Annotated in this window: 212 protein-coding genes, 6 tRNA genes and 1 pseudogene (2 of these 219 running past the window's edge); 80 read left to right on the top strand and 139 right to left on the bottom strand. The window is 68.6% G+C overall.

Annotated elements, in window-relative coordinates; translation table 11 throughout:
• Positions 1-1093: the 5' portion of an aldo/keto reductase gene (locus F573_RS0105830; protein WP_019021806.1), read on the bottom strand. The gene continues 77 nt to the left of window position 1, outside the view; 1093 of the gene's 1170 nt are visible here — the first part of the coding sequence; it begins with the start codon at positions 1091-1093; the stop codon falls past the left edge of the window.
• A gap of 219 nt (positions 1094-1312) precedes the next feature.
• On the opposite strand from F573_RS0105830, the gene F573_RS0105825 reads away from it, so the two are divergent.
• A complete protein-coding gene (locus F573_RS0105825) occupies positions 1313-2404 on the top strand; it encodes an SEL1-like repeat protein (protein ID WP_019021805.1) in 1092 nt (363 codons plus the stop codon).
• A gap of 156 nt (positions 2405-2560) precedes the next feature.
• Positions 2561-4906, top strand: coding sequence for a helicase-related protein (locus F573_RS0105820; RefSeq protein ID WP_019021804.1), 2346 nt, complete (start codon positions 2561-2563; stop codon positions 4904-4906).
• Here the strand turns inward: F573_RS0105820 and F573_RS0105815 are convergent.
• From F573_RS0105815 to F573_RS0105805, 3 genes are read right to left on the bottom strand one after another with little or no spacing between them, the layout of a single operon-like run.
• Positions 4903-6129 (bottom strand): acetoin utilization protein AcuC, encoded by a 1227-nt coding sequence (locus tag F573_RS0105815; protein WP_019021803.1) that lies wholly within the window; start codon positions 6127-6129, stop codon positions 4903-4905. The genes F573_RS0105820 and F573_RS0105815 overlap by 4 nt on opposite strands.
• Positions 6126-8690, bottom strand: coding sequence for a VWA domain-containing protein (locus F573_RS0105810; RefSeq protein WP_019021802.1), 2565 nt, complete (start codon positions 8688-8690; stop codon positions 6126-6128). The genes F573_RS0105815 and F573_RS0105810 overlap by 4 nt, the downstream gene beginning before the upstream one ends.
• Positions 8687-9556: a CbbQ/NirQ/NorQ/GpvN family protein gene (locus F573_RS0105805; protein ID WP_018870305.1), complete on the bottom strand. Its 870-nt coding sequence runs from the start codon at positions 9554-9556 to the stop codon at positions 8687-8689. Before F573_RS0105805 ends, F573_RS0105810 begins: the two co-directional genes overlap by 4 nt.
• Before the next feature lie 168 nt (positions 9557-9724).
• Here F573_RS0105805 and F573_RS0105800 point away from each other — a divergent pair, with 168 nt between their 5' ends.
• Entirely contained in the window at positions 9725-10042 is a 318-nt protein-coding gene (locus tag F573_RS0105800; protein WP_018870306.1) for a hypothetical protein, read from the top strand.
• A 110-nt stretch (positions 10043-10152) separates the two neighbouring features.
• Here F573_RS0105800 and F573_RS0105795 read toward each other — a convergent pair whose 3' ends face one another.
• From F573_RS0105795 to F573_RS0105700, 20 genes are all read right to left on the bottom strand, one after another.
• The gene (locus F573_RS0105795) at positions 10153-10539 is read right to left on the bottom strand and encodes a hypothetical protein (protein WP_019021801.1); all 387 of its coding nucleotides are present in this window, start codon (positions 10537-10539) and stop codon (positions 10153-10155) included.
• A 20-nt stretch (positions 10540-10559) separates the two neighbouring features.
• Positions 10560-11594 (bottom strand): lipoate--protein ligase family protein, encoded by a 1035-nt coding sequence (locus tag F573_RS0105790; RefSeq protein WP_019021800.1) that lies wholly within the window; start codon positions 11592-11594, stop codon positions 10560-10562.
• A gap of 6 nt (positions 11595-11600) precedes the next feature.
• Positions 11601-12038, bottom strand: coding sequence for a hypothetical protein (locus F573_RS0105785; protein WP_026279531.1), 438 nt, complete (start codon positions 12036-12038; stop codon positions 11601-11603).
• A 117-nt stretch (positions 12039-12155) separates the two neighbouring features.
• Complete coding sequence (locus F573_RS0105780) at positions 12156-13133, bottom strand: hypothetical protein (protein WP_019021799.1); 978 nt, start codon at positions 13131-13133, stop codon at positions 12156-12158.
• A gap of 93 nt (positions 13134-13226) precedes the next feature.
• A complete protein-coding gene (locus F573_RS0105775) occupies positions 13227-14555 on the bottom strand; it encodes an OmpP1/FadL family transporter (RefSeq protein ID WP_019021798.1) in 1329 nt (442 codons plus the stop codon).
• A gap of 240 nt (positions 14556-14795) precedes the next feature.
• The gene (locus F573_RS0105770; protein WP_026300820.1) at positions 14796-15974 is read right to left on the bottom strand and encodes a radical SAM protein; all 1179 of its coding nucleotides are present in this window, start codon (positions 15972-15974) and stop codon (positions 14796-14798) included.
• Positions 15975-16028: 54 nt separating this feature from the next.
• The gene (locus F573_RS0105765; protein ID WP_026300819.1) at positions 16029-17111 is read right to left on the bottom strand and encodes an NAD(P)/FAD-dependent oxidoreductase; all 1083 of its coding nucleotides are present in this window, start codon (positions 17109-17111) and stop codon (positions 16029-16031) included.
• 34 nt (positions 17112-17145) lie between these two features.
• A complete protein-coding gene (locus tag F573_RS0105760) occupies positions 17146-18237 on the bottom strand; it encodes a biotin/lipoate A/B protein ligase family protein (protein ID WP_019021795.1) in 1092 nt (363 codons plus the stop codon).
• Positions 18230-19414: a radical SAM protein gene (locus F573_RS0105755; protein ID WP_018870315.1), complete on the bottom strand. Its 1185-nt coding sequence runs from the start codon at positions 19412-19414 to the stop codon at positions 18230-18232. The genes F573_RS0105760 and F573_RS0105755 overlap by 8 nt, the downstream gene beginning before the upstream one ends.
• A 107-nt stretch (positions 19415-19521) precedes the next feature.
• Positions 19522-19959 (bottom strand): glycine cleavage system protein H, encoded by a 438-nt coding sequence (locus F573_RS0105750; protein WP_077244523.1) that lies wholly within the window; start codon positions 19957-19959, stop codon positions 19522-19524.
• A gap of 32 nt (positions 19960-19991) precedes the next feature.
• Entirely contained in the window at positions 19992-20399 is a 408-nt protein-coding gene (locus F573_RS0105745) for a DsrE family protein (RefSeq protein ID WP_018870317.1), read from the bottom strand.
• Positions 20400-20408: 9 nt separating this feature from the next.
• A complete protein-coding gene (locus tag F573_RS0105740) occupies positions 20409-20855 on the bottom strand; it encodes a glycine cleavage system protein H (protein ID WP_018935767.1) in 447 nt (148 codons plus the stop codon).
• A gap of 102 nt (positions 20856-20957) precedes the next feature.
• Positions 20958-21869 carry a CoB--CoM heterodisulfide reductase iron-sulfur subunit B family protein gene (locus F573_RS0105735; protein ID WP_019021794.1) on the bottom strand — a complete coding sequence of 304 codons (912 nt, stop codon included), beginning with the start codon at positions 21867-21869 and terminating at the stop codon, positions 20958-20960.
• Positions 21862-22578, bottom strand: coding sequence for a 4Fe-4S dicluster domain-containing protein (locus tag F573_RS0105730; RefSeq protein WP_018870320.1), 717 nt, complete (start codon positions 22576-22578; stop codon positions 21862-21864). Before F573_RS0105730 ends, F573_RS0105735 begins: the two co-directional genes overlap by 8 nt.
• A 53-nt stretch (positions 22579-22631) precedes the next feature.
• Positions 22632-23504, bottom strand: a complete 873-nt coding sequence (locus F573_RS0105725; protein ID WP_019021793.1) for a hypothetical protein — start codon at positions 23502-23504, stop codon at positions 22632-22634.
• Positions 23443-24492 carry a CoB--CoM heterodisulfide reductase iron-sulfur subunit A family protein gene (locus F573_RS0105720; RefSeq protein ID WP_018870322.1) on the bottom strand — a complete coding sequence of 350 codons (1050 nt, stop codon included), beginning with the start codon at positions 24490-24492 and terminating at the stop codon, positions 23443-23445. Before F573_RS0105720 ends, F573_RS0105725 begins: the two co-directional genes overlap by 62 nt.
• Positions 24492-25898, bottom strand: a complete 1407-nt coding sequence (locus F573_RS0105715; RefSeq protein WP_019021792.1) for a heterodisulfide reductase-related iron-sulfur binding cluster — start codon at positions 25896-25898, stop codon at positions 24492-24494. The genes F573_RS0105720 and F573_RS0105715 overlap by 1 nt, the downstream gene beginning before the upstream one ends.
• Before the next feature lie 42 nt (positions 25899-25940).
• Positions 25941-26615 carry a 4Fe-4S dicluster domain-containing protein gene (locus F573_RS0105710; RefSeq protein ID WP_018870324.1) on the bottom strand — a complete coding sequence of 225 codons (675 nt, stop codon included), beginning with the start codon at positions 26613-26615 and terminating at the stop codon, positions 25941-25943.
• 182 nt (positions 26616-26797) lie between these two features.
• The gene (locus F573_RS0105705; RefSeq protein ID WP_019021791.1) at positions 26798-27028 is read right to left on the bottom strand and encodes a sulfurtransferase TusA family protein; all 231 of its coding nucleotides are present in this window, start codon (positions 27026-27028) and stop codon (positions 26798-26800) included.
• 104 nt (positions 27029-27132) lie between these two features.
• Positions 27133-27462, bottom strand: a complete 330-nt coding sequence (locus tag F573_RS0105700) for a rhodanese-like domain-containing protein (protein ID WP_019021790.1) — start codon at positions 27460-27462, stop codon at positions 27133-27135.
• Positions 27463-27707: 245 nt separating this feature from the next.
• Between F573_RS0105700 and F573_RS0105695 the strand changes: the two genes are divergently transcribed.
• The gene (locus tag F573_RS0105695; protein WP_018870327.1) at positions 27708-28019 is read left to right on the top strand and encodes a hypothetical protein; all 312 of its coding nucleotides are present in this window, start codon (positions 27708-27710) and stop codon (positions 28017-28019) included.
• Positions 28020-28074: 55 nt separating this feature from the next.
• A complete protein-coding gene (locus F573_RS0105690; protein ID WP_019021789.1) occupies positions 28075-29502 on the top strand; it encodes a M48 family metalloprotease in 1428 nt (475 codons plus the stop codon).
• Positions 29503-29635: 133 nt separating this feature from the next.
• Here F573_RS0105690 and F573_RS0105680 read toward each other — a convergent pair whose 3' ends face one another.
• From F573_RS0105680 to F573_RS0105660, 5 genes are all read right to left on the bottom strand, one after another.
• On the bottom strand, positions 29636-30055 hold the full coding sequence (locus F573_RS0105680; RefSeq protein ID WP_019021787.1) for a nucleotidyltransferase domain-containing protein: 420 nt from the start codon (positions 30053-30055) through the stop codon (positions 29636-29638).
• A gap of 203 nt (positions 30056-30258) precedes the next feature.
• Positions 30259-30334, bottom strand: a tRNA-Lys gene (locus F573_RS0105675).
• Between the two features lie 27 nt (positions 30335-30361).
• A tRNA-His gene (locus F573_RS0105670) sits at positions 30362-30437 on the bottom strand.
• 43 nt (positions 30438-30480) lie between these two features.
• Positions 30481-30557 (bottom strand) — tRNA-Arg (locus F573_RS0105665).
• A gap of 46 nt (positions 30558-30603) precedes the next feature.
• Positions 30604-30680 (bottom strand) — tRNA-Pro (locus F573_RS0105660).
• Between the two features lie 175 nt (positions 30681-30855).
• Here F573_RS0105660 and folD point away from each other — a divergent pair.
• Positions 30856-31719, top strand: coding sequence for a bifunctional methylenetetrahydrofolate dehydrogenase/methenyltetrahydrofolate cyclohydrolase FolD (folD, locus tag F573_RS0105655; protein ID WP_019021786.1), 864 nt, complete (start codon positions 30856-30858; stop codon positions 31717-31719).
• Positions 31720-31744: 25 nt separating this feature from the next.
• Here folD and gltX read toward each other — a convergent pair whose 3' ends face one another.
• Positions 31745-33187, bottom strand: coding sequence for a glutamate--tRNA ligase (gene gltX, locus F573_RS0105650; RefSeq protein ID WP_019021785.1), 1443 nt, complete (start codon positions 33185-33187; stop codon positions 31745-31747).
• A 487-nt stretch (positions 33188-33674) separates the two neighbouring features.
• Between gltX and F573_RS0105645 the strand changes: the two genes are divergently transcribed.
• Positions 33675-34187, top strand: coding sequence for a peptidylprolyl isomerase (locus F573_RS0105645; RefSeq protein ID WP_026300818.1), 513 nt, complete (start codon positions 33675-33677; stop codon positions 34185-34187).
• A gap of 4 nt (positions 34188-34191) precedes the next feature.
• A complete protein-coding gene (locus F573_RS0105640; RefSeq protein WP_019021783.1) occupies positions 34192-34947 on the top strand; it encodes a UDP-2,3-diacylglucosamine diphosphatase in 756 nt (251 codons plus the stop codon).
• Between the two features lie 29 nt (positions 34948-34976).
• On the opposite strand, the gene F573_RS0105635 is transcribed toward F573_RS0105640, so the two are convergent.
• The 11 genes from F573_RS0105635 to rnr all read right to left on the bottom strand — a co-directional run bounded on the left by F573_RS0105635 (position 34977) and on the right by rnr (position 49492).
• The gene (locus F573_RS0105635; RefSeq protein ID WP_026300817.1) at positions 34977-35819 is read right to left on the bottom strand and encodes a ferritin-like domain-containing protein; all 843 of its coding nucleotides are present in this window, start codon (positions 35817-35819) and stop codon (positions 34977-34979) included.
• A gap of 18 nt (positions 35820-35837) precedes the next feature.
• On the bottom strand, positions 35838-38336 hold the full coding sequence (locus tag F573_RS0105630) for a heavy metal translocating P-type ATPase (RefSeq protein ID WP_019021781.1): 2499 nt from the start codon (positions 38334-38336) through the stop codon (positions 35838-35840).
• 198 nt (positions 38337-38534) lie between these two features.
• Complete coding sequence (locus F573_RS0105625) at positions 38535-39728, bottom strand: O-succinylhomoserine sulfhydrylase (protein ID WP_019021780.1); 1194 nt, start codon at positions 39726-39728, stop codon at positions 38535-38537.
• A 55-nt stretch (positions 39729-39783) separates the two neighbouring features.
• On the bottom strand, positions 39784-40890 hold the full coding sequence (gene alr, locus F573_RS0105620; protein ID WP_019021779.1) for an alanine racemase: 1107 nt from the start codon (positions 40888-40890) through the stop codon (positions 39784-39786).
• Between the two features lie 7 nt (positions 40891-40897).
• Positions 40898-43507: a replicative DNA helicase gene (locus F573_RS0105615; protein WP_231384395.1), complete on the bottom strand. Its 2610-nt coding sequence runs from the start codon at positions 43505-43507 to the stop codon at positions 40898-40900.
• A gap of 94 nt (positions 43508-43601) precedes the next feature.
• Positions 43602-44051, bottom strand: coding sequence for a 50S ribosomal protein L9 (gene rplI, locus F573_RS0105610; protein ID WP_018870340.1), 450 nt, complete (start codon positions 44049-44051; stop codon positions 43602-43604).
• 94 nt (positions 44052-44145) lie between these two features.
• Positions 44146-45084, bottom strand: coding sequence for a hypothetical protein (locus tag F573_RS0105605; protein WP_018870341.1), 939 nt, complete (start codon positions 45082-45084; stop codon positions 44146-44148).
• A 52-nt stretch (positions 45085-45136) separates the two neighbouring features.
• Positions 45137-45361, bottom strand: coding sequence for a 30S ribosomal protein S18 (gene rpsR / locus F573_RS0105600; protein ID WP_018870342.1), 225 nt, complete (start codon positions 45359-45361; stop codon positions 45137-45139).
• A gap of 38 nt (positions 45362-45399) precedes the next feature.
• Positions 45400-45798 (bottom strand): 30S ribosomal protein S6, encoded by a 399-nt coding sequence (gene rpsF / locus F573_RS0105595; RefSeq protein ID WP_018870343.1) that lies wholly within the window; start codon positions 45796-45798, stop codon positions 45400-45402.
• A gap of 84 nt (positions 45799-45882) precedes the next feature.
• Positions 45883-46665 carry a 23S rRNA (guanosine(2251)-2'-O)-methyltransferase RlmB gene (gene rlmB / locus F573_RS0105590; RefSeq protein ID WP_019021777.1) on the bottom strand — a complete coding sequence of 261 codons (783 nt, stop codon included), beginning with the start codon at positions 46663-46665 and terminating at the stop codon, positions 45883-45885.
• Between the two features lie 82 nt (positions 46666-46747).
• Positions 46748-49492 (bottom strand): ribonuclease R, encoded by a 2745-nt coding sequence (rnr, locus tag F573_RS0105585; protein WP_019021776.1) that lies wholly within the window; start codon positions 49490-49492, stop codon positions 46748-46750.
• Positions 49493-49703: 211 nt separating this feature from the next.
• Here rnr and F573_RS0105580 point away from each other — a divergent pair.
• Positions 49704-49790: transfer RNA gene (locus F573_RS0105580), tRNA-Leu, on the top strand.
• A gap of 140 nt (positions 49791-49930) precedes the next feature.
• Here F573_RS0105580 and F573_RS0105575 read toward each other — a convergent pair.
• The 12 genes from F573_RS0105575 to F573_RS0105520 all read right to left on the bottom strand — a co-directional run bounded on the left by F573_RS0105575 (position 49931) and on the right by F573_RS0105520 (position 64712).
• Positions 49931-51226, bottom strand: a complete 1296-nt coding sequence (locus F573_RS0105575) for an adenylosuccinate synthase (protein ID WP_019021775.1) — start codon at positions 51224-51226, stop codon at positions 49931-49933.
• A complete protein-coding gene (locus F573_RS0105570; RefSeq protein WP_019021774.1) occupies positions 51226-52416 on the bottom strand; it encodes an ATP phosphoribosyltransferase regulatory subunit in 1191 nt (396 codons plus the stop codon). Before F573_RS0105570 ends, F573_RS0105575 begins: the two co-directional genes overlap by 1 nt.
• Positions 52417-52545: 129 nt before the next feature.
• Positions 52546-53445 (bottom strand): protease modulator HflC, encoded by a 900-nt coding sequence (hflC, locus tag F573_RS0105565; protein WP_019021773.1) that lies wholly within the window; start codon positions 53443-53445, stop codon positions 52546-52548.
• On the bottom strand, positions 53445-54659 hold the full coding sequence (hflK, locus tag F573_RS0105560; protein WP_019021772.1) for an FtsH protease activity modulator HflK: 1215 nt from the start codon (positions 54657-54659) through the stop codon (positions 53445-53447). The genes hflC and hflK overlap by 1 nt, the downstream gene beginning before the upstream one ends.
• A gap of 174 nt (positions 54660-54833) precedes the next feature.
• Entirely contained in the window at positions 54834-56267 is a 1434-nt protein-coding gene (locus tag F573_RS0105555) for an MBL fold metallo-hydrolase (RefSeq protein ID WP_019021771.1), read from the bottom strand.
• A gap of 161 nt (positions 56268-56428) precedes the next feature.
• Positions 56429-57802 carry a ribosome rescue GTPase HflX gene (gene hflX, locus F573_RS0105550; RefSeq protein ID WP_019021770.1) on the bottom strand — a complete coding sequence of 458 codons (1374 nt, stop codon included), beginning with the start codon at positions 57800-57802 and terminating at the stop codon, positions 56429-56431.
• Between the two features lie 53 nt (positions 57803-57855).
• Positions 57856-58119 carry an RNA chaperone Hfq gene (hfq, locus tag F573_RS0105545; RefSeq protein ID WP_018870352.1) on the bottom strand — a complete coding sequence of 88 codons (264 nt, stop codon included), beginning with the start codon at positions 58117-58119 and terminating at the stop codon, positions 57856-57858.
• 72 nt (positions 58120-58191) lie between these two features.
• Complete coding sequence (gene miaA / locus F573_RS0105540; RefSeq protein WP_019021769.1) at positions 58192-59127, bottom strand: tRNA (adenosine(37)-N6)-dimethylallyltransferase MiaA; 936 nt, start codon at positions 59125-59127, stop codon at positions 58192-58194.
• Entirely contained in the window at positions 59127-61025 is a 1899-nt protein-coding gene (mutL, locus tag F573_RS0105535; RefSeq protein WP_019021768.1) for a DNA mismatch repair endonuclease MutL, read from the bottom strand. Before mutL ends, miaA begins: the two co-directional genes overlap by 1 nt.
• A 93-nt stretch (positions 61026-61118) precedes the next feature.
• Positions 61119-62525: an N-acetylmuramoyl-L-alanine amidase gene (locus F573_RS0105530; protein WP_369773213.1), complete on the bottom strand. Its 1407-nt coding sequence runs from the start codon at positions 62523-62525 to the stop codon at positions 61119-61121.
• Positions 62526-62689: 164 nt separating this feature from the next.
• Complete coding sequence (tsaE, locus tag F573_RS0105525; protein ID WP_051075366.1) at positions 62690-63190, bottom strand: tRNA (adenosine(37)-N6)-threonylcarbamoyltransferase complex ATPase subunit type 1 TsaE; 501 nt, start codon at positions 63188-63190, stop codon at positions 62690-62692.
• The gene (locus F573_RS0105520) at positions 63180-64712 is read right to left on the bottom strand and encodes an NAD(P)H-hydrate dehydratase (protein WP_026300815.1); all 1533 of its coding nucleotides are present in this window, start codon (positions 64710-64712) and stop codon (positions 63180-63182) included. The genes tsaE and F573_RS0105520 overlap by 11 nt, the downstream gene beginning before the upstream one ends.
• On the opposite strand from F573_RS0105520, the gene queG reads away from it, so the two are divergent.
• Positions 64711-65961, top strand: a complete 1251-nt coding sequence (gene queG, locus F573_RS0105515) for a tRNA epoxyqueuosine(34) reductase QueG (RefSeq protein ID WP_019021765.1) — start codon at positions 64711-64713, stop codon at positions 65959-65961. The two genes, F573_RS0105520 and queG, sit on opposite strands and share 2 nt — an antisense overlap.
• On the opposite strand, the gene pgeF is transcribed toward queG, so the two are convergent.
• On the bottom strand, positions 65958-66755 hold the full coding sequence (gene pgeF / locus F573_RS0105510; RefSeq protein WP_019021764.1) for a peptidoglycan editing factor PgeF: 798 nt from the start codon (positions 66753-66755) through the stop codon (positions 65958-65960). The genes queG and pgeF overlap by 4 nt on opposite strands.
• A complete protein-coding gene (gene rluD / locus F573_RS0105505) occupies positions 66752-67714 on the bottom strand; it encodes a 23S rRNA pseudouridine(1911/1915/1917) synthase RluD (RefSeq protein WP_019021763.1) in 963 nt (320 codons plus the stop codon). The genes pgeF and rluD overlap by 4 nt, the downstream gene beginning before the upstream one ends.
• Positions 67715-67744: 30 nt before the next feature.
• Here rluD and F573_RS0105500 point away from each other — a divergent pair, with 30 nt between their 5' ends.
• Positions 67745-68647 (top strand): outer membrane protein assembly factor BamD, encoded by a 903-nt coding sequence (locus F573_RS0105500; protein ID WP_019021762.1) that lies wholly within the window; start codon positions 67745-67747, stop codon positions 68645-68647.
• Positions 68648-68675: 28 nt separating this feature from the next.
• Here F573_RS0105500 and F573_RS0105495 read toward each other — a convergent pair whose 3' ends face one another.
• The 4 genes from F573_RS0105495 to sucC form a co-directional block, all read right to left on the bottom strand.
• The gene (locus F573_RS0105495; protein WP_018870362.1) at positions 68676-69014 is read right to left on the bottom strand and encodes a P-II family nitrogen regulator; all 339 of its coding nucleotides are present in this window, start codon (positions 69012-69014) and stop codon (positions 68676-68678) included.
• 70 nt (positions 69015-69084) lie between these two features.
• On the bottom strand, positions 69085-70788 hold the full coding sequence (locus F573_RS0105490) for an NAD+ synthase (RefSeq protein ID WP_026300813.1): 1704 nt from the start codon (positions 70786-70788) through the stop codon (positions 69085-69087).
• Positions 70789-70804: 16 nt separating this feature from the next.
• Positions 70805-71686 carry a succinate--CoA ligase subunit alpha gene (gene sucD / locus F573_RS0105485; RefSeq protein ID WP_019021760.1) on the bottom strand — a complete coding sequence of 294 codons (882 nt, stop codon included), beginning with the start codon at positions 71684-71686 and terminating at the stop codon, positions 70805-70807.
• Positions 71683-72843, bottom strand: a complete 1161-nt coding sequence (gene sucC / locus F573_RS0105480; protein ID WP_019021759.1) for an ADP-forming succinate--CoA ligase subunit beta — start codon at positions 72841-72843, stop codon at positions 71683-71685. Before sucC ends, sucD begins: the two co-directional genes overlap by 4 nt.
• A 112-nt stretch (positions 72844-72955) precedes the next feature.
• Here sucC and F573_RS0105475 point away from each other — a divergent pair, with 112 nt between their 5' ends.
• Positions 72956-73648: an HAD family phosphatase gene (locus F573_RS0105475; protein WP_019021758.1), complete on the top strand. Its 693-nt coding sequence runs from the start codon at positions 72956-72958 to the stop codon at positions 73646-73648.
• A 25-nt stretch (positions 73649-73673) separates the two neighbouring features.
• Here the strand turns inward: F573_RS0105475 and F573_RS0105470 are convergent, their stop codons facing one another.
• A complete protein-coding gene (locus F573_RS0105470; RefSeq protein ID WP_018870367.1) occupies positions 73674-74126 on the bottom strand; it encodes a hypothetical protein in 453 nt (150 codons plus the stop codon).
• 76 nt (positions 74127-74202) lie between these two features.
• Here F573_RS0105470 and thiD point away from each other — a divergent pair, with 76 nt between their 5' ends.
• The 5 genes from thiD (at position 74203) to F573_RS0105445 (ending at position 78470) form a co-directional block, all read left to right on the top strand.
• On the top strand, positions 74203-74994 hold the full coding sequence (gene thiD / locus F573_RS0105465; RefSeq protein WP_018870368.1) for a bifunctional hydroxymethylpyrimidine kinase/phosphomethylpyrimidine kinase: 792 nt from the start codon (positions 74203-74205) through the stop codon (positions 74992-74994).
• On the top strand, positions 74987-75655 hold the full coding sequence (thiE, locus tag F573_RS0105460) for a thiamine phosphate synthase (RefSeq protein ID WP_019021757.1): 669 nt from the start codon (positions 74987-74989) through the stop codon (positions 75653-75655). The genes thiD and thiE overlap by 8 nt, the downstream gene beginning before the upstream one ends.
• A gap of 117 nt (positions 75656-75772) precedes the next feature.
• The gene (gene hemL, locus F573_RS0105455) at positions 75773-77056 is read left to right on the top strand and encodes a glutamate-1-semialdehyde 2,1-aminomutase (RefSeq protein WP_019021756.1); all 1284 of its coding nucleotides are present in this window, start codon (positions 75773-75775) and stop codon (positions 77054-77056) included.
• A gap of 27 nt (positions 77057-77083) precedes the next feature.
• Complete coding sequence (locus tag F573_RS0105450) at positions 77084-77623, top strand: hypothetical protein (RefSeq protein WP_019021755.1); 540 nt, start codon at positions 77084-77086, stop codon at positions 77621-77623.
• Between the two features lie 22 nt (positions 77624-77645).
• On the top strand, positions 77646-78470 hold the full coding sequence (locus tag F573_RS0105445; protein WP_019021754.1) for a sulfite exporter TauE/SafE family protein: 825 nt from the start codon (positions 77646-77648) through the stop codon (positions 78468-78470).
• Positions 78471-78598: 128 nt separating this feature from the next.
• Here F573_RS0105445 and pepN read toward each other — a convergent pair whose 3' ends face one another.
• Positions 78599-81238, bottom strand: a complete 2640-nt coding sequence (gene pepN, locus F573_RS0105440; protein WP_019021753.1) for an aminopeptidase N — start codon at positions 81236-81238, stop codon at positions 78599-78601.
• 741 nt (positions 81239-81979) lie between these two features.
• Here pepN and F573_RS0105430 point away from each other — a divergent pair.
• From F573_RS0105430 to F573_RS0105420, 3 genes are all read left to right on the top strand, one after another.
• Entirely contained in the window at positions 81980-82801 is an 822-nt protein-coding gene (locus F573_RS0105430; RefSeq protein ID WP_019021751.1) for a TatD family hydrolase, read from the top strand.
• A 93-nt stretch (positions 82802-82894) separates the two neighbouring features.
• Positions 82895-83908, top strand: coding sequence for a virulence protein RhuM/Fic/DOC family protein (gene rhuM, locus F573_RS0105425; protein WP_019021750.1), 1014 nt, complete (start codon positions 82895-82897; stop codon positions 83906-83908).
• A gap of 60 nt (positions 83909-83968) precedes the next feature.
• Positions 83969-84739: an SDR family oxidoreductase gene (locus F573_RS0105420; protein ID WP_019021749.1), complete on the top strand. Its 771-nt coding sequence runs from the start codon at positions 83969-83971 to the stop codon at positions 84737-84739.
• A 102-nt stretch (positions 84740-84841) separates the two neighbouring features.
• Here the strand turns inward: F573_RS0105420 and F573_RS0105415 are convergent, their stop codons facing one another.
• Both F573_RS0105415 and F573_RS0105410 read right to left on the bottom strand, forming a co-directional pair.
• A complete protein-coding gene (locus F573_RS0105415; protein ID WP_019021748.1) occupies positions 84842-85303 on the bottom strand; it encodes a UPF0158 family protein in 462 nt (153 codons plus the stop codon).
• A 58-nt stretch (positions 85304-85361) separates the two neighbouring features.
• A complete protein-coding gene (locus F573_RS0105410; protein WP_019021747.1) occupies positions 85362-87998 on the bottom strand; it encodes a PEP/pyruvate-binding domain-containing protein in 2637 nt (878 codons plus the stop codon).
• A gap of 134 nt (positions 87999-88132) precedes the next feature.
• On the opposite strand from F573_RS0105410, the gene F573_RS0105405 reads away from it, so the two are divergent.
• The gene (locus F573_RS0105405; protein WP_018870979.1) at positions 88133-88687 is read left to right on the top strand and encodes a glycine cleavage system protein R; all 555 of its coding nucleotides are present in this window, start codon (positions 88133-88135) and stop codon (positions 88685-88687) included.
• Between the two features lie 19 nt (positions 88688-88706).
• On the opposite strand, the gene F573_RS0105400 is transcribed toward F573_RS0105405, so the two are convergent.
• The gene (locus F573_RS0105400; protein ID WP_019021746.1) at positions 88707-89558 is read right to left on the bottom strand and encodes a type II secretion system F family protein; all 852 of its coding nucleotides are present in this window, start codon (positions 89556-89558) and stop codon (positions 88707-88709) included.
• Between the two features lie 209 nt (positions 89559-89767).
• On the opposite strand from F573_RS0105400, the gene F573_RS0105395 reads away from it, so the two are divergent.
• The 4 genes from F573_RS0105395 (at position 89768) to F573_RS0105380 (ending at position 96390) form a co-directional block, all read left to right on the top strand.
• Positions 89768-90091: a BolA family transcriptional regulator gene (locus F573_RS0105395; RefSeq protein WP_019021745.1), complete on the top strand. Its 324-nt coding sequence runs from the start codon at positions 89768-89770 to the stop codon at positions 90089-90091.
• Positions 90091-91278: an alkaline phosphatase family protein gene (locus tag F573_RS0105390; RefSeq protein WP_019021744.1), complete on the top strand. Its 1188-nt coding sequence runs from the start codon at positions 90091-90093 to the stop codon at positions 91276-91278. Before F573_RS0105395 ends, F573_RS0105390 begins: the two co-directional genes overlap by 1 nt.
• A 64-nt stretch (positions 91279-91342) precedes the next feature.
• A complete protein-coding gene (locus F573_RS0105385; RefSeq protein ID WP_018870983.1) occupies positions 91343-91651 on the top strand; it encodes a hypothetical protein in 309 nt (102 codons plus the stop codon).
• A 14-nt stretch (positions 91652-91665) separates the two neighbouring features.
• Positions 91666-96390: a DEAD/DEAH box helicase gene (locus tag F573_RS0105380; RefSeq protein ID WP_019021743.1), complete on the top strand. Its 4725-nt coding sequence runs from the start codon at positions 91666-91668 to the stop codon at positions 96388-96390.
• A 59-nt stretch (positions 96391-96449) separates the two neighbouring features.
• On the opposite strand, the gene F573_RS0105375 is transcribed toward F573_RS0105380, so the two are convergent.
• Complete coding sequence (locus tag F573_RS0105375; RefSeq protein WP_019021742.1) at positions 96450-97343, bottom strand: PfkB family carbohydrate kinase; 894 nt, start codon at positions 97341-97343, stop codon at positions 96450-96452.
• 227 nt (positions 97344-97570) lie between these two features.
• On the opposite strand from F573_RS0105375, the gene F573_RS0105370 reads away from it, so the two are divergent.
• Together F573_RS0105370 and F573_RS0105365 are read left to right on the top strand one after the other, a co-directional pair.
• Positions 97571-97981 (top strand): nuclear transport factor 2 family protein, encoded by a 411-nt coding sequence (locus tag F573_RS0105370; protein ID WP_019021741.1) that lies wholly within the window; start codon positions 97571-97573, stop codon positions 97979-97981.
• Positions 97981-98421, top strand: coding sequence for a nuclear transport factor 2 family protein (locus tag F573_RS0105365; protein WP_019021740.1), 441 nt, complete (start codon positions 97981-97983; stop codon positions 98419-98421). The genes F573_RS0105370 and F573_RS0105365 overlap by 1 nt, the downstream gene beginning before the upstream one ends.
• 12 nt (positions 98422-98433) lie before the next feature.
• On the opposite strand, the gene F573_RS0105360 is transcribed toward F573_RS0105365, so the two are convergent.
• The 6 genes from F573_RS0105360 to F573_RS0105335 all read right to left on the bottom strand — a co-directional run bounded on the left by F573_RS0105360 (position 98434) and on the right by F573_RS0105335 (position 103988).
• Positions 98434-98979 carry a shikimate kinase gene (locus F573_RS0105360; RefSeq protein WP_018870988.1) on the bottom strand — a complete coding sequence of 182 codons (546 nt, stop codon included), beginning with the start codon at positions 98977-98979 and terminating at the stop codon, positions 98434-98436.
• Positions 98980-99078: 99 nt separating this feature from the next.
• Entirely contained in the window at positions 99079-101199 is a 2121-nt protein-coding gene (gene pilQ / locus F573_RS0105355; RefSeq protein WP_019021739.1) for a type IV pilus secretin PilQ, read from the bottom strand.
• A 19-nt stretch (positions 101200-101218) separates the two neighbouring features.
• Positions 101219-101773 carry a pilus assembly protein PilP gene (locus F573_RS0105350; RefSeq protein WP_019021738.1) on the bottom strand — a complete coding sequence of 185 codons (555 nt, stop codon included), beginning with the start codon at positions 101771-101773 and terminating at the stop codon, positions 101219-101221.
• Complete coding sequence (locus F573_RS0105345; protein WP_018870991.1) at positions 101773-102357, bottom strand: type 4a pilus biogenesis protein PilO; 585 nt, start codon at positions 102355-102357, stop codon at positions 101773-101775. Before F573_RS0105345 ends, F573_RS0105350 begins: the two co-directional genes overlap by 1 nt.
• 12 nt (positions 102358-102369) lie before the next feature.
• Entirely contained in the window at positions 102370-102924 is a 555-nt protein-coding gene (locus tag F573_RS0105340; RefSeq protein WP_018870992.1) for a PilN domain-containing protein, read from the bottom strand.
• Complete coding sequence (locus tag F573_RS0105335) at positions 102921-103988, bottom strand: pilus assembly protein PilM (RefSeq protein WP_026300810.1); 1068 nt, start codon at positions 103986-103988, stop codon at positions 102921-102923. The genes F573_RS0105340 and F573_RS0105335 overlap by 4 nt, the downstream gene beginning before the upstream one ends.
• Positions 103989-104130: 142 nt before the next feature.
• Here F573_RS0105335 and F573_RS0105330 point away from each other — a divergent pair, with 142 nt between their 5' ends.
• Entirely contained in the window at positions 104131-106500 is a 2370-nt protein-coding gene (locus F573_RS0105330; protein WP_026300809.1) for a penicillin-binding protein 1A, read from the top strand.
• 2 nt (positions 106501-106502) lie between these two features.
• Positions 106503-107123 carry a hypothetical protein gene (locus F573_RS0105325; protein ID WP_019021735.1) on the top strand — a complete coding sequence of 207 codons (621 nt, stop codon included), beginning with the start codon at positions 106503-106505 and terminating at the stop codon, positions 107121-107123.
• Between the two features lie 51 nt (positions 107124-107174).
• Here F573_RS0105325 and hemE read toward each other — a convergent pair whose 3' ends face one another.
• The 4 genes from hemE to rpsU form a co-directional block, all read right to left on the bottom strand.
• Entirely contained in the window at positions 107175-108236 is a 1062-nt protein-coding gene (gene hemE / locus F573_RS0105320) for a uroporphyrinogen decarboxylase (protein WP_019021734.1), read from the bottom strand.
• A gap of 7 nt (positions 108237-108243) precedes the next feature.
• Positions 108244-109653, bottom strand: a complete 1410-nt coding sequence (locus tag F573_RS0105315; RefSeq protein WP_019021733.1) for an FAD-dependent oxidoreductase — start codon at positions 109651-109653, stop codon at positions 108244-108246.
• A gap of 109 nt (positions 109654-109762) precedes the next feature.
• Positions 109763-110212, bottom strand: coding sequence for a GatB/YqeY domain-containing protein (locus tag F573_RS0105310; protein ID WP_018870998.1), 450 nt, complete (start codon positions 110210-110212; stop codon positions 109763-109765).
• 68 nt (positions 110213-110280) lie between these two features.
• Entirely contained in the window at positions 110281-110496 is a 216-nt protein-coding gene (rpsU, locus tag F573_RS0105305; RefSeq protein WP_018870999.1) for a 30S ribosomal protein S21, read from the bottom strand.
• A gap of 444 nt (positions 110497-110940) precedes the next feature.
• On the opposite strand from rpsU, the gene aroB reads away from it, so the two are divergent.
• The 10 genes from aroB to F573_RS0105255 all read left to right on the top strand — a co-directional run bounded on the left by aroB (position 110941) and on the right by F573_RS0105255 (position 126181).
• Positions 110941-112050 (top strand): 3-dehydroquinate synthase, encoded by a 1110-nt coding sequence (aroB, locus tag F573_RS0105300; RefSeq protein WP_026300808.1) that lies wholly within the window; start codon positions 110941-110943, stop codon positions 112048-112050.
• On the top strand, positions 112040-113227 hold the full coding sequence (locus F573_RS0105295) for a deoxyguanosinetriphosphate triphosphohydrolase (RefSeq protein ID WP_019021731.1): 1188 nt from the start codon (positions 112040-112042) through the stop codon (positions 113225-113227). The genes aroB and F573_RS0105295 overlap by 11 nt, the downstream gene beginning before the upstream one ends.
• Before the next feature lie 5 nt (positions 113228-113232).
• The gene (locus F573_RS0105290; RefSeq protein WP_019021730.1) at positions 113233-114969 is read left to right on the top strand and encodes an SPOR domain-containing protein; all 1737 of its coding nucleotides are present in this window, start codon (positions 113233-113235) and stop codon (positions 114967-114969) included.
• A 142-nt stretch (positions 114970-115111) separates the two neighbouring features.
• Entirely contained in the window at positions 115112-119572 is a 4461-nt protein-coding gene (gene gltB / locus F573_RS0105285) for a glutamate synthase large subunit (protein ID WP_019021729.1), read from the top strand.
• Between the two features lie 149 nt (positions 119573-119721).
• Entirely contained in the window at positions 119722-120318 is a 597-nt protein-coding gene (locus F573_RS0105280) for a Uma2 family endonuclease (protein ID WP_019021728.1), read from the top strand.
• 203 nt (positions 120319-120521) lie between these two features.
• The gene (gene dnaG / locus F573_RS0105275; RefSeq protein WP_019021727.1) at positions 120522-122315 is read left to right on the top strand and encodes a DNA primase; all 1794 of its coding nucleotides are present in this window, start codon (positions 120522-120524) and stop codon (positions 122313-122315) included.
• 188 nt (positions 122316-122503) lie between these two features.
• Complete coding sequence (gene rpoD / locus F573_RS0105270; RefSeq protein WP_019021726.1) at positions 122504-124387, top strand: RNA polymerase sigma factor RpoD; 1884 nt, start codon at positions 122504-122506, stop codon at positions 124385-124387.
• A gap of 121 nt (positions 124388-124508) precedes the next feature.
• A tRNA-Ile gene (locus tag F573_RS0105265) sits at positions 124509-124585 on the top strand.
• A gap of 45 nt (positions 124586-124630) precedes the next feature.
• Entirely contained in the window at positions 124631-125971 is a 1341-nt protein-coding gene (locus tag F573_RS0105260; protein WP_019021725.1) for a nuclear transport factor 2 family protein, read from the top strand.
• A gap of 24 nt (positions 125972-125995) precedes the next feature.
• On the top strand, positions 125996-126181 hold the full coding sequence (locus tag F573_RS0105255; RefSeq protein ID WP_019021724.1) for a hypothetical protein: 186 nt from the start codon (positions 125996-125998) through the stop codon (positions 126179-126181).
• Between the two features lie 59 nt (positions 126182-126240).
• Here the strand turns inward: F573_RS0105255 and F573_RS0105250 are convergent, their stop codons facing one another.
• From F573_RS0105250 to F573_RS0105175, 16 genes are all read right to left on the bottom strand, one after another.
• Positions 126241-129477: a DEAD/DEAH box helicase gene (locus tag F573_RS0105250; RefSeq protein WP_231384390.1), complete on the bottom strand. Its 3237-nt coding sequence runs from the start codon at positions 129475-129477 to the stop codon at positions 126241-126243.
• 68 nt (positions 129478-129545) lie between these two features.
• Positions 129546-129812: a type II toxin-antitoxin system RelE/ParE family toxin gene (locus tag F573_RS0105245; RefSeq protein WP_019021722.1), complete on the bottom strand. Its 267-nt coding sequence runs from the start codon at positions 129810-129812 to the stop codon at positions 129546-129548.
• Positions 129796-130041 (bottom strand): DUF6290 family protein, encoded by a 246-nt coding sequence (locus F573_RS0105240; protein WP_026300806.1) that lies wholly within the window; start codon positions 130039-130041, stop codon positions 129796-129798. Before F573_RS0105240 ends, F573_RS0105245 begins: the two co-directional genes overlap by 17 nt.
• A 163-nt stretch (positions 130042-130204) precedes the next feature.
• Positions 130205-130906 carry a hypothetical protein gene (locus F573_RS0105235; RefSeq protein WP_019021720.1) on the bottom strand — a complete coding sequence of 234 codons (702 nt, stop codon included), beginning with the start codon at positions 130904-130906 and terminating at the stop codon, positions 130205-130207.
• A gap of 19 nt (positions 130907-130925) precedes the next feature.
• The gene (locus F573_RS0105230; RefSeq protein ID WP_051075369.1) at positions 130926-133061 is read right to left on the bottom strand and encodes an adenosylcobalamin-dependent ribonucleoside-diphosphate reductase; all 2136 of its coding nucleotides are present in this window, start codon (positions 133059-133061) and stop codon (positions 130926-130928) included.
• A 172-nt stretch (positions 133062-133233) separates the two neighbouring features.
• Positions 133234-133653, bottom strand: a complete 420-nt coding sequence (locus F573_RS0105225; RefSeq protein WP_019021718.1) for a hypothetical protein — start codon at positions 133651-133653, stop codon at positions 133234-133236.
• Between the two features lie 124 nt (positions 133654-133777).
• The gene (locus tag F573_RS0105220) at positions 133778-134116 is read right to left on the bottom strand and encodes a nucleotidyltransferase family protein (protein ID WP_019021717.1); all 339 of its coding nucleotides are present in this window, start codon (positions 134114-134116) and stop codon (positions 133778-133780) included.
• Positions 134113-134532 carry a nucleotidyltransferase substrate binding protein gene (locus F573_RS0105215; RefSeq protein ID WP_019021716.1) on the bottom strand — a complete coding sequence of 140 codons (420 nt, stop codon included), beginning with the start codon at positions 134530-134532 and terminating at the stop codon, positions 134113-134115. Before F573_RS0105215 ends, F573_RS0105220 begins: the two co-directional genes overlap by 4 nt.
• A gap of 61 nt (positions 134533-134593) precedes the next feature.
• The gene (gene recD / locus F573_RS0105210; RefSeq protein WP_019021715.1) at positions 134594-136657 is read right to left on the bottom strand and encodes an exodeoxyribonuclease V subunit alpha; all 2064 of its coding nucleotides are present in this window, start codon (positions 136655-136657) and stop codon (positions 134594-134596) included.
• Complete coding sequence (recB, locus tag F573_RS0105205; protein ID WP_019021714.1) at positions 136654-140442, bottom strand: exodeoxyribonuclease V subunit beta; 3789 nt, start codon at positions 140440-140442, stop codon at positions 136654-136656. The genes recD and recB overlap by 4 nt, the downstream gene beginning before the upstream one ends.
• Entirely contained in the window at positions 140439-143999 is a 3561-nt protein-coding gene (recC, locus tag F573_RS0105200; RefSeq protein ID WP_019021713.1) for an exodeoxyribonuclease V subunit gamma, read from the bottom strand. Before recC ends, recB begins: the two co-directional genes overlap by 4 nt.
• Before the next feature lie 74 nt (positions 144000-144073).
• Positions 144074-144763 (bottom strand): 2OG-Fe(II) oxygenase, encoded by a 690-nt coding sequence (locus F573_RS0105195; RefSeq protein WP_018869286.1) that lies wholly within the window; start codon positions 144761-144763, stop codon positions 144074-144076.
• Positions 144764-144990: 227 nt separating this feature from the next.
• A complete protein-coding gene (locus F573_RS0105190) occupies positions 144991-146892 on the bottom strand; it encodes a diguanylate cyclase (protein WP_019021712.1) in 1902 nt (633 codons plus the stop codon).
• 91 nt (positions 146893-146983) lie between these two features.
• Entirely contained in the window at positions 146984-147742 is a 759-nt protein-coding gene (locus tag F573_RS0105185) for a molybdopterin-binding protein (protein ID WP_019021711.1), read from the bottom strand.
• A gap of 48 nt (positions 147743-147790) precedes the next feature.
• Positions 147791-148885 (bottom strand): ferrochelatase, encoded by a 1095-nt coding sequence (gene hemH, locus F573_RS0105180; protein ID WP_019021710.1) that lies wholly within the window; start codon positions 148883-148885, stop codon positions 147791-147793.
• A gap of 72 nt (positions 148886-148957) precedes the next feature.
• Complete coding sequence (locus tag F573_RS0105175) at positions 148958-149554, bottom strand: HNH endonuclease (RefSeq protein ID WP_019021709.1); 597 nt, start codon at positions 149552-149554, stop codon at positions 148958-148960.
• A 349-nt stretch (positions 149555-149903) separates the two neighbouring features.
• Here F573_RS0105175 and F573_RS0105170 point away from each other — a divergent pair, with 349 nt between their 5' ends.
• The 8 genes from F573_RS0105170 to F573_RS0105135 all read left to right on the top strand — a co-directional run bounded on the left by F573_RS0105170 (position 149904) and on the right by F573_RS0105135 (position 163052).
• On the top strand, positions 149904-151034 hold the full coding sequence (locus tag F573_RS0105170; RefSeq protein WP_019021708.1) for an NAD(P) transhydrogenase subunit alpha: 1131 nt from the start codon (positions 149904-149906) through the stop codon (positions 151032-151034).
• Complete coding sequence (locus F573_RS0105165; RefSeq protein WP_018869261.1) at positions 151031-151339, top strand: NAD(P) transhydrogenase subunit alpha; 309 nt, start codon at positions 151031-151033, stop codon at positions 151337-151339. Before F573_RS0105170 ends, F573_RS0105165 begins: the two co-directional genes overlap by 4 nt.
• Positions 151336-152724, top strand: a complete 1389-nt coding sequence (locus F573_RS0105160) for an NAD(P)(+) transhydrogenase (Re/Si-specific) subunit beta (RefSeq protein ID WP_018869260.1) — start codon at positions 151336-151338, stop codon at positions 152722-152724. The genes F573_RS0105165 and F573_RS0105160 overlap by 4 nt, the downstream gene beginning before the upstream one ends.
• Positions 152725-153118: 394 nt before the next feature.
• Positions 153119-155353 (top strand): primosomal protein N', encoded by a 2235-nt coding sequence (locus tag F573_RS0105155; protein ID WP_019021707.1) that lies wholly within the window; start codon positions 153119-153121, stop codon positions 155351-155353.
• A 94-nt stretch (positions 155354-155447) separates the two neighbouring features.
• Positions 155448-157211 carry an arginine--tRNA ligase gene (argS, locus tag F573_RS0105150; protein ID WP_019021706.1) on the top strand — a complete coding sequence of 588 codons (1764 nt, stop codon included), beginning with the start codon at positions 155448-155450 and terminating at the stop codon, positions 157209-157211.
• A gap of 4 nt (positions 157212-157215) precedes the next feature.
• Positions 157216-157818 (top strand): SPOR domain-containing protein, encoded by a 603-nt coding sequence (locus F573_RS0105145; protein ID WP_019021705.1) that lies wholly within the window; start codon positions 157216-157218, stop codon positions 157816-157818.
• 2 nt (positions 157819-157820) lie between these two features.
• Positions 157821-161777 (top strand): ATP-dependent RNA helicase HrpA, encoded by a 3957-nt coding sequence (hrpA, locus tag F573_RS0105140; RefSeq protein WP_019021704.1) that lies wholly within the window; start codon positions 157821-157823, stop codon positions 161775-161777.
• Positions 161778-161795: 18 nt separating this feature from the next.
• The gene (locus F573_RS0105135) at positions 161796-163052 is read left to right on the top strand and encodes an FAD-dependent oxidoreductase (protein ID WP_019021703.1); all 1257 of its coding nucleotides are present in this window, start codon (positions 161796-161798) and stop codon (positions 163050-163052) included.
• An 18-nt stretch (positions 163053-163070) separates the two neighbouring features.
• Here the strand turns inward: F573_RS0105135 and F573_RS0105130 are convergent, their stop codons facing one another.
• From F573_RS0105130 to F573_RS0105120, 3 genes are read right to left on the bottom strand one after another with little or no spacing between them, the layout of a single operon-like run.
• Positions 163071-164423 (bottom strand): ATP-binding protein, encoded by a 1353-nt coding sequence (locus F573_RS0105130; protein WP_019021702.1) that lies wholly within the window; start codon positions 164421-164423, stop codon positions 163071-163073.
• A 21-nt stretch (positions 164424-164444) separates the two neighbouring features.
• On the bottom strand, positions 164445-165146 hold the full coding sequence (locus tag F573_RS0105125) for a response regulator transcription factor (protein ID WP_018869253.1): 702 nt from the start codon (positions 165144-165146) through the stop codon (positions 164445-164447).
• Entirely contained in the window at positions 165143-165409 is a 267-nt protein-coding gene (locus tag F573_RS0105120) for a hypothetical protein (RefSeq protein WP_018869252.1), read from the bottom strand. The genes F573_RS0105125 and F573_RS0105120 overlap by 4 nt, the downstream gene beginning before the upstream one ends.
• Positions 165410-165540: 131 nt before the next feature.
• Between F573_RS0105120 and F573_RS0105115 the strand changes: the two genes are divergently transcribed.
• A complete protein-coding gene (locus F573_RS0105115) occupies positions 165541-165876 on the top strand; it encodes a DUF2288 domain-containing protein (protein ID WP_018869251.1) in 336 nt (111 codons plus the stop codon).
• Positions 165877-166062: 186 nt separating this feature from the next.
• On the opposite strand, the gene F573_RS0105110 is transcribed toward F573_RS0105115, so the two are convergent.
• On the bottom strand, positions 166063-166374 hold the full coding sequence (locus tag F573_RS0105110) for a PilZ domain-containing protein (RefSeq protein ID WP_018869250.1): 312 nt from the start codon (positions 166372-166374) through the stop codon (positions 166063-166065).
• Between the two features lie 230 nt (positions 166375-166604).
• Here F573_RS0105110 and F573_RS0105105 point away from each other — a divergent pair, with 230 nt between their 5' ends.
• Together F573_RS0105105 and F573_RS0105100 are read left to right on the top strand one after the other, a co-directional pair.
• Positions 166605-166916, top strand: coding sequence for a c-type cytochrome (locus F573_RS0105105; protein ID WP_018869249.1), 312 nt, complete (start codon positions 166605-166607; stop codon positions 166914-166916).
• 32 nt (positions 166917-166948) lie between these two features.
• Positions 166949-168244, top strand: a complete 1296-nt coding sequence (locus tag F573_RS0105100; protein WP_018869248.1) for an NAD(P)/FAD-dependent oxidoreductase — start codon at positions 166949-166951, stop codon at positions 168242-168244.
• 99 nt (positions 168245-168343) lie between these two features.
• Here the strand turns inward: F573_RS0105100 and F573_RS0105095 are convergent, their stop codons facing one another.
• Entirely contained in the window at positions 168344-168544 is a 201-nt protein-coding gene (locus F573_RS0105095; RefSeq protein WP_018869247.1) for a YdcH family protein, read from the bottom strand.
• Positions 168545-168639: 95 nt separating this feature from the next.
• Between F573_RS0105095 and F573_RS0105090 the strand changes: the two genes are divergently transcribed.
• Positions 168640-169410 carry a S9 family peptidase gene (locus F573_RS0105090; protein WP_019021701.1) on the top strand — a complete coding sequence of 257 codons (771 nt, stop codon included), beginning with the start codon at positions 168640-168642 and terminating at the stop codon, positions 169408-169410.
• Between the two features lie 168 nt (positions 169411-169578).
• Here the strand turns inward: F573_RS0105090 and F573_RS0105085 are convergent, their stop codons facing one another.
• Complete coding sequence (locus F573_RS0105085) at positions 169579-170319, bottom strand: ferredoxin--NADP reductase (RefSeq protein WP_019021700.1); 741 nt, start codon at positions 170317-170319, stop codon at positions 169579-169581.
• 123 nt (positions 170320-170442) lie between these two features.
• Here F573_RS0105085 and F573_RS0105080 point away from each other — a divergent pair, with 123 nt between their 5' ends.
• The 3 genes from F573_RS0105080 to F573_RS0105070 all read left to right on the top strand — a co-directional run bounded on the left by F573_RS0105080 (position 170443) and on the right by F573_RS0105070 (position 171829).
• Positions 170443-171024, top strand: coding sequence for a thioredoxin family protein (locus F573_RS0105080; protein WP_019021699.1), 582 nt, complete (start codon positions 170443-170445; stop codon positions 171022-171024).
• A gap of 221 nt (positions 171025-171245) precedes the next feature.
• Positions 171246-171452, top strand: coding sequence for an AbrB/MazE/SpoVT family DNA-binding domain-containing protein (locus F573_RS0105075; protein ID WP_019021698.1), 207 nt, complete (start codon positions 171246-171248; stop codon positions 171450-171452).
• Positions 171449-171829: a type II toxin-antitoxin system VapC family toxin gene (locus F573_RS0105070; protein WP_019021697.1), complete on the top strand. Its 381-nt coding sequence runs from the start codon at positions 171449-171451 to the stop codon at positions 171827-171829. Before F573_RS0105075 ends, F573_RS0105070 begins: the two co-directional genes overlap by 4 nt.
• 75 nt (positions 171830-171904) lie before the next feature.
• On the opposite strand, the gene F573_RS15500 is transcribed toward F573_RS0105070, so the two are convergent.
• A complete protein-coding gene (locus F573_RS15500; RefSeq protein WP_255349432.1) occupies positions 171905-172186 on the bottom strand; it encodes a DUF3800 domain-containing protein in 282 nt (93 codons plus the stop codon).
• 19 nt (positions 172187-172205) lie between these two features.
• On the bottom strand, positions 172206-172634 hold the full coding sequence (locus F573_RS15495) for a DUF3800 domain-containing protein (protein ID WP_255349430.1): 429 nt from the start codon (positions 172632-172634) through the stop codon (positions 172206-172208).
• Between the two features lie 358 nt (positions 172635-172992).
• On the opposite strand from F573_RS15495, the gene F573_RS0105060 reads away from it, so the two are divergent.
• Entirely contained in the window at positions 172993-173514 is a 522-nt protein-coding gene (locus F573_RS0105060; RefSeq protein ID WP_026300804.1) for a hypothetical protein, read from the top strand.
• Positions 173515-173708: 194 nt separating this feature from the next.
• On the opposite strand, the gene F573_RS14795 is transcribed toward F573_RS0105060, so the two are convergent.
• The 7 genes from F573_RS14795 to F573_RS0105025 form a co-directional block, all read right to left on the bottom strand.
• Complete coding sequence (locus F573_RS14795; protein ID WP_081619207.1) at positions 173709-174911, bottom strand: PilX N-terminal domain-containing pilus assembly protein; 1203 nt, start codon at positions 174909-174911, stop codon at positions 173709-173711.
• 58 nt (positions 174912-174969) lie between these two features.
• Positions 174970-175152, bottom strand: coding sequence for a hypothetical protein (locus F573_RS15215; RefSeq protein WP_019021693.1), 183 nt, complete (start codon positions 175150-175152; stop codon positions 174970-174972).
• A gap of 44 nt (positions 175153-175196) precedes the next feature.
• The gene (locus F573_RS15210) at positions 175197-176099 is read right to left on the bottom strand and encodes a prepilin-type N-terminal cleavage/methylation domain-containing protein (RefSeq protein WP_019021692.1); all 903 of its coding nucleotides are present in this window, start codon (positions 176097-176099) and stop codon (positions 175197-175199) included.
• A gap of 19 nt (positions 176100-176118) precedes the next feature.
• Positions 176119-176589 (bottom strand): type IV pilus modification protein PilV, encoded by a 471-nt coding sequence (pilV, locus tag F573_RS14620; RefSeq protein WP_019021691.1) that lies wholly within the window; start codon positions 176587-176589, stop codon positions 176119-176121.
• Positions 176589-177173: a GspH/FimT family pseudopilin gene (locus F573_RS14615; RefSeq protein ID WP_019021690.1), complete on the bottom strand. Its 585-nt coding sequence runs from the start codon at positions 177171-177173 to the stop codon at positions 176589-176591. The genes pilV and F573_RS14615 overlap by 1 nt, the downstream gene beginning before the upstream one ends.
• Positions 177174-177178: 5 nt before the next feature.
• Positions 177179-177574: a type IV pilin protein gene (locus tag F573_RS0105030; RefSeq protein ID WP_019021689.1), complete on the bottom strand. Its 396-nt coding sequence runs from the start codon at positions 177572-177574 to the stop codon at positions 177179-177181.
• Positions 177575-177697: 123 nt separating this feature from the next.
• Positions 177698-178249 (bottom strand): GspH/FimT family pseudopilin, encoded by a 552-nt coding sequence (locus tag F573_RS0105025; RefSeq protein WP_019021688.1) that lies wholly within the window; start codon positions 178247-178249, stop codon positions 177698-177700.
• A gap of 184 nt (positions 178250-178433) precedes the next feature.
• Here F573_RS0105025 and F573_RS0105020 point away from each other — a divergent pair, with 184 nt between their 5' ends.
• From F573_RS0105020 to F573_RS0105015, 3 genes and pseudogenes are all read left to right on the top strand, one after another.
• Positions 178434-179300 (top strand): formylglycine-generating enzyme family protein, encoded by an 867-nt coding sequence (locus tag F573_RS0105020; protein ID WP_019021687.1) that lies wholly within the window; start codon positions 178434-178436, stop codon positions 179298-179300.
• A 7-nt stretch (positions 179301-179307) separates the two neighbouring features.
• Positions 179308-179436: pseudogene (locus tag F573_RS14790) on the top strand (type II toxin-antitoxin system RelE/ParE family toxin); the annotation flags it as partial.
• Positions 179437-179463: 27 nt separating this feature from the next.
• A complete protein-coding gene (locus F573_RS0105015) occupies positions 179464-179763 on the top strand; it encodes a HigA family addiction module antitoxin (protein ID WP_026300803.1) in 300 nt (99 codons plus the stop codon).
• A gap of 14 nt (positions 179764-179777) precedes the next feature.
• On the opposite strand, the gene F573_RS0105010 is transcribed toward F573_RS0105015, so the two are convergent.
• The 6 genes from F573_RS0105010 to F573_RS0104985 all read right to left on the bottom strand — a co-directional run bounded on the left by F573_RS0105010 (position 179778) and on the right by F573_RS0104985 (position 182248).
• Positions 179778-180032, bottom strand: coding sequence for a Txe/YoeB family addiction module toxin (locus tag F573_RS0105010; protein WP_019021685.1), 255 nt, complete (start codon positions 180030-180032; stop codon positions 179778-179780).
• On the bottom strand, positions 180029-180280 hold the full coding sequence (locus tag F573_RS0105005; RefSeq protein ID WP_026279434.1) for a type II toxin-antitoxin system Phd/YefM family antitoxin: 252 nt from the start codon (positions 180278-180280) through the stop codon (positions 180029-180031). The genes F573_RS0105010 and F573_RS0105005 overlap by 4 nt, the downstream gene beginning before the upstream one ends.
• 258 nt (positions 180281-180538) lie before the next feature.
• Entirely contained in the window at positions 180539-180919 is a 381-nt protein-coding gene (locus F573_RS0105000; RefSeq protein ID WP_019021684.1) for a type II toxin-antitoxin system VapC family toxin, read from the bottom strand.
• Positions 180919-181164, bottom strand: coding sequence for a type II toxin-antitoxin system Phd/YefM family antitoxin (locus F573_RS0104995; RefSeq protein ID WP_018869225.1), 246 nt, complete (start codon positions 181162-181164; stop codon positions 180919-180921). The genes F573_RS0105000 and F573_RS0104995 overlap by 1 nt, the downstream gene beginning before the upstream one ends.
• Before the next feature lie 113 nt (positions 181165-181277).
• A complete protein-coding gene (locus tag F573_RS0104990) occupies positions 181278-181820 on the bottom strand; it encodes a redoxin domain-containing protein (RefSeq protein WP_019021683.1) in 543 nt (180 codons plus the stop codon).
• On the bottom strand, positions 181817-182248 hold the full coding sequence (locus tag F573_RS0104985; RefSeq protein ID WP_019021682.1) for a hypothetical protein: 432 nt from the start codon (positions 182246-182248) through the stop codon (positions 181817-181819). The genes F573_RS0104990 and F573_RS0104985 overlap by 4 nt, the downstream gene beginning before the upstream one ends.
• Positions 182249-182320: 72 nt before the next feature.
• Here F573_RS0104985 and nadA point away from each other — a divergent pair, with 72 nt between their 5' ends.
• Positions 182321-183403 carry a quinolinate synthase NadA gene (nadA, locus tag F573_RS0104980; protein ID WP_019021681.1) on the top strand — a complete coding sequence of 361 codons (1083 nt, stop codon included), beginning with the start codon at positions 182321-182323 and terminating at the stop codon, positions 183401-183403.
• A 328-nt stretch (positions 183404-183731) separates the two neighbouring features.
• Here the strand turns inward: nadA and F573_RS0104975 are convergent, their stop codons facing one another.
• Positions 183732-183938, bottom strand: a complete 207-nt coding sequence (locus tag F573_RS0104975) for a hypothetical protein (RefSeq protein ID WP_018869220.1) — start codon at positions 183936-183938, stop codon at positions 183732-183734.
• Positions 183939-184023: 85 nt separating this feature from the next.
• On the opposite strand from F573_RS0104975, the gene F573_RS0104970 reads away from it, so the two are divergent.
• From F573_RS0104970 to F573_RS0104960, 3 genes are all read left to right on the top strand, one after another.
• Entirely contained in the window at positions 184024-184407 is a 384-nt protein-coding gene (locus F573_RS0104970; RefSeq protein ID WP_019021680.1) for a hypothetical protein, read from the top strand.
• A 142-nt stretch (positions 184408-184549) separates the two neighbouring features.
• Complete coding sequence (locus F573_RS0104965; protein WP_019021679.1) at positions 184550-184861, top strand: nucleotidyltransferase family protein; 312 nt, start codon at positions 184550-184552, stop codon at positions 184859-184861.
• A complete protein-coding gene (locus F573_RS0104960) occupies positions 184851-185198 on the top strand; it encodes a DUF86 domain-containing protein (RefSeq protein ID WP_019021678.1) in 348 nt (115 codons plus the stop codon). The genes F573_RS0104965 and F573_RS0104960 overlap by 11 nt, the downstream gene beginning before the upstream one ends.
• A 143-nt stretch (positions 185199-185341) precedes the next feature.
• Here the strand turns inward: F573_RS0104960 and typA are convergent, their stop codons facing one another.
• Complete coding sequence (gene typA, locus F573_RS0104955) at positions 185342-187168, bottom strand: translational GTPase TypA (protein ID WP_019021677.1); 1827 nt, start codon at positions 187166-187168, stop codon at positions 185342-185344.
• A 133-nt stretch (positions 187169-187301) separates the two neighbouring features.
• Between typA and F573_RS0104950 the strand changes: the two genes are divergently transcribed.
• Together F573_RS0104950 and F573_RS0104945 are read left to right on the top strand one after the other, a co-directional pair.
• Positions 187302-187532 (top strand): type II toxin-antitoxin system Phd/YefM family antitoxin, encoded by a 231-nt coding sequence (locus F573_RS0104950; protein ID WP_018869217.1) that lies wholly within the window; start codon positions 187302-187304, stop codon positions 187530-187532.
• Entirely contained in the window at positions 187532-187918 is a 387-nt protein-coding gene (locus F573_RS0104945) for a type II toxin-antitoxin system VapC family toxin (RefSeq protein WP_019570243.1), read from the top strand. Before F573_RS0104950 ends, F573_RS0104945 begins: the two co-directional genes overlap by 1 nt.
• 13 nt (positions 187919-187931) lie before the next feature.
• On the opposite strand, the gene F573_RS0104940 is transcribed toward F573_RS0104945, so the two are convergent.
• A complete protein-coding gene (locus F573_RS0104940; RefSeq protein ID WP_019021675.1) occupies positions 187932-188201 on the bottom strand; it encodes a YcgL domain-containing protein in 270 nt (89 codons plus the stop codon).
• A gap of 1 nt (position 188202) precedes the next feature.
• On the bottom strand, positions 188203-190107 hold the full coding sequence (gene speA, locus F573_RS0104935; protein WP_019021674.1) for a biosynthetic arginine decarboxylase: 1905 nt from the start codon (positions 190105-190107) through the stop codon (positions 188203-188205).
• Between the two features lie 103 nt (positions 190108-190210).
• On the opposite strand from speA, the gene speE reads away from it, so the two are divergent.
• Complete coding sequence (gene speE / locus F573_RS0104930) at positions 190211-191062, top strand: polyamine aminopropyltransferase (protein ID WP_019021673.1); 852 nt, start codon at positions 190211-190213, stop codon at positions 191060-191062.
• Positions 191063-191096: 34 nt separating this feature from the next.
• On the opposite strand, the gene fetB is transcribed toward speE, so the two are convergent.
• From fetB to folB, 6 genes are all read right to left on the bottom strand, one after another.
• The gene (fetB, locus tag F573_RS0104925; protein WP_019021672.1) at positions 191097-191903 is read right to left on the bottom strand and encodes an iron export ABC transporter permease subunit FetB; all 807 of its coding nucleotides are present in this window, start codon (positions 191901-191903) and stop codon (positions 191097-191099) included.
• Positions 191894-192514: an ATP-binding cassette domain-containing protein gene (locus tag F573_RS0104920; RefSeq protein WP_019021671.1), complete on the bottom strand. Its 621-nt coding sequence runs from the start codon at positions 192512-192514 to the stop codon at positions 191894-191896. Before F573_RS0104920 ends, fetB begins: the two co-directional genes overlap by 10 nt.
• Positions 192515-192715: 201 nt before the next feature.
• Complete coding sequence (locus F573_RS0104915) at positions 192716-193966, bottom strand: ammonium transporter (RefSeq protein ID WP_019021670.1); 1251 nt, start codon at positions 193964-193966, stop codon at positions 192716-192718.
• 39 nt (positions 193967-194005) lie between these two features.
• Positions 194006-194344, bottom strand: coding sequence for a P-II family nitrogen regulator (gene glnK / locus F573_RS0104910; RefSeq protein ID WP_018869196.1), 339 nt, complete (start codon positions 194342-194344; stop codon positions 194006-194008).
• Between the two features lie 64 nt (positions 194345-194408).
• Positions 194409-195125, bottom strand: a complete 717-nt coding sequence (locus tag F573_RS0104905; RefSeq protein WP_019021669.1) for a TorF family putative porin — start codon at positions 195123-195125, stop codon at positions 194409-194411.
• 308 nt (positions 195126-195433) lie between these two features.
• Positions 195434-195796, bottom strand: a complete 363-nt coding sequence (folB, locus tag F573_RS0104900; RefSeq protein ID WP_018869194.1) for a dihydroneopterin aldolase — start codon at positions 195794-195796, stop codon at positions 195434-195436.
• Between the two features lie 144 nt (positions 195797-195940).
• On the opposite strand from folB, the gene F573_RS0104895 reads away from it, so the two are divergent.
• Positions 195941-196936 (top strand): amidoligase family protein, encoded by a 996-nt coding sequence (locus F573_RS0104895; RefSeq protein ID WP_019021668.1) that lies wholly within the window; start codon positions 195941-195943, stop codon positions 196934-196936.
• A gap of 16 nt (positions 196937-196952) precedes the next feature.
• The gene (locus F573_RS0104890) at positions 196953-197741 is read left to right on the top strand and encodes a gamma-glutamyl-gamma-aminobutyrate hydrolase family protein (RefSeq protein WP_018869192.1); all 789 of its coding nucleotides are present in this window, start codon (positions 196953-196955) and stop codon (positions 197739-197741) included.
• On the opposite strand, the gene msrA is transcribed toward F573_RS0104890, so the two are convergent.
• From msrA to def, 13 genes are read right to left on the bottom strand one after another with little or no spacing between them, the layout of a single operon-like run.
• Complete coding sequence (gene msrA / locus F573_RS0104885) at positions 197723-198364, bottom strand: peptide-methionine (S)-S-oxide reductase MsrA (protein ID WP_019021667.1); 642 nt, start codon at positions 198362-198364, stop codon at positions 197723-197725. The two genes, F573_RS0104890 and msrA, sit on opposite strands and share 19 nt — an antisense overlap.
• The gene (locus F573_RS0104880) at positions 198364-199551 is read right to left on the bottom strand and encodes a PQQ-dependent sugar dehydrogenase (RefSeq protein ID WP_019021666.1); all 1188 of its coding nucleotides are present in this window, start codon (positions 199549-199551) and stop codon (positions 198364-198366) included. The genes msrA and F573_RS0104880 overlap by 1 nt, the downstream gene beginning before the upstream one ends.
• 27 nt (positions 199552-199578) lie before the next feature.
• Positions 199579-200451, bottom strand: coding sequence for a DNA-formamidopyrimidine glycosylase family protein (locus tag F573_RS0104875; protein ID WP_019021665.1), 873 nt, complete (start codon positions 200449-200451; stop codon positions 199579-199581).
• A gap of 3 nt (positions 200452-200454) precedes the next feature.
• Positions 200455-201414, bottom strand: coding sequence for a lysophospholipid acyltransferase family protein (locus F573_RS0104870; RefSeq protein ID WP_019021664.1), 960 nt, complete (start codon positions 201412-201414; stop codon positions 200455-200457).
• Positions 201411-201755, bottom strand: coding sequence for a tetratricopeptide repeat protein (locus tag F573_RS0104865; RefSeq protein ID WP_019021663.1), 345 nt, complete (start codon positions 201753-201755; stop codon positions 201411-201413). Before F573_RS0104865 ends, F573_RS0104870 begins: the two co-directional genes overlap by 4 nt.
• Before the next feature lie 33 nt (positions 201756-201788).
• Positions 201789-203243 carry a TrkH family potassium uptake protein gene (locus F573_RS0104860; RefSeq protein ID WP_019021662.1) on the bottom strand — a complete coding sequence of 485 codons (1455 nt, stop codon included), beginning with the start codon at positions 203241-203243 and terminating at the stop codon, positions 201789-201791.
• A gap of 10 nt (positions 203244-203253) precedes the next feature.
• Positions 203254-204633 (bottom strand): Trk system potassium transporter TrkA, encoded by a 1380-nt coding sequence (gene trkA, locus F573_RS0104855; RefSeq protein ID WP_019021661.1) that lies wholly within the window; start codon positions 204631-204633, stop codon positions 203254-203256.
• Positions 204634-204636: 3 nt separating this feature from the next.
• Complete coding sequence (locus F573_RS0104850) at positions 204637-206019, bottom strand: sigma-54 dependent transcriptional regulator (protein WP_019021660.1); 1383 nt, start codon at positions 206017-206019, stop codon at positions 204637-204639.
• Positions 206016-208244: an ATP-binding protein gene (locus F573_RS0104845; RefSeq protein ID WP_019021659.1), complete on the bottom strand. Its 2229-nt coding sequence runs from the start codon at positions 208242-208244 to the stop codon at positions 206016-206018. Before F573_RS0104845 ends, F573_RS0104850 begins: the two co-directional genes overlap by 4 nt.
• The gene (locus tag F573_RS0104840; RefSeq protein ID WP_019021658.1) at positions 208229-208774 is read right to left on the bottom strand and encodes a DUF4390 domain-containing protein; all 546 of its coding nucleotides are present in this window, start codon (positions 208772-208774) and stop codon (positions 208229-208231) included. Before F573_RS0104840 ends, F573_RS0104845 begins: the two co-directional genes overlap by 16 nt.
• Positions 208774-210099 carry a 16S rRNA (cytosine(967)-C(5))-methyltransferase RsmB gene (gene rsmB, locus F573_RS0104835; RefSeq protein ID WP_019021657.1) on the bottom strand — a complete coding sequence of 442 codons (1326 nt, stop codon included), beginning with the start codon at positions 210097-210099 and terminating at the stop codon, positions 208774-208776. The genes F573_RS0104840 and rsmB overlap by 1 nt, the downstream gene beginning before the upstream one ends.
• Complete coding sequence (gene fmt / locus F573_RS0104830) at positions 210099-211091, bottom strand: methionyl-tRNA formyltransferase (RefSeq protein ID WP_018869180.1); 993 nt, start codon at positions 211089-211091, stop codon at positions 210099-210101. The genes rsmB and fmt overlap by 1 nt, the downstream gene beginning before the upstream one ends.
• Positions 211091-211624, bottom strand: coding sequence for a peptide deformylase (gene def / locus F573_RS0104825; RefSeq protein WP_026279430.1), 534 nt, complete (start codon positions 211622-211624; stop codon positions 211091-211093). The genes fmt and def overlap by 1 nt, the downstream gene beginning before the upstream one ends.
• A 138-nt stretch (positions 211625-211762) precedes the next feature.
• On the opposite strand from def, the gene F573_RS0104820 reads away from it, so the two are divergent.
• From F573_RS0104820 to ubiA, 9 genes are read left to right on the top strand one after another with little or no spacing between them, the layout of a single operon-like run.
• Positions 211763-212929, top strand: coding sequence for a LysM peptidoglycan-binding domain-containing protein (locus F573_RS0104820; protein ID WP_026300802.1), 1167 nt, complete (start codon positions 211763-211765; stop codon positions 212927-212929).
• 27 nt (positions 212930-212956) lie between these two features.
• Positions 212957-214105: a DNA-processing protein DprA gene (gene dprA / locus F573_RS0104815; protein ID WP_019021655.1), complete on the top strand. Its 1149-nt coding sequence runs from the start codon at positions 212957-212959 to the stop codon at positions 214103-214105.
• Positions 214102-214587 carry a DUF494 family protein gene (locus tag F573_RS0104810; protein WP_018869176.1) on the top strand — a complete coding sequence of 162 codons (486 nt, stop codon included), beginning with the start codon at positions 214102-214104 and terminating at the stop codon, positions 214585-214587. Before dprA ends, F573_RS0104810 begins: the two co-directional genes overlap by 4 nt.
• A 57-nt stretch (positions 214588-214644) precedes the next feature.
• Complete coding sequence (locus F573_RS0104805) at positions 214645-217329, top strand: DNA topoisomerase I (protein ID WP_019021654.1); 2685 nt, start codon at positions 214645-214647, stop codon at positions 217327-217329.
• Between the two features lie 31 nt (positions 217330-217360).
• Entirely contained in the window at positions 217361-217927 is a 567-nt protein-coding gene (locus tag F573_RS0104800) for an L-threonylcarbamoyladenylate synthase (protein ID WP_018869174.1), read from the top strand.
• An 11-nt stretch (positions 217928-217938) separates the two neighbouring features.
• A complete protein-coding gene (gene hemF / locus F573_RS0104795; protein ID WP_019021653.1) occupies positions 217939-218868 on the top strand; it encodes an oxygen-dependent coproporphyrinogen oxidase in 930 nt (309 codons plus the stop codon).
• A 26-nt stretch (positions 218869-218894) separates the two neighbouring features.
• Complete coding sequence (gene hemB, locus F573_RS0104790; RefSeq protein WP_019021652.1) at positions 218895-219911, top strand: porphobilinogen synthase; 1017 nt, start codon at positions 218895-218897, stop codon at positions 219909-219911.
• On the top strand, positions 219908-220750 hold the full coding sequence (gene aroE / locus F573_RS0104785; RefSeq protein ID WP_019021651.1) for a shikimate dehydrogenase: 843 nt from the start codon (positions 219908-219910) through the stop codon (positions 220748-220750). The genes hemB and aroE overlap by 4 nt, the downstream gene beginning before the upstream one ends.
• Before the next feature lie 12 nt (positions 220751-220762).
• On the top strand, positions 220763-221638 hold the full coding sequence (gene ubiA, locus F573_RS0104780; protein WP_019021650.1) for a 4-hydroxybenzoate octaprenyltransferase: 876 nt from the start codon (positions 220763-220765) through the stop codon (positions 221636-221638).
• 31 nt (positions 221639-221669) lie between these two features.
• Here the strand turns inward: ubiA and F573_RS0104775 are convergent, their stop codons facing one another.
• Positions 221670-222380, bottom strand: coding sequence for a ComF family protein (locus F573_RS0104775; RefSeq protein WP_019021649.1), 711 nt, complete (start codon positions 222378-222380; stop codon positions 221670-221672).
• A 76-nt stretch (positions 222381-222456) separates the two neighbouring features.
• Between F573_RS0104775 and F573_RS0104770 the strand changes: the two genes are divergently transcribed.
• The 3 genes from F573_RS0104770 (at position 222457) to bioF (ending at position 225159) form a co-directional block, all read left to right on the top strand.
• A complete protein-coding gene (locus F573_RS0104770) occupies positions 222457-222915 on the top strand; it encodes a hypothetical protein (protein ID WP_018869168.1) in 459 nt (152 codons plus the stop codon).
• A complete protein-coding gene (bioB, locus tag F573_RS0104765) occupies positions 222912-223910 on the top strand; it encodes a biotin synthase BioB (protein ID WP_019021648.1) in 999 nt (332 codons plus the stop codon). Before F573_RS0104770 ends, bioB begins: the two co-directional genes overlap by 4 nt.
• Before the next feature lie 64 nt (positions 223911-223974).
• Positions 223975-225159, top strand: a complete 1185-nt coding sequence (gene bioF / locus F573_RS0104760) for an 8-amino-7-oxononanoate synthase (RefSeq protein ID WP_019021647.1) — start codon at positions 223975-223977, stop codon at positions 225157-225159.
• Between the two features lie 6 nt (positions 225160-225165).
• Here the strand turns inward: bioF and F573_RS0104755 are convergent, their stop codons facing one another.
• From F573_RS0104755 to radC, 3 genes are all read right to left on the bottom strand, one after another.
• The gene (locus F573_RS0104755) at positions 225166-225531 is read right to left on the bottom strand and encodes a type II toxin-antitoxin system VapC family toxin (RefSeq protein WP_019021646.1); all 366 of its coding nucleotides are present in this window, start codon (positions 225529-225531) and stop codon (positions 225166-225168) included.
• Positions 225528-225725 (bottom strand): type II toxin-antitoxin system VapB family antitoxin, encoded by a 198-nt coding sequence (locus F573_RS0104750; RefSeq protein WP_019021645.1) that lies wholly within the window; start codon positions 225723-225725, stop codon positions 225528-225530. Before F573_RS0104750 ends, F573_RS0104755 begins: the two co-directional genes overlap by 4 nt.
• A 102-nt stretch (positions 225726-225827) precedes the next feature.
• Complete coding sequence (radC, locus tag F573_RS0104745; RefSeq protein WP_019021644.1) at positions 225828-226499, bottom strand: DNA repair protein RadC; 672 nt, start codon at positions 226497-226499, stop codon at positions 225828-225830.
• 137 nt (positions 226500-226636) lie between these two features.
• On the opposite strand from radC, the gene coaBC reads away from it, so the two are divergent.
• Positions 226637-227269, top strand: the 5' portion of a protein-coding gene (coaBC, locus tag F573_RS0104740) for a bifunctional phosphopantothenoylcysteine decarboxylase/phosphopantothenate--cysteine ligase CoaBC (protein ID WP_019021643.1). The gene runs 645 nt beyond the window's last position; the window shows 633 of its 1278 coding nt (coding positions 1-633); the start codon lies at positions 226637-226639; the stop codon falls past the right edge of the window.

The following is a 227269-nucleotide window of genomic DNA, read 5'->3' as shown; positions in this document are numbered from 1 at the left end:
TGTCGTCCAGATGCTCCGGCGTGCTCATGCCCACCAGCGAGGTTCCCAGACCCGGCGTCGAGCGATTGAACTGCATCGCGCGCTGCGCCGGATTGGCCAGCCCCGCCAGCTCCTTCTCCACCACTTCCACCGACTGCTGCGCCAGGTGGCCCTTGAGCATGGTGTGCGAGGCCATCATGTAGATCTCCAGCTGATGCGCCGCCTGCAGCGGGCTGGCCACGTTGCCCTGCCCGGTGGCCGTATTGAAGCGCGTGAAGCCTTCCAGCATCACCTGATTGAACGGCAGCATCGCCAGCTTGAAATGATCGCGCGCGAAATCGTCGCCGGTCACGGTCTGCGCCGCTCGCTGAGCCAGCCCCTGGATCGAGGTCAGCGACTGGAACACCGCGGCGTCGGTCTCCTCGCGAAAGCCCTCGAAGGTCGAGATCCCGTAGGCGCGGATCTTCTTGTCGCGCACCGCACGCTCCAGCATCTCGAACACCGGCTCCAGCTTCCAGTTGGTGCGTTCCTTGCCGATCTCGTGGATGTGCACCTCCGGCTGGTCGATGATGAACGCATCCAGGGTCTCCACACCCATCAGCGAGCGCGACAGCTCCATCTGGTAGTGGATATATTCCGGCGTCAGCAGATGCGCGCCCTTGGCCAGGTCCTCCTTCGTGCCCATGCCCGGGGCCTCGATCTCGCGCTGGAACCAGGCGTCCATGTCGTCCGGCTGACCGCCGCGCAGGGTCAGGAAGCCCCCCTTGGAGATCAGGAACATCGCCTCGCGCGGGACCCCGGCCTCCAGCGCCGTGCGCACGCCCGCGCCCACGGCCGCCAGCGAGCGGCCATAGCGGTAATGCGCGGAGGTGTCCACCACGTTGATGCCCTCGGCCAGCCCGCGGGCCACGATCGCGGAGATGGCCGCGTCCACCTCGGCGGTGGCCGCCCCGCCAAAGGTGCCGATGCCCAGACTGGACAGGCGCATCCGCGCGCGCGAGAACTCGCTGTAATGGCCCTCGGCCGCACGCCCGTCGGCGAGGAACGACTCGGCGTACTTGCGCGTCGCCTTGGCGTTGGCGTAGCCGGGAATCAGTTTCTGCGAAGCTTCCATATTCCTCTCTCGAACCGCCGCAACTGGGGCAACCGCCGGATCCTGGTCCTCCGGCGCATCGCATCGGGAATGCGAATCCTAGGGAAACACCGCTCGATGTGCACGTTTCCCTCGACAGACGGAGGGTGCCCGACCTGCGTCCCCCCCGATCGTTTGCGGCCAGCCCCGGAATGCTGCGAAGCTGGCGGCCCCATCGTGCCGCCCGGAATACCGCCCGAGATGACCGCCCCCGAAGACCCCGAACACGCCCCGCAGACGGGCGTCGAACCGCAAGACGAAGCCGGCTTCGAGGCCCTGGAACGCGGCGACTTTGCCGAAGCTCACCGAATCTGGAGTGAACGCGCCGACGGACCGCATGCCGGCGCCCATCTTGGCCTGGGCGTGCTGTACGCCAGCGGCCTGGGCGTCGAATCGGACGTGCAGCGGGCCCGCGAGCACTGGAAACGCGCAGCCGAGCTGGGCCTGCCGGATGCCTGCTTCAACCTCGGCCTGCTGGCCGAACAGGGGGTCGCCGAGGGTGATCCCGCGGAGGAGGCCGAGACCTGGTATCGCCGCGCGGCGCAGGCCGGTCACGCGAACGCCCAGTACAACCTGGGCGTTCTGCGCTTCGCCAGCGAAGTCACCCCGGAAGCCGCCGCGGAGGCCGTCGCCTGGTGGGAGAAAGCCGCCGAACAGGGCGATCCCGATGCCCTGAACAGTCTGGGGGTGGCATACGAAACCGGCCGCGGCTTCGATGCCGACCCCGCCGAAGCCGGCCGGCTGTACGCACGGGCCGCCGGCGCCGGTCATGCCGGGGCGGCCTGCAACCTCGCCCGGCTGCTGGAACAGGGCCACGGCGTGATCGCCGATCTGGCCGAGGCCGTACGCTGGTACCGCCAGGCCGCGGAGGACGGCGACGGCGAGGCCGCCGCCCGCCTCGGCAACCTGTACCGCGACGGCAAGGGAGTGGAATGCGATCCGGCGCAGGCGGCGCACTGGTATCGCGTCGCCGCCGATGACGGCCATCCCGCGGCGCGTACCAACCTGGGCGTGCTGCTGGACCGCGGTCACGGGATCGCCCGGGACCAGCGCGAGGCCGCCCACTGGTACCGGCTGGCGGCCCGCCAGGGGCAGATGCAGGCGCAGTACAACCTGGGCATCTTCCTGGCCGAAGGCCATGGCGTGGAACAGGATCCGGTCGAGGCCTGGGTATGGTTCTCGCGCGCGGCCGACCAGGGACACCCCTCGGCCGCCGACGCCCGCGACTATGTCCACCAGCACCTGTCACTGGAGCAGCAGCAGGACGCCCTGGCCCGCAAGTCGCGTGAGTGACCGCCATCGGACGCCGGAGCGGCGTTTCCCCGGACCCGGCCTCAGCCGACCCAGGCCCCGCCCACCGTCAGACTGAGCGCCAGGCCCGCCACCGCACGCCTGGCGGGCTTGATCGGCCCGTCGCTGTGTGGACACTTCGCCCGCATGAGCGAAGAAATGCCCATCGACGCCCTGCACGGGGACTTTGCCGCGGCGCTGGCCGCCGGTCCGGTGGTGGTATCGGCGGCGACCGGTTCGGGCAAGTCGACGCGCCTGCCGGTGTGGGCGCGGGAACAGGGGCGCGTGCTGGTGGTGGAACCCCGCCGAGTGGCGGCCACCAGCCTGGGGCACTGGGTGGCCGGCCTGCTCGGCGGAAAGCCGGGGCGCGAGGCGGGCTTCGCCGTGCGCGGCGAGGTGCGCTGCGATCGCGACACGCAGATCGTATTCGCCACCCCCGGGATGGCCCTGCAATGGCTGGCGCACCACGGCCTCGCGGATTTCGCGGTGGTGGTCCTCGACGAGTTCCACGAACGCCGCTGGGACACCGACCTGCTCTACGCCCTGCTGACCGAGACCGGACGCCACCGCCTGGTGATCACCTCGGCCACCATCGACGGCGCGCGCCTCGCCCGCGATCTCGGCGGCACCTGTCTCGAGAGCCCCGGCCGTTCCTGGCCGGTCGCGCTGGAACACCTCGCCGCGGACCCGCAGGCGATGCCCCATGCGAAGGACCTGGCCACGCGCGTGGCCGAAGGCGTACGCACCGCACTCGCTCGCACCGACGGCGATGTCCTCGCCTTCCTGCCCGGGCGCGGCGAGATCGCCGCGGCGGCCCGGACCCTGAAGGACGAGCCGGTGGCCTGCATCGAGCTGCACGCCGGCGCCAGCGCCGAGGCGCAGCGCCATGCCCTGCAGCCGGGGCAGGAACGCCGGGTGATCCTCGCCACCAACGTCGCCGAGAGCTCGGTGACCGTGCCCGGGGTCACCGCCGTGGTCGACAGCGGTCTGGAGCGCCGTACCGGACGGCGCAACGGCCGCACCGTACTCGCGCTGCAGGCGATCGCCGCCGACAGCGCGGAGCAGCGCCGCGGGCGCGCGGGCCGCACCGCGCCGGGGCTGTGCCTGCGCCTGTGGGGGCGCAATGCCCCGCTGGCCGCGAACACCCCGCCGGAGCTGCAGCGCGAGGACCTCACCGAACCCGTGCTGGCAGCCGCCTGCTGCGACCGCCCGGCGGGCGAACTCGCATTCCCCGATCCCCCGCGCGAGGAGGCCCTGGAGCGCGCCGAAAACCGGTTGCGGGCGATGCACGCGATCGACGCGGATGGCCGCGCCACCGCGCACGGCCGACGCCTGTTCGCGCTGCCGGTGGACACCGCGCTGGCCCATCTGGTGCTGGCCATGCCGGATGCGGCCACGGCCGCGTTCATGGCCGATCTCGCCGGCGCCCTCGGCAGCCGCCGCGCGGTCGCGGTGCCGCCCGACGACGAACGCGAACGGCAGGAGGCTGTCGCCGCCCTCGGCCGGGCCTGTGATGCGACGCTGCGGGTCGCCGCGGTGCGCGGCCACGCACCCGACGGGGTTCGCATACGCCGGGAGGAACGCCGCGAGGCGCGCCATCTGGCCCGTCAGGTGCGCGAGCTGGCCGGCCTGCCCGCCCGGGAATCGCAGCAGGAGCCGGAGTCCGAATCTCTCGCGGCCACCGCGCCGCGGGCCCTGACCGCCGCGGTCGCCGCCGCCCCCGAGCTGGCCTTCGTCCGCCGCGAGCGCCGCCGCTTCGCGCTGGGCAACGGCGGCGAGGAGGCGGAAATCGGTCGCGATTCGCTGCTGGCCGAGGATGCCGAGGCGGCCGTGGTGTTCGACAGCCACAGCCTGCCCGGCAAGGGCACCCGCGACACCCGCACCATCGCCACGGTGCTCGCGCCGCTGGAGCCCGATGCCCTGATCGACGCGGGGGTGGCCACGCCGGCCATCGCCGATCCCGAATGGTCCGCCGACGGACTGGTGGTCCGCCGCGACTGGTGGCACGCCGGGCGCGTACTGCGCAGCGACCGCACCCGCCCCGCAGGCGCCGCGGCACGCGAGGCACTGGCCGCGCTGATCCTGGAGGACCAGCTGCTCGCCTCCGCCGGCTCGCGCCTGCGCGACGACCTGGACGCCTGGGCGCTGTATCTCGCACTGGGCTTCGAGCAGGGCGAGGTCCCGGACGCCCGTGACTGGCTGGCCCGTCGCCTGCAGACCCTGGGCGTGGAATCGGATGAGGACGTGGCCCTGCTGGAACCGGAGGATCTCGCGTTCGACGGCGTGCCCGAGTGGGAACGCGAACGCTTCGATCGCCGCTATCCGCGCGAGGTGCGGCTCTCGGGCCTGCACATGCGCATCCATTACGACGTCGCCCGCCGTACCGTCACCGCGGAGAAGATCGACGGCAACCGCCGCGACGACCCGAAGCGCTGGGAACTGCCCGCCTGGCAGGGCTGGCACGTTCGCTTCCAGCGCGCCAGCCGCGTGGTCGACGTGCGCTAGGAAAGCACCAGCAGGGGATGGGTCGCGAACAGCCGCTCCAGGCGCTGTTCCAGTTCGGCGCGCACCGGGCCGCTGCGGTCCGCGTCGAGGCGGGATACGAACAGGTTGTCGTACCACTCCTCTTCCTCGTCCATGTCCCAGTCGACCTCGCGCAGCAGGGCCTGGCCCGCCTCGGGTAGCCGGGCGGGCAGCTCGCGACCGCTTAGCTGCGCCCACACGCCGGTCCAGCAGCGGGCCAGGGCCAGCGGGTGGTAACCACCGCCCCCGAGCACCAGCAGCTTCGGCGTGCCGTCGCCGTGGCGGGGGCTGGTCTCGATCACGTCGTCGATGCAGGCGAGGAAGTACTGGGTGGAGATGCCGAACTTGCCCAGCGGGTCCGGCAGCAGCGCATCGGTGCCGGCCTGCACGACCACGTAATCCGGCTGCCACCGGGTACGCGCCGCCTCCCAGATGCGGCTGAAGGCGCTGTGGAATTCCGTGTCGTTGGTCTCTTTCGGCAGCGGCAGGTTGACCGCGTTGCCCAGCCGGCCGGTGTCCTCGATGCGCCCGCCCTGGAACGGATAGCCGTATTCGGTATCCATGTGCAGGGACACGGTAAGCACGTCCGGGTCGTCGGCGAATGCCGCCTCCACACCGTCGCCATGGTGGGCGTCGATATCCAGGTACAGCACCCGTTTTCCGGCCTGGCGCAGGCGCATGATGCCCAGGGCGCAGTCGTTGAAGTAGCAGAAGCCGCGCGCCTGGTCGGGGGCGGCGTGATGCATGCCCCCGGCCGGATTGAAGGCCATGCCGCCCTCCAGCACGACCTCGGCACCCTGGATGGAACCATAGGTGGCCGTGGCCGGGGTAGAGAAGAAGCCGGCGAAGAACGGGTTCTCGAAGTTGCCGATGTTGTGGCGATCGCGGTAACGCTGGAACACCTTGCCCAGCGCCTCGGCGCGCTGCATCGCGGCCACATACTCGCGGGTGTGCAGCCATTCCAGCTCGGCCGGCTGCGCGCGGCGGGTGACCGCCATCTCCGCCGGCGTGATCGCGTCATAGGCCTCGATCAGGTCGATGGTCAGCGACACCCGCGGGATGCCGAGCGGATGGTTGTCGCCGTAGCTGTGCCCGCGATAGCGCGGGGCGTGCAGCAGCGTCGCGTGGCGGCGCGCCGGACCGGATGCGGCGTCCGGGGCAGCGACGGGGGCGGCTTCGGGGGCGGCTTCGGGGGTGGCATTCACTGGTGGCGCAGCCTCAGGTAGATCTCGGGCAGACGGCGCGGCAGCTCGTCCACGTGGTCGATGATGGTGTAGTGGCCGGGGCCGAAGATCGCCGGCAGGTATTCCGAGCCGGATGGGTCCAGGGTGACGCAGAACGGGTGCACGCCGGCGTCCACCGCCTCTTTCATGGCCATGCGCGTGTCCTCGTGCAGGTAGCGCTGATCGCCGCCGTCGTCGTAGTCGGCCGGGCGGCCGTCGGACAGGATCAGCAGCAGGCGGCGCTGGGCCGAGCTGCGCCGGAAGGCCTCCAGCGAGTGGCGAATGCCCGCGCCCATGCGCGAGGCCAGGCGCCCGGAGACCCCGGCGATGCGGTTGCGCACGGTGGCGCTCAGGTCTTCGTTGAAGTCCTTCAGCCAGTAATAGTTGACCTGATCGCGCTGTTTGGAGGCGAACCCGGCGAGCGCACAGGGATCGCCGACCCGGTCGATGGCCTCGGCGAACAGCATCATGCCCTCGCGCACGCGGTCGACGATCTTGCCCTGCCCGCCCGGATGACGCGCCATGATGGAGGTCGACATGTCCGCCAGCATCAGCACCGAGGTGTCGCGGTGCTGCACCGCGCGACGGCGGTAGATGAAGGCCTTGGGCGACAGCCCCGCCTTCTTGTCGGCGACATAATCGATCACTGCCTCGGTATCCAGCTCGTCGCCGTCCATCTGTTTGCGCAGCGGCGCCGGGCGCATCGGGCGCTGCATCTCCAGACCCCGGGTCAGGCGCTTCAGGGTGTCGGCATGCCGGGTGAGGATCTCCGCCGCGCGGTCGGGCTCTTCGTCGTCCAGCACGCGCTCGTAGAGGTTGACCCAGTCGGAGATGTAGCGCTGCTCGCGGTAGTCCCACTCGGGGTACAGGATGCCGTCCTTCTTCGGCGTGTACGGCGCCGCGCGCTTGGCCACCTGGGCCGGCTGCGGGATCCCGGTGCCGATCCGCCCGCCGGTGCCGGAGGTCTCCTGCTGCGGGGTCTGGATGTCCGCGTCCGGGTCCTTCTGTGCGTCCTCCGGGGCCTGCTGCGGCTGCTCTTCCTGCTTCTCGTGCTCGAACTTGTGCTCGTCGTGCGCCTCGTGGTCGCGGAAGTCCGCCAGCTCGCCGTTACGCTCGCGCTGGGGATAGACCGGCAGCGCCGCGTTCAACGACAGCCCGGGCAGGTAGGCCTCGGCGCGTTCCTCGATGGTGATCTCGGGAAAGGCCCCGTCGGCAAACAGCTCCTCGGCCACCTCCCAGGCGGTCACCACGTCGGCATCGGGCGCCAGCATGCGCGCGAGCCGCGGATCCTCCGGCTCGCGCCCCTCCAGCAACGCCCGATGCGCCCGCAGGGCGAAATCGAAATACGTGCCGGCCGGTTCGGCCGGGCGTTCGTACGCCTCGGCCAGCCGCACCAGCCGTTCGAGAAAGCGCGGGATGCGCGGCGCGACCCGGGCGTTCACCCGCAGGTCCTCGGCCAGGTCGAACAGGATCTGGAAACGGAACATGCGCTCGCCGAAGGCGGCGAACAGCGGCCGCCAGGTGATGCGCGAGCGGTCGTCCAGCGGCGGGTGCTCGCTGCCCGCGCGCTCGAACAGGCGCTCCACGCGGGACAGGGCGTAGGTGTCGTAGGCCAGATGGGCGGCGGCGTGCTGGGTGGCCACCAGGGCCTCCTCGCGCGAGTCCATCACCGCCGGCATGAACAGCCGCCGGCCGTCGGTCTCCAGCATCGGCCGGCCCTCGCCGGGCTTCCAGCTGGAATCCGCCAGCGGGATGTCGGCGTCCAGCCAGGCCAGCATCACCAGCCGCAGGAAGCGTCCGTGCATGCGCGGACGGAACCCCGGCAGCGCGTCCAGCAGCAGCTTCAGGCTCTCGTCGCTCTCCAGGCGGAAATACGCCTCGCCGCGCGAGCGCCCGGCCTTCAGCAGGTCGGCCCCGCGCCGCGCCCAGGACAGCAGACCACCATCGCCGACCAGGTTGCGCGCGATCGGCGCCCCTTCGAGGTAGCAGTCCAGGGTCAGGCCGCGCTCGTCGAACAGGGTCTCGGCCGGGTCGATCAGGGCCCGCAGCCCCTCGATGCCGCGACCGGCCGCGAGCTTGTCGAAATCGGTCTCGAAATAGGCCCGCGCGTCCGGCAGGCTGCGCTCGCACCAGCGCAGACCGGTCGCGTACCACTCGCGCTCGCCGTCCTCGCCCCAGGCGGCGAACACCCGGTCGGCCTGGCTCATGAACCCCTCGAGCGCATCGGCCGAATTCACCCAGCGGGCGAATTCGGCGGCCTGTGCACGCCACGGCTCCACGCCGCCGACGTGTTCGGCCATCCGCGCGGAATGCCGCATGAAGCTCTTGCCGGCCTCGCGGTCATGGAAGAACAGGTCGCGCGCGGTCTCGATCCAGCGCCGGGCGGGACCGGCACCGAACTCGCGGATCGCCGGCAGGGCCTCCTTCGCGTCGCGGTGGGCGACGAAGCTCATGTCCTCGAGGTGCTGCAGGATCTCCTCGATCTCGACGAGATCCTCGGCCTCGGTGTTCGCGCCCCCGTCGTTGCGGGCCTGCTCGCTCACGCGGCTTCCGACTCGGGGAAGTGGGCGTCGAAGATCTCCTCCAGCGCCTGGATCAGCTCGGGGTCATCGGTGATCGGCGCGATCATCGCGGCGCGGCACGCCACCCGCGGGCTCAGGCCCGCCTGCATCAGCTCGCCGGCATAGGCCAGCGCACGGGTGGAGGTCGCCTCTTCCAGCCCGTGGTCCTTCAGCGCGCGCGCCTTGCGCCCGGCGGCCACCAGCTTCTCCACCCGGTCGGCGTCCAGGCCGCCGGATTCCTTGGCGACGATCTCGCGCTCGACCTCTTCCGAGGGGTAATCGAAGTGGATGCCGACGAAGCGCTGCTTGGTGGACGGCTTCAGGTCCTTCAGCACGGTCTGGTAGCCGGGGTTGTAGGAGATCACCAGCATGAAGTCCTCGTGCGCATCGATGATCTGCGACTTCTTGTCCAGCGGCAGCTGGCGGCGGTGGTCGGTCAGCGGGTGGATGACCACGGTGGTGTCGGTGCGCGCCTCGACGATCTCGTCGAGGTAGCAGATCGCCCCCTCCTTGACCGAGCGGGTCAGCGGCCCGTCCTGCCAGACGGTCTCCTCGCCCTCGAGCAGGAAACGCCCGACCAGATCCGAGCTGGTGAGGTCCTCGTGGCAGGACACCGTGACCAGCGGCTGGCCGATGGTATGCGCGACATGTTCCAGAAACCGGGTCTTGCCGCAGCCGGTCGGCCCCTTGAGCATCACCGGAAGGCGCTTGGCATAGGCCGCCCGGAAGATCTCGACCTCGTCGGCCTGGGGCTTGTAGAAGGGCGCGCCGCCCTGGCTGCCATCCTGGCCGGGCTTGTCGATGACGTCGCGTTCCACTCCGCGCATGCGGTTGATCAGGTTCTTCATGCTGGCTCCTGTAGGCCGCCTGGTATGTCGCGTCGCATGACGATTCCGGGCACATTCCCGGGGGGGCGCACCCCGGAATCGTCATCGCGCGGGGATTGTTGTATGATTTCGGGTTTGATTATACCCAACCAGTTCACTCGGATTCAGCGCGTAAATAGAGGACCCGCAATGAAACTTGTCAAACTCGTCAAGCTGAACAACCTGCAGTACAACCCGAATCGCGACCCGGAAGTGTACCGTCGCCCGGTGAACGAGGAATTCCGCCTGCAGGCCATGCTGAACGGCTCGGGCACCGCGCAGTGCCGCTTCACCGTGGAGGGCGAGACCCTCTGCGAAAGCAGCGTGTCCCTGCCCGGCAGCTTCGACTGCAAGTTCAGCTACGACACTGCGGGGACCCGCATGGGTGACCTGGAGATCGAGGGCAACGGCGAGACCTACCACCAGAAGATCCGGATCGACGTCCTCGAGCACGCCTGGATCGGCTGAAGGCCGCGCCATTCGCCGCTCCGCGGCACACGCGGACCGACGAAGCGAAAAGGCCCCGCGGCTTGAGCCCGGGGCCTTTTCTGTTGGGGCCTTTCTTTCTGACGGGGCACTCAGCCCCAGTCGTACATGCGGATGAACTCGGGGAGCTTTTCGACCATCTCGTCCCGGTCGAAGAAGCGATCCGCGCGCGCCAGGCGCATCTCGTCACGAATGTCCGCATCCCCGCCGAAACAGAACACCGGCAGGTTGATCTGGTATTCCATGCGCAGAGTGCGGATCACGTCCAGCGGATCGAAGGCCTCGATCTCGTCCAGATCCAGCAGCAGGAAGCGATACAGCAGGACCTCGTTCCAGTCTCCCAGACCCTCCAGATCGGTGGTCGCCTCCATGTGCCAGTCGTCGGGCAACGGCGCCCGCAGGCGCTCGGTCATCTCGCCGTCCCGGCTCATCAGGATCATGCGCTTTTCCAGACGGCGCTGGATCGTCGGTTCGGCCATCTCGGTGTCTCCTTCGAAATTCAGGCGATGCCGCGGTACAGCGCATCGATGCGGGCGCTGACCGCATCGGCCACCGCAGGGTCGAGGCAGCCGGCCAGGCGCGAGCGCAGATGCAGACGCTCCGGCAGCTCGCCCGCCACGCGCTCGCCGAGGACGCGGTCCACTGCGGGGTCCTCGCACCAGACGCGGGCGATGTGCTGTCCTTCCACGTGCAGGCGCAGGCGCCCGCAGGCCACCCGTGTCTCGAACACGTGATTGTCACGATTGACCCGGATCCCCTCCGGCACGGACGGGCGCGCATCCCCGTCCGCGAGATCGTCCAGTTCCTCGTAGCCGGCCGCCAGCCATGCTTCCAGGGTCGCCGCGTCCGGCGTCACCTCCACCGGCGGCGCCTCGAAGCGGCGTTCCGTGACCCGGCGCAGCGAGTCGCGCAGGGCCGCGGAATCCGGCGCCCGCCCCAGCTCCCCGGCGCAGTCGGTCATGCCGGCCTGCAGTACCGGGCGCAGCCATTCGCGATACCCCTCGCTCGGGGCCCGCACGCAGGCGAGGAAATCCTCCACCGGGAAACGTCCGAGAAAGCTCGCGCCGAATACCGAGCCCTCGTTCAGGGTGGCCGCACCGGTACCCATGATCTTGCGGCCCTGCACCCAGACATCCTGCCCGCGGGGTTCCACCCCCTGCAGGCCCAGCTCGCGCAACACGTCCACGGCCATGGCCAGGCCCTGCGCGAACAGATGCCGGGGGCCGCGCTTGAGGACACGGCTCGGCCGGATCACGAAGAAGCAGTCCTGGTCGGCATCCACCCATACCGAACCACCGCCCAGGGGGCGCCGCACCACCGGGATGCCACGCGCGGCACAGTGGTCCAGATCGAGGTCGGCTTCGGGGTCCTGACTGCCGCCCACCGAGACATGCGCCTCGCGCGAGCGCGCCCACAGTACCCGGGGCGGAGCGTCCGGCGGAGTGGACGCCGCCAGCCCGGTATACAGGGCATGCAGCTCCGTCGCCGACCGCTCCCCGGCATCGATCCATTCCGGAGCGGCCGGGGTCGTCATCGCGCCTTATTCCTCCGACGGCTGGCCGGCGGCCGCGTCGCCCTGCTGCTCCTGATCCTTGTCATCGTTCCCCGGCTTGTAGAAATAACGGAAATAGAAGTCGGAGCGCGACAGATCCTCGTACAGCTTGGCCCGTTCCTCGACCCCGGTGCGCATGATATCCACCAGCGCCTCGGCCTGCTGGCCGTCGATGATGTGCATGCCGCCCAGCAGCTCCTGGTCGGTGTCGAGGAAATGCTGCGCCAGCTCCTCGGGCTCCTGCACGAACACCAGGAACGCCTTGCATTCGGGATCTTCGAGGTCCAGCGGCTGCATCACCAGTTTGCCGAGCCACGCCTGACGCGCGACCTGGTTGAACTGATGGATGTCCAGCTTGCGACCCTTCTTGTACTTGTTGAGTTCGTTGCGGATCTCGCCCATGTTGGCGATTTTCATTGATTTCATGGCCTGCTTCCTGCCGCGAGTGAACGGGGAGGATAAACAACCCCGGCCCCCCTACGTAAGAAACCCCGGCGGACCGGGGTTCTTGAGTGCAACCAGGGGTTTTTCCCGGGCCGGGATTCAGTCATCCCACTGGAAGCCGGAGGACGCGAATCCGGCGGCCTCCTGCAGGGCCTCTTCCACGGCTCCCGGGGCACTGCGCAGCTGGATGAAACTGTTCGACCCCAGCATGCTCAGGTCGGGGAAATGCAGCGCCATGCGAAAGCGCATGTGGAGCGCCTCCACGTCGCCGCCATTGACCAGGACCTCGTAGGGCACGTAGGCGGTGTGGCGACGTGCATTGACGTCGACCGTCTCCAGGGCGTTGCGATCGGACGCATCCTCCTCGGCCCCGTCCGCGACGCGGATCGCCACGCCGACCAGGGTTGCGTCGCGCCCCGGGATATCCACGCGATAGACCTCGCTGACACCGCCGGCCCGTTCCTCCAGACCTGCGCTCAGCACCTCGAGGGCTTCCGCACGCGAACCCCGGCCGCCAAGCTCGTAGGGCGCGTCGAAACGTTCCATGCCGAACGCATAGCGATACCGGTTGAGGTCGCGCTGGCTCTTGCCGTCCTCGTGGCCGAAGGTCTCCTCGGCCCCGAGGGCCTCTTCCAGCGACGCCGCGACACCGTCCAGCGGCACCTCGACACGATAGGCGTGCTGGAAGTAAACCGGATGCGTGTAGCTGACCTGCACTTCGCCGTCGACCTCGGTGATGCCGACACGCATCGGCGCGATATAAGCCGCACGGTCATGCGAGGCGGCCGCCTCCAGCAGGTCGTCGCTGGTCGCCACCAGCACGCGGGCCGAGTCGGTGACATCGTACTCACCGAGGATCTCGAAATCCGCGCCCTCCAGACGCTCGCGCGCCTCGTCGGCCACCTCGGAGACGCCGGCCCCGCCGTCGGTCCAGGCCAGCACGAACGGGCGATACTCGTCCGCGGTGGCGGACGCCGCCGCGGCCATCAGGGTCACGGCCACCAGCCCGGCCGTCAGTGACCGGACGATCCCGGTCGAGCCACCAGCTTGCAGCGGCTTGCGATGAAACAATGACATGGGTACTGCTCCTTCGATCAATGGGAAGCGGGACATCGCCGTCGACCCCGGCCGGGGCCGCAACCCCGGGGCCGGTGGATCGACGGGCCGACCTCAGAAGCGGTAGCTGTAGCCCAGCTCCAGCTCGTACTGCTTCATCTCGATCTCGATGTCCTGGTCCGGATCAAACGCGTTCGATCCGGAGACCGAATTGCTGGGCGCGTACATCGCCGCGAAGCTCAGCTCGTGCTGGTCGCCGAACGACTTGGTGAAGCCCGCGGTGTAGTGATGCGTCATCACCCCCGGCGCGAGGATATTCATGGTCACCTGGTCCGAATCGATCGGATTGTCACCGCGGTTGTAACCCACGCGTACCTGCCAGTCGTTCGGCAGCTCGAACTGGGCACCGATCTTGTAGACGTTGATGTCATCCCATCCGAAACCGCGCCCGTCGGAGGTGCCGAAGACAGGTTGGCCGAAATCGTCGGCCGTCGGCCCGTCATTGGAAATCGCGTCCACGTCGGAGTAATTGATGCGCTGGTAGTCGGCCACCAGAGTCACCGTGGGGGTCACCTCCCAGGCCACGCCCATGCCCCAGGTCGACGGGATGTCGAACGACCCGCCCTCGGCGAACAGCCCGGCATAGTCGTCGAAATCGGAATTGCGGATCTTGGAGCGGTAATTGGCCCCCAGGCGCACGCCCTCCGCGACCTCGGCCTGGATGCCGATCTGCGCGCCGTAGCCCCAGGAGTCATCCGTGCCATTGCCGGAGAAGTTCTCCGGCTCCTCCGACATGTTGCCAACATTAGGATCTGCAAAAGTCTGGATCCCCTTCGCCTCGAACCGCTGATAGGAGATGATCGGGCTGAAGCCCACGCTCACTCGGCCGTCGGCAAACCGCTGCGCATAGGTCGGGATGATCGCCAGCTGCTCCAGGTCTACCCCGGCCGATCCGGCACAAAACGGCCCCGTATTGGTCGGAGTATTAGGATCTTTTTGACAAAATTCGTTGTCGAAAGCGGGATAATCGGTATTCATGCCCCCATTACCGAGGAAGGCGATGCCCCAGGAGCGGTCTTCATCGATCTGCTGGACGAAACCCAGCGACGGGATGAAGAAGTTCTTGCTGTCACTCTCGACCTCGCCCGGGGCCAGAGGGAAGGTCCCCGCTTGCCCGGGCTGGCCCGCCTCATACGAACGTTCGGGCCGAAAGTAAGTCAGGGCCCCGTCGAAGCGGGTTTCCATGCCGGCGATGCCGGCCGGGTTGATGCCCGGGGCGTAGGCGTCCTGCGAGATGGCCATGCCGACGCCGCCCATGCCCTTGGCCTTGATGCCGTAGCCATGGGCGAAGTAGCCGTTGGTGGCCTGTGCGGTACCGGCGGCCCCCAGGGCCAGGCCGACCGCCATCGTCATCGCGCTGCGGCGAATGAAGCGTGCTTCCATTGTTGTCTCCTTTGGTGGTCTTCTTGTTGTAGCCGGGGGCGGATTGGCTCCCCCATCGGCTCGGGATACCCGCACCGCTGACCATACGGACGGGCATCTTTTTCGGCGGCCCCCCTGCCGCTCGAAATTTCGGCGGCCCCCCTGCCGCTCGAAACCTGAATATTCAAAACCGCTTATCGGCGCCCTGACGTGCGAAAGCCCCGCAGGGCGGGGCTTTCGTCGGGGACTTGATTGTTATGCTTACCGGGCCGATGTTTCGTCCTCGGCCTCATCGTCGGCGTCGAAATCGAAGGTGCCGACGTCTTCGCCATCCATCTGCCGCTTCACGAATCCGACGTCACTGCTGTTCAGCGCGAACGGGAACGACAGGATGTCCGTCGGGCTGGAATCGCCATAGGGGCGATTGCAGGCCGAGACCTCCTCGTCCGACTTGCCGGGGCAGCCGGAGGTCTGGAACGGCTTGCCGGAGGCGATCAGTTCCTCGACCTCGGACTGCGGCAGACCGAAGTCCACCACCTGGCCGTCGTCGTTGAATTTCATGTCGTCGATGCGGCCACCGGCGTAATCGATGATGAAGCGGCCCAGCTGCACGCGGCGCCACTGATCGCGCGGAACCGGCTTCCAGTCTTCCATCAGCGAGCCTTCCTCGGGGAAGAAGGCGAACATGTGGTTGTGGCCACCCAGGTCACGGATGCGCTGGCAGACCTGCAGGATCTCTTCCTCGGTCTCGCCCATGCCGCAGATCAGATGCGCGCCGAACTTCTCCGGGCCGAAGATCTCGGCGGCCCACTCGATGGACTGCCAGTACTTGTCCCAGGTATGCGGGCTCTCGACCGACTTGCCGCGGGTGCGCTCGAAGATCTCCGGGGTCACCGCGTCCAGCGCGACGGTGAAGATGTCCGCGCCCTTGTCCCGCAGGAGCTGGAGGTCTTCATAGCTCATGGTGGTCGGGTTGGACAGGATCGACACCGGGATGTGATTGACCTCGGCGACCCACTTCTCCAGCAGCTCGACGGTGTCGGCATCGGAGTTGGGATGGGTGATCATGGAGATGCACATGCGCTCGAACTGGCCGGCGTCGGCGTTGTTCTTCACGCGTTCGATCACCTCGTCGTATTTGGCGGTGGGCCAGTCGACGCGGATGAAGTTGCGGTCGGCGTAGTCACGCGATTCCTCGCGGTGGCGCGCCAGCCCGCAGTAGGAACAGTTGGCGCGGCAGCCTTCCGGATAGGTGACCAGCAGGTTCAGGCAGTGGGTGCAGGACGTGCGATGCATGGTCCCCGGCACCAGGCCCAGCGTAATCGCGGCCGCCGTGGACATCTGCACGTATTCCGGCGAACGCATGTCCGGGGTCTTGATGTGATAGTCCGGCCGATAGAAGTTTACCGGCGCGACCATCTCCTCTGCACTTGCACTCATTGTTTTCCTCCAGCGTTGTCTCGGGGATGCGGGGCATCCATCGACCGGGCCCGATTACGCGGCCCGATCACCATCGTCGAAATACTCGGAAAATGCAATCCATCCACGGCGCTGCGTTGCGTCGTCGTTCGCCCGCGGCGTGCGCCAGTGCTGATTGAGAAACGCACGCCGGCGGCAGGCGCGCTCCAGCGCCGGGCCGTACTGGCTGCGCATCTCGTCGTCGTAGTCCTCCAGGGCCTCGTCATCGCCGCCCAGGTCATCCACGATCGCCTGCGCGGCGGCCTCGCCGGAGACCACCGCCGCGGCGATCCCCGCCCCGGTGATCGGATGGGTCAGCCCGGCGGCATCGCCCACGAACAGCACCGGCCCGTGGACCAGCTGCTCGCGCAGACCGCCCACCGGGATGGCACCGCCGGTGCGGTGCACGATCTCGGTGCCCAGCAGCCCCTGCTCCACCAGCTGCGCATGCAGCGTCTCCAGCGGGGTCTTCATGTCGCGCTCCAGGCGCTTGTCGGCGCCCAGCCCGAGGTTGGCCCATTCGCCCTTGGGGAACAGCCAGGCATACCCGCCGGGGAAATCGTCCGACAGCCAGACGTCGGTCGCGGTGTACGGTCGCAGCAGCGGCACGGTGTACTGGCGGGTCTGCACCACCGGCAGCGGATCCAGCCCCAGGGCCGCAGCCACGGGGGAATGCGGGCCGTCGCCGGCCATCAGGAAGCGAAAGCCGACCTCGACCGCCTCACCCGCGTGCTTCACCCGGGCCACGCGCCGGTCCACATCCACGTCGGTCAGCGGAGTGGACATCGCCACCTGCGCCCCGGCAGCCTCGGCGGCGCGGATGATCGCACGGTCGAACTCGCCACGATCGACCATCAGGCCGGGGAAGTCGGACTGCTCCACCGCGCCGGAGGGCAGGAAGCTCTGCATGGAATCGATGCGCTGATGCAGCACGCCGTCCGGCTTCGCATAGGCGCCCATGGGGTTGGGGATGAACTCGGCGCATTGCACCGGCTCGCCGCGGGCGCGGTTGCGTTCCACCGCCAGCACCGACAGCCCCGCTTCGGCCGCCACGCGGGCGGCGGAGGCCCCGCCGGGGCCCAGCCCGACCACCAGTACGTCGACCGAAGCGGGCAGCATCAGGCGCACCCCGCCGGGTTGGGGACACCGTTCATTATTCGGCGGCCTCGTCGGTTTCCGCCTGCGCCAGGGCCTCGCGCAGGGCGGCGATGAAGTCTTCCGGCGTCAACTGCAGCATCTCCACCTCGCGTTCGGCGAAGAAGGCGCGCACGCGGTCCTCCATCTCGGTGACGGGAGTATCCTTCAGGCTGGCCTCCAGATCCGCGATGGTGCGGGTCGGCTTGACGAAGACATCGCCGGTGATCCAGACCTGCTTGAGATGGCTGCGCTCGGGGTCCACCGCCGCACCCACGCGCATCAGGCCGCCGTCGCAGCGATACACCGCCTCGTGCAGCGGGGCATCGGTCGCGGGGCGGTTGCGCTGGTACACCCATTCGTCGCTGTCGATCTCGGCCAGCGCCTCGCGGAACGCGGCGTCTTCTTCTGCCAGCAGGTCGGCCGGAGCCGCCTCCACCGCGAACTCGCGCGCGATCGCCTCGGCGATGGTGCGTTTCACGTGGTCCAGATCCGGGGTCTCGCCCAACAGGGTGGCCATGTTGGCCACGCGGTCACGCGCCGACTCGATCGCCTTGTCGGAGAGCTTCTCCGCGGGGATGCGCAGGATGCGCAGCATGTCCTCAACGTCGAACTCGATCAGCAGCGTCCCCTGGTAGAGGATGGACTCGCCGTCGAAGGCGCCGCCGGTACCGGAGATCTTGCGGCCGTCCACCTCGATGTCGTTGCGTGGACGGAAGCGCGCATCAACGCCCAGCTTCTGCATGCCCTCGGCCGCTGCAGTGCAGATGCGTTCGGCGATCCGGCCCATGTCGGCAGTGCCGAGGAACTGCTTGTCGAGGTAAAGCTCCCAGCCCAGCTGGGTGCTGTCGAAGTAGATCGCGCCACCGCCGGTGATCCGGCGCTGGATCGCGATCCCCTGCTCGCGGCAGTAATCGGCGTGGATCTCCTGATCCACGTTCTGGTGGAAGCCCACCAGCGCGCAGGGCTCGAACTGGAGGAAACGCAGGGTATGCGGCGAATGGCCCTCCTGGTGGCACTCCAGCAGGGCGCGGTTGAACGCCATGTTCTCCGCGGCCGGGCGCAGGCCGGTATCCAGGATGCGCAGCGTCTTCTGATCACGTTCAGGCATGACAGCCACCCCCCGAGGCCACGGCCCCGCCTTCGGTCACGATGCGAATGCCACCCAGGCCCTCGCGCGCCTTGCGCTCCTGTTCGCGCCGGCGGGCCTCTTCGGCAACGATGGTGTCCAGATCCAGTTCAACCCCGCTGGCGTTGTCCGCGGCCTCGGCCATCACCTCGTCGCCCACCGCGATGGAACAGCAGGCGGGCGTGACGCGTACGTTCTTGCCCAGCCGCGCAGCCAGCTCGACCACGCCCTCGGCCGGATGCGCGATCCCCGACAGCCCGGCCATCACGGCATAGCTGTCGATCTGGCTCTTGGCCTCGCCCGGCGGCCGGGCGCACCCGAGCAGCAGCGGGGTGTCGCCCAGGCGTTCGCGGGCGTCATGGAAGAAACGGCCCACCGCGTGCACGTCCGGGGTTTCGAACGGCCGACTGGCCGGGGCATAGAACGGCATGACCACCACCAGGACCACCGCATCGGGCAGATGCCGGGCCAGCATCTCGAGCGCGTTCCACTCGCCGAGCAGCTTGCCGTAGTGGAGCCCGACCACGATGTGGGGCACAACCTTCATGTTGGTCTTGACCAGGCTCTCCAGGGTCCGCTCGAAGTCGTCGACGCTGCGGCGCAGGTGATAGACCTGCGTGATGGTGTCCTGCGCACCGATCACGTCCATCATCGCCGCGTCGATCCCGGCCTGCTCCATGGACAGCGCGATGTCGTCGTCCACCAGGGCGGTGTGCATCGCGATACGGAAATCCGGGAACTCGTCCTTGATCCGGCGGATGGTCGAGTAATAGGGCCCGTACTCCACCTCGTTGCGGTGGTTCGAGCCGCCAGTCAGCAGCATCCCCTGGGCGCCGGATTCGATCACCTGATTGACCTCCCGCCACAGGTCTTCGGGGCTGCGCACCGGGATCATCGGTTCCAGGATCTTGGCCTTGCAGTGGTCGCAGGCCAGCTTGCAGTCCCCGCCGGTGATCGACATCGCGGGCCAGGCGCTTTTCCCGCAGTCGGCCAGTTCGCTGGTCTGGTAGGACTTGAAGGTCGGGGTGTAAAAATGCACCGAGTCACTGCCCGCAATCGCGCCGCCTCCCCGGGCCTGAAGATCCTCCACCAGCAACGGATCCACGGGGACGTCTTCCAGGGGTTCAACCCGCCGGATCACATCGTTCCAGCTCGTCATCGGCTCTCTCCGGGTGCGCGCAATTTGTTGAACGTTTTACTGCGGTATTAGTGACAAAAAAGAGGCCGCCGATCCCTCGGGAACGACGGCCCCTTCGCGAAAGACCTTCAGCAGCCGCCGAAGCCGTCCGCTTCCATCTTGGCTTCGAATGCCGCCAGGGCATCGGAGCCGGTCTTCAGCTCGGCGCTTTCGCCGTCCCAGTCTTCCGGCTTCAGCTTGATCAGCCAGCCTTCACCGTAGGGATCTTCGTTGATCAGGCCCGGGTTCGCGGCGACCTTGTCGTTGGTTTCGGTGACTTCGCCGGTGACCGGGGTCTTGGCCGGGCCAACCCACTTGCCGGATTCAACCGTGGTGCAGGACTTGTCCTTCTTGACCGACTTTCCCACTTTCTTGGGGGTGTACGACACGATCGTGCCGGCCAGCGAGCAGGCATAGGAGGTCAGGCCGACGGTGGCGGTACCATCGCTCTCCTTGCGCACCCAGACGTTGTTTTCAACGTTGTACATCAGATCTTCCGGAATATCACAACCCCGAACAGCGCCCATAATTACCTCCTGGATGAGTAAAGCGGGAAAGACTAGAAAGTTATCGTTTTGTCACTACGCAGGATCAGGTCAGCGAGCTCGCTGGCCCGATTGACTTCATCGACCTCGTCCACGAGATCGGAAGACGCGTCGATTCTATACCCCGGCAAAGCGGGCTGGCAAACGTGCAGACGAACCCCGGCACGCTTTGCGTCCCGGATGAACTCGCTGATCGGCTTGCCCCCTTCCATGGCCCTCAGATTCTCCGCCACGCCCTGCTCCATCAGCTTCACCCCTTCCATGGTGAAAAAGATGTACACGTCCACGTCCATCGACGCCATCACCGCGCCCAGATAGAACGGCGTGGCGCAACGCGCGGGCGTCGACGGGCCCGAAGTCATCACGAACACGACGGTCTGTTCGTCGTTGTCGAGATAGTAGTCGTCGTCGAGATCGGCCATGGTCACCCCTCAGCGCAGCTTGCGCTGGCACTCGATATCGTCTTCACGCGCCCGCCGGCAATAGCCTTCGTGCGCCTTGTCCCCCGTGACGAACTCCGCCAGCGCCGCATCCGCCCCGTTGGTCGCCTCGACCCGCGCGATCCACGCATTGTAGGGATCCGAATTCAGCAGGACCGGGTTCTCCAGCACCTCCTCGTTCCCCTCGACGATCTTGCAGTCGATGAAATTCGGGATCGGGCCGGCCCACTTGCCGCTCTCGATCGTCGCCACCGGCTTGCCCGGCGGCCGCCGGGTCCCCGGCCGCCGCACGCGCACGTGGATGATCTTGCCCGCAATGGTCTGGGACAGATCGGTCATGCCGACGGTCAGCGTGTCGTCGTCCTCCCGCCGCAGCCAGATCTGGTATTCGTCGTCGTAGAACAGTTCAGGATGGAACTCGCAGCCGTTGCAATCCATGATTCGCCTCGTTCCCGGACGCCCACGCGCCCGTGCTCCACAAAAAAACGGGCGCAGCGCGCCCGTTTTGTCGTATCAAGCCTGGATGTCGAAAGAAGGGGATCAGAGGACCCCCTTCTCCTTCAGCAGGCCGATCGAGTCACTCACGTTCTCGTGAATGCCCAGCTTGCGCGGCGACAGGCCCATGGCCAGGCCCAGCAGCTGCGTGAAGTAAAGCACCTTCACGTCGGTCTTGATGCCGAACTCGGTTTCGGCACGGACCTGGTGCATCTCCAGACCGGAGTGGCAGGTCGGGCATTCGGTCGCGATCACCTCGGCGCCGGAATCCTCGGCCGACTGCAGCAGGTTCAGCACCAGCTGGGTCGAGGTATCCGAGTCGGACAGCGTATGGGCGCCGCCGCAGCAGGACGTCTTCAGCGGGAAGTCAACGTTGACGCCGCCGGCGGCCCCCAGCAGGTCATCCATGAAATGCGGCTGATAGCTGGAATCGGAGCCCGGGCCGTTGTCCTTCTCCGGGAAGATCTGCCGCGGCCGGGTGTACATGCAGCCATAGTAATTCGCGATCTTCAGGCCGTTCAGGCTCTTGGTCATCTTCTGCTTGATGCCCTCGGGACCCAGCTCCTCCATCAGCCATTCCAGCAGATGCAGGGTGCGCACGTCCCCGGAATACACCGGATCGTCCGACTGGCGGGCCAGGTCCTGAACCGTATTCATCGTCTCGTCGGACGTCGCGGTCTCGTACTCGGCCTTCTTCAGATTGTGATAGCAGCCATTGCACGGCGCCATCACCGTGTCCATGCCCATCTGCTCGGAGGCGATGGCCATGTTCCGGGCCGACAGATAGGTCTGCAGCATCGGATGGACGTTCTTCACCTCCATCGCCCCGCAGCAGTTCCAGTCGCGCAGGTTCTCCATCTCGAGGCCCAGCGCCTTGACCAGCACGCGGGTCGAACGGTCGTAGGGACCGCCGGAGCCCTCGAGGGCACACCCGGGATAGTAAGCAACCTTAGCCATGAGCGGCCTCCTTCTGTTCGCGCACGTAGTTCTTCAGCACGTCCCCGGTCTTGCCCCAGGACTTGGTGCGCGGCGTATGTACGGTATTGAAGCCCATCGCCATCAGGTGCTTCACCGGCAGGTGTTTCATCATGCGGAAGATGAACACCTTCAGCCATTCCTGGACGAGCGGCTGGCCGGACTTCTTGAAGAAGTTCTGCATGACCTTGCCGTCTTCAATCCGACCGGTCTTGTAGATCTGGTCGGCAAACTCTTCGTCGAACATCGTGGAGGGGGCCTTTTCGGTAATGCCCTCTTCCTCCATCCAGTGCGCCAGCGCCTTCATCACGCCCTCGGGCTTCACGTCCTTGGGGCAGATGTTGGTGCACTTGTTGCACGACACGCACTGCCAGATGATGTCCTTGTCCTTGACCAGCTCTTCCTTCATGCCCAGGCGGGTCAGGTAGATCCAGTAGCGCGGATTGAACTGCACGTTCTGCGCATACATGGTGCAGGAGTTGGTGCAGGACCCGCACTGCCAGCAGCGGTGCACGTACTCGCCGCCGGTGTAGCTCTGGATCTTCTTCTCGAAATCGTCGTCGTAGTCGCGGACCGTGCGCGGGGCAATCATGGTGTTCCAGTGCCCGGACACGTCCACGCCGTCGACCACCAGCTCGTCGTGCTGCTGGAGCCGCTCGTCCTCGATCAGTGCCTTCTCGTGTATTGCCATGACGTCTCTCCGAAAACCTGTCCAACCAGGCTCAAACTCGATTCAGTTATTATTCAGTGCAACGAAGCCTGCTCGCCCTTCAGGCGCCCCTCGGGAGAATCGATCCCGAGCAGTTTCACCACAAGCTCCAGCGGATCCTCGCGGGCCCCGAACTGGGCATCGATCAGCCCCAGGCTCATCGACAGCGACCTGGCGTAGTCGGAATACGCCTGCACCCAGAGCAGATCCGTGACGAAATGGAGATCCCGATAGAACCCCATGTCGTGCAGGGCCTCGTAGAACCATTGCCGCATGCCCAGCAGCGCTGCATAGCCGTCGTCGATCGGGATCTCCCGCAGGGTGTCGTTCCCGCGGATGAATTCCCGCATCGCGCCGGCCGTGGTACCGGAGTCCCACACCCAGCGATTGGCCAGCGGCAGCGCCTCCGGATCCGCGAAGTGCAGGATCTCCGAACCGAAGTCCCACAGTCCGCGCCGAAGCTTGCGATCGTCACCGGCGAGATCGGCGAAGGCCTGCACCCGTTCATCCGGATGAACATCCGGCCGTACCAGGCTTCGTACGCCTTCGACCACCGCGCCCTGACGCTCCGCCAGCAGCGGCCCCAGCTTGCGCCGCACCGAGAACACCAGGCCGCCCAGGGTCCGCACGTCGGCGTCGTCGATCTCGTCACCCTTCGCGACGACCTCGGCGAACACCTCGTGTTTGGACTGCAGCGCCTCAATGAAGGTCTGCAATCCCTGAACCCCGCCGGCGTCGGCGATGTTCTCCTGCAGCGTGTTCAGCTTCGTTGCAAGGATGTCCCTGTCAAAGGTGACACGAGGCGGTACCGGCGTCAGATCCGGCACCGCCTCGTCCTTGACCACCTCAGCCGGCTTTCTGAACCAGCGCATGCAGGTCCGCCACGGCCCGGCCACCCGCGGCCGCACCCTGGGCGATCGAGTCGTCGATCGTCTCGGGGCCGTACGCCGCGCCGCAGGCATAGATGCCCTTGCGCGTGGTACCGCAGGTGTTGGTGTACTGCTCGGCCTTCTCGAGGAAGCCGTGCTTCTCGAGACCAACGCCGAACACCTGGGAGATCTCCGGGTTGTCGGCGTTGGGGTCCATGCCGATCGCATGCACGACCATGTCGAACGGGATCACGATCGGGCGCTTGACCAGGGTGTCCTCGCCCTTGACCAGCAGGCGGCCGTCACCGGAGGACGTCACTTCGGCGATACGCGCCTTGACGAACTTGGTCTTGAACTCTTCCTGGGACTTCCAGTAGTACTTGTCCTCGTACAGACCGAAGGTACGGATGTCCATGTAGTAGATGAACACGTCGGTCTCGGGGGACAGTTCCTTGATCTCCATGGCCATGTTCGCGGACACGGTGCAGCAGATCTTGGAGCACCACTCGCGACCGATCTGGCGGTCACGCGAGCCCACGCACAGCAGGATGCAGACCCGCTCCGGCACACGGCCGTCGGAGGGGCAGGCGATGTTGCCCGAGGCGACCATCTGTTCCACCTGGGTGGTGGTCAGCACGTCCTCGTAGGTGCCGAAGCCCCACTCCGGCTTGTTGATGGAGTCGAAGTGGGTAAAGCCGGTGGCCAGCACGACCGAGCCGGCCTGCACGGTTTCGCCATTGGTCAGCGTGGCGGTGAAGTTGCCCGCCTCGCCGTCCAGCTTCTCGACCTTGGCACTCTTGTGCACGGCCACGCTGGAGTCGTCCTCGACGCGCTTGACCATGCGGCCAATCGCCTCGGAAGCCCACTCGCCGGAGGGGACCAGCTTGGCATAGCCCGACAGGATCGGGGCACCGCCCAGGACGTCTTCCTTTTCGACCATGACGGCCTTGTAGCCGGCCGAGGTCACGTTCGCGGCGGCGGACAGGCCCGCCGGACCTCCGCCAACAACCAGTACAGTATCTTGCATCACACCTTGCCCCCGTATGCGAGTTCAGGATTGTAGAGGTATTCGATGTTCCCGGCCTCGACCTCCTTGAGGTACTCCTGGAAGGTCTTCTTGGCTTCGGACCAGGACATGCCCATCTTCTCGACCAGATCTTCGCAGGGCGACGCGTGCCACTGCAGCTGGACGATCTTGAACGGATCCGCGCCGCAGGCCAGGGCCGCGAACTGGACTTCCGCCATGATCGGGATCTGGAAGTTCTGGTTATGCGCCTTGCCGATCCACTGGTTCTTGTCCATGGTCGTGACGCAGCCGGTGTCGTTGGCCAGCATCACGTCGGCATTGGCCTCTTCGCGTGCCACCCGGATCTTGCGGTCCATCGTGAACGAGCGGGTGAACTCACGCTCGGAGATGATGTGCCGGAAGCCGAAGCCGCAGCAGTCGTACCAGGTGGAGTAGTCGATCACCTGAGCACCCAGTGCCTGGGCGGTGGAGGTGATGATGGCGGTACGGTTGCCGCCCAGCACGGACTGATCGTAGACCGCGTCCTCGTGCACCATCTTGTAGTAATGGCAGGCCACGTGGGCGGTGGTGCGGATGTTGGACACGTCGATGGTCTGCAGCTCGGACGCGATGCGGTTGCGCATCACGTGGACCCACTCGGAGTAGTGGATGATCTCTTCAGGGATCACGAGCTTGCCGTCGACCAGACGGCCCAGCTTGCCGAGGATCTTGGTGACCTTCTCGCGCAGTTCCGCGGACTCCACCAGGAACTTGCGGATCTCCTTGTAGTTGCCGAAGGAGGTGCCGCAGTGGACCAGCGGATAGAAGTGGCCCAGGTCGTGGCCGTGCTGCTTGCCGGAGACGTAGGCCTGGTGGAAGTTACGCAGGAATACCGCGGCCAGCGACTCGACGTTGCCGATGCCGGAACCGTGGTAGTTCCACGCGGTGCAGGACGTCTGGTCGGTCTCGTCGAGGTAGTCCTTGCCGGGTTCGAAGCCGAACTGGTTCATGAACCACAGCAGCGATGTCGGATAGCCCGGGATGTTGCCGCACTGGCCACAGGACTTGTGGTGCCACAGCTGCTTGGTCGGGACCTGCTTGTCCCAGCCGAACAGCGTCTGCACGGTCGCCGGCTCGTGCTGATCCGTGATCCGGTGGATGATGATCTGACCGTCCTTCTCGAGCTCGTACATGTGCTCGCGGACGTCATCCATGCGGTCGCCGAGGTCGATGGTGCGGCGGTCGACGTGCTTGCGCACCCAGTCGGTGGCCTTTACGGCCTCTTCCTGCGACAGATCGGTCGCCTGGAAGAAGGAGCCGTGACCGGCAACGCCCTGGCCGTCGGTGTTGTGATAGCCGGGCTTCATGGCGCCGGCGCCGGCACCTTCACCGTTCTGGTTGTGATTGCCTGGAGTCTGTTCACTCATAACGCTTCTCCTGATGTCGCGGAACCGGAGGGACGTCGACGATCACTCGTCGTCTTCCTCTTCCTGCTCCTCGAGCCAGTCTTCGTAATCCTCGCGCTTCTCGTCGATGAAGTCCTCGATCACGTCGAAGAGGTTTTCATCCATCAGTTCGAGGGACTTCAGAACGCCGGTCATTTCCCAGATGGTGTACATCTCGACCGAGGTCTTGAGCGAGACCTCCCAGGCGGTTTCCACGGTCTGCAGGGTCTTCACCGGGATGGCCTTGCGCAGCACCTGGAGATCGCCTTCCACCTTCTGGATGTTGGGACCCCAGTCCGGGAAGTGATCGGGCTGGATCATGTCGGGCGAAAGCTGGTTGCCCGTCGTGATCAGCTTGAGCATCACGCGCCCGAACGGACGAAGCACGTCCTTGGCCGACTGCATCTCGTGCTTGATGGCCACCTCGCGCATGATCGCGACGAGACCGCCGGGGGAGTTCTTGAACGGGCAGCGGGCGGCGCAGGTCATGCACTGGGCGCAGGCCCAGATCTTTTCCTGCATCGCGTCGTAGATCTGCTCGACGTTCTCGGTCCAGAGCAGCTGGACGATCTCGCGCGGGGAATAGTCGTAGAACTGGGCGGAAGGGCACGTCGCCGTGCAGATCCCGCAGTTCAGGCAGCCGTTGAGATCATGGTCGTAGCGAAAATCTCCGCGGATGTCGTCGAAGATTTGCTGCATCTCAGCATATGTCGCCATATGTCACCTCTTCGCTGTGGGCGAGCAGGCCTCTTTTGTACGGACCTTGCAGCCAGCCTAGATCGGGTCCAGGCATCAATCCAGTTACCTCACGGTAACCGCGTCTACCGGCAGCCCGGGGCCGTTCGCGGGACCGGACCCGGGCTTCGATGCGTCAGGAGACCTCAGGCCTTCTTGACCAGGAAGTAGAACTTGCCGCCCTCTTCCTTGTGCTCCATCAGTTCGTTGCCGGTCTGCTTGGCGAACGCCTCGAAGTCCTTCACCGCGCCCGGATCGGTGGCGATGATGTGCAGCACCTGACCGGCGTCCATGGAGGCCAGCGCCTTCTTGGCACGCAGGATGGGCAGCGGGCAGTTCAGGCCGGAGGCGTCGAGCTCTTGATCGAAGTTGGCCATGGCTTTCTCTCCTTTGTGAGTCTTCGTAATGGTTGACCGTTACCGGTCGTGGATCCGCCGAACTCCCCCTTATAGGGGAAACGGAATCGGAATACAACCAGATGCTAATCGGGCGTGACAATCGAGCGGCCGGACTGCGCCCAGCCCATGATGCCGCCCCGCAGGTTGTAAACGCCCTCCACGCCCTGCTGGGACATGAAGGCGCAGGCCTGCGCCGAACGCGCCCCGCTCTGGCAGTAGAACACCACGGGGACTTCGTCCTCGGTGAACTCGTCCTTGCGCGGCGGCACCGCCGCCAGCGGCACGAGTTTGGCGCCGGGGATCACCCCGCGTCCGGTCTCGCCCGGCTGGCGCACGTCCACCAGACGGAAGGCTCGACCTTCCGCGCGCCACTGTTCCAGTTCATCCGGGGTGATTTCCGAGAATCCGTACACGGCCAGCTCCAGTTTCCGGTTAACGTCCGGGCGGTGTAGCAGGTGCGAGGCTTCCTTGCAGAATGGCCACGCACACGGTGGGCGCGGAGCATAGCGAAACGGGCGACAAATGCAAATGGCATGACGGCATCCGCGAGGCCCGGGGAGGAGGGTGCGGACCGCACTGCTCCGGAACCGCTATCGCCCCCCGCGGTCAGACATGATAAGGTCACGCCCGCCTAAACAGTCCTGCGGAGGATTTTCCGGTGGAAAAGAGTGATTTCCAGGTAGACGGCCACTACGCCGTGACGATGAAGGACGCCCAGGGCAAGCTGCGCCCGGCGAACATCTACGTCCATCGCATGGAGGACGATCACATGATCGTTCGTTACACCTCCGGCGGCGACGTGGGCCTGCTGTTCAAGCTCAAGTACGACGACGTGGTGAAGATTGCACGCACCCACAAGGTTCTGGACCGCAAGAAGTTCATGGTCCCCGATTCCGTGCTGGATCCGAAACTGTGGAAGGACCGCGACAGCATGCGGGCCTACTCCTCGGCCCCCGGCCTGGGCAAGTAACCCGCAAGCGGCAGCACCACGCTGCGGGGGCCGGCACACCGCCGGCCCCCGTATCATGAAAAAGACCCTCCTCACGTTCCTGATCCCGCTTCTTCTGGTGCTCTTTCTGGCACCGGCGAGCACCTCTGCGGATACCTCCCTCCCGCGCCTTGGCGAAGCCTCGGGCGGCGTGCTGACCCCCGCCGAAGAAAGCGAGCTCGGCCGCTCCCTGCTGCGCGAAGTACGACGCTCCCTGCCGGTCGTGGACGACGCGGAAATCCGCTTTTACGTAGAATCGCTGGGTCAGCAGCTCGCCAGCCACAGCGATGGCGAGGGCATCACCTTCCACTTCATCCCGATCGACAACGATCAGGTCAACGCCTTTGCGATGCCGGGCGGCATCATCGGTGTCCACACCGGGCTGATGCTGGAAACGTGGGACGAGGCGGAGCTCGCCGCGGTCATGGCGCACGAGATCGCCCACGTGACCCAGCGCCACCTCGCACGCATGTTCGCGCGCGGGCGCGAGGTCAATTTTCGCACCGGCCTGGCGATCCTCGCCGGGGTCCTGGCAGCGGGGATCGACCCGCAGCTCGGTCAGGCGGTGATCACCGGCGGCGTCGCCAGCGGCATGCAGTCCCAGATCAACTTCACGCGCGCCAACGAGGCGGAAGCCGACCGCGTCGGCATGCGCATCCTGGCCGCCAGCGATTTCGACGCTGATGCGATGGCCGATTTCTTCGAGCGCATGCAGGAGCTTTCCCGGGGGGCGGGCGACGCGGTACCCGAATATCTGCGCACCCACCCGGTCACGCTCGACCGCATCACCGATGCGCGCAACCGTGCGCGCGACAAGCCCGAAGGCGTGCGCAACCAGGGCCCGGAATTCGCCTGGATGCAGGCCCGCGCCCGGGCGCTGAGCGATCCGCGGCGCGCGCTGGACCGGATCGGCGAGGATGCCTCCGCCGCCGAGCTGTACGGGGGCGCCATCGCACAACTGGAACGCGGCAACCCGCGCGAGGCCCGCCAGCTGCTGGAACGGATCGACGCGCCCGACGCCCCCACACTCACCCTGGAACTGGCGCGGATCGCCGTGGAACGCGCAACGGGGGAACACGCCGCGGCCCTCACCAGTCTCGAGGACCTGGACGCCGTCTACCCCGGCCACCCGGTGGTGCGCGAGCGCATGGCCCGCGTCCAGCGCGACCTCGGAAACTACGACCGGGCCCTGCGGATCACCTCGCGCATGATCCGCGAAACCGAAGCACCGGAACCGGCCCTGCTGCGCCTGCAGGCGGACATCGCCAGCGAGGCCGGCCGCGAGGCCCTGCGCCACGAAACCATGGCCGAGTATTTCTTCCATCGGGGCCAGTACGAAGAAGCCGTACGGCAGTTCGAGGTGGCCCTGGAGGCCGGGGACGCCAGCGAGCGCGACCGCCAGCGCATCGAGGACAAGCGCGAGACGGCCAGCCGCACGGCACGAGAATTCCGCGAGGACCGGTAACAGCCCTGCGCGCACACGCGGACGACACCCGCGCGGTCAAATGTCAGCGAGGAACTCGTCCTCGTCGTACCGTGCAATCCGCTCCAGGACGGCGAGGTTTTCCGAGATGGCCTCGAGTCGCCTGCGAATGACTTCAGGCCTGACCATCGAGCAGCCTTTCCTTCAGGGCCTCGCGCTGGACACGGAGGTAGGGTTCGAAATCGAAGTATTCCCGCAGCGCAAGCGAGTAGTAACTGCCCCGATCGAAGTCGGGCCCGGCATGCAACAGGCAGTTCGGCCGTACGGCCTCGAAACGCAATGCCGGATCCGCGCCATCGAGCAGCACCAGATCCACCGCATCCAGCCCTTCCCGCGCCAGATCCGTCAGGATGTCCAGGCGGCGCGGCTCGATCGCCCCGGCGGGGCCGACCAGCGCAAGATCGATGTCACTGTCCTCCCGCGCCCGACCCTCCGCGCGAGAGCCGAACAGAAAGACCGCATCCACTTCACGGTAGCGCGCGAATACCCTTTTCACCCGCTCGGCGATCGTCTCGATTGTCAGGGCAGCCGTCATTGATCGTGTTCCACACCGGAGTATCCATCAATGTAGCACGGCGCGATCCGGCTCCGGGGCCATACCGCCGGTGGGGTACGCATGCGGGGGGGGGGGGCACTCATGGCGCGGCCTCGAGGCTAGTGGCCGCCGGGGCGTTCACGATCTCCCCGTCCGGGAGCTGCCAGACAGCTCGGGCCAGGATGCAGAAATAAAGACAAGGATGGTGGGCCGTGAAGGAATCGAACCTTCAACCAATGGATTAAGAGTCCACTGCTCTACCAATTGAGCTAACGGCCCCCGGTACGGACGAGTACAAACGAGGGATGGGGTGACCGATGGGACTCGAACCCACGACAACCGGAGTCACAATCCGGGACTCTACCAACTGAGCTACGGTCACCACCGTATTGTTTCACTGCTTCGGCCATTGCCGATCCGGGCTCTGGCGCGCCCGGCAGGACTCGAACCTGCAACCGCCGGCTTAGAAGGCCGGTGCTCTATCCGGTTGAGCTACGAGCGCGTTTGCCGCCGGGCATCCGGGTTGTTCCAGCCGGTTGCGTCCGCCATGGTCGGGGTAGAGGGATTTGAACCCCCGACATCCTGCTCCCAAAGCAGGCGCGCTACCAGACTGCGCTATACCCCGTCGAGCCGTTCCCGCAATGGGTCCTGCACAGCGAGTGCAAAATCGTAGCGCCGGGAGGCCCCCGGGTCAAGCCATGGCCCGCGTCGCAGCCCCCGGGGATCGTGTCCGACCTTCCTTGAGGACCCGGCTGTGCCATGGGATCATCGCGTTCAGCCCTCCTGCCGGACGAGACCGAATGACAGCCCAGACCATCGACGGACGCGCCATCGCGCAGACCCACCGCGCCCGCATCGCCACCGAGATCGAATCCATGACCTCGCGCGATCTGCGCCCGCCGGGTCTCGCTGTGGTCCTGGTGGGGGCCGATCCGGCTTCGCAGGTGTACGTGCGCAACAAGCGCAAGGCCTGTGAACAGGTCGGCGTGGTCTCGCACTCCTACGACCTGCCGTCGGGCACGCCGCAGACCGATCTGCTGGCGCTGATCGACCAGCTCAACGCCGACCGCACCATCGACGGGATCCTGGTCCAGCTGCCGCTGCCGGAACACATCGACCCGGAGACCATCATCGAGCGCATCTCCCCGGCCAAGGACGTAGACGGCTTCCACCCCTACAACGTCGGGCGGCTGGTGGCGCGCATCCCGCGCCTGCGTCCCTGCACGCCCTGGGGCGTCATCCAGCTGCTGCGGCATATCGAGGAGCCGTTCAAGGGGCGCACCGCCTGCATCATCGGCGCGTCCAACATCGTCGGCCGGCCGATGGCGCTGGAACTGCTGCTGGCCGGCGCCACGCCGACGATCTGCCACCGGTTCACCCCGGATACCGCGGCCATCGCCCGCCAGTCCGACATCCTGGTGGCTGCAGCGGGCAAGCCCGGGCTGGTCAGGCCCGACTGGATCAAGCCGGGCGCCACGGTCATCGACATCGGCATCAACCGGCGCGACGACGGCACCCTGTGCGGCGACGTGGAGTTCGACGGCGCGGCGGAAAAGGCGGACTGGATCACCCCGGTGCCCGGCGGCGTGGGCCCGATGACGGTCGCCATGCTGCTGGACAACACCCTGCGGGCGCGGGCGTTCGGCACCCACGAGGCGGCCTGAACGGCCACCCCGCCGACCCGGGGGTTCAGTCGGCGGCCGCAGCCGCCACGTCGCGCGCGGCCTGCAGCCGGACGCGGGTACGCTCCGGGCCCAGATATTCACGGATGCGCGGCAGCTCCGGGCCGAAGGTCTGGCCCGACAGCGCCGCGCGCAGCGGCATGAACAGGCCGCGCCCCTTGCGACCCGTCGCCGCTCCCGCGGCCTTTGCCATTTCGGAGAAATCCCTGCTGGTATCCAGCGCCTCCAGCGCGACCTCGAACAGCGCCGGCCCGGCGGCCTCGATCTCCCCGCGGGCCGCCTCGCTCAACGGCGGCGGATCCTCGGCGAAGGCGGCCACCCAGCACCGCGCGTCTTCGACCGATGCGATGTTGTCGCGCGCCAGCGCGAGCCACTCCGCGCGCCCGGCCTCCGGCAGCGGCTCCAGCACGCCCAGCCCCGCGAGATGCGCCTGCAGATCCGTGTCCGACAGCGCGCGCAGGGCCTCGGCCTGCCAGTGTTCCAGCTGGCGCGGGTCGTGGCGCGCGGCGGAATGGCCGATGCGCCCCGGGTCAAACCCCTGCGCCAGCCCCTCCAGCGACAGCAGGCCCTCCTCCTCGTAACGATGACCCAGCCGCGCGAGGTGGTTGAGGATCGCCAGCGGCAGCACCCCGGCCTCGCGCAGTTCGCGGATGCTGGCCGAACCGTTGCGCTTGGACAGCGGAGCCCCGTCGTCGCCGTTGACCAGCGGCAGGTGGTGATAGCCGGGCGCCGGCAGTTCCAGCGCCTCCAGCAACAGCAGCTGGCGCGGGGTGTTGGCGATGTGATCCTCGCCGCGCACCACGTCGGTGACCCCCATCAGGGCATCGTCCACCGCGTTGGAGAAGAAGAACGCCGGCGTACCGTCCGAGCGCCGGATCACGAAGTCGCCGATCTCGTCGGTGCGGAACTTCACCGCGCCGCGCACTCCGTCCTCGAAGCGCACCGTGCGCCCCAGCGGCACGCGGAAACGCAGGGTCGGGCGCTGCCCTTCGGCCTCGCGGCGGCGCGCCTCCTCCGGGTCCAGTCCGGCACAGGTGCCGGGGTAGCGCGGCGGCTTGCCCTGGGCACGCATGCGCTTGCGCCCGCGCTCGAGTTCTTCCGGCGTGCAGAAACAGGGATACGCCAGGCCGGCCTCGATCAGCCGGTCGTAGTAGGCCTGGTAGAGCCCCGTACGCTGTGACTGGGCATAGGGGCCGGCGTCGCCGGCGGCCGCGCCGTACCCCTCGTCCCAGTCCAGCCCCAGCCACTGCAGATCCTGCTGCAGCGCCTCGACGAACTCCGCACGCGAGCGTTCCGCATCGGTGTCCTCGATGCGCAGCAGGAAATGCCCGCCGCGCGCCCGCGCCAGCAGGGCGCTGAACAGCGCGGTACGCAGATTGCCAAGGTGCAGAAGCCCGGTGGGGCTGGGCGCGAAACGGGTGCGGGTCACGGTTGTCGTCATGGCGCGCATGGTAGCCGAGCCACCCCGGTGCGGCCAGCACCGCCCGTCTCGAGGGGCGCTCGCGCCAGGCCATTCGTGCCCCGGTCATCGCGAGTCGCTAACCCCTCGCCCTCGTCATCAGCGAGGAACCGCAGCTCTCCCCCCGTCATTGCGAGGAGCCGAAGGCGACGCGGCAATCGGCCGGGGCTGGCTTGCGCGCAGGATCAGGTGGCTGCGGATGGAGATCGCCACGTCGCTGCGCGACTCGCGATGACGAGGGCGAGGGCTTTGCGACTCGCGATGACGAGGGGGGAGAGCTTCGGGACTCGCGATGACGGGAGGCGGGCAGCGGGACGCGGGACGCGGGACGCGGGACGCGGGCCGACTGGAACCGGCGGGGGTCCCCGGTTACCATGCCGGCTCCTGATTCCGGAGTGTCGTCATGCCCCGTCCTGTTCCGCCGGCCGGCATCGCCGCGGCCCTCCTGATCCTCGTCCTCAGCTTTCCGGGAGCCCTCATGGCCGAATCCAGCCCCAAGGTCGCGCTTGAAACCACGCACGGCCGCATCGTCCTGCAACTCGACGCCGAAGCCGCGCCGGAGACCGTCGCCAACTTCCTGCAATACGTCGACGACGGCTTCTACGACGGCACGCTGTTCCATCGCGTGATCCCCGGCTTCATGGTCCAGGGCGGTGGCATGGACAAGGACATGCGCCAGAAGCCCACGCGCGACCCGATCCGCAACGAGGCGGACAACGGCCTGAAGAACAAGGTCGGCGCGGTCTCCATGGCTCGCACCCAGGACCCGCATTCGGCCACCGCGCAGTTCTTCATCAATGTCAACGACAACGACTTCCTCAACCACACCGCTCCCAACCCGCAGGGCTGGGGTTACACGGCGTTCGGGGAAGTGATCGAAGGCATGGACGTCGTGCGCACCATCGAGGGCGTGCCCACCGGCCGTTCCGGCATGCATCAGGACGTACCGCAGGAACCCGTGGTCCTGGAAAGCGCCCGCCGCGCCGACTGATCCCGTGAGCGAGACCGCGCCCGCCCTGGTCATCTCCGACCTGCACCTGGAGCGCGAACCCGGGCCGACGCTGAACGCCGCGCTGGCGTTCCTCGACGGCCCGGCGCGGGCCGCCTCGGCCCTGTACATCCTGGGCGACCTGTTCGAGTACTGGGTCGGCGACGACGCCTCGCATCCGGCGGCAGAGCAACTGGCGGCGGCGCTCTCCGCGCTGGAAGCGCCGGTCATGTTCATCCATGGCAACCGCGACTTCCTCGTGGGCCCGGACTACGCCGCCCGCGCCGGCATGACCCTCGCCCCCGAGCCGCTGCACGCCACGCTGCCCTGCGGCCCGGCCCTGCTGATGCACGGCGACTCCCTGTGCACCGACGACAGCGAACACATGGCCTTTCGCCAGATGGTGCGCAGCGAGGCCTGGCAACGGGATTTCCTCGCCCAGCCACTGGAACAGCGCATTGCACGCGCCGAGACCATGCGCGAGGCCAGCCGACACAACGGGCAGATGAAGGCCGCCGCAATCACCGACGTGAACGGCGAGGCCGTGGCCGCGACCTTTCGCGACGGCGACGTGCCGCTGCTGATCCACGGACACACCCACCGCCCCGCGATCCACGATCTGGAGGTCGCCGGCCAGCCGCGTCAGCGCTGCGTGCTGCCGGCCTGGGACGAGCACCCCGGCTTCCTGGAGCTCGGCCCGGAAGGCCCGGTCCTGCGCCAGCTGGACGAAACGCCCTACCCCGCACACCTGCTACACGCCTGAGACTGTCGCGGGGTTACCCCGGGGCTGCTTCAGCGCCGACCCTGCGCCTCCAGCGCGCCCATTTCCGACTCGGTGAACCCCGCCGCCAGACGGGCCTCGTGCGCGAACGGCGGGCGGACCCGCCCCGGCATATGTTCGGCCAGCAGCTCCAGGAACAGCGGCTCGGGATCGAGCCCGCGCGCATGCGCCAGCTCGCGGAACCAGCGCGTACCGATTGCCACGTGCGCGACCTCCTCGCGCTGGATGATCTCCAGCAGCGCCACGGTCGCGTGATCGCCCGCCGCCGTCAGGCGCTCGATCATGCCGGGCGTCACATCCAGCCCGCGCGCCTCCAGCACGCGCGGCACCAGCGCCATGCGCACCATCACGTCGTGATCGGTCGCCAGCGCCGCCTCCCACAGGCCGTTATGGGCCGGCAGGTCGCCGTAGTCCGCCCCCAGCTCGTGGAGCCGCTTCCGCAGCAACCGGAAATGGCGCACCTCCTCGGCCGCCACCTGCAGCCAGTCGCTGACGAAGGGTTCCGGCATGTCGCGAAAGCGATACACGGCGTCCAGCGCCAGGTTGATCGCGTTGAACTCGATATGCGCGACGGCGTGCACCAGCGCCACCCGCCCGGCCGTCGTGTGCAGCCCGCGCCGCGGAAGGTCCTTCGGGTGCACCAGCGCGGGCCGCTCCGGCCGCCCCGGCACCTCCATGCGCTCCGGCGCCAAAGCCTTCCCGGGCTCCAGCTCGTCCGCCCACCACGCGCGCATGAGTTCCAGCACCCGCTCGCACTTGGCCTCCGGGTCCCGCTCCCGCAATGCGGCCTCGGCTGCTCGATAAACGACCGAAGGTTCGGGCACGGGTTCAGGATTCGGGTTTGATGGGCGCATGCGACACAGGATACCCGCTCAACGCTCGTCGGTCGGCATGCTGCGGCGCAGCAGGATGGAGTTGCCGATCACCGAGAGCGAGCTGGCGGTCATGGCGATCACGCCGATCATCGGGTGCAGCAGGCCGGCCGCGGCGATCGGGATCGCGGCGGAGTTGTAGCCCCAGGCCCAGAACAGGTTCTGGACGATCTTGCGGAACGTCATGCGCGAGAGCTGCACGGTCTCGACCACCCTGGTCAGCTCGCCGCGCACCAGGGTGACGTCGGCGGCCTCGATGGCCACGTCCGCCCCGGCCCCGATCGCGATGCCGACATTGGCCTGCTGCAGGGCCGGGGCATCGTTGATGCCGTCGCCCACCATGGCCACGTGGTCGCCGTACTCCGCCTGCAGTTCGCGGATCGCCTCGACCTTGCCCTCCGGCAGAACGCCGGCGCGGACCTCGTCGATCCCCACCTGCGCGGCCACGGCCTTCGCGGTGCGCTCGTTGTCGCCGGTGACCATCACGCAGCGGATGCCGAGGGCATGCAGCTGTTCGATGGCGCTCTGCGACTCATCCTTGAGGGTGTCGGCGACCGCGACGATGCCGGCCGGTCGATCGCCGATGGCCACCAGCATCGCGGTCTTCCCGGCATCTTCGAACTGCCGCAGCGATTCCAGCAGGCCGGACGGATCCAGGCCCTGCTCCTCCAGCAGCCGCTGGCTGCCGACCAGGACGCGCTCCCCGTCGAGGCGGGCCTCCACCCCGCGCGCGGTGTGCGACTGAAACCGGTCGACCTCGGCGACCGTCAGCCCCCGGTCGCGCGCGCCCTGCACGATGGCCTCGGCCAGCGGGTGCGCGGAGCCGGCCTCCACGGCCGCGGCCGCTTGCAGCACACGAGCGTCATCGAAGCCCTCGGCGGCGACCACGTCGGTCAGTGCCGGCTGCCCGCGGGTGAGGGTCCCGGTCTTGTCGAGCACGATCACGCGGATGTCCTTCAGCGTCTGGATCGCGGAGCCCGAGCGGACCAGCACCCCGCGCTCGGCCCCCATGCCGGAACCGACCATCAGGGCGGTGGGTGTGGCCAGCCCCAGCGCGCAGGGGCAGGCGATGACCAGCACGGCGATGGCCGCGAGGATGGCCAGCACGATGGGCGGGCGCTCGGCGTCGACCCAGGGCAGGAAGCCCTCGCCCCAGATCAGGATCGGCTGCAGCGCCCCGGAGAACGCCAGCCAGGCCGCGAACGCCGCCAGCGCGATCACCAGCACCGCCGGCACGAAGCGCGCGGTGATGCGGTCCGCCAGCTCCTGCACCGGCACCCGCAAGCCCTGGGCCTCGTTCACCAGACGGATCACCTGCGACAGGAAGGTGTCGGCCCCCACACGGGTCGCGCGCACCTTCAGCCGCCCCTGCTGGTTCAGGGTCGCGCCGAGCACGCTATCGCCCTCGGCCTTGTCCACCGGCACCGACTCGCCGGTGGCGATGGATTCGTCCACCGTGCTCTCGCCGGCGACCACTTCGCCATCGGTGGGGATCTTCTCGCCCGGGCGCACGATCATCACCTCGCCCACCTGCAGCGATTTCACCGGCACCTCGACCTCCTCGCCGTCGCGTTCGACCCGGGCCGTCTTCGCGCCCAGATCCAGCAGCTTGCGGATCGCGGAGGAGGCCTCGCCGCGGGCGCGGTGCTCGAGGTAACGCCCAAGCATATGGAAGGACATGATGGTCGCCGCCATCTCGATGAACGAGGTCATCGGATAGACGAAGCCGATCAGTCCCAGCAGATAGGGCGGCAGCGAGCCCATGGAGATCAGCACGTCCATGTTCAGGCTCCCGCTTTTCAGCGCGCGCCAGGACGATCGGTGGGTGGCCGCACCCCCAGCCATGAACACCACCGGGAAGGCCAGCACGGCGACGATCAGCAGGTAGCCGGGGATCTCCTGCCAGAACATGTGCGGCATCATCAGCGCCATGATCGCGATGGTCGGGATCATGGCGATCCACAGCCGGCGCCAGGCCTGCTTCAGATAGGCCGCATCAATCTCGGCGTCGTCCGCCTCGCTGCCGGCTTCCTCGGTCTCCACCGCCGCCACGTCATAGCCGGCCCCCTCGACCGCGGCGCGCAGGGCCTCGGCGTCGGGGCCGCCGGGACCGGTTTCCACGGTCACACGGTGATCGCCGATGTTGGTGCGCACCGCCTGGATACCCTCCAGCTTCTCGATCGCACCGCGCACGATCCCCGCGCAGTGATCCGACCCCATGCCGGGTACCACAAGACGCACTGCACCGGCACCGCCCGCCGCGCCCTCGACCTGAGCAACATCGTAGCCAGCCCCCTCCACGGCGGCCCGCAGCCCCTGCGGGTCCACCGTCTCGGGGTCGTACCCCACCGTCACCCGGTGGCGGGCGATATTGGTCCCCACCGAGGCCACGCCCGGGGTCTTCTCCAGCGCCGTGCGCACAATCCCCGCGCAGTGGTCCGACCCCATACCGGGGACGATGACCACTGCCTCACGCCACTGCGGGGACTCCTGCACCATCGGGTCGCTCCTGAGCGGTCACTGCACCACGTTTATCGAACCGGATGCCCCGGCCGCGCTCCTCCCCGTGTTGTAGTCCCCCGGCGGGCGAGTTGCCAACCGGCTGACCACCCGCCATACCGGCTACCCCACGGCGACAACCAGCAGCCAGAGCCAGAATCGGGCTCGCCGCCATACCCCGGGGCGAGATGAATGGGGTCAGAGGGCGTCGAGCCCGCGGGCCAGGTCGCGCTGGATGTCGGCGACCGACTCCAGCCCCACCGCGACCCGCACCAGGGCCTCGGTGATGCCCTGGGCCTCGCGCTTGTCCGGGTCCACGCGACCGTGAGTAGTGGTGGCCGGATGGGTGATGGTGGTCTTGGCATCGCCCAGGTTCGCGGTGATCGACAGGAACCTCGTGGCGTCGATCACCGACCAGGCGGCCTCGCGCCCGCCGGCGACCTCGAAGCTCAGCACGCCGCCGAAGCCGCTTTGCTGGCGCTTCGCGATCGCATGCTGCGGGTGGGATTCGAGCCCCGGGTAATGCACCGCCGTGACCTTCGGGTGGGCCTGCAGCCACTGCGCCAGGGCCAGGGCATTGTCGCTGTGGGCACGCATGCGCAGGGCCAGGGTCTCCAGCCCCTTCAGGAACACCCAGGCGTTGAACGGCGACAGGGTCGGGCCGGCAGTGCGCAGGAAGCCGTAGACGTCCTTGCCGACGCGCTCGGCGTCGCCCACCACCGCGCCGCCCAGGCAGCGGCCCTGGCCGTCGAGGAACTTGGTCGCCGAGTGAATGATGAGGTCGGCCCCCAGATCCAGTGGACGCTGCAGGATCGGCGTACAGAAGCAGTTGTCCACCGCGAGAAGCGCGTCGTGCCGGTGCGCGATTTCCGCCAGCGCGGCAATGTCCACCACCTCGCCCAGCGGGTTGGAGGGCGTCTCGCAGAAATACAGCCGGGTATTCGGCTGGGTGGCGGCCTCCCAGGCCTCGAGGATCGACAGCTCGACGTAGGTCACCTCGACGCCGAAGCGGGCGAGGTAGTTGTTGAACAGCACCGTGGTGGTGCCGAACACCGAGCGCGAGCAGACCACGTGATCGCCGGCCTTCAGCAGCCCCATCATGGTCGCCAGGATCGCCGACATCCCGGAGGCGGTGGCCACACAGGCCTCTCCGCCTTCCAGCGCCGCGAGCCGCTCCTGGAAGGTCCTCACCGTGGGGTTGGTGAAACGCGAATAGATGTTGCCGGGGACCTCGCCCGAGAACCGGGCGGCGGCCTCCGCCGCGCTGTCGAATACAAAGCTGGAGGTCGGGAAGATCGCCTCGGAGTGTTCCTGCTCCGGGGTCCGACGGTAGCCATGGCGGATGGCGACGGTATCGGGGTCGTAGTCGGCGGGATCGAATTCTTCGTGCATCGGGGCTTCCTGGCTCGCGTGAACGAGCCAGTTTACGGATGCCCGCCGGCACTCGCTACGCCGGGCGCAGACGCCCGGCCACCCGCGTGAGCAGCTCGTAGCCAATGGTGCCGGCGGCACGCGCCACGCGCTCCACCGGCAGGCCCTCGCCCCACAGGGTGGCGAGATCCCCCACCGCGGCCTCGGGCACGTCGGACAGGTCGACCGCGAGCATATCCATCGAGACCCGCCCGACCAGCGGGCAGAGCTGACCGCGTACCCGCACCGGCGTGCCGGTGGGGGCGTGGCGCGGGTAACCGTCCGCATAGCCCATGGCCACGATGCCGATGCGCTCCCCGCCATGCGCGATCCAGGTGGCGCCGTAGCCCACCCCGTCACCGGGCGCCGGATGCTGGATCCCGATAATCGGGGCCTGCACGGTCATCACCGGGCGCAGGTCGGCATCCGGACCCTCAGGCGGCGCTTCCGTCGGAACCGAGGCCGGGTGACAGCCGTAGAGCATGATGCCCGGGCGGGCGCGGAAGACCTCGTCCGCCTCATGACCGGCCCCGCGCGCCCAGCCGGCGAACAGCGACGCCGAGTTGGCCACCGAACGCGCCCCGTCGCGCCCCGCCACGGCCGTGGCGAAGGCGGACAGTTGCGCGGCGTTGTGGTCATCCGCCGGGTCGTCGGCACAGGCCATGTGGGTCATCCAGTGCAGGCCGCACCCGCCGTGACCGGCCGCCCGCAGGGCACGTTCCACGGCATCGGCTTGGGCCGGGGCGAATCCCAGTCGATTCATCCCGGTGTTGAGCTTGATCCAGACCTCGGGCAGGACGACGCTGGCGGCGTCCAGCGCTTCCAGCTGCGCCGGCGCATGCACCGCCGGCTGCAGCGCGAGCTCCGCACAACGGCGAAACCCGGCGGAGTCCCGCCCGCCCTGCAGCACCAGCAGCGGGCCATCGAATCCGCTCCGCCGCAAGACCTCGGCCTCCTCCACCGCGGACACGGCCAGCCCGTCGGCCACTTCGCCCAGTGACTGCGCCGCCCAATCGAGACCATGGCCATAGCCCTCGGCCTTGATCACCGGCCACATCGCGACCCCCGGGGCGAGCCCGCGGGCCACCTCCAGGTTGTGGCGCAGGGCTCCGGAATCGAGCTGGATGCTGGCCGCCCGCTGCATGTCGTGGCTAGCCCTCCGGGCCCACCTCGCCGTACACGTCCGGGGCGTAGTTCTCGAAGCGGGTGAACTGGCCGCGGAAGGTCAGACGCACGGTCCCGATGGGTCCGTTACGCTGCTTGCCGATGATGATCTCGGCGGTGCCCTTGTCCGGCGATTCTTCGTTATAGACCTCGTCGCGATAAACGAACGCGATGATGTCTGCATCCTGTTCAATCGCTCCCGAGTTGTGGCTAACGATGCCGTCCGCCAGCCAGCAGGCATTTCCGGGGACGGTCAGGTCGAAGACCTCTTCCTCCCCCTCCTCCTCGACGGACACCACCCGGTCCCAGAACAGATCATCGGAGGCCAGTTCGACCAGCCAGGCATCGTCGAGGATCTCGGCATAGCTCGACAGGGTCTGGCGCGACGGAGCAAAGCCGAAATGGGCGTTGCCACCGTACGCAGTACCCCGGGACGCCGCCATGTGGCGATGGCTGACCCCCTGTTGCCGCATCCGGTCGCGAACATGGTCGAAGACTTCCTGCGGCAGCGTGTCCGTGTTGGTCCCGCCGCCGGAACGCTCCAGGGAGTTGAGCATCCGGCGGGCAATCCCTTCCTGCTCGCCCACGGCGCCGATCTCGCGCAGGAACGTCTGCTGTTGCTCGCCCCCCGAGATGTCTACCGTAAACCATCCCTCACTGTTCGCGGCCACCACATGGCGTATCCGGGCCACGATACCGAATCGCAGCAGCAGCGCCGCAACATCCTGTGCCAGACGTTCGCTGGCGGTGGAGAAATAGATGCGATGGCGTCCGCTGCTGGCGGTCGTGATGCTCCCGTCAGTCGCCCACAGATGGCGCAGGAACAGCGCCAGCGGTTCCCGGGGTTGCCGGTAGATCCCTTCGGGGATGTGTTTCTCGCGGGAACGCTGGCCGAAGACGCCGAGCCCCTTCAGCCATGCGCCCACCCCTGCCGGGTGCCAGCGATTGCCGTTGCCGCGAATCACCAGTTGGTGCCACTTTCCGCGACCCGGGTATCGCGTGACATCCGAGCCCATTGCGCGCGCCGCGGCAGCCACGGTTTCACTGTTGTATTCGCTCGCCGTGGTGTAACGCAGGGGCTGTCCCTTGACGTAACTTCCATCCCCCAGAAGATGGGCCAGTAGAATCAGCTCGTGTCCCTGCCAGGACCGGGCGTCCACCGGCTCGGGGATCCGCCGTGCCACCGCCAGACGGTCGCCCGGGGCAAGTTCCCGAACCTGCTTCCAGTCATACAGTGCCCGCAGACGATGGTCCGGGGTGCAGCGAATACTGCGACCACTGGCCAGACGCACCCGCACGACGGGTCGGGTCCCGACTGACCAGACCAGGTCGGTATCGGCCGGTTCCATCCGGCCGCCGGAACCCATCGACACCACGCCCGGCGTCGCACCCACCAGGTCCCGAACCGGAACATGGCGGCCATCCGCCAGTGCGACCCGGGTATCTCCGGTCACGCATTCACGCAAATCGGACATCACCGGGCGCTTGTTCGGGCGCTGTTCCAGCGAACGGTTGAGCTGTGACAGCGCGATCACCGGGACCTCCAGCTCCTTGGCCAGGGCCTTGAGCGAGCGCGAGATCTCGGAGATCTCGTGGGCGCGGTTATCCCCGGAGCCCGGGTACTGCATCAGCTGGAGGTAGTCGACCACGATGAGCTTGAGGCCCTTGTGCTCGCGCATCAGGCGCCGCGCACGGGCGCGCAGCTCGGTGGGCGTCAGCGCCGGGGTGTCGTCGACGAACAGCGGCGCCCCGGAGAGCATCTGCACCGCACTGGTGAGGCGCGGCCAGTCGCCGTCGTCCAGGCGCCCGGAACGCAGCTTCTGCTGGTTGATCCGGCCCATGGAGGACAGCAGGCGCATCGCGATCTGCTCGCCCGGCATCTCCATGGAGAAGATCGCCACCGGTTCCTGATTCTTCATCGCCACATATTCGGCGATGTTCATCGCGAAACTGGTCTTGCCCATCGACGGGCGTCCCGCAACGATCACCAGATCGGAAGGATTGAGCCCCGAGGTGAGCTCGTCCAGGTCCTGATAACCGGTCGCGATGCCGGTGATCGGGCTGGTGCTCTCGTAGAGGAACTCGATCTGCTCGACCGCGGACGCCAGCAGGGGCTTCATCCCGCGAAAGCCCTGGGCCCCGCGCGCGCCCAGCTCGGCAATGCGGAACACCTTCTGTTCCGCCTCGTCCAGCAGCTGCTTGGAATCGCGCCCCTCGGGCACGAATGCCGAATCGGCGATCTCGGTGCCGACCGTGATCAGCGAGCGCAGAATGGAGCGTTCGCGGACGATGTCCGCATAGGCCACGATGTTCGCGGCCGAAGGGGTGTCACTGGCGAGCTGGCCAAGATAGGCCATGCCGCCGGCGGCTTCCAGTTCGGCGGTGCGTTCCAGCTGTTCGGAAACCGTCACCACGTCGAACGGAGCATTGCGCTCCGCCATCTGCCCGATCGCCCGGTACAGCACGCGGTGGTCATGGCGATAAAAGTCGTCCGCGGTAATGCGGTCAGCGACCCGGTCCCAGGCCCCGTTGTCGAGCATCAGACCGCCGAGGACGGACTGTTCCGCCTCCTCGGAATGCGGCGGGACGCGCAGCATGTCGGTCATCGCCATGCCGTGCCCCCGCCGCCATCATGCGGGCCCGCGGCGGCAGCGGCCCGCCCGGCGGTCCGCCCGTCCGCCATCGGGAGCCTCACTCCTCGGGGGTGACGGTGACGCGGATCTCCGCGTCGACACCCGAGTACAGGTGAACGCCCACCTCGAACTCGCCGGTCGCCCGCAGCGGCCCCTCGGGCATGCGCACTTCCTTTTTCTCCACTTCCACACCCTTCGCGGTCAGCGCGTCGGCGATGTCGGCCGGGCTCACCGAACCGAACAGCTTGCCTTCGGCGCCGACCTTGGCCCGGATCTCCAGATCCATGCCGTCGAGCTTTTCGCGACGGGCTTCGGCGGCCGCCACGGCCTCGGCCGCGGCCTTTTCCAGCTCGGCACGGCGCGCCTCGAACTCGGCGATGTTCTCCGCGGTGGCGAAGGCCGCCTTGCCCTGCGGCAGGAGGTAGTTGCGCGCAAAACCGGGGCGCACGCGGACACGATCGCCCAGCCCGCCCAGGTTGTCGATCTTTTCCAGCAGAATGACTTCCATCTTGGTCTTCCCGTCAACGATTGAACCAGCGACCCGAGGTCGGGCCGTATTCTACACCGTGTGCCGCGCCGGCCGAACCGCGCGCGTCACACGCTCAGGATTCCGGGGGATCGTCGCCGGCATCGCGCTCGCGACCGATCCCCATGCGCCGGCGGATATCCGCCCACGCGTCGATGACCCCGATGGTGGCCAGCAGCAGGAACATCTGCGGCAACGCCAGGGCCATCAAAATGTACATGCCCACCAGCCAGAACACGCTCATGCCCTGGCCATGCGTCAGCGCATGCATCAGGGCGATCCCCTGGAGGAAGAACAGCACCCCCAGGATGAACGCCAGCTCCATCGCCAGCGGCGACGGCACCAGCTGCCCCACCGCGAGCAGGACAACCGCGGCGGCGCTGACGCCCGGCCCCAGCTGCAGGGCGCGGAATTCCGCGCCGAAGGCCCCGGGGTTGTACAGCGCCGCCTGCCAGTAGCGGGCGATCAGCATCGCCAGGGTCACGCTCAGCAGCACGATGCCGGCCAGCAGCCCGGCCAGGTAGGGCGCAAGGTCGGCCAGCACCGCCTCGAGCTCTTCGCGCGCGGCCGCCTCGCCGGTCTCCACCAGCGGCGCCAGCAACTCCATGCCGGCCCGCACCCAGAAGGCCTCGGCATCCGGCACCAGGGCGTGCATCAGCAACACCCCGGCACCGGCAACCAGCGCCCCGGCCTTGAGGGTGATGCGCCAGGACACCGTGCGCCGCAACAGCTCGGCCAGCAGGGCCACCGGCAGCCACTGGATGACACCGGCCAGCAGCACCGCCGGTCCCGGTGTTCCGGGGCTCAGACCCCACAGGGCCGCGCCCAGCAGGGCGGAGGCGATCGCGAGGACGACCAGGGCCTGAGTCAGCCCCAGGCGCAGCCCGACCAGGGCCACCAGGGCACTGCTGACGATGGATACCGGCGGCAGGAACAGCCCGGCAATACCAAAGCCGGCGACCGCACCCACGGCGCGACCCCGGCTCTTCATCGCGAATTCGGCGAGGATCTGCATGACCGTTGCGCTCCGCCCGGCGGGCGGCGATCAGGCAGCGTTCAGGCGCCGATCAATGCGTATCGCTGTACGGAAGCAGCGCGAGAAAACGCGCGCGCTTGACCGCCGTGGACAGCTGACGCTGGTACTTGGCGCTGGTGCCGGTGACGCGGCTGGGCACGATCTTGCCGGTCTCGGTGATGTAATTCTTCAGCAGGTTCAGGTCCTTGTAATCGATGTACTCGATACCTTCGGCGGTGAACCGGCAGAACTTGCGACGACGCGGGAAACGGGCCATGTCCGATCTCCTTCAGTAAACGGGGGTGGGGTTCGGGATCACTCGTCGGCGGGGGCTTCGGCCGACTCGTCCGCGGAGGCGTCCTCGCGGCGGCGGCTGCCCTTGCCTTCTTCTTCCTCGCGGCCCTTGGCCAGCGGGGACGCTTCGGTGATCGCACGATCCATGCGGATGGACAGGTGACGCAGCACCGCATCGTTGAAGCGGAAGGCGCTGTCGAGCTCTTCCATCGCGGCCTCGTCGGCCTCGATGTTCATCAGCACGTAGTGGGCCTTGACCAGCTTCTGGATGGGGTAGGCGAGCTGCCGGCGGCCCCAGTCCTCGAGACGGTGGACCGTGCCGCTGTGGCCTTCCACCAGACCCTTGTAGCGCTCGATCATCGCCGGGACCTGCTCGCTCTGGTCGGGATGGACCAGAAACACGACTTCATAGTGACGCATATCCAACTCCTTGCGGGTAACAGCCTCCCGGTACGCCGGTGAGGCAAGGAACCGCCCGAACCACGGGCGGAAAGGCGCAATACGTTAACCGATGTTGCCCGCGGTCACAACACGGCGCTGACGCCGGACCTCGAACAGCGACACGCCGGTGGCAACCGACACGTTCAGGCTCTCCACGGTGCCGACCATGGGAACGTGCGCCAGATGATCGCAGGCCTCGCGGGTCAGGCGTCGCAGGCCCTCGCCCTCGGCGCCCATGACGATCGCGGTGGGCGGGCGCAGATCGACGTCATGCAGGACCTCCTGCGCCTCGCCGTCCAGCCCCGTGGCCCACATGCCGGCCTCCTTCAGCGCGGCGAGGGTGCGGGCGAGATTGCCCACGCTCACCACCGGCACGGTCTCCGCCGCGCCGGAAGCCACCTTGATCGCCGCCGGGGTCAATGGAGCACTGTGGTGGCGCGGGACGACCAGGGCCCCGGCGCCTGCGGCATCCGCCGTGCGCAGGCAGGCACCGAGGTTGTGCGGATCGGTGACGCCATCCAGCACCAGCACCAGGTCCAGGCCCGCCTCCACGCGTTCGCGCAGCGCGCGCTCGTCCACCACCGGGCGGGGCGCACAGTGCACGATCACGCCCTGGTGCTGAAATCCGGGGTGCTGCTGGTCCAGGCGCTCGCGGGCCACGCGCTCCACCGCCACTCCCAGCGCACCGGCGCGCTCCAGGATGCGCTGCAGGGACGCATCCACCTCGCCGCGCGCGAGCTGCAGGCTCTTGATCCGCTCCGGAGCACGCTCGAGCAGCGACGCCACCGCATGGATCCCGCCGAAGGCCTCGCCCCGGGAGCGCCCCTTTCCGCCGCTACGGCTCATCCCGCACGTCCCCGCACTTTCGGTCGCGGTACGGACATGGCGCCCGCAACGGCGCCGGTAACGCCAGGCATCCGTGCATCACTCAGGAGGAGGAGGCCGGGCGACGGCGACGGCTCCGGCGCCGCCCCGGCTTGCCCCCGGTTTCGCCGTCTCCGGAGCCGCCCTGGCCGGTGGCATCCGCGTCAGGGATGGTGTTGCCATCCTTGTCCGGAACGGCCTCGGCCTCCGGAAGCCGCTCGTTGCCCGGCTCCGGGGCATCTGCGGAGTCCTCGTCGGAGGCACCCCCGCCGGCACCCTGCGCGGCGGCGTCACCCTCCTCCGCGGAAGGCTTGCTGCGCCGACGGCCGCGCCGCCGGCCCTTCTTCTTCGGTGCGTCGTCACCGGCGGGCTCCGGCGCCAATTCAGGGGCCGATTCCGCGGCTGCGTGTTCGCCTTCGCTGTCGGCGGGTGCCGAATCGTCGGACGCCGGGCCCGCATCCGGGCCAGCAGCCGGCCCCCCGCCCGCCTCCGCATCGCCTCCTCTGGCGCGACGCTTGCGACGGGCGTTGTCGCGGGCGCTGCCACGCTTCTTCCCGCCGGCACCGGGACCACCGCCCGGGCCCTTGCGACCGGCGGGGCGACCGGCCGGTGCAGCCTTCTCCGCGGGCTTCGACTCACCGGCCAGGGCCAGATCGATCTTGCGGTCATCCAGACTCACCCGCACCAGCTGGACCTGGAGCTCGTCACCGATGCGGAACACGCGGCCGGCGCGCTCGCCCGTGAGGGTGTGGCGCTTGGGATCGAAGTGGTAGAAGTCGTTGTCGAGGCTGGAGACATGCACCAGGCCCTCGATGTACACCCCCTGGATTTCCACGAACAGGCCGAACCCGGTCACGCCCGAGACGATGCCGGTAAACACATCCCCGACCTTGTCCTGCATGTACTCGGCCTTCAGCCAGGCCTCGACGTCGCGGGTGGCGTCCTCGGCGCGGCGTTCGGCCATCGAGCAGTGCTCGCCGAGGCCCTCCATGCGCTGATGGGTATAGGGGAAACCCTTGTTGCTGCCATGGCGCAGCACGTGGCGAATGCCCCGATGGACCAGCAGGTCCGGATAACGCCGGATCGGCGAGGTGAAATGCGCGTAGTCATCCAGCGCAAGGCCGAAGTGACCGCCGAGATCGGGCGAATACACCGCCTGCGACAGGGAACGCAGCAGGACCGTCTGGATCAGTTTCTGGTCCGTACGCTGCTTCGCCGCCTTGAGGACCTCGGTGTAATCCCGCGGCGTCGGCTCGTCGCCTCCGCCCAGGGACAGCCCCGCGCCATTGAGGAATTCACGCAGCTCTTCGACCTTCTCCGCAGGCGGCTGATCGTGGTTGCGGTAAAGCGTCGGAACCTTGTGCTTCTTGAGGAAGCGCGCCGCGGCCACGTTGGCCATGATCATGCATTCCTCGACCAGGCGGTGGGCATCGGTACGCTCCACCGGCACGATGCGCTCGATCTTGCGGTCCTCGCCGAACACGATCTGTGTCTCGGTGGAATCGAAGTCGATCGCACCGCGGCGGTTGCGCGCCGCGTGCAGCGCCCTGAACACCCGGTGCAGCTCTTCCACGTGCGGCAGCACCTGCGCGTTCTGCTCGCGCAGGCCCTCATCGCCCGCGAGCATTGCGGCCACATCGTCGTAGATCAGGCGGGCGTGCGAGCGGATCACGCCCTCGTGGAAGCGGTAGTTCTTCAGAGCGCCGCGCGCACCGATCTCCATCTCGCAGATCATGCTCAGGCGGTCGACGTCCGGATTCAGCGAGCACAGCCCGTTGGACAGGGCCTCGGGCAGCATCGGGATCACCTGCTCGGGGAAATACGCCGAGGTCGCGCGATTGACCGCCTCGCGGTCCAGCGCGGAATCCGGCTCGACGTAGTGCGACACGTCGGCGATCGCGACCCACAGCCGCCAGCCCTTGCCCTCCGGTTCGCAGTACAGGGCGTCGTCGAAATCGCGGGCATCGCTGCCGTCGATGGTGACGAACGGCTTGTCGCGCAGATCCAGCCGACTCTTCTTCGCCTTCTCCGGCACCGAATCGCCCAGTTTGTCGGCCGCTTCGGTGACCTCGTCCGGCCATTCGAACGGCAGCCCCTGGGCACGGATCGCGATGTCGATCTCCATCCCCGGTGCCATGTGCTCGCCCAGGACCTCCACCACATCACCGCGCAGACGCGACTTGCGCGAGGCCATCTCGCGGATGTGCACGACCACGATCTGGTCGTCCTGAGCCTCGCCCAGACCGTCCGGCGGCACCAGGATCTCGTGGGTGATGCGCTTGTTGTCCGGGGTCAGCAGGCCCACGCCGTCCTCGATGCGCAGACGCCCGACCACCTGGGTGGTGTTGCGCTCCAGCACCTCGACGATGCCGCCCTCGCGGCGCCCGCGCCGGTCCACGCCCATCACGCGCGCCACCGCGCGGTCCCCGTGGAATACCCCGCGCATCTGCTTCGGCGACAGGAACAGGTCGTCGTCCTGCTCGTCCGGCACCAGGAAACCAAAGCCGTCGGGATGGCCGATCACGCGCCCGCGGATCAGGTCTTCCTGATTGACCGGGAGGTAGGCACCCCGACGGTTGCACAGCGCCTGACCGTCACGCTCCATCGCCTTGAGCCGCCGCCTCAGGGCCTCCAGCCGTTCCTCGTCCTCGATGCCGAGACGCCCGGCGATTTCCTCGAAGGACAGCGGGTTCCCCTCGAGCTGCAGCAGGTCGAGGATGTACTCGCGGCTGGGGATGGGGTTGTCGTACTTCTGCGCCTCGCGTTCGAGGTTGGGGTCGACCTGCGGCTTGCTGCGTTTTCCTGGCATTCAGTGAACTCTTTCTTCTGGTGTTGTGCCGCGCACCCGAGGTGCCCGCGGCAGTGACAGGCCGGAGCCGGCCCGGTGCCCATTATGGCCCCGATGCGGCGCGGGCGCATTTCTTTCATATGCGGAGCTCGCAGGGTTTGACAGATCCGCCAGCGCGGATTACCTTACGCGTTCCTGAAGCGCAGGCCCCCTCACAGGGCCGACCTCAAGTGCCGAGGTGGCGGAAATGGTAGACGCGCTAGCTTCAGGTGCTAGTGGGGGTAACCCCGTGGAGGTTCAAGTCCTCTCCTCGGCACCATTTTTATTCGCTTCCCGCTTCGTGCCCGAAGCAATCCTCAGATCCCGCGTCCGCAATCGCTCGCATGGCAATGGCCTGCGGGGCGTCTTTGCATGTGCGGTCGCCACCCGGCCCGCAACCGGACCGGACGGCCACCCCCGTCAGCCCCGGAACGGGTCGCGCATCACCAGCGTCTCGTCACGGTCCGGTCCGGTGGAAATCATGTCGATCGGAACACCCACCACCTCGGACAGGCGCTTCAGGTAGGCGCGCGCATTGGCGGGAAGCTGCGCATACTCCCGCACCCCGACAGTGGATTCCTGCCAGCCCGGCATCTCCTCGTAGACCGGCGTACACGAATCGTAGGCCTCCGCCCCCGCGGGCGGGATCTCCACGCGACGGCCGTCAACGTCGTAACCGGTGCAGATCTGGACCGTCTCCAGACCGTCGAGCACGTCCAGCTTGGTCATGCACAGACCACTGATGCTGTTCACCGCGACCGCGCGCCGCAGCGCCACCGCATCGAACCACCCGCAGCGGCGCGCACGCCCGGTGGTGGAACCGAATTCGTTGCCGCGGCGCGCGAGGTGTTCCCCCATGTTGTCGAACAGTTCGGTGGGAAAGGGTCCGGCCCCGACCCGCGTGGTGTATGCCTTGGTGATCCCCAGCACATAATCCAGATCGCGCGGGCCCACCCCCGAACCGGTGGAGGCGCCGCCGGCGGTCGTGCTGGAGGAGGTCACGAACGGATAGGTCCCGTGATCGATGTCCAGCAGCGTACCCTGTGCCCCCTCGAACATCACGTCGCGGCCCGCCGCACGCAGTTCGTGCAGACGGCCGGCGACGTCGGTCACCATCGGCTTGAGGCGCTCGGCATGCTCGAGGCACTGCTCCAGCACCTGCTGATGATCCACCGTCGCAGCCCCGAAATAATGTTTCAGGGCAAAGTTGTGGTAATCCATCACCTCGCCGAGCTTGGCCGCCAGACGCTCGCGATGGAACAGGTCATCCAGGCGCAGTCCGCGCCGCGCGACCTTGTCCTCGTAGGCGGGACCGATGCCGCGGCCCGTGGTACCGATGGCCGCCTTGCCGCGCGCCTTCTCGCGCGCATGATCCAGCGCCACGTGGTACGGCAGGATCAGCTGGCAGGAGTCCGACAGCCGCAGGCGATCGGTCACCGGCACGCCGCGGGCCTCGAGCTCGTCCATCTCCTTGAGCAGGGCTTCCGGCGACAGCACCACGCCGTTGCCGATCATGCACTCCACGCCTTCGCGCAGGATGCCCGAGGGGATCAGGTGCAGCACCGTCTTCTCGCCGTCAATCACCAGCGTGTGCCCGGCGTTGTGCCCGCCCTGGAAGCGCACTACCGCCGCGGCATCCTCGGTCAGTCGGTCGACGATCTTGCCCTTGCCCTCGTCACCCCACTGACTGCCCAGTACGACTACGAAACGTCCCATCAGTGCTCCACCACCGTCCATTGTTCATTGCGGTACTCCAGGCGCGCGACCCCATCCGCCACCGGTGTCTCGCCGCGCAGCTCGCGGACCACCCGCACGCCGCGCCCGCGCAGCTCGCGCACCGCGGCCTCGAGCTCCGGATCGGTTCCGGCGGGCGCGAGCACGCATTCACGCGGCCGCGCCGGATCGCCGTCGGCGTCGCCGTGCCGAACGAGCTCGCGCAGGTCGGTACTGAAACCGGTGGCCGAGCGCGCCCGCCCGAAAACGCGACCGATCTCGTTGTAGCGCCCGCCCCGGGCGATGGCCTGTCCCGACCCGGGGATAAAGGCAGCGAAGACCAGACCGGTGTGATAGGCATAGCCACGCAGCTCCGCAACGTCCACGTGCAGATCCACGTCGGTATCCAGCACCTGCAGCGCATCCACCACCGCCGCAAGGTGATCCAGGGCCGCATGCACCTCTGCGGGCGCCCTGCCCAGCGCGGCGCGCGCGCTCGCCAGGACCTCGGGTCCGCCATTGAGATCCGGCAGGGCACGCAGGGCGTCGGCCAGATCGGGGTCGAGGCCCGCCGTGCGCCATTGCGCCAGGGTCTGTTCGATTTCGGGGATGCTCTTGCGCTGCAGCTGATCGAAGAAGGCGCGCTCCTGCTCCGGCTCCAGACGCGCGGCCCGAGCCAGACTGCGGAAGATCCCGACGTGCCCCAGATCCATGCTCGGGCGGCGCACACCGCAGACCTCCAGGGTGGCCAGCATCAGACGGATGATCTCGACATCGGAATCCAGACCGTCGTGTCCGAAAAGCTCGGCCCCGGCCTGCAGCGGACTGCGGGACCCCGACCATTCGTCGGCACGCGCACGCAGCGTCGTGCCGACATAGCACAGCCGGTTGGCCCCCTCCACATGCTGGCGGTGGGCGTCGATGCGCGCGACCTGCGGCGTAAGATCCGCACGCACACCCATCAGACGACCGGTCAGCTGATCGGTCAGCTTGAACGTCTGCAGATCCAGCTCGTGGCCGGCACCGGTCAGCAACGACTCCAGGTATTCCGCCAGCGGCGGCATCACATGGTCGTAGCCCCAGACATCGAAATGGTCGAGCACACGCCGCCGCAGGCCCTCCAGGCGCCGTGCCGAATCCGGCAGCGCCTCTTCCAGTCCGTCCGGCAGCAGCCAGCGATTGATTTCCGTCATGTCATCCTTGCCTGCACGGCCTGACCCGTCCACAGGCGGGCTGGCCAGAAGAAGGGCCCGCGGTGCGGGCCCGGCTTGTGATTGGCAGAACCTGCCCGCACCGGCCCCGAAGCGGGGCCGGCCGCACGATCACTCGGCGGGCTGCGGCAGCTGCGGAGTCCGGGACGGACGCTCGCCGCCCGGAGCGTTGAAGAACTGGAAGAACTCCGAGTTCGGTTCCAGCACGAACGTGCTGTTCTCGCCCTGCAGGCTGTTGCGGTAGGCGATCAGGCTGCGATAGAAGCGGAAGAACTCTTCATCTTCGCCGAAGGAGGTACCCAGGATCTCGGTAGCCCGGGCATCACCCTCCCCGCGGATCACCTCGGAGTCACGGTACGCGTTCGCCAGGATCACCGTGCGATCGCGGTCGGCACGCGAACGAATCCGCTCGGCCTCCTCCTGCCCCCGGGCACGGAAGTCCTGCGCCACACGCTCGCGCTCGGCCCGCATCCGATCGAACACCGACTCGGAGACCTCGTCCGGCAGATCCATGCGACGGATGCGCACATCCACCAGATCGACCCCCAGCTCCAGCGCCGTCTCCAGGGCGGCCTGGCGTACCGCGCCCATGATAGTCAGGCGTTCGCCGGCGACCACGTCCTGCAGCTCGTAACGGGCGAATTCGTTACGCATGCCGTCCCGCAGGATCTGCGACAGGCGCTCCTCGGCCAGTCGTTCGTCACCGCGGGTGGCGCGGTAGAACTGACCGACATCGTTGATCCGCCACTTGGCGTAGAAATCCACGATGATGTTCTTCGCCTCGCTGGTCAGGAACCGGTCCGGCGGGATGTTCAGGGTCATGATCCGGGCATCGAACTTCTCGACGTTCTGGATCAGCGGGAACTTGAAATGCAGCCCCGGCTCCTGGTCCACCTCGCGCAGTTCCCCCAGGGCGAACTTGATCACGCGCTCGCGCTCGTCAACGGTGTAGGTCGACAGGGCCACGACGATCCCGAAGACCACCACGGCAATTCCGGCAATACGCAGCATCAGCGAACCTCCCGCGAGCGCAGGCTCTCGGTATCACGGGTCATGGAACCACTTCCGGTGGTTCCGGAGGCACCCCCAAGGGCGCCGCGACCGGTATCCAGCGGACGCGGCGTCGGCGCATCACCCGAATTGCGGGTGCCCGGCTGACCGGAGAACATCTCGCCCAGCGGCAGCATCATCAGATTGCCGCTGGCGCCCACGTCCAGCATCAGCTTGCGCGAATCCTGGAGCACGGCTTCCACCGCCTCGAGATAGAGGCGATCACGCGTGACCTCGGGGGCCTGCTGGTACTCGGCCAGCAACTGATCGAAACGGGACGCATCACCTTCCGCCCGGGCCACGACCTGATCGCGATAGCCCTCGGCTTCCTCGATGATACGGGCCGCCTGACCGCGCGCCCGCGGGATCACGCCGTTGGCGTAGGCCTCGGCCTCGTTGCGGAAGCGGACCTCGTCCTCGCGTGCACGGATGGCATCGGCAAAGGCTTCCTGCACCGCCTCCGGCGGCTGGGCCTGCTGCATGGAGACCGCGGTCACCACGATCCCGGCGCCGTAGGCATCAAGGTTCTCCTGCATCACCGTGCGGGTGGACTGGGCGATCTCGCCGCGGCCCTCGCCCAGGATGAATTCAAGATTGCCCTTGCCGACCCGCTCACGGATGGCCGACTCCATGACCTGATGCACGGTGGCATCCGGGTTGCGGACGTTGAACAGGAAATCGACCAGGTCGAGGATGCGGTACTGCACCGCGATGTCGACATCGATGATGTTCTCGTCGCCGGTGAGCATCAGCGCGCGGCTCTCGATGGTCCGCACGTTGTCCACGTTCTCGATCTCGATCCGCTCGATGGGATAGGGCAGGTGCCAGCCCGGCCCCGGACTCTTGACCTCCTGGAACGCGCCGAAGCGCAGCACCACGCCACGCTCGCCTTCGGAGACGATGTGGAAGCCGGAGGCGATCCAGACCACCAGGGCGATGATCAGGCCGAGGCTGATCAGCGCCTGGGAGCCGCGCCCCATGCCGCCGCCGCCCAGGCCACTTCCGCCCTGGTTGCCGCCACCAAAGATGCCGCTGAGCTGCCGCGACAGCTTGCGCAGCATCTCCTCCAGATCCGGCGGCTGCTGGCCGCCTCCGCCACCGCCGCTGCCGCCGCGGTTACCGCCTCCCCCGCTCCAGGGGTCGCGGTTGTTGTTTCCCGGTTCGTTCCAGGGCATGAATCAGGGACTCCGTCGATCGCTCGGGATGTGCCGAGAAGGCACAGGGAGCAGATATTCTAGGGGGGCACCCGGGGGCGGGCAAGCGCACCCCTGCGGGAGTCGGGTTGAGGGAAGTCGATCCGCGGACGATCGCGGGCCCCGCGGGGCCCGCGACGCGCCGGGGCGGACGGGTCAGGCCGCGTCGCGCCGCCCGGAAGGAGAGGCTTCTCCGACGCCGGCCGCTTCCCAGGCGCCCATTCCGCCGACCACGTTCATCACGTGGCGATAGCCCAGGCGCTGCAGGATGGAAGCCGCGACCGTGGAACGGTAACCGCTGCCGCAGACCACGGCCACCGGCTCTTCCGGATCGACGCCCGGGACGCCCTCACGGGTCTCCGCCACCGGCCGATGCACCGCCGCGTCGACGTGCCCCGCGGCGTACTCGGCCGGGGTACGCACGTCCACCAGCCGGGCCTCGCCGCGTGCCACGCGGTCCGCGGCTCCGCGGGCATCGACCTGGGCCAGGGTATCCAGCGGCAGACCAGCCGCGGCCCAGGCGGCCATGCCGCCGCGCACGTAGCCGTCGATGTAGTCGCGCCCGGTGCGGACCATGCTGCGCACGGCCTGCTCGATCACTGCGGGGTCACCGCTGGCGTCGACCAGGATCACCGGATGGTCATCCGGCGTGACCCAGCCCGCCCAGTTGGCGAACGGGCCGCGGATGCCGATGCCCAGGGCCCCCGGCACGTGGCCGCCCCCGAACGCCAGCGGATCGCGCAGGTCGATCACCGTGACCTCGCCGGCTTCCACGCGCCGCGCCACCTCGTCGGGTTCGATGGCCTGCATGCCCGGCAGCGGGATCACGTCCTTCGGACGCTCGGAGTTGATGCCCTTGTTGCGCGGATAGAAATCCGGGATCTCCGGCAGCCCGTGCAGCAGCTTCTCCACGAAGGCGTCCTCGCTCAGCGACGGGTCCAGATAGGGGTTGGTCGCCCGCTCGTAACCCAGGGTGGAGACGGGACGCCCGGCCATGCCCGCGCCACAGGCGGAACCGGCCCCGTGACCCGGGTGGACCTCCACGCCGTCGGGCAGGTCGGCCAGCTTGTCGCGCACACTGGCGAACATCTGCCGCGCCAGCGCGCGCTTGGCCTCCTCGCCCAGCAGATCGGGACGGCCCAGCGAGCCGACGAACAGGAAGTCGCCGGTGATCAGTGCGATCGGTTCATCACGCGACCGTGCCCCGTCGAACACCACGAACATCAGATGTTCCGGCGTATGCCCGGGAGTGTGACGGACCTCGATGCGCACGTTGCCGATGTCGATGCGGTCCCCTTCGTGCAGATCCTCGTGCGGGAACTGCACCCGGAAATGCTCGCCGGCGTCGTAGCCCGAGAGCATCAGCCGGGCCCCGGTCTTGTCCGCCAGCTCGCGGGCGCCCGAAGCAAAGTCGGCGTGGATGTGGGTATCCATCACGTACGCGATGCGATAGCCATGGTCCCGCGCATAGTCCAGGTAGACATCCACGTCGCGCTGCGGGTCGATCACGGCGATCTCGCCGCTGCCCTGGCAGCCGACCACGAAGGAATGCTGTGACAGTCCGGAATCCACGAAACGTTCAAAGATCATCGTTCTACCTCCTTTCCCTGCAGCCATCGCAGGGGTTGCCCATTTCTTGACTAATTTGGTCAGGCATTAGGGCAAAAGTTCCCGGAAGGAGGTTCTGATAGAAAACGTAAATGAGACTCCCGGTGCCGCGTGGCTGCCCGGGAACCCGTCAGGGGGCGCGATCAGGCACCGGAGCCCGGTGCCGAGGCGCGCGCACCGGCGGCTTGCGCGTCCTCGGCGTCCCCGGGGTCCTCGCCCGGCCCCACGAAGGCCGTTTCCGGATCCAGCCCGGCCTCGCGGAACAGGTCCTGAAAGCGCCGTTCGGGCAGCTGCACCCGCAGGCGGATCGCACCCTCATCACCGGTCTGCTCGGCCTCCACGGCGTTCTCGTCGTACAGCCGACCGCGCAGCCGCCCGGCGGACGGCGGCACCTCGACCCAGCCACGGCGCATGGATTCGGTGAAGGACTCGGCCAGGCGCTGGTACAGCCGCTCCACCCCTTCGCCGGTCTGCGCCGACAGCCAGAAGGCCTCCTCGCCCTCGCCACCGGCAAAGCGCTCCGCCGCCGCGTCGTCGCGCTCCGGCAGGGTGTCGATCTTGTTGTAGATCCGCCAGCAGGGCACGTCCTCGGCGCCGATCTCCGCGAGCACGTCCTCCACCTGGGCGATGTGCCGCTCGCGCTCCGGATCGGCGGCATCGATCACGTGCAGAAGCAGCGCCGCCTCGCGGGTCTCGGTCAGGGTTGCCTTGAAGGCCGCCACCAGTTCGTGCGGCAGGTCGCGCACGAACCCGACGGTGTCCGCGAGGATCACCGACTGGTGCGGCGCCAGATCCAGCCGGCGCAGGGTCGGATCCAGGGTCGCGAAGAGCTGGTCGGCCTGATAGACGTCGGAATCGGTGAGACGGTTGAACAGGGTCGACTTGCCGGCATTGGTGTAGCCCACCAGCGAGACGGTCGGCACCTCGTTGCGCAGGCGCGCCTGGCGCCCCTGCTCGCGCGTGCGCTCGACCTTTTCCAGTCGCCGCTCGATATGCTTGATGCGCGCCGCCAGCAGCCGGCGGTCGGTCTCCAGCTGGGTCTCGCCGGGACCGCGCAGGCCGATCCCGCCCTTCTGCCGTTCCAGGTGGGTCCAGCCACGCACCAGCCGGGTGGACATGTGACGCAGCTGCGCCAGCTCCACCTGCAGCTTGCCCTCGTGAGAACGCGCGCGCTGGGCAAAAATGTCGAGGATCAGCCCGGCGCGGTCCAGCACGCGACACTGCAGGTGCTGTTCCAGGTTGCGCTCCTGACTGGGCGACAGCTCGTGGTTGAAGATGACCAGGTCGGCCCCGTGCGCCGCCACCTGATCGCGAATGGCGTCCGCCTTGCCGGACCCCACGAACAGGCGCGAGTCGGGACGGTGCCGCGAGCCGGATTCCACGGCCACCACTTCGGCCCCGGCCGAACGCACCAGCTCCTCGAATTCCTGCAGCTGAACCTCGAGATCGGTCGCACCGCCGATGGCCATGGCCACCAGCACCGCCCGGTCGCCACCGGTCTGCGGACGCTCAAACAACGCGCGACCACCCCCGATTCGGGACCGGGCCACCCCGGAGGTGTACGACGCCCCTATTCATCCGCGGCCTCTCCGCCGCTGGCCGCGGCGCTGTCTTCATCCAGCGGCATGCGCACCTGCCGCGCGGGCACGATGGTGGAGATCGCGTGCTTGTAGACCATCTGCGAAACCGTCGAGCGCAGCAGGACCACGAACTGATCGAACGACTCGATCTGCCCCTGCAGCTTGATGCCGTTCACGAGATAGATCGACACCGGAATCCGGTCGCGGCGCAGCGCGTTGAGAAAGGGTTCCTGCAGCATTTGCCCTTTGGCCATCGGTACATTCCCTGGTTGCATTCGTCGGGGCCCGCGCCGCGGGCCGAAACCTGTAAAAAGAGTAGCATATCGTCAGCGTGATGCCGTCTCGCGCAGGGCCGCCAGGGCCTGCTCCGGGTCGATGGTTTCCGCCGGCAGCCGCGCGTGCAGCGGGAAGCGCCGCAGGCCGGTCAGCTGGCGCTTGGCCAGCTGCCGCGTCGCGGCGATCACCCGGCTGCGGAACGTGGCGAAATCGACCTCGCCGGCCAGCCATTCCCAGCCCTGGCGGTAGCCCACCGCCCGCTGCGAAGGGTGCTCCGCGGTCAGTCCGGGGCGCGCACGCAGGGCCCGCAGCTCCTCCACGAACCCCGCCTCCAGCATGGCATCGAAGCGTTCGGCAATCCGCGCGCGCAGACGTTCCCGATCTTCCGGCCACAACGCCAGTGCGCACCAGCCCGCTGGCAGCCGCGCCTCGCCCCCCTGCTGGAAGCTCGACAACGGGCGCCCCGTGGCCTCGAACACCTCCAGCGCCCGCAGGATGCGCTGCGGGTCGTTGGGATGGATGCGCCCGGCGGCCGCCGGGTCCACCGCCTCCAGGGCCTCGTGCAGGGCCCGGGCGCCTTCCGTCTCCAGCCGGGCGCGCACCGCGGCGCGCACCGCTTCCGGCACCGGCGGCATGGGGTCGATCCCCTCCAGCAGCGCCCGCAGGTACAGCAGGGTCCCGCCCGCCAGCAGCGCCACGCGCCCGCGCGCATGGATCGCACGGATGCAGGCGCGCGCATCCTCGGCGAAGGCCGCTGCATTATAGGTCTCCTCCGGCTCCCGGATGTCCAGCAGATGATGGGGAACCCGCGCGCGCTCGGCCGCATCCGGCTTGGCGGTACCGATGTCCATTCCGCGATACACCTGCGCCGAATCCACGGTCACGATCTCGGCGTCCAGCCGCTGCGCGAGCTCCAGCGCCAGCCCGGTCTTGCCGGTGGCGGTGGGCCCGGCGAGCAGGACCACCGGCGGTTGCGGGACGTCCATCAGCGCCCGCGCATGAACAGCCCGTCGAGGGCGGCGTGATCCAGCTCCACCCAGGTCGGCCGGCCATGGTTGCACTGGCCGCTGCGCTCGGTGGCCTCCATGTCGCGCAGCAGCTGATTCATCTCGGGCACGGTCAGCCGGCGCCCCGACCGCACCGAACCGTGACAGGCCATGGTGCTCAGCACCTCGTTGGCCGCCGCCTCGGTGCGCTGACTGTGGCCGCTCTCGGCCAGATCCCCCAGCACGTCGCGCAGGAGCGCCCCCGCATCGCGTCCGCGCAGCAGCGCCGGCGCCGCCCGCAGCCGCAGGCGTTCGCGACCGCAGCGATCCACCTCGAAACCCAGCCCGGCCAGGGTCTCCGCCTGTTCCTCGGCACGGTCGGCCTCGGTCGGGGTGACCGTCACTTCCTCCGGCACCAGCAGCGGCTGAGCCGTCACCCGCTCACGCTCCCATTCGCGCTTGAGCCGCTCATAGGTGATGCGCTCGTGTGCGGCATGCATGTCCACCAGCACCAGCCCGCGGGCGTTCTCCGCGAGCACGAAGGTATCCGCGACCTGGCCGATGGCGAATCCCAGCGGGGGCATCTCCGCAGCGTCCGTGCCCTCGCCGGGAGCGGTCTCCGCCCCGCGGTAATCCGGTGCCGCACGCTCGCCCACGGCGGCGGAACCGGCGCCTGCCGGCGGCCGGAATGCGGCCCAGGCCGCGGCAAACCCGTCACCCCGCCCGGGATCCGCGCGCCCCCCGGCACGGGATCCGCCCCCGGTGAGCGGAGCGGGGCTCCCGCTACCGCGTGCCGAATGGTCGCCCGGCGGCACTCCGTCAAGCAGCCCCGGCCGCGCATGCGGAGGGGCCTCCGGGCGCGGCGCGCCCGCCGGGGCGGCACCGGCCTCCGCGCCCTGACCGGCCTTCGCCTGCCCCAATGCGGCATGCAGCGCATGGAAGATGAAATCGTGGACCATCCGCGACTCGCGGAAGCGCACCTCCTGCTTGGTCGGATGCGCGTTCACGTCCACCTGCGCCGGATCCAGCTCCAGCTCGAGCACGAACATCGGATGGCGCCCGTGGTAGAGCACGTCCTGATAGGCCTTGCGCACGGCCGCCGTCAGTACCCGGTCGCGGATCGCACGGCCGTTGACGAAGAAATACTGCTGGTCGGCCTGAGCCCGGGAACGCGCCGGGGATCCCAGCCAGCCGGACAGCACCAGCCCGGAACGCTGCTCGTCCACCGGGAGCGCATCCGCCAGAAATGCCTCGCCCAGCAGGGCCCGCACGCGCGCCGCGGGGTCACCGGGTGCCGCCGGCAGGTCCAGCGTCACCCGATCGTTGTGCCGCAGCACGAAGGCGACCTCGGGGTGCGCCGCGGCCAGGGTGCGCAGCACGGACTCGCAATGGCCGTACTCGGTGCGTTCGGTGCGCACGAATCGCCGCCGCGCCGGCACGTTGAAGAACAGGTCGCGCACCTCGACCGTCGTGCCCGGCGGATGCGACGCCGGCATCACCTCGCCGAAGACATCGGAACCGTCCCCGGAAAGCTGCCAGGCATTGCGCTCGCCGGGCACCGCCGAGGTCAGGGTCAGGCGCGCCACCGAGGACACCGATGGCAGCGCCTCGCCGCGGAAACCCAGGCTGTGCAGTGCCTCCAGGTCATCCATGCTGCGGATCTTGCTGGTGGCATGGCGCGACAGCGCCAGCGGCAGTTCTTCCCGCGCGATGCCACAGCCGTCGTCGGTCACCCGGATCAGGCGAGTCCCGCCCTGCTCCAGACGCACCTCGATGCGCGAGGCCCCGGCATCCAGCGCGTTTTCGACCAGCTCCTTGACCACCGAGGCCGGTCGCTCGATGACCTCGCCGGCGGCGATCTGGCTGATCAGCTGATTGGAGAGTTTCTGGATGCCCACTTCACGCCCCGGGAAAGCACTGAAACGCAGGGTAAGGAAACACCGGCGAATGTGCACGTGCGTGCTCGCCGAATCCCGTATTCGGACCGGGATTCAACTGCCGCGGGAAGGGACCTCGAGGACCTGACCGGTATAGATGGTGTCACCGTTGACGCCGTTGACCGCGCGCAGCTCGGACAGGGACACGCTGTACTGCTCCGCGATCCCGGACAGGGTCTCGCCGGGGCGAATGATGTGCTGCTCGGTATCCTTGCCGCCATCGGCAATTAGCGTGCCCGGACGCGCGTGGGTGGAGAAGTACGCCCGCAGACCGGTCAGCAGGGCTTCGGCCAGCGACTGCTGATAGCTGGAGCTGCGCAGGCGACGTTCGTCCTGCGGATTGGAAATGAAGCCGGACTCGACCAGGATGGACGGCACATCCGGCGAACGCAGCACGGCGAAATTGGCCCGTTCGACCTTCGGCCGCCGCACCTTGCCGACCCGGTCCAGCTCGTCGATCATCCGCTCGGCCAGGGTGGAACTGGCCTCGAGGCTGCCGCTCTGGGCCAGATCCAGCAGAACGTTGCTGAGGGAATCATCACGGCCGTTCATCGGCACCCCGCCCAGGCGCATGTCGGCCTGATTCTCGCGCTCGGCAAGGAAGCGTGCGGCCTCGCTGGATGCCCCGCCCTCCGACAGCATGTACACCGAGGACCCGTTCACGCTGGGGTCCGGGAAGGCATCCGCGTGGATCGACATGAACACGTCGGCCTCCGCGTCCCGGGCGCGCTTGACGCGCTCGCGCAGGGGCAGGAAATAGTCGCCGGTGCGGATCATCACCGCCTCCATGCCCCATTCATCCTCGACCAGGTCCGCAAGCCGCTGCGACACTTCCAGCGCCACGTCCTTCTCGCGCGTGCCGTTGGGACCGATGGCGCCGGGATCATGCCCGCCGTGGCCGGCATCGATGGCCACGATCACGTCGCGCAGATCCTCCTGCGAGCGACCGCGACGCGGTTCGCGCTCCTCGCCCGCCTCCACCCGCGTGCCCGCCGAGCCGCTGCGCGTCAGGTCCAGCACCAGCCGGTGCGGGGCGCCCTGAGCCGGCATCAGCTGGAAGCTGCGCGGGCTCACGGCCTCGCGCAGATCCAGGACCACGCGCAGATCGGAACCGTTGCGCGGCGCATGGCGCACGCCGTCGATCACCGAACGCGGGTGATCATTGACCTCCAGGCTGGCATCGGTGCTGGCGTTCGTCAGATCCACCACCAGCCGTTCCGGCGACTGCAGGCGAAACACCTCGTACTCGGCCTCGCCCTCCATGTCGAAGACCAGACGCGTGGTTTCTCCGTCCACCGACATGCGCAGGCGCTCGACGCGCGCCCCGGCCGCCGCCGGGAGGGGCAGCGTCGCCAGACCCAGTGCACCCAGGGCGCGCAGGATCTGGCGGCGATTCGGATCGATGTCGGAACGGTGATGGCCCACGCACACACCCCGGCTGGTCAGGGACTCCACTCTCATTGTGGACAGATCCTCTGAAAAAGCAACCCGGAATGTCGCGAATTTTTAGGAAGATACCGAAGTTTCTGCGTGTGCCCTCACAACCTGCGACCCTGCTCCCTGCGTGCCCCCGGGAGCCACCAGCCACTACATGTAGTATACAGAAAGACCCGCCAGTCCCAGATCTATTCCTGTCCCGGCGCCGCCGTCAGCGCGGCGCGGCCGGCCTCGGCGGCCGGCCCTTCCAGCCACAGCCGGCGTCCGTACTCCGGCCCGTCCGGATGCTCCTCGAGGTGGATGCGCAGATCCGGCTCCGGCAGCCAGCCGCGACCGCGCTCCGGCCACTCGACCAGCCACAGCACCCCGGCCCCGTGGGCCTCGCGCACGCCAAGGTACTCCAGCTCCTCCGGGTCCCCCAGACGGTAGAGATCGAAATGCAGTACCCGCCGGGAATCCAGCTCGTACGGTTCGACCAGGGTATAGGTCGGACTGCGCACCGTCCCCGCGTGCCCCAGGGCCCGCAGCAGGCCGCGCACCCAGGTGGTCTTTCCCGCGCCCAGGTCGCCCTCCAGATAGACCGTGCGCAGCCCCGGCACCGTCGCCAGCGCGGCACCCGCCGCCTCGGTGGCGGCCGCATCCGGCAGCTCCACCGGGGCTCCGTCGAAGACCGCCCGGTCAGAGGCCATCGTCGCCCCCCGAGGCGGCCGGCAGGGCCGCGATCAGATCCCCCGCCAGCATGCCGACAGTGCCCCCCAGTCGCCGCGCCGCGACGCGCCCGGCCGCCGCGTGCCAGCCGGCGCCGGTGCGCGCCGCCACACGCGCACCCGCGCCCTGTCCGCGCAACGCCGCGATCACGCCGGTCAGCGCATCCCCACAGCCGGGGGTGGCCATCCCCGGATGGCCGTCGGTGACACAGTCGTACGGTCCGTCATCGGTGTCGGCGATCAGCGTCCCCGCCCCCTTGAGCAGCACGGTGCCGCCAAACCGCACGACCAGCTCCCGCAGTCGCCCCGGTCGGTCGACCTCCACCGCCGCGGCATCCAGGTTCAGCAGACGCCCGGCCTCGCCGGGATGCGGCGTCAGGACCCAGTCGTTGCTGCGTCGCGGGGTCTGCGCCAGCAGGTTGAGGCCATCGGCATCCACCACCAGCGGGCGGCCGGAATCGGCCGCCGCCAGCCACAGCTCACGCCCCCACGGACCCTGATCCAGCCCTGGCCCGATGGCCACCGCGTCCGCCCGCTCCAGCCAGCGCAGCAGCTCCGGGCCTTCGCTCACCCCGCGCACCATGATCTCGGGGCGGTCACTGCACACGAAGGCCGCATGTTCGGGATGCGTCAGCAGGGTCACGCGCCCGGCTCCGGCACGCAGCGCCGCGGTGGCCGCCAGCCGCCCGGCTCCGGCGAACCCGGGAGCCCCGCCGACGATCATCACGTGGCCCGCATCACCCTTGTGGGCCCCGGGCCGCCGCCGCGGCAGACCCGCCCGCCAGTGCCCGGGACCAATGCGCCACGCCGCCGGTGCGAAGCTCTCCGCCAGCGAATGCGGGAGGTCGAGTGTGGCCACGCGGACCGTGCCCGCGTAGTCCACCGCAGCCCCCGTATGCAGCCCCGGCTTGTCGGCAATGAATGTCAGGGTGCGTGTCGCCCGCGCCGCCTGCCCGCGCAGCGCGCCATTGTCGGTATCGACCCCCGAGGGCGCATCGGCCGCCAGCACCGCCCGGTCCGCACGGTTCAGCCGCTCGATCACCTCGCCGTAGACATCGGTCAGCGGACGCTGCAGACCGATACCGAACAGCGCGTCCACCCACACATCCGCAGTGGCGGGATCGAACGTCTCCAGCGGGTGGATTTCGCCCCCGCTTTCCTCCCACAGACGCCGGGCCCGCTGCCCGTCCGACTCCTCCCGCGCCCGCGAGGACCCCGCGTGCAGCACGACCTCCAGTCCGGCCGCCCGCGCGCGGCGGGCCAGCACGAAACCGTCGCCGCCGTTGTTGCCGGGCCCGCAGAGCACCCCGACGCGGGTCACCTCCGGCCAGTGTTCGCGCAGATGCTCGAGCAGCGCCGCCCCGGCCCGGTCCATCAGCTCGCCCGGCGCCATCCCGGGCAGGGCCATGGCGGTGGCATCCAGCTCGCGCATGCGCGTGGTGTCAAACAGCCGCTCACCGGGCGCGGGGCTGGCCGGGGACGGGGGTGCGGGGGCATCATTCATGTCCGTTCCTCTCCTTGCTGGCCTGTCGATCGTGCCTGAGCATCCCGACCCGCGCCAATGCGCCGAACTTGCCGACCGCATCCGTCGGTGGGGGCGCGAACTCGGCTTCGCGGAACTGCGCATCGGCCCGGCGCGGGTCCCCGAGGCCGATCGCGGGCACCTGGACGCCTGGCTGGAGCGCGGCTCCCACGGCGACATGCAATGGATGGCCGACCGCGCGCCGCTGCGCCGCGACCCCGGCGCGCTGCTGCCCGGGGTGCAGCGCATCATCAGCGTGCGCATGGATTACTTCCCGCCACGCACCCGCCGTCCGGCTGCCCAGCTGGCGGATCCCGAGGGCGCCTATGTCTCGCGCTATGCCCTGGGCCGTGACTACCACAAGCTGCTGCGCAAGCGACTGACCGAACTCGGCCGCCGGATCGAGGCCGAGGCACCGCACGGCTACCGCGCCTTCACCGACAGCGCGCCGGTGCTGGAGAAGGCCCTGGCGCAGCAGGCGGGGCTCGGCTGGATCGGCAAGCACACCAACCTGCTGGCCCGCGGTACCGGCTCGTGGTTCTTCCTCGGCGAACTGTTCACCGATCTGCCACTGCCGCTCGATTCCGGCCCGGCCGAGGACCACTGCGGGAGCTGCCGCGCCTGCCTGGACGTGTGCCCCACGCAGGCCTTCCGCGGCCCGCACGACCTCGACGCCCGGCGCTGCATCTCCTATCTCACCATCGAGCTGAAAGGCTCGATCCCGGAAGACCTGCGCCCGCTGATCGGCAACCGCATCTACGGCTGTGACGACTGCCAGCTGGTCTGCCCCTGGAACCGCTTCGCCGAGGTCGCGGCCGAACCGGACTTCATCGCCCGCCATGGCCTCGACAGCGCCTCGCTGGTCGAGCTGTTCGCCTGGGACGAGGCGACCTTCCTCGAACGCACCGCCGGCATGGCGATCCGCCGCATCGGCCACGAACAATGGCTGCGCAACCTCGCCGTGGGGCTCGGCAACGGTCCGGCCACCGATCAGGCGCGCGAGGCCCTGGCCGCGCGCGCCGACCACCCGTCGGCGCTGGTGCGCGAACACGTGGCCTGGGCCCGGGCACGCCTGGACGAGCGGGCCGCCGGCCGGCTCGCCGAACCGCCGGCCATCCCGGTGAAGGCGCTCACTCGCGCACCGGTCGACCCGGCCGCAAGGCCCGCCAGCATCCCCGCCCCGGAGGGCGGCACCGGACCGCCACACGAGGACCCCACGACCAGTTCCTAGGCTCCGGCCTCCGGACGGATCCAGACCAGGCTCGCGAGGCGTCCGGTGGTGCCGTCACGACGATAGGAGAAGAACCGGTCGGGGTCGCTGAAGGTGCATTCGCCGCCGCCATGCACGGCCACGCCCGCACACTGCAGGCGGTCGCGCGCCAGCGCCGCCAGATCCCCCAGCCAGTGACCGTCCCGCGCGGCCGGGCGAAAGGCCCCGGCCATCCCCGGCTGCACCGCCAGGAACCGCTCGCGCACCTCCGTGCCGACCTCGAAGGCGTCGGGGCCGATGGCCGGCCCCAGCCAGGCGTGCCAGGCCGCCTGCGGACGGGCCTCGCGCAGCGCCGCCAGCGTGGCCTCCAGGACCCCGTCCACCAGCCCGCGCCAGCCGGCATGCGCCGCCGCCACCGCCTCCCCGCCGGTGCCGGCGAACAGCACCGGCAGGCAGTCGGCCGTCTGCACCGCGCAGACCCGGCCGGGCCGGGTGGTCATCACCGCATCGGCCTCCACCGGCGCGTCGGCGGCGGCCAGTTCTTCCGCGCGCACCACTCGCGTGCCATGCACCTGTGCCGGCCAGTGCAGCTCGGCGCCGGGCACGCCCCGCGCGGCCACCGCCTGCGCCAGACGGCGCCGGTTCCCGGCCACTCGCTGCGGATCGTCCCCGGTATGCAGCGCGAGATTCAGACTGGCCCACACGCCCTCGCTGATCCCGCCGGCACGGGTGGTCTGCAGGGCCCCGACTGCGGGGGCGGCGGGCCAGTCGGGCGTGATCAGGGCCGCGTCCGGCAGCGCGTCAGCGGCGTTCATGCCTGCGCCTCCGCGTGGGCGGCATCCGCGCGCAACACCTCCAGCAGCGAGGCGAAATCCGCGGGCAGCGGCGCCTCGAAGGCCTGCGGCTCGCCCGTGGCGGGATGACGGAACTCCAGGCGCGCGGCGTGCAGCGCCTGACGCCGGAATCCGTTCACCGCCTCGCGCGCCGACTCGTCCATCCCGCGCACCGGCCGCGGCCGCCCGCCATACACCGGATCGCCCACCAGCGGGTGGCGCAGATGCGCCATGTGCACGCGGATCTGGTGGGTACGCCCGGTCTCCAGTCGCGCGTTCAGCAGGGTGTGGCCACGAAAGCGTTCCGCCACCCGGTAGTGCGTGGTCGCCGGCTTGCCCGCCGGGTTCACCGCCATGCGCTTGCGGTCCACCGGATGGCGACCCACCGGCGCATCCACCGTGCCGCCGGCGATCACCCGGCCGTGGACCAGCGCGCGGTATTCACGGTGCACGCTGCGCTCCTGCAGCTGACGCACCAGGGCGGTCTGCGCCTGCGCGTTGCGCGCGACGACCATCAGGCCGGTGGTGTCCTTGTCCAGCCGGTGCACGACCCCGGCGCGCGGCAGCACGCCGACCTCGGGCGCGTGATGCAGCAGCGCGTTGACCAGGGTTCCCTGACGATGACCCGCGGCCGGGTGCACCACCAGCCCCGCCGGCTTGTCGATCACCAGCACGTCGGTATCCTCGTACAGGATGTCCAGCTCGATGGGTTCCGGGGCATCCTCCAGCGACGGGGTCTCCGGCGGAATCAGTTCCACCGCCTCGCCACCGCGCACCGGCGTGCGCGGGCGGGGCCGGGCCCCGTCCACCCGCAGGTCGCCGGCCTTCAGCCACTGCACCAGCTGGCTGCGCGAATACTCGGGAAACGCGCGCGCCAGAGCCGCATCCAGGCGCTGCCCGGCCTCTTCCTCGGGCAGGGTTGCCCGGCGTGGTTCGCTCATGCCCTCACCCTCCGGAGGCAGGCCGCGTCAATGTTCGTCAATGGTGTAGAATCCGGATTTCATCCGCGCACAACGGTTCGCAACGAGGTTTCCGTGCTCCCAGCTTCCACCCTGCCACGCCTGTTCGTCATCCTGATTGTGGCCCTGCTCATGGCCGGCTGCGAAAGCTGGCGCGCCGATCCCACGGCCGGCTGGTCGGCCAGCCAGCTCTACAGCGAGGCCAAATCCGCCCTGGACAGCGGCAACTACAGCCAGGCCGTGGAATACTACGAGCTGCTGGAGGCCCGCTATCCGTTCGGACGCTTTGCCCAGCAGGCGCAGATCGAGATCCCTTACGCGTATTACAAGGCCGGCGAACCGGAACCCGCGCTCGCCGCGGTGGACCGCTTCGAGCAGCTCAACCCGCGTCATCCGAACCTCGATTACGCCTACTACCTGCGCGGACTGATCAACTTCAACCGCGACCAGGGCTTCCTCAGCAACGTGTTCCCGATGGATCCCACCGAGATGGACCAGGGCCCGCTGATGGACGCCTACGAGGACTTCGACCGGCTGATCCGCACCTTCCCGGACAGCCCGTACAGCGCCGACGCGCATCCGCGCATGGTGTTCATCCTCAACACCCTGGCCGCCAATGAGCTGCGCATCGCCGAATTCTACATGGAGCGCACCGCCTGGGTGGCCGCCGCCGAACGCGCGCGCCACGTGCTGGCGACCTACCCCAACGCCGACGTGACACCGCAGGCGCTGTCGGTGCTGTACCACTCCTATCGCGAGCTGGGTCTGGATGACCACGCCGACGCGACCCTGAGCGTGCTGGAACTGAACGATGCCGAGGCCGCGGTGGCGGTGCGCGGCGGCGAGCACCTGTCGGTGGAAGTGGAACGCGGCGGCCTGTGGCGCGCCTTCGAGCGCCTGCCGTTCTTCAACTGAACGGCGGCGCCCCGCGACAGACGGCCCGTCAGAGGGCCTCGCTGCCCTCCTCTCCGGTGCGGATGCGCACCACGCGATCCATGTCGGAGACGAAGATCTTGCCGTCTCCGATCTTGCCGGTGCGCGAAGCCTTCACGATCGCGTCGATGCAGGCATCCACGCGGTCATCGTCCACCACCAGCTCCAGCTTCACCTTGGGCAGGAAGTCGACCACGTACTCGGCCCCGCGATAGAGCTCGGTGTGACCCTTCTGTCGGCCGAAGCCCTGGACCTCGGTGGCGGTCATCCCGGCGATGCCCATCTCGGTCAGGGCCTCGCGGACGTCTTCCAGCTTGAACGGCTTGATGATCGCCTCGATCTTCTTCATGCGAATCCCCCGGTCTGCGCCCGCGTCCGCGGGCGAATCGTGTGCGGTTGAGTGTACCAGACCACCGGCCTCATTCCGGACGGTAGCCGGAGGTGACGGGATAGCGGCGATCGCGGCCGAAGGCGCGCGGGCTGACCCGCACCCCGGGGGCGCCCTGGCGCCGCTTGTACTCGGCCCGCAGCACCATGCGCGCGACCCGCTCCACGGTCTCGCGCTCGAAACCGCGCGCCACGATGTCCGCCACCGAGGCCTCCTCTTCCACGAAGGCCTCCAGGATCGCATCCAGCACCGGATACGGCGGCAGGGAATCGGAATCGGCCTGCCCCGGCGCCAGCTCGGCGCTGGGCGGACGCTCGATCACCCGTGGCGGGATCACCTCGCCGCAGGTATTGCGCCAGCGCGCCAGGCGCCAGACCCACTGCTTGGACACATCCTTCAGCGGGGCGAACCCGCCGTTCATGTCGCCGTACAGCGTGGCATAGCCGACTGCCAGCTCGCTCTTGTTGCCGGTGGCCAGCAGCATGCGACCGGTGCGGTTGGACAGGCCCATCAGCACCACCCCGCGCGAGCGGGACTGCAGGTTCTCCTCGGTCACGTCGCCGGGCGCCGGCGGCACCGACGCCAGCGCACTGTCGAGCCCGCCGAGAAACGCCTGCACCATCGGCTCGATCGCCACCTCATGGTAATCCAGCCCCAGGGTTTCGGCCTGGGCGCGGGCATCCTCCACCGACATCGACGCGGTATAGCGGTAGGGCATCATCACCGCGGTGACCCGCTCCGGGCCCAGGGCATCGGTGGCCAGGGCCGCGGTCAGCCCGGAGTCGATGCCGCCGGACAGCCCCAGGATCACCCCGGGGAAGCCGTTCTTGTCGACGTAGTCGCGGATGCCGGTGACCAGCGCGGCGTAGAGATCCGCGACTTCCGCATCCGCGGCGTGCGCGGAGCTGTCGGCCTCGGATACCGCCGCCGGCGCGGGCGGCAGCGGCGAGGCCGCCTCGGGGGCCACGACTACGGGCCGGGGCCGTCCGGCGTCACCGGCCTCCAGCTCGACCAGCGCCAGCCCCTCCTCCCAGGGATCCAGCAGGGCCTGCGGCGTGCCCCCGGGGCCGGGATGCAGAAAACTGCGGCCGTCGAACACCAGTTCGTCCTGGCCGCCCACCTGATTCACGTAGAGCACCGGGCACCCGGTCTCGGCGACCCGCGCGGCCACCACCGCAGAACGCTCCGCCGGCTTGCCGCGATGGAACGGGGAGGCATTCAGGTTGAGCAGCACGTCGGCCCCGGCGATGCGGGCATGCGCCGCCGGGGCCGGCTGCCAGATGTCCTCGCAGACCGTGACGCCCAGGCGCCAGCCACCCAGCTGGACCACGCAGGGCTCGTGCCCGGCATGGAAGTAGCGCACCTCGTCGAACACCGAGTAGTTGGGCAGGATGTGCTTGGCGTAGCTCGCGTGGATCGCACCGTTGCGCAGCCACACCGCGGCATTGGCCAGGCCTTCCTCAGTGCGCCGCGGGGCGCCCACCAGCAGGTCGATGCCGATGCTCACATCGGCCAGCCGCTCGAGCGCCGCGTCCACCGCATCCAGGAACGCGGGCCGCAGCAGCAGATCCTCGGGCGGATACCCGGTCAGCGCCAGCTCGGGGAACACCACCAGATGGGCCCCGGCCGCACGCGCCTGCTGCACGAACTCGCGCATCCGCCGCTCATTGGACTCCAGCGCCCCCACCACGGGGTTGAACTGGGCCAGGGCGATGCGTGGCGCTTGGGCAGTCATGTTCGAAGTGCGGGGATCAGCGACCGGAGACGCCAAGGGCCTGCTGCATGGCCTGGCCCAGTTCCGCCGGGCTCTCGGCCACCACGGCACCGGCGCCACGCAGGGCGTCCATCTTCTGCACGGCGGTCCCCTGCCCGCCGGCGATGATCGCTCCGGCATGCCCCATGCGCCGCCCCGGCGGGGCCGTGGCCCCGGCGATGTAGGCGGCCACCGGCTTGTCGAATTCCTCACGGATGTAGCGCGCCGCGCGTTCCTCGGCGTCACCGCCGATTTCGCCGACCATCAGTACGCCGTCGGTCTCGGGGTCGTCGCGGAACATCCGCAGGCAGTCGACGAAATCCAGCCCCTGGATGGGATCGCCGCCGATGCCAACGCAGGTACTCTGCCCCAGCCCCAGCGCGGTGGTCTGGTGCACGGCCTCGTAGGTCAGCGTGCCCGAGCGCGAGATGATGCCGATGCGTCCGCGGCTGTGGATGTAGCCGGGCATGATCCCCACCTTGCAGGCCTCCGGGGTGATGATCCCCGGGCAGTTGGGGCCGATCAGGCGGGTGCCGGTGTCGGCCAGCATCTGCTTGACCCGCACCATGTCCTGCACCGGGATGCCCTCGGTGATGCACACCGCCAGTTCGATCCCGGCATCGGCCGCCTCGCAGATGGCATCGGCGGCGAACGGTGCCGGCACGTAGATCATGCTGACCGTGGCGCCGGTGGCCGCCACCGCATCGGCCACGGTGTCGAACACCGGGCGATCGAGATGGCTCTGCCCGCCCTTGCCCGGGGTCACCCCGCCCACCAGGCGGGTGCCGTAGGCGATGGCCTGCTCGGAGTGGAAGCTGCCCTGCTTGCCGGTGAAGCCCTGGCAGATCACCCGGGTGTCGCGGTCGACCAGGATACTCATGCGGCGGCCTCCACCACGGCGCGCGCGGCCGCGTCCAGATCGGCGGCCGGGATCACGTCCAGGCCGGAATTCGCCAGGGCCTCGCGGCCCTGCTCGGCGTTGGTCCCCTCCAGACGCACCACTACCGGCACGTCCACCTGCACCTCGCGGATCGCGGCGATGATCCCTTCGGCGATCAGGTCGCAGCGCACGATGCCGCCGAAGATGTTCACCAGCACCGCCTGCACCGAGTCATCGGACAGGATCAGCTTGAAGGCGGCGGTCACCCGTTCCACGGTGGTTCCGCCGCCCACGTCGAGGAAGTTGGCCGGCTCACCGCCGTGGTGCTGAATCAGGTCCATGGTCGCCATCGCCAGGCCGGCGCCGTTGACCATGCAGCCGATGGATCCATCCAGCGGGATGTAGTTGAGGTCGTGTTCGCGGGCGCGCTCCTCGGAGGGGTCGCGCTGGTTCGGATCGCGCAGTTCGACCAGCGCCGCCTGCCGGTAGGCGGCGGAGTCGTCCAGACTCAGCTTGGCATCCAGGGCCAGCAGCTCGCCGTCCCCGGTCTGCACCAGCGGGTTGATCTCCAGCAGCTGGGCATCCGTGCGGGTGAACAGGGCATGGGTGTTGGTCGCCAGCTGGGCCATCGCCTTCGCGGCCGCGCCCTCCAGCCCCAGGGCCGCGGCGATGCGCCGGCCGTGGAACGGCATGACCCCGGTCGCCGGGTGCACCGGCAGGGTCAGGATCGCCTCCGGGCGCTCGGCGGCCAGGGTCTCGATGTCCATGCCGCCCTCGGCGGAGACCACGAAGGTCAGGCACTCCCGCGAGCGATCGACCAGCAGGGCAAAGTAGAACTCGCGTGCGATGTCGGCCGCCGGTTCCAGCAGCACCCGCTCCACCGGCTGCCCCTCGGGCGCGTTCTGGTCAGTCACCAGACGCGTGCCGAGCATATCGGCCGCCGCATCCCGCGCGGCCTCGGCGTCCTCCACCAGTGTCACCCCGCCGGCCTTGCCGCGACCGCCGCTGTGCACCTGCGCCTTGACCAGCGCACGCCCCCCGCCCAGCTCGCGCCAGGCTTGCGCGGCAGCGTCCGCCGTGTCGACGACCCGGCCCTCGGGCACCGGGATCCCGGCGTCGCGAAACGCCGCCTTGGCCTGAAATTCGTGCAGATTCATGGCGGCGAGGATAGCGGCGCGCCACCGTGGCGACAACTGCCGGGACCCGCAGCGGGCGGGTGGCCGGATCGGGTAGACTGCGCGGCTTCACGCATACCCGCGACGATGCCGCATGACCCTGGCCCTGTTCGATCTCGACAATACCCTGCTCGCCGGCGACAGCGATCACGCCTGGAACGAGACCCTGATCGCCCGCGGGGCGGTGGACCGCGAGTCCTTTGCCGCGGGGAACGATCGGTTCTACGAGCAGTACCTGGCCGGCACGCTGGACATCTTCGAGTTCTGCCGCTTCGCCTTCGCGCCACTGGCGGAGCAGCCCCGCGAGCGGCTGGAGGCGTGGCGCGAGGCCTTCATGCAGGAGGTCATCGAGCCGATGATCGCGCCGGCCGCCCATGCACTGCTGCAGCGCCACCGCGAGGCCGGCGACGAACTGGTGATCATCACCGCAACCAACCAGTTCGTCACCGCCCCGATCGCGCAGCGCCTGGGGGTGCCGAATCTGCTGGCCACCATCGCCGAGGAACGCGACGGCCGCTTTACCGGCGAGGTCGCCGGCACGCCCTGCTTTCAGCATGGCAAGGTGGATCGTCTGCACGCCTTCCTCGCCGACCACCACGACAATCCCGACGCGGTGATGGCGCAGGCCTGTTTCTACAGCGATTCGCGCAACGACATCCCGCTACTGGAACGGGTGGGCCGGCCGGTGGCCGTGGACCCGGACCCGACCCTGGACGCACACGCCCGGGAACAGGGGTGGGAACGCCTGACCCTGCGGGCCGGGGCGCAGCCGGTCGCACTGGACTGAGGCCGCCGCCCGCCCGGGCAGGCCGTCAGGCCGGGTTGAACACGCCGTCCAGCGCGGCCAGACGCTGGCCCGCCGGGGTCAGGGCGCGGCCGGCCTCGTTCATCGCCGCGCGCCAGCCGGCGATCAGCTCGGGCAGGGCCTCGACCACCTGACGGCGCCGCAGCCGCCCGGTGCCGGACATCGGCCACATCGGCCGGTAGTCGCAGTTGTCGGCCGCATCGCAGACCATCACGCCCCATTCGCACCGGGTCACGTCGTGCTCGTGTTCGCGCACCACGATGCGGTAGGCCCCTTCGGCGTTCATGTCCGCCATGCCCACCCCGGGCCCGACGTGCTCCACCTGCAGTTCGGCGGCGATCGCGTTCAGCTCCGCCTCCAGCGCCTGCAGGGCGTTGTCCGCCGCGGCGGTCAGCCCCGACTCTCCGCGCGCCACCGCCAGCAGCGGCTGCGCCTGTTCCACATCGAACTCCGTGCTCATGCTGCGTACACTCCCCTGCTGAAATGGCATGCCCCGGTCCGCGGGGCGCGCGAACCATAGCACGGGAGACCGCGAGATGACCCATCCCCCCATCGCCCTGACCATTGCCGGTTCGGACCCCGGGGGCGGCGCCGGCCTGCAGGCGGACCTGACGACCTTCACCCGGCTGGGGGTGCACGGGGCCACGGCGGTCACCGCCATCACCGTGCAGGACACCCGCAACGTGATCGACTTCAGCGTGCTGCCGGCCGCCCGGCTGCGCGCGCAGATCGAGGCCACGCTGGCGGACCTGGACGTGGGTGCGATCAAGATCGGCATGCTCGGCTCGGTGGAGAACGTGGAAACCGCCGCCGCGCTGCTGGGCGCGCACCCGCATATCCCGGCGGTGCTCGACCCGGTGATGGTCGCCGGCGGCGGGGGCGAACTGGCGACCGAAGCGGTGATCGACGCGACCCGCGAGATCCTGCTCCCGCGCGCCACCCTGATCACCCCCAACGGTCCGGAGGCGCACGCTCTGGCCGGGCATGACACCCCGGAGCGCCAGGGCCCGGCCCTGCGCGAACGCGGCGCGCGCAACGTGCTGATCACCGGTGGCCACGAGGGCGGCGAGGACGAGCCGATCCGCAACCGGCTGTTCCGCGAGGACGGTCACCAGCGGATGTTCGAACTGCCGCGTCACCCGGCCGGTTTCCACGGTTCCGGCTGCACCCTGGCCGCGGCCATCGCCGCCTTCCTCGCCCGCGGGCGCGACCTGGAACCGGCGGTGATCGAGGCACAGAACTTCATGAACCACGCGGTGCAGACCGGCTACGCCCCCGGACAGGGGCAGCACGTGCCCAACCGCCTGTGCCCGACCGGCCATGACTGAAGCCACGACCGAGCCGGTAGCCGAGCGCGCGCCCCTGCGCGGGCTGTATTTCGTCACGCCCGCCCCGCCGCCCGGGGCCGATCCGCTGGCGGCCCACACCGGCGCGGCCGCCGCCGCGCTGGCCGGCGGGGCCTGCTGCGTACAGCTGCGCGACAAATACCTGGAAGGGGAAGAACAGGAGACCGTGGCGCGGGCACTGGCCGGCCAGTGCCGGGAGTCCGGGGCCCTGTTCATCGTCAACGACGACGTGGAGCTGGCCGCGCGCATCGGCGCCGACGGGGTGCACCTGGGGCGCGACGACCCCGACCCGGCCGGGGCCCGTGCCCGTCTGGGGGACGCGGCGGTGATCGGCGTGTCCTGCTACAACGAGCTGGCGCGCGCCCGGGCGGCACAGGCGGCCGGGGCCGATTACGTCGCCTTCGGTTCGATGTTCCCGTCACCGACCAAGCCGGAGGCGGTACGGGCCACGCCGGAACTGATCCGCCAGGCCCGGCGCGAACTCGCCGTGGCGATCTGCGCGATCGGCGGCATTACCGCGGACAACGCCGCGCAGGTGGTGGCCGCCGGCGCCGACATGGTCGCGGTGATCCAGGGCATCAGCGCCGCCCCGGACCCCGAGGCCGCCGCCCGCCGCATCGCCACGCTATTTCAAACGACCTAGCCCCGGTCATACCCCTCTTTGCACCGCCGCCGCCCCGTCGCTATGGTTGCGGGGTTGCACGGTCGGGGCCGCGGCCCCGACCCCGCTCCCAACTCCCATTGCAGACAGGACACCGCCATGCAGGAAACGCTTCGCCTCTTTGAAGCCGCCAAAAACCGGATCCCCGGCGGCGTGAACTCCCCGGTACGCGCCTTCAAGGGCGTCGGCGGGACCCCCATCTTCATGGACCGCGCCAACGGCGCCTACATGTGGGATGCCGACGGCAAGCGCTACATCGACTACATCGGCTCCTGGGGTCCGATGGTCGCCGGGCACGCCCACCCCGAGGTGATCGAGGCCGTGCGCGAGGCCTGCAACAACGGCCTGTCCTTCGGCTGCCCGACGCGGCTGGAAAGCGAGATGGCCGAGAAGATGTGCGAGCTGGTCCTGTCCATGGACATGGTGCGCATGACCAACTCGGGCTCCGAGGCGACCATGAGCGCGATCCGCCTGGCGCGCGGCTATACCGGCCGCGACCGCATCGTGAAGTTCGAGGGCAACTACCACGGCCACGGCGATTCCCTGCTGGTGAAGGCCGGCTCCGGCGCCCTGACCCTGGGCCAGCCGAGCTCGCCCGGCGTGCCGGCCGAACTGGCGGCGCTGACCAGCACGCTCAGCTACAACGACCCCGAGGGCGTGCGCGAGTTCTTCCGCGAGAAGGGCGAGGAGGTCGCCTGCATCATCGTCGAACCGATCGCCGGGAACATGAACTGCATCCCGCCGGTGCCGGGCTTCCTCGAGACCCTGCGCGAGGTGTGCGACGAATACGGCACGGTGCTGATCTTCGACGAGGTGATGACCGGTTTCCGCGTGTCCGCGAACTGCGCCCAGGGCTATCTGGGCGTCACCCCGGACCTGACCACCCTGGGCAAGATCATCGGCGGCGGCATGCCGGTGGGCGCCTTCGGCGGCCGCCGCGAGATCATGGAGCAGCTGTCCCCGCTGGGGCCGATCTATCAGGCCGGTACCCTGTCCGGGAACCCGATCGCGATGACCGCCGGGATCCGCACCCTGGACATCCTCAGCCGCCCGGGCTTCCATCAGGATCTGGAGGAACGCACGCGCAAGGTCGTCGCGGGCTTCGAGGAGGCCGCGCGCGAGGCCGGCGTGGCCCTGACCACCAATCAGGTCCCGGGCATGTTCGGGCTGTTCTTCAGCGAGGAGAAGGTCACCGATTTCGCCGGCACCACCGCCAGCGACACCGCGGCCTTCGGACGCTTCTTCCACGCGATGCTGGAAGAGGGGATCTATCTCGCGCCCTCGGCCTTCGAGGCCGGCTTCATGTCCAGCGCGCACTCCGACGCGGACATCGAGGCCACCGTCGAGGCCGCACGCAAGTGCTTCAAGGCGCTGGACGCCTGACCGTCACGCCCCGGCGGGTCGGCACCCATGCGCGGACCTGTCGCCCTGAGCGTGGCCGGGCTGGCCCTTCTGGCGCTGGCCTGGGTCGCGCTGAGCGGGGCCTTTCAGGGCCTGGCCGAAGACTTCGAGGGTCCGGGCAGCACCGAGGTGGAGATCCCGCGCGCCGGTGACTATCGCCTGTGGCTGTACACCCGGACCTACCTCGACGCGACCTTCCGCGAGTTCCCCGAGCAACTTCCGGACGGAACCCGGGTCGTCGCCCGGACGCCGGACGGGGACGAAGCCATCCGGCTGCAGTCATCGCGGGCCACCCTGACGTACACCTCAGGGCAGACCGAGCGGGTGGCCCTGGGACGCTTCCACTTCCCGGAACCGGGGACGTACACGATCCTCGCCGAAGGGATGGAAGACGCGCATGCCTTCACCCTCCGCGAGGTGCGCTTCCTCGAACACGCCCGGCGTGCCGCCCTGTTCGGGATCCCCGGCGTGGTGATGTTCCTCGGGGGTATCGTCTGGGGCATCGTGGTCGCCACCTCCGGACGCCGCGACGAGGAACCCGGTTCGTGACGCCCGCTGACGCCCCCCGGCCATGCACCTGATCGACGCGCTGGCGGCCACGCCCGCCGGGCTGGCCGTGCTGTTCGTGGTCCTGGGCCTGATCACCGGCATCCCGGCCGGGCTGTTCGGGATCGGTGGCGGACTGGTGCTGGTACCGGTATTCGTCGCGGTCTTCACCGTACTGGGCTTTCCCGAGGCGGGGCTGGTGCAGCTGGCGGTGGGCTCGTCACTGGGGGCGATCATCCCCACCGCGGTGCTTTCGGCGCGGGCCCACCACCGCCGTGGCGGGGTGGACGGTCAGGCCGTGCGCCGACTGCTGCCGGGGATCATCGGCGGGGCCCTGCTGGGCGCCGGCCTGGCCACCCAGCTCGACAGCGACCACCTCGGGCGCATCTTCGGCGCCTTCGAGGTCGCGATCGGTCTCTGGATGCTGCTCAACGTTCAACCGCCCCGCAAGCCAGTCCCGCGCCGCGGCGTGTGGCTGGGCGGGGGCGGCCTGATCGGTGCGGTATCCGCACTGATCGGGATCGGCGGCGGCACCCTGACCACCCCCTTCCTGGTCAGCCAGGGGCTGGAACTGCGCCGCGCCATCGGTTCGGCCGCGGCCCTCGGGGTGCCCATCTCCATCGGCGCGACCCTGGTGTTTGCCCTGCCGCAATGGACCGCCGGCGACCCGGCCACCCCGGAATGGAGCCTGGGGTATCTCTACCTGCCGGCCACCGCCGGGGTAGTCGCGGGTACCGCCATCAGCGTACGCGCCGGGGTCTGGCTGGCGCACCATCTGCCGGTCGCGGTGCTGCGCCGCGGCTTCGCCGGGGTCCTGATCCTCGCCGGCCTGCTGATGCTTCTGCGCTGACTCCGGCCCGGCAGTGCGGGGATCCGCAACCGCAGGGGGCGGCGCTCCCGCGCCGCATCGCGCAGGGGGCTGCGCTCCCACAAGGGGTGGGGCCCCCCGGACTGCAGGAGGCCAGCCCTCTGACCGATTCAGGCGTCGGTCAGCGCGCGCTCGATCACGTCACGCAGGTCGCGCGAGGTTTCGAGGGCGGCAAGGCGCTCGAGTTCCGCGCGCATCTGCTCGCCGCGCGCCGGATCCACCTTGCGCCAGCGGGTCAGCGGCTGCACCAGACGCGCGGCGGTCTGCGGGTTCATCCTGTCCAGCTTCTCCACGAAGCCGGCAATGCGGTGATAGCCCTCGCCGTCGGCCTGGTGGAAATGGCGTTCGTTGCGGGCCATGAACGGGCCCAGCACCGCACGCACGCGGTTGGGGTTGGACCAGCGGAACCCGGGATGCTGCAGCAGGTACTCCAGGCGATCGAAGCCGCCCGGCACCTGGCTGGCCGCCTGCAGGCCGAAATACTTGTCCAGCACCAGCGGGTCGTCGTGGTAGCGCCGCTCGAAGTCGGCCAGCAGCAGGCCCCGGGCCTCATGGTTCAGGTCGTTGATGGCATTCAACGCCCCCATGCGCATGGTCTGGCTGCGGGCCTTGCGGTACTGCTCAAGCACCTCGGGCACCGCGGATTCGTCACCGGCCGCCACCCGCAGTGTCAGCAGGCGGTTGCGCAGGCGCCGCTGCCCCATGGCATCGGCGGTGAACGCGCCGTTGTCGATGTCGTCCAGCTTCGGCTGGCGATCACGCAGCCGGTCCGCCAGCGGGGCGTACAGCCGCGCCTCCAGGGCATCACGTTCGGCCCGCAGGCGCACCGGGTCCACGCAGTCGAACAGCTCCGCCAGCTCGCGCGGCGGCGGCAGCTGGAGGATCGTGGCCAGCAGCACGGGCTCGATCGCCGGATCCTCCAGCAGGGCCGCCAGCGCGTGCTGGATTTCCGCCTCCAGCACCGGGTCGGCGGCGTCATCCTCGATGCGCGCCCGGATCGCGCGCCGCATCAGGGTCTGCGCCGCCTCCCAGCGGCTGAAGGCATCGTCGTCATGGGCCAGCAGGTGGGCCAGGGTCGTCGCGCTCTGGTTGGCCTCCAGGATCACCGGCGCGGAAAAGCCGCGCAGCCAGGACACGGCCCGCGGGGTCGCCGAGAGTTCGTCGAAATGGAAACTGCGCTCGGAGCGGTCGAGCTCCAGCACCCATTCATCCTGTTCCGGGCCGCCCTCCAGGCGCCCGCGGATGCGCCGCCCGTCTTCATCCAGCATCGCCACCCGTACCGGGATGACCACCGGCTCCTTGTGTTCCTGACCCGGCGTCGGCGGGGTGTACTGCCCCAGGCTGATGCGGAATTCGCCAGTGGAGCCATCCTGCGCGGTGGCGGCGGTCACGTGCGGGGTTCCGGCCTGGGTGTACCAGCGCTTGAATGCCGTCAGGTCGCGCCCGCTGACCTCGGCCATCACGGCCACGAAGTCGTCGGTGGTGACCGCCTGACCATCGAAGCGCTCGAAGTACACATCCAGCCCGCGGCGGAAGGTCTCGCGCCCGATCAGGCTGCGCAGCATGCGGATCAGCTCCGCGCCCTTCTCGTACACCGTCAGGGTGTAGAAGTTGTTGATCTCGGCGTAATGATCCGGGCGCACCGGGTGCGCCAGCGGCCCGGCGTCTTCGGGGAACTGATGGGCGCGCAGCAGCGAGACATCGTCGATGCGCTTGACCCCGAACAGCGTGCAGTCGGTGGTGAACTCCTGGTCGCGGAAGACCGTAAGCCCTTCCTTGAGCGACAGCTGGAACCAGTCGCGGCAGGTGACACGGTTGCCGGACCAGTTGTGGAAGTACTCGTGGGCGATCACCGACTCGATGGCGACGAAGTCGTCGTCGGTGGCGGTGTCGGGGCTGGCCAGCACGAACTTGGCGTTGAACAGGTTCAGCCCCTTGTTCTCCATCGCCCCCATGTTGAAGTCGTCCACCGCGACGATCATGTACACGTCCAGATCGTATTCGCGGCCGAAGGCCTCCTCGTCATAGCGCATCGCGCGCTTCAGCGAGGCCAGCGCGTGGTCGCAGCGATCGGCGTTGTGCGCCTCCACATACAGCTCCAGCGCGACCTCGCGCCCGGACATGGTGGTGAAGGTGTCGCGCTGACAGGCCAGATCCCCGGCGACCAGCGCAAACAGGTACGACGGCTTGGGGAACGGGTCCTCCCACACCGCGTAGTGGCGCCCGCCGTCCAGCTCGCCGGCCTCCACGCGGTTGCCGTTGGCCAGCAGCACCGGGTACTGCGACCGGTCCGCCTCCAGGCGCACGCGGTAGGTGGTCAGCACATCCGGGCGATCGGGGAAGAACGTGATGCGGCGAAAGCCCTCCGGCTCGCACTGGGTGCACAGGTTGCCGCTCGAAGCGTACAGGCCTTCCAGCGCGGTGTTCTGCTCCGGGTGACAGCGGCTGACGATCTCCAGCCGCGCCGCCTCCGGCAGGCCGTGCAGCAGCAGGCCCTCGGCGTCCTCCTCCAGCATGCCCTCGCCCGGCTCGGCGCCATCCACCGTCAGCGACACCAGCTCCACGCCATCCCCGTACAGCCGCAGCGGCGCCCCCGGCTCCGCCGCCTGCGGGGTGCGGCGCACCGCCATGCGCGTCGTCACCTCGGTGGTCGCCGCCGCCAGATCGAAATCCAGCTCCAGGTTCTCCACCTCGAACGCCGGCGACTGGTACTCGCTCAGATAGACCGGCTGGGGGTTCGCATCACGCATTCCAGACTCCAGATCAGAAACATTGCCAAAGGTTTAAGGAAACACTGAGAAATATACACGTTCGCGCTCGAGTCGCTTTTGCGTACGAACAAGGCGCGGCGACCGCCGTGCAGTCATTCTGCACAAGGGAGTCGCAACGCCGTGCGCGCGCAAAAGCGGCCGAGCCCCTTCGGGGTTGGCGCCCCGGGTTCCCCGATCCGGCGTTGCGTCGCTTGCGGGTAGAACCACTACCCGTTGCACGACGCGCCTTGTCTCGGAAAACCCGGGGTGCCAACGCGAACGTGTATATTTCTCAGTGTTTCCTTAACACGCCGCCGCTGCCCCGGCCCATACCCGGACGCCGGTGCCGTCATTGCAACGCCGGGGCTCCTCACAGAGATTACTCGCTGCGCTCGCCCTCCGGGCCGGCCTGCGGCCGTTCAACGCGCTTCGCGCTTTTGTGCCACGTCGCTACGCTCCTCGCGATGACAGTGTTTCTTTCGCCCGTCATTGCGAAGCCCGACTGCATCCCCCGTCATTGCGCCCCGCTCCCCGTCATTGCGCCCCACTCCCCGTCATTGCGCCCCACTCCCCGTCATTGCGAGGAGCGCAGCGACGAAGCAATCTGCCGGCCCGAAACCACCGGAGCCCTCGAACCCACCGCACTTCCAGCCGCAGGAGATTGCTTCACCGCCTTCGGCGCCTCGCAATGACGGAGCCGGGGAACTGGCACTGTGCGTCCAATCCGTTAGCATACCGCGCATGGAATGGATCGATATCTGCTTCAACCTTACCCACGAATCCTTCAACAAGGAACGCGACGAGGTGCTCGAGCGCGCGCGCGAGGCCGGCGTGTCCTGGATGCTGATTACCGGCGCCGACGCCCACCAGAGCGAGAAGTGCCTGAAGATCGCCGACCAGTACCCGGACTGCTGCCGCGCCACCCTGGGCGTGCATCCGCACCTGGCAAAACAGTGGACCGACGCGACCGCCGCGCGGTTCAGTGACCTCGCCCGCGCGGACGCCAACGTCGTCGCCATGGGCGAGATGGGGCTGGACTACAACCGTGACCACTCGCCGCGCCCGCAGCAGCGCATCGCCTTCGAGGCCCAGCTGGAACTGGCCGCCGATCTCGGCCTGCCGGTATTCCTGCACGAGCGCGACGCCCACCACGACTTCGCGCAGATCCTGCGCCGCTGGCGCGACAAGCTGCCGGCCGCCGTGGTGCACTGCTTCACCGGCGAGGCCGACGCCCTGGCCGAATACCTCGACCTCGACTGCCACATCGGGATCACCGGCTGGGTCTGCGACGAGCGCCGCGGCAAGCACCTGCACCCGCTGGTGCCGACCATCCCGCGCGGTCGCCTGATGATCGAGACCGACGCCCCCTACCTCCTGCCGCGCACCCTGCCCAAGGGCACCGGCAAGAAGATCGGCAACGGCCGGCGCAACGAGCCCGCCTTCCTCCCCCACATCGGCGAATTCGTGGCCCAGCTGCGCGACGAGACCCCGGAAGACCTCGCCGACCACACCACCGCCACCGCCCGCGCCTTCTACAACCTCCCGCCGGCATCAGGCGAGTAACACGGTGAGAGCATCCACCCGGCCAGCTGGTGACAGGAAACACAGCCAGGAAAAAGTTATAAAACAGCACCCCCTCAGGGAAGAGGAGCCGACATGACCCGGGAAGACGAAACCCCGATCGTCATCTACGAAGATGATGCCGACCACATCGTGGAAGTCCGACTGGACACCGGACGCGATACCGTTTGGTTGACGCAGCGGCAGATGGCCGAGCTCTTCGACACCTCAACCGACAACGTCGGTCTGCATCTGAAGAACATCTACAAAGACGACGAACTCGATGAACCGTCAACTACCGAGGATTCCTCGGTACTTCGACAGGAAGGCGCTCGCCAGGTCTCACGACGCATCAAGCACTACAACCTCGACGCCATCATCTCGGTTGGCTACCGGGTCAACTCCCGCCGTGCTGTGCACTTCCGCCAATGGGCCACCCGCGTGCTGCGCGAACACCTGACCCGGGGCTGGACCCTCAACCGCCAGCGATTCGAAACCAACGCCCGCGAACTCGAGGCGGCACTGGAGCTGGTGCGCCGCACCGCGCGGAGCCCGGGACTCGGCGTGGAAGCCGGTCGCGGGCTGGTCGACATCGTGACCCGCTACGCCCAGACCTTCCTCCTGCTGCAGCGCTACGACGAGGGCCTGCTGACCGAGACCAGGGCCGAGAGTGGGGGCACACTTCCAACACCCGACGAGGCGCGCAGCGCCCTCGCCACGCTAAAGAAAGACCTGGTCGCAAAGAAACAGGCAACCGAACTCTTCGCCCAGGAGCGCGGCGACGGCTTCGAGTCGCTACTGGGCAACCTGGACCAGTCCGTATTCGGCGAACCGGCCTACCCTACGGTCGAGTCCAGGGCTGCGCACCTGCTGTATTTCGTGATCAAGAACCACCCGTTCTCCGACGGCAACAAACGCAGCGCCGCCTACCTGTTCGTCGACTTCCTGCATCGCAATCAGCGCCTCATCAGCCCAACCGGCGAGCCCGTGATCAACGATGTGGGCCTCGCAGCTCTGACCCTGCTGGTGGCGGAATCCGACCCCGACAACAAGGAAACGATGATCCGCCTGATCATGAACATGCTCGCGCACGAGACCGACCCCGCATGACTCACGTCGCCACGCGTAGCACCACTATCCGTGGGCAGCAAGGCTGACCGGTGACTTTCCATGGCTGAGCACACACCCCATCAAAGTCACTCTCGGGTCGCGCTGGTCACCGGCGCGGCGCGCGGGATCGGGCTCGGTATCTCCGAGCGCCTGGTGCGGGATGGCTGGCAGGTGGTGCTGGCCGATATCGACGGCCGCGAATGCGAACGGGCCGCCACGCGCCTGGGCCCCGCCGCCCGCGCCATCGCGCTGGATGTCCGCGACGAGGAACAGGTCCGCGAGGCCATCCGGCGCACGGAGGAATGGCACAGCGCCCTGGATGCCCTGGTGAACAACGCCGGCATCAGCGACCCGCACTCCGGACCACTGACAGAGCTGGAGCTGGCCGACTGGCAGCGCTGGCTGGATACCAGCCTGACCGGCGCTTTCCTGCTCGCCAAGCACGCCCTGCCCCTGCTGCGCCGCCGCCGGGGGGCCATCGTCAACATCAGTTCCACCCGCGCCCTGCAGTCCGAGCCGGACACCGAGGCCTACGCCGCCAGCAAGGGCGGACTGGACGCCTTCACCCACGCGCTGGCCGTCAGCGCCGGCCCGGAAGTCCGCGTCAACGCCATCCGCCCCGGCTGGATCGACACCCGCGGCCCCGGCCAGCAACAGGCCGAGCCGCTGTCCGCACAGGACCACACCCAGCATCCGGCCGGGCGCGTCGGCCAGCCCGGCGACATCGCCGCCCTCACCGCCTTCCTGCTCGGCCCGGATTCCGGCTTCGTCACCGGCCAGATCTGGACCGCCGACGGCGGCATGACCCGGCGCATGCTCTACCACGACTAACGCCCCTGGATCGCCACTGGCCGCCACACATCACGCACCGGCTCCGCCGCGGAACGGGAGACCCTTCCGCAAACCCTTTCCCGGACAGTGCGAGGCCTGCGCCTACTCGTCGACGAAAGGGATACCCTCCGCCTCGAAAAAATCGGCGAGAAACGCTTTCAGCGCCTGGTCGCGACAGGCATACCAGTCCTGGTCGATCCCCCTGTCATGGATCAGGTCCTTGAACCGGCGGAACGCACCGCGCCCCCGGATGGCCTCCAGCAGCTCGGAGCGGAGGTCCGGATCTTCCTGCAGACGGCAGAACTGATCCATCACCCCGTACTCGTCAAAGTCGAACTGGTCGGGAAGCCGCACATAGTCATCCGAAGCATGTACGGCCCGTACCGTCTGCAGCACCTCCTGCTGCCACTCCGGAAGCTCCTCCGGATCTTCCTCGGCCAGGATCTCGTCTTCATCGCTGAAGCCCACCACCTCACCGGTCGCCCGCTGGACATAGGTCTGCCAGCCATCCGTTAGCGGATCCATCTGTTCCAGGACATCCTTCAACACCACCGGGAGCGGCATCGCGACCTCCTCTGCACAGCAGTCCACATCGTCTTCACGCGACGGACCGCAGCGGATTTTAGCGGTTGCCGGGCTGACAGGCGAGCAGGCGCTGCTGCACCACATCGGCGACCACCCGCAGGGCGGCGTCGCGGGTGTCGTGGACCTGCACGGTGGCGCGTACGGCGGGGTCGACGGGCTCGCCGAGGGCCACCTCGTGGTCGACCTCGGGCGTGTGCGCGGGGCACCCGTCGAGCCAGGCGGGGTGATACTCGCAGCCCGGTTCGGCGGGGAACAGCGCGGCGTAGGCGATCCGCGCCTCCACCAGGCCCTGGAAGAAGTGGCTGCCGAATGAGAGGTCGGGGACGATGCCGGCGTCGGATTCGGCTACCTCCACCAGCATGCGCACGCGGTCGATGTCGGCGAAGCGCACGGGCACGCCCAGTTCGGGGGTGCTGGTGCCCCAGCGGCCGGGGCCGATGAGGAGCGTGGCGCAGTCTTCGGGACGGGCGTACTGGCGGTTGAGGGCACCAACCAGGCGGGCCACGGCGTATTTCTGCGGGCGGGAAAGCACCGCGTAGCGTGCGCCGTCCACGCGGATGACGCGATCGATGGCTAGGTCCAGATTGCCGCCCATGAAGCGGCCGTCACTGGCGAAAAACAGGCGCTGCGGGTCAACCCCGTCCGGCAGTTCCACCGGCCGGTCGCTGCCCAGGGTAGCGAGCGGCCGGCACTGCACCAGGTTCACGCCGGCGTTGCCGTCGGCGTCGAGATGCACGGTGAACTCGACGTCCACCGGGTGGGCATAGGCGGCCTCCAGGGTCTTGAGCAGCTCGCGCATCAGCGGGGCGAAGCCGGTGCGCTGCAGCAGCGGGGTGAAGGTCACCCGCCACAGGCGCTCCTCGCGCCCCTGTTCGCGGGCGCGCCGCGCAGCCTCGCGGTCGATCTCGCCGAGCAGGTTCAGCGGCAGGTCCGGTGCGGTCCCGGCCAGTTGCTGGACGGGCACGGCGGCCTCGCGGTTGGCCTCGATGTCGAGCACATCGGCGGCGTGCTGCGAGTAGCGGTACAACTCGTCCCGGCTGTGAAACGGCCGCCGCTCGGGCCGGTCCAGCGCCACCACGCAGGCATGATCGCGCGCGACCCGGTCGACCGCGCGGGTACCCAGCCCCAGCACCAGGCGCAGCATCCCGGCGGACGGATCCAGCGCGCCGTCCCAGACGAAGGTGTTCCACGAGACCCCGACCCCGGCGGCCTCCGGCAGGTAGTAGCGCCCGTGGTAGCGGCCGTTGACCCGCTGCAGCAGCAGCGCCATGGGTTCTTCCTGGTCCACCAGGCCGCGCTGGTGGCGGTAGCTCAGCGCGTCGTGGCTCATGGTCGAGGCATAGACCCGGCGGATGGCGTCCTCGAGCTGCGCCAGGCGCTCGCCGGGACTGCCCTGGTTCACGCAGAACACGCTCTCGTACTTGCCGGCAAAGGCGTTGCCGAAGCCGTCTTCCAGCAGGCTGCTGGAGCGCACCAGGATCGGGTACTGCCCGTAGTGGTCGAGCACCCGCTCCAGCTCGCGGCGCACCTCCGGCGGGATCTCGCCGTGCAGCATGTCCTCGCGCAGGCCGTGCGCCTCGTCGAAATAGCCCTCCGCAGTGCGCTGGCGCATCAGCCGCGGCCACCAGCCGTTATGCACCAGATAGGCGTAGTACACGTCCGCGCCGATGAAGTGCGAGTCGTGGGGTTCCAGTGCCCGCCCCCAGCGCTGCGGGTCCTGCGCGAGCAGGATGCGCCGCGCCAGCAGCATGCCCGCGGCCTTGCCGCCGATGTAGCCGCTGCCGACCATGCGGCTGCGGATCGCCAGCAGCTCCTCCAGACCGAGGTGGCGCCGCGCCAGTTCCAGCATGCGCTCGTCGCGGCCGATCAGCACCCGCAGGATCTCGTCCTGTACCCGGGCGCGGTCGGCCGCCGGCGTCCCCTCCGCCAGCGCATCGGAGGCGGCGAGGAACAGGCGATCCCAGTAGTCCAGCAGCTGCCGCCCGTGCTGCTGGCCGGGGCGCTGTTCCTCCAGCAGGGCCTGCAGCCGCGTGGCCTCGCTGCTGTCCACCACCGGCTCGAACTGCGTGCCGCGCTGGCGGTGTGGCAGGAACATGGTCGGCGAGCTGCGCTGCCATACCTTCACCGGCTGCACGTGCACCGCGTCGCCGGCGCGGCGCACGTCGATCAGCACCTGCGTGGTCTCGCGGATGCGCGACAGCGTGGTATGCGAATGGCTGTGCGGATGCAGCGCGAACCAGGCCACCGTGTCCATCTCGTACAGATACGGGCAGATGGCGCGGAAGAAGTTGCCCACCATGTGATCGGTGGCCCAGGCATCCAGCAGATCCGACAGGCAGTCGCACAGATAGAACGCGCCGCGGCCGTACTCGGTGACCAGGCGGAAGACGTGGCGGGTGAACGGCTCGAAGCCGCGCAGGGCGTCGATGGCCACCACTTCGATCCCCGGACCGGCCTCCACCAGCGGCGGGTGGGAGCCGAAGCGCAGATAGATGATGGAGCGGTCCTGGGCGCGGGCCGCCGCCACGAACGGCTCGACGAAGCGGCGATAGTCCTCGATGTCGTCGACCCGCCAGACCACGTTATCGCCGATGCGCAGCCCGTCGAGCACCCGGTCCAGGCCTTCCAGCCCGGTGGAGACGGCTTCCTGCTGCGCCTGCGGATCGGTGGTCATGGTGCGCCCGTGCGGCCCGGGGAAATCCGGCTCAATGTACACGTTCGCCCTGCCCCGGCACCACGATACCCGCCAGCCCGGACTTGCCGTACGATGGAGGATCCGCTGCGGCGCCAGAAGACAGGAGATCGACCATGAAGACTTCGGTAATTCTCACACTGATCGGTCCGGATCGCCCGGGGCTGGTCAGCAAGGTGGCGGCCCGTGCGCACGAGGCCGGCGGTAACTGGCTGGAGAGCCGCATGGCGCAGCTGGCCGGGCAGTTCGCAGGGGTGGTGATGCTGGAGGCCGACACCGCAGGCGTCGACGCCCTGGAGACCGCGCTGCGGGAGCTGGAAGGCGAGGGTCTGCAGATCCACATCCAGCGGGGCGACGACCTGCCGGTGCCGGAGCCCGTCCCCGCGCGGCACAAGGTGCTGCTGGACCTGATGGGGCACGACCGGCCCGGTATCGTGCAGGACATCACCGCCGTGCTGTCGCGTCACGGCGTGGGCGTGGAGAACCTGGACACGGCCGTCGAGCCGGCCTCGATGACCGGCGAGCCGATGTTCCGTGCCCGCGCCCGCCTCGGGGTGCCCGAAGGCGTGGACCTGCACTCCCTGCAGGACGATCTGGAAGCCCTGGCCAACGAGCTGATGGTCGATCTCGAACTCCGCGATCCGGAGGCCGAAACGGCGGAAACCCCCTGAACAGGCCATCCCGGGTGATTCAGACCACCAGCCAGTAGCCGATGTAGACCAGCACCAGCAGGTACACCCCGCGCGGCAGCCATTCGGCCACGATCTCGCGACGCAGGGCCAGATGCCCGTCCAGCTCGCGGGCGCGGTACTGCAGCACCGAGGGCAGACGGCCGGCCGCCTCGCCGGAGGACAGCAGCCCGGGTTCGCGGTCGGGGTCCAGCAAGGCCTCGCGTCGCAGCGCCTCCACCAACGGCAGCCCCTCCGCACAGGCCGTCGCCGCCGTGTTCAGTCGCCGCCGGAGCTCGCCGGTTTCCGCCGCGGCCAGGCCCTGCAGGGCCTGATCCGCCGGCACACCGGCCCCCAGAACCAGACCCAGATCCTGCAACAGCGCCTGCCGCCGGCCGGCCCCGGGCAGGCGCCCGGGCCGCAGCCACCAGCGCTGCCACACCTGCAGCAGCGGACGCCAGAAACGAAACGCGGCCCAGACCAGCAACCCGGTCACCACCAGCGGCTGAAGCACGGCGAACAGGTAACCGGGGCCATCCAGCACGCCCCGGAACAGCGCCGGCAGGGGTGCGAGCACCAGCGCCACCACCCAGAGCAGCGCCGGCAGCAGCAATCCGGCACGGATCCGTCGTTCGGTGTTCTCCTCGCGATGCAGCCGGTCGGCCAGCAGTCGCAGGGCCCGGTCCAGCCGCCCGGCAACCTTCAGGGCTTTCAGCAGCGGCCGCTCTTCGGGACGGACCCAGCCGGCTGTCTCCAGCGCGCGCACCGGGTCGGCGCGGCCGGCGGGCAGGCCCACCACCCCGCTGGCCCGCTGCCAGTCAACTCCCGCTTCCAGCAGGGTTGCCAGCTCGTCGAGGTGCTGCACGCGTTTCATTTCAGCGACGAAAGGCGCCCGTATCCTGGATCACTGGGGTCATGCATGGCTCCCGGCCACATGGACAAGCCGCTCAGTATAACCCTCCACCGTGCTGCGTCATCCCTTGGGAAACGCCCGCCCCGCGGGCGGCGGCTCTGGACATCCGTGCCTGTCCGGGCAGACTGGTGAGCCATTTTCGTCACGCCGAGCCTGAACAGGAGTCTCCCATGAGCATGCAGGAACAGATCACCGCCAAACTGGAGGCGGAGTTCGAGCCGGTGCATCTGGCGGTAGAGAACGAGAGCCACATGCACAACGTGCCGCCGGGCTCGGAATCGCACTTCAAGGTGACCATCGTCTCCGAAGCCTTCCGCGATCAGAAGCTGGTGGCCCGCCATCGCATGGTGAACCGCACCCTGGCCGACGAACTCGCCGGCGGGATTCACGCACTGGCGCTGCATACCCTGGACCCGGACCAGTGGTTCGAACGGGCCGGCCAGGTCCCCGACTCGCCGCCCTGCGAAGGCGGTGACGGCGGCGCGAAGGCCTGATGTCCATCACCGAGATCCTGCGTGCCCGCCACGACGGGCCGGGGCTGATGGACCTGCTGGGGCGTGTCGAGGCTTCCCTCAATCCGGACGCGCCGGCACATGCCGGTGCCCTGGCCGACATCGACCCGGCCCTGGGCCCGGATACCCACGTGGTGCTGTGGCTGATCGACGGCTTCGCCGACGACTACCGGCGGCACACCCCCCTGATGCAGGCCGACCACCACGCCACGCTGGAGACGGTGTTCCCCAGCACCACGGCCACCGCGATCACCAGCATCCTTACCGGCCGGCACCCGGCGCACCACGGCCTGCTGGGCTGGCACACCCGGCTGGCCGAACCGGCGCGCACCCTGACGGTGCTGATGGCGGAGGAGCGCGGCGCCGACGACCAGCCCGCGCGGCTGGACCATCGCGAACTCGCCGCCCGGGTGCAGCCGGACCGGATCATCGACCGCCTCGGATGCCCCAGCACCTTCATCGGCCCGAAGTGGATCGGCCACGCCCCCTACAACCGGATGATGAGCGAGGGTGCGGGGTTTGTCGGCTTCGACGGCATCAGCGACCTGCCGGCGCGCGTGGCCGCCCATGTACGCGCGCATCCGGGGCCGCATTTCACCTACGTCTACTGGTCGGAGCTGGATCACCTCGGCCACGAATACGGTCCCGAAAGCCCCGAGGTGGAACACCACCTGAAGCAGCTGGATCTCGCCTACACCGCCACCTGCGCCCAGCTCGCCGGGACCGACGCGGTGATGCTGACCACCGCCGACCACGGCATGCGCCCGGTGGAGCGCCGTCTGGACCTGCGCGAGGCCCCGGCGGTGCAGGACTGCCTGCGGCACCGCCTGACCGGCGAACCGCGCGCCGCGCTGGCCCATGTGCGCGAGGGCCGCGAGGCCGCGTTCGAGGCCGCCATCGCGCAGAGCTTCGGCGACGATATCGCCCTGCTGCCGCGCGAGGCCTGGATGGCCGGCGACACCCCCGCCCCCACCCTCGGCCCCGGACCGGAACATCCGGAGCTGCGGGCCCGCGCCGGCGACTACCTCCTCCTGCCCGCAGCCGACGCCTACCTGGTGGACCCGCCAGCCGATGACGAAGGCCCGTTCTTCCGCGGCGCACACGGCGGGCTCTCGCCCGAGGAACGCCGCATCCCGCTGTTCCTTCGGTCGCTGGCCAATTCCCGGTAAACTGGGGCGCGGACCCGCGGAGATGATCTCCCGGGCCCCAACGCCAACGCGAGCCCGATACAAGATGAACGAGACCGACAGCCCCGAAGAGAGCTACAACAACGCCGCGCGCCGCCTGATCGACCTGGCCAACCGCCTTGCCGAGGACGGCGACGCGGTCGACACCGGCGATGTCGCCGATGGCCTGCTGGCCGGCGCGGTGCACTTCTGGCTGTACAGCCGCCAGCCCTGCGGCGACGTGCGCTGCGAGGAGTGCTCGCCGTTCTCCGATGCCGAGAGCCGCCTGGCCATGCTGCACGAGCTGGTCGACGAACTGGCCCGCGACAGCGAGTACTTCCACGCCAGCACCGACACCACCGTCGGCCACGCCTAGGGAAACGCCGATTAATGAGCACGCCCTTCGGGCCGGCGACCGATGCCTGGTTCCGCGAAGCCCTGGGCACCCCCACCGCGATCCAGAGCGCCGGCTGGCCGGTCATCCGCGAGGGCCGGCATGCCCTGCTGATCGCCCCCACCGGCAGCGGCAAGACCCTGGCCGCGTTCCTCGATGCACTCGACCGGCGGATGGAGGAACAGCCCCCGGAATCGCCCCCGGAATCGGCCCGGGAATGGGCCCCGGATCCGGAGTGCACCGGCGCCGAAATCACGCCCGGCTACCGCGTGCTGTATGTCTCGCCGCTGAAGGCGCTCGCGGCCGACGTGGAACGCAACCTGCGCGCGCCGCTGACCGGGATCACCCATACCGCCGCACGCCAGGGCCGGCCCGTCGCCACCCCGCGCGTGGACATCCGCACCGGCGACACGCCGCAGACGGAGCGGCGGCGTCAGGCACGCGAACCGGGCGACATCCTGGTCACCACCCCGGAATCGCTTTACCTCCTGCTGGGTTCGCGCGCCGGCGCGACCCTGGAGACGGTGGACACGGTAATCGTCGACGAGGTGCATGCCCTGGCCGGCAGCAAGCGCGGGGCCCATCTGGCGCTGTCGCTGGAACGCCTGAGCGAACGCTGCGCGCGGGATCCGCAGCGCATCGGCCTGTCCGCCACGGTGCACCCGGTCGAGGTCGCACAACAGTTCCTCGGCGGCGACCGCGAGGTGGAGGTCGTGGATGCCGCCGAACCGCCGCGGCTGGATCTGGAGATCGTCACTCCGGAGGAGACGGCGTCCGCCTCCGGAACGCCGGACGCGGACGCGGACGAAGCCGACGATAAAACCCGCTCCGCAGCCCCGCCGATCGCGGGCGGCTCGCTGCTGGGCCAGGCCTGGCAGCAGGGCGCGGGCCGGCAGGCAACGGGCAGCCCACCGGGCCCGCCGGTCACCGGACCGCAGGGCGGGCGCGCCGCCAGTCTGGAACCGCGCCTGCTGGAGGCCATCCTCGCGCATCGCTCGACCATCGTGTTCGTCAACAGCCGCGGCCTGTGCGAACGCCTGGTGCAGCGCATCAACGAGGCATGGCGGGAGCGCTGCGACGAGGACAACCCGGAGGACCTGGTCGCCGCCCACCACGGCAGCGTATCGCATGGCCGGCGGGCCGAGATCGAGGGCCGGCTGAAGACCGGCCACCTGCGCGGGATCATCGCCACCAGCTCGCTGGAGCTGGGCATCGACATGGGGGCCGTGGACCTGGTGGTCATGGTCGAGTCGCCGGGTGCGGTGTCGCGCGGGCTGCAGCGGGCCGGACGCGCCGGCCACGGGGTCGGCCAGGTGTCGCGCTCGCTGATGCTGCCGCGCTATCGCGGCGATCTGCTGGAATGCGCGGTGATCGGTCAGCGCATGCACGCCGGGGCACTGGAACCCCTGCAGATGCCCCGGCGCCCGCTGGACGTACTGGCCCAGCAGCTGGTGGCCATGGTCTGCGAGCAGCCGCGCACGGTGGACGAGCTGCACGCCCTGGTCACCCGGGCCGCACCATGGCGCGCTCTCGGCCGCGGCCTGCTGGAGGCCACCCTGGACATGCTCGCCGGCAACCTGCCCGGGACCGAACTGGCGGATCTGCGCCCGTGGCTGGCCTGGGACCGCGCGCGCGACGAGCTGACCCCGCGGCGCGGCGCGGCCATGGCCGCACGCCTGAACGCCGGAACCATCCCCGATCGCGGGCTGTACGCGGTGCATGCCGGCGAAGGCGGCCCGCGCATCGGCGAACTGGACGAGGAGATGGTCTTCGAGCTGAAGACCGGCGAGAACCTGACCCTGGGCGCGAGCACCTGGCACGTGGAGGCGATCACCCGCGATCGCGTGCTGGTCTCGCCCGCCCCCGGCGAGGCCGGCAAGCTGCCGTTCTGGCACGGCGACGGCCCCGGCCGTCCGGTGGAACTGGGGCGCGCCATCGGCGCCGCCGCGGAGACCCTGGCGCGGCTGGAGCCGGCCGCGCGCAGCGACTGGCTCTGCCGCAACGCACCGCTGTCGCCGGCCGCCGCCGACGAGCTCGCGGAGTACATCGGCGAACAGATGGAGGCGGCCGGCGCGGTACCCTCCGACCGGCGCATCGTGGTGGAACGCTTCCGCGACGAACTGGGCGACTGGCGGGTGTGCATCCTGTCACCGTTCGGCGCGCGGGTGCACGCCCCGTGGGCCATGGCCCTGCAGGCGGAGCTGAGCGTCAGCGCCGAGGGCGAGGCCCAGGTGATGTACACCGACGACGGCATCGTGCTGCGCCTGGCGGATCGCGAGGATCTGCCGGATCCCGCGACGCTGTTCCCCGACCCGGACACGGTGGAGGAACTCGTCACCCGCGAGGCGGCCGGCTCCAGCCGCTTCGCCGCGCTGTTCCGCGAGAACGCCGCCCGTGCCCTGCTGCTGGTGCGCAACCGGCCCGGACAGCGCACCCCACTGTGGGCCCAGCGCCTGAAGGCCCAGCAGCTGCTGGCCACGGTGCAGCAGCATGCTCGGTTCCCCGTGGTGCTGGAGACCTACCGCCAGCTGCTGGCGGACGTGTTCGACATGGAGGCCCTGCGCGACCTGCTGGGGCGCGTGCAGCAGCGCGAGATCCGGGTGCACGAGGTGGAGACGCCGCGCGCCTCGCCGTTCGCCCGCAGCCTGGTCTCGGCATGGGTGGCGGCGTGGATCTACGAGCAGGATGCCCCGGTGGCCGAACGCAAGGCGCAGGCGCTGACCCTGGACCGCGGGATGCTGGCGGAACTGCTGGGCCAGGCCGAACTGCGCGAGCTGATCGACCCCGAGGCCCTGGCGGCGCTGGAGGCGGAACTGGCCCGTACCGCGCCGGGCACCCGCGCCACCGACCCGGACGAACTGCACGACCTGCTGCGCCGCCTCGGCGACTGCAGCGAGGCGGAGCTGGCCGCGTCCTGCGAGGCGCCTCCCGGGCCGTGGCTGCAGCAGCTGCAGGACGGGCTGCGGGCGGTACGCGTGAACATCGGCGGCGAGCCGCGCTGGATCGCAGCGGAGGACGCCGCACTGTACCGCGATGCCGCGGGCGTGGTGCCCCCGCCGGGTCTGCCGGGCGGCTTTCTGGAACCGCCGGCGCGGCCGCTGGAACAGCTGCTGATCCGCTACGCCCGCAATCGCGGCCCGTTCCGCGCGGAGCAGCCCGCCGCCCGCTACGGTCTGCCGGAGGCCGCCGTGCGCCCGGTACTGGAGGCGCTGGAAGCGGCCGGGCGCCTGCTGCGGGGGGCGATCCGACCCGACGGCCACGGCGAGGAATGGTGCGATACCGACGTGCTGCGCCGGCTCAAGCGCCGCACCCTCGCGCAGCTGCGCGAGGAGGCCGCCGCGGTGGACGCCGGCACGCTGGGGCGGTTCCTGCCGCAGTGGCAGGGGGTTACCCGCCCGGGGCGTGGCACCGAGGCCCTGCACGAGGTGCTGGCGCAGCTGGAGGGCATCGCCCTGCCCTGGTCGGCCTGGACCGGACAGGTGCTGCCGATGCGGCTGCAGGACTTCTCGCTGGAACAACTGGACCTGGCCACGGCCACCGGGGCCTTCGTCTGGGTCGGCTGCGGGGCACTGGGCCAGCGCGACGGGCGGGTGATGTTCCTGCGCCGGGAACAGGCCGGGGCGTTGCTGGAGCCAGCGGCTGCGGCGGCCGACGCGGACGCGGGGTCGGACGCATCGGCCGATGACGGCGCTTCCGGGATCGACGGCGACATCGAGGCCCGCCTGAGGCGCGCGATCCTCGACGCCCTCGACCGGCGCGGGGCCTGTTTCTACATGGAACTGGAGCGCGCGGCGCGCGAGGCCGTACCCAAGGCCCCGGCGGCCGCCATCGAGACGGCGCTGTGGGACTGCGTGTGGTCCGGCCTGATCACCAACGACACGGTGGCCCCGCTGCGCGGCCTCGGCCAGCGCGGGCGATCCGCCACAACCCGCGGCCGCCGGGGGCCCGGACGTGGCGCCGGACGGGGTGCCGGCAGGGGTCCGGGTCGGGGGCAGGCAGGCATCGCCGGCGGACGCTGGTCGCGGGTGAGCGATCTGGTGGACCCGACCATCGAAATCACCGAACGCGCCCGCGACCGCACCGAGGTGCTGCTCGCGCGCTACGGCGTGGTCAGTCGCGAGATGGCGCGGGCGGAGGAGTCGCCGGGCGGGTTCGGGCGCATCTATCCCGTGTGCCGCGCGATGGAGGACGCCGGCAAGCTGCGACGCGGGCATTTCGTCGAGGGGCTGACGGGGGCCCAGTTCGCGCGCGCCGGCGTGGTCGACCGGCTGCGTTCGCTGGAGGGCTCCGGAGCCGACGGCAGTGAAGCCGACGAGGCGTGCTGGCTGGCGGCCGTGGATCCGGCCCAGCCCTGGGGCTCGCTGCTCGCCTGGCCCGAGCCGCCCCCGGGTGCGCAGCGGCGGCTGCGTCGCGTCGCCGGGGCGCTGGTCGCGCTGGTGGACGGGCGTCCGGCGATCTACCTCACGGCCTCCGGGCGACAGCTGTTCATCTGGCCGGCCGATGTCACGCGCATCGAGCCGGCCGACTGGGAACACCGCATCGTCGGTGCTTTGCGCGGGCTGATGGCCGGGCCCTGGCTGCCACGCCGCCGGGGCATCACCGTGGAACAGATCAACGGCCAGCCCGCCCGCCAGTCGCCATGGGCCGAATCCCTGCAGACCGCCGGGGCCCGTGGCGAGGTGCGCGGGCTGCGGCTGGAGCCGACCCGGCCGGTGCGATGATCCCGCAGGACCGGGGAGGCCGCGGCTCGACCCGGATCGGGTCCGAACCAGCCCCGGCGTCAGGCCCGGGCCAGCCCTTCGAGGCCGTCCTGCGCCAGCTTGCGTTCGGCCAGACGCACCGCGGCGACCAGGGCACGCTCCGGCGGCTCCCCGGAGGCGATGGCGTCGATCAGCCCGGCGTTGAAGGCGTCCCCGGCGCCCACGCTGTCGATCACCTTAAGACCGGGCGTCGGCGCGCAGTGCTCCACGCGGCCGCGGAACCCGATCCAGGCACCGGCGAGGCCGCCGGTGACGGTGATGATGGCCTCCGGGTGTTCCTCCATCAGGGCCCGCAGGGCCGCCTCGCAGGCCGCCGCCGGCTCGTCGCCAATACCGAGGCCCTCAGCCCGCGCCTGCGCCCAGTCGCGCGAGACCATCAGGATGTCGGCGAACGCGATGCAGGCCTCCAGCCCGTCGCGGGGCTTCTCCAGCTCCAGCGAGACCGGGGCGTCGTACACGCAGTCGCGCACCGTGGCCAGCACCCGGGCCAGGACCTCCGGGTTGCGCCCCTCGAAATGCAACCAGTCGTATTCCTCCCAGGCGACGCCGTGCAGGTCCTCCGCCGCCAGTTCCGGGAGATCCCGGTGATGCACGATGGTGCGCGAACCCGTGTCGCGGGCGCGCAGGATATGCGAGGTCGGCGTCGCCCCCGGCCGGCGGACCAGATGGCGGTCGTGGATCCCGCGCTCGCGCAGACGCCGGATCAGGTCGTCACCGGCGGCCCCGTCCGCCACCACCGCGGCCAGTTCCGGCCGGTGCCCGAACTGTGCCAGCAGCGCGGCGGTGTTCGTGGCGTTGCCACCGGGCCGGGTGCGGCTGGCGGCCGCACGCACCTCGGCGTCCTCGGCAGGATAAGTGTCGACATCCAGCACGTGATCGAGGGTGACGATGCCGGTCGTCAGTATGCGCGCCATGGGCGGGACTCCAGTCGGAGGATTCAGGGAAACGAAACCGCTGGGGCGCCATTGTGACGTTCCGCCCGCCCCGCGACCAGCGCCGCCGCCGGATTCCCGTATCCCCAACGGTGCGGATACTGGCAGAATTCGCCGCGCGGACCGGGGACTGAAAGAATCCGGCACAAGGAGCCCGCCCCCGCGTTCGCGGAGCGTTCGTGATCATCTGGACAAAGGACAGGACGGCCATGGCGAAATTTTCCTCCCCCGAAGCCGCCGAAGAGGCATTCTACGGCGCGTTCGAAGCCGGTGATCCGGAAGCCATGCGTGCGGTCTGGCAGGACACGCCCGACTGCGTCTGCATCCACCCCGGCGGCGAGCGCCTGCAGGGGATCGAACTGGTCATGGACAGCTGGGACGACATTCTCGCCAGCATGGAAGACACCGTCATACGCCGCTCCGGCCTCACCGTGCTCGGTGGCAGCGACCTGGTCACCCACGTGCTGCACGAACACCTGTACATGGGTGGAGACCTGCGCGGCGTGGTCCTGGCCACCAACGCCTACCGTTTTGACGGCCGGAGCTGGCGCATGGTGCTGCACCATGCCAGCCCCGATCCCACCACCCGCTCGCGCTGGAACCGCCGGAGCGTGCACTGATGGCCGGCGACGCGGTCGAGGCCTGCATGGACGCCTACTACCGGGCGTTCCGCGAGGCGGACATCGAACACATGATGGATCTGTGGGCCGACCGCCCCGACATCGTGTGCATCCATCCGGGCAGCCCCCGGGCGCACCGCGGCACCGCCGAAGTGATGGAAAGCTGGCTGCTGGTGTTCTCGCGCGAACTCAACATCGGCATCGAACCGCGCATCGTCGGCCGGTTCGAGACCGACGACAGCCTCGGCATGGTGATCGAGGAAGCCATCACCCGGCCGGGCGACGTGGCACCCACGGGCACCATCCTGATCAGCCAGACCTGGCGGCGCGTCGACGGCGGCTGGCGGCTGGCGTTTCACCACGCGTCTCACGGGCGACGCGCGGACCCCAGCCCCGAAGGCATGTTCGTGGCCGGCGGCGGCACCCAGACCCGGCACTGATCACCGCGCGGGCTACTCCGACCCCGCGCGCGGCTCGCACAGGTCCGGACGCTTCATCTGCAGCGCCGAGCACACCCCGTTGACCGCATCCCGCACCCGGCGCCCGCGGCCCTCCAGGACCATGTCCGCAACCTGCTGGTACAGCGGGTCCCGCCGCTCGAACAGCGCCTGCAGTCGGGCCCTCGGATCCTCCGCCTGGTTCAGCAGCGGCCGGTTGCGGCTGCGCCGGGTCCGGCGGAACTGCTCTTCCACCGGCACCCGCAGATAGATCACGAAGGCGTCTTTCAGCCGTTCCCGGTTCTCCGGCCGCTCCACGATCCCGCCCCCGGTCGCCAAGATGATCCCGTCCTTCTCCAGCAGTGCATCCAGGACCGCAGTCTCGCGCCGCCGGAAGCCCTCCTCGCCTTCGAATTCGAAGATGGTCGGGATATCCACCCCGGTACGCTTGCGGATCTCGTCATCGGTATCATGGAACGCCCGGCGCAAAAGTCCCGCCAGCCCCCGCCCGATCGTGCTCTTGCCGGCCCCCATCGGGCCCACCAGGACAATATTCTGCATGCGGGCAGGCTACCGGGACTCCGGAGCAAAAAAAACCCGGGATCCGTGGATCCCGGGTTCGCTGTCACCCACCGGCGGGCCGCCAGGGCCCGGGCGGGTTCAGTCCAGCACGCGTGGCGTGACGAAGATCAGCAGCTCCGCCTTCTGCTCGGAACTCGCCCGGTTACGGAAGAAGTTGCCGAGGAACGGGATGTCCGCCAGGAACGGGACTTCGCGGACCTGTTCGCTGCTGTCGATTTCGTAGACGCCACCCAGGACCACCGTTTCACCGTCGCCCACGAACACCTGGGTCTCCACGGCGCGGCGGTTGATGGTGACGTCGTCGAAGACCACGTCGCCCGGTTCATCCTTGGTCACGCGGATGTCCATGATCACGTTGCCGTTCGGCGTGATCTGCGGCGTCACCTCGGTGGAGAGGTAGGCTTCGACCAGCTCGGTATTGGGGTTGCCCGCCTCGTCCTGCACGATGATCGGGATGTCCTGGCCCTGTTCGATCACGGCCGGCTGACCATTGGTGGTCACCACTCGCGGCGAGGAGATAATCTCGCCGCGACCCTCGGCCTGCAGCGCCGACAGCTCCAGGTCCAGCAGCAGACCACGACGCAGGATACTGAACCCGAACTCGCCCGCGTTGGCCGCGTCGGCCGGGAGGGAAGAGCCGAGGCGATTGGCCAGAGCCGCGTCGTCCGGGCTGCCGCCTCGCGCCTGATCTGCGCCCGTAAGCGAGCCCGTACCGGCCGCCGAGGTATCACCGCGAGTCCGCGTGCCGGTCACCCCGAAACGCGCCCCGAGATCGCGATTGAAGCTGTCTTCCGCGATCACGATGCGGGTCTCCACCAGCACCTGCTGCACCTGCACGTCCAGGTTCCGCACCAGTTCGCGGATATCCTCGATCCGGCGCTGGGTATCCTGGACCAGCAGCGTGTTGGTCCGGCTGTCGACCGTCATGCTGCCGCGTTCGGAGAGGAAGCGGTCTTCCTCGCCCCGGATCAGCTCGGCGATCTGGCCCGCCTGCGCGAAATTGATCTGCACGAACTCGGTGCGCAGCGGTTCCAGTTCCTGACGGTCGCGTTCGGCCTCCATCCGCTGCCGCTCACGGGCGGCGATCTGCTCCGCCGGCCCCACGAACAGCACGTTGCCCTCCATGCGCTTGTCCAGCCCGCGGGACTGCATGATGATATCCAGCGCCTGATCCCAGGGCACGTTGTTCAGCCGCAGGGTGATGTTGCCGTCCACGTCGTCGCTGACGACGATGTTCAGGTCGGTAAAGTCGGCCAGCAGCTGCAGGACCGAGCGGACCTCGATGTCCTGGAAGTTCAGGGACAGGCGCTCGCCGGTAAACTCGCGCTCTTCCTCTTCCCGCGCCTGACGCTCCGCCTCGGTGATCGGCGCCACCTCCAGCACGTACTGCCGGTCGCTCTGGTAGGAGACGACCTCGTACTCTCCCTCGGTGGCCACTTCCATGCGGACCCGGTCGCCCTCGGCGACCGTGTCGATGGTTTGCACCGGGGTGGCGAAGTCGACCACGTTCAGCCGCCGCTCCATCGACTCGTCGATGGCAGCCCGGTCGAACTGGATTTCGATACGGCCGGCCTGTTCACGCACATCGATGGCACCACCACTGCGTGACAGCCCCACCTCGACACGCCCCTCGCCCTGGTCGCCACGACGGAAATCGATGTCGGTGAGTTCAACCGGACGCGCGGAACGGGTCGTCCGCGGCTCGGGTTCGCCGACGCGCTCGGCCACGGCCTCGTCCTGCGCGTCGGCTTCGGTCACGCCGCGCCCGAGGGTCACGATGAAGTTGTTGCCATCCACCCGCGTCTGATACTCGGAGGGCTGCGTCAGTCCGAGCACCACCCGGGTACGATCGCCCGATTCCACCGCGGTGGCCTCCAGCAGGGGCCCCACGTTGAATTCCTTGCGACGGTCGCTCATCACGCTGCCGGCATCCGGCAGGTCGAAGGCGATCCGCGGCGGCGAATCAATCGCGAAGGCGCGGATGTCCTCGGGCGGGGTATCCGAAAACTGCAGGTTTACCTGTACCCGATCACCGCCAATACTGGCCGCCCGGATATCCTCCAGTTCCTGGGCGGAAACGCCCTGGGACGCCATGAACAGCAGGCCCGCCATCGCGGAGCCCGCCAGTGCGCGCATGGAAGATCCCATGTTCAGCCCCCTGTTGCTGTTGCCGGCATTGTGCCGATATGTCATTTCCATGTTTGTCTCTCCCGGGATCCTACCGATCTTCGGCCCGCTGCAAGGCGATGGAATTATCGCGCTCAATGTGCCCGCCGAAGGCGTCCGGAACCACTTCCACCAGCTCGATGCGGGTGGGCGTGATTTCGACGATCTGGCCGTGGTTCTGACCCATCCAGTTGCCTACCGTGACCTGCTGCACCGAGCGGTCCGGAGTCCGTACCAGGGCATAGCGCATGTTGTCGCGTTCCAGGGTGCCGACCATGGACAGCGAATCCAGCGGGTAGCTTTCCAGGTATTCCCGCGGCCGGTCCGGGTCGATTTCGGCATCGCCCGGCTCGCCCTCGTCCTCCGCGATCTGAGGTTGCTCGATCACGCTGGAGTCAAACGGTGAACGGGTATGTCCCGGATACAGGTAGGGCTCGTGGGGCTCGAGCGTCGGGATCGGTTCGATGCTCGAACCCGGCCGTTCGTGGACCTCGGCGATATAGTTGTGCAGGTCACTCTTGTCCTGGGCGCAGCCACCCAGCAGGCCCGCGCCCAGCACGGCGACCGCCAGGATCCGTACCCGGGGGCTGACGGAGATCCGACTCATCAGTTGTCCTCCAGATAGCGGTAGGTTCGCGCCTCGGCGTTCATGACCAGATCAAAGTCCGAGTCACCCGCGCGTCGGATGCGCATGTCGTGCATGGTGACCACGCGGGGCATCGAGGAGACGCCGCTGACGAATTCGGCCAGTTCCTCGTAGTCGCCCCGCAGCCGCAGCCGGATCGGCACCTCGGCATAGAAATCCCGTTCGCGATGGGAACGCGGCTCGAACAGCTCGATTTCCAGACCGGTCTGCAGCGCTGTCTGCGACACATCCACCAGCAGGCTGGGGATCTCCGCGCTGGTCGGCAACAGCTCCAGCAGCTCCACGAACATGTCTTCCATTTCCGCGAGCTGTTCGCGGTAATCGTCGAGGTTGGCCGCACGCTGCTGCTTCTCCTCGAACTCGTCACGCAGCTGCTGCTCCTCGCGCTCCGCCCGTTCAAGTTCGCTGAGCTGGTCGTCGATCACGAAATAGTAGGTGAGGCCCAGAATCACGGCGATGATCACCAGGAGGATCACCCCCTTGACGATCCAGGGTGCCTCGCCAATGTTGTTGAAATCGATCTCGTTGAGGTTCTTCAGGTCCATTGGGCAGTCTCCCTACTCGCCATTGTCCGGCCGGGTCTGCCGTGCGTCGAGGCGGAAATCCCTCACCTGGATACGGCCTTCCTCGCGGGTTTCGATGATCTGCAGGTTGGAGCTGCCCAGCCACGGGGAGTCATCCAGATTGCGCATCATCGCGGAGATGCGGGTGTTGGATTCCGACAGGCCGCGAATCTGAATACGCGATCCGTCCTGAGTGATCTCGTTGACGTAGGTGCCGTCCGGCAGGGTCACCACCATCTGGTCGAACAGGTGGACGGCCTCCGGGCGCTGCGCCTGCAGGGTCTGGATGACGTCCATCCGCGCGACGAGGTCCTCGCGTTTCTCTTCGAGTTCCTCGATCTCGGCGATCTTGCGGTCGAGTTCGCGGATCTCTTCTTCGAGCACCTGATTGCGGTCTTCCTGATGGTCGATCAGGGATTCCATGTAGGTGTAACCACCGAACGCCAGGACCACACCCACCGCAGCCGCCACGCCGGCCGAGACGAAGAATTGCTTGCGCCGTTGCTCGCGGGCACGTTCGCGCCAGGGAAGCAGATTGACAGAAATCATGATGTTTGCCCCCGCAGTGCCAGGCCGCAGGCCGTCAGCAGGGCCGGCGCATCATTGGTGAATCGCTGCTGATTGATGCGGCGGGACAGCGCCATTCCACGGAACGGGTTGGCCACGGAAACCGGCGTGGAGGTGGTTTCCTCCAGCATCTCGTCGACTCCCGGAATGGCCGCACAACCGCCGCCGAGCAGCACGTGATCGATGGTGTCCTGGGGTCGCGTCACATAGAAGTACTGCAGCAACCGCTGGATCTGATCCATCATCGTCTGCTTGAAAGGCTCCAGGACCTCGCTGACGTAATCTGCGGGGAGATCACCGCTCATCTTCGCCGAACCGGCTTCCTGGTAACTCATGTTGTAGCGCCGCATGATCTCTTCGGTGAGCATCCGGCCGCCGAAATTCTGCTCGCGCGTGTACACGACTCCCTCGGACTGCGACACGACATAGACCGCCGTCACCGACGAGCCGACGTCCACGATGGCCACCATCGGCTTGTTCTCCCGGTCGGGTATATGCTCCATCAGGCGTTCGGAGGCATGTTCGATGGCATAGGCCTCGACGTCGACCAGCTCCACCGAGAGCTTCGCCGCCTCGGCAATGGCGATGCGCGATTCCACGTTCTCGCGCCGCGAGGCAACGACGAGGACATCCTGCATCTGCGGGTTCTTTGCGTTGGGCCCCAGCACCTGGAAGTCGAGATTGACCTCTTCCAGGGTGTACGGAATGTACTGGTCGGCCTCGACGAACACCTGCCCTTCCAGCTCCGATTCGCTGAGGCTGGCAGACAGCTGGATGGTCTTGGTGATGACGGCCGAGGACGGTACGGCCATCGCGCATTGTTTGAGACGGGAACCGGAGCGCTTGACTGCACGTCCAAGCGCTGCACCAACCGCTTCGGTGTCCTGGCAGACCTTGTCGACCATGACACCGTCCGGCAGCGGCTCGACGGCGAATGCCTCGACCCGATATCCCTTTCCGTGTCGACCAAGCTCGAGGACCTTGACGGCCGCCGAACTGACATCAACGCCCAGCAGTGCGGGCCTGGATTTTCCGAGATTCAGCACACATCCCCCTGTATACCCCGATGATTGCAGCTGGTAGCGTTACAATCTCGAATGCTAGCAACGATTAATATACATGACGTTTTCGGGGTTGCAAATCGCTCTGAAGGCGATCCCTCACCTTCTCCCCACAAAATTTAGAGTCATGCACCGGATTGTGAAGTTTGTCACCGCTCTGGCGGCCATAACCCTGACCCTCGTGATCGCCGGCTCGGCGGCGCTGCTCGGGCTGTACGCCTATTACGCCCCGACACTACCCGAACCGGAAGCCGTACGCGAGGTGCGGTTGCAGACGCCGCTGCAGATCCGGGCGGCGGATGGCAGCCTGATGGGGGAGTTCGCGGAAGAAAGGCGCATTCCGGTGGAGATCGAGGATGTTCCCGAGCCCGTGATCCAGGCGTTTCTGGCCGCCGAGGACGAGCGGTTCTTCCGCCACCCGGGCATCGACGTCTTCGGTCTGGCGCGCGCCGCAGTCAATCTGGTGAGCACCGGGGAACGGACCCAGGGGGGCAGCACCATCACCATGCAGCTTGCCCGCAACATCTTCCTGACCCGGGACCGCACCTACGAGCGCAAGCTGCGCGAGATCTTCCTGGCCATCCGGCTGGAACAGGAACTCGGCAAGGACGAGATCCTGGAGCTGTATCTGAACAAGATCTACCTCGGGCAGCGCGCCTACGGCGTGGAAGCGGCATCGCGCGTGTATTTCGGCCGCTCGCTGGACGAGCTGGAACTCGACGAGATCGCCATCCTGGCAGCCCTGCCCAAGGCCCCGTCCACCACCAACCCGGTGACCAGCCCGGAACGTGCACGCATCCGCCGCGACTACGTCCTCGGCCGGATGCTGAACACCGGCGCCATCTCCGCCGAGGAGCACGCAGCGGCCGTGGAGCGGCCGGTCGCGTCGGAACGGCACACTGCACAGACCGAGATCGACGCTCACTGGGTGGCGGAGGATGCCCGCCGCATCGTCGTCAACCTGTGGGGAGAGGACGCTTATCGGCGTGGTCTGCAGGTGTACACGACGATCGACCCCGACTATCAGGAGGCCGCCAACCAGGCATTGCGCGCGGGACTCCTGGAATATGACGAACGTCACGGTTTTCGGGGTCCGGAAGCGCGGCTGTCCGACGACCAGATGGCCTCCGCCGACGCCCGCGAACGGGCACTGAGAAACCTGGGCATTCACGGACGCCTCCTCTATCCCGCCGCGGTGCTGGAGACCGGCGACGACGGGACCCTGCGGGTCGACGGCGGCCGCATCGGGGAGATCGAACTGACCGCCGAGGGTCTGGCGTGGGCGGATTCACCGGACCTCCGGCGAGGGGACGTCATACGGATCCGGGCGCATGAAGAGACCGGGTGGCGACTGGCACAGAAACCCGAAGTCACCGGCTCGCTGATCGCCCAGTCCCCCGACGACGGCGCCATTCTGGCCCTGGCCGGCGGCTTCGACTTTTTCGACAACCATTACAACCGGGCCGTCCAGGCACAACGCCAGCCCGGCTCGGCCTTCAAGCCGCTGGTGTATGCCCTGGCGCTGCGCGAGGGCTACCGGCCACGCAGCACGCTGGTGGATGCCCCGATGGTGTTTGATGACCCGGCCCTGGGGGCGGAATGGCGCCCGCAGAACTATTCGCGCCAGTTCCAGGGCGACACGCCGATGCAGAGCGCGCTGGCGCATTCGCGCAATCTCGCCTCGATCCGTCTGCTCGACACGATCGGCGTTGAGAACGTGCACGATCAGCTGGGACGTTTCGGGCTGGACCCGGAGCGCCAGCCGCGCAACCTCTCCATGGTGCTGGGCACCGGTTCACTCACGCCTCTGCAGCTCAACACGGCCTACGGCGTGTTCGCCAGCGGCGGGCGACTGCACAGCCCCTGGATCCTCTCGCGGATCGAAACCGTGGATGGCGAGCTGCTCTATCAGGCACCCGCATCCCGCAGCTGCGCGCCGCCCTGCGACAACCCGCCCGGGCAGGACCTGACGCTGTCCACCGGCGAGACGGTCCTGCAGCAACGCGACCCGGTGCCGGTCCTGGAGCCCGGCGTCGCCTGGCAGATGAGCCGCATGCTGAAACACGTAGTGGACGCCGGCACCGGACGGCGGGCGCAGGAACTGGGCCGTTCCGATCTGGCGGGAAAGACCGGCACCACCAACGACTATCGCGACGCATGGTTCGCCGGATTCAACGGCGAACTGGTGGCGACGTCGTGGATCGGGTTCGACGACAACCGGGAGCTCGGCCGCCGCGAGAGCGGAGGGCGGGCTGCCCTGCCAATATGGACCCGCTTCATGGGGAGCGCCCTGGCGGACACCGAAGAAAGCCTTCCGGAACGGCCGGACGACCTGGTACGCGTGGGCATCCTGCCCGACGGCGGGCGCGCCCCCGACGCCGGTGACAGCCGCGCAACCACCGAATGGCTGCTCCCGCAGCAAATTCCCGAGCGTTCGCGCAGCATTCCGGGGGACAACCGCAACGGTCGCGACCAGCAACCCGAATCGGTATTTTGACGATGAGCAGCAACGGCTCCCGACTGCGTCATGAACTCGCCCAGGAAGCCGGGCGAATCCTGCTCGACGAGGGCATCCGCGATTTCGGCCTGGCCAAGCGCAAGGCCGCGGAACACCTGGGTGTGGACGCACGCCACGACATGCCGGCCAACATCGAAATCCAGGATGCCGCACTGGAACGCAGCCGGCTGTTCGCGACCGACGAGAGCCGCCAGGCGTATCGCGACCGCCTTGCGGCGGCACTGCAGGTGATGCAGCGCCTGTCGCATCTGAAGCCGCGCCTGGTCGGACCGCTGCTCACGGGGATGATCGAACGCTTCCCGGTGATCAATCTGCACGGATTCGCCGAGACCGTGGAAGAGGTGCTGATCGACCTGGCCGACCGCGGTATCCACTGCGAAACCGGCGAGCGCCGCTACCGCAGCCGGCAGGGCCGTGAGCAGCGCGTGCCCTTCATCGCCTTCCGCGGACCGGACGACACCGAGGTCGAACTGACGATCTTTCCGCTGGACGGGATCCGCCAGGCACCGCCCTCGCCGGTGGACGGCAAACCCATGGCCCGGGCCGGGGCCGGAGAAGTGGAACGCCTCCTGACGGAGGGCCGCGAGGCGGAACGCCTCTGAGGCGCCCGCACCCCTTCCGAAGCGGGAGGGGTGATTCGGTGCGTTCCCGGCTCAGTCAACGCGACGGTAATTGACCACCGTATCGACCATCGCCGCCACGCGATCCGGATCGATCGCCGGGTGCACGCCGTGCCCGAGGTTGAAGACGTGGCCAGTGTCGCGGCCGAAGCCGTCAAGAACACGCCGGGTCTCCTCGCGCACCACGGCTTCCGGGGCATACAGCACGCTGGGATCGAGATTGCCCTGCAGACCGACACGGTCGCCGACGCGCTGCGCGGCCTCGCCGATCTCGATCGTCCAGTCCAGGCCCAGGCCATCCGCGCCGGTGTCGGCCTGCGCCTCCAGCCAGGCCCCGCCGCCCTTGGTGAACAGGGTCACCGGGACGCGACGGCCTTCGTTCTCGCGGATCAGGCCGTCGACGATACGCTGCATGTACGCCAGCGAGAATTCGCGGTAGCTGCGCGGTGTCAGCGCACCGCCCCAGGTATCGAAGACCATGACCGCCTGAGCCCCGGCGCGGATCTGCGCATTCAGGTATTCGGTGACCGCATCGGCCACCTTCTGCAGCAGCGCATGCATGGCCTGCGGATCGCCATACAGCAGGCGCTTGGTCTCGGCGAAATCGCGCGAGCTGCCACCCTCCACCATGTAGGTGGCGAGGGTCCAGGGGCTGCCGGCGAATCCGATCAGCGGTACCTGGCCGTTGAGTTCGCGCCGGATCAGACGCACCGCATCGGTCACATAGCCCAGCGAATCCTCCGGGTCGGGGACCGGCAGCCGCTCGATGGCTTCCGGGCTGCGCACCGGATCGCGGAATTTCGGTCCCTCACCGGTCTCGAAGTACAGACCCAGCCCCATGGCATCGGGGATGGTGAGGATGTCCGAAAACAGGATGGCGGCATCCAGAGGAAAACGCCGCAGCGGCTGCATGGTGACTTCGCAGGCCAGCTCCGGGTTCTGGCACAGGCTCATGAAGCTGCCGGCCTGCGCCCGTGTCTCGCGGTACTCCGGCAGATAGCGACCGGCCTGACGCATGATCCAGACGGGCGGGCGGTCCACCGGTTCGCGGGCCAGTGCCCGCAGGAGGCGGTTGTTTTCGAGTTGCTGGGCCATGCAGTCCTCAGACGCCGAGGTATTCAAGAATGCCTTCGGCGGCCTGGCGGCCCTCGAAGACGGCGGTGACCACCAGGTCGGAGCCGCGGACCATGTCGCCGCCGGCAAAAACCTTCTCGTTGGCGGTCTGGAAGGCATGCCGGCCGGACTCCGGCGCACGGACGCGGCCGCCCTCGTCGATGTCGATGCCGTGTTCGCCGAACCAGTCGGACGGTGACGGACGGAAGCCGAAAGCCACCAGCACGCGGTCGGCGGGGATCACGTACTCGGAACCCGGCACCGGCTCGGGACGCCGCCGGCCACGCTCGTCCGGTGCACCCATCCGGGTGCGCACGACCTTCACACCCTCGACCTTGTCGTCGCCCACGATCTCGAGCGGTTGCACGTTGAACTCGAAGTGCACGCCTTCCTCGCGCGCATGCACGACCTCCTTGCGCGAGCCCGGCATGTTCTCTTCGTCACGGCGGTAGGCACAGGTCACCGAGGTGGCGCCCTGGCGAATGGAGGTGCGGTTGCAGTCCATTGCGGTGTCGCCGCCGCCGAGGACCACGACCTGCTGCCCGGCCATGTCGACGAAACCGTTCTCGTCGTGCTCCCAGCCCATCACTTCGCGGATGTTGGACACCAGGAACGGCAGGGCCGGATAGACCCCGGGCAGATCCTCGCCGGGAAAGCCGCCCTGCATCGCGTTGTAGGTCCCCATGCCGAGGAAGACCGCGTCGTATTCGTCCAGCAGCGCCTGGAACTCCACGTCGCGGCCGATCTCGGTATTCAGGCGAAACTCCACGCCCATGCCCTCGAGCAGTTCCCGACGGGTGCGGATCACGTTCTTTTCTAGCTTGAACGGGGGGATCCCGAAGGTCAGCAACCCGCCGATCTCGGGGTAACGGTCATAGACCACCGCCTCGACACCGTTGCGCGCGAGGATGTCGGCACAACCGAGACCGGCCGGCCCGGCGCCGATCACCGCGACCCGCTTGCCGGTCGGCACCACATCCGACAGATCGGGCCGCCAGCCGGCCTTCAGCGCCTCGTCGGTGATGTATTTCTCCACCGAACCGATGGTGACCGCGCCGAAGCCGTCATTCAGGGTGCAGGCACCCTCGCACAGGCGGTCCTGCGGGCACACCCGGCCACAGACCTCCGGCAGGGAGTTGGTCTTGTGCGACATCTCGGCGGCGGCAAACAGATTGCCTTCCTCGACCAGCTTCAGCCAGTTGGGGATGAAGTTGTGGACCGGGCACTTCCACTCACAATAGGGATTGCCGCAGGCCAGGCAGCGGCCGGCCTGCTGGCCGGCGGTGGCGGGATCGAACTGGCCGATGATCTCGCCGAACTCGTGGATGCGGATTTCCGCGGGGGTCTTCTGGGGATCCTGGCGCGGGAGGTCCAGGAACTGCATCGGATTGGTCGCCATGGGTCAGTCGCTCCAACGAAACGGGGTCGGGGCCACAACGGCCGGAGGGGGCCCGGCACCGGCGCGGCAGGTCATACGAGGACTACATTTGACACGGGCCCGTCCGGGGTCAAGATTTCCCCAGTGCTGCGCGGACCTTGCCGCTGACGGCACCCATGTCGGCACGCCCGAAGACCCGCGGCTTGAGTACGCCCATCACCCGGCCCATGTCACCCGGGCCCTCGGCCCCGGTCTCGGCGATGACCTCGGCAATCACCGCATCCAGCGCGGCGTCGTCGAGCGGCTCGGGCATGTAGGCCTCCACCACGGCAATCTCTGCGGCCTCACGGTCGGCGAGATCGTCGCGCCCGCCCTGACGGTACTGCTCGATGGAATCGCGCCGCTGCTTGAGCATGCGGTTGAGGATCGCGAGCACGGCGTCGTCGTCCGCGTCGCGGCGCTCGTCGACTTCGAACTGGGAGATTTCCGCCTGAATCTGACGCAGGATCGCCAGGCGGTCCCGTTCCCGGGCCCGCATGGCCTGTTTCACGTCATCCTGCAACCGGGCCTTCAGCGACATTCGGCATCCCTCCTCGCAAGGATTCATGCGCAAGCCACGGGCCCGGTCGGGCCGGGGCTCCGCGGGGTTCAGTACAGCCGCGGCCGACGGGTCATGTCGCGCGAATTCTTCTTCAGCTGCCGCTTCACCGCGGCGGCCGCCTTGCGCTTGCGCTCGGCCGTGGGCTTCTCGTAGTACTCGCGGCGGCGGACTTCGGCCACCACGCCGGCCTTTTCACAGGTGCGCTTGAAACGGCGCAGGGCAACCTCGAAGGGTTCGTTTTCGCGGACTCGAACGTGCGGCATACAATCTCCGGTTACAGCATTGGTTTCGACGAAACGGTGTACGTTAAGCCATGGCCGGCGCACACGCCCGCCATGCAGAACGGAGCATGATAATCCAGGACAGCCCCTTTGGAAAAGCCCGTGACTCGGGAAACGCGGATCCATGTGCACGTTCGCGCTCGAGTCGCTTTTGCGTGCGAACAAGGCGCGGTGACCGCCGTGCAGTCATTCTGCACAAGGGAGCCGCAACGCCGTGCGCGCGCAAAAGCGGACGAGCCCCTTCGGGTTGGTGCCCCGGGTTCCCCGATCCGGCGTTGCGCCGCTTGCGGGTAGAACCACTACCCGCTGCACGACGCGCCTTGTCTCGGAAAACCCGGGGCACCAACGCGAACGTGCACATGGATCCGCGTTTCCCGAGACGCACAGGTTCACGGGCCTGACTTACGAGCACGCGACGTGCACGCTATGATGACCCCCATGGAAACCTTGAACGTCGAACTGGGCGAACGCAGCTACCCGATCCACATCGGCCCCGGCGAGGCCGCGCGGGCCGAGCATTTCGCTCCGGTGCTGGAGGGGCGGCGCGTCGCGGTCGTCACCAACAGTACCGTGGGTCCGCTGTATGGCGAGCGCCTGCACGCCAGCCTGGCCGCGGCCGGTGTGCGCGGCGAGCCCCTGTGGATCGAGCTGCCCGACGGCGAATCGCACAAGACCCTGGCGACGGTGGAACAGATCCTGACCCGGCTGCTGGAGGCCCGCTTTGACCGCGGCAGCCGTATCGTCGCACTGGGGGGTGGCGTGGTGGGCGACATCGCCGGTTTTGCCGCCGCGATCTACCAGCGCGGAATCGACTTCGTTCAGGTCCCGACCACCCTGCTCGCGCAGGTCGACTCCTCCGTGGGCGGCAAGACCGGGGTCAACCACCCGCTGGGCAAGAACATGATCGGGTCCTTCCACCAGCCGCGCGCGGTGGTCATCGACACCGACAGCCTGCAGAGCCTGCCGACCCGCGAGCTGCGCGCCGGTCTCGCCGAAGTCATCAAGTACGGCCTGATGCAGGACGCGGATTTCTTCGCCTGGCTGGAGGAACACCTCGACCGCCTGCTCGCCCTGGAACCCGAGGCGCTGGCCCACGCCATCCGCCGCTCCTGTGCCTGCAAGGCCGAAGTGGTCGCCGCGGACGAACGCGAATCCGGCCGCCGCGCCCTGCTCAACCTCGGCCACACCTTCGGCCACGCCATTGAAACCGGCATGGGCTATGGCGCCTGGCTGCACGGCGAGGCGGTAGGCACCGGCATGGCCATGGCCGCCCGGATGTCCGCGCGCATGGGCTGGCTGGCGCCGGCCGACGCCGCGCGCGCCGAGGCCCTGATCCACCGCGCCGGCCTCGACACCCACCCGCCGGAGGAACTGGATGCCGCCCGCTTCCGCGAACTGATGGGGATCGACAAGAAGGTCAGCGAAGGGCGCCTGCGGCTGGTGCTGCTGCGCGGGCTGGGCGCCGCCGAGCTGACCGCCGAGTTCGACGACCACGCGCTGCAACACACCCTCGACGAGACCGCCCGTGCCGCCTGAGACCGCCTCGATCGCCCGCACCCCCAACGGCGTCGGCCTCGCCCCGTGGGCGGCCGCCCCGGAGCGGACACGCGGCCGCCGGCATCCGGAAGACGCCCCGCGCCACCGCAGCGAGTTCCAGCGCGACCGCGACCGGATCGTGCATTCCAGCGCCTTTCGCCGTCTCGAGTACAAGACCCAGGTGTTCATCAGCCACGAGGGCGACCTGTTCCGCAACCGCCTCACGCATTCGCTGGAGGTCGCGCAGATCGGGCGCTCCGTCGCCCGCGCCCTGGGCCTCAACGAAGACCTCACCGAGGCGGTCGCGCTGGCCCATGACCTGGGCCACACCCCGTTCGGCCACACCGGGCAGCACGCCCTGAACGACTGCATGCGCGAACATGGCGGCTTTGAACACAACCTGCAGTCGCTGCGGATCGTGGACCACCTCGAGGCGCATTACGCCGACTTCGACGGCCTCAACCTGACCTTCGAGACCCGCGAGGGCATCCTCAAGCACTGCTCGCCGGAAGACGCCCGCATCCTCGGCGAGGTGGGCGTGCGCTTTCTGCAGCGCGGCCAGCCATCGCTGGAGGCCCAGCTGGCCAACGTCGCCGACGAGATCGCCTACAACAATCACGATGTCGACGACGGCCTGCGCGCCGGCCTGCTGCAGCTGGACCAGCTGGTGGAAGTCCCGCTGTTCCGCGACTGCCTCGACGCGGTGCGCGCGCGCTACCCGAAGCTGGAGGCCCGCCGCGTACAGCACGAAACCGTGCGGCGCATGATCGACACCCTGGTCCAGGACCTGGTCACCACCAGCCGCCAGGCGATCGAGAGCAGCAGTCCGGAGTCGATCGACGCCGTGCGCGCGGAGAGCGGCCCGCTGATCCGCTTCAGCCCGGAGATGGCCGAGCGCAACCGCATGCTCAAGACCTTCCTGCGGGAAAACCTCTACCGGCATCACCAGGTCCATGGCGTAATGCACAAGGCGCGCCAGATCATCCTCGACCTGTTCGCCGCCTTCGACCGCGACCCGCGCCTGATGCCGGAACACTACCAGCGGCACGCCCGCGCCCTGAGCGAAGATGATCCGCACGGACAGCAGCGCGCCATCGCCGACTACATCGCCGGCATGACCGACCGCCACGCCATCCGCGAACATCACCGCCTGTTCGACCTCGGCACCCTGACCTGACCGCCATGGCACTCCGCGACCAATGCCTGGAACAGCTGGGCCTGCGCACCGACCCGTTCGCGGAGGTGCCCGACGCGGACTTCCTGTACACCGATCCGCTGCTGGACGGTGTCCTGGAATCCGCACGACAGGCACTGGAGCACCCCGGTGCCGTGGTTCTGCTGACCGGCGACAACGGCTCCGGCCGCAGCCTGCAGCTGATGCGCCTGCTCGGCATGCTGCCCGAGGGCTACGATCTCATCGCCTTCAAGGCACGCATCAACACCCATTTCGAGTCGGTGGACCTGACCATCCGCAACTACCTGCGCTCGCAGAACGCGGATGACCCCGATCGCTCGCTGACCGAACTGCTCGCCCAGCGGGTCGTCGACGGATTCGTACCGGTGATCGCGATGGACGACGCCCACCTGGTGGGCACCGACATCGTCAACAACCTGCTGCGCATGCGCTCGGAGATCCTCGAGCAGCATGGTCGCGCACCGCGCATCGTACTGGTCGGCGGCGCGGGACTCCTGCGCCGCCGCCTGTACCTGCCGGACCCGGGTGACGAGGACCAGCTGACCCGCCTGAGCCTGCGCGCGTTCAACCTCGAACAAACCGCCGCCTACCTGCGTCATCGCCTGCTGGCCGCCGGCGCCGAAGATCCGGATACTCTGATCCCGCGCGAGGCCGTGCAGCGCCTGCAGACCGACAGCCAGGGGCTGCCGGGCGCCCTCAACCGCGAGGCGCGGATCCTGCTGGAAGCGAAATGCCGCCCGGCACCGGGCACGGCTGCGGCCCCTGCAGGCATGTCCGCCGGAGAAGCAGCCGCCACCGATGCCGCCGACGCCGGCGACAAACAGGAAGTTGCGGCATCCGGGACGGCGCGGTCGGGAACCGAACCCGGGCCCGCCCCCGATCCCGGAGAAAGCCTCCGTGCCAGCCGCGACGGCGACGATTTCACCCCGGCCGCCTTCGCCCTGCGCGGCGAGCGCGATACCCCGGACGCCGCCGCCGAAACGACGGGGGAGGACCCGCCCCTCGCGCCGGCAGAAGCACAACCATTCTGGAACCAGCGCTGGTTCGTTCCCGCCGTAGCCGCCACCGTGGCCTTCGGGATCGCCGCCCCGCTGCTGTGGCAGCTGCTGAGCGGCTCGCCCGAGCATGCCCCGGAACACGAGGAACGGGTGGAACTGCCCCTGCCGGAACGCCCGGACGAGCGGGACGCGGCCACCGACCCGCCCCTCGAAGCGGAAGAGCCGTCACCGGAGATCGCCCGGCTGGAACCGGAGCCCATCCTGCCCCCGCCAGCCACCGACGAACCGGCGGAGATGCCGGAAGAACCGGCCCCGGAACCCGAACCGGAACCCGAACCGGAACCCGAACCGGAGCCCGAACCGGAGCCCGAGCCCGAGCCGGCCGATCACACCACCGAAGCCCTGGCCGACGCCGAGGGCGACGACGAGCGCCTGCAGGGCGACCTGGAATGGCTCGAGGGTCAGGATGCCTCGCGCATGACCATCCAGCTGGTGGCCGCGCCGGACATGGACACCGCGCGCGAATACGCGGAGCGCCACAATCTCGGCGGCATCCGCTACATCCCCACCCGCACGGGCGGGAACGACTACGTCGTCATCCTCGCCGGCGCCTTCCCCGACCGGGACGCTGCGGAACAGGCGGCTGCCGAGCTGCCGGACAGCGCGCGGGACGCCGGCACCTGGATCCGCTCAATGGGTTCGGTCCAGGAGGCGGCCCGCCGCTGACACCGGTCCCGGGGCAGGGCTGTCCACGCCACCTGCGCGTGTAATTGCACCCCTCCGGTTTGCCGGAACACGATCATTCCGGTATATTCCTGCGCCCCTTTTTCCAGCCTGGTGCATACGCACCACGACCGGAGGCCTATCGATGCAGCAGACCCGACTGACCGGCACCCTCCATCGCCCCGAATTCGAACGCGACAATTGCGGATTCGGCCTCATCGCACACATGGACGGGCAGGCCAGCCACTGGGTACTGGAAACTGCAATACGGGCTCTCGAACGGCTGACGCATCGCGGCGCGATCGCCGCCGACGGCAAGACCGGCGACGGCTGCGGCCTGCTGATGCGGACCCCCGAACCGTTCCTGCGCCAGCTCGCGGATGAAGCCGGCATCGCGCTGGCCGAACGCTTCGCCGCCGGCCTGGTGTTCATCAACCCCGAGGCCATCGCCGAGACCCGCGCCGCGGTGGAAGACGCCCTCGACCGCGGCGGCCTGACCCTGGCCGGCTGGCGCGAAGTTCCGGTCGATCCCGACGCCTGCGGGGCGGAAGCCCTGCGCACCCGGCCGCACGTCCTCCAGCTGTTCGTCAACGCCCCGGCGGAGATGGACGGCGACGCCTTCGAACGCGCCCTGTACGTCGCGCGGCGGCGCGCCGAGATGGCGATGGCTTCGGACCCGGTGTTCTACGTGCCGAGCCTGTCGGCGCGGGTACTGTCGTACAAGGGTCTGGTGATGCCGGCCAACCTGCCGGTGTTCTACCCCGACCTGCAGCGCCCGGAGCTGGAAACCGCGATCTGCGTGTTCCACCAGCGCTTCTCCACCAACACCTGGCCGCAGTGGGGCCTGGCCCAGCCGTTCCGCTTCCTCGCCCACAACGGCGAGATCAACACCGTGCAGGGCAACCGCAACTGGGCGGTCGCGCGCCAGCACAAGTTCGCCAATGAACTGCTGCCGGAACTGTCCGAGCTGGAACCGCTGGTGAACCTGGAAGGTTCCGATTCGCAGAGCCTCGACAACATGCTCGAGGTCCTGCTGGCCGGCGGCATGGACCTGTTCCGTGCGATGCGCCTCCTGGTCCCGCCGGCGTGGCAGAACGTCGCGCACATGGATCCGGATCTGCGCGCGTTCTACGAGTACAACTCCATGCACATGGAGCCCTGGGACGGCCCGGCCGGCATCGTCCTGACCGACGGCCGCTACGCCGGTTGCACCCTGGACCGCAACGGCCTGCGCCCGGCGCGTTACGTGATCACGAAGGATCGTCACATCACCCTGGCCTCGGAGATCGGCGTGTACGACTACGCCCCCGAGGACGTGGTCGCCAAGGGCCGCCTGAAGCCCGGACAGATGCTCGCCGTGGATACCGAAACCGGCGATCTGCTGCAGCCCGAGGACATCGACCGGATCAACCGCAAGCGTCAGCCCTATCGCCAGTGGCTGCGCGCGCAGGTGCACCACCTGAAAAGCCAGCTGGACGACAACCAGCTGTTTTCCGGCGAGCCGATGCCTGCCGACCGCCTGGAGACCTACGAAAAGCTGTTCGACGTCACCTTCGAGGAACGGGACCAGGTCCTGCGCGTGCTGGCCGAAGCCGGCCAGGAGGCCGTCGGCTCGATGGGCGACGACACCCCGTTCGCCGTGCTGTCGCAGCAGACCCGTTCGCTGTACGACTACTTCCGCCAGCAGTTCGCCCAGGTCACCAACCCGGCGATCGACCCGCTGCGCGAGAGCATCGTGATGTCGCTGGAGACCTGCTTCGGCCGCGAACAGGGGCTGTTCGAGGAAACCCCGGAACACGCCCACCGACTGGTCGCGGATTCTCCGGTGCTGTCCGAGGCGAAATTCCGCGAACTGTGCAACGTCACCGACGACGCCTTCCGGGTTGAGCGCCTGGACCTCAACTACGACCGCCAGCACCACGGCCTCGAATCGGCGCTGAAGCAGCTCACCGAAGACGCGGTACAGGCGGTGCGCGACGGCGCCGTGATCCTCGTACTGTCCGACCGCGCGATCGATCGCGAGCGCCGGCCGATCCCCGCGGCGCTGGCAGTAGGCGCGGTGCATCACGCCCTGATCGCCGCACGCCTGCGTACCGATGCCAACATCGTCATCGAGACCGCCACCGTGCGCGACCCGCACCACTTCGCGGTCCTGATCGGCTATGGCGCGACCGCGATCTACCCCTATCTCGCCTACTCCGCGCTGCACGGCATGAGCGAATCCGGGGAAATCCCCGGGGTGGACGCCCTTACCCTGGCGCAGAACTATCGCAAGGGGATCAACAAGGGCCTGTTCAAGATCCTGTCCAAGATGGGGATCTCGACCATCGCCAGTTACCGCGGGGCCCAGCTGTTCGAGATCGTCGGTCTCGCCGACGAGGTTGTGGAGACCTGCTTCAAGGGCACCACCAGCCGCATCCGCGGCACCCGTTTTGCCGATATCGAGGAAGACCTGGATACCCTCGCACAGCGTGCCTGGAATCCGCGCAAGGCGCCCAAGCAGGGCGGGCTGCTGAAGTACATCCATGGCGGCGAATACCACGCCTACAACCCGGACGTGATCCAGACCCTGCACCGCGCGGTGCAGTCCGGTGACTACGGGGTGTACCAGGAATACGCAGCCCTGGTAAACGAACGCCCCGTGGCGACCCTGCGCGACCTGCTCAAGCCGCGCGAGGACATCGAGCCGATCGAGGTCGACGAGGTCGAATCCGAGGCCGACATCCTGCCGCGTTTCGACTCCGCCGGCATGAGCCTGGGCGCGCTGTCGCCGGAGGCCCATGAGGCTCTCGCCACCGCGATGAACCGCCTCGGCGGGCGTTCCAACTCCGGCGAGGGCGGCGAGGCCGTCTCCCGCTACGGCACCGAGCGGATGTCGAAGATCAAGCAGGTGGCCTCCGGCCGCTTCGGCGTGACCCCGCATTACCTGGTCAACGCCGAGGTCCTGCAGATCAAGGTCGCCCAGGGCGCCAAGCCCGGCGAGGGCGGCCAGCTGCCGGGCCACAAGGTCAACAAGATGATCGCCGAGCTGCGCTATTCGAATCCGGGCGTGGCCCTGATCTCGCCGCCGCCGCATCACGACATCTACTCCATCGAGGACCTGGCGCAGCTGATCTTCGACCTCAAGCAGGTGAACCCCAACGCCCTGGTCTCGGTGAAGCTGGTCTCCGAGGCCGGTGTCGGCACCGTGGCCGCCGGTGTGGCCAAGGCCTACGCCGACCTGATCACCATCTCCGGCTACGACGGCGGCACCGGGGCCAGCCCGCTGACCTCGGTCAAGTACGCCGGCACCCCGTGGGAACTGGGCCTGGCCGAGACCCACGCGACCCTGCGCGGCAACGACCTGCGCGACAAGGTGCGCCTGCAGACCGACGGCGGCCTGAAGACCGGCCTGGACGTGATCAAGGCGGCGATCCTGGGTGCCGAGAGCTTCGGCTTCGGCACCGGCCCGATGGTCGCGCTGGGCTGCAAGTACCTGCGCATCTGCCACCTGAACAACTGTGCGACGGGTGTCGCCACGCAGGACAAGGTGCTGCGCATGAACCACTTCATCGGCCTGCCCGAGATGGTCATGCACTACTTCCAGTTCGTCGCCCGCGAGACCCGCGAGTGGATGGCGAAACTGGGCGTGCGCAGCCTGACGGACCTGATCGGCCGTACCGACCTGCTCGAGGTCCTGCCGGGCGAAACGCCCCGGCAGCAGCACCTGGCCGTCGACCGCCTGCTGGAGACCGGTGACCTGGACGACAAGCCGCGCTTCTGCAAGGAGCCGAAGAACGAGCCGTTCGACAAGGGCGAACTGGCCGAACGGATGGTCGCGCACATGCTCGACGCCATCGAAAACAAGTCCGGCGGCGAGCACCACTATCAGTGCAGCAACACCGACCGCTCCATCGGCGCGCGGCTCTCCGGCGAGATTGCCCGACGCCACGGCAACCAGGGCATGGCCGAAGCCCCGCTGCAGGTACGCCTGCAGGGCACCGCCGGGCAGAGCTTCGGGGTGTGGAACGCCGGTGGTCTGCACCTGTACCTGGAGGGTGATGCCAACGACTACGTCGGCAAGGGCATGACCGGCGGCAAGCTGGTGATCCGCCCGCCGGAAGGTTCGGGCTTTGCCAGCCAGGACACCACCATCATGGGCAACACCTGCCTGTACGGGGCCACCGGCGGGAAGCTGTTCGCCGCCGGTCAGGCCGGCGAGCGCTTCGGCGTGCGCAATTCCGGGGCCATCGCGGTGGTGGAAGGCGTCGGCGACCACGGCTGCGAGTACATGACCGGCGGGGTGATGACCATCCTCGGCGGCACCGGCGTCAACTTCGGTGCCGGCATGACCGGCGGCTTCGCCTTCGTGCTCGACCGGGAGAACGACTTCCCCGACCGTATCAACAACGAGCTGATCGACCTGCACCGCCTCGACACCGAGGACATGGAGGCCCATCGCAACTATCTCGAGGAACTCATCACCGAGTTCGTGCACGAGACGGACAGCGCCTGGGGTCGCCAGGTCCTCGAACAGTTCGACAGCTGGCAGGGTTCCTTCTGGCTGGTCAAACCCAAGGCGGCCGATCTCAGCGGCCTGCTCGCCAACCTGCGCCAGGCGGCCTGACCGGGCCTGCACCCCGGAGCCAGACCCGTCACGGGCCCCGCAAGGGGCCCGTTCTGTTTGCGGCCCCCTTCGCCGGACACCACTGGACGCTGCAGGCCCGCAGGTCAATACTGGGGGCAGTAACGGCATTCTTGGTACGGAGGCAGCCGATGGGAATGGCCAACGCCCGGACGTTCACACCGGTGGACGAATACCTGCAGGGAGAGCTGGAGACCGAGATCCGGCACGAATACGTCAATGGCGCCGTCTATGCCATGGGCGGGGCCAGTCGCAATCACAACCTGATTACCGGAAATCTGTTCGCTGCCCTGCACGCCGCCCTGCGCGGCGGCCCGTGCCAGACCTTCATGGCCGACATGAAGGTGCATCTGCGCCTGGGCGACGACGAGCTGTTCTACTACCCCGACGTCGTGGTCGGGTGCGACCCGGACGACCGCCACCGCTACTATCTCGAGCGCCCGCGGGTGATTGCCGAGGTGGCCTCACCGGCCACCGAACGCGTCGACCGCCGGGAGAAGCTGCTGGCCTACACCCGGCTCGACAGCCTCGCCACCTACCTGATCGTCGAGCAGCAGCGCCCGGCGGTCCAGGTCTATCGGCGAAGCGCCGGCTGGGCCGCGGGACACCTCGGCGCCGAGGACCGCCTGGAGCTCCCCGAGCTGGAATGGAGCCTGCCCGTGGAGGAGCTCTACACCGGCATCGACCCCAACGCCGTCGCCGAGGACCCCGCCCCGCCATACCGCTGACCCCGCACCTGATCGGCCGGAGGGCCGGCCTCCCACGGCCCGGGCCCGCCCCCTGTGCGGTGATGTAGGAGCGCAGCCCCCTGCGCGATCCGGCGCTCCGACCGCTATCTCCGGCGGGCCAATGGTCCCTGCGGGTGCGGGCGCGGTATTATGAACGGCCACGCCCCGCCCGGGGCGGACTCTCCCGTCCGGCGACGAGGACCATGGCAGGCCGTATCCCGCAGGCATTCATCGACGAGCTGCTCGAGCGCACCGATATCGTGGAAGTGGTGCGCCGGCGCGTCAGCCTGAAGAAGGCCGGCAGCGAATACGCCGCCTGCTGCCCGTTCCACGGCGAAAAGACCCCGTCGTTCTACGTATCCCCGCAGAAGCAGTTCTACCACTGCTTCGGCTGCGGCGTGCACGGCACCGCCATCGGCTTCCTGATGGATTACGAGAACCTCAGCTTTCCCGAGGCGGTGGAACAGCTCGCCGAGCAGGCCGGCCTGGAGGTCCCGCGCGAACACGACGACAGCCCGCGCCAGGATGCCACCGCGCCGCTGTACGCGGCGCTGGAGGCGGCGGCGGACTACTTCGTGCGCCAGCTGCGTGAGACCCCGCGCGCGGTCGATTACCTGAAGAACCGCGGTATCGACGGCGCCACGGCGCGCGATTTCCGTCTCGGCTGGGCCCCGGCATCGGGGCTGCTGCAGGCCCTGTCGGACCGTTTCTCACCGCAGCAGCTGGTGGATGCCGGCCTCGCCGCGCGCCGCGACAATGGCGACCTGCGCGAACGTTTCCGCGCCCGCATCATGTTCCCCATCCGCGACCGGCGCGGGCGTGTCACCGGGTTTGGCGGGCGCCTGATCGACGACGGCGAGCCCAAGTACCTCAACAGCCCCGAAAGCACGGTCTTCCACAAGGGACAGACCATCTACGGCCTGTTCGAGGCCCGCCGCGCGCAGACCCGGCTGGATCACCTGGTGGTGGTCGAGGGGTACATGGATGTGGTCGCGCTGGCCCGCAGCGGCTACCACCGGGCGGTCGCCTGCATGGGGACGGCTCTGGGACGCAGCCACTTCGACGTACTGTTCCGCCAGGTCGGCCACCTGACCCTGTGCTTCGACGGCGACGCCGCCGGACGCCGCGCCGCTTCGCGCGCGCTGGAACAGGCACTGCCGGTGATGCAGGGCATGCGTGAGGTCCGTTTCCTGTTCCTGCCCGAGGGCGACGACCCCGACAGCCTGGTGCGCCGCGAAGGCCTCGCCGCCTGGGAACGGCTGCTGGAGCAGGCCCTGCCGCTGTCCGAGGCGCTGATCCGCCTGCTGCGCGAGGAACACCCCACCGACACCGCGGAAGGGCGCACGCATTTCGCCCACGCCGCGGTGCGCCGCATCGCCACCGCACGCGACCCGCTGTTCCGCGAACTGCTGTGCGAACGCGTCGCCGAGGAAAGCCATCTCCCGCGCGAGCGCCTGGAGGAACAGCTGCAGGCTGCCGCCGCCTCCGCCGACACCGGTTCCGCACGCGGGCCCGCACCCGCGTCGGGGGCCAACGCCCCGCCGGCCCACGACCCGGAGATGACCGCCCGGCCACCGGCCGGCACCGGCGGTCGCCGCAGCTCGTCGCTGTGGGCCGCACTGCTCGCGCGCATCCTGCAGCATCCGGAACTGGACTGGGACACCCCCGCCCTGCGCGAGCTGGCGGCCGCCAGCGGCGAGGCTTCCGGCACCCTCGGCCGACTGCTGGAAGCCCTGGGCGAGCAGCCGCGGCCGGATACCGCGCGGCTGCTGGAACGATTCCGCGAACACCCGCGCTTCGAACGCCTGCTGTCGCTGGCCGGCGCCGAGCTGCACGACGGCGAAGACGGGATGACCCGTCAGGTCGCACTGGACGCCGCCGACCAGCTGCTGCGGCGCCACTGCCGCGAACGCATCCGTGAACTCACCGCCTCCGGGAGTCTGGATACGGAACAACGCGACGAACTCGCGCGTCTCACCTCCATCCTGCAGGGCTGAAGGCGAGACCGCGCCGCAGTCACGGCCGCAACCCGTGACCCCTTGAAATCCCCGTTCGTGCCCGCATCCACTTGATTGCACGAACCATTTTTCGCGCGCCTCGCGGGGCGAGCAATATAAGAAACTTCTGCTATAATGCAGGGTTCACTTTTCGAAGCCGAACGACGAACCTCGGAGATCAGATCGCGATGAACCGTGAAGAGCAGCAATCCCAGCTCAAGGAACTCATTGCCAAGGGCAAGGAGCAGGGATACCTCACGTATACCGAGGTGAACGACCACCTGCCCGAAACCATCATCGACTCCGACCAGGTCGAAGACATCATCGCGATGATCAACGACATGGGCATCGAAGTCCACGAACAGGCGCCCGATGCCGACAGCCTGCTGCTGTCCGACGGCTCGGTGTCCGCCGACGAGGACGCCGAGGACGCGGTCGCCGCACTGGCCTCCGCCGACAGCGACTTCGGCCGCACCACCGATCCCGTGCGCATGTACATGCGCGAGATGGGCACCGTGGAACTGCTCACCCGCGAGGGCGAGATCCGCATCGCCAAACGTATCGAAGAAGGCCTGATGCAGGTCCTGTTCGCGCTGGCCCACCATCCCGGCGCGATCGACAAGCTCATCAAGGATTACGACCAGATCGTCGAGAACGGCAGCCGCCTGACCGACCTGGTGGTGTCCTTCATCGAACCCGACGGCACCAATGGCGAGGCCGTCGCCCGTGGCCTGGCCGAAGAGGTCGACGTCAAGGAGCAGCCTCAGCCGAAGAAGGAAGAGGCCGCCTCGCCCGAACTGGACGCCATCTCCGAAGCCGTGGACGAAGCCGACGAAGAAGCCGGCGAACCGGTGGACAGCGGGCCCGACCCCGAAGAGGCCCGCCAGCGCTTCGAAAAACTGCGCGAACTGCACGCCCGCGCCCACGCCGCCTTCGAGGCCGGCGACATGGAGGCCTACGCCACTGCGCGCGAGCAGACCGCGAAGTACTTCATGGAGTTCAAGCTGGTGCCGCGCGTGGTCGACCAGCTGACCCAGGAACTGCACGACACCATCGACCGGATCCGCAAGCACGAACGCCGGATCATGGACATGGCCGTGAACCAGGCGCACATGCCGCGCAAGACCTTCATCGACGGCTTCCCGCGCAACGAGACCAACCTCAACTGGATCCGCGAGATCCAGAAGGAAGGCAAGGGCAAGTACGTCAGCGCGCTGGGTGACTTCGAGGAAGACATCGTGCGCACGCAGAAAAAGCTGGCCGAGATCGAACGCGAGGCCAGCCTCAGCATCTCCGAGATCAAGGAGATCAACCGCCGCATGTCCATCGGCGAGGCCAAGGCGCGCCGCGCCAAGAAGGAGATGGTCGAGGCCAACCTGCGCCTGGTGATCTCCATCGCCAAGAAGTACACCAACCGCGGCCTGCAGTTCCTCGACCTGATCCAGGAAGGCAACATCGGCCTGATGAAGGCGGTGGACAAGTTCGAATACCGTCGCGGCTACAAGTTCTCGACCTACGCCACCTGGTGGATCCGTCAGGCCATCACCCGCTCCATCGCGGACCAGGCCCGGACCATCCGTATCCCGGTGCACATGATCGAGACCATCAACAAGCTCAACCGCGTCTCCCGCCAGATGCTGCAGGAGATGGGCCGCGAGGCCACGCCGGAAGAACTGGCCGAGCGCATGGAGATGCCCGAGGACAAGATCCGCAAGGTGATGAAGATCTCCAAGGAACCGATCTCCATGGAGACCCCGATCGGCGACGACGAAGACTCGCACCTGGGCGACTTCATCGAGGACGAAAAGGTCGCCTCGCCGACCGAATCCGCCGCCCAGGAAAGCCTCACCGAAGCCACCCGCGAGATCCTGTCCACGCTGACCCCGCGCGAGGCCAAGGTCCTGCGCATGCGCTTCGGCATCGACATGAACACCGACCACACCCTCGAGGAAGTCGGCAAGCAGTTCGACGTCACCCGCGAGCGCATCCGTCAGATCGAGGCCAAGGCCCTGCGCAAGCTGCGCCACCCGACCCGCGCGGAACTGCTGCGCACCTACATGGACGCCGAATAACCGGTGTCCCCGCCCGTCCCGCAGACGGGCCAGCCCTCCACGATGCGGCGCCCTGCCCCCTCGGGGTAGAATGGCGCCGCAGTCGTTTGCGGCCCCGCGCCGCAGACCCACCCGAGCACCCGGGCCTGTAGCTCAGTTGGTTAGAGCAGAGGACTCATAATCCTTTGGTCGTCGGTTCGAGTCCGACCGGGCCCACCACTCGCTTGCGCGCCTGCCCGCCTGCCTGCCATTGAGGATCTTCCGATGCCCAGAACCGTTGCCCCGCCGCTCAAAAGCTGCCGTCACGCCCTCTCGACGCTTGCCCTTTGCGCCACGACCGTCTGGGCCGCCCCGGCCCTGGCCGGGGACGACCCGGTCGCCTTTTTCGAGGAATACTGGGGGACGAAGGTCGACTTCAGCGACCGGGACGCGCTCGAGCGCTTCTACAGCGCCGAGGCCCTGAGCGAACTGGAGGGATTCACCGACGGCGAAAAGGCGATGCTCAAGGAGCTGGGCGCCCAGCTGGAGCTGTTCAAGACCTCCACCGAGATCGCCGGGATCGATGTCATCGACGCGGACGACGATCAGGCGCGGATCGAGGCCGACCTTCGCGTCACCGACGAGGACGCGCGCCGGGAGATGGCCTCCGGGCTCGACGCCGATATCCGGCTGACCCGCCAGGACGGGGAGTGGCGCATCAACGAAGAGCACTTCCACATGCGGAGTCCGGAACGCCGTGGCGCGGGTGACCTGGAATGCCCCGAGGACGCGGTGGTGGGCAACCCGGACGCCCCGAACCACCTCACCGTCACCGATGGCGGCCGGAGCTGGGAACTCCGCTTTGAAAAGGCCTCGCTGGTCGCCACGGAGACCCGCCCCCGCCTGGACCTGGCACAAATCGACACCACCCCGTGGCGGCTGGTCTTGCCGCACCTCAACCTCGACGAGTCGGAACAGGAAGTCCGGATCAGCGTGCCCACATCCGCCGAACCGCATTGTTTCGATCTGCCGGAGGGGATGCGTGGACCGGACGGAGACATCGTTGGCCGCATGGTGTTCGATGAGCCCCCGGCTCAGGGGCAGACCGAGTACAGCGCCCGCATCGAGATCCCCGCCGACCAGGGGGACTTCGGGGTGCGGGGTACCGTCAAGCGGGGCCTGCTGGTCGAGCCCACTCCGGGCGCAGTCGAAGAAGGGTCGCACTACATCGACGACGGCGAAGAACTGGGGGTCGCACGAGGCCTGTTCTTCCACCGCCCTGCGGACAATGCGGTCCATGTCAATGGCATATATTCCCGGGGCAGTGGCCGCGGCTGGGGTAGTTTCCGCACGAGCGTGGTTCAATTCGACGGCGAACCCGGGGTCTACACCAGCACCCAGCGCAGGCATTTTGACGGCGAATTCCAGGATGTAACCGAGATCACCCTGGTGCACGCCTTCTCGGAAGACCGGGTGGAGATGGAACGCCGACGGTTGCCCGCAAACGAAATGCCGGATGGCGAACCGAGCCTTGAGGAGGCCGGCGATCTGGGCGAGGCTCACTGGTACATGGTCACGGATCAGCTGATGACCGACCCGGAACTCGAGCGCGTCAGCACCCCCTGACGCCACCGCCGGAGGTACGAAACCATGATGCGACTGATCTTCACCCTGCTGCGCATGCGCCGTCTGATGCGGCTCTACCGCATGTTTGCCGGCGGCGGCCGGAACCGATCCCGGCGGCAGCACCAGCCCCGGGAATCCGGCTCGCAGGACAAGCCGCATCGGGGTACTCCGGGCACACGCAACCGTGATCCGGACGATCACCAGCAATGACCGGGTCCTGACAACCCCGCGCCCCGGGGCAAGCCCGGGGCCCTTCTCGAAACGGGTGCTCAGTCGCCCGTGAGCAGCTCCTGCAGGGTTTCCGCGTCCAGCGGTGGCTGGTCGTCATCCTGCCCCTTGCGGCCATACACGTGGTCGGCCAGATGCTGCTTGCGCTCCTGCAGGCTCAGGATCTTCTCCTCCACCGTTCCTTCGGTCACCAGCTTGTACACGAACACCGGTTTGTCCTGGCCGATGCGGTGCGCGCGGTCCGTCGCCTGAGCCTCCACCGCGGGATTCCACCAGGGATCGTAGTGGATGACCGTGTCCGCCTCGGTGAGATTGAGCCCTACCCCGCCCGCCTTGAGGCTCACCAGGAACACACTGGCCTGCCCGGAGCGGAAACGCTCGATCGCCTCATCGCGCTTGCGCGTCTGCCCGGTCAGCTTGCTGTAGGCGATTCCGCGTTCCTCCAGCGCGTGCTGGATCAGACCCAGCATCCGGGTGAACTGCGAAAACAGCAGGATCCGGCGCCCTTCATCCAGGAGTTCCGGCAGGATCTCCAGCAGCAGCTCCAGCTTGGCCGAAGGGATACCCCGGGTATCGTGCCCGCCGCTCTGCACCAGTCGCGGGTCGCAGCACACCTGCCGCAGCTTCAGCAGGGCATCGAGGATGGTAATGTGACTGCGCGCCAGCCCCTTGCGGGCCACCGCATCGCGAACTTTCTTCTCCATCGTCAGACGGATGCTCTCGTACAGGGTTCCCTGCCGGCTCCCCATGCGCGTCGTCCGCAGCAGCTCCGTGCGGGGCGGCAGTTCTTCGGCCACCCGGTCCTTGGTGCGGCGCAGCATAAACGGAGCCACGCGGCGACCGAGCCGACCCATGCGCTCCTGATCGCCCTCCTCCTCGATCGGCTTGCGGTACTGCTGACGAAAACGTTTCTGATCCCCCAGAAACCCCGGCAGCAGAAAATCGAACTGCGCCCACAGTTCGCCCAGGTGGTTTTCCATGGGCGTCCCCGTCAGACACAGCCGATGCCGCACCTCCAGGCTGCGCACCACCTGCGAGGCCCGCGCCCGCGGGTTCTTGATCTGCTGCGCCTCGTCCAGAATCAGGCAGTGCCACGGCTGCGCCTCCACCACCGGATGATCCCGTGCCAGCAAGGGATAGGTGCTCAGCACCAGATCGAACTCGGTCAGCCGCTCGAAGTACTGCTTGCGCTGCGGCCCCTGCAGCACCAGCACCTTCAGCTGCGGCGCAAACTGCTCCGCCTCGCGCTGCCAGTTGCTCATCAGGCTGGTGGGCGCAATGATCAGGCTGGGCCGGTCCATGCGGCCGGCTTCCTTCTCCGCCGTCAGGTGCGCCAGGGTCTGTACCGTCTTGCCCAGACCCATGTCGTCGGCCAGCACGCCGGACAGGTCATACTCGCGCAGGAACTGCATCCAGTTCAGGCCCTGCTGCTGGTAACCGCGCAGCTCCCCGTGAAAACCCGACGGCAGATCCACCGACCGAATGCCCTCGAAATCCTTCAGGCGCTGTGCCAGACGGTACAGCGCCTCGACACCGCCACCGCGGACCGGGGTGTCTCCCATCTCCAGCAGGCGCGGCGCATCCAGCCGCGACAGCGCGAGCCGCTCGCCGGCGTCGTCCACCTCCCGGTCGAACAGCTCGAACACCGTCTGCAGCACCGGACGCAGCCGGTCTCCCGGCACCGCCACGTAATGGCCCCCGCCGGTATCCAGATAGAGCGTCTCCGGCAACTCGTCATCGGGCGTGTATTCTTCCAGCAGATCCGTCAGCAGCGGCAGCAGCGGGACCGATCGCCCGTCGACCTCCAGGTCAAAACGCAGGTCGAACCAGTCCATGCCGGAGGGCTCCACCTCGGCCCCGATCCGGTCCGCATGCTCCAGCGTCGGCAGCTCTTCCGTCCCTTCAACGATCTCCCATCCCCGCTCGCGCAGCCCCGGCAGCACCTGCTCCTGAAACTCGAACCACCGCCGCACGGCCGCCGACGACAACAGCCCGTCTGCGGGATCATCCCCCGCCAGGCGGAAATGCCCCGGCCGCCCCTCAACGGACTGCAGCAGCCCCGAAGCCTCCAGCGTGGCCCGCGCCGCAGCCTCCTCCTCCGCATCCCGCGCGATACGCAAGACCCGGTCTTCCTCCTCCAGCACCGGAACCGTCGATTCATCTCCGGGCTCCAGGACGGCATCGTCATAACGGAAGCCCAGCCCCGCTGCGGCCGACTCCGGGCGGCCCGAATCAAACAGCAGTACCAGCCGCGGAACCGGCGCCAGCGTGCATTCCTCCACCGCCACCGGAACGGGCGTGGGCAGGCCCGCATCCTGCAGCACCAGGCGCCGGCTCACCGCAGCGGCCGAATCGGCCGGCACCGGCGGCGCGGACTCCAGATTGGCCAGATGCTCCCGATCCAGCCCCGGCGGCAATTGCAGCACACCCGCCTGCTCCGATGCCGGATCCACATACACCGGCGGGTCCAGGTCGGGGAACATCTCCAGCTCCGGACTGGCCACGCGCAGGAAATACCAGTCCCCCTGCGCGACCCACTCCAGCTCCAGATCCCGCACGGGCCCCGGCTGCAACGGCCCCTGCCGATCCTCGCCCCAATAGCAGCGCCCCGTCTCCAGCATCGCCAGCAGGGCCGTCGCACCGGCGCGCCCCCGGGGTTTCGGCTCATCCCACAAGTCCCACGCGCACGCCATCAACAACCGGCCGATCTCCTGATCGTCCGCCGACGCCCAGCTCGAACGGCCACCCACCGGCATCGCCAGCGACTGCGCCTTGACCCGACGCCCGACTCCCCATTTCCCGTCCTTGCGCCGACGCGAAACCACCAGCGACACGTCCAGCTGCCCTGAATCCAGTGGATGGGGCTGCAGCACATACTGCAGCTGCTCCCCGGAAGCGGGCGCCGGAGCCGGTTCTGCCTGCGAACCGCGCGCCAGCCACGTCCCGAAACCCTCCCCCGCGGCGCCCGCCGACCACCGTTCTTCCTGTGCGCGCCAGGCCAGCACGGCCGCGACCACGTGCTTGCAGTTGAAGCCAACGGGGCAGTCACAGTGCCCCACGACGCGCGGCCCCTCATCAAACAAAACCATGACGTGCTGATCGTACATACGCCGGCCGCTGCCGCGGCACCGGCCGTACAGATGCACCTCGTCCGATCCGGTCTCTTCCACGGACCGCAGCTGCACCCGCCCCGACTCGAAATATTCGACACCGCGCCGAAAGCTGCCCGAATCGAATTGGCTCGCCAGTTCCCGCACACTGTCCCCAAACGTAGACATTGATGAACTCCGCCAGAACCGATGGTGATGGCAGTCAGGCGCATGACATTCACGGGTGGAAGCCCGGGTCAGTCGTAAACCTCTCTCCGATGACCAATCCGCACCACCAGCACGACAAGCAACTCGTCGCGCAGCTCGCAGACCACCCGGTAATCGCCGACCCGATAGCGCCATAGCTCGGAAAACCGCCCCTTGAGGGGCTTGCCGAGCGTTCTCGGGTCGTGCATGTGGGCGACACGCCGTTCCAGATAATGGCGGATGCGCTTTCGCGCCTGCTGATCGAGTTTCTGCACCTCCTTTTGAGCGGAACGTGCGTACTCAATCCTCCACGTCACGCCAGAACTCCTCGGAGCCGATCACCTCTTCCTCCCCGCTTCGGACACGTTCCAGCGTCTGCTCGGCGAGATAGATGTCCTCCAGATCCTCCAGGTGTTCCTCGATGGCCTCGCGGATGTAATAAGTGGTCGTGCGGCCCGTCTTTTCGGCCAGCACTTTCAAGCGTGCATACGTCTCTTTCGGGAGCCGAACGGCCGTTTGCCGAGTATCTTCTGTGCGTATGCCCATGGCCCATACTCCTTCGGGATGCGTGCATACCAATATACATTCCCCGATCGCACCATGGAACTGCCCCGGCAGCCGGACCCTACGGTCAGCTTGCGATACCCCTGACTTTCCGGACCTGCCCCCACGGAACCAGGCGCACCCGGGCAAACGCCGAAGTATTTCCCTAGCACTTCGAGTAACCACAGTCGCGGCAGGTGAGGCAGCCGTCGATGAGGACCCGTTCGCCGCCGCACTGCGGACACGGGCCCATCCCGGAGGGCACGGGCAGGGACGGTTCCGCCCGGTGTGCGCCGGTGGCCCCCGGGGATCCGTCTCGGTAGAGGGCGGCAAGCTCGCGCAGCGGGCGGGGGTGGCCCTCCGGGTCGAGGAAGCCGCGGCGCTGGAGGATACGCTGCAGGGCGTGGGCGATGGCAGCGACCTCGGAGGGGTGGTACAGCGGCTTGCCGTATTCGTTGGTGCCGCAACGCACCGGACCGCGATCCCAGGTCACCTTGCGCAGGTCGCGCAGGGCGCGGGCGGCGTAGCCACCACGAGCCGCCAGCGACAGGCTGCGCATGGTGGCGGAGATCCACTGGTAGGATTCGGAGTGCTGGCCGGTGGGCAGGAAGAACTCGATCGGGCGCTCGATGGTCACCGTCTCGCCGCCCACCGTGCCGGAAACGGCCACGAAGCTGACCACCAGGTAGACCGTCTGCGGCCCTTCCTGGGTCCAGTAGCGGACTTTCTCGGTGACCGACTCGAGCTCGCCCTCGGGGCGCGACGGGATGCGCTTGCCGACCGGGTCGTCGTCGCCAGCCGGCGCCGACTCGCCCTGCGGAATATCCGAGCGGCGAAACGCGATGATGGGCTGATCGATCCGGTGCATGGTTTTCTCCGCAACGCCGTTACAGGTCGTCGTAGTAGCCCTCGTCCAGCGCGGCATAAAGGTTGGCGGCGGTGTGGACCTGGCCTTGGTATTCCACCTCTTCGTCGCCCCGCAGGGTCACCTCCTGCCCGTCTGCGAGCGTAAAGGTATACCAGGTGCTGCGCAGGCGCTCGGGGTCCATCAGCACGCCCATCTGCGCCTGCGGATTGGGCCGGTAGGTGGTGCACCCCTTGAGCCCCGCACGCCAGGCCTGCAGGTAGACTTCCTGGAACGCCTCGAACGGGATATCGCTCGGGACATTGAGCGTCCTGGAGATGGCCGAATCCACCCACGGCTGCGCGGCCGCCTGCATACGGATGTTGGCGTCCACACCGATCCGGTCGGCGGTGATGGCGCTGGCGGGGAGATCCCCCGGCCCCGCCTCGGCATCAACCAGGGCGCGATAGGCAAGCAGCTCGTACGAGTAGCAGTCGACGGCCTCGCGGGTACGCCGTCCGGGGCGGCGGATGTTGCGCGTGGTGTGATGGAGGAAGGTCGGCTCGATCCCGTTGCTGGCGTTGTTGGCCACCGAGAAACTGATGGTCCCGGTGGGTGCGATCGAGGTGGCGTGGGTAAAGCGCGCGCCCTCCTTCGCCAGCGCGTCGACCAGCTCCGGGTCCTCCCCGGCGATGCGCTGCATGTATTCGCTGAAACGGGCGTGCAGTTCGCGCCCCTTCAGCACGTCCCCGACGCGGTAGCCGGCCTCGGCCAGCGCCGGCTGACGCCGGAGCATGTCCGCGGTCAGCGTGAAATCCTCGTCCATGACCGGCGCCGGACCCTTCTCCCGCGCCAGCGCCAGCCCGGCCCGCCAGCTCTCCAGCGCGAGCCGTCGACAGACCTCTGCGGTGAAGGCGGCGGCCGACTCGGAGCCGTAGGTCTCGCCCAGCATCGCCAGGGCCGAACCGAGCCCGAGGATGCCCATGCCGTGGCGTCGCTTGCGCAGCATCTCCGCGCGCTGCGCCTCGAGCGGCAGCCCGGAGATATCCGCGACGTTGTCGAGCATGCGCGTGAACACGCCCACCACGCGCTCGAAGTGTTCCCAGTCGAACGCGGCGGAGTCGGTAAACGGCGCGGAGACGAACCGCGTCAGGTTCACCGACCCCAGCAGACAGGCCCCGTCCGGCGGCAGCGGCTCCTCGCCGCAGGGGTTGGTCGCGCGGATCACCTCGTCAAACCAGGCGTTGTTCTGGCGGTTCACCTGGTCGATCAGGATGACGCCGGGCTCGCCGACGTCGTAGGTGCTGCGCATCAGGGTCTGCCACAGCTCGCGGGCGCGCACGCGGCGGTAGATGCGGCAGGCGACCCGACCCCGTTCGTCGATACGGTAATCATCCTCGATCACCGGCCAGTCGCGATAGACGATGTCGGATGCGGCCACCCGGCCCTGCTCCACGGGCAGCAGCGGGAAGGCCAGGATCCATTCGTCGTCGCACTCGACCGCCTCGAGGAAGGCGTCGCGCACCAGCACCGAGAGATTGAACTGGGTCAACCGCCCCTTGCGGCGCTTGGCCAGGATGAAGCGCTCGATGTCCGGGTGTCCGATGTCCAGCGTCGCCATCTGCGCCCCGCGGCGCCCGCCGGCCGCCCCGATGGTCTTGCAGGTCTGGTCGAAGATCTGCATGAACGCCACCGGCCCGTTGGTCGGAGCCCCCAGCCCGGCCACCGGCGCCCCCTTCGGCCGCAGGGTACTGAAGTCATAACCGATGCCCGCTCCTGCCTTCAGTGTCAGGCCGGCGGCGGTATTGGCATCGAGGATGGCCTGCAGGGAGTCGTGGATCGTGCGCGAGACGGTGCAGTTGATCAGCGTGGTGCGCGACTGGCGATCTTCAGCGCCGGCATTGGCGAGGATGCGCCCGGCCGGCACGGCACCATGCGCCAGCGCCCAGCGGAACTCGCGCTCGACCTCGGCGCGTTTCTCCGGCGCCTCCACCCCGGCCAGGGCACGGGCCACGCGGTCGAACATCGCCTCCACCGAGGCGTCCACCGGCTCGTCATCCGCATTGTGCAGCTGGTAACGCTCGGCCCAGATCGAAGCCGACGAGGGCTGCAGCGGCACGTCGGGCGACGTGTCTCCCGGGAACCGGACACTGCCTTGCGATTGTCGGCCCTTGCCCATGCTGACCTGCCACCATGCATCCACTGCGGGGGGCGCCCCCCGTGTTCCATCATGGGCGCCCGTGTCCGGCGCCGCAACATGGCCGCCGCCGGTGGCTGCCGGAGCTCCTGGAATGCAACAGTAGCAGGTTCGTCCTTGTGCAAGCGGCCCGGAACCGTCCCGGCCGCTGCGTTCAGTCCCCCTGCGCGCTGATCACGCCCCGCTGGAGGTCGATGGTGATCCGCTTGCCTTCGATGACCGTGGCACAGGCCAGCAGGAAGATCTCCACGAACTCGTTGCGCTCTTCCTCCGGCATCTCGGTGGAGGCATTGAAGGTGCCGAACATGGTGTCGTGGGCCCCGGCCGTGTAGAGGATCAGCCGCTGCATGGCGTCCTGGTCGTCCGGCGATGGCGCGGCGGTGTCCAGGGTCGGCTCGCCCACCTTCTCCTTGATGGTGGAGTAGAGGTGGAACAGGTACTCCGCCGCGCTCTGGCGCCCCCGCCGGTCCTGCAGGGTGAAGTTGGCGGAGACCTCCTGGCCACTGCGGGCGCGCAGGACGATGTATTTCGACTCGGGCTGATCGTCGGCGTAGGGATTCAGGATATCGGCCACGGTGTCTCCGGATCGGGATGGGCGAACGAGCCCGGAGGGTACGAGACACCCCGGGAGATTTCCACGGCGGCCGCGCCCGCCGAGGGGTTATCCACCCCGATGCCCGGGCGATGTGCGGACAGCTTCACCCGGCGGGGATGTCCGAAGGACACAGCTCCACCGCCACCCGGCGGATGTGGCCGCGCAGGTCTTCTTCCTCGATCTGATGCCAGAGCGACAGATCCACCTTCCACGGCAACAACAGATCATCGATCTCGCCCTCGATCCGGAGGAGGTCGCGCACACCGAGACTATCCGCCTGCAAACACAGATCGATATCCGAGGCCTTGCGCCAGGTCCCCTTCGCGCGCGAGCCGTACAACCACACGCCGGTAATCTCCGGCCAGCCGGCGAACACCGCGCACAGGCGAGTGACGACATCGGCCGGCAACCCGGACTTCATGGCACTGGCCGCTGCCGTCATGCCCGCCCTTCCAGCTCGCCCATGCGCCTCGCGAACGCATCGAACAGCGCGTGATAGCGCCACACCACCTGCTCGGCGATCTCGCGGGCCACCTTCTCGTTATAGGCATGGGCCGTCAGATTCCGGCTGCGGATCATCTCCATCCAGCCTTCGCCATCTTCGACGAGCCCCTTCGCAAACGCCTCCCGGATCGCGTCGCGCGAGCCCGTGATCGCGGTGTTGCCCTGCCAGGCGAAATAATCCTTCATCACGTTCCAGGCCAGCTCATGATTGAACTCGAAGGCCTGGATCAACCCCTGGCGTTCCAGATCCGACAGCTCGCGCTGCTGCGCCAGACGCACGGCACTCTCCAGCTGCGCCAGGGCCCGCCGGAAATTCGCCAGGCGCTGTTTCCAGCGCACATCCAGATCCGCCATTACGACCTCCTTTCGCGTCGGGTCACACTCTATCTCGTCTCGCCCATCACGGCATTCACCGTCACGGACTGCTCTCGAGCCAGCGGTGCAGGCCGCCGCCGCGGCGGATGCGGCGGCCGGCGGCGGTTTCGAGGCGGCCGGGGCGGGGTTCCAGCAGGGTGAAGCGGCGGCTGGCACGGGTGATGGCGGTGTAGACCAGCTCGCGGGTCAGGATCGGGCTGTCGGTGTCCGGCAGGATCAGGGCCACGTGGTCGAACTCGGAGCCCTGCGCCTTGTGCACGGTCAGGGCGAAGGCGGACTCCACGCCCTCCAGGCGGTTGGGCGGGATCCAGCGCACCCGACCGTCGGTGGCGAGGAAGGCGACCCGCAGCACCCGCGACTCCGGCCCGGAGGAGGCTTCGTCGTCCTGCGGCCCGTCCGCGCCCGCGGCCAGCCAGCGCGGCACGGCCAGCGCGATGCCGATGTCGCCGTTGATCAGGCCCAGGGCGTAGTCGTTGCGGGTGACGATCACCGGCCGCCCCTCGACCCATGTGCCCTCGCCCGCCAGCAGCCCCCGCTCCCGCAGGGCCGCCGCGATGCGGCGGTTCAGCTGCTCCAGCCCCCGGGGGCCCCGACGCACCGCGCACAGCAGCTGGAAACGTCCGTGCGCCTGCAGCACCTCGCGTGCCCAGTCCTCCCATGCACCGCGCGCGGCCCCGCCGGACGGCCGCAGCCGCGCGAGGGCCTCGAGGTAATGGCGATACCCGGCGGCCTCGCGCTGCGGGTCGCCGTCCAGCACCCGCGCCAGCCAGCCACGCCCGTCGCCGGCCTCCAGGGTCAGCCGATCCACCGTGCCATCGGGCGTGGGCAGGCGCACCTCCCCGGCCCGGCCCTCGTTGACCGCGGTGGCCAGCTGGCCGATGCCGCTGTCGGCATCGAAGCGATGGCTGTGGCGCAGCATCACCACGTGCTGGTCCAGCGCCCGGCCGGCGCCGTCCTGCAGCGCGGCGGGGATCTCCGCGCCGGCATGTGCCTTCAGCCAGGCCACGGTCTCCGGGGTGTAATGGCCGTCGGATGCGCGGGCACAGAGTTCGCCCATCACCGCGCCGGCCTCCACCGACGCCAGCTGGTCGCGATCGCCCAGCAGGATCAGGCGCGCGTGGCGCGGCACCGCCTCCACCAGCGCGGCCATCAGTTCCAGATCGATCATCGACGCCTCGTCCACCACCAGCACGTCCACCGGCAGCGGATTCGCCGCGTCGTGGCGAAAACCGCGCGCCCCCGGACGCGCGCCCAGCAGGCGGTGCAGGGTCACCACCCCGGCGGGGATGCGGCTGCGCAGGCGCTCGCCGTCGGGCAGGGCCTCGAGGTTCAGGCGGTCCAGCGCCCCGCCCACCGACGCATTGAGCCGCGCGGCGGCCTTGCCGGTAGGCGCGGCCAGACGGATGCGCAAAGCCTCGCCGTCGCCCTGCAGGCCCTGCAGCAGCGCCAGCAGGCGCAGCACGGTGGTGGTCTTGCCGGTGCCGGGACCGCCGGTGATCACGCCGAAGCCGCTGCCGGCGGCCAGGGCACAGGCGATGCGCTGCCAGTCCGGGCCGTCCCCCGGTGCCGCGGCGGGGAACAGCCGGTCCAGCCATTGCCGGGTGCGGGCGGGATCCAGGGCCTCGCGCCAGGCGGGGGCATCTTCCAGCCGGGCGCGCACCGCCTTGCCCACCCGGCGCTCGGCCTCCCAGTAGCGGCGCAGATAGAGCTGCCCCCGGGCACGCACCAGCGGGCTGGCGCCCGGCGCGTCGTCGGCGCACAGCCGCGCGTCCGCCAGCGCGTGTTCCAGTTCCGCCCGGGTGGTTCCGCGCAGGGCCTCGGAGGGCAGCACCGCGGTGGCCGCCTCGCCCTCGGGCGGCAGCGCCAGGGTGCGGTCGGGGGCCTCCAGCAGCGCGTCCAGATCGAGACACACATGCCCGCGCCCGGCCTGATGACTGGCCAGCGCCGCCAGCAGCAGGGCCAGCGGATCCAGCTCCGGGAGTTCCTCGTGCAGCAGGCGCACCAGCGCGCGGTCCACGCCGCGCAGCCAGCCGGCCTGTTCCCATTCGGCCAGACGCGCGAGCACACCGGCGGCATCCGGCCGCGCCGCGGCGGGCGCGCTCATGCCCCGGCCTCCGTGGAGCGCACCGCCGGGCGATCCGGACCTTCGGCGAAGGCGCGGTCCAGCCACTCGATCAGCTCGCGCGGCGGGCGCTGATGGAACACGCCCCGCCCCGGCGCATCCACCCCGCGCAGGAACAGATAGACCCCGCCGCCCATATGGGTGTCGTAGTCGTAGCCGGGCAGGCGGGCCTTCAGCAGGCGATGCAGCGCCAGGGTGTAGAGCACCAGCTGCAGGTCGTAGCGGTGATCCAGCACCGCCGCGTTCAGCTGCGCCGTGGTGTAGGCCTCCGGCCCGGCACCCAGGCGGTTGGACTTGTAATCGGCCACGTAATAACGCTCTCCGTGCCGGAACACCAGATCGACGAAGCCCTTGAGCATCCCGTTGATCCACTTGCGCCCGGCCGGCGGGCGCGCCTCCCCGGGCAGGACATCACGGCGCACCGCCGCATCCAGGGTGTCGCTGTGCAGCCAGCGGGTCTCGAACAGGAACTCGAGCTCGGCCTGATAGCTGTCCAGCCCCGCCAGCGAGAATCCCGCAGCGCCGTCCAGCGGGAACTCGGCCGCCAGCAGCTGGTGCATCCAGGTCTGCAGCACCGGCACCCAGTCGTCCCAGCCGCGGGCACCACAGCGTCGCGCGACCTCGGCGTGCAGACGCGCGGGATCGCCGGCCACCCGCGCGAAGCCCTGTTCGCCGGCCCACTCCAGCAGGCCGTGCAGGAAGGTGCCGGGCTCCGGGCCGTGCGGGAAATCGTGGTGCCCGCCGGCCGGGGCCGTGGTCACCGCCCCGGACTCACCATCGCTGTCCGCGTCGATATGACGCCCACCGGCATCCTCGCGCAGGATGTCCTCCTCGGCGGTATCCGGGGCATCGGGGCCGGCATCGGCGGACGCGGCACTGTCGTCCGCCCCCGGCTCCTCGCGCCGTGCGATGGCGCTGTAGCTGGCCACCCACCAGGGCTCGCGCACCCGGCGCCGCGGGACCCGCGCGGGGCCGGTGGCGGGCGCGGCCTCGCCCGCGCGGCAGCGTTCGGCCGCCGGCGGCGGCAACGGCTCCACCCGCACATGGCCTTCGTCGTCGCGCAGTTCCTCCATGCGCGTGGCCAGTGCCGGCGGCTCCACCCCCTCCGGACCGAACAGCAGGTAGCCGACGGCCGTGCGGTGCAGATCGCTATCCTTGCGGTTGCCGTGGCGCACGGGCGCGATCGCCATCCAGCAGGCGTGGCGGGCGCGGGTCATGCCCACGTACAGCAGACGCAGATCTTCGGCGCGCTGCTCGCGCTGCTGGCGTTCCTTCGCCGCGTCGTCCATGTGAAACCGCCACTGCGGGGCCGCGCCCGGCGAGCGGTCCAGGAACGGTACGTCCTTGCTGGTCACCTCACGGAAACCGCAGACGAATGGCAGGAACACCAGCGGGTACTCCAGGCCCTTGGACTTGTGCAGGGTGACCACCTTGACCAGGTCCTCGTCGCTCTCCAGGCGCAGGATCTGCTCGTCGCCGGGCGCGAAATCCGCGTCGCGATGCTCGGCCAGGTGGCGGATCAGCGCCTGCTCGCCGTCCAGCTCGGCATCCGCCTCCTGCAGCAACTCGCTCAGATGCAGCAGGTTGGTCAGCGCGCGCTCGCCGCCCTCGTCCGCGAGCAGGGCGCGCGGCACGTCGAAATCGTGCAGCAGGGCGCGCAGCATCGGCAGCACCCCGCGCGCCTGCCACAGCCGACGATAGGCGCGGAACTGCTCCACCCGCGCCTCCCAGCGCAGCTCGTCCACCGTCAGCCGGTGCAGTTCCGCCAGCGGCAGTCCCAGGGTCGGCGTCGCCAGGGCCGCACGCAGCAGCCGCTCGCTGGTGGGCTCGGCACAGGCCCGCAGCCAGCGCAGCAGATCCCCGGCCTCGGCGGTGGTGTAGACCGAATCCCCGCCCGAGAGGTACACGCTACGCACGCCCCGCTCGCGCAGCGCGCGTTCGATCTCGGCGGCCTCCTTGCGATCGCGCACCAGCACGGCCATGTCGCGCGGGCGCAGGCGGCGGAAGCGGGCCTCGCCCGCGTCCCCGTCCTCGACGAAGCCGGTATGGCCGTCCTCGCCGCCGTTAAGCAGCTCCACCATGCGGCTGGCGCAGGCCGCCGCGGCACTCGCCCGCCAGTCGCGGATGCCCACCGGCTCGTCGCCGCCGGCCTGCCACAGGGTCAGCGCGGGCAGCGCGGTGCCGTGTTCCGTCAGGGTCTCGGAGCGGCCGCGGGCGGTGACCGGATGGAACGGGAGTTCCCCGCCCCCGAAGCCGAACGCGCCGTCGGGCCAGGCCTCGGCACGGGCGAACAGGTGGTTCACGCCGGCGACCAGGGATTCCACCGAGCGGAAATTCTTCGGCAGGGTGTAATGCCGCCCGGCGGTGGCGTGGCGGGCACGCAGGTAGCTGTGGATGTCGGCCCCGCGGAAGCGGTAGATCGCCTGCTTGGGGTCCCCGATCAGCAGCAGCCCGGTGGCGTCCGGATTCTCCTCGATGCGGTACACCTTGTCGAAGATCCGGTACTGGTCCGGATCGGTGTCCTGGAACTCGTCGATCAGGGCCACCGGGAAGCGCTCGCGCAGGGTACGCGCCAGGGCCTCGCCGTCGGGACCGTACAGGGCGTCGCGCAGGCGGGTGAGCAGGTCGCTGAAGCCGATCTGCGCGCGCTGCTGCTGGGCACGGCGAAAACGCCGGTCGATCGCGGCCGCCGCGGCCTTGAGCAGGCGCTCGCTCTCGTCGGCACAGACCTCGGTGTGGTCGTTCAGCGCGATGAACGCCAGATGCAGGTCGGCGGGCAGGGACTGGCCCTTCTTGCGAAACCCCTCCTGCGCCATGCCGGCCGCGCTCATGCGCTCCAGCAGCGGAGTGCTGCCGCCGATACGCGGCTGCAGCAGCCCCGGGGTGTCCGCCCATTCGCGCATCGCCTCCAGCAGCTGGTCGGGGTTCTTGTATCTGGTCCCGTTGAGCACGTCACGATGCAGCTGGCGGAACTGCGCCTCCACGGCCTCGCGGTCCTCGTTCCAGCGCTGCTTCATCGCGGCCAGCCGCTGCAGGCGATCGCCCAGCCAGGCATTCAGCCCGTCCGGGGTGGTCAGCGCCTCGGTGGCCGGCGGCAGCGGTTCCACCCGCCCCAGCAGCGCGCGCACCTTGCCCAGCAGGGCCTCGGGGTGGGCACCCCAGGCCCCGCGCAGCAAAAGCAGGGCATCGACGCTCTGCGGATACATGAAACTGCGCCAGAAGTCCCGCGCCGCCTCGGCCAGCAGTTCGCGCTGGTCGGCCGCCAGCTCCTGACGGAACGGGCTGCCGGAGGCGAAAGCGTGTTCGCGCAGCACCCGCTGGCACCAGGAGTGGATCGTGGATACCGCGGATTCGTCCATCCACTCGGCGGCCACCTCCAGGCGCCGCGCCGCGCCCGCGCGTTCGGCCGGGTCCGGCCAATGCGCGCGCAGATCGAGGTGGACGGGTTCGGCGCCGGCGACCTGCTCCGGGGCTTCGGCGCGGAACACCCGCGCGGCGGTGGCCAGGCCGTCGCGGATGCGCTCGCGCAGTTCCTGGGTCGCCGCCTCGGTGAAGGTCATCACCAGGATCTGCGGCGGCGTCAGCGCCCCGCAGCCCTCGGGCAGCGGGCCGTGTCCCAGCACCAGACGCAGGTACAGCGCGGCGATGGTGTAGGTCTTGCCGGTACCGGCGCTGGCCTCGATCAGCCGCGAGCCGTGCAGGGGCAACGCCAGCGGATCCAGCTCGCGCACGTCATCACGGGTGTCCGTCCCGGGCGCGTGGGTCATGCCGTCTCCTCCCCGGTGCTCAGGCTGTCGAACAGCGGGCGATACAGGCGCGTGCTCCAGTGCGCCATCGCCGGATCCGCCAGCAAGGCCTGCGGATCCGGCCAGGCGCGCGCCAGCGCCGGGCGCCGGGCCAGTTCGCCGGCCTCGTGGTAGCCGTCCCCTTCCAGCACGCGCAGCGCGGCCGCGTGCGCATCCCGGTCTTCATCCTCGGCCCGCAGCCAGGCCCCGGCCACCGCGGCCGCCAGCGGCAGCGGGCGTTCCAGCGCGGCGGCCCAGCCCTCCAGCAGGGTCTCCAGATGCGCGCGGGCGGTGGCCCGGTCGAGGGCCACGAAACGGCACTCGGTATCCAGGCCCACCAGACGGGTCTCGACATCGGCGCGCGCGGCGCAGGCGACCAGGTGACGCACCCAGGCGCCCGTCAGCTTGTCGATGCGCCAGGCCTTCTTGTCCTTCAGCCGGCTGACCGTGGATTCCAGCTGCAGGGCCGCCCCCTGCGGGGCGTCCTCCGGCGGGATCCGCAGCGCGGCCGGCAGGGCCTCCAGCTGCCAGCCGGCCGCCGCCACGCGCACCGCCGGCAGCGCCGAGGCCCGCCGCGGGAAGGCCTGCAAAGGTTCGGCGATGCGCTCAAGCAGTCGCTCGGCGTCCCCGATCAGTTCCGTGCGCTGCAGTTCGCCGGCCGCACCCAGCGGCAGGTGCCCGGCGCGCAGCAGGCGACGGGATTCCGCCTCCAGGGTCGGGCGACGCCGCTGCAGCCAGGCCTGCGCGTCCTCGTCCGCCTCGATCTCGCCGTCCTCCAGGGCCGTGGCCACCAGCCGCTGGCGCAGCTGCCAGCCCTCCAGCCCCGCCACGCCGAACGGCTCCAGGTCCTCGGTCGCGCCCGGGTCCTCATCGAAATGCACGCCCAGACGCTGGGCGAAGAACACCTCGACCGGGTCCTTCAACAGCCGCACCAGGGTCTCCGGCCCGAGCACGGCGTCCTCCGCCTCCGGTGCCGGGGGTGGCAGGGTTTCGTCCTCCGTCGGCGCGTCCGTTGGCGCAGCGCCCGCCGCCGGGGCGGCGTGCACCGCCTCCCATTCGGCGGCATAGGTGAAATGCCGCGCCGGCGCGGACGCCGGATCCGGATCCTCCGCGGGGAAGTTGACCGGCGCGAAGGGCTGCAGCGGGTGTTCGATGGTCAGCTGCTCCAGCAGGGGCGCCTCGCCCGCGGGCTGCCAGCCGGCCGCCAGATGGTCGCGCAGCTGGGCCACCAGCACCGACGGCTGACGCGGTTCGTTGTCGCGTACGCTGCGCCCCACCCAGCTGACATGCAGATGGTCGCGGGCGGACAGCAGGGCCTCGAGGAACAGGTAGCGGTCGTCCTCGCGCCGCGAACGGTCGCCGGGGCGGTAGTCGCGGGTCATCAGGTCGAAGTCGACCGGCGTCGGGCGCCGGGGGTAGTCGCCATCGTTCATCCCCAGCAGGCAGACCGCCCGGAACGGGATCGCGCGCATCGGCATCAGGGTGCCGAAGTTCACCGCCCCGGCGAGGAAGCGCTGCCCCACCCCGGCCTCCTCCTGGCTCGCCAGCCACTGCTCGCGCACCACGGTCAGCGGCAGGGCCTCGGTCAGGCCGGCGGCGTCACAGTCCTCGCGCCACTGCTCCAGGGCATCCTCCAGACGCCGCAGGCTCAGCAGCTCGTCCTCGTCCTCGCCCAGAAAGAAATCCTGCAACAGGCCGTGCAGGCAGGCGGCCCAGTCCTCCGGGCTCTGCGCGCGGCGCAGGGCCTCCCAGGCCTGCGAGAGCGCCTCGATCAGGTGGTCCAGCGGCCCCAGCAGCGTGGCCGCCAGTCCGCCGCTCTCGGCAAACGGTTCGATGGCCTGCCAGGCCTCGCCGTCGCCCACCGCGTAGCCCAGCAGCATGCGCCGCAGGCCGAAGCGCCAGGTGTTCTGCTCCAGCCCCCCGGGCAGGCCCAGGCCGGCGCGCTGGCGGGCATCCAGCCCCCAGCGCACGCCGGAGGCCTCGGCCCAGCGGTGCAGGGCCGCCAGATCGTCCTCGCCCAGACCGAAGCGCCGCCGCACCGCGGGCACGTCCAGCAGATCGAGCACCTCGCTCACGCCCATGCGGCTTTCCGGCAGGGCCAGCAGGCGTTCCAGCGCGATCAGCACCGGGTCGCGCCCGCGCGGCCCCTGATCGGCCAGGGTGTAGGGGATGTGCCCGGGCTCGTCGGGCCCGCGCTGGCCGAACACCGCGTCGATGTACGGGGCATACACGTTGATGTCCGGCACCATCACGATCACGTCGCGCGGGCGCAGCTCGGGATCGGCATCGAACAGTGCCAGCAGGCGGTCATGCAGGATCTCCACCTCGCGCAGCGGGCTGTGCGCGACATGGAAGCGTACCGAGGCATCGGCCGGATCCACCGGCGGCCAGGCCTCGCGGGTCTCGCCGAGCGGGCGCAGCGCGCGGATGTCCTCCTGCAGCTGGTGCAGCAGACAGGCCTCGCCGTGCGGCTCGAAGAAGTCGATACGCTCCCAGTCCAGCCCCTCCAGCACGTGGCGGCGGCGCGCCGGATCATCGTGCTCGTCGAGCAGGGCGATGTAGTCGCGCCCCTGGCGCCCCCAGGCGGCCAGCAGCGGATGGGCGTGGCTGTGCAGCGTGGTCTCGTCCAGCACCTCGGGCATGTCCGGGCGCCGCGCCTGACGCCGGCGGCGGGCGCGCAGCAGATCGCGGTCGGCCACGATGTCGGCCCAGTAGTGCTCGCAGGGGTTGTGCACGCAGACCAGGATCTGACACACACCCGCCAGCCCCTCCAGCGCCTCCAGGATCTGCCCCGGCATGGAGGAAATGCCGAACACGATCAGCCGCCTTGGCACCCCGGCGGGTCGCTGCTCGAGATCCGCCACCGCCCGCATGTAGCGCTCGTGCACCGCGGAGCGGCTGACCCACGCCTGTTCGTCGCCCACGTCGTCCAGCAGGGCCCGCCACAGCTCGGCCTGCCAGCGCTGTTCCGGGGCCAGTTCGGGCTCCTCGCCGCGCGCCCCGCGCAGCACGTCACGGCCGTCGGCCCAGTCCGCCAGCCAGTCGGCCCGGTATACCTGATACTGGTCGAACAGATCGGCCAGACGCTCGGCCAGCTGGTAACGCTTGCGCAGGTCGCCGCCCGCTTCCGGGCCGTCGTCACGCAGGAATTCGGCCAGCGGGGCAAAGGCCGGGCGCTGCAGCAGCGCCGGCAGCAGGCGCATCAGCCGCCACAGCAGCGGACGCTTGGCGAACGGGGATTCCAGCGGCACCGCCTCGGAACCCAGCACCGCGCGATAGGCGGACCAGATGAAGCGCGAGGGGAGCTGCATGTCCAGCGCCGCGGCGATCCCGCAGCCGGGCGGGTCCGCGTCCGGATCGGCCGCCAGCGCGTGCCGCAGCCATTGCGCCATGCCGTTGCTCTGCACCAGCACGGTCTCGTTCTCCAGCGGCGCCGGCGGCGCCCGCCGCACCCACTCGACCACCAGCGAGCGCAGCGACTCCAGGCGGTTGCCGTGCAGCACCACCATCCCTGGCTGCAGTTCCTCGCTTGCCTCCACGCCCGCTCCTGCCGCTGTCCGTCGTCGTGCCGGCTACCGTCGCAAAAGCCCGCCGGGGTGTCCAGCGAGGGGGCTTACGGCAGCCTGCGATCCAGGCTGTCCAGCGGGTTCGCGATGTCGCGCAGACCCATCCAGCAGGCGATGCTGGCACGCCAGCGGCGGGTGGGGAGCACGGCGTGGGGCATGCTCTGGCTGAGGAAGATCGCGAGGGTGCCGGCCTCGGGGCGCACGCGTTCCAGTTCGCGCGCTTCGTCGCCCTCGCCCTGCGGCGTGTAGAACGCCAGCTCACCACCGTCACGGGCGCGCCAGTGGCGGTTGAGATAGAGCACCAGCGACAGCCGCCGGCGGTTACCCTCGCGAAAGGCGTCCACGTGGCGAGCGTAACCCGTGCCGGGCGGATACAGCGCGAAGTGTGCCTCGGTCTCGAACAGCCCCGGGATCAGCCCGCGAGCGGCGACCCGACGCAGCTGATCCAGACGCTCCAGCAGTTCCCGCTGGGCCGGCGTCGCGCCTTCCAGCCAGTGGATGCGGTCACCGCGTTCGGCGGCATCGTGGCGGCGCTCGCGACCCCGCCCCACCCGTGCGGAGCGCAGGCGTGCGGCATTGCGCAGGGCGTACACCTCCTGGCGCAGGGCATCGGTCAGGCGGCCCTCGAGAAACCCGGGAAACACCGCCCGCCCGTCACGTGCAAGCGTGTCGAGCCAGCCGTCATCCGCCAGCGATGCTGCGGCGAGGGATTCCTCCCGGATGCCGTCCGGCGGCACGGGACGGGGCCCGGCGACCGTGCCGGATAATCGGTGCACCGCCGGGACCGGGGCGGCAGGGGGTATCGCGATGTCCGGGGTGCCGATAGGGGTGCCGATATCGGCGGGACGTGCTTTCATGAACGGGCGGATTGTCTTGCGGGCCCGCCAACCGGAGCGCGGCGGGCATCACTTCGAATATAACCCGTTCCCGCCCTCCCGCAAAGCATCCGCCCTCCGGCCGCGAATCACCCGCCCGCGCCGGCGCCCGCGGTCGCATCACCCACGAGCATGACACGGTTGCGCCCGGCGTCCTTCGCCTCGTACAGGGCGGCGTCCGCGGCGTCGATCAGGGCATCGGGTTCGCTCACGGGCTCCGGCCAGGTAGCCACTCCGACGGAGGTGGTGACGGTGCCCAGGCTGCGCCCCTGGTGGAACAGGGCGAGTTCGGCGATGGCCTCGCGCAGTTCCTCGGCGCGGTCGCGGGCCCGGTCGCCGTCCGCCTCCGGCAGAATGACCAGGAACTCCTCCCCGCCCAGCCGGCAGGGCAGCTCGGCCCCGGTGAACAGCTTCTGCAGCAGATGGGCGACCGCCACCAGCACCACGTCACCGGCATCGTGGCCGTAGGTGTCGTTGAACTGCTTGAAGTGGTCGACGTCCAGCATCAGCACCGACAGCGGCCGTTCGGCCCGCCGGCAGCGTTCCACCTCGGGCTCGAGCGTCTCGTCGACGAAACGCCGGTTGTACAGGCCGGTCAGCGGATCACGGATGGTCAGGTTGCGCAGGGCCTCGCGCAGGCGGATGTTGGACAGCGCCAGCCCCAGACGCGCCGCGGTGGCGTCCACCAGGCGTTCGCTTTCACCCGCGCTTTCGCCCGGGGAAGCCCCGTGCGCCCCGCCCGCCACGTGCAGGACCCCCAGCGTCTTGCCTTCGGCATGCATGGGGGCGCAGATGGAGTCGATCTCCGAATTGCCGTCATGTCGGCAGGCGGGGTTGCGGGCCTCCGGATCATAGACCCAGGTCCGGCCGAGCCGCAGGGCCCAGCAGTCGTCCGGCGCAAAGGTGTCGGGGTGTTCCTCGTGATACTCGCCCCAGCCGGTGATGCGCTCCAGCGAGCGCCCGTCTTCGCTGAACAGATAGACCGTACCGGACAGCCCGGCGAACAGTTCGCCCAGGGAACGCTGGATGATCGCACGGGTTTCATCGAGGGTGCGGCAGGACTGCAGCAGATCGGTCAGCTCGTTGAGGATGGTCATTTCCTTGCGCTGGCGCTCGAGGCTCGCGGCGCGCTCGGTCGCCGCGTCACTGGCGCGGGCCAGCTGGTCGGTGCGCTCGCGCACCTTCTCCTCCAGCTCGTCCCGGGCCCGGCTGAGCTTCTGCTGGGTGGCCTCCTGTTCCTGCTCGTATTGCTCCAGGTTCTCCACCATGCGGTCGAAGGCCCCCGCCAGCGTGGTCAGCTCGCTGGCCCCGTGGATATCCCCCACCCGCACGTTCAGCCGCCCGTCCGAGATCTGCCGCGCGGCGCTGGCCAGCCGCCCCACCGGACGTCGCACGGCCACCTCGCCGAGCAGCCAGGCGATGCCCAGCGCGAACAGAAACACGGCGCCCAGAAGCAGCAGTGTGCGCTGGAACAACGCATCCACTTCGGAAAACAGCACGTCGGTGGACAGGCCGACGGTCACGATCCGGCGCCCATCATCGCTGCCGAAGACGGTGTAGGCGTAGCCGCGAGTCACGCCATCCAGACCCGCGCTCTCCAGGGTCCCGGCATGACCGCCCTGCGTCCGCACTTCACGCAGCAGGTCCGCCTCGGCCGAGTCGCCTCCGGCCGGCCCGGCGGTGTCGGGGGCACGCGCGAGCACCCGGCCTTCCGGGTCCCAGAGCGTGGCGACGGGCGTGCGCACGGCGGCGCGGTCCATCGCGGTCAGGTGCTCCACGGCCCCCAGCGGGTCCTCGTGTCCCGCTTCCACCCGCTCCCGGATCACCGCGGCCAGGGTGGCGAGGTTCTCGGCCGCCTGACGGGAATTGATCTCCCGCGCCTCCACGGCGGAGTGGATGATCACCAGGGCGACCGGAATCATGGAGAGCAGGGTGAGCAGAATGAGACGGCTGCGGATCCCCGACAGCCAGACGTGATAAAGGTTCTTCATCGGCAGGTCCCCCGATTTCGGGGTCCAAGTTAGCGCATTTTGGCGCGACCGTCGCACCCTCCCGGCGGCGGACCGGTCCGCACGGGCGTTCTCAGTGCTCGAGGAAGCCGCCGTCCACCAGATGGCGCCGCAGGGCAGCGCGGGCCTCGGTCACGCGCGGCGCGGGCCCCCGCAGCCCCAGCTCCACCTGCGGGGCCCCGTCGCGCATGCGCGGCAGGCAGGAGATGCGCAGGTCGGGGAAGGCCGCTTCCATGGCCTCCAGCACCGGGACCAGGCGGCTCTCGGTCACGCCTTCCAGCGTCAGGCCCTCCTCCACCGCGCCGGCGGAGGCATCGCGGCCCGGAAAGCGCTGGTCCAGGACCCAGCGGATCATCGGCTTGGCCATGTCGGGGAAACCGGGCACGCAGTGATGGCGGGCGCAGGAGAAGCCCGGGATGCCGTTGACCGGGTTGGGGATCAGTTCGGCCCCTTCCGGCAGGTCGGCCATGCGCACGCGATGCGGCCGGGCCTCGGCACCGAAGCGCCGCTCCAGCAGCTCGATGAATTCGGGATGGGGCTGCAGTGACAGCCCGAGGGCCTCGGCCAGGCAGGCCCGGGTGCGGTCATCCGGGGTCGCGCCGATGCCACCGAAGCTGAACACATCGGCCCCGGTGTCCGCGGTCTCGCGGAAGGTCCGCGTGAGGCGCGCGGGGTCATCCCCGACGATGCGCAGCCAGGCGAGTTCCAGGCCCTTCTCCGCCAGCGCGGCGGTGAGGTTGGCCTGGTGGCGGTCGCGCCGCTTCCCGCTGAGGATCTCGTCGCCGATGATGACCGCGCCGATCTCGATGTTGCGTCCGTCGTGGGGCTCCATCCCGCCCTGCTCTCCCCTGCTGTCATGCCGGTGGCGGCACCGGTCCGTTCAGTTCTCCGCGCCCAGCGCCAGGGCGCGTTCGCGGGCCGCCGCCCGCTGCTCGGGGCTATTGTCCGGATCCCCGAGCCACGGCGCCAGATGCCGCCCGGCGAGTTCGGCCAGGAACTGCAGATGGTCGTCGCGATCGTTGAGCGCGGGGATGTAATGGAAACGCTCGCCGCCGGCCTCGAGGAAGATCTCGCGGTTCTCGTCGGCGATCTCCTCCAGGGTCTCCAGGCAGTCGGCGGAAAAGCCGGGGCAGATCACGTCCACCGAACGCACGCCCTGGCCCGGGAGCGCCTCCATGGTCTTGTCGGTGTAGGGCTGCAGCCACTCCTCGCGGCCGAAGCGCGACTGGAAGGTGACCTGCCACTGGTCGTCCTCGAGCCCCAGGGCCTGCGCCAGCTTGTGCCCGGTGGCATGGCACAGGCAGTGGTAGGGGTCGCCGTTGAGCAGATAGCGCTTCGGCACGCCATGGAAGGACATCACCAGCCGTTCGGGCTGGCCGTGCTCCTCCCAGTGTTCGCGCACGCTGTTCGCCAGCGCCCGGATGTAGCCCTCCTCGGCGTCGTAGCTGGCGACGAACTGCAGATCCGGCACCCAGCGCCAGCCCTTCAGCACCTCCGCCACGGCGTCAAAGGTCGAGCCCGTGGTTGAACCGGAATACTGCGGATACAGCGGCAGCACCACGACCCGCCGCACGCCCTGGCGCCGCAGCTCGTCCAGCCCTTCCTCGATCGACGGGTTGCCGTAACGCATGCCCAGCGCCACCGGCACGTCCTCGCCGGTCTGCTCCGCCAGGCGCGCGCGCACCCCCGCCGTCTGGCGTCGGCCGATGGCCAGCAGCGGCGAACCTTCGTCGGTCCACACGGTGGCGTATTTCGCCGCGCTGCGCCGCGGACGCACGTTGAGGATGATCCCGTTGAGGATCAGCCACCAGATCGGCCGCGGCACCTCGACCACGCGGGGATCCCACAGGAACTGCTTGAGGTAGCGCCGCAGTGCCGGCGCGGTGGGTTCATCGGGGGTCCCCAGGTTGGTGAGCAGCACGCCGGCGTCGCGCGCCTGGCCGTGGCGGTAATCCGACTCTCCGAAGTACTTCATGACGTTCCTTAATGGCTGGATCCGGCGATTCATGGGAGTCCCGGCCACCGTCAAAGGTTCGACCGGAACGCATCAGGATAGCGCGTCGCCCTCGAGACGTCCCCGCAGCGGGCTGGTCCGCGGGAAATGGGCCTGCAGGAATTCCATCTGGTCCGCCAGCACCCGGCGTCCCTTCAGGTAGATGTACTCGGCATGCGTGGGCGTGAACGGGATCGCCAGCAGCTGCATGCCGGCCTGTTCCGGTGTGCGGTCGGCCTTGTGGTTGTTGCAGCGCTTGCAGGCGGTGACCACGTTCTTCCACATGTCCTGCCCCTGCTGGCTGACCGGGGTCACATGATCGCGCGACAGCTCGCGGGCGGGGAAATGGCGGCCGCAGTAGAGACACAGGTGGGCGTCGCGCCGGAACAGGGTGGGATTGTTGAGCGGGGGGACGTAGTTATCGCCCTGGCGGGCGCGGGTACCGTGGGTGGCGATGATGGAGTTGACCTCCACCGAGGACTGGCGGCCGGAACGCGCGTTGATGCCGCCGCGCACGCGATAAAGCGGTCGGCCGCAGGCGTAGGCCACCTGCTCGCAGTAATAAAGCCGCACGGCCTGTTCCAGGCCGATCCATTCCAGCGGCATCCCGGAGGCATCCGTGCGCAGGACCTGATGCTCGGTCGGTAACATGACCTCGCCCACCCTCAAGGAAACACGGATTTCCTCACGCGGCTCACGGTTCCGGCGACCCCCGCGCCCGTGAACAAACCGGTGCTTCCTCGGCACGTATACGCACAATAAACGGCGTCGGCGCGCAATACAATTTCATCCACATGAATCGTCCCGTCGCCATACTCCGGCCCGGACTCCGGTTTATGCGCGACGGCGATTCCGCTACACTCACGGGCTCGTTTTTCGCTGCGGGGCGCTTTCGGCCCTGCGGCATCCGGTTTTTCCACCACCCGCGAGCGCGGTCGTGCCTCCCTTTGCCATTGGGGCCATCGGGATTGCGGGAACGCACGGCCCGGGGAGAAAGCGCATGGCAATCAGACTAACCGTACCCAAGGAGAGTGCCAGCGGCGAACGCCGTGTCGCACTGGATCCGCTGGTCACCGGCAAATTCGGCCAGCTGGGCGTGACCGTTCAGGTCGAGAAGGGCGCCGGCGAAGCCGCCGGTTTCCCCGATTCGGCCTACGAGGGCGCCTCCCTGCTGGACACCGAGGCCGCCTATTCACAGTCGGACATCATGGTCCGCGTGGCGCCGCCCACGGTCGAAGAGGTCAACCAGCTGCCGGAAGGCTCCACGCTGGTGGGCCTGTTCCACGCCCATCGTCATCCCGAGGTCGTCCGGGCCATGCAGGAGCGGCGCATCCAGAGCTTCGCGATGGAGCTGATTCCGCGCATCTCGCGCGCGCAGAGCATGGACGCGCTGTCCTCACAGGCGGCCGTGGTCGGTTACAAGGGCGCCATCCAGGGCGCCGACCTGGCCTGCCGGTTCTTCCCGATGCTGACCACCGCGGCCGGCACCATCCGCCCGGCCAAGGTGATCGTGATCGGCGCCGGCGTGGCCGGGCTGCAGGCCATCGCCACGGCCAAGCGCCTGGGCGCGATCGTCGAGGCCTACGACGTGCGCTCGGCGACCAAGGAGCAGGTGGAATCACTGGGCGCGAAGTTCCTCGACCTGGGCGTATCCGCCGAGGGCGAGGGCGGCTACGCCCGCGAACTGACCGCCGAGGAAAAGAAGCAGCAGCAGGATGCGCTGGGCGAATTCATCGCGCAGGCCGACGTGCTGATCACCACCGCGGCGATCCCGGGCCGCGAGTCCCCGAAGCTGGTGCCCGAAGACATGGTCAAGGGCATGAAATCCGGCGCGGTGATCGTGGACCTGGCCTCGGAAGGCGGTGGCAACTGCGTGCTGACGCAGCCCGGCGAGACCATCACCCAGCACGGCGTAATCATCCACGGCCCGCTGAACGTGCCGTCGCAGGTTCCGCTGCATGCCTCCGAGATGTATGCCAAGAACCTGCTGAATTTCCTGACCCCGATGCTTCCCGAGGGCGAATTCCAGCCCGATTGGGAAGACGAGGTCATCGCCCAGAGCGTGCTCACGCGTGACGGCGAGATCGTGCATGCCGCCACCCGTGATGCCATCCAGGGAGCTTCCTCATGATCGAGATCTCAGGTTTCGTAGCGCTGTATATCTTCATGCTCGCGGCCTTCACGGGCTTCGAGGTGATCTCCAAGGTGCCGGTCATCCTGCATACCCCGCTGATGTCCGGTTCCAACTTCGTCCACGGGATCGTCCTGGTCGGGACCATGGTCGCGCTGGGCCACGCCCAGACGCCGCTGGAGCAGGCGATCGGCTTTATCGCCGTGATCCTGGCCGCGGGTAACGCGGCCGGCGGCTACGTGGTCACCGAACGCATGCTGGAGATGTTCAAGTCCAGCAAGGACGACAAGGGAGACAAGGCATGAGTCTGATCATCAACCTCGCCTACTTCGTGGCGGCGGTGCTGTTCATCGTCGGCCTGAAGCAGATGTCGTCGCCGACCACCGCCCGGCCCGGCATCATCTGGGCCGGTGTCGGCATGCTGCTGGCCACTCTCATCACCTTCGTGCACCCGGAGATCTCCGGCGGCGTGAACTACACCCTGATCGTTCTGGGTATCGCCATCGGCGGCGCGCTGGCCTGGTGGAGCGGCAAGAAGGTCCAGATGACCGACATGCCGCAGATGATCGCGCTGTACAACGGCATGGGCGGCGGCGCCGCGGCCGGCATCGGCGCAATCTACCTGCTGCAGGCCACCCCCGAAACGGTCACCACCACCGGCCTCGCCATCGCGGTGATCGGCTCGGTGATCGGCTCGGTGGCGTTCTCCGGCTCGCTGGTGGCCTACGCCAAGCTGCAGGGCCTGATGAAGAAGACCCTTAACTTCCCCGGGCAGCAGCTGCTGAACCTGGTGATCATCGCCCTGGTGGTGATCCTCGGCTTCATGATGGCGCTGGGCGACGGCACCATCGGCGGCGGCACACTGCTGGCGTTCTTCATCCTTTCGCTGGCCTTCGGTGTGCTGATGACCCTGCCGATCGGCGGCGCCGACATGCCGGTGGTCATCTCGCTGTACAACGCCCTGACCGGCCTGGCCGTCGGCTTCAAGGGCATCGTGCTCGACAACCCGGCCCTGATGATCGCGGGTATCGTGGTCGGTGCCGCCGGCTCGCTGCTGACGCAGCTGATGGCCCAAGCCATGAACCGGCCGCTGAAGAATATCCTCTTCAGTCAGTTCGGTGGTGGTTCCGCCGCCGCGGAAGAGGAGATCGAAGGCACGATGAAGGAGATCCAGGCCAACGACGCCGGGATCATGATGGCCTACTCCAGCAAGGTAATCATCGTGCCCGGCTACGGCATGGCCGTCGCCCAGGCCCAGCACAAGATCTGGGAGCTGACCGAGCTGCTGCAGAAGCGCGGCGTGGACGTGAAGTTCGCGATCCACCCGGTGGCCGGCCGCATGCCCGGGCACATGAACGTGCTGCTGGCCGAGGCCGGCGTGCCGTACGACATCATCTATGACCTCGACGAGATCAACGACGAGTTCAAGACCGCCGATGTCGCGATGGTGATCGGGGCGAACGACGTGGTGAATCCGGTCGCCCGGACCAACCCCGATTCGCCGATCTACGGCATGCCCATCCTCAACGCCGACGAGGCGCAGAACGTTATCTGCGTCAAGCGCGGCCGCGGTTCCGGTTTCTCCGGCATCGAGAACCACCTGTTCTATGCCGAGAACAACCGCATGCTGTACGGCGACGGCCAGAAGGTCGCCGCGGAGCTGGTGGCCAGCGTCAAGGCGCTCGGCTGAAGCTCGCGGCCGGAGGGCGGCATCGCCGCCCCTCCGGGACGCCCCGGACGGACCCGGAGACCCGGCCCCTGTGGCCGGGTTTTTTGTGCCGGCACGCCGTGCGCGGCCCGCAACTTGTACACAACCCCTACAGGTCCCGCGCTCGCCCGGCGACCATGGCGCACTTGCAGCAACGTGCGCTCAAACGAGCTTACATAATCTCGATATGTCTTTGTTTTTTAAGTTTTTCTTAGAAAGATGGTCATTCCGTAACCAATTTGTCATCGTCCGCGACAGTACAAGGGTTTAGGAAGTTTCCCACCGCTTCTTCCACAGAGTTATCCACAGGTTCTGTGGAAAACCTCGCCCCACCCACGGACTCGGGAGGCGTGGCCACGTCGCGTACACTGACCCCATGCCCGACACCCCCTCATCCACACCGTCCATCGTCCGGGTCGCCATCGACCGCCCGCTGGACCGCCTGTTCGACTATCGCACGCCGCCGGATCGCGACGTGCGGCCCGGCATGCGCGTGCGGGTCCCGTTCGGCCCCACCCGCCTGACCGGGGTGGTGATCGAAACGGGGGTCACCAGCGAGATGGAACCCGAGCGCCTGCGTGCGGTCAGCGAAGTGCTGGACGCCACCCCGATCCTCCCCGACTCGCTGCGTGAACTGCTCGGCTTCGGTGGCCGGTACTACCACCATCCGATCGGCGAGGTGGTGCTGGGGGCCCTGCCACCCGCCCTGCGTCGCGGCCGGCCACTCCCGCAAGCCGCCACGCCCGATCCGCTGTGGGCGGTAACCGAGCAGGGACACCGCGCCCTGGCCGACGGCGCCGTGCGCGGCGAACGCCAGCGCGCCATCCTCGCGGCGCTGGCCGACCCCGACAGCGCCCCCGGTGGTCGCCTTGATCGTCCGACCCTGGCCGGCATCCTCGGCCGCCGACCCGCCCCGCGCGAGCTGGAACGCCTCGCCGAACGCGGCTGGCTGGAGTGCCGCGCCCCGGAACACACGACGGATGCCCCGCCGGAGGCCGATAGCGCGGCGGGGCGCCCGCTGACCCCCGAACAGCAGGCCGCGGTGGACGCGCTCACCCCCGGCGAAGCCCGACCCCTGCTGCTGGAGGGCGTGACCGGCTCCGGCAAGACCGAGGTCTACCTGCGCATGGCGGAACGGGTCGTCGCGCGTGGCGAGCAGGTCCTGGTGCTGATCCCCGAAATCGCCCTGACCCCGCAGCTGGCAGCCCGTATCCAGGCGCGTTTCCCCGGCCGGGTCGCGCTGCTGCACTCCGGCCTGGCCGAGGGCGAACGGCTGCGGGCCTGGGCCAGCGCGGCCCGCGGCGAAGCGCGGGTGGTGGTCGGCACCCGTTCGGCGCTGTTCACGCCGCTGCCCGAACCCGGCCTGATCGTGGTCGACGAGGAGCACGACGCCGCGTTCAAACAGCAGGACGGCTTTCGCTACAACGCCCGCGACCTCGCGATCAAGCGCGGCCAGCTGGAGGCCATCCCGGTGGTGCTGGGCTCGGCCACGCCGACCCTGGAGACCCTGCAGGCCGCCCGCCAGGGCCGCTACACCCACTGCCCGCTGCGCACCCGCCCCGACGGCACGGCCCCGCCGCGGATCGAGGCCGTGGACACCCGGGTCCACACCCCCGACGAGGGGCTGACCTCGCCGCTGCTGGACGCCATGCAGGCCACCCTCGCCGGCGGTCAGCAATGCTTCGTCCTGCTCAACCGGCGGGGCTATGCCCGCACGCTCGCCTGCGATCACTGCGGCTGGGTGGCCGACTGCCGCCACTGCGATGCCCGCCTCACCGTGCACGCCGGCAACCCGCGGGCGGTCTGTCACCTGTGCGGGCACCACGAACCGGTCCCCGACCGCTGCCCCGACTGCGGGGCCGAACTGGCCCGCCGGGGGCTGGGCACCCAGCGCCTGGAACAGGCCCTGGCGCGGCACTTCCCGCAGACCCCGCTGATCCGGCTGGACCGCGACAGCATCCGCCACAAGGGCGCGCTGGAGGAAGCCCTGGAGCGCATCCGTTCGCTGGACGCGGCGATCGTGGTCGGCACCCAGATGCTGGCCAAGGGCCACGACTTCCCGCGCGTGGGACTGGTGGGCGTGGTGGACGTCGACCAGGGACTGTACTCGGTGGACCTGCGCGCCGCCGAACACACCCTGCAGCTGATCGTGCAGGCCGCCGGGCGCGCCGGACGCGGCGAAGCCGGCGGACGGATGCTCCTGCAGACAGGGCACCCGGAGCATCCTCTGATACGCGGTCTGGACGCCGCGGACTACACCGCCATGGTGCGCCCCCTGCTGGACGAACGCGCGGAGAGCGGCTTCCCGCCCTTCGGTCATCTGGCCCTGGTGCGGGTGGAGGCCGAGGACGCGAACACCGCGGAGACCCGCGCCGGCGAGGTGGCCGCGCCCCTGCGCCACGCGGCTGCGCCCGGCGTGCGCGTCCTGGGTCCTGCCCCGGCCCCGCGCCACCGCGTGAACCGGCGCTACCGCGAGCAGATCCTGGTGCAGTCCGGCGACCGCCGTGCCCTGCACGCGACCCTGCATCAGGCGCGCCGGGCCTGGGAGGGGCTGACCCTGCCGCGCGAGGTGCGCATCGCGCTCGACGTGGATCCGGTCAGTCTCGCCTGAAGCGGTCCTGTTCGCCTGCAAGCAGGCGAACAGGGCGGCATCGAGGGCCCCAAGGGGTTAGAATACGCGTTTTGCCAGCACGGACCCGCGACCCTTGAAAGACACCCTGACCCAGGCCCTGGAAACCGCCCTCGCAACCCTCGTCGCCGACGGCCGCGTGCCGGCCGATCATGGCGTGTCGGTGGAGGTCAGCCGCGCGCGCGACCGCGAGCACGGCGACTTCGCCAGCAACCTCGCCATGCAGCTGGCCAAACCCGCGCGCAGCAAGCCGCGCGACCTGGCCGAGGCCCTGACCGCCGCAATGCCCGAGGTCCCCGGCCTGGCCAGCACCGAGATCGCCGGTCCCGGCTTCATCAACTTCCGCCTGGCCGCCGATGCGCGCACGCAGGTGCTGGGGCACATCGCGGAACGGGCCGGCGATTTCGGCCGCTCGAACGCCGGCGGCGGACGCCCGGTGCAGGTGGAATTCGTCTCCGCCAACCCCACCGGGCCGCTGCACGTGGGTCATGGCCGCGGGGCGGCGTTCGGCGCGACGGTCGCCGACCTGCTGGACTTCTCCGGCTACGACGTCACCCGCGAGTACTACGTCAACGACGCCGGGCGGCAGATGAACATCCTCGCGGTCAGCGTGTGGATGCGCTATCTCGAGCGCCACGGCGTGGAACTCCCGTTCCCGGCCAACGGCTACCGGGGCGACTACATCTACCCCGTCGCCGATACCCTGACCCGGCACATCGGCGACCGCGGCGTGCATCCGGCCGCGGACGTCACCCGTGACCTGCCGCCCGACGAACCCGACGGCGGCGAAAAGGAGACCTACATCGACGCGCTGGTGACGCGCGCACGGGACCTTCTGGGCGAGGCGCTGTGGGACGAGTTCTTCGAAGGCGGCCTGAACGCCATCCTCGAGGACATCCGCGACGACCTGCGCGAGTTCGGGGTGGAATACCAGTGCTGGTTCTCCGAACGCAGCCTGGCCGACTCCGGCGCGATCGATGCCGCGGTCGCGGAACTGCGCGAACGCGGCGCGCTGTATGAACAGGACGGCGCACTGTGGTTTCGCTCCAGCGACTTTGGTGACGACAAGGACCGCGTGGTGCGCCGCGAGAACGGCGACTACACCTACTTCGCCTCCGATATCGCCTACCACCGCGAGAAGTTCCAGCGCGGCTTCGACCGGGTGATCAACATCTGGGGCGCCGACCACCACGGCTACGTCCCGCGCGTGCGCGCCGCCCTGCAGGCCCTGGGCCTGGAGGCCGACCGCCTGGACGTGCTGCTGGTGCAGTTCGCGATCCTCTACCGCGGGGGCGAACGCCTGCCGATGTCCACCCGCGCCGGGCAGTTCGTCACCCTGCGCGAGCTCCGCGACGAAGTCGGATCGGATGCAGCTCGCTTCTTCTACGTGCAGCGCCGCTGCGACCAGCACCTGGACTTCGACCTCGACCTTGCCAAGTCGCAGTCCAACGACAACCCGATGTACTACATCCAGTACGCCCACGCGCGCATTAGTAGTGTGCTGCGCACCGCGGGCGAACGCGGGCACCAGCCCGCCGCAGCACAGGCCGACGGCCTCGCCGAACGGCTCGTCGAGCCGCACGAGGACGAGCTGCTGGACCGCCTGGACCGCTTCCCCGAGGTGGTCGCGGCCGCCGCGCAGGCCTGCGAGCCGCACCAGATCGCCCAGTACCTGCGCGAACTGGCCGGTGGCTTCCACACCTATTACAACGCCGTGCCGTTCCTCAACGCCGGAGACGACGAGCTGATCCGGGCCCGCCTGGCGCTGGTGACCGGCATCAAGCAGGTGCTGGGTAACGGCCTGCGCCTGCTGGGCGTGCACGCCCCGGAGCAGATGTAACCCCATGGCCCAGGCCCGCAAGGTACGCCGCAAGCCGGCACAAAAGAAAGAACGCGGTCCGCTGCCCGGCTGGGTCTGGCTGCTCGCCGGCCTGCTGATCGGGCTGGGCGTGGCCGCGGTGCTGTACCTCCAGGGGGCGGATCGCCCCGACAGCCTGAGCGACTGGCTGAGCGAACGCGATCGCCCGGCGGCCGAACCGCGCCCGGAACCCGTGCCCGACCCCGCTTCCGAACGCGAGCCCGAGCGCGAGGAGCCGCGCTTTCGCTATTACGAACTCCTGCCCGAAGACGAAGTGACGGTGCCCGACGCGCCCGCCCGCGACGATGCCGATACCGACACCCCGCCCGCACCGCTGGATACACCGGATGCCGACGGGCCGGTGGTGCTGCAGACCGGCTCGTTCCGGCGCGCGGAGCAGGCGGACGAGATGCGCGCCCGGCTGACCCTGCTGGGCCTTTCCCCCGAGGTCCGCGAAGCCGAGATCGACGGCGACACCTGGTACCGCGTGTATCTCGGGCCGTACAGCGATCCCGACCGCACCCGCGAAGTCCTCGAGCGGCTGCGCTCGGAAGGCATCGAGGCCCTGCGCCTGCGCGACCGGGGCTGACCATGGAGACCGGGGAGAGCGCCGCGCCGGATCTCGACGCGCTGTCCGCCGAAGTCGACGGTCTCCAGCGCATTGCCGAACGGCGCGACCTGCAGGACCTGCTCCGCCGCGCGCGACGCCGGCGCGACCGTGGCCAGGCGTTCGACCGCCTGGCCCGCAACCTGCAGCAGCGCCTCGCGACCGAACAGCAACGCGAGGCCGCGGCCGAGGCGCGTCGGCCGCAGCCCGTATATACCGGGGATCTCCCGGTGCACGCGGAACGCGAGCGGATCATCGAGGCGATCCGCACCCACTCCGTGATCGTGCTCTCCGGCGAGACCGGTTCCGGCAAGACCACCCAGCTGCCCAAGCTGTGCCTGGAAGCCGGGCGCGGGCGTGGCGGCCTGATCGGCCACACCCAGCCGCGGCGCATCGCCGCGCGCTCGGTGGCCGCGCGCATCGCGGAGGAGCTGGGCACCCCGCTGGGCGAGGAGTCCGGCGCCGCGGTGGGCTGCAAGGTCCGCTTCTCCGACCGCACCGGGCCGGACAACTTCGTCCGCCTGATGACCGACGGCATGCTGCTGGCCGAGATGGCCCACGACCCCGAGCTGCTGGCCTACGACACCGTCATCGTCGACGAGGCCCACGAGCGCAGCCTCAACATCGACTTCCTGATGGGGGTCCTGCAGCGCCTGGTGCGCAAGCGCCCCGAACTGCGGGTGATCATCACCTCGGCCACCCTGGACCCGGAACGCCTGTCGCGGTTCTTCGACGACGCCCCGATGATCGACGTGCCCGGGCGCACCTACCCGGTGGAGCTGCGCTACCGCCCGCTGGAACCGGATGCCGCAGACGACGACGAAGACGGTGACGGCGGCGAACGCGACCTGTTCACCGGCATCCGCGACGCGGTGCGCGAATGCCGCCGCGCCGGCCCCGGCGACATCCTGGTGTTCCTGCCGGGCGAACGCGAGATCCGCGATGCCCACCGCGCCCTGCGCGGCGAGGAATCCGCGCCCGACACCGAGGTCCTGCCGCTGTACGCCCGGCTGTCGGCGCGCGAGCAGTCGCGAGTGTTCCAGGCGCACTCGGGCCGGCGCATCGTGCTCGCCACCAACGTCGCCGAGACCGCGCTGACGGTCCCCGGCATCCGCTACGTGATCGACTCCGGGCTGGCCCGGGTGTCGCGCTATTCGTGGCGCACGCGGGTGCAGCGGCTGAGCCTCGAACCGGTGTCACAGGCCGCCTGCGACCAGCGCGCCGGCCGCTGCGGCCGCCTCGGGCCGGGGGTCTGCATCCGCCTGTTCTCCGAGGAGGACTACCAGCAGCGCCCGGCCTTCACCGACCCGGAGATCCAGCGCTCCAATCTGGCCTCGGTGATCCTGCAGATGGCCGCGCTGAAACTGGGCGACCCGCGGCGCTTCCCGTTCGTCGACCCGCCGGATTCGCGCCTGATCAAGGACGGCTACCGCCCGCTGGAGGAACTGGGGGCGGTGGATGCCGGCCATCGTCTGCAGGAGCGCGGCCGTCAGCTCTCGCGCATGCCGGTGGATCCGCGCCACGGGGCGATGCTGCTGGCCGGCGCCGAACATGGCTGCGTGACCGAGACCGCCACCATCGCCGCGTTCCTGTCCCTGCAGGACCCGCGCGAGCGCCCCGCCGATGCCACGCAGGCGGCCGACACCGCGCATGCCGAGTTCCGCGTCGAGGGCTCCGACTTCATGGGCATGCTGCGGCTGTGGCAGGCCTGGCACGACGCGCGCGAGGCCCGCGGTTCGAACGCCCTGAAGCGCTGGTGCCGCGAACACTTCCTCAACTTCATGCGCATGCGCGAATGGCAGGAGCTGCGCAGCCAGCTGCTGCGCCTGGCGCGCGACATGGAACTGCACCCGGGCCGCGCGACGGCCGAACCCGAGTCCGTGCACCGCGCCCTGCTGAGCGGGCTGGTCAGCCAGATCGGGCAGAAGACCGAACGCGGCGACTACCTCGGCGCGCGCAACCGCCGCTTCCAGATCCATCCGGGCTCGGTGCTGGCGAAGAAAAAGCCCAACTGGGTGGTCAGCGCGGAGATCGCCGAGACCACCCGGGTGTACGCCCGCGAGAACGCGCGCATCGAACCCGACTGGCTGCTGGAGGTGGCCCCGCACCTGCTGCGCCATCATATCTTCGAACCCCATTTTCAGCGTCGGAGCGGGCGGGTGGGCGCCTACGACCGCATCACCCTCTACGGCCTGGTGGTCGCGGCGAAGAAGCCGGTGGACTTCGCCCGCCACGACCCCGAGGAGGCCCGGCGGATATTCATTCGCGAGGGACTGGTCGGCGGCCAGCTGCGCACCCGTTCGCGCGGCGTGCGCGCCAACCGCGAGGCGGTGGCCGCGATCACCGAGGAGGAGGCCCGCGGCCGGCGCCGCGACCTGCTGGCCGAGGAGGACCGGCTGTTCGAGTTCTACGCCGCGCGCATCCCGGAGGACGTGCGTGACGGCCCGTCGTTCGAGCGCTGGGTGCGCAAACGCGAGCAGAAGGACCCCGACTGCCTGCGCATCGACCCCGCCGAACTGCGCAACGAACCCGAAGAATCCCTGCCGCAGGGCGCCTACCCCGACCACCTCGAACTGGAGGGCCTGCGCCTGCCGCTGCATTACCGCTTCGAGCCCGGGCAGGAAGACGACGGGGTGACCGTGGACGTCCCGGTAGCGGCACTCAACGCGGTGCCGGACTGGCTGGGCGACTGGCTGGTGCCGGGCCTGCTGGAAGAACGGGTCACGGCACTGCTGAAGAGCCTGCCCAAGAGCCTCCGGCGCCAGTTCGTGCCGGCGCCGGACTTCGCCCGCGCCGCGCTGGCCCGGCTGGAGCACCGCCAGGGCCCGCTGCTGCCGGCGCTGGCGGAAGAACTGGAGCGCATGACCGGCACCGCCATCCCGCCCGACGCCTGGCGCCCGGACACGCTCGAACCGCACCTGATCCTGCGCTTTCGCATCCTCGACCCGGACGGGAACGAGCTGACCGCCGGGCGCGACCTGCCGGCGCTCAAGGCCGAACTCGGCGGCACCGCGGAGGCCACCTTCGACCCCGGCCCGACGAGCGGCCCCCAGCGCGAGGGCATCACCGAATGGGACTTCGGCGCGTTGCCGGAGAGCGTGGAGCACGAACACCAGGGCGCCCGCATGCGCGCCTTCCCGGTGCTGGTGGACCGCGGTGACAGCGTGTCACTGGAGCTGGAACCCGACCCCGCCGCGGCCGAGCGCCGCCATCGCGCCGGACTGCGCCGGCTGTTCCTGCTGGCCCTGCGCCCGGCGGTGCGCGATCTCAAGCGCCAGCTGCCGGACATGGACCGTGCCAGCCTGCATTACGCCACGCTGGGACAAGGCCGGGGTGAGGGCATCGCCCTGCGCGACCAGGTACTGGAGGCGGCGGCCGACCGGGTGTTCCTCGCCGACGCCCCGGAACAATGGCCGCGCGATGCCGAGGCCTTCGCCGAGCGACTGGAAGCCGGGCGCAGCGAACTGGGTCCGGCCGCTACCGAACTGGCCCGCCTGGCAGCCGACATCCTCGCCCGCTGGCACGACCTGCGCAGCCGGCTGCACGGCGATCTGCCACTGTCCTGGATCGAGGCGGCGCGCGACATCCGCGATCAGCTCGACGCCCTGGTACCGCCGGACTTCCTGCTGAGCACCCCGCCCGACGTGCTGCCCGAGTTCCCGCGCTACCTGCAGGCCATCGACCGGCGCCTGGAACGCCTGACCCGGGCCCCGGACAAGGACCGCGCCGGCCGGGTGGCCGTGGAACCGCTGTGGCAGAAGGCCCGCGACCTGCTCGAGCGCCGTCCCGACGACCCCGATGTCCTGGCCTTTCGCTATCGCATCGAGGAGTTCCGCGTATCGCAGTTCGCCCAGGAGCTGGGCACCCGCGAAAAGGTCTCGGCACAGCGCCTGGAACGCGAGTACGACACGCTGATCAAACGCTTTGCCGGATCTTTGTAGGCAACGGGAGGGGAGCGCATGCATGTGGTGGTCATCGGAGCCGGCGTGATGGGGGTCACCACCGCGTGGTATCTGCGCGAGGCCGGACTCGATGTCACCCTCCTGGATGCCGCGACGGAACCGGCGGCCGGCGCCAGCCATGCCAACGGCGGCATGCTGCACGCCAGCCATGCCGAGCCCTGGAACACCCCCGGCGTGGGCCTCGACCTGCTGCGCTATCTGGGGCGCGAGGACTCCCCGCTGCTGATGCGCCCGCGCGCCCTGCCGGGACTGGCCGGCTGGGGTCTGCGGTTTCTGTGGCACAGCCGGCGTTCGGCCTTCCAGCGGCACGCCCTGGTCAACGCCCGCCTGGCCGCCTTCTCCCTGCGCGAGACCCGGCGCCTGAATCGGGAGCTGGCCGGCTCCGGCCTGGACTTCGACTTCCGTGAATCCGGCATCCTCAAGGTCTTCCGCGATCCGGACAGCCTCGCCCGCAACCGGCATGCGGCCGAGGCCATGCAGGACGAGGGCGTGCGGTTCGAGGCCTGGGACACCGAGCAGGTGATCAACCGCGAACCGGCGCTGGCCGGGGTGCGCGACGAACTCTGCGGCGGGCTGTATTTCCCGGATGATGCCATCGGGGATGCGCGCCGCTTCACCACCGGACTGCTCGAGCTGGCGCGGGACCGCGGCCTGCGCTACCGGCCCGCGACACGGGTGCGGCGGCTGCGCACGTTCCAGGGGCGAATCGACGCGATCGAGACCGATGAGGGACCGATTGCAGCCGATGCCTGCGTAGTCGCGAGCGGACACGAGGCCCCGGCGCTGCTGCGCCCGCTCGGGCTGCACCTGCCGGTGGCCCCGGTGAAGGGCTATTCCCTGAGCCTGCCGATGGATGCCGAACGGCGACTGAACCTGCCGCTGATCGACGACGCCAACAAGGTGGTCATGACCCCGCTGGGCGATCAGCTGCGGCTGGCCGGCACCGCCGAGTTCGCCGGCACCGACGCGCGCATGGAACCCCGACGCGCAGCCAACGTGCTGGCCCAGTGCCGGCGCACGCTGACCGCGCTGCCGGCGGAGCTCGACCGCGAGACCATGGCCCCTTGGGCCGGGCTGCGCCCGATGAGCGATCGCGGTACGCCGATCCTGGGGCCCACGGCGGTACCGGGTCTGCATCTCAACACCGGCGCCGGGCATCTCGGCTGGACCTTTGCCTGCGGCGCGGCGGCGCTGGTGCGCGACGGGCTGCTGGGGCGGGCGCCCGAGGCCTCGCTGGAGGACTTCCGGCTCTGAGACGGGCGCACACGGGCCTCAGTCGCCGACCGGGGCGAACACCAGCCGCAGCCGCGCGCCACCCAGCTCCGGCGCACGCTCGATCTCCAGCTGACCACCATGATCGCTGACCAGGGTGTGGATGATGCTGAGCCCCAGGCCCTGGCCCGCCGCCTGTCCGTCCGCGTCTTCGCGCGTGTCGGCCCGCTGGCCGCGTTCCAGGACCCGCTCGCGATCGGCCGGGTCGATCCCGGGCCCGTCGTCATCCACCGTCAGCACGGTTTCCCGCTCATCGCAGTGTGTGGTGATCCGCACCCGCGAGCGGGCGTGGCGCACCGCGTTGTCCAGCAGATTCCCCAGGAGTTCAAGCATCGCGCCCGAATCCATGCGCAGGGCACAGCCCTCCGCCACATCGGTCTCCAGCGACACCCCCTGGTGCTCCGCCAGCCGCCGCAGGGCGCGGCAGGTGCGCTCGATCACCGGGGCCAGGGGCTCGGGCGTCTGGAACGGCACCGGGCCCACCCGCTGGGCCTGGTTGAGCTGGTGCTGGACCATCGCCTGCAGGCGGTCGACCTGGCGCCGCAGGTCTTCGTGATCGGGGGCGTGCCCTTCCAGATTCAGGCGCAGCGAGGCGATCGGGGTCTTGAGACTGTGGGCAAGATCCGCCAGTGCGTTCTGCTGGCGCACCAGGCGCTCGCGCTCGAAGTCGATCAGGTCGTTGATGGAGCCGGTCAGCGCCCCGATCTCGCGCGGATACGGTCCCTCCAGATGCACCCGGTCACCGTGGCGCAGGGCGTCCAGCTCCGCGCGCACCCTGCGCAGCGGCCGCAGGCCCCAGAACCACAACGCCAGGATCAGGGCCACGATCAGCGACAGGGTCATGGTCAGCAGGCCCTGCCACAGACTGTAGCGGTAGCTTTCGACCTGCTCGTCGAATGCGCTGCGATCCTCCAGCATCTGGAACACCAGCGGCACCGATTCGCCATCCAGCTGCCAGCGCACCGTCATGCTGTAGGCAAAGTATTCGTCGCGCGTCCAGTCATTCAGTTCGGTGGCCACCGCCGACGGCGAACGCCAGACGGTATCGCCGGTGGGCCCGAGGATGCGCGCGTACAGCCCGCCGCCGGGCAGCTGCAGCCGGCTCTCCGGCAGCATCTGCGGCACCCGCACGTCGTCTTCCGCGAGCACCTCGACCATGCCCATCAGCAGCAGCACCTGCGCCTCCAGCCGGGTTTCGGCCGCGTCCGCGGCATTGTCGCGAAAGGCGGTTTCCAGCACCCATGCGGTCAGCACCGAGAACAGCAGCACCACCGCCACCGCCACCAGCCCCATGCGCAGGAGCAACGGCGCGCGGGCGGCGCGATCGGCCAGGGAACGCTCGGCAAGGGCCATGGAAGGGCGTGACGTAACCGTTCAGGCGTCGGCCGAAGCGGCGTCGGGCTGCAGGGCGAAACGATAACCGCGGCCGCGCAGGGTCTCGATCACGCCCAGCCCGCCGTCCGGGTCCAGCTTGCGCCGCAGGCGCCCGATCAGCACCTCGATCACGTTGCTCTCGCGGTCATCGTCGTGCTCGTAGAGATAGTCGGCCAGGGCGTCCTTGCTCAGCACCCGGCCGGGCTGGCGGGCCAGATGCAGCAGCAGGCGGTACTCGAAGGTGGTCAGGCTCACGCCCTCGCCGTTCAGCCACACGGCATCGGAGGCGGTGTCGATCACCAGCGGGCCAAAGCGCAGCGCCTCGTGCCCCGACTGCAGGCTGCGCCGCGCCAGCGCGCGCAGGCGCGCCACCAGCTCCTCCACGTGGAAGGGTTTGGTCAGGTAGTCGTCGGCGCCTGCCTCCAGACCCTCGACCTTGTCCTGCCAGCGGTCACGGGCGGTCAGCACCAGGATCGGCAGCCGCGGCTTGTGTTCGCGGGTCCGGCGGATCACGTCCAGGCCGTCCATCCCGGGCAGGCCCAGGTCCACCACGGCGATGTCACAGTTGTATTCGGTCAGCAGATACAGCCCGGTGTCGCCATCGGCGGCGGTGTCCACCCGGCAGCCCGATTCCTGCAGCTCTCCGGCCAGCTGGCCGCGCAGCGCCGAATCATCCTCCACCAGCACGATTCGCAGGTTCATCGCTGCACCTCCGTGCCCTGTTCGATCCGCAGCGTCCGGACCTCCTGATTCTCGGTCAGGATACGCACCACGAAGACCCGTACGCTGCCCTCGCCGTCATTTTCCCGGGCCGAAAGGATCCGCCCGGGATACAGCGCCTCCACCTGTTCGACCGCCTCGTCCAGCGTCCACACCGGGTTGCGATCCGCCCCGTCCTCGCGCGCACCGGCGCCCCCCGCCAGCAACAGGATCAGAAGGAACACCACGGGGGCAAGACGGGACATTCGGATTCCCCACACACTGGACAACATCAACAATCTCTCCCTGACTGAGTTCGACGGACGGTTGCAGTGCCAAGGGTATCCGCCTAGCCTGAACCGCATCTGAAATCCGCATGCGACACAGCCGAGCCACCATGTCCGAACCCAGCGATCTTCCCGTCGAACCACCGGCCGACCCCGAGGCCGAAATCCCCATCGAGGAGGAGGCCGGCCCCATCCGCTGGAGCGAGCTGATGCCCCATTTCGCCCGCGGTGTCGTGATTCGCGTGGCGCCCGAACTGGACCTGATCGAGGTGGCCCGCGCCTTCCGTGACGATGCCACCCACGAGGTCAGCGCGTGGCTGGCCAGCGGCCAGGTGGCGCGCGCCTCCGACGAGGACGCCCGCCGCTGGACCGAGGCCGATCCGGTGTTCACCGCCATCGTGGCCGCCCCGTGGGTGCTGGCCCAGGAGCGGACGACGGCGCATTAGGCGGTTTGGCCCCGGTCGGCCGGAGGGCCGGCCTCCTACCCCCCGACCGTAGGAGGCCAGCCCTCTGGCCGATCAGGGGCCACCCCCGGCGCCGGATCGCGCAGGGGGCTGCGCTCCTACAAGCCCCCAGCCGTAGGAGGCCAGCCCTCTGGCCGATTGGGTTACCCCGCGGCCGATCCCGCGCGTTCAGCCGCCGAGGGCCTCGGGGTCGAAGCGCACCGCAATGCCGTCCTCGTGCACACGCACGACCTGGGCACGAACCTTCGGTGGCGCGTCACCATCCCCCAGCAGGCCGAAGACCTGCAGCATCAGCTCGTCGTCCGACTCGAGCTCGAGCAAGCCCCTGAGGTCCGGTTTCTGCCCCTCCTCCCAGCGCAGGAAGGCCCCGCCACCGGAGATGTCATTGGTGGTCAGGGTCACCGGCTCGCCATCGCCCGCCGATACCACCACGTTGACCGTCATCGGTATCCGCGGATGACGTCGCCGCTCCTCGATCATGGTTCCATCCCCTTGCTGTCTTAGAAAACGCTAATCGAAAACGATTTTTTTTTGTGCTATACCGTCGAGGCAATGATCGACCCAAGGCGAGATCATGCGCAAGGCCGGGCATGAACCCGGCCGCGCCAATGAAGAGCCCGGATCGTCACACCGGGCCGGAGGATGAAGGCAGCGCATCACGGCTGTCGCCGCTAAAACAGCAAACCTTCAAGACGGAGGAGTCCGTAACAATGAAGAAATCGCGCCTTACTTTCGCGGGGCTGGTCGGGGCCGTGGCCCTTGCCATTCCGTTCGCTCAGGCCACGGCCGGCGACGAAATCACGCGTGGACAGCTGATGGCCGACACCTGCGTGAACTGCCACAGCGCCGCGTCCGCCGAGGCCGGGGGTGCCCCGGATCTCAGTAACTATCCCTCCAGCCTCATTGTCAGCCAGATGAAGGCGTTCCGCGATGGCGAACGCCCGGCCACGGTCATGGACCGTCACGCCACCGGCTACACCGATGAGGAAATCGAGGCCCTGGCCGCCTACTTCGGCCAGTGAACGGCCCAGCACACAAGAGAGGGAGAGACATCATGCAGGAATTTTCCCGCCGTAATTTCATCAAGGTCGTCGGCGCGGGGAGCGCCGTGGCCCTGACCGGCATCGGCTGTGCGCCGCACAAGACGCGTGCCCCCGAAAAGGCCCATGTCGTCGTGGTCGGTGGTGGCTCCGGTGGCGCCACCGCCGCGAAGTACCTGAAAAGGTATTCGCCGGAACTCAACGTCACCCTGGTCGAGCCCAACGCCCGCTATTACACCTGCTATGGCAGTAACTGGGTGCTGGGCGGCATCGTCGACATGGACTTCATCGAACAGACCTACGGCGCGCTGGAAAGCCGCCACGGGGTCCGGGTCGTGCAGGATCGCGTGACCGCGGTGGACGCCGACGGCCGCAACGTCCGTCTCGCCAGTGGCGAGACCCTGCAGTACGACAAGCTGGTCATGTCCCCGGGCATCGATTTCCGCTACGACCGCACCGAGGGCATCAGCGAGGCCGACGCCGAGCGCATCCCGCACGCCTGGAAGGCCGGTGACCAGACCCGTATCCTGCGCCAGCAGCTCGAAGACATGCCCAATGGCGGCACGTTCGTGATGGTGGCCCCGCCGAACCCTTTCCGCTGCCCGCCCGGGCCGTATGAGCGCGTGTCCCTGATCGCGAACTACTTCAAGCAGGAGAAGCCCCGCTCCAAGATCATCATCCTTGACCAGAAGGACGGCTTCTCCAAGCAGGGCCTGTTCGAAGAAGGCTGGGAACAGGAATACGGCGACATGATCGAATGGCGCCCGGCCTCGGACGGCGGTCTGGTCGAGGAGATCGACGTCCGCAACATGACCGCGGTGACCGAAGCCGGTTTCGAGCGGGTCGAGGCCGACGTGATGAACTTCATCCCGGCCCAGCACGCCAACCAGGTCATGCACGACGCCGGACTCACCAACGCGGAGGGCTGGTGCCCGGTGCGCCAGGACACCTTCAGGTCCGAGCGTGACGACAACATCTATGTGCTGGGCGACGCCTCCGTGGCCGGTGCGATGCCGAAGTCGGGCCATTCCGCCAACACCCAGGGCAAGATGGTCGCCGCCGCGATCAGCCACGAACTGGCCGGCCGCGATCCGATCACCCCGACCGCGGTGAACACCTGCTACAGCCTGGTCACGCCGGACTACGGCATCAGCGTGGCGGCGGTGTACCAGTTCAAGGACGGCCAGATGGCCGGCGTGGAAGGCGCCGGCGGTGTCAGCCCGACGGGTGCATCCAGCCGCTTCCGTGAGCAGGAAGCGCAGTACACCCGCGGCTGGTACGCCGGCATTACCGCGGACATCTGGGGCTGACCGAAGCCTTTAGCCTCATCACACGAACGGGATGGACCCTGTTGACGGCGCCCTCCGGGGCGCCGTTTTTTTGCGCCCCCTCCCGCCACCGCGCCTTCCTCAGGCGTTCAGATCCGGGATCAGGCGGCTGCGCAGCCGCGCAATGGTGTCCTTGAGCTGAAGCTTGCGCTTCTTCAGCCGACGGATCTCGAGAAAATCCGGGGACGGCCCGGCGTGCATGGCGGCGATCGCCGAATCCAGCGCCCGGTGCTCCGCCTCCAGTTCCGTCAGTCGTGCCCTGATCTCGCTGTCGTATTCCACGTCCGCTCCCCGGAGTCCGTCGCCTCGCGTATCATCCCAGACCGGTCCGGCCGGGGCCACAGCCCCGACCATCCCGCCACTTCGGAGACCGGAACATGGCCATACGCAACACCTCGCTGTCCATCCCCACGCCGCGCGGAGTCCGGCTGAGCGGCGTCCTGGTGGAACCCGACGGGCCACCGCGCGGCAAGGCCTGCATCGCCCACTGCTTCGCCTGTTCCAAGGACTTCCCCGCCACCGTGCGCCTGGCCCGCGCGCTGGCCGAGGAGGGCTACGCCACCCTGCGCTTCGATTTCGCGGGCCTTGGCGAATCCGAAGGGACGTTCGCGGACTCCACCCTCCAGACCGGCCACGAAGACCTCGAAGCGGCACTGGACACCCTCGCCGCGCATCATCCGGACACGGAGCCCACCCTGCTGCTCGGCCACAGTTTCGGCGGAGCGCTGGCCATTCTCGTCGCCCCCGAGCGCCCGGAGGTCGACGGCGTGGTCACCATCGCCGCCCCCAGCCGCCCCGGGCACGTGCGCCACCTGTTCCAGGACCACGCCGAGGAGATCGCGCGCGAGGGACACGCCCGGCTGATCATCGGGGGGCGCCCGGTCACCATCGGCCGGGCGCTGCTGGAATCCATCGAGGAGCCCACGCTGGAGACCGCGCTGGCCCGGCTCAACCGACCGATCCTGCTGCTGCATGCCCCCGGGGATACCGTGGTCAACGTCGACCACGCCGGGCATATCTTCCGCATGGCGCAGCACCCGCGCAGCTTCGTCGCCCTCAACCGCGTCGACCACCTGCTCTCACGCCCGGAACACACCCGCTACGTCGCCGGCCTGATCCGCGCCTGGTCCGCCAACCTGACCGATTGACACCGCCCCGGATCGCGCAGGGGGCTGCGCTCCTACCAGACCCTCCCCGGCCGTAGGAGGCCAGCCCTCTGGCCGATCGGGCCATCCCCGGCGCCGGATCGCGCAGGGGGCTGCGCTCCTACGAGACCTCCCCCGGCCGTAGGAGGCCAGCCCTCTGGCCGATCGGGGCTACCAGTAGCTTTCGGTGGTGAGATGCCCCGGCTTGCGGCGGCGGTTCTTCTCCAGGCCCCGTTCGCGCAGCAGGGCCTGGGTGTCGGAAACCATGTCGGGGTTGCCGCAGAGCATCACCTGGGAGTGCTCCGGCGAAAAATCGATTCCCGCCTGCGCCTCCAGCTCGCCCTCCGACAGCGCCGTGGTGATGCGCCCCTGGATGGCACCGGGGTGTGCCTCACGGCTGACGAAGGGGATGTACTGGAACCGCTGCGCATCGCGCTCCGAAAAGCCCGCAATGGTGTCCTGGTAGGTCAGCTCCTCGGCGTGGCGCACCGCATGCACCAGACGGATGTTCTCGAAGCGCTCCCAGGGCTCGTCGGTCTTCAGGATGGACAGGAACGGCCCGATCCCGGTCCCCGTCGACAGCAGCCACAGGTCACGTCCGTCAGGGATCTCGTTCAGGGTGAAAAACCCCGTGGCACGCGGCATCAGCTCCACCGTGTCGCCGGGTTCGAGCTGCACCAGGCGGTTGGACAGCGGCCCGTCCGGCACGGTGATCATGTAGAAATCCAGCGGGCGCTCGTCCGGGGCGTTCACGTACGAGTACGGCCGCCCCACCAGTTCGCCGTCGATCTCCATGCGCAGACGGTTGAACTGCCCGGCCACGAACGGTTCCACGTCCGCATCGATGCGCAGCGAGAACAGGCGGTCGGTCCACTGCTTGCGTTCCTGCACGGTGCCGGTCACCCAGCCCATATTCCTGACTCCTGTACTTGGTTAAAGGCAAGCATGCGGGCCGCGCCCGGGCATTTCAAGCAACCCCGGGGCGGCCCCTATAATAGCGGGCATCTCTGAAAACCACAGACAGGAGCACAACCGATGGCACGCACCCCCTCGCAGATGATCGAGCTGGGCACCGAAGCCCCCAACTTCCAGCTGCCCGATGTCGTCTCCGGCGAGACCATCAGCCTGGACAGCTTCCCCGACGCCAAGGGCTACATGATCGCGTTCATCTGCAACCACTGCCCCTTCGTGCAGCTCATCCGCCACGAGTTCGCGCGCTACGGGCGTGAATACACCGAAAAGGGCATCGCAGTGATCGCCATCAACTCCAACGACATCGAGGCCGTCCCCGAAGACGCCCCCGACGCGATGCGCGACGACGCCCGCCGTTTCGGCTACAAGTTCCCCTACTGCCTCGACGAAGACCAGTCCGTGGCCAGGGCCTACCAGGCCGCCTGCACCCCGGATCTGTACCTGTTCGACGCCGAGCGCAAGCTCTACTACCGCGGCCAGTTCGACAGCACCCGTCCCGGCAGCGACCAGCCCGTCACCGGCGAAGACCTGCGCAACGCCACCGAGGCCCTGCTCGCCGGCCAGCCCGCGCCCGAGCCCCAGCACCCCAGCCTCGGCTGCAACATCAAGTGGAAGCCCGGCAACGAACCCGCCTATTTCGCCTGAAACCCGTCGACGAACGCCGCGATCGGCGAGAGGGCTCGCCTCCTACGGGCCGGGGGCGCCTTGTGGGAGCGCAGCCCCCTGCGCGATCCGGCACCGGGGCTGGCCCGATCGGCCAGAGAGCGGGCCTCCACGAGAGGAGGGGGAGTGCGGGAACCTTCGCCCATCTTCGGGATCGATGATACATTGGTAAAACGAATTATCGATCGATCAGGGTGCTGAAAATGGAAGCCCTCACCATCTCTCCGAAATATCAGGTCGTCATCCCCAGGGCGGTACGCGAGGCGCTGCATCTTCGTGCAGGCCAGAAGGTGCAGATTATTGCGTACGACGACCGTATCGAACTGATTCCCGAGCGGCGTATGAGCGACATGCGGGGGTTCCTCAAGGGCATTGACCCTGATGTCCCGCGCGAGGGAGATCGCGTGTGAACGTGGTCGATTCGTCCGCGTGGCTGGAATACTTTGCCGACGGTCCCAATGCCGAAGTTTTTGCAGACGCCATCGAGACCACGCGAGAACTGATCGTCCCAACGATCAGCCTCTACGAAGTCTTCAAACGGGTACTCCAGCAACGAGGCGAGGCGGCAGCCTTGCAGGCAGCCGCATTGATGCAGCAGGGCGAACTCGTCGAACTCACGGGGCCTTTGGCCCTGTCCGCCGCCAATCTCGGCAACCAGCATGGTCTCCCGCTCGCCGACAGCATCATCTACGCCACCGCGCGCGCCCATCAGGCCGACCTCTGGACTCAGGACGCCGATTTCGACGGGCTTCCGGCTGTTCACTACATCCCGAAGCCTTCCCCGTAAGAGGCCAGCCCTCTGGCCGATCGGGCCTGTCCAACACCCAAATCGGCGAGAGGGCTCGCCTCCTGCGGGCCGGGGTTACCTTGTGGGAGCGCAGCCCCCTGCGCGATCCAGCGCGCGGTCAATCACGCACGTAATACCCGTGTCGCGTCGGTCCCTGCGAATCGAAACAGTGCGAAATTCGGTTGAACAGCGCGCTGTCCCGCGTTCGTGATGCCGATAGATCGCATGGGCCACCAGATCCGCCAGCTGGATCAAACGCGACGCTCTCGAATCAAGGAACACCGGGACTTCGGCGTAGTTGTACGTCTTTCCCCAGGCGTGTCCGTAGTGCTTGAAATCTCGCGCCAGAGACTGAATCCGCTGCTCGGTAGAGGATTTATCCAGAAGAATCAGGCCCCGCTGAGGATCGCCGTGCCGGGCGTAGCAGCGCTTCAGGAACAGTGCAAAGTTGCTCGAAAAGGTGTTCCACAGGATCTTCGCCCGGAATCCCCGTCTTGCGCACGGCTCCGCCAAACAGGCGAACGCCCTGAGGGTGATGCCTCACCACAACATCCAGTGCATCCTCCATGGCCTGCGTCCGATCTTCCCGAGAGACCCTGCGCCAGGCATTCTTGCCGCTGCGCATGGGAGAGCCATGGAGCTCGACACCGTGAGGATTTTGTGGATCGAAGCGGGCCGCAATCGCGTTAAGCTCGTCCTCGAGGAAATGGGCCTTGCGCTCGAAGACACTCACGCCAGCCAGGACGAAGAAATCCTCGGCCGAATTCGCGACGCTCCCTGACTCATCCAGGTAAAGGAGATGCATGGCTTCCCTGCCCGCTTACAAAAAGGCCGCCCTGATGGCGGCCATTCAGACATTTTGAGGGAGCCGAGGGAGTAACGGAACTCCAAACATTGCAGGATAAGGCAACGCTACCCGACTCGCATAATGGATGCTGCGACCGGATCGTCCCAATGTCAAGAGCCGGACACGGGAACGAGCGAGGAGTGCGAGCCTCAACGCGATGCGGCATCGCAGGATACCCCAATCGGCCAGAGGGCTGGCCTCCTACGGGCCGGGGTTACCTTGTGGGAGCGCAGCCCCCTGCGCGATGCGGCGCGATTTTGGGCGGGTGCGGCGGGATCGTATACTCGCCGGACGTATACGCAACCAGCGGTGTCGCATGCCCCCGAGCAATATCGTCGAAGGCCCTCGCGTAGCCACCTGGCACTGTCCCTCCTGCCGCGAATCGGTGCCGCGACTGCTGCCCAACGGCAGCGCCAACCGCGTGACCCTGCCGCCCGAACGCACCATGCTGCCGGATGACGACATCCGCGCGGCCTGCGAACGGGTACAGGGTCTGCGCGCCCCGGAGGTGTGCTATGCCTGCGACCAGGCGTTCCAGGAACTGCTGGGCACTCTGGTGCGCCCGCCGGCCGAGGAAGGCGACGCCCGGGGCGACCCCGGGCTGAACGACACCGGCGTGATCGGTGCCCTGGTCCCGCTGGCCGAACGCGGGACCCAGCTGCTCATCTTCAACGTGATCGCCGGCGAACTGCGCTGCACCGAGATCGAATACCTGACCGACTTCGACCCCGACCGCCTCACCTATCCCGGATCACGCGGGGCGATCGCCCCGCGGATATGGGAGCTCTACGAGCAGCACCTCGCACAATTACATAACAGCCCCAGCGCAAAGCCATGAAAGGCTGGCAACCCTATTAATCCTCAAGCTCACAACGCATCCAGGCACTCAGCGAAAGTAACCAAAAAAGAACAAAGAAAGAAGGCCAGCCAGAATACGCGTAATTTAAGCGCAGTAACGCACCTCGCACAACCCCCGATCCGAGACGACCCTCAATCGCTCCATCAACCCAACGTCCCGAGCCCCAACCAAAGTTACCGCAAATATTCGCTCCAGCCAGACACATTCACCCCGGAGCCAGCACCACCACCAGCCCGATCCAAAGCCTCTCGGCTATATCTTACTGCCGGCGTACCGTTAGCGGGGAACGCATCATATTCACAATTATTAAGATCCCCACCACAATGCCTTTCTGCGTAGTCTTCATCCGGACAACCGGTAGAATCAATGATTACAGCGCCGTACACATTGGGGTTCCCGCCCATGTCCAAAGTGCCACAATTTTCGATAAAAATCAGACCGACAAACAACGCATTACCGCCCATCTCCACATCTTGACCATCCACCACCAAAGTGCCCACCTCATGATCACTCCCCGACAACTCTGACATGTCGGTTCGACCACTCTCTAATGAAGTTTCCGGCTCGCTATCCCCAAAAATCGATTGCCGGGTAGGCGAGGTGGATTCGCCGGTGTCAGGATCATCATCAAAGTCATCCTTGGTCAAGGCCACATCGTTACCACGACCTTCGACCAGGTTGCCGTCCGCATCAAGCCCCTGATACGGGTCATGATTGCCGCCAGCTCCGATGGTACTGGCATCAGGGTCGTCCAGATATACCGAAGGAACGGCCGGCAAGTCACGGTTTTCCCCTTCTGGCTCCATTCGACACCCAGCACCGCTACAAGACAGGTCAGGGATTGGATGGTCAAAGCCGGATACGGTACCGAAGCCTTCGTCAGCCCCCTGACCCGCGCCCGCTTCAATATTACAGCCATCACCCAGACAAGAAATTGCTGCCGGAGCATTGGCTGCAGGCCCTGCCGACGGAGACAGACTTATTCGAACCATTGATTCACCAAGAATCTCCGCCCCATCGGGAGTCCGCTGGTAACCGCGCACAGCGAGCGTCAAGGGGCGGCTATCCCAATCGATAGATCCCCCATGGGGATCAACGAACTCATAATGTCGCCCTTCCTGAATCACCGAGCGCACAAACTCCTCTTCACTCGACGGATCACTTTCGGGCCATCCATACTGCTCGATATACGAAATCAGGTCGGAAGCACCGGCCTCTGCAGCCATATGAGCGGAACTGGAGCTTAGCTGGTTACCCGTCATCCGCTCCTGCAGGTTGGCTCCCTGCAGACCCGCAAGGGTCACCAGGGTCGCCACCACGAGCAGGATAAGGCCGATGGCCAGGGCAGCACCCGACTGTTTTCTGCGGTTTGTCATTTGTATTCCTCACTTCCAGGTTTTCCCTGGCTTCCTGATATGACTGCGTCTCCAGCCATTAGTCGACTTCGCACTGAGTCACGGTCTCGTCAGAAACAACCTCCCCGTCACGCAGGATCTCGATGCGCTGAATGCGCGCATCGAGGCCCGCGAAGGAGAAATCACAGGTATACGTGGCGTTCCCTCTGCTGCCGCCAATCTCACAACTACCGGATACTTCATTGTTGCTCAGATCGGTCACTCGCCATTCGTAGTTGTCACGGTGGTTACCCTCTACGCCGCCACTTACCGATTCAGGACACGTTTCCCAGCCACCGCTGCCAGGCCCGCCGTTCCCGTTGTCGTCACCGTTCCCGTTGTCGTCGCCGTTCCCGTTGTCGTCACCGTTCCCGTTGTCGTCGCCGTTCCCGTTTCGTCGCCGTTCCCGTTGGCACCGTTCCCGCCACCGGTGCCACCGCCATTTCCGCCGGTGCCGCCGTTTGCGCTGGCGAAAACGGCATCGCGCATGGTGGCGGCGAACAGGCTTGAACGGCCGATGTCCTCTCCAGAGCGGCGCGACTGCATGGCGAGCTGGATGGCGACACTGCGGACATCCGCCCAGGTGTCCGGGTCTTCCTCCCAGTCGGAAAGGCTTTGCCGCCAGAAAGTCTCGCCGGACATCCCGTAGCGCACGAACCAGTCATCGCCGGTACCCAGATCGTTCGACAGCCCTTCCACGAGGGTTCGGGGGCCGGCATTGTCGCTACCGTCCGGGGCTTCGACCTCGCAGGCAAGGTCTTGCCCGCCATGATCGGGGTTGTCTCGGAAGGAAAAGATGTTGACCACCTCATCGAGGCCACCCGCGTCTGCGTCAAAATCGTCGTAATCCGTGATGCTGCGACCAAGGCAATCCTTGACGCCGGTCCAGTCTTCGGCCTCGGTATGCCGCATGGCGACGCGTAGCTGTTCGTCGTTCTCCGGCTCCTCGATGGCCGTGCCCTGCCGGATTACTCGGCTGAGAGTATGCGATCCGAAGCGGAAGGCTTCCTGGGCATCGTCGAGTTCGGCCTTGAGTCGGTAGGTTTCCTGGTTGGAGACGAAGACCGAAATCACGGCGCCGATAAGCAGCAGGCCGAGGACCAGCCCCACCATCAGCTCGATGAGGGTGAAACCGCCACTTCCGTGGATGCGCGAGAATGCCCGTTGCATGTTCTGGCTCCTTTCCGCCTCAGCAGTCGATCCGGGGGAGGCGGAAGTAATGTTCGAAAGATTCGGTTTCGTCATCGTCGACGCGGCTGTCCCATGAAATGGTCAGCTGAATCATCGGTGACGAGTCGTCGTCGAGGGTCGCGTCCCAATTCGGAAGTCCTGTGTGATCGTTCTCCCAGGCATCCTTGATCGCGTCGATCGGGTCCTCGTCGACATTCACGTTGCCGTCGTCGAAGAAATCGGCATCCGGGTCGCAGAGCCCCGCCCAGAGGCGTTCCACCAGATCGTTGGCCTGCATCACGGCGATGGAGCGCTCATAGCTGGACTGGCTGTACTGCAGCGAGGTGATCTGCAGGCCGGCCAGGCCCAGTACGCCCACGGACAGGACGATGAGGGCAACGAGCACTTCGATCAGCGTCAGACCGCTGATCCGGCGGTACGTCACGACACCGGCAGGTACACGGGTCGGGTCGTCGATCATGTTCTTCATCAGTCGCAGGCCTCCTGGTCAACACGGGCGCGTCCACTTACGCCCACGCGGACACAGCGTTCGGCGCCCCGCCCGGTAGTGACATCGATTTCAAATGTCACATTACCATCGCCCGAGAAGTCGACCGTGTCGGGGTTGAGGGTGCCCGTATTGGTGAATTCGAGGGTGCCATCCGACTCGATCCCTGAGTCCTCGATGGTGATGCTGCTTCGCAAGGGTTGTCGCACGCGGATCAGCTCGTCATTGCCATCATCTGCGTCGCGATAGACGATCCAGCCCAGCTCCCAGTCTTCCTCTTCGCCACAGGAAAGGGCGTCCGGGTCATTCGCACCTTCTTCGACATCCGCCGCACATACCGACACCGTATCGCGCGGATGGGTCACCGCTGCGCTGCGAGCCGCATGCATAGCAACGTTCAGTTCGTTAGCCGTAGTGGTCGCGCGGTTCTGGGCCACGAGATTCTGGAACCCGGGGATACCGATGGTGACGATGATGACGAACACGGCGAGCGTGACCATCAGCTCGATGAGGGTGAAGCCACGGGTGTGGCGGGGCTTGCTGGAAGAAAAGTGGGCGCGGCGCATGGCGGTCAGTTCCAGCAGTTGTCGTCATCAGGGGTGGTCTCGCCCCGGTGATCGACGGTCATGGTGCCGCATTTGTCGTTGTTCTGGCCGCCGGTCGTGCCGGGCGCCGCCTGAACCTCGAACTCCGTATCGTCGACCTCCGAAACCGAGAGTGTGTAACGGTCGGTATCGAAATCACCGGGATCGACATGGTTGTCGTCAATGCAGGTCTGGTAGCTGTTGTAGCGCGTAAAGCAGCGTTCCATGGCCTGCGAGAGCGCAAGCATCTGCCCCTGGGCATCGCCGCGGTGCGACTTTCGCACCTGGTCGAGGTACATGGGATAGGCAATGGCCGCGATGATGGCGATCACGGCGACCACGATCATGAGCTCGATGAGCGTGAATCCGGTTTGACGACGCATGTCGGGGTTCCATGGGATATTGGGTGATTCCAGTGAAACCCATTCCCGCCCGCCGGGCAAGGCTGTTCACGCGAACGGTTGTTTGGCCGGGCCGAGCGGTCCGTGTGTGGCGGGTATGGCGGGTCAGGCGGGCGTGTGTGGACAGGGGGCGGGCTCCGTGCGTGGCCGGCCGGCGGCGTTGATGATGAGGTTTCTGCCGGCATGGCGACCGCACAGGCGCAGGGTGCCCATCTGCAGGGCGCCGGAGTGGCGCCGCGAGATTCCGGCATTGCCGTAGCTCACGTAATGGCGGACCGGGCTGTTGCCGGCAATCTCGATGCCGCGCCCGGCCGGGAGGCTGGTTGCGCGCAAGATGTCCTCGGCGGATGCGGGCTGATCGAGGTGGTGGGGGTTGCGGTAGGCGATCCAGCCATGGCTCCAGTCGGTACCGGTGCAGGTGCGGCCGTCGCGGGAGGCGCAGAGGGTGACGGTATGGTTGAGGCGCACGGCTTCGCTGCGGGTGAAATGCAGCGCGGTGAGGAGCTGGTTGGTGGTGGCGGTCACGCGGCTGCGGTCGACGAGGGTCTGCATGGAGCTTACGCCGACGGTACTGAGCGTGATGAACACCGCCAGGGCCACGAGCAGTTCGATGAGCGTGAGCCCGCGGGTCCGCGGGCGGTATGCGGTCGGGGTCACGTCGGCTCCTCCCTGAGTCCGGACATGGTTGCGGGCGTTTGGCTCGCCCAGGGTGGCAAGCTAGCGTGCGGGCGCCGTGGCTGCAAGGGCATTGTGGCGAGGCGCGGGCCCGGCGGGTTCGCGGGAACCCGGCACCCCGGGCGCTGCCTTATGGGGTAGAGCCGTGGAGTCACCCGGAGGGATGATGGCGAAGAACGTTCAGCAGATGGATCAGGCGCAATTGCTGGAGCTGCAGCAGCAGGCCGCGCGGGAGGCGCGCCGGGACACGGTTTTCCGCGACGAGGCCCGGTCGGGCGTGCCCACGCCGGAGCTGGTGGTGATCCCGCCGGGAGAGCTCGAAATCGGTTCCGATGCGCGGGAGTTCGGGCGCCAGGAGCACGAGGGCCCGCGGCGGCTGGTGACGCTGGAGCGGCCGTTCGCGCTGGGCCGTTTTACGGTCACGCTTGAGGAGTGGCTGGCCTTCGAGGAGGCTACGGACCATGAGCGCTGGGACTGGCTGGTGCGGCCGAAGACGCCGCGCACGCCGATGTTCAACATCAAGCCGGCGGGAGTGCGCAAGTATCTGGAGTGGCTTAGCGAGGAGACCGGGCAGCGTTACCGCCTGCCGACCGAGGCCGAGTGGGAACATGCCTGCCGCGCGGGGACGACCACGCCGTTCGCGTTCGGCGAGGTGGTGGGCTGCCGCGACGTGCATTTCAATTCGCTGTTCCCGTACGAGGAGCGGCGCCAGCGGCGCAAGTGGTATATCCCGGCGTGCTTTCCGCTGAACCGGCCGCTGGATGTGGGCAGTTTTCAGCCGAACCTGTGGGGGCTGTACGACATGCACGGGAACGTGCAGGAGTTCACCGCGACGCCCTGGCACGACAGCCACGCCAGCCTGCCGCGCGACGGGGTTTACGGGCCGGAGCCGGACAACGAGTGGCTGGTGACCAAGGGCGGCTCGTGGTTCGACCCGGCGGTCCTCACGCGCAGCGCCGCCCGCCGGCGCCGCAACGTGGACGAAATGGACACCAACCTGGGATTTCGCGTGCTGCGGGAGCTGGAGGGCTAGCGCCCGTAACCGGCTGGAATCTCTGACGGGGAACCGGGCGGGGCAACACAGTATCCGGATCAACGCGCAGTGGCGGATCTGTTTTCGGTGGACGAACGAGGGTGTCGAAGATGTGGAGATCGTCGACTACCACTGAGCAAAAGGCTTCGGGAGGAGCGACGGCATGAGTTCAAACGGTATGCGGCCCGTCCATCCGGGCGAGATCCTGCGCGAGGAATATCTGGCACCGCTGGGCATGAGCGTGAACGCCCTTGCCGGTGCCCTGCATGTGCCGACAACGCGCATGAATGACATCGTGCGCGAGCAACGCGGCATCTCCGCCGACACGGCCATGAGGCTGGCACGCTATTTCGGAACGTCCGAACGTTTCTGGCTGAATCTCCAGCTGGAATTCGAACTCAGGCAGGCACAGCTCGAACTTGCCGAGCGGGTGCGCCGCGAGATCGAACCGCGAGCGGCCTGAGGCGATCGTTCGGGTCAGTAGTGGTAACGGAGCTGTGCGATGAGCACAGTGTCTTCATCGATCTTGTAGACGATCCGATGTTCGGTGGAGATTCGGCGGGACCAGTAGCCTGAAAGGCCGTACCTGAGCGGTTCGGGCTTGCCAATGCCCTCGAAGGGGTCGCGCTGAATGGCCCGAATGAGCTCATTGATGCGCTTGACGGTCTTCCGGTCGTGGCGCTGCCAGTACAGATAGTCTTCCCACGCATGCTCGGAGAAGAGCAGCTTCATTCCTCGATGTCCTTCTCCAGACCTCCCCCGCGTTCCAGTTCGACCACCGATTCAAGAAGCCGGCGGGCGTTCTCGGGGGCACGGAGCAGGTACGAGGTCTCCTGCAGGGCTTCATAGTCTTCCAGCGACATCATCACCACGGATGGAGCCTTGCTCCGGGTAATGATGACGGCCGAATGGTCCTCGCAGACCTTCTCCATCGTCCTGGCCAGCTGGCTCCGGGCCGCCGTGTAGCTAATGGCATCCATGGTATACCTCGCCGTCATTGAACCTGTACATGTACGCAATACTGTACGCATTCTCCAGCGATGACAAGCATCCCTCCCGGAGAACGCCTGGTAGCCAGCTGACACCGCGCGCCGGCGTCGCAACGTGGGCGAGATGGACACCAATGAGGGGCTTTCGCGTACTGCACGAGCACCGGATCGCGCAGGGGGCTGCGCTCCTACAAGGCACCCCCGGGCCGCGGGGCCCGTCCTCTGGCCGAAGACGGCATGAGTGAGACCTTATTCCGGTCGGAACAGATGGATTTCGAGGCCTTCGATGTGGCGGTAGTGGCGATCGTTGGCCGTGACCAGAGGCAGGCCAAGCTGGGTGGCCGTTGCGGCAACCAGGGCATCGGCCATTTGCATGTTGTGGCTGAGCGCATTCGTCTCGACCAGGAAGGTGGCACGAGTCGAAATCGCTTCGCTGACGGGATGAATCGTGGCATCCCAGTAGCGCATGGCCTGCCGAAGCATCCGGAATTCGACCTGGTTCCGCAGGCCCTGGACCAGCTCCATGTACGTCACCGCAGACACCGTGAATCCGGGCGAACTGTCGAGCCAGTCCCCCGCTTTCCGGTTCCCGCGCAGGTTCCAGATCAGGACGTCCGTGTCCACCAGCATCAGTCGAACGCCCTCGGTTGGCGCATCCGCCGAACCTGGTCGTCTACCGATCCGGTCCGGTCACCCCAGAGTCCGAACAACGGATTGCGAGCCCCCTCTTCTTGCCCGTTTTCCTCGCGGAGGGTGAAGGGGACCAGACGCGCCCGCTTGCGGCCATGATAGGTGATCACGATCTCCTCTCCGCGATCGATCGCGGCGAGGAGTTCGCGGCTGTGGAGCCGCATGTCCTTGGTGGTGGCTTCCATCTTTGCCTCCCGGAGTTACACTTTTCAGTGTAACTCTTGGGCCTGTACTGCCCAAATCCCATGGCCCGCGCCCCATGAGCTGCGGGTGGAACAGGCCGCCCGGGGCTGCACCATCAGAGCCAGCGGGCGAGCCAGAGGCGGAAGCGCAGTTCCAGCGGCGGGGCGTAGCCCTGCTTGCGGAAGACGACGTCGCCGTCGGTGTTGATGATGAAGCTGGCGGGGACGCCCTGGACGCCGTAGCGGGCGGCGAGCTGGCCCTGCGGGTCGTTGATGGTGGCCAGTTCGCGCTCGCGTTCGTTGAGGTGCGCGATGACCTCTTCGCGCTCGCCGGACTGCATGGCGACGGTCAGTACCGGATGGCTGTCCGACAGGCGCACGATCTCGCCTTCCTCCAGCCGGCAGATGGCGCACCAGCTGGCCCAGAAATGCAGCAGCACGGGTTCGTCGCCCACGTAGTCGGCGAGGGCCACGGGCGAGCCGTCGAGCAGTTCGGCCTCGAACTCGGGGGCCGGGCCTTCCACCATGTCGCGGGCCATCCATGCGCGCACCAAAAGGAAGATGGCCAGCGCGATGGCGATCTGGATGCCCCAGCCGAGCGCACGGCGGCGCGCGGTGGGTTTCGGGCGTTGGGGTTTTTCGGGCTGGGTATCGGTCAACGGATCATCTCGGCCTGGCCGGGTCGGGCGCGGGTGCCGCGCTGCTTGGGGCCCTTGCGCACGGCAATGCGTACCAGTTCGTCCTCGTCGTCCATCAGTTGTTCCCGCTGGCCTTCGCTCAGCAGCGGGTTGCGGGCCACGAAGTAGCGCAGGTTGGGGTCGCGGTCATTCACGCAGGCGGCCACCTGCTCCGGGGTGAGGTCGGGCCGCTTGGCGCAGTTCAGGCGCACGGTCTGGTTGGGGTCCGCCAGCAACAGCGCGACTTCCTCGGGCTGCAGATCGAGACGGCGGGAGAAATACGCCTTGACCTGGGCATGCTGGTCGCGCACCAGAAACGGGCGCCAGCACGGGTCGAGGACGGCGGCCAGCGCCATCTCCATGCGCTGGTCGAAGGAAAATTGTCGGTACTGCTGCTCAAGCTCGGTCATGACAGGGCCGGAACGACACCGGAAAGGGGGCTGTCGTATTATAAGCAGACTGTAATGACGGCGAGGATTCCCATGAACGCACCGGTGGCCGACCAACCGCAGTTCCACGTGCCGTCCACGGCGCACGTGACCGCCGGGCTGCATCACCTGAACGATCGCCAGCGTGCGGAGCTGGTGGAACGCATCAAGCGCCTGCTGCGCGAGCGCGATGCGGTGCTGGTGGCGCATTACTACGTGGACGAATCGCTGCAGCGCCTGGCCGACGAGACCGGCGGCTGCGTGGCGGATTCGCTGGAGATGGCGCGCTTCGGCAAGGACCATCCGGCCAGCACGCTGGTGGTGGCCGGGGTGCGTTTCATGGGCGAGACGGCCAAGATCCTCAGCCCGGAAAAACGCGTGCTGATGCCCACGCTGGAGGCCGAGTGCTCGCTGGACCTGGGCTGCCCGGCGGACGAGTTCGCGAAATTCCGCGCGCAGCACCCGGACCACACCGTGGTGGTGTACTCGAACACCTCGGTGGACGTGAAGGCGCAGGCGGACTACGTGGTCACCTCCAGCATCGCGGTGCCGCTGGTGGAGCACCTGCGCGATCAGGGGAAGAAGGTCCTGTGGGCGCCCGACAAGCACCTGGGCGACTACATCCGCCGCACCACCGGCGCCGACATGGTGCTGTGGGACGGCTCCTGCGTGGTGCACGACGAGTTCCGCTCGTGGGCGCTGGAGGATCTGCGCAGCCGACATCCGGACGCGGCCGTGCTGGTGCATCCGGAGTCGCCGCGCGAGGTGATCCATCAGGCCGACGTGGTGGGCTCCACCAGCCAGCTGATCGCCGCGGTGAAGGACCGCGACGAGCCGGAGTTCATCGTGGCGACCGACAAGGGCATCTTCTACAAGATGCGCGAGGCGGCCCCGGACAAGACCTTGATCGAGGCCCCCACCGGCGGCGAGAGCGCGACCTGCACCAGCTGCGCCCACTGTCCGTGGATGGCGATGAACGATCTGGTCTCGCTGGCCAATACGCTGGAAGACACCGCCGAACCGGCCACCAACGAGATCTTCATCGACGAGGACGCCCGCCTGAAGGCCCTGACCGCAACGCAGCGCATGCTCGACTTCGCCGCCGAGCACCGCAAGGCAACCGCCGGCGACGCCTGACCGGGAATCGGGATGATGCCGCCTCATGCGACCGGTACAACGCTTGCGGGACAGCCCCTCGCATCATCGCCACTTGAACGTGACCGGGTCCTGGCGACACTCCGGGCACCCCGTCATTGCGAGGAGCCGCAAGGCGACGTGGCAATCGGCCGACGCTGGTTGCACGCAGGATCAGGTGGTTTCGGATGGAGATCGCCACGTCGCTTCGCGACTCGCGATGACGGTGGAGACTTCTCGGCTCGCGATGCCCGGGGGCGCGAAGGGTGTCGCGCGAGCCTGGTGCAGACCCATTTGCCCGAACTGGTGATCCAGCTTGAGCAATTCCCCGTCAGCGATCGTTGAGCCAGGCGGCCCACTGGGAGTGGGTGGAGGCGTCCACGCCGTCGGCCTTCGCTGCCTGCTGGAGGTGGGCCTGCAGGTCTTCCATCAGTTTCGAGTCCATCAGCTCCGGCTGCAGGGTCAGCTGGGCATGCAGCGTGGTATACACCAGCTTCAGCTCGCTCAGGGCATACTGCGACCAGTCGAATTCGGCCATCAGAGGTTCTCCGCGATGAATGATGATCCCGGCATCCTGCGGCCCCGCGCGGGCCGTCGCCAAATGAACCCGCAGGGGAGCGGAGATGTTTAAGCGCCGGGCGCGGCTGCTGGTGGCCGCCGCCGGGGATGACGGCCGCGCCGATCGCGTGGCCGAACTGGCCGCGCAGGACAGGGACGTGGCCGAATGGCTGGAGGTGCGCCCGCGCCCGGCCATGGGCGAACTCGCGCGCGAGGACCTGGAGTGGGCGGACCTGCTGGTGGCGGTGGACGCCGAGGCCGCGGAGGCCATGCCGGCCGGTCGCCCGCCCGGCTGCCGCCCGAAATACTGGCAACTCCCGCCGGCCAGCGTGCTGCACGACGACCCGGCCACATTCGACGAAGCCACCCACTCGGCACTGACCTGCATGGCCGGCGGCATGCGCATGCTCGCCCGCATGGACGCCGAAGACCAGCCCGAACCGCAGTAACACCTCAACATGGCGTGAGGCCCCAGCCGGTCTGGCCGTGGGGAGTGCCGCACTGCGGCAGCATATGCGTTCGGGCGGGCAACGCCTTGTGGCTGCGCCCCGGGCGTGACTGTCGTATCGTAGGAGGACAGGAGGCTCGGGCATGCATCCATTGATCCAGCAACATCGTAAAGCGCTCCAATCGGTCTGCCGCGACTTCGGTGTATCGCGGCTGGAGGTTTTCGGGTCTGCAGCCCGTGGGGATGATTTCGACCCTCAATGTTCGGACGTGGATTTCCTGGTGGAATTCGGTCCGGACCAGACCGAATGCTCTCTGGAGCAATTCCTCGCCCTGCGCAGAAAGTTGAGCAACATTCTTGGGCGGCCCGTGGACCTGGTGATGCCGGAAAGCGTGACCAATCCGTACGTCCTCGCGGATATTGAAAAATCTCGGGAAGCGGTCCATGCGGCGTGATCCGCGGGCTTACCTGTGGGATGCGCGTGAAGCCGCCCGACGCGTGGCGGAATTCGTGAAGGACGCAAATGAAGAGGACTACGTTGCCAGCGATCTGATGCGTTCGGCCGTTGAGCGGCAGCTGGAGATTCTGGGCGAGGCGCTGGGCCAGCTGGAAAAAGCCAATCCCGACGTGGCGCGACAGATCCCGCAATTGAGAGCGGCCGTGGATCTGCGAAACCTGCTGATCCACGGTTATGCGAAGATCGACGACCGTATTATCTGGAATACCGCCACCACCGACGTCCCGGTCATGGCCCGGGAGCTGGACAGCATACTGCGGCAACTGGACGGATGAGACGTCCAATGGCGGCCGTCAGGCTCAACGGACGACATCGCCAAAATTCAAGTCCACACGTCGTCCTCGCGCCAATATCGCGTACACGTCAAGGCTCAGGGTAGCACTCCGCCCCGGTGCTGGCACCGGGGCGGGGACAGGCGTCAGGCGTTGGCGGCGGCGCGCGAGGCCTTTTTGCGCTCGTGCTCCAGCAGGAGCTTCTTGCGGATGCGGATGGCGCTCGGGGTGACCTCGACGAGTTCGTCGTCATCGATGAACTCGATCGCCTGCTCCAGCGTCATGCGCACCGGCGGGGTCAGCTGGATGTTCTCGTCGGTGCCGGCGGCGCGCACGTTGGTGAGCTGCTTGGCCTTGAGGGCGTTCACGACCAGGTCGTTCTCACGCGCGTGCAGGCCGATGACCATGCCCTCGTAGACCTCCTCGCCGGGACCGATGAACAGCTTGCCGCGGTCCTGCAGGTTGAACAGGGCAAAACCGATCGCCTTGCCGGGCGCGTTGGCGATCAGCACGCCGTTCTGGCGCGAGGCCACCGAGCCCGTCGTGGACAACGGCCCGTAGTGATCGAACACGTGGTGCAGGATGCCGGTGCCGGAGGTCGCGGTCATGAACTCGGTCTGGAAGCCGATCAGCCCGCGCGAGGGGATGGTGTAGTCCAGGCGCACCCGGCCCTTGCCGTCCGGCATCATGTTGGTGAGTTCGCCGCGGCGCTCGCCCAGCTTCTCCATCACCGTGCCCTGGTGCTCTTCCTCGATGTCCACGGTCACGGTCTCGTAGGGCTCCTGCTTGACCCCGTCGACCTCGCGGATGACCACCTCGGGACGCGAGACGCCGAGCTCGTAGCCCTCGCGGCGCATGTTCTCGATGAGGATGCCCAGGTGCAGCTCGCCGCGGCCGGAGACGCGGAACTTGTCGGGATCCTCGGTATCTTCCACCCGCAGGGCGACGTTGTGCTTGAGCTCCTCGTCCAGGCGCTCGCGAATCACGCGGGAGGTGACGTACTTGCCCTCCTTGCCGGCCAGCGGGGAGGTGTTCACCTGGAAGGTCATGCTCACCGTGGGCTCGTCCACGGTCAGGGCCGGCAGGGCCTCGACATTGCTCGGGTCGCACAGGGTGTCGGAGATGAACAGCTTGTCCATGCCGGTGAAGGTGATGATGTCGCCGGCGTTGGCCTCGCTGACATCCACCCGGTCCAGCCCGTGGAAGCCCATGATCTGCAGCATGCGGCCGTTGCGCACGCCGCCCTCGCGGTCGATCACCTTGACCTGGGTATTCGGGGTGATGCGTCCGCGCTTTACCCGGCCCACGCCGATCAGGCCCTGGTAGGAGTTGTAGTCCAGCGAGGAGACCTGCATCTGGAACGGACCGTCGGCGTCCACGTCCGGCGGCGACACGTGCTCGACGATGGTCTCCAGCAGGCAGGTCATGTCGCCGTCGGTCACGTCCGAGTCCATGCCGGCGAAGCCGTTGAGCGCCGAGGCGTAGACGATCGGGAAGTCCAGCTGCTCGTCGCTGGCCCCGAGGCGATCGAACAGGTCGAAGACCTGATCCACGGCCCAGTCCGGACGCGCCCCCGGGCGATCGACCTTGTTGACCACCACGATCGGCTTGAAGCCCATCGCGAAGGCCTTCTGGGTCACGAAGCGGGTCTGCGGCATGGGGCCGTCCACCGCGTCCACCAGCAGCAGCACGGAGTCGACCATCGACAGCACGCGCTCGACCTCGCCACCGAAGTCGGCGTGTCCGGGGGTGTCAACGATGTTGATGCGGTAGTCCTGCCACTTGATGGCGGTGTTCTTCGACAGGATGGTGATCCCGCGTTCCTGCTCCAGCGCGTTGGAATCCATGACCCGCTCGCCGTGGTCGCCACGTTCGTCGAGGGTGCCGGACTGGCGCAGGAGCTGGTCGACCAGCGTGGTCTTGCCATGGTCGACGTGGGCGATGATGGCGATGTTGCGAAGCTTCTCGGTCATGGAATACGAACTCTGGGTACTGGCAAAAGGGCCGTCACTATACAGATTTATGCAGAGCAGTGCTTGGCTAGCGTTGTCGCGACAGCGTCCCTCGCATAGACTAATCAGATGACCAGGTTGTACAGGTGCCTTGATGACCACCACCGTGAACGTGCATGAAGCGAAAACTCATTTATCGCGTCTGCTGAAAAGGGCACACGACGGCGAGGAGATCATCCTGTCGCGCGCCGGGCGCCCCTATGCACGGCTGGTCCCGCTGGAGGGCACACCGCAGAAACGGCAGCCCGGCAGGGTTAAGGGCCGTGTGGAGGAATCCTTCTTCGAGCCCCTGCCCGAGGAAGAACTTCGCGCATGGGAAGAGTGATGCGAGTCCTGCTGGATACGCACGCCCTCTTGTGGTGGATGACCGACGACCCGAAACTCTCCACCACTGCCAGAAATACCATCCAGGACGAAACACACACGGTGCTGGTGAGTGCGGCCAGCGCCTGGGAGATCGCGACCAAGTGCCGTCTGGGCAAGCTCGCGATCGGGGCGAGGGTGCTCCGCGACTTCGATGAGCTGATCACCGCCGACGGGTTCTCGCATCTGGCCGTGAATTACCGACAGGCCATCCATGCCGGGTCCTACCCCCAGGAACACCGGGACCCGTTCGACCGGGTCCTCGCAGCTCAGGCCGAACTGGAACAGGTCCCGCTGGTCACCGCGGACCCGGCCCTGCAGACATTCCCGATCCGCTGCCTCTGGTAAGCGTCCGCTCCGATCAGCCCGACACCCCGCCCTGCCACGGGTCGAGCTTGTCGTCCGGCGGCGGGACCTGCAGGTGGAAGCCCTGGTCCTGCAGGTTGGCGAGGACCTTCTGCGGGTCTTCCTGCGCCAGGGTGCGGTCGGGGGTCAGCTCGAACTCCAGCGCGAATTCGAGGCTGCCCAGGGCCTTCATCAGGGTGTCGGGCAGATCGGAGAAGTCGTCCTTCTCCGGCAGATAGACATAGGTGTCGGCGCGCCGCGTGGCGCGATAGACGTAGCACTGCATTTCAGTCCTCCAGATAGGTGTAGCCGGTCAGGCCGTGCTCCAGCTCCGCCAGCAGCCGCCCCGCCGCCTCGCCGCGCAGGCCGGCAGCGTCGATGCGGGCGCGGAACGCGCGGCGCAGGTCGTCGGGGGCGAAGTGCACGTAGGACAGCAGTTCGTCCACGGTGTCGCCGCGCTCGGGGTCGACCAGACGGTAGCCGCCGTCGGGGGTGAGCTCGACGTTCACCGTGTCGGTGTCGCCGAACAGGTTGTGCAGATCGCCCAGGATCTCCTGATAGGCCCCCACCAGGAAGATCCCCAGATAATACGGCCGCGCGGGCTCCCACTCGTGCAGGGCCAGCGTGGTGTGGGTGCCTTCGCGCTCCACGTAGTACTCCACGTGGCCGTCGGAGTCGCAGGTCAGGTCCTGCAGCACCGCACGGCGCGTGGGCGCCTGATCCAGCCGGTGCAGCGGCATGATCGGGAAGATCTGGTCGATCGCCCAGGTGTCGGGGATGGACTGGAACACGGAGAAGTTGCAGAAGACCTTGTCCGCCAGCTTGTCGGTCAGCTCGGCATGGATCTCGGCCGGCAGGGCATCCGGGTCCGCCAGCAGTCGCTGGCACAGGGCGAAGTACAGCGCCTCGGCGCGGGCGCGGTCGGCCAGCGAAAGCAGGCCGCGGGCGAACTGCGCCTGCACCTCGGCCAGATGCCAGGCGGCGTCGTGGAAGACCTCGGACGGCGGACGCGCACTGTCCTCCAGCAGCGCCCGCAGGGTCGCGATCTCGGGCGGCTCGTCGGCGGCCGGCGGCGGCACGGGGCCGTCCCCGGGGGCCGGTTCGCAGTCGATCACGTTGGTGATCAGCACCGCGTGATGCGCGGTCAGGGCACGCCCGGACTCGCTGAACACCTCGGGCATCGGCAGGTCGTGCTCGTGGCAGATGCGGCTGAGCGGGCGCAGGATGTTGAGGGCGTATTCCTCCACCGAGTAGTTGATGGAGCATTCGTTGCGCGAACGCGAGCCCTCGTAGTCGATACCGAGGCCGCCGCCCACGTCCACCACGCGGATGCCGGCCCCGGCCTCGTGCAGCGCGGCGAAATAACTGGCCGCCTCGCCCATGCCGTTCTGGATGTCGCGGATGTTGGCGATCTGCGACCCCATGTGGAAATGCAGCAGCTGCAGGCGATCGAGCCAGTCGAGCCCGCGCAGGCGCTCGAGGATTGCCAGCACGTCCGCCGCGGAAAGGCCGAACTTGGCCTTCTCGCCGCCGGTGTTCTGCCACTTGCCCTTGCCGATGGACGCCAGGCGCACGCGCAGCCCCAGCAGCGGCGATATGTCCATGGCTTCGGCCTGGCGGATCACCTCCTCGAGCTCCGAGGGTTTCTCGATCACGATGTACACCCGGTGGCCGAGCTGCCGCCCGATCAGGGCCAGGCGCACGTATTCGCGGTCCTTGTAGCCGTTGCAGATGATGACCGACCCGGGGCGCGACTGCGCCAGCACCGCGATCAGCTCCGGCTTGGAGCCGGCCTCCAGACCCACCTGCGGCCGGTGGCCTTCGGCATCCGCGTGATCGCCGGCGGCGAGGATGCGCTCGACCACCGAACGCTGCTGGTTGACCTTGATCGGATAGATCGCGGTGAAGTCGCCGTGGTAATCCAGCTCCTCGGCCGCCCGCGCGAAGGCACGCGACAGGCGCCGCACGCGACCGTCGAGCACGTCCTGAAAGCGCACCAGCACCGGCGGGCCCACGTGCTCCTCGCGCAGGCGGCAGGCCAGCGCGTGCAGATCCACGCCGGGGTGTTCCGGCCAGTCCGGCCGGCGCATGCAGACATGCCCGGACGCATTGATCTCGAAGAAGTCCCCGTTCCAGTGATCGATGCCGTAGGTACGGCGCGCATCATCCAGGGTCCAGGACGTGGCTGACATGGCGGTTCCGCGGTTGGGGAAGGTCGGAGTTGCCCGCAGGATACAGGGCACTATCATGGCGGCGCATCCTACCGTTCACCCATGCACAAGGGGAGCCCGCCCGATGGCACTCGACGACAACTGGTTCACCGAGCCCGACCGCGACATCGCGATGTCCCTGCGCATTACGAAAAAGCTCCACGAGGAGCAGACGCCCTATCAGAAGATCGAGATCTTCGAGACCACGGGCTTCGGCAACCTGATGGTGATCGACGGCTTCGTGATGCTCACCGGCCGCGACAACTTCATCTACCACGAAATGATGTCGCATCCGGTCCTGTATTCGCACAACGCACCGAAGAACGTGGTGATCATCGGCGGCGGCGACTGCGGCACCCTGCGCGAGGTACTCAAGCACGACGAGGTGGAAAAGGCCACGCAGGTGGATATCGACGAACGCGTGACCCGCCTGTCCGAGCAGTACTTCCCCGAGCTGTGCGACGCCAACGACGACCCGCGCGCCGAACTCCTGTTCGATGACGGCATCCAGTTCATCAAGGACGCGGACCCCGGCTCCATCGACGTGATCATCGTCGACTCCACCGACCCGGTCGGCCCGGCCGAAGGGCTGTTCTCCGCGGATTTCTACCGCGACTGCGTGAAGGCGCTGGGCTCCGATGGCCTGCTGGTGCAGCAGAGCGAATCCCCGCTGCTGCATACCGACAGCATCCTGCGGCCGATGCACGACAGTATGCGCATGGCGGGTTTCATCGACGCCCTGACCATGCACTTCCCGCAGCCCACCTACCCCTCCGGCTGGTGGACCTGCACCATCGCCTCCAAGGACGCCCCGGTCGCCTTCCTGCGCGAGGAAGCCGCCGAGGAGATCCCGTTCGTCACGCACTACTACAACGCGGCCATCCACCGCGCCGCCGGCGCCACCCCGGAATTCTTCCGCCGCAAGCTGTTCGCCTGATCGCGCGAAACCGTACCCGACCCGGACGGTACGCTCAGGTGTGGCGTCCGGGCTTCAGACGGTCCAGGCGCAGACGCTGGCGGTGGTCGAACAGGCGGCTGGATGCGAACCACACCGCGCCGATGGCGCCGAAGCCGGTGCCGGCGGCGATCAGGAACATGATCAGGATCTGGTACTTGACCGCCTCCACCGGCGGGGCGCCGGCGAGGATCTGTCCGGTCATCATGCCCGGCAGGCTGACGATGCCCGCGGCGGCCATCGCGTTGATGGTGGGCATCAGTCCGGAGCGCGCCGCCTCGCGCCGCATGGTGGTGACGGCCTCGCTCCACGACGCCCCCAGCGCCAGCCGGCCCTCGATGGTGCGCCGCTCGCGCCACACGTTCTGCGTGAGCCGATCGAGGCCCAGGGCGATGCCGGTCATGGTGTTGCCCAGCAGCATCCCCAGCAGCGGGATCGCGTACTGCGGTTCCCACCACGGGCTGGGGCCCACCATGGTCGTCAGCGCCAGCACGGTAATCGCGAACGAGGACACGAACATGGTGGCCGCGCCGATCCCGTAGCCCCAGATTCCAGCAAAACGTCGCTGCTGGCGGGCCATCACCTCGTAGCCGGCCACCGCCAGCATCACCACCGCCATCAGCGCGACCCAGCCCAGGTGGGCATGGTCGAACAGGGTCTGCAATACCAGGCCCACCAGCAACAGCTGGATCACGGTGCGCGCGGCGGCGATCAGCAGGGTACGGCCCACGCCCATGCGGGCCCACATGGTCACGCCGGCGAGCAGCACCACCAGTACCGCCGCCAGCGCGAGGTCGAACGGACTGAGCCGGATCAGGTCCATGATGTGCCCTCCGGCCGGCCGTCACTCAGCGTCAGGATGCGCCCGCCCAGACGGTCGCGCTGCTGGGTGTCGTGGGTGACCCACAGGGCCGCGGCTTCGCGTTCGGCCATCCAGGCCCGTACCAGCCGCTCGAAGCGGCGGGTGTTCTCTTCATCCAGGTTCGCCGTGGGTTCGTCCAGCAGCAGTACGCGCGGCCCGGTCAGCAGGGCCCGCAACAGACCCAGTCGCTGTTTCTCGCCACTGGACAGTCGTTCGACCTCCCAGTCCAGGGCGCCGTGTTCCAGCCCCAGATGCTCGAGGAAGGACTCGGCATCGTCGCGCGCCCAGTCCGCGGGCAGATGCTCGTCCACGCGATCGCCCCACCAGGCGGTCTCCGCCGGGACATAGGCCACCTGCCGGCGCCACTGCGGCGGCGTCAGCGCATCGCGCGCCTGCCCGTCCAGCCACACCTCGCCGCTGTTCGGATCCAGATCGGCGATCGCCCGCAGCAACAGCGACTTCCCCGCGCCGGAGGCGCCGGTGATCTGCACCAGTTCGCCGGGCTGCACGCGCAGGTCCACGGGGCCGAGGCGGTCGGTTCGCAATTGACGGAGTTCCAGCAGGGGCTGCATGACATTACTCGTGGGGACGGGCGCATGATGGTAACCGTCGGGAACCGCACGGACCATCGCAAAAAAGAGGGCGCCGCGAGGGCGCCCTGAAGGCCAACTTCCGGGTCCTGGGAGAGACCGTGCTGTCGGCGTCGGAGGAGACAAGTTGCGGGGCCGGCCTTCCGGCCCCGTCCAGCCTGCGTACAGGCTATGGGTTTCGCGTTACTTGTTCGTGAACTCGGGGTAGGCCTCGAGGCCGCACTCGGTCACGTCGGCACCGATCTCTTCTTCCTCTTCACCCAGGCGGATGCCCATGGCCATCTTGAGGATGAACCACACCAGCAGGCTGGCGAGGAAGACGAAGACGAAGATCGCCGCCAGACCCGCGATCTGCGCCACGAAGGTCGCATCCGGGTTGGACAGCAGCACCGCGAGGACACCCCAGATGCCGGCCGTGCCGTGGGCCGAGATCGCACCCACCGGGTCATCGATCTTGACCTTGTCCAGGGCGACGATGGAGAACACCACGATCACGCCACCCACGGCGCCGATGAAGGTCGCCAGCAGCGGGCTGGGCATCAGCGGTTCGGCGGTGATGGACACCAGGCCGGCGACCGCGCCGTTCAGGGCCATGGTCAGATCGGCCTTGCCGAACATCAGACGGGTGGTGATCAGCGCGGCAATCACGCCCCCGGCCGCGGCCAGGTTGGTGTTGGTGAACACGGCCGCCACGGCATTCGCGGATTCAACGTCGGACACCTTGAGCTCGGAACCGCCGTTGAAGCCGAACCAGCCCAGCCAGAGGATCAGCACGCCCAGCGTCGCCAGCGGCATGCTGGAGCCCGGGATCGCGTTGATCTGGCCGTCCTTGCCGTACTTGCCCTTGCGCGCCCCCAGCAGCAGGACGCCGGCCAGCGCAGCGACGGCACCGGTGAAGTGGACGATGCCCGAGCCGGCGTAATCGAGATAGCCGATCTGGTCGAGGATACCCCCACCCCAGCTCCAGAACCCCTGGATCGGGTAGATCACGCCGGTGAGCACCACCGCGAAAGCGAGGAAGGCCCACAGCTTCATGCGTTCGGCAACCGCCCCGGACACGATGGACATCGCGGTGGCCACGAAGACCACCTGGAAGAAGAAGTCCGCGCGATCGGAGTAGTAGACATCACCGCCGCTGCCCAGCACGTCGGCCACGGCGTTGTCACCGGTGATAAAGAAACCCAGCCCCGGGATCAACGAGGTGAGTCCTTCGCTGTACATGATGTTGTAGCCGATCAGCATGTACATGACCGACGCGATGGAATAAAGGGAGATGTTCTTGGTGAGGATTTCGGCCACGCTCTTGGTGCGCACCATGCCGGCCTCGAGCATGGTAAAGCCCGCGGCCATCCACATGACCAGTGCGCCGGCCATCAGGAAGTAAAAGGTGTCGAGAGCGTAGGCCACCTCGACGACTTGCTGTTCGATATCCATTTTCGGATTACCTCATCTAATAATGACCGAGATGGGCGCTCAAAGCGCTTCGGTTCCGGTTTCACCCGTGCGGATTCGCAGGACCTGCTCGACCGGCGAGACAAAGATCTTTCCGTCCCCGATCTTGCCGGTGCTCGCGGCCTTCGAAACGGCTTCGATCACCTGGTCGACCAGGCTGTCATCCACCGCGACCTCCAGCTTGACCTTGGGCAGGAAGTCCACGACGTATTCGGCACCGCGGTAAAGTTCGGTGTGGCCGCGCTGGCGACCGAAACCCTTGACTTCGGTCATGGTGATGCCCTGCACACCGATCTCGGACATCGCCTCGCGCACATCATCAAGCTTGAACGGCTTGATCACGGCAGTAATCATCTTCATGTCTGACTCCTTGAGCGGCCCGCAAATATGGACCGCGTGTTGCAACAATGGAGGAATGGACGGTTCAGAAGCTGGTGGACCACCCCACCCAAGCCTTCACGTCCTTGTCGAATTCATCTTCGTATTCGAGATTGAAGCTGAACTCGCCGAATTCGGCGGCATCGCGCGTAAGACTGGCGGTGTAATGGGTATAGTTGTCAGCATCGGAATCATCAAAGTCAGTACGCCCGACGAGAAAATCCATCGCATAGACCTCGGCGAAGGGCACCTCGAGCCCGGCGTAGTAATAACGATCATCGTCTTCCAGGACCGAGTCATCGCTGTCGTTGACGACCCAGGCGAGACCCCCATAGAGGCCGACCGGTCCGGTATCGAAACTCACCTCGCCGTACACTTCACCGAAATCGGCGCTCAGCGATCCGTCCTCATCACGGGCATCGGGGTAGGCGTAATAGATATAACCGACGTCATAGCCAAAACCGTTATCGAACTCATCGGCGTACCCGGCGTACAGATCCAGCTCGTAGCTGGTTGATTCATCTTCAAAGTCCACATTGGAGGCCCAGGTACCGGCATAAAAACCGGACGCGTGCTCGTAATCAACGCCGCCCTGAATGGCAGCGCCATCATCGGTTTCGGAAAAGCCCCGGAAATAATAGTTGGAGACCACACCGATATTGACCGACACCTCGGCGGCCGCGCTGGAAGTAAAGACGACACCCCCGGTGGACCCGACGGCCAGGATCGCGGTGGCGACGGCGGAATAGGCGAATTTCTTCATTGATTGACTCCCTCTGCGTGTTTTCTGGATGTCGCTGCTTGTCGACACCCGTTCCTTGCAGGGGGCGTGCCAGAAACGTGAAACGGGGCAAAATCCGGTTTTATGCAACGCTGTTGCGGGCAAACCACGGGTGATTGCCACGAACGGGTGCAATCACAAAGTGCAGACGCACCAAAAGAGGGCAATACGAGCCGGGGACGCCACCGGAAAGGGCGCCGCGCGGGAAGGAGCAGTGCGGGAAATCTGTGCGGGAAACAGGAGCAGGAAGCGCGGAAGCGTCCTGCCGGTCGGTCGGGGCCTGCTCGGTCTCAGTCGGTGGCGAGCGAGCCGCGTTCGATGGTGATGCCCACCTCGCGCACCCCGGCCACCGCGCCCGGTTTGCCCAGGGTAATGCGCAGCCACGGCGAACCGAACTGCGCCATCAGGGTCTCGGCGATCTCCTCGGCGAGGGATTCGAGCAGGATGTGGGGTTCGCGGGTCACGATGGCCCGCACCGCGTTGGCCACGGCCTCGTAGTCAACCGTGTCTTCGATCTCGCCGGAGTGGGCGGCCACGCGAGTGTCCGCCGCCAGCTCGATGTCGAAGCGCAGCGGGCGCTGCATGCGCTGTTCCCAGTCGTAGACGCCGACCACGGCGGGGATTTCGAGATCGCGCAGATAGATACGGTCCATGCGGGACACCGGGGACACAGGGTTGCGGAGGGGCTTATCGTACTGCCTGCCCCCGCCCGCGTACACCGGGGCGTGCGATGGTGGCGCAACGCGCTACCATGCCCGAACAGTCCGACCGAACAGCGTCGCCAGGAGAGCCGCCGCATGTCCACCACTTCGTTTCAGCCACTGCCGTGGACCCGGACCCCCGAGGGGGCCCTGCGCCGGGTCGGCGTGGAAATCGAGATGGCGGGCGTCTCGCTGGAAACGATGGCCCGCGCCATCATCGACGAATTCGGCGGGCACATCGAGGCCGAGCATGCCTTCGTGCTGCATGTCCGCGACAGCGACGCGGGGGATTTCCAGCTGGAGCTGGATGCCCGCGTACTCAAGGACCGCGGCTATCGCGAGCACCTGGCCCGCCTGGGGGTCGACCTGGAAGACCGCGACCAGGAAGCACTGGAGGCCTGGCTGGCCGATGCCGCCGGGCGCCTGGTCCCGCACGAGATCGTCGCGCCACCCCTGGAACCTGCGCAGCTGCCCCGACTGGACCGGGTGCGTGCCGCACTGCAACAGGAAGGCGCGCTGGGGACCGAGCGCTCGCTGCTGTACGCGTTCGGGCTGCAGCTGAACATCGAGATCCACAGCCGCGAGCCCGAATGGCTGCTGGCCGTAATGCGGGCCTTCGTGCTCATGTACGAGATCCTCGCGCAGGCGGGGGCCATCGACCTGTCGCGCCGCCTGTCGCCCTACATCCGGCCGTTCCCGGGCGCCTTCGTACGCTACATCCTCGATCCCGATTTCACCCCGGACCGCGCATCGCTGATCGACACCTGGCTGGCGCACAACCCCACGCGCAACCGTCCGCTGGACCTGCTCCCGGTACTGGCGGAGCTGGACCCCGAACGCGTTGCGGCGGCGCCGGTGGAACACGAACTGATCAAGCCGCGTCCCGCCCTGCATTACCGGTTGCCGGACTGCCGCATCGACGACCCGGCCTGGAGCCTGGCGCACCCGCTGAACGGCTGGTTGGAAGTGGAACAGCTGGCCGCTCATCCCGAACGTCTGGAACGGCTCGCGCGGGAGTATCTGGAGCGCCCGGGCCAGGCAGTTGGCCGCTGGACCGATGAATGGATGCAGCGACTGCGTGCCTGGTTCTGAGCGCCCGCAGCGTCCGGTGATCGCCGTCACCGGCCCGGACCGTGGCGGCACGCCCGCGTGGCTGTTCACCGCCCTGGCGGTGTGGCGGGCCGGCGGCCGTCCCCTGCGCATCCGCCCCGGGCACCCCCGCCGCAACCGCCGCATCGACGCGCTGATCGTCGGCGGCGGGGCCGACGTCGACCCCGGGCTTTATGGCGAAACCCTGCCAGGGGGCCCTGACACCACTGCCATCCGCCGGGCGGAGCAACGCCTGTCGCAGCGCCTGATCGGCTACGCCTTCTATCCCGCGCTGTGGTTGCTGCGCCGGCTGTTCCAGTCGAAGAGGTCATCGCTGGACCCGGAGCGCGACCGGCTGGAGAAATCCCTGATTCACCACGCGCTGGACGAGCACCTGCCGATCCTCGGCATCTGCCGCGGGATGCAGCTGATCAACGTGGTGCGCGGCGGCAGTCTGCATCGCGACCTGGCCGCGTTCCACGCGGAGACCCCCAACGCCCGCAGCCTCTTGCCGGTCAAACAGGTACGACTGGATCCGCACTCGCGGCTGTCCGCCATCCTTGGCGATGCACCGCTGCGCGTGAACGCCCTGCACGATCAGGCCGTCGACCGCCTTGGCCACGACCTGAAGGTTGTCGGACGCGAACCCTCGCGCGTGGTCCAGGCCATCGAGGCCGGCGGCCGTGATTTCTGCATCGGCGTGCAGTGGCACCCCGAATACCTGCCGCAGAAGGCCCGCCACCAGCGCCTGTTCCGCGCGCTGGTGGCCGCGGCCCGCGAACGGATCGCTCAGACCGGGGACGGATAGGCGACGCGCAGGCCACCCAGGCCGCAATAGCCGTCCGGAACCTTCGCCAGATACTGCTGGTGGTAGTCCTCGGCGAAGTAATAGGCCTCCAGCTCGCGGATCTCGGTGGTGACCGGTCCCAGTCCCGCTGCCTGCAGCGCGGCGTTGAAGCGCTCGCGGCTGGCCAGCGCGGCCTCGTAATGGACCGGATCCACGGTGTAGATCCCGGAGCGGTACTGGGTCCCGACATCATTGCCCTGACGCATCCCCTGGGTCGGGTCATGTCCCTCCCAGAAGGTGCGGAACAGGGTCTCCTTCGACACCGCGCGTGGATCGAACACCACCCGCACCAGTTCGGCATGGCCGGTCCGGCCGCTGCAGACCTCGCGGTAGGTCGGATTGGGGGTGTACCCGCCGCCGTAACCCACGCTGGTGGAATACACCCCGTCGAGCTGCCAGAACAGTCGCTCGGCGCCCCAGAAGCAGCCCATGCCGAAGTGGATGATCTCCATGCCATCGGGGTACGGCGGCGCCAGCGGGGTCCCCAGCACCGCATGGCGTTCCGGCACCGGCATGGCCTCGCCCCGGCCGGGCAGGGCGCGCTCGGGCTCCACCATCTGCGGCTGCATCCAGTCGCCGAACATCATTCGCTCCCGTGGTCGCCGGCCGGGCGCAGCCGCAGCAGCTCGCCGGGGTTATGGTCGGTCAGCACCCATATCGCGCCGTCGTGTACGCGCACGTCGCGCACCCGGCGGTCCAGATCGGGCAGTACCTCCACCTCGCTGACCAGCTCGCGAGCATCGAAAGTCAGACGGCGCAGGGTACGGTGGGCCAGCCCGCCCGCCAGCAGTTCGCCGTCCCAGTCGGCAAAGGCCGGATCCCGCAGGATCGCCATACCGGAAGGCGCAATCGACGGCGTCCAGTGGTGCAACGGGGAGACCATCCCCTCCTTCTCGGTGATGCCCTCGCCGATCTGGCCGCCACCGTACTCCTCGCCATGGGTGATCACCGGCCAGCCGTAGTTGTTGCCCGGCTCGATGATGTTGACCTCGTCCCCGCCCTGCGGACCGTGCTGGTTCTCCCACAGGATGCCGGTCTCGGGATCCATCACCATGCCCTGGGAATTGCGCACGCCATACGCCCAGATCGCGTCGCGCCGGTCGGCATCATCCACGAACGGGTTGTCCGCCGGGATCGTACCGTCGTCATGCAGACGGATGATGGTACCGATGTGGTTGGAGGGATCCTGTGCCTGATGACGGTCCCCGCGGTCACCGACGCTGGTGAACACGTGAGTGTCGTCGTCGAACACGATGCGGCTGCCGAAATGGCGCCCGCCGCGCACCCCGGGTTCGGCGGTAAACAGGGTCTCGACGTCGTTCAGGGCCCCGTCCTCGAAGCGTCCCCGCGCCAGACGCGTGGTCAGCCCGCCGTCCACGCTGGCCGCATAGGTGAAGTACAGCCAGCGGTTGTCGGCGAAATCCGGGTGCAGGGCCAGGTCCAGCAACCCGCCCTGATTGCGCGCCCGCAGGTCATCCGGCAGCCCCGGCACCAGTTCACCCCGACCGGAAAAATCCGGGCCGTCGTCGCCGGCCGGGAAATGCCGCAGCGCGCCCGGGCGCTCGCTGATCAGCGCGCCACCGTCGGGCAGGAACGCAATGGCCCAGGGGTGATTGAGCCCCTCGTGCAGGATCTCCACCGACAGCCCGTCGGCCGAGGCCTCCACCGTCTCGGGCGACGGGGCCGAGGCCCCGGAGCATCCCGCAACCAGGAAACTGCCGGCCAGCATCGCGGCCAGGCTGCGACGCAGCACGTGAACCGGTTTCGTCATGACGTCTCTCCCCGTGGATGCCTGTTCTCATTGGTCCGGGCGAACGCCACCGGGGTTCCGGGACGACCACGCCACGCCCTCCGGCTGGCAGACCGGACACCACCAGGTCGCACGCCCGTGCTGCCCCAGCAGGGCCCGCCGCACGACGGCGGCACAGCGCCGGCAGCCCTCGCCTTCACGCCCGTAGACGTACAGGAAGGCATCCGGCTCCGCACGCTCCCGCGTGATCCGCGGCCCCGGGCGCAGGTTGCGCCGCAGCAGCCGCACCGCGTCGGCATACAGCGCCCGCAGCACGGGGTCACTCACCCGCCCGACCGGGGTCCGCGGGTGACAGCCATGCAGAAACAGCAATTCCGATTTGTAGACGTTGCCGATCCCCGCCGCCAGCGACTGGTCGAGCAGCACGTCCGCCAGCGGCCGGTCCGCAGTCGCGTCCCGGCGCACCCGCGCCACCACCGCATCGACATCCACGTCGGCGGCCAGCAGGTCCGGCCCCACCCGGGCATCCAGACGCTCGATGTCCGCCGCTTCCGCTCCCACCGCGGGCATCCGGCGCCAGGCCAGTTCGCGCGGGTGGAAACACACCAGCATCCGGTCCTCGAGAGTCAGCACCGCATGGGCCTGGTGTGCCGGCTTCGACCACTCTGCACCGCGCGCGTATTCATGCCAGGTGCCCCACATCCCGAGGTGGGTACGCAGCAGCCAGGGCGTATCGTCAGGCCCGGTCAGCTCCATCAGCAGGTGCTTGCCGCGGGCGCGCAGCGCATCGGCCCGCATCGGGCCGTGCTCACGCAGCGGCTCGCCGCGTCCGGCGCGGGTCGCCACCGCCTCCAGCGCCGCCCCTTCCAGGCGCGGGCGGAGCATGGCCGCCAGCCGGTGGATGGTGTCGCCCTCGGGCATGGGTCAGTAAAGCGGAGGCTCGCCCTCGGGACGCGTGCGGAACAGGCGCAGGGTCCACAGATACTGTGCCGGGGCCTGTTCCACGCCCCGTTCGATGGCAGCGTTCATGGCCCGGGCATCGGCGGCGTCGTCGCCCGAGGGGAAGTCCTCCATTGGAGGCCACAGGCGCATCACGTATTCGTCGCGGGCGAGGTCGTACCAGGCGAAACTCGGCAGCACCACCGCCCGCGACATGCGTGCCAGCCGCCCCAGGGCAGTCAGCGTGGCCTTGGGTACGCCGAAGAAATCCACGAACACCGCACCGTCGGCGCCCAGGTCCTCGTCCGGCAGGTAATAGAAGAACCGCCCGCGGCGCAGCTGGCGGATCGCCGGACGCAGCCCCTGCTCGCGGGCGAAGATGTCCCCGGAGTAGCGGGTGCGGCTGCGGTGGTTGATCCACTCCAGCACCGGATTCTTCATCGGCTTGGCGAAAGAGACCCCGTCGTACATCTGGCTCATGCGCACCCCGCCGTAATCCAGCCCCAGCGAGTGCGGGGCGAGGATGATCACCGGCGTCCCGTCGGAGCGTGCGCGCTCGTAGTGCTCCAGCCCGTCCACCCGGATGCGCGAGGCATGCTCGCCGGGCTTGCCGAACCACAGCAGGCCATAGTCCAGCACGGTCTGCGCCTGGTAGCGGTAGAAGGCGGCGAGCCGCGCCTCGCGTTCGGCCGCATCCAGCTGCGGGAAGCACAGCTCGAGGTTGCGTTCGGCGATCCGGCGGCTGCGCCCCGAGCGGCGGTACAGCAGGCGGCCGATACCCCGCGCCAGCGCCTGCACCGCCGGACGCGGGATCTGCTGCAGCACCCAGGCCAGCGCCACGCCGACCCAGGTGAGCCAGTAGCGGGGTGCGAAATGCCGCGCGGTCAGCGGCGCCCGGTAGGCACCGACGTCCGCCTCCTCCCCGGGGGCATCCTCACGGCTCATGTGTCCGCATCACCCCCGGCCTCCAGCAGGCGGCGGGCGCGCTTCGCGGAGACCTCCATTTCCTTGACCGCCTGCAGGTCGCCCTTCTCCTCGGCGATGGCCATGCCCCGCTCGCAGACCTCCAGCACACGCCGCGGGCGCTCCAGGGCGACCAGGGTCTTTGCCAGCAGTTTCCACGCCGCGGAGTAGCCCTCGTCCAGCTCCAGCGCGCGCTCCAGGTGCTCCACCGCCGCCTCCTGCTGGCCATCGGTCACCAGGGCGTTGCCCAGCGAGAAGCGCAGCATCGCGGAGTCCTCGCCTCCGTCCAGCATGTTCTGGAAACGTTCGACCATCTGCGACATGGACGACCTCCTGTCCTTGAATTCGCTCCTACCCTAGCGCTGCCAGAACGCCGGGGACAGAAGCACCAGCACGGTGAAGATTTCCAGCCGCCCCATCAGCATGGCGAGGATCAGCACCCATTTGCTGAAGTCGTTGATGGACTGGAAGTTCGGCCCCACCTCGCCCAGGCCGGGGCCGAGGTTGTTGAGGGTGGCCGCCACCGCCGAGAACGCCGTCACCTGATCCAGGCCCGAGGCCATCACCGCCAGCATCATCACCACGAACACCATCACATAGGCCGCGAGGAAGCCCCACACCGCCTGCACCACGCGGTCCGGGGCCTCCTTGCCATTGACCTTCACGGCGATGCGCGCATGCGGATGGATCAGGCGCTTCACCTCGCGCATGCCCTGCTTCATCAGCAGCAAAACGCGCACCACCTTGATGCCGCCACCGGTGGATCCGGTGCAGCCGCCGACGAACGACAGGAAGATCAACAGTACCGGCAGGAACCCCGGCCACAGGTAGAAGTCGTCAGTGGCGTAGCCGGTGGTGGTGCCGATGGACACCACGTGGAACGCGGCGCGGCGGAAGGCGTCCGCGCCGTCCGCCGCAAAGCCGGTCACCAGCATGTAGGCCACCACCACCGCCACCGCCGAAGCCATCAGGATCAGGTAGGTGCGCAGCTCCTCGTCGCGCCGGTAGGGCACGACCGACGCACGGTGCAGGGCGAGGAAATGCACCGCGAAGTTCATCCCGGCGATCAGCATGAAGATGATCGCCACGCCCTCGATGGCGGCGGAATCGAAGTGGCCGAGGCTGGCGTCGTAGGTGGAGAATCCGCCGATCGCCACGGTGGTGAAGGAGTGCGCGATCGCGTCGAAGACCTCCATCCCGGCGACCCAGTAGGCCACCGCACAGGCCACCGTCAGGCCGAGGTAGATGTACCACAGGTTGCGCGCGGTCTCGGCGATGCGCGGGGTCAGCTTGTTGTCGCGGATGGGTCCCGGGGTCTCGGCCTTGAACAGCTGCATGCCACCCACGCCCAGCAGCGGCAGGATGGCCACCGCCAGCACGATGATGCCCATGCCGCCCATCCACTGCAGCTGCTGGCGATACCACAACAGCGCCTTCGGCATGTCGTCCAGGCCGGTCAGCACGGTGGCCCCGGTGGTGGTCAGGCCCGACATGGATTCGAACGCGGCGTCGGTGAAGCTGACGTTCAGATGCGGGTCGAGCACCATCGGCGTCGCCCCGGCCAGACCCAGCCCGAGCCAGAACATCACCACCAGGATGAACCCGTCGCGCGGCTGCAGTTCGCGATGCGCGCGATACAGCGGCCCCCAGAGCATCCCGCCAATCAGCAGCAGCACGATGAACGCCTGCATGAACACGTACGCGGTGGACTCGTCGTAGATGTACCCGACGAGTGCGGGCGGCAGCATGCTCAGGCTGAACAGCGTGAGCAGGATCCCCAGCAGGCGCGCGGTGGAGGCGAGATGGAGCACGGCGGACGGCTCAGAAGAACAGCGGGCTGGGCTGGAACAGGCGCTGGACCTGCTTCACCTTGCCACGGTCGGTGAGGAACAGGATGACGTGATCCCCCGAGTGGATCACCGTGTCGTGGTGCGGGATGATGACCTCGTCGTCGCGCACCACGGCGCCGACGCTGGCCCCCTCCGGCAGGTTGATCTCGTCGATCCGGCGGTCCACCACCTGCGAGGTGCGCGAATCGCCGCTGACGACCGTCTCGATCGCCTCGGCCGCGCCGCGGCGCAGGGTATGCACGGTGGCGGTCCCGCCCTCGCGCACCCGGGCCAGCAGGGCGCTCACCGTGGCCTGCTGCGGCGACAGCGCCACGTCGATGGTGCCGCTCTGCAGCAGATCCACGTAGCTCGGGCGGTTGATCAGCGACATCACCTTGCGCACGCCGTAGCGCTTGGCCAGCATCCCGGCGAAGATGTTGGCCTGGTCGTCGTTGGTCACCGCGCAGAACACGTCGCTGTGCTCGACGTTGATCGCCTCGAGGAAGCGGTCGTCGGCGCTGTCGCCCTGCAACACCAGCACGTTGCCGGGCAGTTCCCGGGCGAGCTGGTCCGCCCGCTCCGCATCGCGCTCGATCACCTTTACCCGATAGCGCTTGCTCAGCGCTTCGGCCAGCCGCCGGCCGATGTTGCCGCCGCCGGCGATCATGATCCGCTTGTAGGGCTTCTCCAGCTTGCGCAGCTCGGAGGTGACGGCACGGATGTTCTTCTTCGCCGCGACGAAGAACACCTCGTCGTCGGCTTCCACCACCGTGTTGCCGTCCGGCTGGATGGAACGCTCATGGCGGAAGATCGCCGCGACCCGGGTATGGACCCCCGGCATGTCGTAGCGCAGGTTCTTCAGCTCGTGGCCCACCAGCGGCCCGCCGTAGTAGGCGCGCACCCCCACCAGCGACACCCGTCCCTCGGCGAACTCCAGCACCTGCAGTGAGCCGGGGTGTTCGATCAGGCGCTGGATGTGGCTGGTGACGATCGCCTCCGGCGAGATCAGCATGTCCACCGGCATCGCGTCCTGGGCGAACAGCTCCGGGGTCTCGTGATAATCGCGGGCCCGCACCCGGGCGATCTTGGTCTCGATGTTGAACAGCGTGGAGCCGACCTGACAGGCCAGCATGTTGACTTCGTCGGAGTCGGTCACCGCCACCAGCATGGACGCGTCGCGCGCCCCGGCCGCATCCAGTACCGACGGATGGGCGCCGAATCCGTGGACCGTCTTGATATCGAACTGGTCTTCCAGCTCGGCCAGGCGCTCGGCGCGGTTGTCGACGACGGTGATGTCGATCCCGTCGGCACTCAGGGCCTCGGCCAGGGAATGACCGACCTGACCGGCCCCCAGGATGATGATCTGTTTCATGCGTCAGCCGTCGGATTTCACGCGGCGCGGATCGATGCCCAGCGCCTTGAACTTGCGGTAGAGATGCGTGCGCTCCAGCCCGACCCGCTCGGCCAGACGCGTCATGTTGCCCTCGGAGCGTTCCAGCTGCTGCATCAGGTATTCCCGTTCGAACTGTTCGCGCGCCTCGCGCAGGGGCAGGTCGGGGATGGTCACCACCCCCTCGGCGCTCTCCTCTTCCGCCCGCCGCGGCTGCCCCGACAGGGTGCGGTCCACCTCGTCACGGGTGATCTCGTCGCCGGAGCCCAGGATCATCAGGCGCTGGACCAGGTTGCGCAGTTCGCGCACGTTCCCCGGCCACGGATACTGCTGCAGGCATTCCAGGGCCGGTCGCTGGAACGTGCGCTGCGGCAGGCCCTCCTGCTGATGCAGCTGGCGCATATGGTAGTCCAGCAGTTCGGGGATGTCCTCGGCGTGCTCGCGCAGCGGCGGCACGTTCAGCGGCAGGACGTTGAGGCGGTAATAGAGATCCTCGCGGAACAGCCCCTGCTCCACGGCCTCGCCCAGATCGTGCTGGGTGGCCGCCACCACGCGCACGTTCACGCTGATCGGCTGGTCCCCGCCGATGCGCGTGATGCGACCGGTGTCCAGGGCATGCAGCAGGCGCGCCTGAGTCTGCAGGTCCATCTCCGCAACCTCGTCGAGGTACAGCACCCCGCCGGAGGCCTGCTCCAGCAGGCCATAGCGCACCCGCTCGCCCTGCTCGCTGCCGAACAGCTCGGCCACCGCCTCGTCGCCCGACATCGATCCCACCGAGACCACGATGAACGGGCTTTCGCGCCGCGCGCTGCGGGCGTGCAGCATGCGCGCGAAGGTCTGCTTGCCGGCCCCGGGCTCGCCGGTGATCAGCACCCAGGTATCGTGCTGGGCCATGCGCTGCACCTGGTCGCGCAGGTTCACCATCACCGCGCTGCTGCCCACCGGGTCGGTCACCGGGGCGGCCTGGCGCCGCAGACCGGTGTTCTCCCGCTGCAGGCGCGCGGCCTCCAGTGCGTTGTTGAGAGTAATCAGCAGCTTGTCGATGGTCAGCGGCTTTTCGATGAAGTCGTAGGCGCCCAGGCGGGTCGCATCCACCGCACTCTCCACGTTGCCGTGGCCGGAGATCATCACCACCGGGCACATCGCTCCCTCGTCCTCCTGCCACTCCTTGAGCAGCGAGATCCCGTCGCCGTCGGGCATCCAGACGTCCAGCAGGATCGCATCCGGCCGCCGGCTGCGCCGCTGGGCCTTGGCCTCGGCCACCGAACCCGCCAGCGCGACCTGGTAGCCCTCGTCCTCCAGCACGTCGCGCAGCAACATGCGGATGTCGGGCTCGTCGTCGACCACGAGAATGTAGGCGTCGCTCATTGCGGCTGTTCCTCCTCGGCAGCGGACGCCCCGGACGGGCCGCCCTCGTCCACCGGGATGCGGATCACGAAGACCGCGCCGCCCGCCCCGGAATCATCATTATGGCACTCGATGATGCCGCCGTGCTCTTCCACGACCTTCTGCGCCACGGCCAGACCGAGCCCGGTCCCGCGCGGCTTGTCGGTGGTGTACGGCTCAAAGATGCGCTCCAGCAGCTCCGGACGAATACCCGGTCCGTTGTCGCGCACGCGCAGTTCGATCCAGGAACCGGAGGCGCTTTCCACGTAGGCCGTGGACACCTCCACCCGGAGCTCGTCGCCGCGTTCCTCTTCCTCCGCGGCCTCCATCGCATTGCGGATCAGGTTGTGCAGCAGCTGGCGCAGACGACCGCCGTCGGCCCGGATCGTCGGCACCCCCTCGCCCAGGTCCAGGCGAACCCGCGAGCTGCCGTCCGCGGCCAGGTACAGCTCGGAGACGTCGCGCACCAGCTGGTTCACGTCGGTGTGGCCGAGTTCCAGTTTGGGCGCCTGGGCGTAGTCGCGGAAGGCGTTGACCAGGGTCTTCATCGCCTCCACCTGCTGGATGATGGTGCCGGTCGCACGTTCCAGCACCTCGTGATCGGCCCCTTCGAGCACCCGGCCCAGCCGGCGCGAAAGCCGTTCGGCCGACAGCTGGATGGGCGTCAGCGGGTTCTTGATCTCGTGGGCCAGGCGCCGCGCCACCTCGCCCCAGGCCGCATCGCGCTGGGCCTTCAGGAATTCCGTCATGTCATCGAACACGATCGCGTGCAGCCCGCGGCCGGATCCCGGGGTCGGCAGCCAGACGGCACGCGTCATCAGCACCTTGCGACCGCTGCGGGTGAACACCACCACCTGACGCGACCATTCCGCCTCGTGCCCGGCCAGCGGATCGCGGATGGCCTCGAAGAACTGGTGCACCAGCGGGCACTCGCGGCCGACCTCGGCGATGTCCCGGGTGCGCGCGCCCGGCAGGTCGCATTCGAGGATCTGGCCGGCGGCGTCGTTGGCGGTGCGCAGGCGCAGGCTGCCGTCGAGCGCCAGCACGCCCGAACGCAGATGCTTGAGCACACTCTCCAGATAGGCCCGCTCGGCGTCCAGCAGCCGGCGGTTGCGCTCGGCCTCGTTGCGCGCCTCGCTGAGGGTGCGGGTCATCGCGTTGAACGACTGCACCAGGAAACCCAGTTCGTCCGCCCGCCGCACCTCCAGCCGGGTGTTGTAGTCCCCGGCGGCGACCATGCGCGTGCCCTGCACCAGATCGGACACCGGCTGCACCAGCCGCCGTGCGACCACCAGCCCGGCCCACAGCGCGGCCATCAGCGAGATCGCCAGCGCCAGCGACATGGTGAAGATGAAGCCCTGGGTGATCGGCCCGCGCAGATAAGCGAACTCGCGGTAATCGGCAAACGCGTCCTGCACCCGCAGGGACAGGGCGCTCATGCGCGGATCCACGGGGTACACGGCCTGCAGGATGCGGTTATCGGTGCCGGGTCGGCGCGCGGCCGTGGTCGCCACCACGCGGATCACCAGCTGATCATCGGGGCGTGGCTCCAGACGCGAGTAGGGCTGCCCCGGCCGCACGCGCATCAGGATGTCGGAGCTGGGCGGTGACGGCAGCTGGCGGATGGGGCTGTCGGTGCTCGACGCGATGATGCGGTTGTTGGCGCCCACCAGGGTCAGCTCCTGCGCTCCCAGACTGCGCCGGTAATCGTTGAGGGTCAGCCCCATCAGGCCCTCGGAAACACCTTCCAGGTCTTCCATGATCTCCTGGGTCTCTTCGGCCAGCTGGCGCACGCGCAGATCCAGCGAGGAGCGCGACAGTTCCAGCGCGTCTTCCAGCGCCGAATCCACGCGCACGTCGAACCACGAGTCCACGCCTTCACTGAGAAATTCGTAGGAGAAGTAGTACACCACCGAGACCGGCAGCACCGCGACCAGCATGAACCCGCCGACCAGGCGCAGGGTCAGGCGGCTGCCCGGCACCCCGTGGCGGTACTGCCAGAACATGCGCACCACCTGATAGATAATCAGGCCGGCCAGCACGATCAGCACCGCGGCGTGGAACACCAGCAGCCAGATGAACAGCTGTTCGAAACGCGCCTGGTGCTGGGCCGCGTCCCCCATCACCAGCAGCGAGGCCAGCAGGAGGACGAACAGCAGGATCATCCCCAGCAGCCCCCAGGGCAAACCCTTCAGTCGAGCGACCATCCGTACCACTCCTGTCGGGCCGTGAGTTCGCCGCGCAGGCCGGCGTCCAGCTGCAACGGCAGCGGCAGCGCGGTGTAGTCCAGCGACAGCCGGGCGTTCAGGCGGTGGTCACCCGGGGCCTCGCGCAGCGCCTCGGGGACGTCCTCCAGCCGGATCCGCCCCAGGCGGCGGGCACTCTGCTCCAGGGCATCCCCCAGCGTGGGGCGCAGCTCCATGCGCTCGCCATCCCGCGAGGTCACCAGATAATGTCGGTTGAGGGGGTAGTAGCGCAGCTGCACGCGGTTCTCCGCGCGTACCAGCGGTCTCCCCGGCAGCATGCGGTCGGGCTCCGCCTGCGCCTCCAGCCGGAACCCCAGGGTCACGCCGTTCTCCAGCGCGTCCACCAGCACCTCGGGCAGGGCCATGTCCAGGTCCAGGCGCGCCAGCAGCGTGGTGTCATCCAGCCACAGGTGACTGGCCTCGCGGATCTCGAGCGCCGGGGCCACCCCCGGCGCCAGCACCAGCACCAGCAGCCAGACGAACCGCCGCATCAGCCCGCGACCTTCTCCAGCAGGGCATAGTAGAACCCGTCGCCTCCGGCCAGCCCCGGCGGAATGGACACCCCGGAGGAACGGGGCGACGCCCCGGGAATCGGGCCTTCCGCGCCCGTCTCCACGGCACGCGCGTCGCCGGTCGCCGCGACGAACGGGGTCACGACCTCCTGGTTTTCCGCGTCCAGCAGGGAACAGGTCGCATACAGCAGGCGTCCGCCCGGACGCAGCAGGTCCCAGGCCGCGCGCAGCAGACGGGCCTGTTCGGCGGCCAGACGCGGGATGTCGTCCGCGCGGCGCAGGGTCTTGATGTCCGGATGCCGGCGAATCACGCCGGTGGCGGAACAGGGCACATCCAGCAGGATCGCGTCGAACGGCCGCCCGTCCCACCAGGCGTCGGTGTCGCCCAGATCGGCCGCGGTCAGCGTGGCCTCCTGCTGCAGCCGGTCCAGGTTCTCGCGCACCTGTTCCAGGCGCGTGGCGTCGCTGTCCAGGGCCACCAGATCCAGCTCGCCGCCGGCACGCTCCAGCAGATGCCCGGTCTTGCCGCCCGGAGCGGCGCAGGCATCCAGCACCCGCTCGCCCGGGCGCGGCGCCAGCAGATGCGCGGCCCACTGCGCGGAAACGTCCTGAACCGACAGCCGGCCGTCACCGAACCCCGGCAACGCGGTCACGTCGGTGGCCGCCTCGAGCGTCAGCGCGCCCTCGGGGGCGTCGTGCAGCCGCGCCTCGAAGCCCGCCTCGCGCAGCGCCGCCAGCGCCTCGTCCGGGCTCCAGCGACGGGTATTGACCCGCAGGGTCAGCGGGGCCTCGCGCAGCAGCTCGCCCAGCACGGCCTCCGCGCGCTCGGGCCACCCGGCCTCGATCGCCTCGATCAGCCACGCCGGGCAGGCATGCCGCAACACCGGGTCCTCGGCGATGCGGGCCTCCAGCGCATCGGTCTCGCGCAACGCGCGACGCAGGATCGCGTTGATCAGCCCCACGGCTCCGGGCCGATGGATGCGACGCGCGGTCTCGGCGGTCTCGCGCACCGCCGCGTGATCGCGGGTGGAGAAATGCAGGATCTCCGCCAGCCCCTGGGCCAGCAGCACGCCGATCACGCCGTCCTTGCGCCGCAGTGGCCGGTCCAGGCTTTCACGCACCAGCGCCTCCAGCTGCGGATACCAGCGCAGGGTGGTGTACACCAGGGCGCGGGTCCAGGCGGCCTCGCGCACCGGGAGATCCGCCACCGCGGGTTCCAGCACGCTGTTGAGCGAAGCCCCGTGCAGCACCACCTGTTCCGTGGCTTCCACGGCGCACTGGCGAGGGGCAGGCTGGCGGGCCATCAGGTATCACCTCCGAGTCGCTGACCGGTCAGATCACCGGTATTGGCCCAGTCGGCGGCACTCACCGGTCGCCGGCCGGGCAGCTGCACGCGCTCCAGCCGCAGCAGGCCGTCGCCGGTCATCACGTCCACGCCCTCGCCGCCCGCGGCGACGATGGTGCCCGGCGCAGCATCGGCGGGCGTCACGGTCGCCGCTTGCTCCGTCTCAACGGGCCGGGCGGCATGGATGCGCAGGACCGCCTCGCCGTCCGGCAGCCGGGTCCAGGCGACCGGCCACGGGTCGAAGGCGCGCACGCGGCGGTCCAGCTCGCGGGTCGGCTGAGCCCAGTCCAGTCGCGCCTCGTCCTTCTCGAGCTTGGCGGCATAGGTCGCCCGGGCATCGTCCTGCGGCTCGGGCACCGACTCGCCACGCGTGATCGCCGGCAGGCGCTCCACCAGCAGTTCCGCCCCCATCCGCGCGAGGGCGTCGTGGACCTCGCCGGTGGTCGCACGCGGGCCCAGCGGCAGCCGCCGGCAGGCGTGGACCGGGCCGGTATCCAGCCCCGGGGCCATCTGCATCAGGCACACGCCGGTCTCGTCATCGCCGGCGAGGATCGCGCGATGGATGGGTGCCGCCCCGCGCCAGCGCGGCAGCAGCGAGGCGTGGATGTTCACCCCGCCCAGAGGCGGGATCTCCAGCACCGCGCGCGGCAGGATCAGCCCGTAGGCCGCGACCACGAGCAGGTCCGGCTGCCATTCGGCCAGCCGCGCCCGCGCCTGCGGATCCCGCAGCGATTCCGGCTGCTCCACCGGGATCCCGGCGGCCGTCGCGACCTGCTTCACCGGCCCCGGACGCAGCTTGCGGCCCCGGCCCGCCGGGCGGTCCGGCTGCGTGTAGACCGCGACCGGCGGGTGACCCGCCGCGATCAGGGCCTCCAGCGCGGGAACCGCGAAGTCGGGGGTTCCCGCGTACACGATGCGCGGCGCCGGGGCGTCCCTGTCGGCAGCCGCCATCAGACCGCGGGCGCCGCGGCCTTGCCGGAACCGCCGGCGCGCGCGCCCTGCTTCTCCAGTTTCTTGCGGATGCGACCGCGCTTGAGACTGGACAGGTAGTCCACGAACAGCTTGCCGTCGAGATGATCGATCTCGTGCTGGATGCACACCGCCAGCAGCCCGTCGGCCTCGGCCTCGAAGGGCTGGCCGTCGCGACCCAGCGCGCGGAAGCGGATCCAGTCCGCGCGCCGCACCTTCTCGTAGTAACCGGGCACCGACAGGCAGCCCTCGTCCATCTCTTCCTCGCCCCGGGTCTCGAGGATCTCCGGATTGATCAGGGCCCAGGGCTGGCTCTGGTCCTCGGAGACGTCGGCCACCAGGACACGCTTGTGAACGTTCACCTGCACCGCCGCCAGGCCGATGCCCGGTGCCGCGTACATGGTCTCGAACATGTCGTCCACCAGTGTGCGGATGGAGTCGTCCACCTCGGCGACCGGTTCGGCCTTCTGCCGCAACCGGGGATCGGGAAAGTGGAGAATTTCTCGCTTCGCCATGAAAAACCTCAATCTTTGTGCTGTACAGTCCCGTCAATTCTGCTAACGTTGGACCGCATCATCCGCCGAAGCGTCACCGAATTCGGACCGGGCCACAGGATGGCCCCGGGGAGTGCGGACCTGACAGGGGAAACCATGATGTTGAAAACCAGAGCGACCACGACCTCTTTCGTGCTGCCGGGCGTACTGTTCAGTGTAACGCTGTTTCTGGGGGGCTGCGCGGCCACCGGAGACACTGACACCGGCAGCGGCGCCGAAGATCCCGAGAACCCGACTGCCGAAACCGCCACCCCGGACAACGGGGAACGCCGGGAGACCAGCGACTCCGCCACCGAGGAAACTCCGGAGATCCGGGATTCCGCGCCGGAGCGCTACGTCGTCAAGAAGGGCGACACCCTCTGGGACATCTCCGCCATGTACCTTGACGAACCCTGGTACTGGCCGGAGATCTGGGCGGTGAATCCGGAGATCGAGAACCCGCACCTGATCTATCCGGGTGATGTCCTGAGCATCCACTACGTGGACGGCGAACCGCGCATCACGGTCGACGGCGGCCCGCGCGTGCGGCCGACCAAGCGCCTCTCGCCGGAGGTCCGCGTGGAGGAGCTCGACGACGATACCCCGCCGATCTCCACGCTGCAGTCGTTCATGTTCCAGCCGCAGGTCCTCGACGAGGAGACCCTGGAACAGGCGCCCTACATCGTGGCCGCGGACGACGATCGCGTGATCTACGGCCCGGGCGACCGGGTCTATGTCCGCAATGCCGAGGACACGGAAGAATACGAGATCTACCACATCGTCCGGCGCGACGAGAGGCTGCTGGATCCGGACACCGGCGAGGAACTGGGCGTCGCCACCATCCCGGTGGGTGAAGCCGAGATCGTCGAACCCGGGCACGTGGCGCGTGCGAACATCCGCCGTGGCGAACGCGAGACCATCCGCGGCGACCGCCTGGTTCCGTTCGCGGAAGAACAGGACATGCTGTTCGAGATCGGCCGTCCGCCGGAAGACATCGACGGTCAGGTCATCAAGCTGTTCGATGCGATCAGTCAGATCGGGCGCTACCAGGCCGCGGTCATCAACCGTGGCGCGCGGGAAGGGGTCGAGAACGGTCAGGTGTTCGCCGCCTACACCGCCGGCCGCACGGTGCGCGACCCGATCGCCGGGACCAACGAGTCCGTGGACCTGCCCGAAGAACGGGTCGGCGAGGTGATGGTCTTCAAGACCTTCGAGAAGGTCTCCTACGTGCTGGTGACCGAATCCGAGCGCACGCTGCGCGAGGGGTACACCGTCCGCCACCCGTAAGCCATGACCTCCCGGGCGGATTCCGCGATGGAACGCGAGTCCCGCAACGACGCAGCCACGGCCGGGGTCGACCCCGGGCCGTGGCTGCGTCTTTTGCATACCCCCGGACTGGGGCCGCGGCGCATCCAGCGCCTGCTGGAGGCCTTCGGCTCGCCGCAGGCCGCGCTGACCGCGTCCGCCCACCAGTGGAAAACCGCCGATGTCGGCGTGGCCCCGCCGAAAAACCCCGACGATGAACACCCCGGCGTGGCGGCCGACCTGGCCTGGGAACGCGCGGACGAGCGTCACCGCATCCTGTGTCGCGACGACCCCGACTATCCGCCGCTGCTGACGCAACTGCCCGACCCCCCGCCGGTGCTGTTCCTCAACGGCGACCCGGCCCTGCTGACCGCACCGCAGGTGGCCATCATCGGCAGCCGCGACGCGACTCCGCAGGGACTCAAACTGGCCCGCGAGTTCGCTCGCGAGCTGGCGAGCGCCGGGGTCACCATTACCTCGGGTCTGGCGCGCGGGATCGACGGCGCCGCCCATCAGGGCGCACTGGACGCCCCGCAGGGGCGCACCACTGCCGTGGTCGCAACGGGCCCCGACCGCATCTATCCGGCCGCGCACCGGCGGCTGGGGCACCGCATCGCCGATCACGGCCTGATCGTGTCGCTGTGGCCGACCGGCACCCAGGCCCAGGCCGGACACTTCCCGCAGCGCAACCGCGTGATCAGTGGCCTGGCACTGGCCACCCTGGTGGTGGAAGCGGGCGACAACAGCGGCTCGCTGATTACCGCGCGACTCGCCGGAGAACAGGGCCGGCAGGTCTACGCCGTCCCGGGCTCGGTGTTCAGCCCGGTCAGCCGGGGCTGCCACCGCCTGATCCGTGAAGGCGCACAGCTGGTCGAGACCGCCGGCGAGATCCTCGACGACCTGGCCGACTGGCTGGGCGTTCCGCCCGCCCCGCAAGCCCCGGGGCCGGCGCCCGCCGAGCCGGTGGATCCCGAGCACGAAAAGGTCCTGCAGGCGATGGGTTTCGACCCGGTGGACATGGAAACCCTGCGCAGCCGGACTCAATTGACCATCGACACGCTTTCATCCATTCTCGTTTTACTGGAACTCAATGGCCGCGTGGCCGCCCTCGATCACGGGCGCTATCAGCGCCTCGACGCAGGATCCCCCGAATCATGAACGAAAGCGTGCTGGACGTGCTCATGTATCTGTTCGAGCACACCCTCGACGAAGAATCCGAGGCCGAACCCGATCGCGGCGAGCTGCAGCGGCAGCTGGTCGAAGCCGGTTTTGCGTCCGGCGAGATCGAGCGCGCCCTGGGCTGGCTGGACCGGCTGATGAGCGAGGCCCCGCTGGCCAGCCGCGGCGGTGACAGCGCGGCCTGCCGCGTGTTCGCCCCCGAAGAACGCCAGCGCCTGAACATGGAAAGCCGCGGCTTCCTCCTCAATCTGGAGCAGAACGGTCTGCTCAGTGCCGGCACCCGCGAACTGGTGATGGACCGCGTCATGGAACTGGACGCCGAGGAGATCGACCTCGACCAGCTGCGCTGGGTGGTACTGATGGTGCTGTTCAACCAGCCAGACGACGCCGTCGCCTACTCCCGGCTCGACGAGGTCATGCGCGACCATATCGGCCCCACCGAGATGGATTATCTGCACTGACCCCGGCGTCACCGCCTCCCACGGAACCCGCCGCCACCGAGACGGTCCCGAGTCCCCATGAGCAAGCACCTCGTCATTGTTGAGTCCCCCGCCAAGGGGAAGACCATCGAGAAGTACCTCGGCCCCGAGTATCAGGTCATGGCCTCCTACGGCCATGTGCGCGATCTCGTGCCCAAGGAAGGGGCGGTGGACCCGGAGGACGGGTTCCGCATGCGCTACGACGTGATCGAGCGCAGCGAAAAGCAGATCGACGCGATCGCGAAGGCCCTGAAGAAGTCCGACGACCTGATCCTCGCGACCGACCCCGACCGCGAAGGCGAGGCAATCTCCTGGCATCTCTACGAGGTCCTGCGCGAACGCGGCCTGCTGGAAGGCCGCAACGTCTACCGCGTGGTGTTCCACGAGATCACCAAGAAGGCCATCCAGGAGGCGATCGAACAGCCGCGCGAACTCGCCCAGCCGCTGATCGACGCGCAGCAGGCGCGCCGCGCGCTGGACTACCTGGTCGGCTTCAACCTCTCGCCGCTGCTGTGGCGCAAGATCAAGCGCGGGCTGTCCGCCGGGCGCGTGCAGAGCCCGGCGCTGCGCATGATCTGCGAGCGCGAGGACGAGATCGAGGCGTTCGTCCCGCAGGAATACTGGACGCTCGACGCGAAGGCCGAACGCGATGGCCAGCCGTTCACCGCGCGGCTGACCCACCTGGACGGCAACAAGCTCAACCAGTTCGACCTCAACAGCGCCGAGCTCGCCCACGATGCACAACGCCGCCTGAACGAGGCCGCAGGCGGCGAACTGCGCGTGGCGAAGGTCGAAAAGAAACAGCGCCGTCGCAACCCGGCCGCGCCGTTCACCACCTCGACCCTGCAGCAGGAGGCGTCGCGCAAGCTGGGCTTCAATGCCAGCCGCACCATGCGTACCGCCCAGCAACTGTACGAGGGCATCGACCTGGGCTCCGGCGCGGAAGGCCTGATCACCTACATGCGAACCGACTCGGTCGCGCTGGCCGGCGAGGCGATCGGCGAGGCCCGCGGCCTGATCGAAGAGCGCTACGGGCCCGACAACCTCCCGGACAGCCCGCGCCAGTACAAGACCAAGTCGAAGAACGCGCAGGAGGCCCACGAGGCGATCCGCCCGACCTCGGTGCGACGCATCCCGGACGAGATCCGCAACCGTCTGACCAGTGACCAGGCCCGGCTGTACGACCTGATCTGGAAGCGCACCGTCGCCTGCCAGATGATCCACGCGACCTTCGATACCGTGGCCGCCGATCTGGTCCCGGGCGACAGCGAACACCGCTTCCGCGCCACCGGTTCCACCCTGCGCCACGCCGGCTTCATCGCGGTCTATCAGGAGGGCCGCGACGACAGCGCGGACGACGACGAGGACAAGCGCCTGCCGGAGATGGCCGAGGGCGACACCGTCGCACTGCACGAGGTCACCGCCGACCAGCACTTCACCGAGCCGCCGCCGCGCTACACCGAGGCCAGCCTGGTGAAGACCCTCGAGGAATACGGCATCGGCCGCCCGTCGACCTATGCCAGCATCATCTCGACCCTGCAGTCGCGCGAATACGTGGAGATGGACGGCAAGCGCTTCATCCCGACCGATACCGGCCGGATCGTGAACAGCTTCCTGACCCGGCATTTCGATCGCTACGTCGACTACGACTTCACCGCGAATCTGGAAGACGAGCTGGACGCGATCTCGCGCGGGGAAAAGGACTGGGTCCCGGTGCTGGAGGACTTCTGGTACGACTTCCGCGACCGGGTCAAGGAGAAGGAAGAGAACGTCACCCGCGCCGAGGCGGTACAGTCGCGCGAGCTGGGCACCGACCCCAAGAGCGGGCGGCCGGTCAGCGTGCGCCTGGGCCGTTTCGGGCCGATCGTGCAGATCGGCACCAAGGACGACGAGGAGAAGCCGCGCTTCGCCGGGCTGCTGCCCGGGCAGAAGATGGACAAGATCACCCTCGAAGAGGCGCTGGAGCTGTTCAAGCTGCCGCGCGAGCTAGGCGAGACCCCCGAGGGCGAACCGGTGATGGTGAACATCGGGCGCTTCGGACCATACGTGAAGTACGGTTCCAGGTACGTCTCCCTGGGCCCGGACGACGACGTCTGGACCATCGAGCTGCCGCGCGCCCTGGAACTGGTGGCGGAGAAGAAGAAAAAGGACGCCGAACGCTTCATCAAGAGCTTCGACGACGAAGGCATCCAGGTGCTGAACGGTCGCTACGGCCCCTATGTCACCGACGGCAACAAGAACGCCAAGGTGCCCAAGGAGACCGATCCCAAATCCCTGACCCTGGAGCAGTGCCAGGAACTGATCGCCAACGCCCCCGAACGCAAGGGGCGCGGTCGCAAGGGCGGCAAGGCCGCGGCCGGCAAGTCGGGTGGCGCGAAGAAGACCGCCTCGAGCGCGTCGAAGTCGACCGGGTCGAAGGCAAAGGCCACGGGGTCGAAATCCACGGGGTCGAAATCGTCGAGTTCCAAATCTGCGGGTTCGAAGGCATCGACGGCCAAAGGTTCGGGCACAAAGGCCACGGGCACGAAGTCCGCGAGTACAACATCGAGCAAGTCGAAAACAACCGCGACAGGCAGCAAGTCCTCCGGCAAGGCCGCCACGAAAAAATCCGGTGGCAACTCGTCCGAGGGCAAATCGGGCGGCAAATCCGGGGGCGACACCGGATCCGGGGAAACCCCGGCGACCAGCGATACCGTGACCGCCAGCGGCCGTGACTCCGGCTGACACCCCGGCCCCCGGGACCCGCACGAACTCCGTGGAAGCCGTGGCGCGCATCCTGCGCGCCGGCGGCGTGGTGGCCTACCCCACCGAAGGGGTGTTCGGTCTGGGCTGTCGCCCGGACGACCCGGCCGCCGTACGCCGCATCCTGGCCCTGAAAGGCCGTCCCGACGCCAAGGGCCTGATCCTGATCAGCGACCGTCTGGAGCGCCTTGCCGGATGGCTGGCCCCCCTGGAAGCCGACGCGCGTGTCCGGGTGGAGGCCAGCTGGCCGGGGCCGGTCACCTGGCTGTGGCCGGCCGCCCCGGATTGCCCGGCCCTGCTGCGCGGCGAGCACGACACCCTGGCGGTACGCGTCACCGCGCATCCCCCGGCCCGAGAGCTGTGTGCGGCCGTGGAGAGCGCCCTGGTCTCCACCAGCGCCAATCCCGCCGGCGAGCCGCCGTGCACCGATGCCGCCTGCGTGGAACGCCGCTTCGGCGACGGGGTGGATGTCATCCTCCAGGCCGAATGTGGCGACCTGGCCGGGCCCACCGCCATCCGCGATGCCCGCACCGGCGCCTGGCTGCGCGGCGGCGACACCGAACCCGAAACGGATCATTGAGAGGAGCCCACATGGCCCGCGAAGACGACGTCTCCATCGATCGCGTAACCGAATACCTGCGGGGGCTGCAGGACCGCATCTGTGCCGGCATCGAGGAACTCGACGGCGAGGCCGGTTTCCACGAGGACGCCTGGGACCGCCCGGCCGGCGGTGGCGGGCGCACTCGGGTACTGTCCGGCGGCGCGACCTTCGAACAGGCCGGGGTCAACTTCTCGCACGTGATGGGCGACACCCTGCCGGCCTCGGCCACCGCCCACCGCCCGGAACTCGCCGGGCGCTCGTTCCAGGCCGCCGGGGTCTCGCTGGTGATCCACCCGCACAATCCCTATGTGCCCACCTCGCACGCCAACGTGCGGATCTTCGTCGCAGAAAAACCGGGCGAGGATCCGGTGTGGTGGTTCGGCGGCGGCTTCGACCTGACGCCCTACTACGGCTTCGACGAGGACTGCATCCACTGGCACCGCACCGCCGAGGCCGCCTGCCGGCCGTTCGGCGAGCACCTCTACCCCGAGCACAAGAAGTGGTGCGACGACTACTTCTTCCTCAAGCACCGCGGGGAACCGCGCGGCATCGGCGGGCTGTTCTTCGACGACTTCAACGAGGGCGGCTTCGAGCACGCCTTCGGCTACATGAAGAGCGTGGGCGATGCCTACCTCGAGGCCTATGCCCCCATCGTGCGCCGCCGCCGCGATCTCGAATGGGGCGAACGCGAACGCCAGTTCCAGCTCTACCGCCGCGGGCGCTACGTGGAGTTCAATCTGGTCTACGACCGGGGTACCCTGTTCGGCCTGCAGTCCGGCGGGCGCACCGAATCGATCCTGATGTCGCTGCCCCCGCTGGTGCGCTGGGAATACAACTACCGGCCGGAAGCCGGCACCCCGGAGGCCGAACTCTACGAGCGCTACCTGGTGCCCCGCGACTGGCTGGCCGAGGCCGAGTGAGCAACCCCGATCGAGGACGCGCACATATGACCGCCCCCATCGCCCCCTATCCCGCCAGCCGCCCCCGCCGCATGCGCCGGGATGCCTTCTCCCGGCGGCTGATGCGCGAGCATCGCCTGAGCGCCGACGACCTGATCCTGCCGGTGTTCGTGACCGAAGGCGAAGGGGTCCGCGAACCGGTGCCCTCGATGCCCGGCGTGGAGCGGGTCTCCATTGACCAGCTGCTGGTCGACGCTGCCGCCGGCCACCGCCTGGGCATCCCGGCCCTGGCCCTGTTCCCGGTGGTCCCGGTGCAGAAGAAGAGCCTGGACGCCGCCGAGGCATGGAACCCGGAGGGCCTCGCCCAGCGCGCGGTTCGCGCGCTGAAGGCCGAGCTTCCGGATCTGGGCGTGATCACCGACGTGGCCCTGGACCCGTTCACCACCCACGGCCAGGACGGCATCATCGATGACGACGGCTATGTGGTGAACGACATCACCGTGGAGGCCCTGGTGCGTCAGGCGCGTTCGCATGCCGCGGCCGGCGCCGACGTGGTCGCGCCCTCGGACATGATGGACGGACGCATCGGCGCCATCCGTAACGCGCTGGAAGACGACGGCCAGGTCCACACGCGCATCCTCGCCTACTCGGCGAAGTACGCCTCGGCGTTCTACGGCCCGTTCCGCGACGCGGTGGGCTCGGCCGGCAACCTCGGCCGCGGCAGCAAGGAGACCTACCAGATGGATCCGGCCAACGGCGAGGAGGCGATCCACGAGGTAGCCGCCGATCTGGCGGAGGGTGCCGACATGGTGATGGTCAAGCCGGGCATGCCGTATCTCGACGTGGTCCACCGCATCCGCGAGCGCTTTCAGCGCCCGACCTTTGTCTACCACGTATCCGGCGAATACGCGATGCTCAAGGCCGCCGCCGAACGCGGCTGGCTCGACGAACGCGCCTGCGTGCTGGAGGCCCTGACCGGCATGAAGCGCGCCGGCGCCGACGGCATCCTCACCTACTACGCCCGGGCGGCGGCCGAATGGCTGGCGGAGGACGCCACGTCATGAGCCGTCCCGATCGCTACGCGGTGGTGGGCAACCCGATCCATCATTCCCTGTCGCCGCGCATCCACGCCCTTTTCGCCGAACAGACCGGGCAGGCGATGACCTACGAGGCACGCCGCGGCACCCCGGGGCAGTTCGCCGAAGAGGTTGGCGGCTGGCTGGCCGGGGAACTGCGCGGCGTCAACGTGACCGTCCCGTTCAAGGAAGACGCCTGCCAGCTCGCGGCCGTCCTCTCCGACCGCGCCCGCCGCGCCGGGGCGGCCAACACCCTGTGGACCGGCGACAACAGCCGCATCCATGGCGACAACACCGACGGCGTCGGCCTGCTGCGCGATCTGGAAGACCGCCTCGGCTGCGACCTGAACGGCCGCCGCATCCTGATCCTGGGGGCCGGCGGCGCCACCCGCGGCATTCTGCAGCCGCTGCTGGAACGCACGCCCGCCGAGCTGGTCGTCGCCAACCGCACCCCGGCCCGGGCCGAGGGCCTCGCCCGCGACTTCGCCGATCTCGCCGGCGACACCCGTCTGCAGGCCTGCGCCCTGGACGCCCTGCCGGATGGCCCGTTCGATCTGATCCTCAACGCCACCGCCGCCGGGCTGTCCGAGGATGCCCTGGAGCTGCCCGCCGGTCTGGTCGGTCCGCGGACCACGGCCTACGACCTGGTCTACGGCCCGGCCGCGCTGCGCTTTCTCGACTGGGCCGAGGCGAACGGCTGCGCACTCAGCAGCGACGGTCTGGGCATGCTGGTGGAACAGGCCGCCGAGGCCTTCGCGATCTGGCGCGGGGTGCACCCCGAGACCGGACCGGTACTGGCGACCCTGCGCCACGAAGCCGCCGACTGACCCGCCCCGGCCATGACCCCGCGCGAGCGCCTGTACGAGTACGCCCGCCTGACCCGGCTGGACCGGCCGGTGGGCATCTACCTGCTGCTGTGGCCGACGCTGTGGGCGTTGTGGATCGCCGCCGACGGCCTGCCACCCTGGCACCTGCTGTTCATCTTCGTCGCCGGGGTCACCCTGATGCGCTCGGCCGGCTGCGCGATCAACGACTACGCCGACCGCCATTTCGACGCCCATGTCACGCGCACCCGCGACCGCCCGCTGGCGATCGGCAGTATCACCCCGCGCGAGGCCCTGGTGGTGTTCGCGGCGCTGTGCCTGGTGGCCTTCGTGCTGGTGCTGTTCACCAACCCGCTGACCATCGCGTTCTCGGTGGTGGCGGTGCTGCTCGCGGGCACCTATCCGTTCTCCAAGCGTTTCCATCATTTCCCGCAGGTGCATCTGGGCGCGGCGTTCGCCTGGGCGGTGCCTATGGCCTTTACCGCAGTGAACAACGAACTGCCGCCGCCGGAGGCCTGGCTGCTGTTCGTGATCACCCTCGCATGGACCACGGTCTACGATACCTTCTACGGCATGGTCGACCGCGAAGACGACCTGAAGATCGGGGTGAAATCCACCGCCATCGCCTTCGGCGAGCTGGACCGCGCCATCACCGGGGCGCTCCAGGTGATGGTCTGGATCGGCCTGTTCCTGCTGGGACGCAATCTGGAGTTCGGCGGGGTCTACATGGCCGGGCTGGCGGTGGTCGCCGCGCTGATGTTCTACCAGCAGTTCCTGATCGCCGAGCGCCAGCCGGCCGACTGCCTGCGGGCGTTCAAGAACAATCATTATCTGGGCGCGGTGGTGATGCTGGCGATGATCGGCGATCACCTGTGGCGCGCGGCCGCCTGAGCCGCCAACCGCGCCCTGCGAACGACGCACCTCAGGCCCGCGCGAGCGTCAGCGCCTCCACCCGCGCCGCCCCCGCCGCATACAGGGCCTCCGCCAGCGCATCCAGCGTGGCCCCGGTGGTCGCCACGTCATCCACCAGCAGTACCCGGGCCGCCTCCGGGAATTCCGCACCGGGCCTCAGGGCAAAGGCACGTGCGACGTTGCGACGGCGTTCGCGCCGCCCCAGCCCCTGCTGCGACTCGGTGGCACGTACCCGGACCACCAACCGCGACGCCAGCGGCGCCTCCAGCACCCGCGCCGCTTCGCGCGCCAGTTCCAGCGCCTGGTTGAAGCCACGCTCGCGGTAACGCTCGGGATGCAGCGGCACCGGGACCACGCAATCCGGCCCCTGCTGCACGGCGCGCCGCGCATCCGCCAGCTCGCCCGCCGCACGCCGGGCCAGCTCCCGCAGCACGCATGCCGCGGTGGCGTCATCGGCATGCTTGCGTGCGAGGATCAGGCGATCCAGCGGCCAGCTATAGCGCCACGGGGCATGCAGTGCCGCCAGCCGCGGCTCGCGATCCCGGCACCGGGGACACGGACCCGCCACGGCGTCCGGCTCGCCACAGCGCGGACAGGGGGACACCACCCGTTCCAGTTCCGCCAGACAGCCCGCGCACAGGGCATCGCCCGGACCAACGCCGGCCCCGCAAAGCCCGCAGGCCGACGGAAACGGCCCCTCCAGCCAGCGCCATACCCGCATTCCCGCTCTCCCCGTCATCCATGAAGGGCCGCGTGCCATGATGCTAAACTCCGACCTTTTACCGGCAGGATAGCTCATGGAAACGAAGACCATCTCCGGACGCCGATCGCGGCGGGCGGCATCGCTGTTCGATATCGGGAACGTCATCGTCATCAGCGTGGCCGGTATCCCCCTGTTCCTCGTCGGCGGCGACGGGGTCGGCGTGGGCTTCATCATCGCGGCGATCGTGGGGATCGTCCCGCTGATCCTGTGGTTCGGGGGATCCATGGTCGTCTATGCCCTGAACAAGCATCACCCCGACCCGCGCGTGGGGCACCACACCCAGTGGGCTGCCTACCGGCTGTACGGCCTGATGGGCGCGCTGATCGTGGTGGCAACCTTCTTCCCGCCCGACATCGACTACTATCGCGCGTACTGGGCCGTGGCCGCGGTGATCCTGCTGCCGTGGTCGCTGTATGCCCTCTACACCATCTATCGCGAGCCATGGTCGGACATCGAAGTCCCGGCCGAGGCCGACCAGGAGCACCACCTATGAGCGAGCTGCGCCACGACTGGACCACCGAGGAAGTCGAAACCCTGCTGGATCTGCCGCTGAACGACCTGATCTTCCGCGCGCAGACCGCCCATCGGGAACATTTCGACCCCAATGCGGTGCAGGTCAGCACGCTGCTGTCGATCAAGACCGGTGCCTGCCCGGAGGACTGCGCCTACTGCCCGCAGAGCGCCCACCACGACGTGGAACTGGAGCGCGAGCGCCTGCTGCCGGTCGACGAAGTCGTCGAGGCGGCCCGCAACGCCCGCGCCCAGGGCGCGACCCGCTTCTGCATGGGGGCCGCCTGGCGCAACCCCACCGACAAGAACCTGGAACGCGTGATCGAGATGGTGCGCGCCGTCAAGGCCGAGGGGCTGGAGACCTGCATGACCCTCGGCATGCTGAAGGCCGAGCAGGCGAAGCGCCTGTCCGAGGCGGGGCTGGACTACTACAACCACAACCTCGACACCTCGCCGGAGTTCTACGGCCACATCATCTCCACCCGCACCTATCAGGATCGGCTGGAGACCTTGGAGCACGTGCGCGAGGCCGGCATGAACGTCTGCTGCGGCGGCATCCTCGGCATGGGCGAGTCGCGCCGTGACCGCGCGCGCATGCTGCAGCAGATGGCCAACCTGCCGAAGCACCCGGAATCGGTACCGATCAATCAGCTGATCCAGGTCGAGGGCACCCCGCTGCAGGACGTGGAGAACATCGATCCGCTGGAGTTCGTGCGCAGCATCGCGGTCGCGCGCATCGTGATGCCCGCCTCCTACGTGCGCCTGTCCGCCGGGCGCACCGAGATGTCCGACGAGATGCAGGCCCTGTGCTTCCTCGCCGGCGCCAACTCGCTGTTCTACGGCGACACCCTGCTGACCACGCCGAACCCCGGCGAGAATCACGACCTCGCGCTGTTCGAGCGCCTGGGCCTGCAGCCGGAAACCGCCGACGGGCACACCGGCGAGGACGCCGCCGAACCCGCCGCGCGCAGCGCGTGAGGCCGGGCGTCCGCCCGGCACCCCGGGGCGGACGCCTCCCGCCTGCCAGCATCCCCGGCCGGGCATGAGCGACTCCCTGCACCGCTTCCTCCAGCAGCGCCTCGAGACCGTCCGCGAGGCCGGACTGTGGCGCCGCCTGCGCACGCTGGAGGGGCCGCAGCAGCCGGAGCAGGTCATCGACGGCCGCCGCGTCGTCGCCTTCTGCTCCAACGACTACCTGGGCCTGGCCGCCGATCCGGCGGTCAGCGCCGGCGCCCGCGAGGCGCTGGCCGCCTACGGCACCGGCGCCGGGGCCGCCCACCTGATCAACGGCCACACCCGGGCCCACGCCGAGCTGGAACAGGCGCTGGCGCGTTTCACCGGGCGCGAGCGGGCACTGGTCTTCTCCACCGGCTACATGGCCAACCTCGCGCTGGTACAGACCCTGGTCGGGCGCCACGACACGGTGTTCGAGGACCGCTGGAACCACGCCTCGCTGATCGACGCGGTGCGCCTGTCCGGCGCGCGCAGCCTGCGCTACCGCCACGGCGACCCCGAACACCTGCGCCAGCGCCTCGAACGGGCGCCCGCCGGTGGCCACCGCCTGATCGTCACCGACGGGGTCTTTTCCATGGACGGCGACATCGCCCCGCTGCCGCAGCTGGCCGCGCTGGCCCGCGAGTTCGACGCCTGGCTGATGGTGGACGACGCCCACGGTTTCACCGTGCTCGGCGAGACTGGCGGCGGCTGCTGCCAGCATTACGGCCTGGATACCGGCGACGTACCGATCCTGATGGGCACCCTGGGCAAGGGCTTCGGCACTGCCGGGGCCTTCGTCGCCGGCAGTGAGGCGCTGATCGAGACCCTGATCCAGACCGCACGCCCGTATATCTACACCACGGCGATGCCCGCCGCGCTGGCCACCGCCACCCTGGCGTCCGTCCGCATCGCCGAGGCGGCCGGCGACCGCCGCGATCATCTGGGCGCCCTGATCCGGCGTCTGGGCGCCGGGCTGGATACCCTGGGCCTGCCTCACCCGCCACCGGACACGCCCATCCAGCCGGTGATCCTGGGCGATGCGGCGCGCGCCACGGCCATCGCCGAGCGCCTGCAGCAGGCCGGCTTCCTGGTTCCCGCCATTCGCCCGCCCACGGTCCCCGAGGGCCAGGCCCGCCTGCGCATCACCCTGTCCGCCGTCCACAGCGAAGCCCAGGTCGACGCCCTGCTGAACGCACTCGAGCGCGCCCTCCACGCCAGCCCCGGAGGTTGAGCCTCGTCAGGCGCCGCGGGCAACCCCCAGGTCGGCGGCCGCGCAATGCAGCCGTCGATCCCGGGTCCACAGACGCGTGCCCGGCGTCAGCAAGCCGGAAGCAAGCAGATGGGCATCGGCATACCCGATACCGCGACCCATCAATTCGCGGGCCTCGATGCACGCGAGCACCTCCTCGTCCGTTGCCCGGGTCGCGTGCGGAAGATCCCCCAGCAGCCGCAGGATCTCGCTCCGGTTGCGCAGATTTCCGCATGCGAGCTCGCCGATCACGAAGGCATGCACCAGCACCCGCGATTCATGGAGCAGAACCTCCAGTTCCGGCTCCCCCTCGCGCAGATGATCGATCCATACCGAAGTATCGACGAGGATCATCCCGCCATCGGGCGCCGGCGGGGAACCGCCTCCAGATCGGGTTCGCTGCCGCCCAGTTGCGCGAGGCGACGGGCGCTCTCGCGCTCCACCAGCGCCCGCAGGCCTTCCCGAACGAGGATCGTCTTCTCGGTCACCCCCGTCATGCGTCGCGCTTCTTCCAGCAACTCGTCGTCGATGTTGATCGTTGTCCGCATGGCTCCTCTCCCGCGAGTCCGGCCGGACCGGCCGCGTTCGTCGATGTACCGATAATACACCACTCGATGACGATCGATACATACACATCTTCTCGGGCCCGCTCACAGCTCGCCGCGTTCGGCCAGCGACACGGCGGTATCGCCGATGATCAGGTGATCCAGCAGACGCACGTCGATCAGCGACAGGGCCTCGCTCAGCCGCCGGGTGATCAGCGCATCCGAGCGCGAGGGCTCGGCCACGCCGGAAGGATGGTTGTGCGCGAGGATGACCGCGGCGGCGTTGTGGTGCAGTACCCGCCGCACCACCTCGCGCGGGTGCACGCTGGTGCCGTCGATGGTGCCGCGGAACAGTTCCTCGAACGCCAGCACCCGGTGGCGATTGTCGAGGAACAGCGCGCCGAAGACTTCGAACGGGTAGTCGCGCAGGCGGGCGCTCAGGAACCGGCGGGTGGCCGCCGGCGAGGTCAGCGCCTCGCCGCGCTCCAGGTCCGCTTCCAGATGCCGACGGCCCATTTCCAGCACGGCCTGCAGCTGGGCATACTTGGCCTGCCCCAGCCCCGGTGCCGCGCAGAACCCGGCCTCGTCGGCCTGCAGCAGCGGGCGCAGCCCGCCGAAGCGGGACAGCAGGTCGCGCGCGACATCCACCGCACTCTTGCCGGTCACGCCGGTGCGCAGGAAGATCGCCAGCAGTTCGGCATCCGACAGCGCGGCGGCACCGCGTTCCAGCAGTTTCTCGCGCGGGCGCTCGCCCGCCGGCCAGTCCGTGATGGCCATATCCACCTCCCTGTGGTCGGGTTCCGTTGCCCGGATACTGGCGCGGCGCAGCGGTCGGCGCAAGGCTTGCCCGTGCGATACCCCGCATCCGGGGCCGAATCCGGCACCCGGCCCGGCTCACGGGTTAGAATCCGCACATGAGCGATCCCGAGGACATCTTCGCGACCCCGGCGGACACCGGCGAGATGACCGATGCCCCGCGCATCCTGGTGGGGGTCAGCGGCGGCATCGCGGCGTACAAGGCCTGCGAGCTGGTGCGCGAACTGCGCCGCCGCGGCTGCGCGGTGCGCGTGGTGATGACGGCGGGGGCGCAGGCCTTCGTCACCCCGCTGACCTTCCAGGCCCTGTCCGGCGAGCCGGTGCGCACCCATCTGCTGGACGCCGAAGCGGAGTCGGGGATGGACCACATCGCCCTGGCGCGCTGGGCCGACCACGTCGTGGTCGCCCCCGCCAGCGCCGACCTGATGGCGCGCATGGCCCAGGGGCTAGCCGACGACCTGCTGACCACCCTGCTGCTGGCCACTGCCGCCCCGGTTACCCTGGCCCCGGCGATGAACCACCGCATGTGGGAGCACCCGGCGACCCGTGCCAACCACACCACCCTGCGCGAGCGCGGCGTGCGGTTCGTCGGGCCGGACAGCGGCGAGCAGGCCTGTGGCGAGCAGGGCGCCGGACGCATGGCGGAACCGGCGAACATTACTTCCGCCCTGCTGGATACAAGCCCCGGCCCGCTGCAGGGCCGCCGTATCCTGATCACCGCCGGGCCGACC

Origin of the sequence: Thioalkalivibrio sp. ALE23 (assembly GCF_000378545.1) — a bacterium.
Lineage (GTDB): Bacteria > Pseudomonadota > Gammaproteobacteria > Ectothiorhodospirales > Ectothiorhodospiraceae > Thioalkalivibrio.
The sequence above is the reverse complement of the archived record's forward strand: the minus strand, read 5'-3'. Positions and strand labels throughout refer to the sequence as shown.

Coding starts and splice junctions, on each gene's coding strand:
- F573_RS0105825 (WP_019021805.1), top strand. CDS start 1,313: ATGACCGCCCCCGAAGACCCCGAACACGCCCCGCAGACGGGCGTCGAA.
- F573_RS0105820 (WP_019021804.1), top strand. CDS start 2,561: ATGCCCATCGACGCCCTGCACGGGGACTTTGCCGCGGCGCTGGCCGCC.
- F573_RS0105805 (WP_018870305.1), bottom strand. CDS start 9,556: ATGAAGAACCTGATCAACCGCATGCGCGGAGTGGAACGCGACGTCATC.
- F573_RS0105800 (WP_018870306.1), top strand. CDS start 9,725: ATGAAACTTGTCAAACTCGTCAAGCTGAACAACCTGCAGTACAACCCG.
- F573_RS0105795 (WP_019021801.1), bottom strand. CDS start 10,539: ATGGCCGAACCGACGATCCAGCGCCGTCTGGAAAAGCGCATGATCCTG.
- F573_RS0105790 (WP_019021800.1), bottom strand. CDS start 11,594: ATGACGACCCCGGCCGCTCCGGAATGGATCGATGCCGGGGAGCGGTCG.
- F573_RS0105785 (WP_026279531.1), bottom strand. CDS start 12,038: ATGAAATCAATGAAAATCGCCAACATGGGCGAGATCCGCAACGAACTC.
- F573_RS0105780 (WP_019021799.1), bottom strand. CDS start 13,133: ATGTCATTGTTTCATCGCAAGCCGCTGCAAGCTGGTGGCTCGACCGGG.
- F573_RS0105775 (WP_019021798.1), bottom strand. CDS start 14,555: ATGGAAGCACGCTTCATTCGCCGCAGCGCGATGACGATGGCGGTCGGC.
- F573_RS0105770 (WP_026300820.1), bottom strand. CDS start 15,974: ATGAGTGCAAGTGCAGAGGAGATGGTCGCGCCGGTAAACTTCTATCGG.
- F573_RS0105765 (WP_026300819.1), bottom strand. CDS start 17,111: ATGCTGCCCGCTTCGGTCGACGTACTGGTGGTCGGGCTGGGCCCCGGC.
- F573_RS0105760 (WP_019021795.1), bottom strand. CDS start 18,237: ATGCCTGAACGTGATCAGAAGACGCTGCGCATCCTGGATACCGGCCTG.
- F573_RS0105755 (WP_018870315.1), bottom strand. CDS start 19,414: ATGACGAGCTGGAACGATGTGATCCGGCGGGTTGAACCCCTGGAAGAC.
- F573_RS0105750 (WP_077244523.1), bottom strand. CDS start 19,959: ATGGGCGCTGTTCGGGGTTGTGATATTCCGGAAGATCTGATGTACAAC.
- F573_RS0105745 (WP_018870317.1), bottom strand. CDS start 20,399: ATGGCCGATCTCGACGACGACTACTATCTCGACAACGACGAACAGACC.
- F573_RS0105740 (WP_018935767.1), bottom strand. CDS start 20,855: ATGGATTGCAACGGCTGCGAGTTCCATCCTGAACTGTTCTACGACGAC.
- F573_RS0105735 (WP_019021794.1), bottom strand. CDS start 21,869: ATGGCTAAGGTTGCTTACTATCCCGGGTGTGCCCTCGAGGGCTCCGGC.
- F573_RS0105730 (WP_018870320.1), bottom strand. CDS start 22,578: ATGGCAATACACGAGAAGGCACTGATCGAGGACGAGCGGCTCCAGCAG.
- F573_RS0105720 (WP_018870322.1), bottom strand. CDS start 24,492: ATGCAAGATACTGTACTGGTTGTTGGCGGAGGTCCGGCGGGCCTGTCC.
- F573_RS0105715 (WP_019021792.1), bottom strand. CDS start 25,898: ATGAGTGAACAGACTCCAGGCAATCACAACCAGAACGGTGAAGGTGCC.
- F573_RS0105710 (WP_018870324.1), bottom strand. CDS start 26,615: ATGCAGCAAATCTTCGACGACATCCGCGGAGATTTTCGCTACGACCAT.
- F573_RS0105705 (WP_019021791.1), bottom strand. CDS start 27,028: ATGGCCAACTTCGATCAAGAGCTCGACGCCTCCGGCCTGAACTGCCCG.
- F573_RS0105690 (WP_019021789.1), top strand. CDS start 28,075: ATGAAAAAGACCCTCCTCACGTTCCTGATCCCGCTTCTTCTGGTGCTC.
- F573_RS0105680 (WP_019021787.1), bottom strand. CDS start 30,055: ATGACGGCTGCCCTGACAATCGAGACGATCGCCGAGCGGGTGAAAAGG.
- folD (WP_019021786.1), top strand. CDS start 30,856: ATGACAGCCCAGACCATCGACGGACGCGCCATCGCGCAGACCCACCGC.
- gltX (WP_019021785.1), bottom strand. CDS start 33,187: ATGCGCGCCATGACGACAACCGTGACCCGCACCCGTTTCGCGCCCAGC.
- F573_RS0105645 (WP_026300818.1), top strand. CDS start 33,675: ATGGCCGAATCCAGCCCCAAGGTCGCGCTTGAAACCACGCACGGCCGC.
- F573_RS0105635 (WP_026300817.1), bottom strand. CDS start 35,819: ATGCGCCCATCAAACCCGAATCCTGAACCCGTGCCCGAACCTTCGGTC.
- F573_RS0105630 (WP_019021781.1), bottom strand. CDS start 38,336: ATGGTGCAGGAGTCCCCGCAGTGGCGTGAGGCAGTGGTCATCGTCCCC.
- F573_RS0105625 (WP_019021780.1), bottom strand. CDS start 39,728: ATGCACGAAGAATTCGATCCCGCCGACTACGACCCCGATACCGTCGCC.
- alr (WP_019021779.1), bottom strand. CDS start 40,890: ATGCAGCGGGCGGCCAGCATCCAGCTCGATTCCGGAGCCCTGCGCCAC.
- F573_RS0105615 (WP_231384395.1), bottom strand. CDS start 43,507: ATGCTGCGCGTCCCGCCGCATTCCGAGGAGGCGGAACAGTCCGTCCTC.
- rplI (WP_018870340.1), bottom strand. CDS start 44,051: ATGGAAGTCATTCTGCTGGAAAAGATCGACAACCTGGGCGGGCTGGGC.
- F573_RS0105605 (WP_018870341.1), bottom strand. CDS start 45,084: ATGCAGATCCTCGCCGAATTCGCGATGAAGAGCCGGGGTCGCGCCGTG.
- rpsR (WP_018870342.1), bottom strand. CDS start 45,361: ATGGCCCGTTTCCCGCGTCGTCGCAAGTTCTGCCGGTTCACCGCCGAA.
- rpsF (WP_018870343.1), bottom strand. CDS start 45,798: ATGCGTCACTATGAAGTCGTGTTTCTGGTCCATCCCGACCAGAGCGAG.
- rlmB (WP_019021777.1), bottom strand. CDS start 46,665: ATGAGCCGTAGCGGCGGAAAGGGGCGCTCCCGGGGCGAGGCCTTCGGC.
- rnr (WP_019021776.1), bottom strand. CDS start 49,492: ATGCCAGGAAAACGCAGCAAGCCGCAGGTCGACCCCAACCTCGAACGC.
- F573_RS0105575 (WP_019021775.1), bottom strand. CDS start 51,226: ATGGGACGTTTCGTAGTCGTACTGGGCAGTCAGTGGGGTGACGAGGGC.
- F573_RS0105570 (WP_019021774.1), bottom strand. CDS start 52,416: ATGACGGAAATCAATCGCTGGCTGCTGCCGGACGGACTGGAAGAGGCG.
- hflC (WP_019021773.1), bottom strand. CDS start 53,445: ATGCTGCGTATTGCCGGAATTGCCGTGGTGGTCTTCGGGATCGTCGTG.
- hflK (WP_019021772.1), bottom strand. CDS start 54,659: ATGCCCTGGAACGAACCGGGAAACAACAACCGCGACCCCTGGAGCGGG.
- F573_RS0105555 (WP_019021771.1), bottom strand. CDS start 56,267: ATGATCTTTGAACGTTTCGTGGATTCCGGACTGTCACAGCATTCCTTC.
- hfq (WP_018870352.1), bottom strand. CDS start 58,119: ATGGCCAAAGGGCAAATGCTGCAGGAACCCTTTCTCAACGCGCTGCGC.
- miaA (WP_019021769.1), bottom strand. CDS start 59,127: ATGGACGTCCCGCAACCGCCGGTGGTCCTGCTCGCCGGGCCCACCGCC.
- F573_RS0105530 (WP_369773213.1), bottom strand. CDS start 62,525: ATGAGAGTGGAGTCCCTGACCAGCCGGGGTGTGTGCGTGGGCCATCAC.
- tsaE (WP_051075366.1), bottom strand. CDS start 63,190: ATGGCCTCTGACCGGGCGGTCTTCGACGGAGCCCCGGTGGAGCTGCCG.
- queG (WP_019021765.1), top strand. CDS start 64,711: ATGTCCGTTCCTCTCCTTGCTGGCCTGTCGATCGTGCCTGAGCATCCC.
- F573_RS0105520 (WP_026300815.1), bottom strand. CDS start 64,712: ATGAATGATGCCCCCGCACCCCCGTCCCCGGCCAGCCCCGCGCCCGGT.
- pgeF (WP_019021764.1), bottom strand. CDS start 66,755: ATGAACGCCGCTGACGCGCTGCCGGACGCGGCCCTGATCACGCCCGAC.
- rluD (WP_019021763.1), bottom strand. CDS start 67,714: ATGAGCGAACCACGCCGGGCAACCCTGCCCGAGGAAGAGGCCGGGCAG.
- F573_RS0105500 (WP_019021762.1), top strand. CDS start 67,745: ATGTTCGTCAATGGTGTAGAATCCGGATTTCATCCGCGCACAACGGTT.
- F573_RS0105495 (WP_018870362.1), bottom strand. CDS start 69,014: ATGAAGAAGATCGAGGCGATCATCAAGCCGTTCAAGCTGGAAGACGTC.
- F573_RS0105490 (WP_026300813.1), bottom strand. CDS start 70,788: ATGACTGCCCAAGCGCCACGCATCGCCCTGGCCCAGTTCAACCCCGTG.
- sucD (WP_019021760.1), bottom strand. CDS start 71,686: ATGAGTATCCTGGTCGACCGCGACACCCGGGTGATCTGCCAGGGCTTC.
- sucC (WP_019021759.1), bottom strand. CDS start 72,843: ATGAATCTGCACGAATTTCAGGCCAAGGCGGCGTTTCGCGACGCCGGG.
- F573_RS0105475 (WP_019021758.1), top strand. CDS start 72,956: ATGACCCTGGCCCTGTTCGATCTCGACAATACCCTGCTCGCCGGCGAC.
- F573_RS0105470 (WP_018870367.1), bottom strand. CDS start 74,126: ATGAGCACGGAGTTCGATGTGGAACAGGCGCAGCCGCTGCTGGCGGTG.
- thiD (WP_018870368.1), top strand. CDS start 74,203: ATGACCCATCCCCCCATCGCCCTGACCATTGCCGGTTCGGACCCCGGG.
- thiE (WP_019021757.1), top strand. CDS start 74,987: ATGACTGAAGCCACGACCGAGCCGGTAGCCGAGCGCGCGCCCCTGCGC.
- hemL (WP_019021756.1), top strand. CDS start 75,773: ATGCAGGAAACGCTTCGCCTCTTTGAAGCCGCCAAAAACCGGATCCCC.
- F573_RS0105450 (WP_019021755.1), top strand. CDS start 77,084: ATGCGCGGACCTGTCGCCCTGAGCGTGGCCGGGCTGGCCCTTCTGGCG.
- F573_RS0105445 (WP_019021754.1), top strand. CDS start 77,646: ATGCACCTGATCGACGCGCTGGCGGCCACGCCCGCCGGGCTGGCCGTG.
- pepN (WP_019021753.1), bottom strand. CDS start 81,238: ATGCGTGATGCGAACCCCCAGCCGGTCTATCTGAGCGAGTACCAGTCG.
- F573_RS0105430 (WP_019021751.1), top strand. CDS start 81,980: ATGGAATGGATCGATATCTGCTTCAACCTTACCCACGAATCCTTCAAC.
- rhuM (WP_019021750.1), top strand. CDS start 82,895: ATGACCCGGGAAGACGAAACCCCGATCGTCATCTACGAAGATGATGCC.
- F573_RS0105420 (WP_019021749.1), top strand. CDS start 83,969: ATGGCTGAGCACACACCCCATCAAAGTCACTCTCGGGTCGCGCTGGTC.
- F573_RS0105415 (WP_019021748.1), bottom strand. CDS start 85,303: ATGCCGCTCCCGGTGGTGTTGAAGGATGTCCTGGAACAGATGGATCCG.
- F573_RS0105410 (WP_019021747.1), bottom strand. CDS start 87,998: ATGACCACCGATCCGCAGGCGCAGCAGGAAGCCGTCTCCACCGGGCTG.
- F573_RS0105405 (WP_018870979.1), top strand. CDS start 88,133: ATGAAGACTTCGGTAATTCTCACACTGATCGGTCCGGATCGCCCGGGG.
- F573_RS0105400 (WP_019021746.1), bottom strand. CDS start 89,558: ATGAAACGCGTGCAGCACCTCGACGAGCTGGCAACCCTGCTGGAAGCG.
- F573_RS0105395 (WP_019021745.1), top strand. CDS start 89,768: ATGAGCATGCAGGAACAGATCACCGCCAAACTGGAGGCGGAGTTCGAG.
- F573_RS0105390 (WP_019021744.1), top strand. CDS start 90,091: ATGTCCATCACCGAGATCCTGCGTGCCCGCCACGACGGGCCGGGGCTG.
- F573_RS0105385 (WP_018870983.1), top strand. CDS start 91,343: ATGAACGAGACCGACAGCCCCGAAGAGAGCTACAACAACGCCGCGCGC.
- F573_RS0105380 (WP_019021743.1), top strand. CDS start 91,666: ATGAGCACGCCCTTCGGGCCGGCGACCGATGCCTGGTTCCGCGAAGCC.
- F573_RS0105375 (WP_019021742.1), bottom strand. CDS start 97,343: ATGGCGCGCATACTGACGACCGGCATCGTCACCCTCGATCACGTGCTG.
- F573_RS0105370 (WP_019021741.1), top strand. CDS start 97,571: ATGGCGAAATTTTCCTCCCCCGAAGCCGCCGAAGAGGCATTCTACGGC.
- F573_RS0105365 (WP_019021740.1), top strand. CDS start 97,981: ATGGCCGGCGACGCGGTCGAGGCCTGCATGGACGCCTACTACCGGGCG.
- F573_RS0105360 (WP_018870988.1), bottom strand. CDS start 98,979: ATGCAGAATATTGTCCTGGTGGGCCCGATGGGGGCCGGCAAGAGCACG.
- pilQ (WP_019021739.1), bottom strand. CDS start 101,199: ATGGAAATGACATATCGGCACAATGCCGGCAACAGCAACAGGGGGCTG.
- F573_RS0105350 (WP_019021738.1), bottom strand. CDS start 101,773: ATGAGTCGGATCTCCGTCAGCCCCCGGGTACGGATCCTGGCGGTCGCC.
- F573_RS0105345 (WP_018870991.1), bottom strand. CDS start 102,357: ATGGACCTGAAGAACCTCAACGAGATCGATTTCAACAACATTGGCGAG.
- F573_RS0105340 (WP_018870992.1), bottom strand. CDS start 102,924: ATGATTTCTGTCAATCTGCTTCCCTGGCGCGAACGTGCCCGCGAGCAA.
- F573_RS0105330 (WP_026300809.1), top strand. CDS start 104,131: ATGCACCGGATTGTGAAGTTTGTCACCGCTCTGGCGGCCATAACCCTG.
- F573_RS0105325 (WP_019021735.1), top strand. CDS start 106,503: ATGAGCAGCAACGGCTCCCGACTGCGTCATGAACTCGCCCAGGAAGCC.
- hemE (WP_019021734.1), bottom strand. CDS start 108,236: ATGGCCCAGCAACTCGAAAACAACCGCCTCCTGCGGGCACTGGCCCGC.
- F573_RS0105315 (WP_019021733.1), bottom strand. CDS start 109,653: ATGGCGACCAATCCGATGCAGTTCCTGGACCTCCCGCGCCAGGATCCC.
- F573_RS0105310 (WP_018870998.1), bottom strand. CDS start 110,212: ATGTCGCTGAAGGCCCGGTTGCAGGATGACGTGAAACAGGCCATGCGG.
- rpsU (WP_018870999.1), bottom strand. CDS start 110,496: ATGCCGCACGTTCGAGTCCGCGAAAACGAACCCTTCGAGGTTGCCCTG.
- aroB (WP_026300808.1), top strand. CDS start 110,941: ATGATGACCCCCATGGAAACCTTGAACGTCGAACTGGGCGAACGCAGC.
- F573_RS0105290 (WP_019021730.1), top strand. CDS start 113,233: ATGGCACTCCGCGACCAATGCCTGGAACAGCTGGGCCTGCGCACCGAC.
- gltB (WP_019021729.1), top strand. CDS start 115,112: ATGCAGCAGACCCGACTGACCGGCACCCTCCATCGCCCCGAATTCGAA.
- F573_RS0105280 (WP_019021728.1), top strand. CDS start 119,722: ATGGGAATGGCCAACGCCCGGACGTTCACACCGGTGGACGAATACCTG.
- dnaG (WP_019021727.1), top strand. CDS start 120,522: ATGGCAGGCCGTATCCCGCAGGCATTCATCGACGAGCTGCTCGAGCGC.
- rpoD (WP_019021726.1), top strand. CDS start 122,504: ATGAACCGTGAAGAGCAGCAATCCCAGCTCAAGGAACTCATTGCCAAG.
- F573_RS0105260 (WP_019021725.1), top strand. CDS start 124,631: ATGCCCAGAACCGTTGCCCCGCCGCTCAAAAGCTGCCGTCACGCCCTC.
- F573_RS0105255 (WP_019021724.1), top strand. CDS start 125,996: ATGATGCGACTGATCTTCACCCTGCTGCGCATGCGCCGTCTGATGCGG.
- F573_RS0105250 (WP_231384390.1), bottom strand. CDS start 129,477: ATGTCTACGTTTGGGGACAGTGTGCGGGAACTGGCGAGCCAATTCGAT.
- F573_RS0105240 (WP_026300806.1), bottom strand. CDS start 130,041: ATGGGCATACGCACAGAAGATACTCGGCAAACGGCCGTTCGGCTCCCG.
- F573_RS0105235 (WP_019021720.1), bottom strand. CDS start 130,906: ATGCACCGGATCGATCAGCCCATCATCGCGTTTCGCCGCTCGGATATT.
- F573_RS0105230 (WP_051075369.1), bottom strand. CDS start 133,061: ATGGGCAAGGGCCGACAATCGCAAGGCAGTGTCCGGTTCCCGGGAGAC.
- F573_RS0105220 (WP_019021717.1), bottom strand. CDS start 134,116: ATGACGGCAGCGGCCAGTGCCATGAAGTCCGGGTTGCCGGCCGATGTC.
- F573_RS0105215 (WP_019021716.1), bottom strand. CDS start 134,532: ATGGCGGATCTGGATGTGCGCTGGAAACAGCGCCTGGCGAATTTCCGG.
- recD (WP_019021715.1), bottom strand. CDS start 136,657: ATGAGCGCGCCCGCCGCGGCGCGGCCGGATGCCGCCGGTGTGCTCGCG.
- recB (WP_019021714.1), bottom strand. CDS start 140,442: ATGACCCACGCGCCCGGGACGGACACCCGTGATGACGTGCGCGAGCTG.
- F573_RS0105190 (WP_019021712.1), bottom strand. CDS start 146,892: ATGAAGAACCTTTATCACGTCTGGCTGTCGGGGATCCGCAGCCGTCTC.
- F573_RS0105185 (WP_019021711.1), bottom strand. CDS start 147,742: ATGGAGCCCCACGACGGACGCAACATCGAGATCGGCGCGGTCATCATC.
- hemH (WP_019021710.1), bottom strand. CDS start 148,885: ATGAAGTACTTCGGAGAGTCGGATTACCGCCACGGCCAGGCGCGCGAC.
- F573_RS0105175 (WP_019021709.1), bottom strand. CDS start 149,554: ATGTTACCGACCGAGCATCAGGTCCTGCGCACGGATGCCTCCGGGATG.
- F573_RS0105170 (WP_019021708.1), top strand. CDS start 149,904: ATGGCAATCAGACTAACCGTACCCAAGGAGAGTGCCAGCGGCGAACGC.
- F573_RS0105165 (WP_018869261.1), top strand. CDS start 151,031: ATGATCGAGATCTCAGGTTTCGTAGCGCTGTATATCTTCATGCTCGCG.
- F573_RS0105160 (WP_018869260.1), top strand. CDS start 151,336: ATGAGTCTGATCATCAACCTCGCCTACTTCGTGGCGGCGGTGCTGTTC.
- F573_RS0105155 (WP_019021707.1), top strand. CDS start 153,119: ATGCCCGACACCCCCTCATCCACACCGTCCATCGTCCGGGTCGCCATC.
- F573_RS0105145 (WP_019021705.1), top strand. CDS start 157,216: ATGGCCCAGGCCCGCAAGGTACGCCGCAAGCCGGCACAAAAGAAAGAA.
- hrpA (WP_019021704.1), top strand. CDS start 157,821: ATGGAGACCGGGGAGAGCGCCGCGCCGGATCTCGACGCGCTGTCCGCC.
- F573_RS0105135 (WP_019021703.1), top strand. CDS start 161,796: ATGCATGTGGTGGTCATCGGAGCCGGCGTGATGGGGGTCACCACCGCG.
- F573_RS0105130 (WP_019021702.1), bottom strand. CDS start 164,423: ATGGCCCTTGCCGAGCGTTCCCTGGCCGATCGCGCCGCCCGCGCGCCG.
- F573_RS0105125 (WP_018869253.1), bottom strand. CDS start 165,146: ATGAACCTGCGAATCGTGCTGGTGGAGGATGATTCGGCGCTGCGCGGC.
- F573_RS0105120 (WP_018869252.1), bottom strand. CDS start 165,409: ATGTCCCGTCTTGCCCCCGTGGTGTTCCTTCTGATCCTGTTGCTGGCG.
- F573_RS0105115 (WP_018869251.1), top strand. CDS start 165,541: ATGTCCGAACCCAGCGATCTTCCCGTCGAACCACCGGCCGACCCCGAG.
- F573_RS0105110 (WP_018869250.1), bottom strand. CDS start 166,374: ATGATCGAGGAGCGGCGACGTCATCCGCGGATACCGATGACGGTCAAC.
- F573_RS0105105 (WP_018869249.1), top strand. CDS start 166,605: ATGAAGAAATCGCGCCTTACTTTCGCGGGGCTGGTCGGGGCCGTGGCC.
- F573_RS0105100 (WP_018869248.1), top strand. CDS start 166,949: ATGCAGGAATTTTCCCGCCGTAATTTCATCAAGGTCGTCGGCGCGGGG.
- F573_RS0105090 (WP_019021701.1), top strand. CDS start 168,640: ATGGCCATACGCAACACCTCGCTGTCCATCCCCACGCCGCGCGGAGTC.
- F573_RS0105085 (WP_019021700.1), bottom strand. CDS start 170,319: ATGGGCTGGGTGACCGGCACCGTGCAGGAACGCAAGCAGTGGACCGAC.
- F573_RS0105080 (WP_019021699.1), top strand. CDS start 170,443: ATGGCACGCACCCCCTCGCAGATGATCGAGCTGGGCACCGAAGCCCCC.
- F573_RS0105075 (WP_019021698.1), top strand. CDS start 171,246: ATGGAAGCCCTCACCATCTCTCCGAAATATCAGGTCGTCATCCCCAGG.
- F573_RS15495 (WP_255349430.1), bottom strand. CDS start 172,634: ATGCATCTCCTTTACCTGGATGAGTCAGGGAGCGTCGCGAATTCGGCC.
- F573_RS0105060 (WP_026300804.1), top strand. CDS start 172,993: ATGCCCCCGAGCAATATCGTCGAAGGCCCTCGCGTAGCCACCTGGCAC.
- F573_RS14795 (WP_081619207.1), bottom strand. CDS start 174,911: ATGACAAACCGCAGAAAACAGTCGGGTGCTGCCCTGGCCATCGGCCTT.
- F573_RS15210 (WP_019021692.1), bottom strand. CDS start 176,099: ATGCAACGGGCATTCTCGCGCATCCACGGAAGTGGCGGTTTCACCCTC.
- pilV (WP_019021691.1), bottom strand. CDS start 176,589: ATGAAGAACATGATCGACGACCCGACCCGTGTACCTGCCGGTGTCGTG.
- F573_RS14615 (WP_019021690.1), bottom strand. CDS start 177,173: ATGCGCCGCGCCCACTTTTCTTCCAGCAAGCCCCGCCACACCCGTGGC.
- F573_RS0105030 (WP_019021689.1), bottom strand. CDS start 177,574: ATGCGTCGTCAAACCGGATTCACGCTCATCGAGCTCATGATCGTGGTC.
- F573_RS0105020 (WP_019021687.1), top strand. CDS start 178,434: ATGGCGAAGAACGTTCAGCAGATGGATCAGGCGCAATTGCTGGAGCTG.
- F573_RS0105015 (WP_026300803.1), top strand. CDS start 179,464: ATGAGTTCAAACGGTATGCGGCCCGTCCATCCGGGCGAGATCCTGCGC.
- F573_RS0105010 (WP_019021685.1), bottom strand. CDS start 180,032: ATGAAGCTGCTCTTCTCCGAGCATGCGTGGGAAGACTATCTGTACTGG.
- F573_RS0105005 (WP_026279434.1), bottom strand. CDS start 180,280: ATGGATGCCATTAGCTACACGGCGGCCCGGAGCCAGCTGGCCAGGACG.
- F573_RS0105000 (WP_019021684.1), bottom strand. CDS start 180,919: ATGCTGGTGGACACGGACGTCCTGATCTGGAACCTGCGCGGGAACCGG.
- F573_RS0104995 (WP_018869225.1), bottom strand. CDS start 181,164: ATGGAAGCCACCACCAAGGACATGCGGCTCCACAGCCGCGAACTCCTC.
- F573_RS0104985 (WP_019021682.1), bottom strand. CDS start 182,248: ATGACCGAGCTTGAGCAGCAGTACCGACAATTTTCCTTCGACCAGCGC.
- nadA (WP_019021681.1), top strand. CDS start 182,321: ATGAACGCACCGGTGGCCGACCAACCGCAGTTCCACGTGCCGTCCACG.
- F573_RS0104975 (WP_018869220.1), bottom strand. CDS start 183,938: ATGGCCGAATTCGACTGGTCGCAGTATGCCCTGAGCGAGCTGAAGCTG.
- F573_RS0104970 (WP_019021680.1), top strand. CDS start 184,024: ATGTTTAAGCGCCGGGCGCGGCTGCTGGTGGCCGCCGCCGGGGATGAC.
- F573_RS0104965 (WP_019021679.1), top strand. CDS start 184,550: ATGCATCCATTGATCCAGCAACATCGTAAAGCGCTCCAATCGGTCTGC.
- F573_RS0104960 (WP_019021678.1), top strand. CDS start 184,851: ATGCGGCGTGATCCGCGGGCTTACCTGTGGGATGCGCGTGAAGCCGCC.
- typA (WP_019021677.1), bottom strand. CDS start 187,168: ATGACCGAGAAGCTTCGCAACATCGCCATCATCGCCCACGTCGACCAT.
- F573_RS0104950 (WP_018869217.1), top strand. CDS start 187,302: ATGACCACCACCGTGAACGTGCATGAAGCGAAAACTCATTTATCGCGT.
- F573_RS0104945 (WP_019570243.1), top strand. CDS start 187,532: ATGCGAGTCCTGCTGGATACGCACGCCCTCTTGTGGTGGATGACCGAC.
- F573_RS0104940 (WP_019021675.1), bottom strand. CDS start 188,201: ATGCAGTGCTACGTCTATCGCGCCACGCGGCGCGCCGACACCTATGTC.
- speA (WP_019021674.1), bottom strand. CDS start 190,107: ATGTCAGCCACGTCCTGGACCCTGGATGATGCGCGCCGTACCTACGGC.
- speE (WP_019021673.1), top strand. CDS start 190,211: ATGGCACTCGACGACAACTGGTTCACCGAGCCCGACCGCGACATCGCG.
- fetB (WP_019021672.1), bottom strand. CDS start 191,903: ATGGACCTGATCCGGCTCAGTCCGTTCGACCTCGCGCTGGCGGCGGTA.
- F573_RS0104920 (WP_019021671.1), bottom strand. CDS start 192,514: ATGCAGCCCCTGCTGGAACTCCGTCAATTGCGAACCGACCGCCTCGGC.
- F573_RS0104915 (WP_019021670.1), bottom strand. CDS start 193,966: ATGGATATCGAACAGCAAGTCGTCGAGGTGGCCTACGCTCTCGACACC.
- glnK (WP_018869196.1), bottom strand. CDS start 194,344: ATGAAGATGATTACTGCCGTGATCAAGCCGTTCAAGCTTGATGATGTG.
- F573_RS0104905 (WP_019021669.1), bottom strand. CDS start 195,125: ATGAAGAAATTCGCCTATTCCGCCGTCGCCACCGCGATCCTGGCCGTC.
- folB (WP_018869194.1), bottom strand. CDS start 195,796: ATGGACCGTATCTATCTGCGCGATCTCGAAATCCCCGCCGTGGTCGGC.
- F573_RS0104895 (WP_019021668.1), top strand. CDS start 195,941: ATGTCCACCACTTCGTTTCAGCCACTGCCGTGGACCCGGACCCCCGAG.
- msrA (WP_019021667.1), bottom strand. CDS start 198,364: ATGTTCGGCGACTGGATGCAGCCGCAGATGGTGGAGCCCGAGCGCGCC.
- F573_RS0104880 (WP_019021666.1), bottom strand. CDS start 199,551: ATGACGAAACCGGTTCACGTGCTGCGTCGCAGCCTGGCCGCGATGCTG.
- F573_RS0104875 (WP_019021665.1), bottom strand. CDS start 200,451: ATGCCCGAGGGCGACACCATCCACCGGCTGGCGGCCATGCTCCGCCCG.
- F573_RS0104870 (WP_019021664.1), bottom strand. CDS start 201,414: ATGAGCCGTGAGGATGCCCCCGGGGAGGAGGCGGACGTCGGTGCCTAC.
- F573_RS0104865 (WP_019021663.1), bottom strand. CDS start 201,755: ATGTCGCAGATGGTCGAACGTTTCCAGAACATGCTGGACGGAGGCGAG.
- trkA (WP_019021661.1), bottom strand. CDS start 204,633: ATGAAACAGATCATCATCCTGGGGGCCGGTCAGGTCGGTCATTCCCTG.
- F573_RS0104850 (WP_019021660.1), bottom strand. CDS start 206,019: ATGAGCGACGCCTACATTCTCGTGGTCGACGACGAGCCCGACATCCGC.
- F573_RS0104845 (WP_019021659.1), bottom strand. CDS start 208,244: ATGGTCGCTCGACTGAAGGGTTTGCCCTGGGGGCTGCTGGGGATGATC.
- F573_RS0104840 (WP_019021658.1), bottom strand. CDS start 208,774: ATGCGGCGGTTCGTCTGGCTGCTGGTGCTGGTGCTGGCGCCGGGGGTG.
- rsmB (WP_019021657.1), bottom strand. CDS start 210,099: ATGGCCCGCCAGCCTGCCCCTCGCCAGTGCGCCGTGGAAGCCACGGAA.
- fmt (WP_018869180.1), bottom strand. CDS start 211,091: ATGGCGGCTGCCGACAGGGACGCCCCGGCGCCGCGCATCGTGTACGCG.
- def (WP_026279430.1), bottom strand. CDS start 211,624: ATGGCGAAGCGAGAAATTCTCCACTTTCCCGATCCCCGGTTGCGGCAG.
- F573_RS0104820 (WP_026300802.1), top strand. CDS start 211,763: ATGTTGAAAACCAGAGCGACCACGACCTCTTTCGTGCTGCCGGGCGTA.
- dprA (WP_019021655.1), top strand. CDS start 212,957: ATGGAACGCGAGTCCCGCAACGACGCAGCCACGGCCGGGGTCGACCCC.
- F573_RS0104810 (WP_018869176.1), top strand. CDS start 214,102: ATGAACGAAAGCGTGCTGGACGTGCTCATGTATCTGTTCGAGCACACC.
- F573_RS0104805 (WP_019021654.1), top strand. CDS start 214,645: ATGAGCAAGCACCTCGTCATTGTTGAGTCCCCCGCCAAGGGGAAGACC.
- hemF (WP_019021653.1), top strand. CDS start 217,939: ATGGCCCGCGAAGACGACGTCTCCATCGATCGCGTAACCGAATACCTG.
- hemB (WP_019021652.1), top strand. CDS start 218,895: ATGACCGCCCCCATCGCCCCCTATCCCGCCAGCCGCCCCCGCCGCATG.
- aroE (WP_019021651.1), top strand. CDS start 219,908: ATGAGCCGTCCCGATCGCTACGCGGTGGTGGGCAACCCGATCCATCAT.
- ubiA (WP_019021650.1), top strand. CDS start 220,763: ATGACCCCGCGCGAGCGCCTGTACGAGTACGCCCGCCTGACCCGGCTG.
- F573_RS0104775 (WP_019021649.1), bottom strand. CDS start 222,380: ATGCGGGTATGGCGCTGGCTGGAGGGGCCGTTTCCGTCGGCCTGCGGG.
- F573_RS0104770 (WP_018869168.1), top strand. CDS start 222,457: ATGGAAACGAAGACCATCTCCGGACGCCGATCGCGGCGGGCGGCATCG.
- bioB (WP_019021648.1), top strand. CDS start 222,912: ATGAGCGAGCTGCGCCACGACTGGACCACCGAGGAAGTCGAAACCCTG.
- bioF (WP_019021647.1), top strand. CDS start 223,975: ATGAGCGACTCCCTGCACCGCTTCCTCCAGCAGCGCCTCGAGACCGTC.
- F573_RS0104755 (WP_019021646.1), bottom strand. CDS start 225,531: ATGATCCTCGTCGATACTTCGGTATGGATCGATCATCTGCGCGAGGGG.
- F573_RS0104750 (WP_019021645.1), bottom strand. CDS start 225,725: ATGCGGACAACGATCAACATCGACGACGAGTTGCTGGAAGAAGCGCGA.
- radC (WP_019021644.1), bottom strand. CDS start 226,499: ATGGCCATCACGGACTGGCCGGCGGGCGAGCGCCCGCGCGAGAAACTG.